Below are 230,686 nucleotides of genomic sequence, written 5' to 3' on the forward strand. Positions count from 1 at the left end.
CGTCAGGGGCAGGCCGGCTCCGGGCGCAGCACGGAGGCCGCGCGATGAGCGGCGGCGTGGGCCGGCTCGCCTTCGACGTCCTGCTGTGCGTGCTGCTGGTGGGGGTGGCGCTGGGGGCCGTGCTGGTGCGCGAGCTCTTCGCAGCGGTGGTGTTCTTCGTCTCGTTCGGGCTGTTCGTCGCCATTGCCTGGGTGCGCCTGGGTGCGATCGACGTGGCGCTCGCCGAGGCGGCGCTCGGAGCTGGCCTCACCGGCGTGCTGCTGATGCGCGCCGCGGCGCGGCTGCGAGGCGCGCCGCCGCCGGGCGCCGGTGATGCCGGTGACGCCGGTGCCGCGATGGCGCAGCCCCCGGAAGCAACAAGGGCGTCCGCTCAGGGTTTTTCCGGTGCGCCCGGCGCCACGGTGGGCCGGCACGCGAGCCCCACCCGGCGCGCCGGCGCCAGGCGCGCCCACCCGGTCCTGTCGGCCCTGCTCTGCGCTGCACTGTTCGCGGCGCTCGCGCAGGTGGTGCTCACCGCGCCGGCGGGGGAGGCCCTGGCGCCGCGGGTCCAGGCGCAGATCGGCGCCACGGGCGTGTCCAACCCCGTCACCGCGGTGCTGCTCAACTTCCGCGGCTACGACACCCTGCTGGAGACGGTGGTGCTGCTGGCCGCATTGCTCGCGGCCTGGTCGCTGTGCAGCGACGGCGCCTGGCCCGGTCGCCCCGGCCTGCCGGACCACGCCCGGCCCGAGGGCCTCATGGCCTCGTTCGCGCGGGTGCTGCCGCCTGCCGGTCTGCTGGTGGGCATCCACCTGTTCTGGGCGGGCGCCGATGCACCGGGCGGCGCCTTCCAGGCGGGGACCATCCTGGCCGCGGTCTGGCTGCTGGCGGCCATGGCGGGCCTGGCGCGTCCCGCCGCCGTCGAAAGCACGCGGCTGCGGCTGGTGCTGGTCGCAGGGCCGGCGCTGTTCCTGTCCGTCGCGGTCGCCGCGATCCCCTTCGGCAGCTTCCTCTACTTCCCCGGCGGTGTCGCCAAGGCGCTGGTGCTGCTGGTCGAGAGCGGACTCACGGTGTCGATCGCCGCCACGCTGGGCCTGCTGGTGATGGGGCCGCCGGCGAGGCAGGCATGAACCCGGTGCTGTTCGGCTTGTGCGGTGCGGCTCTGATCGCCATCGGGCTCTACGGACTGATGGTGCGCAGTCACCTTCTGCTGCGGCTGCTCGGCTTCAACATCATGGGCAGCGGCATCTTCCTGCTGTTCGGCAGCCTGGCGGCGCGCACGCCCGGGCCGCTGGACCCGGTGCCGCTCGCGATGGTGATCACCGGCATCGTGGTCGCCCTGGCCGCTACGGCACTCGGGCTCGCCCTGGCCGTGCGCCTGTACGAACACACCGGCGCGGTCGTGCTCCCGGACGAAGCCGACGAAGCGGACCTGGCGCGCGAGGAAGGCAGCGACGGTGGCGTGGTCCGCTGACGCCCCGTTGGCGAACGTGCCCTGGGCGGCGCTGGTCGTGGCGCTGCCGCTGCTGGCCGCGCTGGTGGCGAGCGTCTCGCTGCGCGCGGCGCGCCTGCTCGCGCTGCCGGTCGGGCTGCTCGGTCTGCTGGTGACGGTGGCAGCGAGCGTGCAGGTCGCGATGCACGGCCCCTCGCGCGTGCACGTGGGCGGCTGGTGGCCGCCGCTGGGCATCGCCCTGCGGCTGGACGGCCTTGGCTGCGCACTGCTGGTGGTGAGCTCGCTGGTGGCGCTCGGCGCCTTCGCGGCGGGCCGGTCGCGTTTCGGCGCGCAAGCGGCACGCCAGGCATGGGCCTTCTGGCCGCTGTCCTTCTGCCTGCTCGCTGCGCTCAATGCCGCCTTCGTCGGTGCAGACCTGTTCAACCTCTACGTGGCGCTGGAGCTGCTGACCATCTCCGCGGTGGCGCTGGTTGCCCTGGAAGGTAGCGCGGCTGCGGTGGCGGCGGCGCTGCGCTACCTGCTGTTCGCCCTGGTGGGCTCGCTGGCCTACCTGCTCGGCGTGGTCCTGCTGTACGCCCGGCATGCAACGCTCGATCTGCAGGCGCTCGGCCAGCTGCCCTCCGGCGGGAGCGACGTGGCGCTGGCGGCGGCGCTGATCTCGGTCGGCCTCATGGCCAAGGGCGCCCTGTTCCCGCTGCACGGCTGGCTCGCGCCCGCCCACGCGGCGGCGCCCGCACCCGCGAGCGCGCTGCTCTCGGCGTTGGTGGTGAAGGCGCCCTTCCTGGTGCTGCTGCGGGTGTGGTTCGAGGCCCTGCCTGCCCTTCCCGATGCGGTCTTCAGCCAGCTGCTGGGTGTGTTGGGCGCGGGCGCCATCGTGCTGGGCTCCTGGCTCGCGTTGCGGCAGGAGCGGCTCAAGCTCGTGGTCGCGTATTCCACCGTGGCCCAACTCGGCTACCTGCTGCTGGTGTTCCCACTCGCGGCCGGTCCCGGCCGGGAAACCGAGTGGGCCGCTGCGGCCTGGACGGGCGTGGCCTTCCACGCACTGGCCCACGCGCTCGCGAAGGCGGCGATGTTCCTGGCAGCGGGCGATATGGCGCAGGCCCTGGGTCACGACCGGGTCGCAGGGCTGGCCGGCCTCGGCGGCGCCATGCCGCTGTCGGCGTTCGCCTTCGCGCTGGCGGCGGTTTCGCTGATGGGGCTGCCGCCCTCGGGCGGCTTCACCGGCAAATACCTGCTGCTCACCGCGGCGCTCGGCAGCGGCCAGTGGTGGTGGGCCGCGGTCATGCTGGCTGGAGGCCTGTTCGCCGCGGCCTACCTCTTTCGGCCGCTGTCGTGCATGCTGGCCGATGCGCGACCCGAGCTGGCGGTGCGCGTGCCACGGCGGCGGCAGGCGGTGGCGCTCGCACTCGCGTTCGCCGCCGTGGTGCTGGGGCTGCTGTCCGCAGGGCCGTTCGCCTTGCTCGCCGGCTCCTGGCCCGGGGAGGCGCCGCCATGAACGCGCTCCTGCCGGTCCTCACGCTGTCGATGTCGCTGATCACGTCGCTCGTGATCTTCGCCTTGCCCGAGCAGGCGCGACGCACGCGCATCATCGTCAACCTGCTCGGAGCCTTGGCCAAGCTGGTGCTGGTGGGGCTGATGCTGGCGGGGGTGGCGAGCGGTGCCAGCTACGAGGCGCGGCTCGCGCTGCTGCCCGGGCTCGACCTGCTGCTGCGGGTGGACGCCCTGTCGCTGCTGTTCGTGACGCTGTCGGCGTTCCTGTGGCTGCTCACCACCATCTATGCCATCGCCTATCTGGGGCACGGCGCCAATCTCTCGCGCTTCTTCGGCTTTTTCAGCCTGTGCGTCGCAGCGACCACCGGCATCGCCCTGGCCGGAACGCTGGTGTCGTTCTTCATCTTCTACGAACTGCTCACGCTGTCGACGTGGCCGCTGGTGGTGCACAAGGGCGATGCTGCCTCCCTCGCCGCAGGGCGGCGCTACCTCGCCTACACGATGGTCGGGAGCGCGGTGCTGCTGGCCGGGATCGTGGGCCTGGAAGGACAGGTGGGCCCGGTCGAATTCATCCGCCACGGCACGCTCGTGCAGGGCGACGCGAACGCGCTGCGCTGGATCTTCCTGCTGATGATCGGCGGGCTGGGAGTGAAGGCGGCGCTCGTTCCGCTGCACGGCTGGCTGCCCCACGCGATGGTCGCCCCCGCACCCGTGAGCGCACTGCTGCACGCGGTGGCGGTGGTCAAGGCGGGCGCCTTCGGCATCGTGCGCGTGGTCTACGACGTCTACGGCGTGCAACTGGTGCACGAGTTGGGCCTCGGCCTGCCGCTTGCGATCGCTGCCAGCGTGACCATCCTCTGGGGCTCGCTGCGTGCGCTGCAGCAGCAGGACATCAAGCGCAGGCTGGCGTACTCCACCGTGAGCCAGGTCTCCTACATCGTGCTCGGAACCGCCCTGTTCGGGCCGTACGCCACCATCGGCGGACTGGTCCACCTGGTGCACCAGGGGCTGATGAAGATCACGCTCTTCTTCTGCGCCGGCGCGCTGGCCGAACGCATCGGCGTCACCCGGGTGGATGCGCTGGACGGCGCCGGGCGGCGCATGCCGCTGACCATGCTGGCCTTCAGCGCGGCGGCGCTGGGAATGATCGGCGTGCCGCCGGTCGCGGGCTTCGTGAGCAAGTGGTATCTGGGCGTAGGGGCGCTGCAGTCCGGCCAACCGTGGGTGCTGCTGGTGCTGGCGCTCAGCAGCATCCTCAACGCCGCCTACTTCCTGCCGCTGCTGTACCGCGCCTGGTTCCTGCCTCCACCGGCCGATGCCCCGCCGGCCGATGCGCACGGCCATGCACCGACTGGCAGCGGCATCGGCCTGGTCGCGCCCGCGGTGGTGACCGGCGTCGCCAGCGTGATGGCGGGCGCGGTGGCGGGCTTCGGCTACAGCCCGCTCGGCTGGGCCTCGCTGATCGTTCAGCGGACCTACGCACCATGAACCGCCGCAGTGTTCTCGTTCTGACAGCACGCGGCGCCGCGCCGCGAAGCACGCCGGCCTGCCACCTGCGCTGCCGGCCAGGCCGGCGATGGGGCAAGGCTGCAATGCGCAGCGTCCATCCTCCGCGCGTGCAATGGTGCGGCGCTCTCGACGTCCGCGGGCCGGCGGTGCGTAGCGAGCCGGCTGTGGGCGCGGTCGGGGGCGCGCTCCCGGGAGCGAGCCGCACCGCGGCTCTTCCGGTCGGCGCGGCAGCGTGCAGGGTGGAGGCGCGTCCGTGAGCCGCGACGCCTTCCTGCTGGTCCTCGTGCCCACGCTGCCGCTGCTGCTGGCGCTCCTGAGCGCACTGGTGCGCCGGCCGCTGTGGCTGCTGCCCTGGGGCGCACTGCCGGCGCTCGCCTGCATTCTGCTGGTGCCGGTCGGCGCCGCCTTCGAGTTGCCCGATGCGCAGCTGAGCGCGGTGCTGCGCCTGGATGCCATGGGAGCGCTGTTTCTCGGGCTGGCGGCGCCCCTGTGGATCTGCGCCGGCCTGTATGCGCAGGGGTATCTCGCGGGCAAGCCGCACGCGCGGGGCTTCTGCGTCTGCTGGCAGCTCACGCTGGCCGGCAGCCTAGGCACCTGTGTGGCCGGCGACGCGGTCGCCTACTACGTCGCCTTCTCCTTCGTTTCGCTGCCCGCCTATGCGCTGGTGATCCACGAACGCAGCGCCGAGAGCCTGCGTGCCGGTCGCATCTACATCGCGCTCGCGGTGTTCGGCGAAACGTCCTTGCTGCTGGCCCTCATGCTGGGCAGCCATGCCGCCGCGAGCACCTTGATGGATCCGATCCGGCAGGCCTTGCCGCAGGCCGAATGGGGCACCTGGGCGGTGCTCGCGCTGCTGGCCGGCGTCGGCATGAAGTGCGGCCTGGTGCCCCTGCACGGGTGGTTGCCGCTCGCCCACTCGGCGGCGCCCGTGCCGGCGTCGGCGGTCCTCAGCGGCGCCATCGTGAAAGCGGGCGTGATCGGGCTGGTGCGCTTCCTGCCGGGGGAGGGCCTGCTCGCGGACTGGCCGCTGGTCATCACATGGCTGGGGCTGGCGAGCGCCTACGCGGGCGTGGTGCTCGGCCTGCCGCAGCAAAACCCGAAGGCGGTGCTGGCGTATTCGACGATGAGCCAGATGGGCCTGCTGGTGGCCGTCATCGGCGCTGGCGCGGGCACGCCAGGAGCGGCTGCGGCCGAGGCCACCGCTGCCGCGGTGGCGCTGCTCGCCGTGCACCACGGACTCGCGAAGGGAGCGCTGTTCCTCGGGTACGGGCTGCTGGGCGCGTGGGCGGGGCGCGGGCTCGTCCTGGCGGTCCTCGCCGTGCTCGGTGCGGCCATCGCGGGCCTGCCGCTGAGCGGTGGGGCGCTGGCCAAGCTGGCCACCAAGGAGCCGTTGGGGGAGGGCGCGGCGGCCCTCGCAGCCACCTGGTCGGCGGTGGGAACGATGCTGCTGATGCTGCGATTCCTGTGGCTGGCGGCACGGCAGGAGGCCCGCTCGGGCAGGCCGTCCCTGTGGATGCTGCTGCCCTGGGTGGTATTGGTCGTGGCGGCGCTGGCCGTGCCCTGGGGGCTCGCCCCACGACTCGCACCGTCGGCGGTCGCCTACGCGCTCGAGCCCGCTTCGCTGGTGGATGCGGCCTGGCCCCTGCTGCTGGCACTGGCGCTGGCGTATGCGGCGGCGCGGTGGCCGCTGAACCGCCCGCAGGTGCCGGTGGGAGACGTGGCCGCCTGGGTCGATGCGCGGCTGGGAACGCTGCGCGAGCGCTCGCAGGCGCCTGCGGTCGAACCTGGCGCCGGCGACGCGGTGGCCATGCCGGCGTTGTCCTGGATGGCAGGAGCGCATGGTGCGGCCGAACGTCTTACTGCCTGGTCGGTCGCCGTGGCCGCGCTCGGCCTTCTGGCCCTGCTGCTGGGCTTGGTGCTGGCCTGAAAGCGAGGCTGCGCGGGTGCGGATCAGCCTCGCGAGCCCTGACCTCTGATAGGGTGCTCCGACGCCTTCGTGGAGACCGCGCGCATGAGCACCCGCACCGAGCACGACACCTTCGGACCGATCGAGGTCCCGGCCGAGCGCCTCTGGGGCGCGCAGACCCAGCGCTCGTTGCGCAACTTCGCCATCTCCGGCGAGCGTCAGCCCCGCGAAATCCTGCGCGCGCTGGTGCAGGTCAAGCGCGCCTCGGCGCTCGTCAACCGCGGCCTCGGGCTGCTGGACGAGCGCATCGCCGGAGCCATCGTCGCCGCGGCCGACGAAGTGCTCGCCGGCGACCACGCGGAGGAATTTCCCCTCGTGGTGTGGCAGACCGGCTCGGGCACCCAGACCAACATGAACGTCAACGAGGTGCTCGCCAACCGCGCAAGCGAGCTGCTGGGTGGCGCGCGCGGCGAGGGCCGGCGGGTGCATCCCAACGACCATGTGAACCGCAGCCAGTCGTCCAACGACGTCTATCCCACGGCCATGCACGTGGCCGCCGTGCTGGCGCTGCGCGAGCAGGTGCTCCCCGCGCTCACCCGGCTGCACGCCACGCTGCTCGCCAAATCTCAGGCCTTCGCCGACATCGTGAAGATCGGCCGCACGCACCTGCAGGACGCCACGCCGCTGACCCTCGGGCAGGAGTTCTCGGGCTACTGCGCCCAGCTCGCCCACGCTGCGCGCCACATCGAGGCCAGCCTGCCGCACCTGTACGAGCTGGCGCTGGGCGGCACCGCGGTGGGCACCGGGCTGAACGCGCCGCCCGGCTATGCCGAGCAGGTGGCGGGCGAACTCGCGCGCCACACCGGGCACCCGTTCGTGAGCGCGCCGAACAAGTTCGAGGTGATGGCCGCGGCCGATGCCCTGGTCCACGCGCACGGCGCCCTGAAAGGACTGGCGGCGAGCCTGATGAAGATCGCCAACGACATCCGCTGGCTGGCCAGCGGCCCGCGCAGCGGCATCGGCGAGCTGCGCATCCCCGAGAACGAACCGGGTTCCTCCATCATGCCGGGCAAGGTGAACCCCACCCAGAGCGAGGCGCTCACCATGCTGTGCTGCCAGGTGTTCGGCAACGACGTGGCGATCACCGTGGGCGGCGCTTCGGGCAATTTCGAGCTGAACGTGTTTCGGCCGCTGATCGCGCACAACTTCCAGCAGAGCGCGCGCCTGCTGGCCGACGGCATGGACAGCTTCGACGCGCACTGCGCCACCGGGATCGAGCCGAACCACGAGCGCATCGCCGAGCTGGTGTCGCGCTCGCTGATGCTGGTGACCGCGCTGAACCCGCACATCGGCTACGACAAGGCAGCCGAGATCGCCAAGAAGGCCCACCGGGAGGGCACCAGCCTGCGCGAGGCGGCTGTGGCTTCGGGCCACGTCTCGCCGGAGGATTTCGACCGATGGGTCGATCCCGGCCGCATGACCGGTTCCGGTCACTGATGACGCAGTACGAAGAACAGAGTACAGATGTGTGTTGCAGGAGTCCTTTAGGAGAAACCGGGTTGCGTCATTGATGAGCTACAGATAAGGTGCAATTCACGGCTGAGCAGGGCGCGCGCCGCCAGGCCGGCAATGGAGGGCCTGGAATGGACGACAACAGTAAACCCGCTGTGACGAACGGCGCAGCGGCCGCGACGGCGCCGCAGGAGCTCGATGGCGCCGGGACGACGGTACGAGGGCGCGCATCGGCACTGCTGCAGACCGTGCGCGCCAAGGTGCAGCGTTTCGGTGGCCCTTTCCTGGTCAACTTTCTCGTGATCCTTTCGGTGGCCGTGCTCACGCTGGCGCTGCTCAGCCTCTCGTTCGTGCGCTTCGTGCAGGACCGGCGCGTGCAGATGGTTGCCGATGCGTTTTCCGCCTCGCTGGCGGCGGTCGCCGCGTCCGTTCGGGCACTGCCCCCGGAGATGCGTGACGCCCACCTCGACGCGCTCGGCCGCCTCACCAACGGGCGCCTGGTGGCTGACGATCCGGCGAACTGGGGATTCACCGAGCCACGCACGGACATGATCGAGCGCTACTTCCTGTCCATGCGCGAGCAGTTGCCCAACTACAACGTGGCGTTCACCGCGGGCACGCCGCCCTTCCTGTGGCTCGGGCTGCCGCTGGGAGAAGGGCGCACGCGCTGGATCCGCCACGATTTGTCGGGCTTCGTCGATATTCCGCTGCCCTACCTGATCCTGGTCGCGCTGGCGACCACCGCGGTCGCTTCGGCCGGCGCCGCCTTCCTGCTGGTGCGCATGCGCCGTCAGCTTGGCTGGCTCGTGGACGCGATGGACGGCATCGACGCGCGCGGCGGCGGCCCGGCCCCCATGCCGCCGTCCGGGCACGACGGCGACGTTCTGGAACTCGATCGGCACTTCAAGAAGATGGCCGCGCGGCTGGCGGACGCCCATGCAGAACGGGCCGTGATGATGACGGGCGTGTCCCAGGATCTGCGCCGCCTGCTGGATGGCCTGCGAGCTGCGCTGCCCCGCGCGACCACGCCGGTGGAAGCCTTGCGCTATGCGGGCGAGATGGACCGGGTCCTGGAGCAGTTCGCCGCCTTCGCGCAGGCGAGCGATCTCGAGCCGAAGCTGCCGCTGGACATCAATCCTCTGCTGGGCGAACTCGCGCTGCAGCACGCCGGCGCCGGCGTGACCTTCGAGGTGAACCTCGGAGGCCTGCCCTACACCGATCTGCGGCTTGCGGCGGCACGCCGCATCTTCGGCAATCTGGTGGACAACGCGGTGCGGCACGGCGGCGGCCGGGTGGAGCTGTCCAGCGCCCTGGAGAACGGCTGGGTCGTGGTGCGTGTGCTCGACGCCGGCCCGGGCGTATCGGACGCCGAGCTCGCCCTGCTCGGACGCCCCTTCTACCGCACCGATGCAGGACGCGCACGCGGCGCCGGCAGCGGCCTGGGCCTGGCCATCGCGCGACAGGAAGTCGAGGCGCACGGCGGCAGCCTGCGCCTGGCGAAGCGCCTGGGCGGCGGGCTGCAGGTCGAGGTGTGGCTGCCGCCCGCCAAGCTGGCGTGAGCGCCGGCCACAGGCTTCAGTGCCTGGCGCCGGAGGTGCCGCCGGCCATGATCCGGTCCGTGTAGGCGATCGCCATCGCCGACAGCAGGAACGCGATATGGATGGCGGTCTGCGCGATCAGCACCCGGTCGGAATAGTTGTCGGCATTGATGAAGGTCTTGAGCAGGTGGATCGAGCTGATGCCGATGATGGCGGTGGCGAGCTTGACCTTGAGCACCGAGGCGTTCACGTGGCTCAGCCATTCGGGCTGGTCGGGATGGCCCTGCAGGTTCATGCGGCTGACGAAGGTTTCGTAGCCGCCGACGATCACCATGATCAGCAGGTTGGAGATCATCACCACGTCGATCAGCGCCAGAACGACCAGCATGATGACGGTCTCGTTCAGGCTGGTCACCGCGGCCGTGCTCTTGTAGCCGATGCTGGTGATCAGCTTCTGCAGGGCGACCTCGCTGCCGAAGGCGGCCTCGAGCAGGTGAATCAGCTCGACCCAGAAGTGAAAGACATAGACGGCCTGGGCCGCGATCAGGCCCAGGTAGAGCGGCAGCTGGAGCCAGCGGCTGGCAAAAATCAGGTTCGGCAGGGGACGCAGGGGAGAGTTCCTGGTCTGCAGCGGATTCGGGTCGGCCATCGGGGGGGATTGGAAAAGGGACCGGCGATTCTAGGGCGCGCAGCCCCCCCGCACCCCTGGCTACACTCAGTCAGTGCGATGTAAGAGGCCCGGCAGAAAGTCGCGCCCGACAGCCACCACCTCCGGAGACAAGCATGACTGCCATCGAATCGGTCCTGGTCGAAAACCGCGTGTTCCCTCCCTCCGACGCTGCCCAGCAGGGCGCCCGCATTTCGGGCATGCAGGCCTACGAGGCGCTGTGCCGCGAGGCCGAGAGCGACTTCGAGGGGTTCTGGGCCCGGCTGGCGCGCGAGCACGTCGTCTGGAGCCGGCCGTTCACGCGCACGCTGGACGACAGCCGCGCGCCGTTCTACCGGTGGTTCGACGACGGCGAGCTCAATGCCTCGGCCAATTGCCTGGACAAGCACCTGGGCACGCCGGTGGAACACAAGACCGCCATCGTCTTCGAGTCCGACGACGGGCAGGTCAGCCGCATCAGCTATCGCGAACTGCTCGAACGCGTCGCCCGCTTCGCCAACGCGCTGAGGGCGCAGGGCATCGAGAAGGGCGACCGCGTCGTCATCTACATGCCCATGACCGTGGAGGGCGTCGTCGCGATGCAGGCCTGCGCGCGCATCGGCGCCACGCACAGCGTGGTGTTCGGCGGCTTCTCGGCCAAGGCACTGAACGAGCGCATCATCGATGCCGGCGCAAAGGCCGTGGTCACGGCCAATTTCCAGATGCGCGGCGGCAAGGAAATGCCGCTCAAGGCCATCGTCGATGAAGCCATCGCCATGGGGGGCTGCGACACGCTGCGCACGGTGCTGGTGTACCGGCGCACCCGGACGGCGTGCACCATGGTGGCGGGCCGCGACAAGACCTTCGAGGAGGCACTCGAAGGTCAGTCGAGCGAGTGCCCTCCGGTCGCCGTGGAAGCCGAGCATCCGCTGTTCATCCTGTACACGTCCGGATCGACGGGCAAACCGAAGGGCGTGCAGCACGCGACCGGCGGCTACCTGCTGTGGGCGCACCTGACGATGCTGTGGACCTTCGACGTCCGGCCGCAGGACGTGTTCTGGTGCACCGCCGACATCGGCTGGATCACCGGCCACACCTACGTCGCCTACGGCCCGCTGGCGGCAGGCGCCACGCAGGTCATCTTCGAGGGCGTACCCACCTGGCCGGATGCGGGTCGGTTCTGGCAGATGATCGAGCGGCACAAGGTCTCCATCTTCTACACGGCGCCGACCGCCATCCGCTCCCTCATCAAGGCGGCGGAGGCCGACGAGAAGGTGCACCCGGCGCGCAGCGACCTGTCGAGCCTGCGCATCGTGGGCAGCGTCGGCGAGCCGATCAATCCCGAGGCCTGGATGTGGTACTGGCGAAACGTGGGCGGCGAACGCTGCCCGGTGGTCGATACCTTCTGGCAGACCGAGACCGGCGGGCACGTGATCACGCCGCTTCCGGGCGCGACGCCGCTGGTGCCCGGATCGTGCACGCTACCGCTGCCCGGCATCGCTGCGGCCGTCGTCGATGAGACCGGCAAGGACATGCCCCACGGCGCCGGGGGCATGCTGGTGATCAAGCGGCCCTGGCCCGCGATGATCCGCACCATCTGGAACGACCCCGAGCGCTTCAGGAAAAGCTACTTCCCCGAGGAGATGGGCGGACGGATCTATCTCGCCGGCGACGGTGCGGTGCGCAGCGCCGACCGAGGCTACTTCCGCATCACGGGCCGCATCGACGACGTACTCAATGTCTCGGGCCACCGGCTCGGCACCATGGAGATCGAGTCGGCCCTGGTGGCCAAGACCGACCTGGTTGCCGAAGCGGCGGTGGTCGGCCGGCCCGACGAGCTCACCGGCGAGGCGGTCTGCGCCTTCGTCGTCCTCAAGCGGCCCCGCCCGAGCGGCGAGGAGGCGCGCCAGATCGCCAACGAACTGCGCAACTGGGTGGCCAAGGAGATCGGCCCCATCGCCAAGCCCAAGGACATCCGCTTCGGCGAGAACCTGCCCAAGACGCGCAGCGGCAAGATCATGCGCCGCCTGCTGCGCAGCATCGCCAAGGGAGAGGCCATCACCCAGGACACCAGCACGCTGGAAAACCCGGCCATCCTTGAGCAGCTGTCCGAGAAGAACTGAGCGGGCGAGGGGCCGCCGCGGCAGCGGTTCCGATTCCGGTGCTACCGGCTTGCGGGTACCCGGTGCAAGGTTCGGGAGCGGGGTGCGGCGAGCGGCTTCTGCGCGTCGAGGCCGTGTCACCCAAACATGGCGCCCGTTCTGCGCGAGCTGCAAACCTCAAGCCGGCCCCCGCCATGCAGCGCCCAAGAAAAAAGGCCGCGTGAGCGGCCTTTCTGCGGTGCGCTACCGGCGCGCGGAGATCGCGCGGGGTCTTACTTGATGCTCATGACCCAGCTGGCCAGCTTCTTGGCTTCGGCCTCGCTGACCTGGGCATTTGCCGGCATGGGGACCGGACCCCACACGCCCGAGCCGCCCTTGATGATCTTCACGGCCAGCTTGTCCACGGCGGCGCCGTCTTTGGCGTACTTCGTGGCCACGTCCTTGAACGACGGTCCGACGAGCTTCTTGTCGGCGGCATGGCAGGCCATGCAGTTCTTCGCGCTCGCCAGGGCCTGGTCGGCCAGTGCCGGCGCCGCGATGAAGGCGGTGGCGGCCAAGGCAAACAGGGCACGTTTCATAAGGAGTTCCTCTGCGGTTGGTTTACAGTCACCAACGCGATTGTAGTGAGCAGCGTTGACCTGCAAGCCGCGAAAGGGCTTGGGGAAATCGCCTAGCCGTCTGGAGGGATTCGATGTATTTGCTCGTGCTGGGGATCGTGCTGGTCGCCCTCAAGCTGGTGGGAATCGGCCCCGTCGCCGACTGGCCCTGGTGGGGCGTGATGCTCCCTTTTCCGATCGTCTCGCTGTGGTGGGCGGTGTCCGACCTCACCGGTCTGACCAAACGCCGCGCCGCACAGCGCGAGGAAGCCCGCCGCATCGCCAAGCTGCGCAAGCAGCTCGAGCGCAACGGCGTGCGTCACTCGTCCTACATGCCCTGAGAGAGATGTACGCGCCGCCGCAGGCGCCGGACAACCGCACCAGGCACCCGTACGCAGCTGCGACAGCAGCCACGAGCTGCGCAGGCGACGCGTTCAGGGCTCCAGCGAACGTGGGTACTTGCGGGCCAGCGGCTTGAGCGCGGGGCCCTCGATCACGGTTCCGTCGGGCCGGAACCGGCTGCCATGGCAGGGGCAGTCCCAGCTCGTTTCCACGCTGTTCCAGTGCACCTTGCATCCCATGTGGGTGCACACGGACGAGACCGCGAACAGTTCGCCGTCGGGCGAGCGCCAGGCCGCGCAGCTCTCGCCCTCGGCGTCCACGAGGGCACTGTCGCCCGGCGCCAGGCTGGACAGCCGCTCCTCCTGGCGGTGCGTCAGATAGTCCTTCAGCAGCGCCTTGGTCACCACCGCCGCTTCCTGCAGCAAAGCCTTGCCTCCCTTGATGGGCGAGAGCCGGGTGGGCTTGCAATGCCGTGCGAAGGCGTGCATGCCGCCCTGGAGTTCGTCGGCGATCATGCGGGCCGCCAAGGTGCCCCAGGTCAGCCCGTCGGTCGCGAAGCCGGTGGCGACGAAGCAGCCCGACTTGTCGCGGCCGATGTAGGGCAGGCTGTCGGCGCCGCGGTAGTTCTGGGCCGACCAGCGGTAGGCCACCTCGGCTTCGCCGAAGTGCCGCCGCGCCGCGGCTTCCACCGCCATCAGCGCGGCTTTGGCGTTGTGGGCCCCCGGCAGATGGTCCTGCCCGACGCACACTACGAACCGCTGGCCGCCGTGGTCCAGCGTGCGCACCGAAATCCCTTCGTCGCCCTCGGCCCAGAAGATGCCCGGGCCGATGTCGTGTCCGGCCTGCAGCGGCAGCGCGACCCCGTATTCCCGATGCACCGGCATCTCGTTGTGCACCAGCCGGATGCCCTTGGGCGTGTGCGTGGCCATCACCAGCTCGCGGTACTTCACCGCCCCGGTGGCCGTGTCCACCACCCGCGCGTTGGTGTCGATGTCCAGCACGCGGGTGTGCTCGTGCAGCGAGGCGCCCGCCTGCGCCGCCTGCTTCGCCATGTGGACCAGGTAGCCCTGTGGGTGCATCTGCGCCTGGTTCGCCAGCATCACGACAGGGCCTGCCGCGGCCGGCAGACCCGGCGGCAGCTGCTGGCTGCGCTCGACCGTGGCGCCGGCGGCCTGCAGCGACTCGAACTCCTTGTCTACCTCGGCCTGGTGCGAAGGCGAGAGCGCATAGCGCACCAGCGGACAGCGCCGGAACGCCGCATCGGGCACGCCCCGGGCCTGCTGCTCGATGAACTCGACCGCCGCGCGACGCACCGCCAGGACCTCCCGGGCCATATCGACGCCCCAGCGGGATCGCACCGACGAGAGCCCTTCGGCCAGGGTTTCGTACAGGTTGCCGGTCGAGTTGCCGGTGGAGCCGCTGCCGATCTCGTGCGCCTCCAGCAGCATCACCTGGCGGCCGGCGCGCGCGAGCAGTACGGCCAGCGTGACGCCGGTGATCCCGCCGCCGATGATGAGCACATCGGTGCTGAGGTCACCGGAGAGCATGCCGAAGCCAGGCGACGGGGCCGTGCCGCGCCAGACGGAGAGGGTGTCCATGGGGTGCCTCCTGCGAGGCCCCATGCTAGGGGCCGAGGCGGCGCCGGCGCGTAGGACGGCGGCGACGCCCCGCCCGCGCCCAGGGCGGGAGGGCGCCACCGTGAGCCGTCAGAAGGCGTCGAGCACCGCGCCCTTGCTCGCGCTGGAGGCGTTGAACGCGAACTTGGCCTGCACGCCGCGGTTGTAGCGCGGCGCAGGTGCTTTCCACTCGGCGCGGCGTCGGGCGAGCTCGTCGTCGGGCACGTCGAGCTGCAGCCGCAGCTGGTGCGCATCGATGGTGATCGCATCGCCCTCCTGCACCAGCGCGATGGTGCCGCCGGCGGCGGCTTCGGGTGCCACGTGCCCAACCACCATGCCCCAGGTGCCGCCCGAGAACCGGCCATCGGTGATCAGGCCCACGCTCTCGCCCAGCCCGGCGCCGATCAGCGCACCCGTGGGGGCCAGCATCTCCGGCATGCCGGGACCCCCCTTGGGGCCCAGGTAGCGCAGCACCATCACGTCGCCGGCCTGGATGCGGCCGTCGAGGATGGCCTGCAGCGCCGACTGTTCGTCGTCGAACACCCGTGCAGGGCCCGTGATGACAGGGTTCTTCAGCCCGGTGATCTTGGCCACGGCGCCTTCGGGCGACAGGTTGCCCTTGAGGATCGCGAGGTGGCCTTCCTTGTAGAGCGCCTTGTCGATCGGGCGGATCACGTCCTGGTCGGCGCGCGGCGCATCGGGCACGTCCTTCAGCACCTCGGCGATCGTCTGGCCGGTGATGGTGAGGCAGTCTCCGTGCAGCAGCCCGGCGTTCAGCAGCAGCTTCATGACCTGCGGAATGCCGCCGGCCTGGTGCAGGTCCACCGCCAGGTACTTGCCGCTGGGCTTGAGATCGCAGATCACGGGCGTCTTGCGACGCACGCGCTCGAAATCGTCGATGGTCCACTCCACGCCCGCCGCGTGCGCGATGGCCAGGAAGTGCAGCACGGCATTGGTCGAGCCGCCCGTGGCCATGATCACGGCCACGGCGTTCTCGATCGACTTGCGCGTGACGATGTCGCGCGGCTTGATGTCCTTGCGGATCGCCTCCAGCAGCACCTTGGCCGACTCGCGCGCCGAGTTCATCTTCTCGTCGTGGGGGTTGGCCATGGTGGACGAGTAGGGCAGCGAGATGCCCAGGGCCTCGAACGCCGAGGACATGGTGTTCGCCGTGTACATGCCGCCGCAGGAGCCGGTGCCGGGAATGGCGTGCTGCTCGATGTCCTTGAGCTCCTGGTCGCTGATCTTGCCGGCGGCGTTCTGGCCCACGGCCTCGAACACGCTCACGATGTTCAGGTCCTGGCCTTTCCACTTGCCGGGCAGGATGGTGCCGCCGTAGACGTAGATCGCCGGCACGTTGGCGCGCAGCATCCCCATCAGTCCGCCCGGCATGTTCTTGTCGCAGCCGCCCACGACGATCACGCCGTCCATCCACTGGCCCTGCACGCAGGTCTCGATGCAGTCGGCGATCACCTCGCGGCTGACCAGGCTGTACTTCATGCCCTCGGTGCCCATGGCCATGCCGTCGGAGATGGTGGGCACGCCGAATACCTGCGGGTTGCCGCCGGCCTCCTGGATCGCCGCCACCGCGACGTCGGCGAGTTTCTGCAGGCCGCTGTTGCAGGGGGTGATGGTGCTGTGGCCGTTCGCCACGCCCACCATGGGCTTGCCGAAATCGGTCTCCTTGTAGCCCATGCCGTAGTACATGGAGCGGTTCGGCGCGCGCGACTTGCCCTCGGTGATGTGGCTGCTGCGCAGGTGCATCTGGATCGGCTTGGTGTCCATATGTCTCTCGGGTTCTCTTGCGGGGATCTCTTGCGGGGAGTGGGGCGGCTGCAGGCACTGCGCCGCAGCGGAATTGTCTCATCCGACGGCCCTCGCACTCCCCGCGCGGACCGGCCATCGGGCGGCGTTGCGGTCCGGGCGCGGCGGCACAATACCGCGATGCTGACCTTTCCCCAGATCGACCCGGTGGCCCTGCAGCTGGGTCCCGTGGCCATCCACTGGTACGGGCTGACCTATGTGGCCGCCTTCACGCTGTTCCTGCTGCTCGCGCTGCGGCGACTGCACCACGAGCCCTTCGCGTCGGTGCGCGGACCCGGTGCCTGGAGTCGCCGCGACGTCGAGGACATGCTCTTCGTCGGCGTACTCGGGGTCATCGTCGGCGGCCGGCTGGGGTATTGCCTGTTCTACAAGCCGGGCTATTACGCCAGCCATCCGCTGGAGATCTTCGCCGTGTGGCGCGGCGGCATGAGCTTCCATGGTGGCCTGGTCGGCGTCATCGTTTCGCAGTGGTGGTTCGCGCGCTCGCGCGGCAAGCCGTTCTGGCAGGTCATGGACCTGGTGGCGCCCTGCGTTCCGCTGGGCCTTGCGGCCGGGCGCGTGGGCAACTTCATCAACGGCGAACTGTGGGGGCGCCCGGCCGACCCGTCGCTGCCCTGGGCCATGATCTTCCCGCAAAGCGGCTCCATGGTGCCGCGGCATCCGTCGCAGGTGTACCAGTTCCTGCTCGAGGGGCTGCTGCTGTTCGTGCTGCTGTGGCTGTTCGCGCGCAAGCCCCGCCCGCGCGGACAGGTGTCGGCCGCATTCCTCATCGGCTACGGGGTGCTGCGTTTCGTAGCCGAGTATTTCCGCGAGCCCGACGCGCACCTGGGCGTGCTGTCGCTGGGCATGACCATGGGCCAGTGGCTGTGCGTCCCGATGGTGCTCGCCGGCATCGGCCTGTGGATGTGGTCGGTGCGGCACGAGCGGCTGGCGCAGGCCTGAGGCCTGCAGTGACGGTGCAAATCCGGATGTGGTGGGGCGGGCGAGCGGGTATCGTGGCGGCCCTGCTCAACAATATCGGAGACGCTCCATGCATTCCCATCCGACCCGGCGCGACATCCTGCGCGTAGCCGCTGCGGGCGCAGCCGCCCTGGCGCCCCTGGCCCATGCGCAGACAGGCCCGGCTGCCTGGCCGAGCCGGCCGGTGAACCTGGTGGTCCCGTTTCCGGCCGGCGGCGGTACCGACGCCTTCGCCCGGCCGCTGGCGGCGCAGTTCGCGCGCCAGACCGGCCGCCAGCTGGTGGTCGAGAACCGGGGCGGCGCGGGGGGCACGGTGGGCGCCAGCCTCGCGGCCAAGGCTGCGCCCGATGGCTACAACCTCTTCATGGGCGCGGTGCACCACACCATCGCTCCGTCGATGTACGCCAAGCTCGATTACGACCTCGAGCGCGACTTCGTGCCCCTGATGGTGGTGGCCAACGTGCCCCAGGTGCTGGTGGTCAACCCCAAGAACATGCCGGTGGCCGACTTCAAGGCCTTCCTCGATTCGGTGCGCAGCCGCCCCGGCCGCTTCAACTACGGCTCCGCCGGCACGGGTACCTCGCACCACCTCGCGGGCGAGCTGTTCAAGCAGCAGAGCAAGACCTTCATCACCCACATTCCCTACACCGGTGCCGGCCCCGCGCTGCGCGACCTGGTCGGCGGCCAGGTGGACATGATGTTCGACGGGCTGGGCTCGTCCGCTGCGCACATCAAGGGCGGGCGCATCAAGGCGCTGATGGTGTCGGGCAACAAGCGCGTCGCCGCCTTTCCCGATGTCCCCGCGGCCGCCGAGGTGGGCTTTCCCGATTACACCGTGAGCACCTGGTACGCCCTGTGGGCACCCAAGGCCACGCCGCCGGAGTTGCAGGTGCGCGCCATCGAGGAGATGCGCAAGGCCCTCGCCAGCGACGAGCTGAAGGCGATCTGGGCCGGCCAGGGCGCCGACGTCCCCGCCATGAGCCAGCAGGAATTCGCCGCGATGGTGTCCAGCGAGATCAAGCGCTGGGCCGCCGTGGTCAAGGCCTCGGGAGCCAAGCTCGACTGATTTCCATGGACCGCGAGAACCAGAACCTCTTCGCGGCGCTGCGCGCCGCTTTCCCGTCCGATCTGGACGCCGTCGCCGTCGAGACCGACGACGGGCTGCACTACAGCTGGCGCGACATCGACCGCGCCACCGCGATGCTGGCCAACCTCCTGCGCTCCCTCGATCTGCCCGAGGGCGCGCGGGTGGCCGTGCAGGTAGAGAAGTCGGTCGAGGCCATGATGCTGTACCTGGCCACGCTGCGGGCCGGCTACGTGTTCCTGCCCTTGAACACCGCCTACCAGAGCGCCGAGATCGAGTACTTCATCGGCAACGCCGAGCCGGCCGTGGTGGTGTGCAGCCCGGCCCATTTCGGCTGGGTGAGCAAGCTCGCGTTCCAGGCCGGCACGCGCCACGTCTTCACCCTGGGCGACGACCGCAGCGGCAGCCTGCTCGAGCGCGCGATGCACCACGCGGCGGAGCACGAGGTCGTTCGTCGCACGTCGGGCGATCTGGCCGCCATCCTCTACACCAGCGGCACCACCGGCCGCAGCAAGGGCGCGATGCTCACGCACGGCAACCTGCTGTCGAACGCCCGCGTGCTCAAGGACTACTGGGGCTGGCGCACGCCGTCTCAGGAAGGCGCAGACGTGCTGCTGCACGCGCTTCCCATCTTCCACGTGCACGGCCTGTTCGTGGCCTTGCATGGCGCCCTCATCAGCGGCAGCCGCATGCTGTGGATGAACCGCTTCGATGCGCGCCGCGCGATCGACATGCTGCGGCGCGCCACCGTGTTCATGGGCGTGCCCACGCTCTACACGCGCATGCTGGCCGAGCCCGCGCTGGACCGTGACACGGTGCGCGGCATGCGCCTGTTCATCTCCGGCTCGGCGCCCCTGCTGCTGGAGACTTTCGACGTCTGGCGCGAGCGCACCGGCCACACCATCCTCGAGCGCTACGGCATGAGCGAGACCCTCATGCTCAGCTCCAACCCGTACGACCCGCGCGACGGCGAGCGCCGCGGCGGCACCGTGGGCTTCCCGTTGCCCGGCGTCGGGTTGCGCGTGCGGGGCGACGACGGTGCCCCCGTCGCCGCAGGGGAGGTCGGCGGCATCGAGGTCACGGGGCCCAACGTCTTCATCGGCTACTGGCGCATGCCCGAGAAGACCCGCGAGGAGTTCACCGCCGACGGCTGGTTCAAGACCGGCGACGTCGGCCGCATCGACGAACGCGGCTACGTCACCATCGTCGGGCGCAGCAAGGACCTGATCATCAGCGGCGGCTACAACGTCTATCCCGCCGAGATCGAAGGCTTCATCAACGAGTTGCCCGGTGTCGCCGAAAGCGCGGTGGTGGGCGTTCCGCACCCGGACTTCGGCGAGGTCGGCGTCGCGGTGGTGGTGCCCCGGCCCACAGCGGAAGTAGAAGGCGCCGCCATCGTCGCCGCGCTGAAGGCACGGCTGGCCAACTTCAAGATACCCAAGCACTGCGACGTGGTGGCCGAACTGCCCCGCAACACCATGGGCAAGGTGCAGAAGAATGTGCTGCGCGATCGGTACAAGGCGCTGTTCTCGGATGCGCCAACGATGTAGATGAAGCGGAATAACTGAATTCTTTGGTTGACTTGCGAATAACTGACTACTACGCTTTAACTCATCAGTAAGTCGCGCCGACCTCCCGGCGCCCCTTTCGACCCGAAAGGACACGATGAGCAAGTGCAGCAACTCCGTTTCGCCCGTTGGTGGCGTGCCGCTTTTCTCGTCCGCCGCGACGATTCCTGAGCTGATCCGGCAGCGGGCGAATCGAACACCAACGCGGCCGGCCTTCGGATTCGTCGCCGACTCCGACGCAGATGCGCAGGAGATCGACTACGCCACGCTGTATAGAAGCTGTACATCCGTAGCGGCACAGCTTCAGGACCACGGCTTGTCCGGCGAACGCGTGTTGCTGGTCGCTCGCAGCAACCGGAACTTTGTTGTCGGATTTCTGGCCTGCCTGATGGCTGGTGCGGTGGCGGTTCCTGCACCCTGCCCGCGACGCGACCAGTTGAGCGAGCGCTTGCAGCTGCTGGCGGAGGATTCCGGTGCGCTCGCCCTCTTGGCGGACAGCGACGAAGTCGTGTGTTTCAAGCCCACATCTCCCAGTCGTCCCTTCGCGGTGCTCGATCTGCGCCTTGCGCCAGAGTGCGTGGATGCAGCTTGGCGGCCGATCCATGTAGATCCCGAGTCCCTCGCACTGCTGCAATACACCTCGGGCTCCACAGGAAGTCCGAAAGGCGTCATGGTCAGCCACGGCAACCTCATGGCCAACTCGGCCGCGCTTCGCGGGGGGCTGCAGTTCACGCACGACTCTGTCCAGCTCGTGGCGCTGCCGCTGTTCCACGACATGGGTCTGATCGTGGGCGTGGTCCAGCCCATCTTCTCGGGCTTCACGGGGTTCCTCATGAGCCCGCAAATGTTCGCCGCATCGCCCCTGCGCTGGCTGCGGCAGATGTCCAGGCTCGGTGTCACCCATGCAGGCGGCCCGAATTTCCTGTTCGAGCTCGCCGTCGAGTCCATCGAGGACGAGGACCTGCACGATCTGGACCTGTCGCGCTGGGAGGTCGCGTACTGCGGTGCCGAGCCTGTGCGCGCAAGCACGATGCGCCGTTTCAGCGACAAATTCGGTGCGGTCGGGTTCCGGCATTCGGCATTTATGCCCGCCTACGGGATGGCAGAGGCAACGCTGTACGCGGCCAGCCACCTACATCACACCGAACCATCGACGATCTCGATGAACGATGGTGTGACCGTTCGAACCCTGGTTGCCTGCGGCGCGCCGCCGCCGCACCACCGCCTGCTCATCGTTGACCCATCGACCTGTCTGCCCTGCGCGGATGGCACACAAGGTGAGATCTGGTTGTCGGGCCCCTCCGTTGCGCAGGGCTACTGGAACAAGCCTGAAGCTACCCTCGCGACCTTCGGCGCCCGGCTGGCGGACAGCGGTGATGGTCCTTACTTGCGCACGGGAGATCTGGGCATCGTCCAGGACGGCGCCGTGTACGTGAGCTCGCGCCTGAAGGATCTTGTCATCGTGCGTGGCCGCAACTTCGCGCCGCAAGATCTCGAGGCCGTGGCCGAAGCCGCGCATCCTGCGCTGCGGCCGTCCGCGTGCGCGGCCTTCTCCCTTCACGAAGCCGACGCCGATGACCGGGTAGTCGTCGTCATCGAACTCAAGCGCACCGCAATGCGCCAGAGCTCCGCCTGGCCCGATGCGAAGCAGGCGATCCGCCGGGCGATTCTCGAAGCATTCGAGATACGCATCGATGACGTCGTCCTGGTGCGTACCGCGAGCATTCCCAAGACATCGAGCGGAAAGTTGCAGCGTAGTGCGTGCGCCCACGCGTATCGCGCGGGAACGCTGGTCGTGCTCGAGGCACCGCCCGGGGGCGTCAAGGCGCCTTCCGCGCTCCACGTGCCGGTTATCGATATCGGCTGGCTGCAGAGCGAGTTGAGCAGCGTCATCAAGAGGCCCGTCGCCGAAATCGATCCGCACGCGTCGTTCCTGGACCTGAACATCGACTCTCTCGCGGCGGTCATCTTCTCGTCGCGGCTGGCCGCAAAGCTGAGAGTCGAGGTCGATCCTCCCGGCCTGTTCAGCTGTGGGAGTCTTCACGAGGTGCGGAACTGGCTCGGGCAGATCTGCGAACCGTCGATCCACCGCGCTTGATGCGCTCACCCAGAGGCCACGATGTCACATCACGACTACCTTCTGCGAAACATGCGTGCCCTGCGCGACAGGAACATGCTGGGGCTGCGCGTGCGCACCTTGCGCAACGAGCCGAACCACTACCTGCTGGAGGGGCTGGACGACAGGAAGGTCTGCGGATTCCTCTCCTGCAGCTATCTCGGGCTCGAATGGGACCGGCGCCTGGCCGACGCCGCAGTCACCGCCATCGAGGACTACGGCACCCAGTTCTCCAGCTCGCGCGCCATCGCATCGACAGCGCACTACGCAGCGATCGAGGAGCGGCTGTGCGCCGTGATGGGCGTGCGACCCGTGATCGCGTCCACCAGCACGCTGGCGCACCTCTCGGCCATTCCCTTGCTTGCTAGCGAAGAGGACGCGGTGATCCTCGACACGCAGGTGCACAACAGCGTGCACATGGCAGTTCGCCAATGCACGCTCGCGGGCACCGCGACGTTCCGCATTCCGCACAACGACCTCGCTGCACTCGAGGGGCACATCGTGCGATTGCGCAAAGACGGAAAGCGCCGCATCTGGTACATGGCCGACGGCCTCTACAGCATGTATGGCGACTTCGCGGACATGGAGGCGCTGTTCCGGCTGATGGCCCGCTACGACAATTTCCACTGCTATATCGATGATGCGCACTCTGTCGGCTGGATCGGACGCCACGGCGCGGGTCACGCCGCTCCGTGGTTCCATGAGCCGCACGCCGACAGGATGGTCGTCGTCGGGTCGATGGCCAAGACTTTCGCCGCGTGTGGGGGCATGGTGCTGACGCCACGCGATGAATGGCGCGAGCTCATCGCCAGCTGCGGCGAGACCATGATCTTCTCCGGGCCCCTGCAGCCGGCGGTCTGCGGCTCGCTGCTCGCTGCCTGCGACATCATGCGGTCCGCCGAACTGCCGCTGCTGCAGGCTACGCTTCGCGACCACATAGCGTTCTTCGGAAGCGCAGTGCAGTCGCACCAGCTTCGCTCGCTCTCGAGCGGGCGTTCGCCCATTTTCCTGCTGGAGATCGGCAGCATGGAACGACTGCAGGCGCTATCGGCGCATCTGCTGGAGTCGGGCTACTACGTGCCGCCCGTGACTTTCCCTGCAGTGCCCCTGAACCGCTTCTGCATACGGGTCGTCATCAACCGCTTGCACACGCGTGCGCAGATGCTCGGTCTGGTGGAAGTACTCGCGCAGTTTGAATCAAAACACCCACGCGCCGGTTCAGCCGAGCACCAGGTGCCGCGCAAGGGCAGCGCCGATCTGACGCAGCCTTGCGCGCCTCAACGCGAAGCAATCACGTAGCGCACCGTGCTGTCCGCCTGGGTGAAGCGGTCGTACAGCCGCCGTGCGGCGGCGTTGTCCTGCTGCGTCACCCAGTAGACCCGTGCCCAGCCCTCGGCCCGCATCGCATTGCGCAACCACTCGATCAGTGCCGCGCCGATGCCGTGGCTGCGCGCCGACGGCAGCACGAACAGGTCTTCGAGGTAGCACACGGGCTGGATCTCCCAGGTGTTCTCGTGGACCACGCAGTTGGCGAAGCCGTAGACCTTGCCGTCCACCTCGGCCACGACGCACATGACAGCCGAGTCGGGATCGAGGATGCGCTGCCATGTGCGGGCGGTGACCTCATCCGCCACCACGGCACCGTAGAACTTGCAGTAGCCGCGCCAGAGGCTGCGCCAGCTGCTTTCATCGCCCGGCAATGCGGCGCGGATCACTACGGAATTCATGGGCTGATTGTGCTCCTGCACGCGCGCCCGACCGTGGGCGCCATCGCTCCCGGACGCCGTCGCGGCAGCGTCCTACAGCCCGGCGCGGGCGGGGCTGCCTAGCATTCCCCAATGAACCCCTCCGACCCATCCAAGGCCACCACCCGACGCCCGGTGGACCTCGCCACCGAGTCCGTTGCCGGCGAGGAGGACCCGGGAGCCACCTTCGATCTGGCGTCGTCCCAGGTGCGTGCCGGCGCACGCGCCCAGGCGGGCGCCTCGGCGTCCGACCAGGGTCAAGGCCAAGGCGGCGACCAGGGCCCGAACCAGGGCCAGTCGGCACCGCGCGCCAAGCCGGCGATGAGTCCGGGAGACGAGGCGCCGGCAGGTACGCCCGGAACCGGAGAAGGTGTGTGCCCGCGTTGCGGCGGCTCAGGCCGGCTGGAGGGCGGCAGCTGCCCCGACTGCGCCGGCACCGGCAAGGTCACCGTGGGCATCGGCGGCGCCTGAGCCGCATGCGCGGCGCCTTGCCGCCTCGCAGGCTGGTATCGACCGCAGCCGGTGTCGTGGAGTGCATCGTCTCCGGCCAGGGACGGCCGGTGTGGGTCCTGTTCGCCGGCGCGGGCATCAGCCTGGAAGGATGGCGCGGGCTCTATCCCGACATCGAGCAGCTCGGCACCGTCCTCGCGTGGAACCGCCTGGGCCTCGGCCGCAGTACCCGGCCGCGCGTTCCTCAGAGTTCCAACGCGGTGGTGGCCACGCTGCGTGAAGTCCTCGCGCGTTGCGAGCTGGTGCCGCCGTACGTGCTGGTCGGCCATTCACTGGGCGGGTTGCACGCCATGCTCTTCGCCCGACGCCATCCAAGCGAGGTGGCCGGCGTGTTGCTGCTGGAGGCGAGCCATCCGGCCGACCGGGACCACGGGCGTGGCCAGGAGTCGCGGCTCGCGACAGCCCTCGACCGGCTGTTCCCGCTGCCCAAGGCGTGGTTCCGCGCCAACCTCCACGCCGAACTGCAGGCGCAGGAGCAGAGCGCGCGTGAGCTCGAAGCGGCCGGTGCGTTTCCGCCGGTTCCCCTGATCGTGATGAGCGGGGCCCTGCCTCCGCCGCCCTGGCTGGCCGATGCGCAGGCCGTGCAGCGCCGGCGCGAACACCAGCGGCTGCTGGCGCAGCTGTCACCGCAGGGGGAGCAGATCGTCGCCCTCGAGTCGGGCCACTTCCCGCAGCGCAGCGAACCGGCGCTCGTCCTGGGCGCCATGCGCACACTGGCTGTGCGCCTGGGAGCCGACGAGCAGCCGCCGCCGGCTGGGCTGCGTCAGGCGCTGAACCCCTTGTAGGCCATGTACGCCGCCAACGTGTAGAGGACAGCCGCGAACACCCGCTTGAGCGGCTTCACGGGAAGCGCGTGCGCCGCGCGCGCGCCCAGCGGCGCGGTGAAGACGCTGGCTGCAGCGATCACGGCCAGGCCGGGCAGCCAGATGTAGCCGATCGATGCCGGAGGCAGGGACTCCACCGACTGACCGCTGATCGCGTAGCCGGCGACGTTTGCGACCGCAATCGGGAAACCCAGTGCTGCCGACGTGGCGACCGCGTTGTGGATGGCGACGTTGCACCAGGCCATGAAGGGCACGCTGATGAAGCCGCCACCCGCGCCGACGAGGCCGGAGATGAAACCGATCACCCCGCCCGCGGCCAGCTGCCCGCCCGTTCCCGGAAGCTGCCGCGTGGGCTTGGGCTTCTTGTCCAGGAACATCTGCGTCGCGGAGAAGCCCACGAACGCGGCGAAGAACAACGCGAGCCAAGAGCCCTTGAGCAGTGCGAAGACCCCCAGGCTGGCGACCAGGCTGCCGACGACGATGCCGGGCGCGAGCCGCTTGACGATGTCCCAGCGCACGGCGCCGCGTGCATGGTGGGCACGCACGCTGGAGACGGAGGTGAAGATGATGGTGGCCATGGACGTGGCGATGGCCATCTTGACGGCAAGTTCCGGTGCGACGCCGCGGGTGCCGAGGATGAAGGTGATGAATGGCACCAGCAGCATGCCGCCACCGATGCCGAGCAGGCCGGCCAGGAAGCCGGTGCCGATGCCGAGCAGCACCAGCTGGCCCAGCAGAAGAGGTTCGAGAATCATCCGTCTAGCGCTTGTTGTTCTTGTCTGTCGTTCTTCGTTCTTCGTTCTTTTTGTGTGCCGCCGCCGAAGCACGCGGGGCACCAGAAAAAAGGCGTCTGCAAGTGCCACCGGACCGGCATCCTGAACCAGGGGTTCAGGTGGGCGAGGTCAACCTGGCGTTGGGTTCGTCTGACGCGAGACGATCACGCTCGCCAGGTATGTTCCAAGCCCGAGCTCAGAGAGCATTGGTTCAAGGAAATATAAAGCCCGGCATGCACTGCAGACACGCGATCGATTGTAGGCGCTGGGGCTGCGTGCTGGGGCCAAGACCCGATGCGAAAAAAGAGTTGCGCACCTCGCTTGACAGCCGAGGCACAAAGCTCAACTGCACCGGGCATGGTGCGGCGCGAGCCGCGTCAGAACAGCTGTCCGTCGTCGCCGAGAACCGCATCGACGCGTTGCAGCAGCGACGCGATGCGCTCTTGCGAAGCGGCATCTTGCGGGGCCGCTTCGGCCTCGGATTCGGGGGGGCGGGAGGGCGTACGCGCAGCGCTCTCCGCAGGCCGGGCGATCTGCTCGAAAGCGAGGTTGAGGGCGGCGAGCACGGCGATGCGGTCCCGCGCCTTGACCTTGCCCGCGTCGCGGATGCGGCACATGGCTTCGTCCACGCGCGCCACGGCCTCACGCAGCCGGGCCTCGCCGCCTTCCGGGCACCCGAGCAGATAGCTCTGGCCCATGATCTGCACCTCGAGCTGTCTGGTCGCCATGGTGTCAAGCCGCGCTGCGGATGGTGGGCAGGCGCTCGAGCAGCGCATCGACGCGGGCACGGGCCGCGGACAGCCGCGACTTCAGCGACTCGCGCTCCTGGGTGAGGCTTTCGACCTGCTGCGACAACAGGGCGTTGGTGCGTTGCAGTTCCTCGTAGCGCACCAGCAGGCGCTCGACGCGGTCGGCAAGCTGGTCGATCTGGGAGGAGGGGACAGCCATGGCCGCGAATTGTAGGGGGGCACCCTGCGCGCTGCTTCTAGAATCGCGGCGTTGGTGCTCGCGGTGTGGTTCACATGCCGCAGTTCAACGGGAAGCAGGAAGGCCCGACGCGCCAGCGGGGGGCCCAACCTGCGCTGCCCCCGCAACGGTAAGCGGAACGTGCGACTCGCGAGCGATCGGAAGCGCGTGCGCACCCGCCCCATCAAGATGTGCCACTGGCCCCCCAAACCGGGGCTGGGAAGGTGATGGAGGCGATCCGCCAGCCCGGATACCGGCCAACGAGGTGGCGGTGTGCTGCGCACGCCGCCGTGATGCCCAATGCACTGGCGGGGTACCCGGTGCGGGTTCCGTTTCTTCGTGTTCCTTCCATGACAACTCGTGTGCTTCACGCACCCACCCGCCACGCGGCCGCACCGCGCCTCGGCCGCTCGGCCGTGTCCGCCCTTGGCCGCACCGCCCTGCTCACGCTCGGCCTCGCCACCGGGACCTGCGCCGTCGCGCAAACGCCCACCCTCCCCGAAACCCGTGTCACCGCGACGCGCCTGCCCGACGTGTCCAGGTCGCTGCCGATGGGGGTGACGGTGCTTACCGGCGAAGAAATCCGCGCGAGCGGTGCCAGCACCGTCAATGAGGCGCTGATCCGTTTGCTGGGCATTCCCGGCCGGGCCGACCTCTTCGGCGGCGGTGAGTACGCGCTCGATCTGCGCGGCTTCGGCGCCACCGCAGACAGCAACCAGGTGGTGGTCCTGGACGGACAGCGCCTGAGCGAGGCCGACACCGGGGGAACGCGCCTGTCCGCCATACCGGTGGAGAACATCGAACGCATCGAAGTCCTGCGTGGCAGCGGCGCCGTCCTCTACGGGGAGGGTGCCACCGGCGGGGTGATCGTGATCACGACCCGCGCCGGCGCCGGCACGCAGGCCGGCAACGGCGCCTCGCTCTACGCGGGTGCCGGCAGCTACGGCCTGCGCGAGGTGCGTGGCTCCGCCACGCTCGCTGCGCAGCAGCTGCGCCTGGACGCGAGTGCGCAGCGCCGCAAGGCCGATGGTTTTCGCGCCAACAGCGGCTTCACGCAGGAAGCCGCTTCGCTCGGCGCGCAATGGGTGGGCGAGGGTCTGCGCGTGGGGGGCAGCATTGCCGAGGACGACCTCGACACCCGCCTGCCCGGCGCGCTGTCGCGGGCCCAGTACGAGGCCGATCCGCGCCAGACCAGCACGCCCGCCGACTGGGCGCGGCTGGACGGCCGCCGCGGCACGCTGTTCGCCGAATTCGATGTCGGCGACTGGCAGCTGCGCGCCGACGCGGGCAGCCGCGTGCGCACGCTGCGCAGCGCCTCGGGCTACGAGTACGACATCGACGCGCGCACGCGCTCGCTGAGCGCGCGGCACGCATCCACGCCGGGCGGGCTGCGCAACGTGCTCGTGCTCGGCCACGAGCGCGGGGAGTGGGAGCGCGAGGTGCTCGGCGCCTTCGGCGCGAGCGCGACCCAGGAGACGCGCGCCTGGTTCGTGCGCGACGACCTCACGCTCGCTTCGGGCACGCGCCTGTCCGCGGGCTGGCGCACCGAGCGCCTGGTCAAGACCGACACCGGTGCGCCCGACGATCTGCGCGGGCGGCAGCAGGCGTGGGAGCTGGGCGCGAGCCATCCGATCACGAGCGACGTGACGGCCTATGCCCGCGCGGGGCGCAGCTTCAGGCTGGCCAAGGTGGACGAGTTCAACTTCACGACGCCCGCCGTGGCGCTGGCGCCCCAGACCTCGCGCGACCTCGAGCTGGGCGCGCGCTGGGTGCGCGACGCGGGCAGCGCCGAGCTGCGGGTGTGGCGCAGCGTTCTTGAGAACGAGATTGGCTACGACCCGCAGGCGGTAGGGCCATCGTCACCGTTCGGCTTCAACGGTGCCAACGTGAACTTCGACCCCACCCGCCGGCAGGGCATCGAGCTCGACCTGCAGCAGCGCGTCACGCGCGAGCTGGGTCTGCGCGCGCACGCCGCGCTGCGTCGTGCCGAGTTCCGCGAGGGCCCCTACGCCGGCGCCACGGTGCCGCTGGTGCCCGAGCGCACGATGGCGGTGCGCGCCGATTGGCGTCCGGCAGCCGGCCACACGCTCTCGGGCGGCGTCAACTGGGTATCCTCGCAGTACGTGGATTTCGCCAACAGCTGCTCCGTGCCGAGCTACACCACCGCAGACGCCCGCTACGCCTTCCAGTGGCGGCAGGCCGAGTTCTCGCTCGGCGCCACCAACCTGTTCGACCGCCGCTTCTTCACCCAGGCATTCGCCTGTGCCGGCGGGCAGGCGACCTCGCTGTACCCCGAGCCCGGCCGCGCCTTCACGGCGGCTGTGCGCGTGGCGTTCTGAAGGCAGGCGAGCTCCCATGAACCTGGTCCCCGACAGCTACAGCCCCCGGCGCATCGTCTGCCTCACCGAGGAGACGACCGAGTGGCTGTACCTGCTGGGCCAGGAGCATCGCATCGTCGGCATCTCGGGCTACACCGTGCGGCCACGCCGCGCGCGCAACGAGAAGCCGCGCGTCAGCGCCTTCCTCACCGCCAAGATCGACCAGATCCTGGCGCTCGAGCCCGACTGCGTGTTCGGCTTCTCCGACCTGCAGGCCGACATCGCCAGCGCCCTGGTTCGCCGCGGCGTGCAGGTCACCGTCTTCAATCAGCGCAGCGTGGCCGAGATTTTCGCCATGCTGTGGCAGGTGGCCGCGCTGGTCGGGCAGGCCGCGCGCGGCGAGCAGCTGCTCGCGCAGATGCGCGGGCAGCTCGAGCGCTTCGCCGAGCAGGCGCGCGCGCTGTCGCGGCGCCCCCGCGTGTTCTTCGAGGAATGGGACGAACCGCCCATCAGCGCCATCCGCTGGGTGAGCGAGCTGCTCACCATCGCCGGCGGCGACGACTGCTTCGAGGAACTCTCGCGCCAGTCCCTGGGCAAGGACCGCATCGTGCAGGACCCGATGGAGATCGTGCGCCGCAATCCCGAGATCGTCATCGGCTCCTGGTGCGGCAAGAAGTTCCGCCCGGAGCGGGTCGCCGCCCGGCCCGGCTGGCAGGAGGTCGCCGCCGTGCGCACCGGGCAACTGTTCGAGATCAAGTCCGCCGACATCCTGCAGCCGGGGCCGGCGGCGCTCACCGACGGCGTCGCGCAGTTGCATCGCATCGTGATGGACTGGAGCCTGCGCCATGGCTGAACTGCGCGTGGCCCGCAGCGAGCTGGTGCTCGGCGCCGGCGGCGCGGGCCGCAGCGCCCGGGCCGAGGCCCTGGCCGCCGCCTGGATCGCGGCCGCCCCCCACCACCGCGCCGTCTGCATCGACACGGCCCAGCCCTGGGACGAGGAGCTGCGCGATCTCATACGGCGTTGCCGCCGCGCCTCGGGCGGTGGTTCCGGGCCGGCCCTGCCGCGGCTCGAGGAGCCGACGGAGCTGGCCCATGCCCTGGGCCAGCACAGCCGCCCCGACACCCTGATCGTGGTCGATTGCCTGGGCTTCTGGCTCACGGCGAGCCTGGTCCACGCCATGGCCCCGGACGAGTCCGAGGCCGCTGCCGCCGGTCCTGCACGGACGCTGCGGATGGTCGATGCGGTGAACGCCTGCGCCGGGCCCCTGGTGCTGGTCAGCAACTGCATCGACTCCGAGGGCGTGCAGGCGCGGCCCGACCTGCAGCGCCTGGTCGGCACCCTCGGCACGCTGGAGCAGCAGGCCGTCGCCGCCTGCGAGCGCGTGACCCTGATGTCGGCCGGACTGCCGCTGACGCTCAAGGACATGGGATGAGCGTGCTGGCGCGCCTGCTGCTGCCATGGCTGGTGGTGCTGCTGTGGATCGCTTCGGGTGCGCAGGCGGTGGCAGCGCCGCCGGAAGGCGGCGTGGTCGATGACCGCGGCCGCCCGGTGCGGCTCGACAAGCCGCCGCAGCGCATCGTGTCGCTGCTGCCTTCGCTGACCGAGACCGTCTGCGCGCTCGGCGCCTGCGATCGCCTGGTGGCGGTCGATGACTACTCCAACTGGCCTGCGTCGGTGCGCGCACTGCCGCACGTGGGCGGGCTGGAGGACACGCAGGTCGAAGCCATCGTCGCCCTGCGGCCCGACCTGGTGCTGGCCGCCGGCTCCAGCCGCACGATCGGGCGGCTGGAGAGCCTGGGCATTCCCGTCGCGGCGCTGGAGCCGCGCCGTCTGGACGATCTGCGCCGTGTCATCGGGCAGCTCGACGCGCTGCTCGCCACCAGCCGCGGCGACGCACTCTGGGCCCGCATCCAGCGCGAGCTGACCGATGCCTCGCAGCGGCTCGGGCCGGCGCAGAACGGCCAGCGCGTCTACTTCGAAGTGGGCAGCGGCCCGTACGCGGCCAGCGAAGCGTCCTTCGTCGGCGAACTGCTCGCGCGGCTGGGCGCCGTCAACGTGGTCGCAGGCCACCTCGGTCCGTTCCCCCGGCTCAACCCCGAGTTCGTGGTGCGCGCCGATCCGCAGGTCATCATGCATTCGTCGCACGCCGAGCCCTTCGCGACGCGCCCCGGCTGGGCCGGCATCCGCGCGGTGCGCGACAAGCGCATCTGCCGCTTCGTCGGGGCGGATGCCGACGTGCTGGTGCGTCCCGGCCCGCGCGTGGCGCAGGGCGTTCGGCTGATGGCGGACTGCCTGCAGCAGCACGGCAGGAGCGGCGGGTGAGGGCGACGATCGATGCCGATCTCCGCGATGCGCCGGTGGGCTCGGCGCGGCGTTCCGGTGCGCTGTTCGCGCTGGTGCTGGCGGCGCTCACCGCGGTCCTGCTGGGGGTCGGCCTGTCGGTGGGAAGCGCCGGCTGGCAGCCGCTGGCCCTCGCAGGCGACCTGCAGGACGCGATCGTCTGGCAGATCCGCATGCCGCGCAGCCTGGGCGCCTGGCTGGCGGGCGCGCTGCTCGGCCTGGCGGGCGCGCTCGCGCAGGGGCTGCTGCGCAATCCGCTCGCGGACCCCTACCTGCTCGGAAGCGCCAGCGGCGCGGGGCTCGGGGTGGCGCTGCTGCTCGCCGCGACCGGCGTCTCGCCGCTGGCGGCGGGTGGCTGGGCCGGGCACATCGGCCTCTCGGGCGCGGCATTCGCCGGATCGGTCCTGGCCGTGCTGCTGACGCTCACCCTGTCCCGCGGCATGCAGCAGACGGTGCGCCTGCTGCTGGCGGGAATCATCGTGGGCATGGTGCTCGGCGCCGGCACCGCACTCATCATGTTCCGCGTGCCCGAAGTGATGCGGGCCATGCAGGGCTTCCTCTTCGGCAGCACCAGCTTCATCGGCTGGCCGGGCGTGCAGCTGCTCGCCGCGGCACTGGCGGCGTCGCTGCTTGTGAGTCTGGGCCTCGGCCGGGCCCTGGACGCGCTGGCCCTGGGCGAGGCGACCGCCGCGAGCCTGGGCGTTGCGCTCGGGCCGGTGCGCGTGGTGCTGGTGGCGGTGCTGGCGCTCGCGACCGGGGTGGCGGTGGCGCAGGTGGGCCTCATCGCATTCGTCGGGCTGGCGGCACCGCACCTGGTGCGTGCGGCCGTGCAACCCACGCACCGGGCGCTGCTGCCCCTGGCAGCCGGCGCGGGCGGCGTGCTGCTGCTGGCCGCGGACGTGCTCGCGCGCGGTCTCGTGGCTCCGCAGGAACTCCCCGTGGGCGCGCTCACTGCGGCCCTCGGCGGCATCTACCTGCTGTGGCTCATGCGCCGGAGGCTGCGGTGAGCGCGGGCGCGGCGGCGCTTCCCGCAGGATCGCCTTCGTCGGCGCCAGCGCTGGAGGCGCGCGGCCTGCGGGTCTCGCTGGCCGGCCGCGAGGTGCTGCATGGCATCGACCTGACATTGCCGGCGGGTCGTTGGACCGCCGTGGCCGGGCCGAACGGCGCCGGCAAGACCACCCTGCTCAAGGCCTTGGCGGGGCTGCTGCCCATGGAGGGCGAGGTGCGGCTGCTGGGCCGCGCGCGCGGCACGCTGTCCGCACGCGATCGGGCCCGCCTGCTGGCCTGGCTCGGCCAGAACGAAGGCGGCGCCGAAGACCTGCGCGCCGGCGACGTCGTGCTGCTCGGGCGCCTGCCGCATCAGGGCTGGCTGGCAGCGCCGTCGGCCGCCGACCATGCGGCCGTCGAGCGCGCCATGCGCCGCACCGGCTGCTGGGAATGGCGTGAGCGCACGCTCGGACGCCTCTCGGGCGGCGAACGCCAGCGGGTGCTGATGGCGCGCGCCCTCGCGGTCGAAGCCGCGCTGCTGCTCATGGACGAGCCGCTGGCCAACCTCGATCCGCCACACCAGGCCGACTGGCTGGCACTGGTGCGGGTCCATGTCCGCGCCGGCGGCACCGCCGTGAGCGTGCTGCACGAGATCGGCATGGCCCTGCATGCCGATGCGTTGGTGCTGCTGGCCGACGGCCGCGTCGCCCACCAGGGGGACTGCACCGATCCCGCCACCCACCGCGCCGTCGAGCGCGTCTTCGGCGGCCGCATTGCCGTGCACCCCGTCGGACGTGCTTACGTCGCGTTGCCGGTCGAAGACCTGAATTAGCGCCCGGCACCCATAGGAACTGGCACTGCGTCACCCTGCTGTCGCGTCAGCGCCACCGATTGCGAGCGTTGCCTTTGCCCAAAGTTCTAGGGGGCGCCCCGAAGACGCTTGTGCGACTTGGGTGTTTTCGTTTCAAAAAGTATCCTCAAGACCTTTCCGTACATTCGAACCGCCTCCGCAGTAGTACGCAACGACAGGCGTTCGGCAGGAGTCGTCATGAGGAAGTTGGGCACCTACCGCAGACCGCGCCTGAGCGCGCTGGCCGTTGCCGTGCAGGCGGCGCTGGGCGTCCCGGCCTGGGCCTTGCCGCAAGGCGCCGTCGTGGTGAACGGGCAGGTCGGCATCAGCCAGCCGGCGCCCGGCACGCTGCAGGTCACCGCAGGCAACGGCGCCATCATCAACTGGCAGGCGTTCTCCATCGGTCCGGGCGAGCTGGCCCGCTTCGTCCAGCCCTCCGCGCAGAGCGCCGTCCTCAACCGGGTGACGGGCGGCAACGCGTCGCAGCTGCTGGGCCAGCTGCAGGCCAACGGCCAGGTCTTCCTCATCAACCCGAGCGGCATCGTCGTCGGCAGCGGCGCGCGCATCGACACCAACAGCTTCGTCGCCTCGACGCTCGACCTGTCCGACGCGGACTTCCTGGCCGGGCGCATGCGCTTCATGGCCAGCGGCGCGGCCGGTGCCATCCGCAACGACGGCATCATCACCGCCGGCCCGGGCGGCAAGGTGGCGCTGATCGCGCCCGACGTCACCAACAGCGGCATCATCCACGCGCCCGACGGCCAGATCCTGCTGGCGGCGGGCCGCAGCATCGAGATCACCAGCTCCGACCACGCGGGCGTGCGCTTCGAGGTGCAGGCGCCGACCGACTCGGTGCTCAACCTGGGCAAGCTGATCGCCGAGAACGGCGCGGTCCATGCGTTCGCCGCCACGCTGCGCAACACCGGCGAGATCCGTGCCGACCGCATGGTGCAGGGCGCCGACGGCAGCATCGCGCTGGTCGCCTCGGGTGAGCTGACGCTGGGCGCCACCAGCGTGGTGAGTGCCAGCGGCTTGGGCGGCGGGCAGGTGCGGCTGCAGAGCCTCGCCGGCACGACCCGTGTGGGCGGCCAGGTGCTGGCGACCGGCAGCGAGGGCGCGGGCGGTTCGGTGCAGGTCCTCGGCGACCGCGTCGCTCTCAACGCCGGCTCGCTGGTCGATGCCTCGGGGCGCTCGGGCGGCGGCCAGGTGCTGGTCGGCGGCGACTTTCAGGGCGCGAACGCGCAGGTGCCCAATGCGCGCCGCGTGTCGGTCGCCGAGGGGGCGACGCTGCGCGCCGACGCCACCGGGCAGGGCGACGGCGGCCGCATCATCGTCTGGGCCGACGAGAACACCCGCTTCGGCGGCGCCTTGTCTGCCCGCGGCGGCGAACAGGGCGGCAACGGCGGCTTCGCCGAGGTGTCGGGCAAGCAGAACCTGCAGTTCACCGGCAGCGCCGACCTGAAGGCGCCGCGGGGCGCGCTCGGCATGCTGCTGCTCGACCCGCTGGACATCATCGTGGCCATCGGCAGCGGCGTGGTGCCCAGCGTCACCGACGAGTTCGCCGACTTCGCGCCCAACGTGGTCACCATCGATCCGACCCGGCTGAACGCGCTCGGAGCCAACGTCACGCTGCAGGCCAACCGCCACGTGTTCGTCAAGGACGCCATCGGCCTGACCACGGCCGGCGCCGGCATCACCATCCTGGCAGGCGGCACGACCAGCCAGGGGGGCGGCATCGCACTGGAGCATGCCTCGGGCATCTCCACCACCGGCGGTGCCGTGCTGCTGCGCGGGCAGTCGCTCACCGGGCCGGGCACCATCCGCACGGCCGGCGGCGCCGTCGATATCCAGACGCATGGTCACCTCGAATACGGCGGCGCGATCGACTCGGGCGGCGGCGCTGTCACGCTGCGCTCGGTCACCGGCTCCATCACCGGCGCCGACGTGAACGCGGGCAGCGGCGCCATCAGCGCGCACGGCCAGTCCGGCATCTCGGGTGGCCGCTACGTGACCAGCGGCACGGCCTCGCTGTCCACCCAGGAAGGGCAGATCGATGTGCACCGGCTCACCGCCGGCGTCGCCGACCTGCGCGCGAGCGGCAGCATCGACGCGACGGTGCAGGTCTCCGATCGCGTGAACGCCGAATCCACCGAATCGTCCGTCTCGCTCGCCAACCTCGACGGCTCGCTGCTGCGCCTGGGGACCGTGCGCGCGGCAGGCGGCATCGGCCTCGCCACCACCGGCGGCCTCGCGCAGGCGAGCGGCGGCGCGCTGCATACGTCCAGCCTCACCCTCCACGCCGGCAACAGCGCCGTCGCAGCCGGTTCGGCGGCCGCGCCGCTGCACCTCGTCTCGGCCTTCGGTCCAGCCCAGGTCAGCGCCATCGGCCTGGCCGCACCGCTGCACCTGCGCCTGGACGCCGGCACCGTGCTGAACGCGCTCTCGCTCGAAGGAACCGTATCGGCGCTCGGTGGCAGCAGCCTCACCGGTGGAGTCAACCTCGGTGCCTGGAGCTTCGGCGCCTCGGGCGGCAAGCTGCACTTCTCCGGCAGCGCCACGTCTGGATTCAACGGTTCGCTGTCGCTGAACGTACGCGACGGCGGACTGAACGTCTCCAGCCTGAACCTGCAGGGCGGCGGCGCGGCCCTGCTCCAGGCGCGGGGCGGCATCGCGCTCGGCTCCATCGTCACCACCCGCACCTTTGGCCTGGGACTGGACGTGCGCGCATCGCAGTGCAGCAGCACGAGCGAGGCCTGCAGCGCCATCAGCGCCATCGCTGTCGATTCCATCCACACCGGAGCGGGCGGCGTGCGCCTGCTCACCACCGACAACGGCGACATTACGGTTACCGGAGGCATCAGCGCGAACGGTCTCGAGATCCAGGCCGGACGCACGGTGTTCGTTCCGACCGGCGGCTTCCCGATCAACTTCGCCGGCTACCCGACCACCAACAACGTCCACATCGCGAACGCGACGACGTCCGGCCCTGTCCTGATGCGCCTGAACGGCCACGGCACCCTGACCATCGACCATCTCGCGGCGTCCGGCTCCGTGGACCTGCGCGCCGGATACTCCGGGACCTACTACGAGAACACCGGATCGGGCTACGTGGCGCGCCGCACCGCCAACGCCATCGCGGTGCACGACAGTGGCACCATCGGCTCGGGCAACTACACCGTCATCAACCAGGGCAGCGGCGACATCACCGGCAATGTCAGCGGCGACGTCAACATCACCGGCAACGTCAACCGCATCGCAGGAACGATTTCGCTGTCCGCGGTCGATGGCGACATCACCGCAGCCGGCGCACTCTCGACGACCAACGGCAGCGCGCTGTTCACCGCAGCGCAGGGCAGCGTGTCGCTGCAGGACGTGACGGCACGGTCGGGCATCAGCGCCAGCGCCGGCGGCGATATCACCTTCGGCAAGCTGGGCTCCAGCGTCGGCAGCGTGAGCCTCAGCAGCAGTGGCGGCGCTGTTCGCACGCGCATCGACGACACAGCCGCAGACATCGACGCGGCGGGCAGCGTCACCGTGGCGGCGGCACACAGCATCAACGGCTTCATCGGCGACACGCAGCTGGCCAACCCGCTCGACATCCGCGCCGGCGCCGCCATCTCCCTGAGCGCGGGGCGCGACATCGGCTCGGCCGGCCGCGCGCTGCGCGTGGACACCCCCGCCACGGTGCGCGTGGCCACCACCGGCGGGAGCTTCGAGGTAGACGCCGTCGATTTCACGACGGGCGATGCGCGCAACGTCAGCGGCATCGAACTCAGCGCGTCGGCTGCGGGCGTGGGCGCGGGGAACACCGCCAACTTCCGCTCCGCGGGCGTCACCGTGGCCGCCAGCAGCGACGGCACCGCCCTCACGCTGGCCGACCTGGCGCAGGCCGGCGGCACACTCGACCTGCTGCGTTTCACCGCGCTGGGCGGCGGCCTGCGCTTCGGCGACGTGGCCTTCACCGGAAGCAGCGGCATCAAACAGTTCGGCCTCAAGGCCGACGGCAGCATCGAGCAGCTCTCGGGCAGCATCCGTGCGGGCCACACCACCATCGAGGCGCAGGGCAGCGTGCGCGTGAACGACGTCACCGTGGCTACCGCCCCCATGAACGGGCTCGAGATCAGGGCGAGCGGCGACATCCAGGCCGGCAACCTCTCGGCCAACACCCTGAAGCTCGAAGGTGCCAATCTCGCCATCGGCTCGGCCACCACCACCGGCACGCTGCGCGGCTGGAGCAGCCCCAGCCAGCTCTCGCCGCGCCTGGGCTTGACGAACGGGCCCGAGGATCTCGTGCTCACGGCCTCCGGCAGCATCACGAGCACCGGAAGCATCAGCAGCGCCACCAGCGCGCGCCTGACCGCCGGCGGCAGCATCGAGATCGCCGGCGGCGCGGGAAGCGTCACCGGCGGCACCGGGATCACCTCGAGCTCCATCGACACCGTGTCGCTGCAGGCCGGCAGCACCGTGCGTGCCGCTACCCTGGCCGGCGCGCGCGTCGAACTGCGCGCAACCGACGCCCAGGTCGGGCAGGTCATCGCGCCCCTCGCGTTCACTTTCAATGGCGGCGCGCTGTCCGCCGGCAACGTCACGGCCGGCACGGTGCAACTCACCGGCGGAGCGCTGTCCACCGGCACCGTCAACGCCACAAGCAGCATCACCATCGACGCCGCGACCTCGCTCGCGACCGGCAGCCTCAGCGCCGCCGGCGACCTGAGCATCAGCACCGGCGGCGCCTACACCGCCACCGCGGCCCACAGCGCCGCGCGGGCCACCATCTCTTCCGGCGGCGACCTCACCATCGGTGCCGGCGCTGCGCTGACCGCCGGCGAGGCCACGCTCACCACCCGCGCCGGCAGCGACGGCAACATCGCCGCCGAGCTGCGGGACACCACGCGCCTCACGGTGAACGCCGACCGCGGCTTCGACGTGAACGTCGGCAACCGCGAGCTCACGCACCTCACCGTCAACGCGCAGTGGGACCGCGCCACCGGCGCCGGCTCGAACGGCGCCGAAGTCACCGCCACCTCGCCGCTGCTCGCATCGCAGTCGTTCGCCATCGGCGCGTCGGCCATCTCGGCTCAGTCCACCAGCCTGCTGGGCAGCTGGAACCTCAGCTACAACGACAGTGCGCTGGCCGCCCGCAGCGGTGGATTCGAACTCAACCTCGACCCGGTCCAGCAGGGCGCCTTCGCGTTCACGATGGCGTCCGACACCGACCTCACCGTCAACGCCGGCGGGCTCGGGCTGCGCCTGACCCCGGCCAGCTTCGCGTTCGAGACCGGCGGCTCGGTGACGCTGGCGGGCGTCACCACGGGCGGGGGCGCGCTGTCCGCCACCTCGCGCAACGGCGACGTCGTCGTCGGCACCGTCAACACCAATGGCCTGACGCCGGGCAAGGTCACGCTGATCGCACAGAACGGCGACATCCGCGCCGGCGGCACCGGGCTGAACATTACAACGGCGCTGCTGGATGCCGTCGGCAGCCTGCTGCCGCTGGGCTTCGGCGCCGACGTGGTGCTCGACGCACAGCGCGGCAGCATCGGCGGCGGCGGCGCCGGAACCTTGCAGCTGGCGCATGCCGGAAGGCTCACGCTGCGCGCGCAGGACACCATCGACGTGAACGTCGGCGCAGGCCAGCTCACCAGCCTCGACCTCGAGGCCTCCGTCGGCGGCACCGGTTCCGTGCAGGTGGGGCTGCCGGGCACCAACACGCTCACGCTGGGCCGCGACACGGGTGCCAACCAGCTCACGCTCGCCGGCTTCGCCAACACCACCGCGCTCACCGGCAACGCCACCCGGCAGACCGCCCTGGCCCTGCGCGCCACCGACGGCGGCGTGGCCTTGACCGGCAACGTCAGTGGCCTCGACAACCTCACGCTGCAGGCCCGCGCAGGCGACGTCACGCTGGCCGCCGACTCCACCGCGCGCACGGTGAACGTCGCCGGCACGCTGCAGCTGCTCGCCTCGCAGGACATCCGCATCGCCTCCGGAGCCCAGGCGGGCGCCTCGACCACGGTGAATGCCCGCGAAGTCCAGATGAATGCCGGCCGTGACCTGCGCATCGAGGCCGATGCCGCCGCGGTCAGCGTGGCGAGTTCGGCCATCGTCAACCAGACCTTGAGCGCCGGCCGCGATTTCATCGTGCGCGGCGGCTCGGGCACCGGCGCCTCCGCCCAGCTCAGCTCCGCGAGCGCGGCCACCGGCAACACCTACCAGACCTTGCGCGCGGGCGGACAGCTTCTCGTGGCCGGCGGCTCGGGCAGCAACGCCCACGCGAGCGTGGACACCACGGGCGCCACCGTGTACGAGCAGCGCATCGAAAGCGGCGGCGACACCGTCGTGCAGGGCGGCACCGGCGCCTTCTCGCACGCACGCCTGCAGGCGGCGACGACCTTCCAGCAGTTGGCCATCGGCGGCTCGCTCGCGGTGCGCGGCGGCAGCGGACAGGACAGCCACGCGACCTGGATGCTCGACGCGAACCGCTCGGGGTCGCAGTCGGGCAGCATCGGCGGCGACCTGATCGTGCAGGGCGGCAACGCCTCGACGGGGCAGGGCGCAGGCTCGTACGCCAAGCTGATCGCGGGCGCGCAGAACATCGGCGCCATCGGCGGCGCGATCCGCGTGGCCGGCGGCACGGGCGCCGGCACCATGGCCGAACTCTCCAGCCGCACCATCCAGAGCCTGGGCGTCGCCTACACCGGCGGTGGCTACGGCTCCGGCACCGACGCCATCCTGGTGCAGGGCGGCTCCGGCGACGGCGCGTCGGCGGTGCTCACGGCCGGCGGCAACCAGTCGCTCTACGCCGGGCGCGGCAGCGAACCCCAGGAGACGGGCAACGTGGAGGTCCTGGCCGGTTCGGGCCTGAACGCGCGGGCGGAGATCACGTCCGGCGCCGCGCAGACCATCGGCTCGAACAGCACCAGCTGCTACTACGGCTGCAACCTGTCCACGCAGGACGTGCGCGTGCAGGGCGGATCCGCGACCGGCGCGACCGCCGCCATCCGCGCCGCCACCAGCCAGGTCGTGCAGGCCGGCGGCGCCATCAGCGTGATCGGCGGCAGCGTCACAGGCACGGCAGCGGAGATAGTCGCGACCGGTGCGGGAGCGAGCCAGACCATCGGCAGCGCCAACACCTCGCAGGCCAATGCGACCGATCTCATCGAAGTGCGCGGCGGCAGCGGCGACGGCGCGCGCATCGCCACCGGTGGCGTGCAGACGCTGAGCAGCGGCGGAAACATCGTGGTTGCGGGCGGCACGGGCGTCAACGCCAGCGCGCTGGTGGAGTCGCTGAACGGCTCGCAGGTGATCGGCGGCAACCTTCTCAGCGGACAGGACGCCACCGACGCCATTCTGGTACAGGGCGGCAGCGCTGCCGGTGCCTTCGCCGCGATCCGCGCCGGCAACGAGCAGACGCTGCTGGCCGGCGGCAGCATCGCTGTGCAGGGCGGCGCCGCCGGCGCGTTCGCCGAGGTCACCACCACGGGCGGCACCCAGCGCATCGGCGGCGCCGGCGTCGATGGCGACACGAGCTACGCCTGGTCCCACGACGCCACCGACAGCATCACCGTCACCGGCGGCGCCGCCGGTGCCCATGCGCGCATCGCCACCACCACCGGCGGGCAGTTCCTGGCAGCCGAGAACCTCATCGCCCTCACCGGCGGCACCGGCGCCGGATCGATGGCGCAGGTCAGCGCGGTGGGCGGCCAGTCGGTTCAGTCGCTCGGCAGGATCACCATCCAGGGCGGCACCGACAGCGGCACCGGCGCCGGCATTACCGGCATCGTCAACGACGTCAACGGAGCGCAGACCGTCACGGCCGCCGGCAACATCGAGGTGACCGGCGGCAGCGGCGCCACCGACACCGGCATCGTCCAGCAGGCCGCCGAAAACCTGCAGACGGTGCGCGCGGGCGGCAACGTGCTGCTGGTCGCGCCCAGCGTCGCGTCGGGCTCCCTGGCCATTCACTCCGAAGGCGCGCAGGAGCTGCAGGCAGGCGGCGCGCTGGTGCTGTCCAATGCGGCCGGCCGCGAGGTCCGCGTGCACGCGGCCGGCGGCCAGCAGTCGGTGCAGGCCGCGACGCTCGCCATCGCGCTCGGCGGCACCCAGGCCAACGCATTCGCCGGCCTCAGCACCGCGGCCGGCTACGACCAGCGCGTGCACCTGCTCGGCGACGGCACCACGCGCGGCAGCGCCACGGTGTCGGTGCGCAACACCAGCACCGGCGGCAACAGCCTCGCGGGCATCACCTCCGGCGGCGCGCTCGACCTGCAGGCGACCGACGCCAACTACGACGCGGCGGGCACGGTGCAGGTCGGACACGCCGAGGACCAGGGACGCAGCGAAATCAGCGCCGCGACCGAGCTGAACCTGGTCGCCGCAGCCCTGCGCATCCAGGGCGGCGCGACGGCGGCGGCCACGGCGGCGGTCAACGCGGCAGACGCGATGAGCATCAGCACCGTCTACGGCGCCACCGAGCTCGTGGGCGGTGCCGCCGGCTCGGCCAGCATCGACCCGACGCTGCTGAACGTGGTATCCACCGGCTCGGTGCTGCTGCAGGGCGGCGCGAGCGCCAGCGCCAGCAGCACCATCACGGCGGGCACCTTCAACCTGGCCTCGACCACCGGCAGCCTCACGCTGTCCAGCGGCGGCGCCGCCGCCAGCATCTCCGCCGGCACGTTCAACTACGTGGGGCCGCAGGACGTGAAGCTGCTGGGCGGAACGATCACCGTGAGCAACGCCGGCACCATCACCATCGACGGCGTGTGCGTGAGCTGCACCACCAACCTGTTCGGCCCGTTCTCCATCTCGCAGTACATCCCACCCCCGGTGCCGCCGGCGCCGCCCGCGCCGCCCGCGCCGCCGACGTCGATTCCGCAGTTGCCGCAATCGCCGGTGCCTCTGAAGGACTATGTCGGCCTGGTCACCGGCTCCAACCTCAGCCTGATCGATCTGTACGGCGATACCTTCCAGCTGGTGCTGCTCGACGACGGCACCCTCGCCATGCACCGCAACCGGCGCAACCAGTGCCTCTGAGGACGCGAGCGATGCGCACCGATTCCCCGTCCTTGGTTCGCGGCTGCGCGGGCCCCGTGCTGCGTTCGTTGCTGCTCGCGGGCCTGGCGCTCGCCGCAACCGGGCTGCGTGCCCAGGCGCCCGCACCCGCATCCGCACCCGCATCCGCACCCGCGCAGGCCGGCGAGGTCTCGCACCTGCAGGGCATGGCGACCGCCCAGCAGCCCGGGGGCGATTACCGCTTCCTCGGCAAGGGCGATCCGGTACTCGAAGGCGACACGCTCAGCACCACCGAGCGCGGCTTCGCGGTGCTCACGCTGCGCGACGGCAGCAAGTACACCTTGCGGCCCGCGACCTCGTTCACCGTGGAGCGCTTCGCGCACGGCGAAGGCGCCGAATCGGCCTGGCTGCGGCTGATCAAGGGCGGCGTGCGGGTGGTCACGGGACTGGTGGGCAAACGCAATCCGGCCGGCGTCGAACTGCGCACGCCCACGGCCACCATCGGCATCCGCGGCACCAGCTTCGACGCGCGCCTGTGCGGCGACGACTGCCGCACCGAGAACTCCGCGCCGGTCACCGCCGCGCCCGCCATCCCGCAGCCCGTGGCTGCGCGCGTGGTCCAGCTCACCGGCCAGGCGAGCGCCACCAGCCCGGCCCGCGTGAGCCGCGCGCTGGCGGTCGGCGGCACGCTGTTCGAGGGCGAGGAGGTGCGCACCGCCGCGGGCTCGACCCTCGTGCTCGGCTTTCGCGACCAGAGCGTTGTCTCGGTCAATCCCGAGACCGTGCTGCGCATCAGCGCCTTCAGCTTCAACCAGCCGCAGGCGCCGAACGGCATGACCCTCGGGCTGCTGCGCGGCGGGCTGCGCGCACTCACCGGCCTCATCGGGCGCCAGTCGCCCGAGGCCGTGAAGATCAAGACCACGACCTCCACCATCGGCGTGCGCGGCACCGGCATGGACATCAGCTGCGAAGGGCCCTGCGCCGATCCGGCGTTGAGCGAGAGATGCACTGCGGGCGGCACCTTCTTCGCAGCGACTTGTTTTCCCGACCCTGCGGTCGCTGCGGCCGAACCAGGCGCCGCCAACCTGCCCGAGCACGGCCTGTTCATGCGGACCTGGCAGGGCACGACCTACTTCGAGCGCGGCCCGCTCGACGTGGCGCTCGAGCAGGCCGGCTTCATCGGGGCCGACGGCCTGCCACGCGTGCTGCGCGTGGTGCCGCCCTTCCTGCTGTCCTTCACCGCGCCCCGTCCGGACAGCGTGGCCATCGACTGGGACGCGCTCTTCGCCTCCGTCGATCCGGCGGGCGCCGACGGGCTCTACGTGTACGTGCGCGAGGGCCATGTGTTCGTGCGCTCCGGCGCCTCCACCGTCGAACTGGGCCCGGGCGAGAGCGCCTGGTCGGGTCGCGAGGGCGACGCGCGGCGCATCCAGCCGGTCCCGCGCTTCCTGCTGCTCGACCCGATCCCGATTCCCGAATCGTTCAGCGGGACCTCGGGCCTGCTGCAATCGCTGTTCGGCGGCCCGGTGGGCCAGGCCGGGCAGGAGATCTGCCGCCTCTGACCCGACCCGATCCCACCCGTTTTCGATGAATCACTCCCTGTCTTCCCTGGGCCTGGCCGCTGTGCTGGCCGGCGCATCGCTTCTGCCCGGGCCGGCCCGCGCCCAGGCCCCGGCGCAAGCCCCTGCGCAGGGCCCGACCCTGGACGTGCGCCGCTATGTGGTCGATGGCAGCCTGCCGTTGTCCGAAGCCGAGGTGGCCGCAACGCTCGCGCCCTTTACCGGCGAGCGCCGCAGCCTGGCCGACATCGAGTCGGCCGCGCAGGCGCTCGAGCGGCGCCTGCGCGACGAAGGCCATGCCTTCCTGCGGGTCTACGTTCCGGCGCAGCGACCCACCGGCGGCGAGGTGCGCCTGGATGTCGTGCGCTTCACGCTGGGCGAGGTCGAACTCCAGGGCAACCGCCACTTCAGCGACGCCAACGTGCGCGCCAGCCTGCCGACCCTGCGCGAGGGCGAGGTGCCCGAGGTCGAGCGCCTCGGGGCCGATGTCTCGGCCAGCAACAACAACCCGGCCAAGCAGATCAGCGTCACCTTCCGCGAATCCCGCACGCCCGGCGCCATCGACGCGGTGGTGCGCGTGCGCGACACAGAGCCCGCCAGCTTCCTGCTGTCCAGCACCGCCAACTACGCGCTGCGCTCGCGCGATCCGCACAACGACATCTGGCGCGTCAGCGCGGCCTGGCAGCACGCCAACCTGTTCGGGCGCGACCATGTCGCCACCCTGTCCTACACCAGCGACCCGCGTGACCTCTCCGGCGTGCGCCTGTTCGGCGCCTACTACCAGCTCCCCTGGTACGGCACCGGACTCACCGCCTCGGCCTTCTACACCGAGTCCGACATCGACTCGGGCCGGGTGCTGCAGGGCGCCAACTACTTCGACGTGAGCGGCAGCGGCCGCTTCTACGGCGTGCGGCTGGCCAAGGCGCTGCGCCGCCAGGGCAACCTGCAGCCCACGCTGGGCGTCTCCCTGGAAGACCGGCTGTTTCGCAACAGCACCACCTTCAACGGCGTGCAGATCCAGCCCGACGTCGGCTCGCGCGTGCTGGCGCTGCAAGCTTCGCTGCGCCAGGAACCGGCGTGGGGCCTGTGGACCGGCTCGCTCGAATGGGCCACCAACATCGGCGGCGGCAGCGCCAACGAGACGCTGCGCCACGCGGCGAACGGCGGCGAGCGCGGCTGGCGCGCCCTGCGCTGGAACGCCGAAGCCGCCGCGCCGGTGGGCAACTGGCAGGTCGCTGCGCGGCTGCGCGGGCAGCACACCAGCGACCGGCTGATCGCGGGCGAGCAGTTCGGCCTCGGCGGGCTCAACTCGGTGCGCGGCTTCAGCGACCGGGTGGTCGCCGGCGAGCGCGGCCTGCAGTGGAACGTGGAGGGCACCGGGCCGGCCCTCGGCGACAGCGGCGTGCGCCCGGTGGTGTTCGCGGACGGCGGAGCCGTCCGCTCATTGGCCACCCAGGCCAGCGACAGCCTCGCGGCCGCAGGCGCGGGCGTGCGCTGGAGCCAGTCGCGGTGGCAGCTCGCCGCGGACCTCGCCCGCGTCGTGAACGCGCCCACCACCGCCCCCGACAGCCAGGCCTGGCGCCTGCACCTGGGTCTGCTCGCGCGCTTCTGAGTCGCCGACCTGCGGGTTTTCTCCCCTGCCGAGGTCGGGCGCGGCCTTCTATCCTGTGGTCGTCCACACCGACGGGAGAGCGGCATGTTCAAGCGAATTCTTTTGGCCTATGACGGAAGCGACGCCGGGCAGAAGGCCCTGCTCGACTGCCGCGAACTCGCGCAGTGGGGTGGCTCCGAAGTGGTCCTGGTCGCCGTCATGCCTTCCACGATGAGTTTCGTGGGCCTGGAAGGCGGCGTCTACGACGTCGAACTCGAAGAGCGCGAGCGCCACAAGTTCGACGCGGTGCTGCGCGACGGCCTGCGGCGCCTGGAAACCGCCGGCTTCTCCGCCCGGGGCGACGTGGTCATGGGGGAAGCCGTCGAGGAGATCACGCGCCAGGCGCGCAAGGTCGAGGCCGACCTGATCGTGGTCGGACACAAGCACCTCGACAGCTGGGCCGCGCGGTGGTGGCGCGGCTCCATCTCGGGCGCCCTGATCGAGCACGCGCCCTGCAGCGTGCTGGTGGTGATCCTGCCCTGACAGGCCACGCTCCGGCGCCTGCGTGAGCAGCTCGGGGAGCCCGGACCGCAGCGCGGGCAGGTCTTCGGGCCGATGAGGGGCAGGGTGCGCGGGTCCGCGGCCCGCCTCCGTGCGAAGCGACTGGCGCCGAGCTGCGGCTGCGCGTCGTACACGACCGCCGCCGCCGCCGCAGGTGCCACTGCTGGAGAGCGCTGAACCCATCGCACCGCTCCTGTTTTTCGCCGCCTTCTCCCAAGTACACGTTCGCGATACATGGGCACGCGACCATCCGTGACCGGCGCCGGGGCACGGCGACTACACTGCCTCGCGCCGCCGGGGCGCCCGCGCCCCGCGCCGCTCCCGACGAAGGATCTCGATGGATCGCATGGACCCGCAGCCCGACCACAGCACCGCCTCCACCTCTCATGCCGTCGGCCCGCGCCGGCTCAGCCGGCGAGCCTCGCTCGTCGGCACCTTGATCGCCCTGCTCGTTGCCGCCGCCATCGGCTGGCTGGCCTGGAGCCTGACCCGTCCCGCGGCCGAAGCGCCGCCCGCGTCCCGCGCGGGCGGCGCAGCGGGCGCGGCCCGGCCGCCCTCCGGCGCACCGCCGGCAGCTGGCGCACCGCGCGCCCTGCCGCCGACCAACGTCGGCGTGGCGACCGTGGAGCGCGCCGACCTGCCCGTGAGCATGGAGGCGCTGGGCACGGTGGTGCCCGCGGCCACGGTGCGGGTGCGCCCGCTGGTGTCTGGCGTGCTGCAGGAGGTGCTCTATCGCGAGGGCCAGGCCGTGCGCAAGGGCGAGCTGCTCGCGCGCATCGACCCGCGGCCCTTCGAGATGGCGCTGCAGCAGGCCCAGGGCCAGCGCATGCGCGACGAGGCGCAGCTCGCCGCCGCCCGCGTGACGTTGCAGCGGTTCCGCACGCTGCTGCAGCAGGATTCGATCGCCCGCCAGGAAGTCGATACCCAGGACGCGCTCGTCAAGCAGCTGGAGGCCGCGGTGGTAGTGGCCAAGGCCAACGAAGGCACGGCCCGGCTGAATCTCGAGCACACCCGCATCACCGCGCCGATCTCCGGGCGCACCGGCCTGCGCACGGTCGATGTCGGCAACGTGGTGGGGCCCAGCGACACCAACGGCGTGGCCGTGATCACCCAGCTCACCCCGATCGACGTCGAGTTCGCCGTGCCGCAGGACCTCATCGGCTCGCTGCGCGAGGCGGCCGAGGCCGGCACCACCGCGCAGGCCCTGGACCGCACCCGTACCCGGGTGCTGGCCACCGGACGCTTCGCGTCCTTCGATAACCTGATCGATCCGCAGACCGGCACCGTGCGTGCCAAGGCGCGCTTTGCCAACGCCGACGCGGCGCTCTTTCCCAACCAGTTCGTCAACGTGCAGCTGCAGCTGCGCACGCTCGAAGGCGCGGTGGTGGTGCCGGTCTCGGCGGTGCGCACCGGCCCGGCTGGCGAGCAGGTGTTCGTGGTCAACCCGGACCGCACCGTGTCGCTGCGACCGGTGCAGCGCGGCCACACGACGGCCGAACGCGTGCAGGTGGTGCAGGGGCTGCAGGTAGGCGAGCGGGTGGTCACCGAAGGGGCCGACCGCCTGCGCGATGGCGCCCGCGTCGCGATTGCGGGCGAGGCGGCGCAGGCCGCATCCGCGCGCCCGCGGCCCGGCGGCGGCGCAAACGGTGAGCCTCGCGCCCAGCCGGGCCCCGGAGCGGGCGGGCAGGGTGCCGCGGGCGGCGGCGCACCGCGCGGCCGGCCGGGCGCACGCCAGGAAGCCACCGCGCCGGCGCCATGAGCCCCTCGCGTGCGTTCATCCTGCGGCCCGTCGCCACCGGGCTGCTGATGCTGGCCATCGTGCTCGCCGGGCTGGTGGGGCTGCGCCTGCTGCCGCTGGCGGCGCTGCCGCAGGTGGACTACCCCACCATCCAGGTGCAGACGCTCTACCCCGGGGCCAGCCCGCAGGTCATGGCGCAGACCGTCACCGCGCCGCTGGAGCGGCAGTTCGGGCAGATGCCGGGGCTGTCGCGCATGAGTTCGACCAGCGCCGCCGGCGTCTCCATCGTCACGCTGCAGTTCGGCCTGGGGCTGGCGCTCGACGTGGCCGAGCAGCAGGTGCAGGCTGCCATCAACGCCGGCAGTTCGCTGCTGCCGGCGGACCTGCCGGCGCCGCCGATCTATGCCAAGGTGAACCCGGCCGACGCGCCCGTGCTGAGCCTGGCCATCACCTCCGATGCGCTGCCGCTGACCGAGGTGCGCAACCTGGTCGATACCCGCCTCGCGCTGAAGATCAGCCAGGTGGCCGGCGTCGGCCAGGTGACGCTCGCCGGCGGCCAGCGCCCCGCGGTGCGCATCCAGGCCGACACCCGTGCCCTCGCGTCCTACGGCCTCACCCTGAACACCATCCGCACCGCCATCTCGGCGGCCAACAGCGCGGGCGCCAAGGGCAGCATCGACGGACCCTCCCGGTCCTGGACCATCAACGCCAACGACCAGCTGCTGCGCGTGGAGGATTACCGCGATCTGGTGGTGAGCTGGCAGGGTGGGGCGCCGGTGCGGCTGGGGCAGGTGGCGCAGGTGGTCGAGAGCGCCGAGAACGTCCGCCTGGGCGCCTGGGCCGGCACGAGCGACGCGCAGGGCGCGGAAGGCGGCGCCCTGATGCCTGCCATCGTGCTGAACGTGCAGCGGCAACCCGGTGCCAACGTCATCGCCACGGTGGACGCGATCAAGCAGCGCCTGCCCGAGCTCACCGCCGGCATGCCCGAGTCGGTGCGGGTGCAGGTGCTGTCCGACCGCACCACCGGCATCCGCGCCTCGGTGCACCACGTGCAGCTCGAGCTGGCGCTGGCCGTGGTGCTGGTGGTGCTGGTGATGTTTGCCTTTCTGCGCAGCCTGCGGGCCACGGTCATCGCCAGCCTGGCGGTGCCGATCTCGTTGCTGGGCACCTGCGGCGCGATGGTCCTGCTGGGGTACAGCCTCAACAACCTCTCGCTGATGGCGCTGACCATCGCCACCGGTTTCGTGGTGGACGACGCCATCGTGATGATCGAGAACATCTCGCGCCACCTCGAGATGGGCAAACGTCCGCTGGACGCGGCGCTCGAGGGCGCGCGCGAGATCGGCTTCACCATCATCTCGCTCACCGTGTCGCTGGTGGCGGTGCTGATCCCGCTGCTGTTCATGGGCGATGTCGTCGGCCGGCTGTTCCGTGAGTTCGCCGTGACGCTGGCCATCACCATCCTGATTTCGGCGGTCGTGTCGCTGACCCTGGTGCCGATGATGAGCGCGCGCCTGCTGCGGGCGCTGCCCGGTTCCGCGCACGACGACGCCTCGCACCAGAAGCAGGGCGGCTTCGGTGCCGTGATCGGCTGGTACGACCGTGCCCTGCAGCGGGTGCTGGCGCACCAGGGCGCCACGCTGCTGGTGGCGGTGGGCACGCTGGCGCTCACCGCGCTGCTCTGGGTGGCCATTCCCAAGGGGCTGTTCCCGACCCAGAACACCGGCCAGCTACAGGTGCGCGTGCAGGCGCAGGAGTCGGTCTCGTTCGCCCGCATGGCCGAGTTGCAGCAGGAAGTCGCCCGCGCGCTGCTGCGCGACCCGGCCGTCGCAGGCCTGAGCAGCTATGTCGGTGTGGATGCGGTCAACAACACCATGCTGCATACCGGCCGGCTGCTGGTGAACCTGCGCGCCGCGAGCGGCGATCCGCTGCCGGTGATCGAGCGCCTGCGCCGAGCGGGCGAGCAGGTGCCCGGCGCCACGCTCTACCTGCAGCCCGTGCAGGACCTCACCATCGACGCAGAGACCGGCCCCACGCCGTACCGAGTGTCGGTGGAGGCCGCCGACGAAGAGGCGGTCACCGCCTGGGCCAGGCGCCTGGCCGAGGCCATGCGCACGCTGCCGCAGCTGCGCCAGGTGGTGACCGACGCCGGTGCCGCCAGCACCGCCTTGCTCGTCGATATCGACCGCGACACCGCCGCGCGCCTGAACATCACCGCCGCCGCCATCGACGAGGCGCTCTACAGCGCCTTCGGCCAGCGCATCGTCTCGACCATCTTCACCGAGACCAGCCAGTACCGCGTGGTGCTGGAGGCGCGCCCCGACGCGCAGGCGAGCCCCGCATCGCTCGGGGAGGTGCAGCTGCGCACCGGCTCCGGGCAGCCGACGCCGCTGTCGGCGGTGGCCCGCATCCGCGAAGTCGCGGCGCCGCTGCAGGTGACGAACGCCGCGCAGTACCCGGCCGCCACCGTCGGATTCGGCACCGCCCCCGACGCGTCGCTGGGGCAGGCGGTGCAGGCGGTCCGCGAGGCGGCCGACCGGCTGGAGCTGCCCCCGGGCGTTACCCTGCGCTTCATCGGCGCCGCCGGCGCGTTCGAGGCCTCCCTGAACAACCAGCTCTGGCTGATCCTGGCGGCGGTGGTGTGCATGTACATCGTGCTCGGCGTGCTCTACGAGAGCTACGTCCACCCGGTGACGATCCTGTCCACCTTGCCCTCGGCCGCGGTGGGTGCGCTGCTGATGCTGATGCTCACCGGCCACTCGCTGGGCGTGATCGGCATCATCGGCATCATCCTGCTGATCGGCATCGTCAAGAAGAACGCGATCATGATGATCGACTTCGCGCTCGACGCCGAACGCCGCCAGGGCCGCACGCCGCGCGAGGCGATCCACCAGGCGGCGCTGCTGCGCTTTCGCCCGATCCTCATGACCACGCTGGCGGCGCTGGGCGCGGCCATCCCGCTGATGCTCGGGTGGGGCGAGGGCGCCGAGCTGCGCCGCCCGCTGGGCCTCACGATCTTCGGCGGACTGATCGTGAGCCAGCTGCTCACCCTCTTCACCACGCCGGTGATCTATCTCGCCTTCGACCGGCTGGGCCGGCGCTGGCGCGGCGCACCGGCCGCCGCGGCATGAACCTGTCGGGGCCGTTCATCCGCCGGCCGGTGGCCACGGTGCTGCTGACGCTGTGGCTCGCGCTGGCCGGCATCGCCGCCTATTTCCTGCTCCCGGTGGCTTCGCTGCCGCAGGTCGATTTTCCGGTGATCTCGGTCAGCGCCAACCTGCCGGGAGCCAGCCCGCAGACCATGGCCAGCAGCGTCGCCACGCCCCTGGAGCGTCGCCTGGGCGTGATCGCCGGCGTGAACGAGATGACGTCGAGCAGCAGCAACGGCTCGACGCGCATCACGCTGCAGTTCGACCTGCACCGCGACATCGACGCCGCCGCGCGCGAGGTGCAGGCGGCCATCAACGCCGCCCGCGCTGACCTGCCGGCCACGCTGCGCAGCAATCCGACCTACCGCAAGGCCAACCCGGCCGCCGCGCCGGTGCTGATCCTCGCGCTGACCTCGCAGACGCGCTCGCCCGGGCAGGTGTACGACTCAGTCTCCAACATCGTGCAGCAGAAGATCGCGCAGGTTCCGGGCGTGGGCGACGTCGAACTCGGCGGCGGCTCGCAGCCGGCCGTGCGCGTCAACCTGCTGCCCTTCGCGCTGAACCGCTGGGGCCTGGCCACGGAGGACGTGCGCGCCGCGATCCAGGCCGCTACCGGCAACCGGCCCAAGGGCGAGCTCGACTCCGACGGCCGCAGCCTGACCATCTATACCCGCAACAGCGTGGGCGGGGGCCGCACCGCGGCCGACTGGCGCGAGCTGGTCGTCGCCTGGCGCGACGGCGCGGCCGTGCGGCTGACCGACATCGCCGAGGTCACCGACAGCGTCGAGAACATCAACACGCTGGGCCTGTTCAACGGCGAGCCTGCGGTGATCGTGCTGGTGCGCCTGCAGGCCGCCGCCAACGTGATCGAGACGGTGGACGCCGTGCGTGCGCTGCTGCCGCAGCTGCAGGCGGCACTGCCGCAGGACGTGCGCATCGCGGTGGCCTCGGACCGCACCCACTCCATCCGCGCCGCCCTGCACGAGGTCGAGATCACGCTCGCCATCGCCATCGTGCTGGTGATCCTGGTGGTGAGCGCCTTCCTGCGCAGCGCCCGTGCGACGCTCATCCCGGCGGTCGCGACGGTGGTGTCGCTGCTGGGCACGTTCGGGGTGATGTACCTGCTCGGGTTCTCGCTGAACAACCTCTCGCTGATGGCGCTCACCGTTGCCACGGGCTTTGTGGTGGACGACGCCATCGTGGTCCTGGAGAACACGGCGCGCCACATGGAGCGCGGCGTCGATCGGTTCCAGGCAGCGCTGCTGGGCGCGCGCGAGGTGGGCTTCACGGTGCTGTCCATCAGCCTGTCGCTGGTGGCGGTGTTCATCCCGCTGCTGTTCATGGGCGGTCTGGTGGGGCGGCTGTTCCAGGAATTCGCCGTCACGCTTTCGGCCGCGGTGCTGATCTCGCTGCTGATTTCCCTGACCACCACGCCCATGATGTGTGCCTGGCTGCTGCGCCCCGGCACCGAGCACCGCCCGGGCAGGCTGGCGCGTGTGTTCGAGCGCGGATTCGACGCGCTGCACCGCGCCTACGCGTGGAGCCTCGACTGGGCGCTGCAGGCGCGCTGGCTGGTGTTGTTGCTGCTGGTCGCGGCCATCGGGCTGAACGTCGCGCTCTTCATGCACATCCCCAAGGGCTTCTTTCCGCGCCCGGACACGGGGCAGATCCAGGGTGGTGTGCGTGCCGACCAGAGCATCTCGTTCCAGGCCATGCAGGACAAGATGCGCGCGCTGGTGGACATCATCCGTGCCGACCCCGCCGTGGACACCGTGGTCGGGTTTACCGGCGGCGGGCGCGCCGGCGGCGGCTTCGTCTTCGTGAACCTCAAGCCGGCCTCCGAGCGCCCGCAGGGAGAGCGGGGCCAGGCCGTGATCGCGCGGCTGCGGCCGCAGCTCGCCACGGTGCCGGGCATCAGCCTGTTCCTCAACCCGGTGCAAGACCTGCGCATGGGCGGGCGCTCGAGCAACTCGACCTACCAGTACACCCTCAAGGGCGACAACGAGGCCGACCTCAAGCACTGGGCCACCCGCATGGCGCAGGCCCTGCAGCTGCAGCCCGCGCTGGTGGACGTGGACACCGACCAGCAGGAGAACGGGGTCGAGACCTTCGTGCAGGTCGATCGCGAGCTGGCCTCGCGACTGGGCATCAGCGCGCGCGACATCGACAACGCGCTCTACAACGCCTTCGGACAGCGGCAGGTGGCCACCGTGTACGACGCGCGCAACCAGTACCGCGTGATCCTCGGCGTGGCGCCGCGCTATGTGCGCAGCCCCGAGGCGCTCAAGGACGTCCACGTGCCGGCGCGGGCGGCTGCCGCTGCCGACGCGGCGGCCCTGAACCCGGGGCTGCGCGACCAGGCCACCGGGCAGGCGTTGAGCGCCACGGCCAACAACATGGTGCCGCTCGCCGCCATCGCGCGCTTCGCCGAGCGGCCCTCGCCGGCCAGCGTGAGCCACCAGGACGCCGAGCTGGCCACCACCATCTCCTACAACCTCGCGGAGGGTGCCACGCTGGCAGACGCCGAGCAGGCGGTGCGTGCCGCCGAAGCGTCGGTGGCCCTGCCGAACAACGTGCGCGGCAGCCTGCAGGGCACGGCGCGGGCGGCGCAGGATTCGCAGCGCCAGCAGGTGCTGCTGATCGTCGCGGCCATCGCCGTCATCTACATCGTGCTGGGCGTGCTGTACGAGAGCCTGGTGCACCCGGTCACGGTGCTGTCCACGCTGCCCTCGGCAGGCCTGGGGGCGGTGCTCGCGCTGCTGCTGTTCAAGCTGGAGTTCTCGGTGATGGCCTTGATCGGCGTGTTCCTGCTGATCGGCATCGTCAAGAAGAACGCCATCCTCATCATCGACTTCGCGCTGGAGGCCGAACGCGCGCGCGGGTTGTCGCCGCTCGCGGCGGTACGCGAGGCCTGCCTGCTGCGATTCCGCCCCATCCTCATGACCACCCTGGCCGCCTTGCTGGGCGCGCTGCCGCTGGCCATCGGCTTCGGCGATGGCGCCGAGCTGCGCCGCCCGCTGGGCATCGCCATCGTCGGCGGCCTGATCGCAAGCCAGCTGCTCACGCTGCTGACCACGCCGGTGGTCTACCTGCTGCTGGACAAGCTGCGCCGGCGCAGCCCCGTCGAGGAGCAGCTGGTGCGCCACGCCGAACCCCGCCTTCCATGAAGCCAACGCCTGTCCATTCGCCCTCCGTGCATCGTTCCGCCCGGCTGCTGCCGGCGCTGCTGGCCGCCGTCCTTGCGGCCGGGTGTGCGGTCGTCCCCGCGGCCGACGCGCCGCCCCCGTCGATCGCCACGCCCCAGGCCTTCAAGCAGGGCGCCGGCGAGTGGGTGCCGGTGGCTGCCGCCCAGGTGCCGGCGCACGGCGCCTGGTGGGAGCTGTTCGGCGACCCGGTGCTGAACGCGCTCGCGCAGCAGGTCGAGGTGTCCAACCAGAACCTGGCGGTCGCGGTGGCCGCGTACGCCCAGGCGCGCGCGTTGCTCGCGGAGCAGCGCGCGGCGCTGTTCCCGCAGGTGAGTGCCGGCGCCGGGGCCGATCGCGCGGGCGGCGGGCGCGGCACCACCGGCCGCAGCAGCTACGACCTGAGCCTGGGACTGAGCTGGGAGCCGGACCTGTGGGGACGCCTCGGCCTGGGCGTGGCCGCGGCCCGTGCCAGCGAGCAGGCGAGCGCGGCCGACCTCGCGGCGGCGCGCCTGTCGCTGCAGGGAGAACTCGCGGCCAGCTACTTCAACCTGCGCGGCGTCGATGCGGAGCTGCAGTTGCTGCAGGCCATCGTGCAAGGCCTGGAGCGCACGCTGCAGATCGCGCGCAACCGTTACGCAGCGGGCGTGGTGGCCCGCACCGACGTGCTGCAGGCCGAGACGCAGCTGGCCAATGCGCGTGCCGACCTGCTGTCGCTGCAGCGCCTGCGCGCCCAGCTCGAACACGCGATCGCCGTGCTGGTGGGGCGGGCGCCGGCCGACTTCACCCTTGCGCCGCAGGCCACCCGCAGCGCGCTGGTGCCCGCGATGCCCCTGGAGCTGCCCTCCACGCTGCTGCTGCGCCGCCCCGACATCGCGGCCGCCGAGCGGCGGGTGGCCGTGGCCAACGCCCAGCTCGGGCTGGCGCGCACCGCGTGGTTTCCGAGCCTGCGCCTGAGCGCTTCCGGCGGCATCGGCGCGGCAGCGGTGGGCGACCTGTTCAGCGCCGGCAGCCTGGTCTGGGCGCTGGGGCTGTCGCTCGCGCAGACGGTCTTCGACGGCGGCGCCATCGCGGCGCGCCAGGACGTGCAGCGCGCCGCGCTGGAGCAGGCCGCCGCGCGGTATCGGCAGACCGTGCTCGCTTCGTTCCAGGGCGTGGAGGACCAGCTCGCCGCGGTGCGCATCCTGGCCGAGCAGCAGGCGCTGCGCGAGCAGGCGGCGCAGGCCGCCGCGGCCGCCGAGCAGCAGGTGATGAACCGCTACCAGGCGGGGCAGGTGGGCTTCAATGAGGTGATCACCGCGCAGAACACGGCGCAGAACGCGCGGCGCGCGCTGGTGCAGCTGCAGGCCGATCGCCAGGTGGCAGCGGTGGCGCTGATCCAGGCGCTCGGTGGAGGCTGGCGCGTGGGAGCGGACTGAGCGCCGACAGACGTGTCGCCGGCGGGGCGCGAGCGCAGGACACGCGCCGGCCGCGAAGCGCAGTCCCTTCACTCTCTCAGCGCGCGATACGCTCGTTGAGGATCTGCGCGATGGCCTTGTCCAGGTCTTCGCGCCCCCTGGTGCGAGAGAGCCGCTCGTAGTCGGCCTCGGTCAGGAGCCACAGCTCGTGCACGGCCCCTGACGCGTCACGCCGGAACAGAACCGGCAGCTCCTCGGCGAGCGCGGTGCGCGGGGTGGATGCGCCGCGTGCTGCAAGGTGCACGCGGGCGCCCGGTGCCAAGGCATGTTCCGCACCATCGACGCGCAGAGTGGATGCGCCATCCACCACCGCGCGGCCGACCTGCACATCGTGCGGCGCGATGCGCACCGGGGCCTGTGCCGAGGCGGCGGCCGCAAGCGACAAGGTCGCGGCGAGCACCGCGCGCCGGAGTAAGGCGGCAGACATCAGAACACTCCGAACAGCATGAGCAGGACGATCACGACCAGCGGCACGCCGAGCAGCCAAAGAATGATGGGGATCATGGTTATCTCCAGGTTATTGGTGGGAGGGAGCCCGCCGCCGCCAGGTGCGACGGGCGGTTGCTTCGACGAAGCGTCAGCGCTGGGCGTCGCCTCGGGCCCGCGAACCGACGGCGTCGCTGCCGGCGCCCATGGCGCTCGCCTGCTGCTGCCCGCGGTCCTCGGCATCCCCCGGCGTGGCGGACGCCTCCTTCACCTCGAGCTCGTTGTCCACCTGAGCGACGCCCTCGACCTCGCGCGCCAGACGCTCGGCGCGCTGCTTGGCCTCATCGCTGCGCACAGGTCCCTTCAGGGTGACCCGGCCATCGTTCGTGTCCACGTCGATCCGCATCGCGCTCAGCTCCTCGTCCTGGGCAAGCTGCGCGTTTACGCGGGCGGTCAGCTGCATGTCGCTGCGCTCGTCGGCCCGGTTCGCGTCCGGTGAACCGGCGGCGCCGGCGCCCGCCATCGAGGTATCCGGACGGCGCTCGGGTACGACGTTGTTCGCGGCCATGTTCCCGTGATAAGCGTCGGGCTGGCCCGCGGGCGCCGCGGCGGTGTGCTGGTCCAGCGCGCGCGGCGCGGACTGCTGGGGTGCGGTACCGGTTTCCGACGCCGGCGGCGCCATCGGCTCCCGCTGGGATTGCTGCTGTGGCGCCGGGACGATCGCCTGGTCGGCGGTGTCTGCGCCGCGATCGCCGCAACCGGCGAGTGCAAACAGCACGGCCACGGAAGAAGCGGCGGCCGCATGGTGAATACGCATGTGCTTCATGAATTGATCTCCTTGTCGTTCGGCACCGCCGGCTGGCAGTGGCATAGCGGTCGTGCCATGACGTCATCGTGGCGCAGGCCGGGTACACAGCCCGACCGCCCGTGGCGGATAGGGTCGTAGGACCGGCAGACCGAGGGGGGCCGGCGGCGGTTGCCACGCCTGTGGGCGATGTTCGACGGATCCACCCTGCGTCTGCGGCTCATTGCAGCGCGCGTGGCGCCGCGAAGGCCCGGCAGAGGGGTGTGCGGGGGCGTGCCGGGCAGGTCGCCGGCCGTAGGACGAGGCCGGCGCGCAACCGGTTGGAAAGCGTGCAGGAGCGCCTGTGTAGAACGCTTCGAAGGTGGTTCATGCGTTCCGTGCTGTGCCGCTTCAGTTCCCAGCGCGGGAAGAGCCGTTCAGCGCCCGTGAACTGCTGCAATGTCGAATCCCACAGCGAGTGCGTTCGAACGTAACGGTCGGCCCTTTGCTGAGCCCTGATCTGGAACGAAAGTTAGCGCCACCGTTTACACGCCGTCGCACGCGCTCGGGGGTCGTCCGCACCATGCAGGGTCCGCTCGGCGCACCTCGGAACACCACGCTTTCGAAGTCGCCGGTCTTCCACCCGCAACAGTGAAACCCGCCATGAAATTCAAGCCTTCCTTGCTGATCATCTCCATGGGCCTCGCCACCGGCCTTGCCACTGCGCAGGCTGCCGGCAGCAGTTCCGCCAGCGGCAGCACCCCGGGTGCTGCGGCGAGCACCACCGCGCCGGCGAGCAGCGGCTCCGGCACCTCCACCATGGGCGCCGGATCGTCGTCGGCAACGCCATCGACCGGCGCCGGCGCAATCAGCACGCCCGTGCCCTCCGCGGGTGCCTCCACCACCACCCCGGACACCAGCACCTTGGGCGCAGGATCGTCCGCCTCCGGTGCCGCGGGTAGCGGGGCAGGGACGGCAGGCACCGGCTCCAGCACCTTGGGTTCCGGCGCTTCTTCGACGGGCGCCAGCAGCACGATGCCGAGCGCGACCCCGGGCGCTTCCGGCTCCGGCACGCTGGGTGCCGGCTCCGCGCCGGGCGCCAGCGGCACGTCCGCCGGCTCCGCGACTTCCGGCACTGCCGGCACCTCCACCACCTTACCCGGCGCGGCGGGCTCCAGCACCTTGGGCGCGGCCGCCAGCCAGGCGCATGTCCAGAAGCTGCAAAGCGCTGCGGACGAACTGCGTGAGTCGGTGCAGACGCTGCAAACGGCCAGCGGCAGCAGCCGTGACGATGCCCTGCGCAAGGCCGAAAAGGCGGTGCAGGATTCGCAGGAAGCGCTGCGCGAGATGCGTACCGCAGGCGGCGCCTCCGGCAGCGGCGCCATGGGCGCCGGCGCGGCGACGGGCACCCCGTCGAGCAGCGGCGCCGGGACGACTGGCACTGGAACTGGAAGCGGCACGGGAACGGGCACCGGCACGGGCTCGGGCACCACGGGAACTCCCACCCGCTGACCCCAGCCTGCGGCAGCAGGCGCCGCGCCGGCTGCGTTAATCGACGCCACCTGCGCGGTGGGCTTTTCCGGCAGCCACCTACGCGGTGGCAATTCAGATAGCGCCACCCACGCGGTGGCGTTCTCATGTGCGCCGTGCTGCACGAGCGAAGGCATCGCGATTACGGCGGCATGTCCTGCGCGCGCTGCTCAGGCGGTTTCGTCCCGTAGAGGCGGTGGCAAGTCGGGTGCGCAGGAGGCGACTGCAGCTGCGTCGCTCCACGGGGCGTCTCTTCGGAGCGAACCAGCCATCTCTAGCCGTTTCGCACCGCGCGTGCGCCGGCGTCTTCGCAGCGCCGCTACCTTTCCCCGCCGCGCGCCTGCCCACGGAAGCGCCGGACGCGCGGTGACGCCTGGGCGTCGAGCAGGCATCGCCTGCCGATTCTTGTCATTTCGTTGTAGGACAAACCCGAGTCCTGTCGTGCTAGGCCCGAAAGGTCGGCTCGGCAAACGTACCATTGCGCCCCTCAGGAGCATGCATGCGGCGCTTACCAGGCGGTTTGATATCGGTCATCGTAGCGGCGCCACTATCGGTGTGGGGCGGCGAGCACACCGCCTTGCGGCAGCTGGCCGACCTCAGTCTGGAGCAACTCGCCGAGGTGCGCGTCACCTCGGTTTCGGGCCGGGCGGAGCGCCTGCAGGAGGCGCCCGCGTCGGTCTACGTGATCACCGCGACCGACATCCGGCGCTCCGCTGCGACCAGCCTGCCCGAGGTGCTGCGGCTCGCCCCGAACCTGCAGGTGGCGCAGGTCAACGCCGGCATCTGGGCCATCAGCGCGCGCGGCGGCAACACCGCCATCGCCAACAAGCTGCTGGTGCTGCTCGACGGGCGCACGCTTTATTCGACGCTTTTCGCCGGCGTGATCTGGGACATGCACGACGTGGTGCTCGAAGATATCGAGCGCATCGAGGTGGTGAGCGGGCCCGGCGGAACGCTCTGGGGGGCCAACGCCGTCAACGGCGTCATCAATATCGTGACCCGCTCCGCTGCCCAGACGCACGGGGCACTGGTGTCCGTGCTGCGCTCGCACAGCGGCGGCCGGGAAGCCTTGCGGTGGGGCGGCACGGTCGGACCGGCGCACGTGCGGGTATGGGGCCTGGCTACGGACAACGGCGCCACGACCCGCCTGGACGGCACCGACCGCGAAGATGCGCGCTCGCGTCGGCAGGTCGGCTTCCGCGCCGACTGGACCGGCACGTCCGGGCACCTCACGCTGATCGGCGACCTCGCGCGCGCCGGAGACGGCGAGGCCACGCGCGATGCCCCCAACCACCATAACGGCAGCCTGCTCGCCCGCTGGGCCGGCCGCCTGGGCGACGGGTCCGCGTATTCGCTGCAGGGCTACACCGCGCTGGCCGAGCGCGACGAGCGCATCGCGCTGAACAACCGATCGCGCGTGCACGACCTCGAGTTCCGCCACGAACCCCGACTCGCCACCGGCGGCAAGCTGCTGTGGGGCTTCGGCGCGCGGCAGGCCGACGACATCAATACGCCGACGCAGCTGGTGGCTCTGGAGCCGGCCGACCGCACGTTGCGCTGGGCCCACCTGTTCGTGCAGCACCAGCGCGCCCTGTCGGCCCGCCTGACGCTGACCGCCGGGGTGAAGGCCGAGCGCAACAGCTACACCGGCCTGGAGTGGCTGCCCAACCTGCGGCTCGCCTGGCGCCACGAGCCCGACCAGACCAGCTGGGCCGCCGTGTCGCGCGCGGTGCGGGCGCCCTCGCGCATCGACCGCGACCTGCGCCTTCCCGGCTCACCGCCGTACTTCATCGCCGGGGGACCGAACTTCCGCTCGGAAGTGGCCACCGTGCTGGAAGTCGGACACCACGGCCGGGTGCGGGACGGACTGACCTGGTCGGCGACGCTGTTCCACCAGCGCTACGACGGCTTGCGCGCCGGCATTCCTGGGCAGCTGCCGGCCACGGTCGAGAACCTCGTCGATGGCTATGTGCAGGGCGTCGAGGCCTGGTCGCGCTGGCAGATGACGCGCGACTGGCGGCTCGAAGCCGGTGGGCTGGTGCAGCGCAAGCGGCTGCGCCATCCGCTCGAACCCGGGCGCACGGTCTTCCCCGACCTGGGCAACGATCCGCGCTCGCAATGGACGCTGCGCTCGCGCCACGACCTGCCCCGGCGCGTCGAGCTCGACCTGGCGCTGCGGCGCGTCGGCTCGCTGCCCGCGCCGGCGGTGCCGGCGTACACGGCGCTCGATCTGCGCCTTGCCCGCCAGGTCAGCCCGACGCTGCGGCTGGCGTTGCTTGGACAAAATCTGCTCGACGCACGGCACGTCGAATTTCCGTTGGACGCCACCGAGTCGCCGAGCCAGATCGGCCGCCGCCTCGCCTTCCAGATCGTCTGGACACCGTGATCGCAGGCCCGACGACCCCTACGTTGCGCTGGCGCCTGTATGCGCTGGCGTGCGTCGCCGCCGGCCTGCTGACGCTCGCCTGGGCCGGCAGTGCGCGTGCGCAGGCGGAAACGCTCCGCTCCAGTGCCGTCAAGGCGGCCTTCCTGTACCGCTTCACGAACTTCGTCGAATGGCCCCGCGCCGCGTTCAGCGGGGACGCACCGCTGGTGATTGCGGTGTGGCGCGATCCGGAAATCGCCGACGATCTTGAAGTGATCGTCGCGGGCCGCACGGCTCAGGGCCGCCCCGTCGTCGTGCGCCGTGTTCAGGAGCTCGCCGCAGCGTCCGGTGCACACGTGCTGTTCTTCGGACGAGGCCATCCGCGCCTGCGCGAGGCGCTTGCCTCCGCGCCGGGCGGACCGACCCTGCTGGTGACAGCCGAGGGCGATGCGCACCCGCCCGGCAGTGCACTCAACCTCGAGCGCGGCTCCGACGGGCGGGTGCGCTTTACCGCCTCGCCGGATGCCGCCGCGGCGCGTGGCCTGCACCTGAGCGCGCGGCTGCTGTCCAGCGCGCGGGCCGTGGAGGGCCGTGCGCGATGAAGACGCTGCGCGAGAGGCTCGACCGCATCCTCACCCGCAGCACCCTGCTGGCACTCACGGTGACCGGGCTGCTGCTGCTGACGTTCGCCCACACACGCGAGTTGCGCACGCTGCGCAACGCCGTCGGCACGCAGGCCGACATGGTCGCCCTGGCCAGCGTGCCGGCACTTTCGTTCGACGACCCGCGCGAAGCCGGCGAGAACCTCGCAGCGCTGCGCGCCAACCCGAAGGTGGAGCTGGCGGCGCTGTACGACGAGGAGGGGCGGCTGTTTGCCGTCTATCGGCCCAATGGCGGCCCCGCACCGCCCGAGCGGGTGCCGGCGGTTGGCGAGCGCGAACGCCTCAGCTGGCGCTCCCTGGTGGTGGCGCGCACAGTGTCCGTGGACGGTGAGCGCGTGGGTACCCTGCTGCTGCAGGTGCAGCATGGGCTGCCCTGGGCGGCATTCGAGTTCATGCTGGTCCTGGCGATGGTGATGGCGGCCAGCCTGGCTGCCGCGCTGCTGCTGTCGCGCCGCCTGCATCAGCAGGTGATCCAGCCACTGCGCGCGGTAAGCGACGTGGCCCGCGAGATCCTCAGCGGGCGCATGCGGCGCCTGCAGGGGCCGGCCAGCCAGGACGAGGAGGTGCGCTCGCTCATCGACGCGTTCAACGCCATGCTCGACGAACTGGAGCTGCGCGCGCGCACCCTGCAGTCGGCCAACGAGGCGCTGCGCGTGAGCGAGGCGCGCTACCAGCTTGCGGTGCGCGGCTCCAGTGCGGGCCTGTGGGACTGGGACGTGCGTACCGGCGGGGTGTTCTACGCACCGCGCTTCAAGGCCCTGCTGGGGTATTCCGAGGATGCCTTTCCGAACACGCCCGCGCTGGTGCGCGAATCGCTGCACCCCGAGGACCGCTCTCGCGTAATGGAGGCGCTGCGCGGGCACCTGGCGGCGCGCCAGCCGTTCCAGCTCGAGTGCCGGTTGCGCCATCGCGATGTCGGCTGGCGCTGGTTCCTGGTGACCGGCATGGCCGAGCGCGACGCGGGCGGGCGGGCCTTCCGCATGGCCGGCTCCATCGTGGATGTCACCGAGCGCAAGGAGGCCGAGCAGGTGCTGCAGGACGCCAACCGGGCCAAGGACGAGTTCCTCGCCACGCTGGCGCACGAGCTGCGCAACCCCCTCGCGCCGATCCGCAGCGGCCTGGACATCCTGAAGAAGGACAGCGCCAACGGACCCGCGTCGCAGCGGGCTCGGCAGACCATGGAAAGGCAACTCCTGCACATGATCCGCCTCGTTGACGACCTTCTCGATATCTCGCGCATCAACAGCGGGAAAATCCACCTTGCCATGGAGCGGTTGCGGATGGCCGAGGTCGTCGAAACGGCGGTCGAACTGAGCCGCCCGGCGATCGCCGCCGGCGCGCACGAGCTCGTGGTGCAGCTGCCGGAGCACCACGTCGAACTCCTGGGCGACGCCACGCGGCTCGCGCAGGCCCTGGGCAATCTGCTGAACAACGCGGCCAAGTACACGCCCCGGGGCGGCCGCATCGAAGTCGCCATGCGGCAGGAAGGACAGGACGCTGTGATCGAAGTACGCGACAACGGGCTGGGCATTCCCCAGCCGATGCTGGACCGGGTGTTCTCGCTCTTCACCCAGGTGGACCGGCGCATGGAGCGCGCACAGGGTGGCCTGGGGATCGGCCTGTACCTCGTGCGCAGCCTGATCGAGATGCACCGCGGAACCGTGGTGGCCGCGAGCCCGGGGCCGAACCAGGGCAGCACGTTCACCGTGCGCCTGCCGTGCCTCGCACCCGCAGGTGAGCGCACGGACCCTGCGGCCGGCGGCGGGTCGGCGCCGGCCCCGGCCGGGTGCCGCGTGCTGGTGGTGGATGACAACGTCGATGCGGCCGAGACGCTGGTGACCGTCATGGAGATGCTGGGCCACGAGGCGCGTGCCATGCACGACGGCGAGGCCGCACTCGCGCAGGCCGCCGACTTCGCGCCCGACCTGGTGCTGCTGGACATCGGCCTGCCGGGGCTCGACGGATACGAAGTGGCGCGCCGCATGCGCGCCGACGCACGGCTGCAGCAGGCGATGCTGGTGGCGCTCACCGGCTGGGGCAGCGACGAGGACCGGCGCCGCGCCCGCGAAGCCGGCTTCGACCGGCACCTCACCAAGCCGGTGGATGTCGCGGCACTCGAGCCGCTGCTGGCGCAGGTGGCGCGCCGCTGAAAGCAGCCGCGATTCGCGCGCGGCCCGCTCAGTTCCGACCAGGCGGGGCGGGGGTCTTGGGCCGGTACGCGCAGTACCGCGCCACGGCGCACTCCCAGCACCGCGGCGTGCGCGCGACGCAGACGTAGCGCCCGTGCAGGATGAGCCAGTGGTGCGCGTCGGCGACGTAGGCCGGCGGCACGCGCCGCAGCAGCTTCTGCTCGACTTCGAGGGGGTTCTTGCCGGGTGCGAGGCCGGTGCGGTTGGCGACCCGGAAGATGTGGGTGTCCACCGCCATGGTCGCTTCGCCGAAGGCCACGTTGAGCACCACGTTGGCAGTCTTGCGGCCGACGCCGGGCAGCGCTTCCAGTTCCTCGCGCGTGCGCGGCACCTCGCCGCCGTGGCGCTCGACGAGCAGTCGGCAGGTCTCCATCAGATTGCGCGCCTTGGTGCGGTAGAGGCCGATCGTCTTGAGGTAGTCCTCCAGGCGCTCGGGGCCCAGCGCAAGGACCGCCTGCGGCGTCGGGGCCACGGGAAACAGGCGGCGCGTGGCCTTGTTCACTCCCGCATCGGTGGCCTGGGCCGACAGCAGCACCGCGGCCAGCAACTCGAACACGCTCGTGTACTCCAGCTCGGTCTGCGGGCTGGGGTTGGCCGCGGCCAGCGTGGCGAAGAACGGCTCGATGTCCTGCTTTTTCATGGGGGTCGAGTGTAGGCAGGCGCCCGCTCGTGCCCGCCGGGCGCAAGCCGCGCGCGCAGCTGGTGGCCCACGGCGGCGACCAGCGCGAGCTTGTCGCCTTCGCGCCGGTGCACCAGCGCGATGCGGCGCTCCTCGGCCCGTTCGATGGCCAGCACGCGCAGCCGCGCATCCTGCGCCCACCGCGCCTCGTGCAGCAGGGGCAGCACCGCAATGCCCAGCCCGGCCCGCACCAGCTCGACGATGCCCTCGACCGTGTTGAGCGCCAGCAGCTCCTGAGGACGCACGCGCAGCCTGCGCAAGGTGCGCTCGACCAGCTGGCCGGTGTGCTGGCTCGGATCGAACCGGATGAACGGGTGCCGCTGCAGCAGCCCGCGCGGCGCCGCATCTTCGAGCGCGCGTGGCACCAGGAGCACCATCGGTTCGGCATAGAGCGGCGACCACGCGAGCTCGGGGGGCGCGGACCCCGGCTCGCGCACCACGACCGCCGCGTCGAGCTCGCCGGCGGTCACCGCTGCCACCAGGTCCAGCGATTTCGCCGCCGAGACGTGCAGGTCGAGCGCGGGGTGGCGCTCCTTGAGCGCCAGCGTGGCCTGCAGCAGCACCCGCACGGCCGACACCACCGCGCCGAGATGCAGGCTGCCCGCCATCGCGTCTGGTGCGGCCGGCAGGGCCAGCATCTGTTCGTACTGGCGCACCAGCCGCTGCACCTGCGGCACCAGCTCCCTGCCGGCGTCGTTGAGCACCACGGCCTTGCCCTGACGCTCGAAAAGCGGCCGGCGCAGCTCGGACTCGAACGTGCGCATCTGCTGGCCGACGGCAGCCTGCGTCAGCGCGACGCGCTGGGCCGCGCCGGCGAACGAGCCTTCGGCGGCGACGGCCAGGAAGGTCTTCAGGAGTCGGATGCTGCCCATGGCTGGCATGCTAAAGCCTATCTTTAGCGTTGCTAAAGCAATATTCGCTTTTGCTTTTGGTTTGCGCTTTTCATAATGGCCGGGCAGGCCCGCTTCGTGCCCGCAACGCCAGGACATCACCGACATGCACTTCGACTTCCGCAACCCCTACCCCTCGACCCGGCTTCCGGTCTTCGCGCGCAATGCCGTCGCCACCTCGCACCCGCTGGCCGCCCAGGCCGGCCTGCGCATGCTGGCGCAGGGCGGCAACGCAGTGGATGCAGCAGTGGCCGCGGCGGCGGCCATGACCATCTGCGAGCCGGTGAGCAACGGGTTGGGAAGCGACGCCTTCGCGATCCTCTGGGACGGCAAGGCACTGCATGGGCTCAACGCCTCCGGGCGCGCGCCGCGGGCCTGGACGCCGGAGTACTTCCAGCGCAAGTACGGGGAAGCTGCCACGCCGCCGCGCCGTGGCATCGACTCGGTCACCGTGCCGGGCGCGATCGCGGGCTGGGTCGCCTTGTCCGAGCGGTTCGGCAAGCTGCCGTTCGCCGACCTGCTGCAGCCGGCCATCGAGATTGCCGAGCGTGGCTACCTGCTTCCCGTCGTGGTGCAACAGAAGTGGGCCGCGGCGATTCCCGAACTCGGCAGGCAGCCCGGCTTTTCCGAGGCTTTCCTGCCCTGGGGCCGCGCTCCGGCAGTGGGTGAGCTGTTCCAGTTCAAGGCCGCTGCGCGCGCGCTGCGGGCCATCGCCGACACGCGAGGGACCGCTTTCTACGGCGGCGAGATCGCGCAGGCCGTGGAGCGCTTCGCGCGCGAGCACGGCGGCGCGATCACGGCCGGCGACTTCGCGAGCTTCGAGCCGGAGTGGGTCGCACCCATCGGCCGCGACTACCGGGGCTACACGCTGCACGAGATTCCCCCGAACGGGCAGGGCATCGCGGCGCTGATCGCCCTGGGCATTCTCGAGAAGTTCGACGTCGGCGCTCTCGCTGTCGATGGCGCCGACTCGCAGCACCTGCAGATCGAAGCCATGAAGCTGGCCTTTGCAGACGTGTACCGCTACGTGGCCGAACCCTCCAGCATGGAGGTGACGCCGGAGCAGATGCTCGACGACGCCTACCTCGCAAGTCGCGCCCGCCTCATCGACATGCGCCGCGCCCAGGACTTCGGCGCCGGCAATCCCGTCAAGGGCGGCACCATCTACCTGACCGCCGCCGACGAGGACGGCATGATGGTGAGCTTCATCCAGAGCAACTACGCCGGCTTCGGGTCGGGCTGCGTCGAGCCGACCTTCGGCATCAGCCTGCAAAACCGCGGCCACGCCTTCAGCCTGCGTCCCGGCCCCAACCAGGTCGCTCCTGGCAAGCGCCCGTTCCACACCATCATCCCGGCCTTCCTCACGCGCGGCGGCCAGCCGGTCATGAGCTTCGGCGTGATGGGCGCCAACATGCAGCCGCAGGGCCACATGCAGACGCTGGTGCGCATGATCGACTACGCGCAGAACCCGCAGGCGGCGTGCGATGCGCCGCGCTGGCGATTCAATGCCGGCCTGGAGATCAACGTCGAGCAGCAGATGGACGCCACCACGGTGCGGCAGTTGTCCGAGCGCGGACACCGCGTGGAGGTGATCCAGGACAGCTATCAGGACTTCGGCGCCGGTCAGTTCATCTGGCGGGCCGGGGACCCGAAGGTGCAGGGGTATGTGTGCGCTAGTGATCCGCGCAGGGATGGGGCGGTGGCGGGGTTTTGATCCGCGGGCTGCGGCTGCGGCTGCGGCTGCGGGGTGGTGGCGTCGTACGGTGTCTCGTCTCGTCTCGTCTCGTCTCGTCGCATGCATCGCATCGCATCGCATCGCATCGCGTGCGTCGAGGAGTGTCATTTCTCCCGTGGTGTTTCCGCGTCGTTGTTTGTGTAGTTGAAGTGAAGTGCCGGGAGTTCGCCCCGGCGGGCGACCTACTTTCTTTGCTTCGCCAAAGAAAGTAGGCAAAGAAAGGCGACCCCGGTGTCTGCGACCCCTGAGGCCCTTGCGGGCCGCAGGGGCGACCTGCGGTGCTCGGTCGGCGGGGGAAGCGCGCGAACTCGCCCTGCGGGCTCAGACATGCGCGCTTCTTTTTCCCCGCCGCCCTGCGCGCCGCAGGCGCAGCCACAGGGGAGGGAGAGACCCCGGCGGGCCATCGCTGCGCTCGGCCCCGGCGCTCGCCGGAGTTGATCGGTGCTGCGAGCGGTAACGAGCAAGCCGCACCATTCCGAGCCATTCACATAACGAAGTCCACGCTGACGTGCCGTGTGAAGCCGGGCCGCGATTCGAGTGGCTGCCTCTCATGTGTTGCGTCTCGACTTGGATGTTCTTGTAGTTGAAGAGAGGAGCCGGGAGTTCGCCCCGGCGGGCGACCTACTTTCTTTGCTTCGCCAAAGAAAGTAGGCAAAGAAAGGCGACCCCGGTGTCTGCGGCCCCTGAGGCCCTGTCGGGCCGCAGGGGCGACCTGCGGTGCTCGGTCGGCGGGGGAAGCGCGCAAACTCGCCCTGCGGGCTCAGACACGCGCGCTTCTTTTTCCCCGCCGCCCTGCGCGCCACAGGCGCAGCCACAGGGGGGCAGAGGGGCCCCGACAGGCCATCGCTGCGCTCGGCCCACTAGTCGACTCAACGCTGGGGCTTTCGCTGCGATCGAGCGCCTTGACCGACCCGCTCCCAGGTACGCCACGCCACGCCACGCCACGCCACGCCAACGCCGACCGCATACCAGAACCGAGCACGAAGGACACGGCCGCAGGCCGTGTTGATCCCAAAGCCCGTGTGTCTGCGCCTGCGCCGGGCGGCTTCGGCCGGAAAAAGGGCCGCGCATGTCTGAGCCCGCAGGGCGAGTTTGCGCGGACCCCGGCCGAAGGCGTTCGGCGCAGGTCGCCCCGTAGCGCAGCGAAGGGGTCGCAGACAGTCGGGTCGCCTTTCTTTGCCTACTTTCTTTGGCGAAGCAAAGAAAGTAGGTCGCCCGCCGGGGCGAGACCCGGCACGCCGCGAAAGCAAGCAGCGTCAGGCCAGTAGCCACCACCTCTCGCCATGAGCCTCAGACGCGAGACGCGAGAAGCGGGATGCGGGATGCGGGATGCGGGATGCGGGATGCGAGAAGCGGAATGCACCTTCAGCCCCCGCTGCGAGCTCGCTCCTGCGCCTGCCGCTGCTCCCATTGCCACGCATGTGCCAGGATGGTGTCGAGGTCCGGGTGCTGCGGCACCCAGCCGAGCACCTTTCGCGCGTGCGCGCTCTCGGCGACCAGCACCGGCGGGTCACCGGCGCGGGGCGGGGCGTCCTGCACCGGCAAAGGGTGGCCGGTGACCCGGCGCGCCGCCTCGATCACCTGCGTCACCGAATAGCCCGTTCCGTTGCCCAGGTTCAGCCGCTGGGTGGCGCCGCCGTCGGCCAGATAGCGCAGCGCCAGCAGGTGGGCGCTGCACAGGTCCTGGACGTGGATGTAATCGCGGATGCAGGAGCCGTCGGGCGTGCCGTGGTCAGTGCCGAAACGGGAGATGAAGGGCCGCCGGCCTGAGGCCACCTGCAGCACCAGCGGGATGAGGTGCGTCTCCGGGTCGTGGCGCTCGCCGAGACTGCCGTCCGGGTGCGCACCGGCGGCGTTGAAGTAGCGCAGGGCGACCGAGCGCAGGCCATGGGCGTGGGCGTAGTCCTCCAGCATGTACTCCACCGCGAGCTTGCTGTGGCCGTAGGGATTGATGGGCCGGCAGGGGTGCGACTCGGAGATCGGCACCTCGACGGGGTTGCCGAAGACGGCGGCGGTGGACGAGAAGATGAACTCTGCGATGCCGTGCTCGCGCATGGCGTCCAGCAGCACCAGGGTCTGCACCACGTTGTTGCGCCAGTACTTGCCCGGGTCCTGCGTCGATTCGCCCACCAGGCTGGCGGCGGCGAAGTGCATCACGCAGGCGGGGCGCGTCTCGGCCAGCACCTTGCGCAGGAAGGCCGCGTCGCCCAGTTCGCCGACGTGCAGCTCCTCGGGGAGCACGGCGTCGCGGTAGCCCGTCGCAAGGTTGTCGATCACCACGGGGCGCAGCCCGTTGTCGCGCAGCATGCGCACCATGTGCGAGCCGATGTAGCCGCACCCCCCCACGACCAGGACCGCGCCGCGGTCCAGTTCTGTTGACGCCATCGATTCCTCCCTCGTTGGAGGGCCGGATGATAGGAGGGATCGGGGTGCCGTGGGCCCGGCTGCATGCGGTCTCTGCACCGGGCCGGGCCTCGCGCAGAGGCGCCGCTCAGCGCACCAGGCGGTAGTGCTTGTGGCTGAGGTCCCAGCCGAACGCGCGCTCCAGCAGCATGGAGACGCGGTGCTTGCGCTCGCGGCGGGTGAGGGCGTGCTGTGGATCCAGCGCGAACTCGGTTTCGGCTTCTTCGGCCAGCCAGCCGGCGATGACAGCCGGGTGGGTGCCGGTGAAAGGCGCCAGCGCCCGGGGATCGATGCGGCCGTAGTGCGACGAGGGCGCGGCCTTGGACCAGTACCGGCTGACCTGGTCCAGCTTGCGCTGCATGTAGTCGTGCCGCCGCACGTGTCCGTAGTGGTAGATGTGGGCGTCGGCGGGTGCGGCACGCGGATAGCGGGGCCGGCGGTGCGTGGAGGTGACGAGCCAGTACTGTCCGTCGGGCGCGTAGCTGCGGATGGTGTTGCGGATCAGGCGGCACTCGCGCCGGTACCAGGCCGGGCTGGTGGCGATCTGCGAGGGCACGCCGTAGAAGTGGTAGTAGTCGAACACCAGCGCCTCCACGTCCTGGTCGGGGTGGTGCCGCTCCACGCTTCGGCGGATGCGGTCGATCTCGCCCTCGTGCACCAGTTCGTCCCCTTCGAGGTAGAAGGCCCAGTCGCCGGTGCAGGCGTACTGGGCGATCATCTTCTGCTGCGCATAGACGAAACCGCGCTCTTCCATGCGCTCGTTCCACACGGTCTCGAGAATGCGGATGCGGCTGTCGCCGATGGCGCGGATGCGCTCGAGCGTGTCGTCGCTGCTGCGCCCGACGACGACCACGAACTCATCGACCAGCGGCAGCAGGGAGCGGATCGACTCGACGAAGGGGTAGCCGAGCAGAACCCCGTTACGGATGAAGGTGAACCCGCTGATCGTGGGGCGCTCGGTGCTGGTGCTCATGGCTGCCGGAGGGTGGGTTGTTGCTGTTGTCTTCGGCGGCGTGGGCCTGGTGCAGGCGCCGGTAGAGCCCGTCGTGGGCGACCAGCTCGGCGTGCGTTCCCTGCTCGACGATGCGCCCGCGCTCGAGCACGACGATGCGGTCGGCGCGCTCGATGGTGGACAGGCGGTGGGCGATGACCAGCGTGGTGCGATCGGCCATCAGCCGCGAGAGGGCCTGCTGCACCAGGCGCTCGGATTCGGTGTCGAGGGCCGATGTGGCTTCGTCGAGGATGAGCACCGGGGCGTCCTTGTAGAGCGCACGGGCGATCGCCAGGCGTTGCCGCTGCCCGCCCGAGAGCTGCGACGCGTTGTGGCCGAGCGGCGCGTCGATGCCCTGGGGCAGCGAGGCAATGTGGTCGCCCAGGTTCGCGGCCGCTATGCAGTCCTGCACCCGCGCCCGATCGATCGGCTGGCCAAGGGCGACGTTCTGCGCCACGGTGAGGTTCAGCATGACCGTCTCCTGGCTGACCAGCGCGATCTGCCGGCGAAGCGACTGCACGTCGAGGCTGCACACGTCCTGGCCGTCCAGCAAGACCCGTCCGCCACTGGGCTCGACGAAGCGCGGCAGCAGGCTGGCCAGCGTGGTCTTGCCACTGCCCGAAGGGCCCACCAGGGCGACGACTTCGCCCGGGGCGATGCTCAGGCTGAGCCCATCGAGCACCGGCGGGCCGTCGGGCGTGTAGCGCACGGTGACCTGGTCGAGCTCTATCCGTCCCGCGACCCGGTCCAGCCGACGCTCGCCGGTGGGCTCGGCCTGCAGCCCGTCCATGTAGTCGAGTCCACGGTTGATGGCTGCCATGCCCCGGGTGATGGGGTTGGACACCTCGGAGAGCCCCTTGAGTGGCGCGATGAGCATCAGCATGCCGGTGACGAAGGAGACGAAGCTGCCCACCGTCTCGCCGCTGCTGCTGCTTTGCCACAGCGCCAGCGCGATCACGGCAGAGAGCGTGGCGGCAGCAAGCATCTGGGTCAGCGGGGTCATGGCCGAGGCCGCCGCGGACGCTTTCATGTTGAGCTGGCGCAGACGGTTGCTCAGCACCGAGAAGCGTTGGACCTGGGCATCCTGGGCGCCGTGCAGCCGGATGATGCGGTGCGCCAGCACGTTCTCCTCGATCACATAGGCCAGTTCGTCGGTAGTGCCCTGGCTTTGCTGCGTCATGCGGTACATGCGCCGGCTGAACGTGCGCATGACCCACGCCACGCTCGGAAACAGCACGACGGCGAACAGCGACAGCTGCCAGTTGAGGTACAGCAGGAAGCCGATCAGGGCGATGAGGGTGAGGCTGTCCTTGGCGAGGCTGAGCAGCCCGTGCACCAGCTGGGTCACGCCGGTCTGCACCTCGTACACCATGGTGTTGGACAGCTGGCTGGACGTGTGCCGCGCCAGCTCGGGCATGGCGGCGGCCTGGGTGCGGGTGAACATGGTGTGCCGCAGTGCCATGACGCCGTCGTTGGCGATCTTCGCCAGCGCCATCTTGGCGACAAAGACACTGGCGCCGCGTACCGCGAACAGCCCGATCAGCACGATGGGGATCAGCCACACGGGAAGGCTGCTCTGGACGAATCCGCGGTCCAGCAGGGGCCCCAGCAGCGCGGGCACCACCGGTTCGGTGGCGGCGGCGATGGCGGTGGTGAAGACCGCCAGAGCCCAGACCCAGCGCTGCTGGCCGAAGTAGGGTTTCAGCCGCTCCCAGGAGCGGCGGATGGCCTGGGTGTTCAGCACGCGGGCGCTCCGTTCATGCCCGGGCCTGCGCGGCATCCAGCAGCGCAAGGTCTTCGGGCGACCATTTCTGCTCGAGCGCAATGAGCTGGCCCGCGTCCGCGAAAGGGGTGCGGCGCCCCCGCAGCGTGAGGCGGATGTAGTGGTGCACGAAGCAGTCGAGTGCGATGTGCACGTCGCGGATGTCGCCATGCGAGAGCCGGCGCTTGGCCACGCGCAGGTACAGGTCGAAGTCGGCCGCCTGGATGCGCTCGTCCCACAGACCGACCTTGTCGAGGGCGGCTCGGCGCATGGCCACCGTGTTGCCGACGAATCCGTTGGCGACCTGCAGGCGGAACTGCTGCTGGCGCTCGTGGCAGAACCCGGGCCAGTCGGGGTACATCAAGCGGTGCATCCAGCGCAGCTGCCTGCGGCCCGTGCCCGCAAGGCCCACGACCTTGCGGATGGCCTGCCACCTGCGGCGCAGCGCACGGGTGGCCTCGGGTGTCTGGATGCGCTCGATCCCGCAGCTGGTGGCCACGTCCAGGTCGTGGTGGCGCATGCTGTCCACCAGGGTCTGGTCCCAGCCGGGAGCGACGATGACGTCGTTGTTCAGGAACATGAGCCATTCCCCGCGCGCGCGTTCGATGCCGAGGTTCTGGCTGCGCGGATAGCTCAGGTTTTCGCGGTTGCGCAGCACGGTGGCGCCGGCCTGCGCGAACCACTCCCCGCTGCCGTCGGTGGACGCGTTGTCGATGATGATGAGCTCGTACGGCTGGCGCGTGTTGGCCTTGAGGTGCTCGACGAACAGCTGGTTCATCGGCAGCTGGTTGTGCACCGCGGTGATGATGCTGATCATGCCGGCCGGACCTTCTCGGTGGCAGCGCCCGGGAACACGATGGCCAGCAGCGCCAGGGCATGGAAATGACCGGGGATCATGTCGATGGTGAAGGAGTTGACCAGCATGTTCGGAAGGGCCGCAGCCAGGTAGAGGGCAAGCAGCTTTCGGCGCTCCGGGTGTCGCGCAGTGGCCCGCCAGGCGGCCAGTGGAATCGCCAGGAACAGCAGCAGCCCGAGCGGGCCCACCGCGCCTAGGACGTAGAGGTACTCATTGTGTGGGTTGCCGTGCCGCGGGAACTCGTCCGGCAGGGACTTGGCCATTGCGATGTGCTCGTCGAAGTAGCGCGCCATTGAGCTGCCGAAGACCGGATGCTCTCGTACGATGCCGGACGCAACCGACCAGAATTGCAGGCGCTCGGATTCCGACGTGCTTCGCTGCATCCGCACCTCGGGCGTTGCATGCAGGAACTCCAGCCCACCGTGGGCGGCACGCTGCAGTCCGTCTCCGGCCGGGCCCCACATCAGCACCGGAAACGCCACGGCCGCCGCAACGAGCGCCATGCGGGCCCGACCAGCCGAGAGGCGATGGCGGTTGATCAACAGAAATACGAGCGCGCACAAGATGAAACCCAGGTGGCTGCTGCGGCGGAGGCTGGCCAGGAAGAGCGCGGCGGTGGCGAGTGCCGCGAACGCCACCAACTGGCGCCTGCGCGCTGGATGGTCCAGCGCCCACTGCAAGGCGCCGAAGATCGCCGCGAGCATGATGGGCCCGGTGATGTCGGGCGCGCGCGTGCGCAGCGCGTGGACGGCTTCGTGCAGGCCCCGCGGCAGCGACGCATCGAAGGGGCTGCTCGGATAGGGCAGTTGTCCGTACCACGCGAGCAGCGCCAGTGCTGCACACGCATAGGCGGCCAGGCTGCACACCAGCGCGCCGGCCACCACGCCGGCGTTGCGCTCGAGCAGAAACAGCGGCGACCACAGCACGACGAAGCCGATCACGCGCAGGTGGTTGATGGACGATGCGATCTCCTGCAAGGCGGCGCCGGCAGCGACGTCGCGCAGCACGACCCAGCCGAGGAAGCCAAGGCAGGCCAGGTTGAGCGGGTGGCGCAGCAGGAAGGCCGGGCGGTACTGGACCCAACGGATAATGGCGAGAATCGAAATCGCCGCAGCCAGGATGTTGGTGAGTGCGGTGGACCAGAAAACGGCCACCGTGAATGCCGCCAGGAGCGCAGCGACGCCCCTGCCGGTGCCATCCGTGGGTGCGGCTCGACGCACGGACGCGTACGGGATCGAGGTCATGATGGGCAGCAAGTGTAGTGGGTGCGCCGTGCGGCCCTGACCGCCGGCGCTCGTGGCTGAGCGTCCTGGGCTTCACTGCTCTTCACGGGCGGCAAGGAACCAACGCGCAGTGCTGATGAACCAACACCGGCAGCTTTCGATTCGGACAAAGAGGAGAACCGATATGGATTTGAAGGGAGTGTGGCGCCGCCGCCATTTCGTCGGCCTGCTGGCCACGGCGACCGCCGCACCACACGCGTTCGCGCAGTTCCGCGTCGAGGTCACGGGCGTCGGGCTGACGCAGACGCCGATTGCCATTCCGTCTTTCCGCGGCGAGGGCGACGCACCGCAGCGCATCTCCGCGATCGTGCGTGCCGACCTCGAGCGCAGCGGTCGCTTCCGCCCGGTGGAGACCGGGCCGGGATCACTCGATGAAACCAGCCGCCCCGACATGGGGCCACTGCGCCAGGCGGGCGCCGACGCTCTGACGGCCGGCAGCGTCACGCGCCTGGCCGACGGACGCTGGGACGTGCGCTTCCGCCTGTGGGACGTGCTGCGCACACAGGACCTGGGGGGCGAAAGCTACGCGGTCACCACGGGCGACCTCCGGCTGGCTGCCCACCGCATCTCCGATTTCATCTATGAGAAGCTCACCGGCGAACGCGGCGTCTTCTCGACCCGTGTGGCCTACGTCACGAAGACGGGCGAGCGCTTCAACCTGTGGGTCGCCGATGCAGACGGCGAGAACGCCCAGTCGGCACTCGCCAGCCCGGAGCCGATCATCTCGCCGGCCTGGTCGGCCAACGGCGGACAGCTGGCCTACGTCTCCTTCGAATCGCGCAAGCCCGTGGTCTACGTCCACGATGTCGCCACCGGGCGCCGGCGCCTGCTGGCGAATTTCCGAGGCTCCAACAGCGCGCCGGCCTGGGCGCCCGATGGCAAGACGCTGGCCGTTACCCTCAGTCGCGAAGGCGGCTCGCAGCTCTACACCATCGACGCCGCCGGCGGCGAGCCCAAGCGGCTGATGCAGTCCAGCGGAATCGACACCGAGCCGGTGTATTCGGGCGACGGGCGCTTCATCTATTTCGTGAGCGACCGCGGGGGCTCACCCCAGATCTACCGCGTGTCCACGCAGGGCGGCAATGTAGAGCGCGTCACGTTTACCGGTAGTTACAACATCTCGCCCTGCCTCAGCCCTGACGGGCGATGGCTCGCCTACATTGCGCGCGTTGGCGGGGCGTTCAAGCTGCACGTCATGGACCTGTCCTCCGGCACGGCTACCGCCGTCACGGACACCACCGCCGACGAGAGCCCGAGTTTTGCGCCCAACAGCCGACTGATCGTGTACGCCACCCGCCAAGGCGGCCGCGAAGCCCTCATGACCACCACCGTCGATGGACGCATCAAGGCGCGCCTGGCGGGCCAGAGCGGCGACATCCGCGAGCCCGACTGGGGTCCTTACCCGCGCTGAGCACAAAACCAAGATCATTCCATCGCAAGGAGTCAGTCCCCCATGAAGAAAACCCTCTGGATTCCCCTCGTACTCGCGGCCTTCCTGGCAGGCTGCGGCTCCAGCGTCAAGCTCGAAGACGTGCCCGTGGTCGATCGCGGCCTGACCAACATCGGCTCGGACACCCGCCAGCCCGGTGCCGGCACGCCCGGCGGGGTCGATCCCAACGCAGCAGCACAGAGCCGCGTCGCGCCCGTTGCCGCGGACGATCCGGCCGGCCAGCAGCCGGGCCCGGCAGGCGTGGGCCGCATCATCCTGTTCGACTACGACAGCTTCGTCATCCGGCCGGAGTTCCAGCCGATGGTCGAGTCGCACGCGCGCTACCTCAAGGCGAACAACAGCCGCCGCCTCACCATCGAAGGGCACACCGACGAGCGCGGTGGCCGCGAGTACAACCTCGCGCTGGGCCAGAAACGCTCGGAAGCCGTGCGCCGCGCGCTGGTGCTGCTCGGCGTCGGCGACAACCAGCTCGAGGCCGTGAGCTTCGGCGAAGAGAAGCCGGTCGAGACCGGCCCCGACGAGAGCTCGTTCGCCAAGAACCGCCGCGCCGAACTGGTCTACCGATGATGAGCCCGCACCGCGCACTTCTGTCCGCCGCTGCGCTTGGCGTGGCGCTCCTGGCCGGCGCCCCGGCGCATGCCCAGCTCTTCGCCGACGACGAGGCCCGGCGCGCCATCCTCGACCTGCGCCAGCGGGTCGAGGCTCAGCGCGTGCAGAGCGAGCAGACGGCGGCGCAGCAGGCGGAGCTGCTGCGCCGTGTCACCGAGGAGAACAGCCAGTTTCGCCGCAGCCTGCTCGACCTGCAGGCCCAGATCGAGACCCTGCGCTCCGAACTCGCCGGCCTGCGCGGCCAGGACGAGCAGATGACGCGCCAGCTGGCCGATCTGCAGCGCCTGCAGAAGGACATGGCGCAGGCGGTGGAGGATCGGCTGCGCAAGTTCGAGCCGGTGCGCGTGCAGTCCGAGGGGCGCGAGTTCATGGCCGATCCCGAGGAACAGCGCGCCTTCGACGCGGCGCTCGCCACCTTCCGTCGCGGCGACTTCGCGCAGGCGCAGTCGGCGTTCTCATCGTTCGTGCAGCGCTATCCGCGCAGCGGCTTTCACCCCGCGGCGTTGTTCTGGCTGGGGAACGCGCAGTACGGGCTGCGCGATTGCGCAGGTGCCATCGGCAACTTCCGCGCGCTGCTGCAAAGCGCGCCGGACCATCCGCGCGCACCCGAATCGGTGCTGTCCATCGCCAACTGCCAGCTGGAACTGAAAGACGTTCCCGCGGCGCGGCGCACGCTGGAAGACCTCGTCACCGCCTATCCGCAATCCGAAGCGGCCGGCGCGGCGCGCGAGCGCCTGGCGCGCTTGCCCGCGCCGCAACCGGAGCCTGCGCCGCAGTCGCAGCGCCCGGCCGACAACCGCCGGCGGTGACCACGCTGGACGTCGGCGCCGATCTCCAGCGCCGCTTCGGTGGCCTGGAGCGGCTCTATGGCGTCAGTGGTGCGGCCCGCATCCGCCATGCGCATGTGGCGGTGGTGGGCATCGGCGGCGTCGGCTCCTGGGCCGCCGAGGCGCTCGCCCGCAGCGGCATCGCGCGTCTCACGCTCATCGACCTGGACCACGTCGCCGAATCCAACATCAACCGACAGGTGCATGCGCTGGACAGCACAGTGGGTCAGGCCAAGGTGCAGGCCATGCGCGAGCGCATCGCGCAGATCCACCCCGGCTGCGCCGTCAACGGCATCGAGGACTTCGTCGAACCCGGCAACTGGCCGGCACTGCTGCCCACCAATGCCGATGCCGTCATCGACTGCTGCGACCAGGTGAAGGCCAAGCACGCAATGGCCGCGTGGGCACTGCGCACCCGGGCACTTTTCATCACGGTAGGCGCGGCCGGGGGCAAGCGCCACGCCCACAAGGTCGATATCGACGACCTGGCCCACACCACGCACGATCCGCTGCTCGCGCAGCTGCGCTATCGCTTGCGCAAGTTCGACGGCGCACCGCGCGAAGGCAAGACGATGCGCATTGCCTGCGTCTTCAGCCGCGAGGCCGTGGCCCCACCGGATGCCTCCTGCGCGATCGACGGCGACGGCACGCTCAACTGCCACGGCTACGGCTCGGTGGTCAGCGTCACGGCCACCTTCGGGCAGTGCGCCGCAGGCTTCATCCTCGACCGTCTCGCGAGAGAAACCCGAAAAAGTTAGGCTATACTCGTGGGCTGCGCTGCAATGCAAAACAAGCTTGCAGCAACGCATCGCCGGGGGTTCTCCGGCAAGCGCGTGGGACGTTAGCTCAGTTGGTAGAGCAGCGGACTTTTAATCCGTTGGTCGCAGGTTCGAATCCTGCACGTCCTACCAGAATCGATAGCAGCCGGGCCAGCCGTTGTGCGGGTTCCGGCTGTTTCTTTTTTCGGTTCTGGGAATGCCTCTTCGCCTCGCTGCGAGCACATGGGGGAAAGTGTGCGGACCCTTGTGGGGGCTCCGGCCAACCTGCCCGCGTTCGCACTGCTCGCTTCATTGCGGCCATGGCCGTTTGCAGAAAAGGTCTTGCCAAACTGCGCTTCCACGGCGCTTCACAGCGCTTCGGCTGCGGGAAGGCGACGAGAGAAGAAGTTGGTCGGGTCAGCGCATCAACTTCGTCCACTGCCCGGTGTCGGTGAACCCCTGGAAGGTCACCACCTTGCCTTCGCTGAACCGATAGACATGGCAGAACGGCGCGTCGAGCGTCTGCCCGCCGTTCTTCGTCGTTCCGCCGAACCTGCCAAGCACCACGACGTGGTCGCCGCCGTCGATGAATGTGGTGGGTACCGCAGTGAAATTGTCGAACGCCGCGACTACCCGCCCCAGCACGCCCTCACCGACGGCCTGCGCGCTCCGGTACGGGTTCCGGTCTGCAAGTGGCATCCCCTCCGGCTCGTTCCACGCGACGGCCGGATCGAAGGTCCCAAAGAGCACCGATGGATCGGATCTGCCTAATGCGGCGTACGCGTCCTTGATCGTATCGACGGGCGACATATGGGCCTCCAATCGCGTGTAGGGGACATGGATGCTGGCACGCGGAGTCAACGGCATTGCGGTGTTTTGTGTCTATCCGTCAGCGTCGATCCGAAGCTGATGCTCCCGCTTGCAGGGAGCCGCCGCAGTCATCCGTCGATCCGGGACGCACGTCGCCCAGCCCGGTCCGCTGGCGGTGGCGGCGCACGCCCGCAGCGCGCACCGCCAGGACGACTTGCACCGGTCAAGGCCCGAAGGAGCTAGTGCTTGCGTGCACGGCATGCGTTACACCCTTGTCATCAGCCTGTCACAGGCACTCGATCGGCTCATGGCGCTTGACGCAACTTCCTGGCTCATGAGGGGCAGCGCGCACATCGGCGAAGCGCTCTTCTACATCGGCTTTCTCACCCTCGGCATCTTGCTGCTGACCCGCCGCAGGTGGATCGCCGCGACCGCCAGTCTCGCCCTGGCCGGACTCTGGCTGACCTACTTCCTGTCGATGTCCATCTACCTGCAGGGGCTGGGCGAAGACTCGTTCGCCGAGACGGCGAGCTTCAACATGGAAGAGGCGCGGTTCTGGTGGTTCACCATGAGCGAGGCGCTCTATGCGGACTTCAGCTTGCGCAAGTTCGCCGCCTACACGGCGGCGGCCCTTATCGTTTTCTTCGTCTTGCACTGGGGCGGCCGAAAGGCCAGGCTTGACCGGCGCTTCCCTGGCCTTGCGACGATTGCCGTCTCCGTCGTCTGCGTGGTCGTGGCCTTGCACCACACCGGCGCCATGGCGCTGGCGTTCTACCTCGACAACTCGCAGCGCTTCACCCTCACGGAGCGCAACTTCCGCCAGCCGGTGCCGCAGATGCGCGCCGCCAGCAGCGGCCTCCAGGTGGTCGTGTACATCGGCGAATCGACCACCGTCATGCACATGGGCCTGTACGGCTACCCCAGGAACACCACCCCGCAACTGAGTGCGCTCGCACGCAGCGATCCGCAGCTGCTGGTGTTTCGCAACGTGCTCTCCACCCACACGCACACCAGCGGGTCCCTGCTCGAAGCGCTGTCGATCGGCATCGACCGCGAGGAAGACCGGCTGCCCATCGCGCGAAGGAAGCGCATGCCGGTGGTGGACGTGCTGGCCGGTGCCGGCGTCGAGTCCCGGTTGATCAGCAACCAGGGCATGCGCGGCGCGGCGGATCATGCCGGCTCGGTGATCTTCAGGAACGCGCGCAACACCTTCCGCATCCAGGAAGAGGTCGAGGCCGTGCGCCGCGGCGAGACGCCGCCGCCGCGGTGGGACCACGCCTTCTTCGACTGGCAACTCGACCGCGAATCGCCCTCGAACCACCCGCGCGTGCTGTTCATGCACTCGTACGCCGGTCACGGCCCCTATGCCGAGCACACACCGCCCGCGTTCCGCACCCGCATCGACGACGCTTTCGCAGGCATGTCTGCGCGGCAGGTGGCCGACGGCGCGCATGACAAGGTGATCGAGGGCGTCGAGCAGTACGACGCGGCGATACGGTATGTCGATCACAGCGTCTCACGCGCCATTGCACGCGTGAAGGCGTCGCCGATGCCGCAGGTGCTGGTCTATTTCTCGGACCACGGGGAGGCGGTGTACAGCCGCCGCGGCCATGACTCTTCGCGCTTCAAGCACGAGATGGTCCGGGTCCCCTTCCTCATGTATTTCAATGACGCCGCCGCAGCGCAGGCCCCCGCGCTCTACGCGAAGTACAAGTCGCTCGCCGCCTCGGCAGAGATCGCCACGCTGGCGCAGCTGCCCTCCACCTTGCTCGATCTGATCGGCACGACGCCCGCGACGCCCGGTTCCGTGGCCCTGCTGCCCGTGGTGGGCGAGAACACGCGCCCGGCGCCTATCGTGGTGCGCGAGACCGGGCGGGGCATCCATTACCTCAGCCTCGATCCCGAGCCTGCGAGCGCCAGCGCCGCAGCGACCGACGACGAGGACACCCGCACCTTCCTGGCGCTGCGCGCGGGCACGCTGCCTGCAGACGCCGTCTGCAAGGGCAAGCCTCCCACGTTCGAGGCACTCGCCCGCCGCGTCCTGCTGGCCGGCTGCACGCCCTCGCACTGAGGGCACGGGCGAAGGTTCCGGGCATGACGCTTGCCCCTGCGGGGCTTCGATCGACCTGCGCTCCACAGGCGCCCCGGCACGAGGATTTCACATGAACCAGGATATCTCCGCACCGCGCCCGCTGGCCGTCGTCACCGGCGGCTCCTCCGGCATCGGCTACCACCTCGCGCGCTGCGCGGCAGAGCACGGCTACGACCTCGTGCTAGCCGCCGACACGCCGATGGACGAGGCCGTGCGCGAACTCGAAGCCATGGGCGCGACGGTCGAGGCGGTGGCCTGCGATCTCGCCGGCGAAGACGGCGTGAAGGCGCTGCTCGCGTGCATCGGGAACCGCGACGTCGATGCCCTGATGGCCAACGCCGGCCATGGGCTCGGCGGCGCCTTCATGGAGCAGGAGTTCAAGGACATCCTGCACGTGATCAACACGAACATCACCGGCACCGTGCACCTGATCCAGCAGGTGGGCCGCCGCATGATCGCTCGCAAGGCGGCGGGCACCACGCCGCGCATCCTGATCACCGGCTCCATCGCCGGGTTCCTGCCTGGCAGCTTCCAGGCCGTCTACAACGGCACCAAGGCCTTCATCGATTCGTTCAGCATCGCACTGCGCAACGAACTCCAGGGCACCGGCGTCACCGTGAGCTGCCTGATGCCCGGCCCCACGGACACCGAGTTCTTCGAGCGCGCCGGCATGCAGGACACCAAAGTGGCCAACTCGCAGGCCATGATGATGGAGCCCGAGGTGGTGGCCCGCATCGGTTTCGACGCGATGCTCAAGGGCGAGGCCGACGTGGTCGCCGGCTGGAAGAACAAGCTTCAGGTCGCCGCCAGCAAGGTGATGCCGGCACAGGCCACGGCAGCCATGCACCGCAAGCTGGCTCAGCCGCAGAGGCAGGACGACAAGCAGTGATCGGTGGTCCAGGCGGCGCCGCAGGTGGCTGCTGAATTTTTCAGCACGACCGGCAAACCCAGGCCTGGCGCGGGTTGCGGAGCTTGTCCCCGCATCTGTCCACAGCCTAGACCACAGCCGCACTGGACAACTTCGCGCCTTGGCAAGCGGCCTTGCGGTGCACGGCAGGCGCGATTGCTGCGCGCGACAAGCAACAAAGTAATTCCTAAGGTGTATGCAGGCCGGCAGGGTCCATGGGGCGAAGGTGCAGCGACGGCGTCAGCCGTCTTGCCACCGCACCGGAGCGCCGGTCACTGCACGCGACGCATGCGGCGAGCACGGTACGTGCGCCGCGTCGGCTCGCCCCGGGGCGGCCGGACCCCGCGGCGAGGGATCAGCCCGAAGCCCGCGCGAGCGCCGACAGCGGCCCCGGCGTGTCGGTGCCGCGTGCGTGGCCCACCGCCCGTGCGGCGGCATCCATCTGCGCCAGCGTGGCGCCGTCGATCGGCACCGCGTCGGCGCGCTCGCGGCGCGTGCGGCGCTCAGGGTCGCCCGGCATGAGCACGCCCTCGCTGCCTGCCCGGGGCGGCGCCGACTGCACCCATTCGGCGAACGCCGCGAACTCGGTGCCGAACGCGTCCATCGCGCCCATGCGAGCCGGGTCGAACACGATGGCCAGCATGTTGTTCCACACCGCGTACTTCATCTGCGTGTGCAGCGGACGCGGCGTGTCGCCGCCGATCATCGCGGCGCCCAGGATTTCGCAGACCATCGCGAGCGCGTAGCCCTTGTGGCCCGCGAAAGGCAGCAGCGCGCCGGGCGGCGTGCCGGCCGGCGGGAACATCGCCGAGGGGTCGGTGGTCGGCGCGCCACTGTGGTCCAGCAGCGCGTTCGCAGGCACCTGCACGCCCTTGTTGTGCGCCACGCGCACCTTGCCCAGCGCAAGGGCGCTGGTGGCGAAGTCCAGCACCACAGGCTCGCGCCCCGGCACCGGAATACCGACCGTGAACGGGTTGGTGACGAAGCGCGCCTGGGTGCCGCCGTGCGGCGCCACCACCGGCTTGCTCACCACGTTGACGAAGTGCACCGAAACCAGCCCGGCGGCGACGGCCTGTTCCGCCCAATGGCCGACGCGGCCGAGGTGGTGCGTGTTGCGCAGGCCCATGACGCACACGCCCTGCGCGCGGGCGCGCTCGATGGCCAGGGCCATGGCGGCCTGCGTGACAGCCTGTCCCATGCCGCGCTGCGCGTCCAGCGTAAGCATGCTGCCGTGGTCATGCACCACGCGTGGCTGCTGATTCAGCTGCAGTTCGTCGGCGAGCCACGAATCGACGTAGCGCGGGATCATGCCGACCCCGTGAGAGTCGTGTCCGGCCAGGTTGGCCGCGACCAGATGGTCGGCGGTGAGGCGGGCTTCACGCCCGTCGGAGCCGGCGGCGAGCCAGAGCGCGACCACCCAGTCGTGCAGCGCCGCAGTGGGGATGAGGTGCGGCGTCATTGCGCTGCCTCGGCCTCGGCCTCGACCTCGACCAGGCGCAGCGCGGGTGTGATCTGGCGCGGATCGGTGCGCAGGTGCAGCAGCGCCGGCCTTGCGGCGGCCTGGGCCCGCGCAAACGCGTCCGCGAAATCCTCGGTGCGTTCCACCCGCTCGGCATGCGCGCCGCATGCACGGGCCAGCGCCACGAAGTCGGGGCCGCGCAGCGCGGTGCCGCTGACGCGTCCGGGAAAGCGCTTTTCCTGGTGCATGCGGATCGTTCCGTACATGCCGTTGTCGATGACCAGCACGATCACCGAGATGCCGTACTCCATCGCGGTCACGAGCTCCTGCGGATACATGAGGAAGCAGCCGTCGCCGGCGAAGCAGACCACGGTGCGCTGCGGGTGGCGCAGCTTGGCCGCCAGCGCCGCGGGCAGGCCGTAGCCCATCGCGCCGCAGGTGGGCGCGAGCTGCGTGCGTCCCTGGCGGTACCGGTAGAAGCGGTGGAGCCAGACGGTGTAGTTGCCCGCGCCGTTGGTGAGGATGGCATCGTCCGGCAAGGTGCGGTCGAGGTGGGCGACGACCTGGCCCATCTCGACGCCCTGGTGCTGCGGGTGGGGTGGCAGCGGTTCCGAGAACGCGAGGTGGTCGGCGCGCGCGCCGCGCGCCCAGTCCCGCCACGGCAGCGCGGCAGGCGGGCGCAAGGCCTTGAGCATCGCAGCCGCCGGCGCTGCCGCGGCCTGCACGGCGAGCGCGGGCTGAAAGACGCGGCCGAGTTCTCCGGCGTCCGCATGCAGGTGCACCAGCTTCTGGGCCGGGCAGGGCGGGGTCAGCAGCGTGTAGCCGTCGGTCGAGATGTCGCCCAGCCGCGTGCCCACCGCGAGCAGCAGGTCGGCGTTGCGCACGCGTTCGGCCAGGCGCGGGTTGATGCCCAGGCTCAGGTGGCCAACATAGGCGTCGCAGCGGTTGTCCAGCACATCCTGCCGTCGGAACGACGCGGCCACAGGCAGCTGCCAGGCGGTCGCGAAATCGGCGAGATCGCGGCGCGCCTGCTCGCTCCAGTTCGGCCCGCCGACGATGACCAGCGGCTGGCGGGCGGCGGCCAGCAGGTCGGCGATCGCCTGCGCATCGGCGGCCGACGGTGCGGCCTGTACCGGCTTCGTGGCATGCGCGTCGGCCACGGCGCAGACGGCTCCCAGCACGTCTTCCGGCAGCGCCAGCACCACCGGCCCCGGGCGGTCCGAGGTGGCGCAGTGGAAGGCCCGCGCCACGAACTCGGGGATGCGCGCCGGATCGTCGATCTCGGCGACCCATTTCGCCACGGTGCCGAACACCGCGCCGTAGTCCATTTCCTGGAAGGCTTCGCGGCCGCGGTGTTCGGTGGCGATCTGCCCCACGAACAAGATCATGGGGGTCGAGTCCTGGGCGGCGATGTGCACGCCGATGCTCGCGTGGGTGGCACCCGGCCCGCGGGTGACGAAACAGATGCCCGGGCGCCCGGTGAGCTTGCCCTCGGCCTCGGCCATGTTCGCGGCGGCGCCTTCGTGCTTGGTCACCACGATGCGCACCTCAGGGTGGTCGTGCAGCGCATCCAGCACCTCGAGGTAGCTCTCGCCGGGTACGCAGAACACGCGATCGACGCCGTGCAGGCGCAGCGCATCGACCAGGATGCGGCCGCCGGATCGAGACGGAGGGGAGGGTGGTGAAGCGGTCATCGGGAGGGGCTGTCGAAGTGGGCTGTCGAAGTGGGCAGTTGGAGTGGGCGATCAAGTTGGCCAGGCGCGGTCCACGGTCGTTGACGCGGATGTGCCCGGGCAGTCCGCACACGGCGGTGGGCGCAAAGCGCCGGCTCGCCCGACGGAACGCGCGCCCGGCCCCGCGAAACGCGCACATTGTGAACCACCTCTTTCGCCATGGCGGCACGCAGCGACGCGAGGGCACGAGGCGATGCACGCAAGACGATGCAGGCCACACGATGCGCCGAATTCACCTGGCCACGAGACCATTGCATGCAACGCGCATGCGCAGCCGCCTGCGACACGGCCGCGCGCGCCTGTTTCAGTCGCGCGGCGCAGTGCCCGGTGCCGGCAGCGCCAGCTGGGCCGACTGCACCACGCGCACGCAGTCCCGGATGTGCTCCTCGCCCAGATAGCGGATGGCGGCGTAGCCGATCAGTGCCGAGGCGGCCTGTCCGGCAAACGGGACGTACTTGGCGGCCTGCCGCGCACTCATGCGCAAGCCGATGGTCTGCATGGCGCGGATCACCAGGTCGCGCGTGATGAACTTCCCGATCAGCATGGAGCCGACCACGCCCACCGCTTTCTGCACCTGCTCGCGCTTGTGAACGGGGAGCTGGTCGAGCTGTGCCGGCGTGAGGCCGAACTGCGCGTTGATGGCCGGCAGCAGGCGCGAGAGCAGGGCGGCATCGACCATCCAGTCGAGCCCTGGGACCGGCACGGCGCCGGCCGCGGCTCCCATCAGCGCACGCCGGTTCAGCAGGCGGCGCGCGGCGCGCACCCGCGCCAGCAGGATCGGGTTGTCGGCGGCAAGCTCGGCAGGATCGTCGGGGGCGGGGCGGCGGAGGACGAGCATGTGCTGCATGGTGGGGGCGAGCGCCGTGCGGCGCAAGGAATTACGCCGCCGCTTCGATGGTCTCGATGTCGCCGGAGAGCTCCAGCCAGCGCTCTTCGAGCGCCTGCAGTTCGTCGCCGATGGCCTTGAGGCGCCGCCCCGCCTCGGCAATCGCCGCCGGAGGCGTTCCTGGGCCGCCGAGCTGTGCCTCGATGGCGTCCTTGTCGGCCTGCAACTGCGCCATGCGCGCATCCACCTGCTCGAGTTCGCGGCGCAGCGGGCGCAGCCGGGCCGAGAGCTGCTGGCGCGCCTGCGCGTCCAGCCGGCGCTGCGTGCCCGCATCGACCGCCGCAGGGGCTCCCTGAGCGCGAGCGGCAGCGGCGCTGCCGGGGTTGGTGGCCGGGGTGGCTGTGGGTGCAACTGGTGGGGCGGTGGCTGCTGCGGCGGATGCGGACTGCTGCGCCTGTGCAGCCGCCTGGCTCGTGGCTCGAGCCTGCTCGCGCAGGCGCCGGGCCTCCTCCAGCAGGTACTGCTGGTAGTCGTCGAGGTCGCCGTCGAAAGGCTTGACCTCTCCGCGGCCGACCAGCCAGAACTCGTCGCACACGGCCCGAAGCAACGCGCGGTCGTGGCTCACCAGCATCACCGTGCCCTCGAACTCGTTCAGCGCCACCGACAGCGCCTCGCGCGTGGCGAGGTCCAGGTGGTTGGTGGGCTCGTCCAGCAGCAGCAGGTTGGGGCGCTGCCAGACCATCATGGCCAGCACCAGCCGCGCCTTCTCGCCGCCGCTCATGGTGCCCACGGACTGCGCCACCATGTCGCCGGAGAAGTTGAAGGTGCCCAGGAAGTTGCGCAGTTCCTGCTCGCGCGCCTGGGGGCCGGCATCGCGCGCCAGGCGGATCATGTGCTCCAGCGCGTTGCTCTCGGGGTGCAGCACGTCCAGCTCCTGCTGCGCGAAGTAGCCGATGTGCAGCCCCTTGCCCTCCGTGACGGTGCCCGACACGAGGGACAGGTCGTGTGCGATGGTCTTGACGAGGGTCGATTTGCCCTGGCCGTTGGCGCCCAGGATGCCGATGCGCTGGCCCGCCAGCACCGAGCGGTTGACGCCGCGCAGGATGACCGTAGGCGGCGCGTCCTCGCGCGGGTAGCCGAATGCGGCGTCGCTGATCGCCAGCATCGGGTTGGGCAGGTTGGCCGGCTCCTTGAATTCGAAGCTGAACTCGGCGTCGGCCAGCACCGGCGCGATCTTCTCCATGCGCTCGAGGGCCTTGACGCGGCTTTGCGCCTGCTTGGCCTTGCTCGCCTTGGCCTTGAAGCGGTCGATGAACTTCTGCAGGTGCGCGATCTTGTCCTGCTGCTTGGAAAAAGCCGCCTGCTGCTGCTCGAGCTGCTCCGCACGCATGTTCTCGAAAGCGCTGTAGTTGCCGCCGTAGCGCACGAGCTTCTGCTTGTCGATGTGCAGGGTGACGTTGGTCACCGCGTCGAGGAACTCGCGGTCGTGGCTGATGACGACCAGGGTGCCCGCATAACGCTGCAGCCACGCCTCCAGCCACACCAGCGCGTCGAGGTCGAGGTGGTTGGTGGGTTCGTCCAGCAGCAGCAGGTCGGACGGGCTCATGAGCGCCCGGGCGAGCTGCAGGCGCATGCGCCAGCCGCCCGAGAAGCTGTTGACCGGGTGGTCGAGCTCGCCCGTCTTGAAGCCCAGGCCCAGGATCAGCGCCTGCGCGCGGGGCACCGCATCGTGCTCGCCGGCGTCGTGCAGGTCGCCGTGCGCATGCGCGATGGCCATGCCGGCCTCGGCGTCTTCGGGGTCGGCTTCGAGCGCCGCCTCGGCCCGCCCCAGAGCGTCGCGCAGCGCCATGAGGCGGGTGTCGCCCGCCAGCACGAAGTCGGTTGCGGACTCGTCGGTCTCCGGCATGTGCTGGGCCACCTGGGCCATCTGCCAGTGGGCAGGCCGCGAGAAGTCGCCGCCGTCCTCGTGCAGGCTGCCGTTAAAGAGGGCGAACAGGGTGGATTTGCCGGCGCCGTTGCGCCCGACCAGCCCGACCTTCTCGCCGGGGTTGAGGGTCACGGAGACCTTGTCCAGCAGCACCTTGGTGCCGCGTCGAATGGTGACGTCGCGTAGCGTGATCATGGGGCGAGCGCCTCCCGGGTGAGCAGCAGCACCTGGTCGCTTCCGGCGCTGGTTTCCAGCCACACCGCTTCCAGGCGCGCAAAGGCGGCTTCGAAGTGCGCGCGCTCGTTGCCGATTTCGAGCACCAGCACACCCCGTTCGGCCAGGTGCTGCGGGGCGGCCTGCAGCAGCCGGCGAACGAAGTCCATCCCGTCGGCGCCGCCAGCCAGCGCCAGCTCCGGCTCGGCCCGGTATTCCGGAGCGAGAGCGGCCATGCTGTGGGCGTTCACGTAGGGCGGGTTGCACAGGATCAGGTCGTACGGCCCATCGACGGCCTCCAGCGCGTCGGACTGCAGCAGGCGCACGCGCTGGGCCAGGCCATGGCGCTCGACGTTCATGCGGGCGACAGCCAGCGCATCGGGCGACAGGTCGGCGCCATCGACCGCGACTTCCGGCCACGCCATGGCCGCGAGCACCGCCAGACTGCCGTTGCCGGTGCACAGGTCGAGCACGCGCCGGGTGTGCGCGCCCAGCCAGGGGTCGATGCTCGCGTCGGCGATCAGCTCGGCGATGAAGGAGCGCGGAACGATCGTGCGTTCATCGACGTGGAACGGCACGCCTTGCAGCCAGGCCTCGCCGGTGAGGTAGGCGCTAGGTTTGCGGCTGGCGATGCGCTCGGTCACCAGGGCGGCGACGGCAGCCGCCTGCGCCGCATCGACCGGCCGCTGCGCCGCAGCGTCGAGGTCGTCCAGCGGCAGGCCCAGGCGCCACAGCACCAGCCAGGCGGCCTCGTCGAAGGCGTTGGTCGTGCCGTGGCCGAACGCCACGCCCGCGTCGGCCAGACGCTGTGCGCTGGCCTCGATCAGCTCGATGACGGTCATGCGCGTTGCCGCTCCTGCGCCTCGAGACGCTCGAGCGTTGCGCGGTAGATGTTCTTCAGAGGCTCGACGTCGGCGACCTCCACGTGCTCGTCGATCTTGTGGATGCTGGCGTTCACCGGACCGAACTCGATCACCTGCGGGCAGATGCGCGAGATGAAGCGACCGTCGCTGGTGCCACCCGTGGTGGACAGGGCCGTGTCGATGCCCGTCTCCTCGCGGATTGCCTGCCGGATGGCATTGACCAGCTCGCCCGGCCGCGTGAGGAAGGGCTGCCCGCCGACGGTCCAGGCCAGGCGGAAGCTGAGGCCGTGACGGCGCAGCACCTCGTCCACCCGCTGCTGCAGCCCCTCGGCGGTGCACTCGCTGGAGAAGCGGAAGTTGAAGTCGATCACCACCTCGCCCGGAATCACATTGCCGGCCCCGGTGCCGCCGTGGATGTTGCTGACCTGGAAGCTGGTGGGCGGAAAGAACTCGTTGCCCTCGTCCCAGCGCGTCTGCGCCAGTTCGGCCAGGGCCGGCAGCGCCTGGTGGATGGGATTGCGCGCGAGCTGCGGATAGGCGATGTGGCCCTGGACGCCCTCGACCACGAGCTTGCCCGTGAGGCTGCCGCGGCGGCCGTTCTTGATCATGTCGCCCAGGCGCTCGACCGAGGTCGGCTCGCCGACGATGCACCAGTCGAGACGCTCGCCGCGCTCGCGCAGGCGCTCGCAGACGACCACGGTGCCGTCGATGCTCGGGCCTTCCTCGTCGCTGGTGATCAGCATCGCGATCGACAGGACCGGCTCGGGGGTGGCCGTGAGGAACTCCTCCACGGCCACCGTGAACGCCGCGATCGAGGTCTTCATGTCGGCGGCGCCGCGGCCATAGAGGCGGCCATCGCGGTGCGTCGGAACGAAGGGGTTGCTGTGCCACTGCTCCAGCGGCCCCGTGGGCACGACGTCGGTGTGGCCGGCGAACACGATCGTGCGTGCGCCCCGACCCGCCCGCCGCGCCCAGAGGTTGGAGACGCGGAAGTCGTCGGGGCCGCTGTCCAGGGATTCGCAGGCGAAGCCCAGCGGCGCCAGGCGGGCAGCGAGGATCGGCTGGCAGCCGGCGTCGTCGGGGGTGACCGAGCGGCGCGACATCAGCTGCTCGGCGAGGTGTACGGTCTTGTTCATGGCGAGGGTGCCGCGGCCGGCGGGGCGCGGCGGAAAAAGGAGGTTGGCTTCAGGCGCGTGCGGCCGGTGCGTTCAGCGGGCGTCAGTGCTTCACGTCGAAGGTGATGTCGGTGAAGGACGGCTCGTCGTCGTCGTCATGCGTCGGGGCGGCCTCGGGGCGCGTCGCGAACGTGTTCTCCAGCCGCCACAGCAGGTTGTTGGGCGAATCGGCGTGCGCCATGCCTTCCTTGCGATCGACGATGCCGTCGGTGACCAGGCGCGCGATGTCCTGCTCGAAGGTTTGCGACCCTTCGGCCATGGCCTTGTCCATCGCCTCGCGCACGTCGGAGAAGGCGCCTTTCTCGATGAGCTCGGACACGAGCTGCGTGTTCAGCATCACCTCGACCGCGGGCGTGCGGCTGCCGTGCACGGTGCGCAGCAGGCGCTGCGACACGATGGCGCGAAGGGCTGCGGCCAGGTCGCCGAGCATCGTGGGCCGCACCTCCACGGGATAGAACGACAGGATGCGATTCAACGCCTGGTAGCTGTTGTTCGCGTGCATGGTGGCCAGGCACAGGTGGCCGGTCTGGGCGTAGGCAATGGCGGCCGACATGGTTTCGCGGTCGCGGATCTCGCCGATCAGGATGACGTCGGGCGCCTGGCGCAACGCGTTCTTGAGCGCCACCTGCAGCGACTCGGTGTCGGTTCCGACCTCGCGCTGGTTGACCACGCAGCGCTTGTTGCGAAACACGTATTCGACCGGCTCCTCGATGGTGAGGATGTGGCCGGTGGCGCGCTCGTTGCGCCAGTCGAGCATGGAAGCCAGGGTGGTGCTCTTGCCGGCACCCGTGGAGCCCACCATCAGGAGCAGGCCGCGCTTTTCCATGACCAGTTCGCCCAGCACCATGGGCAGGTTGAGGCTGTCCAGCGGCGGGATGTCGGGCGGGATGTGGCGGATGACGACGGCGACGGTGCCGCGCTGGCGCATGGCCGAGACGCGGAAGCTGCCGACGCCCTCGATGGTGTGGCCGAGGTTCAGCTCCCCGGTGCGATCGAGTTCGGCCATGCGCTCGGGCGCCAGCACCTCGGCGAGCAGCGCGCGGGGCGCGTCGGGTGGAAGGGGCTGCGCATTGATCGGCACGCACTGGCCGTTGATGCGCACCTGCGCCGGGGCGTGCGCCGACAGGTAGGCGTCGGAAGCCTTCTTTTCGGCCATCAGGCGGAGGATGCGTTCCATGGTGCTCATGCCGTGCCCTTCGTGCCCTGGTGTCCTGTCGCGCGTGCCTGTGCGTGCCTGTGGTGCGTGACGCCGACCGCTCAGTCGCGCAGCAGGTCGTTCAGGCTGGTCTTGGCGCGCGTCTGCGCATCGACCCGCTTGACGACGATCGCAGCGTACAGGCTGTACTTTCCGCCGTCCTTGGGCAGGCTGCCGGAGATCACCACCGAGCCCGCCGGCACCCGGCCGTAGCTCACCTCGCCGGTGGCGCGGTCGTAGATGGGCGTGCTCTGGCCGATGTACACGCCCATGGAGATCACCGAGTTCTCCTCGACGATCACACCTTCGACGATCTCGGAGCGCGCGCCGATGAAGCAGTTGTCCTCGATGATGGTCGGGTTGGCCTGCAGCGGCTCCAGCACGCCGCCGAGGCCGACGCCGCCGGAGAGGTGCACGTTCTTGCCCACCTGGGCGCAGGAGCCGACGGTGGCCCAGGTATCGACCATCGTGCCCTCATCGACGTAAGCGCCGATGTTGACGTAGCTGGGCATGAGGATGGCGCCGCGCGCGATGAAGCTGCCACGGCGGGCCACGGCGGGTGGCACCACGCGCACGCCGGTAGCGGCCATTTCCTCGGCCGACAGGTGGGCGAACTTGGTCTGCACCTTGTCGTAGAAGCCGAGGTCGCCGGCCTTCATGATCTCGTTGTCGGCCAGGCGGAACGAAAGCAGCACGGCTTTCTTGATCCACTGGTGGACTGTCCAGCGGCCCACGCCTTCGCGCGTCGCGACGCGCAGCTCGCCCTTGTTCAACTGGGAGATGACGTGCTCGACGGCTTCGGCGACCTCGGCGGGGTGCGACTTGGGCGAGAGGGCTGCGCGGTTCTCCCACGCGTTGTCGATGGTCTGCTGGAGCTGCTGGGTCATGGCTTGGATCGGGATTGGACGAACTGGACGATGCGTTGCGCGGCTTCGGCGCACTCGGCGGTGTCGGCGACCAGGGCCATGCGGATGCGGCCCCAGCCTGGATTGGTGCCGGCACTCTCGCGCGCGAGGTAGCTGCCGGGCAACACCGTCACATTGTATTGAGCGAACAGGTCACGGGCGAAGGCCTCGTCGTCGCCGCCGGGCACCGCGGCCCAGAGGTAGAAGCTCGCGTCGGGCAGGCGCAGGTCGAGCACCGAGGCGAGCACGGGGGTGACCTCGGCGAACTTGCGCCGGTACAGGCTGCGGTTGTCGCTCACGTGGGCCTCGTCGCTCCAGGCGGCGATGCTGGCGGCCTGGACCACCGGGCTCATGGCGCCGCCGTGGTAGGTGCGATAGAGCAGGAACTGCTTGAGCAGTGCCGCGTCACCGGCGACGAAGCCGGAGCGCAGGCCCGGCACGTTGCTGCGCTTGGACAGGCTGGTGAAGGCCACCAGCCGCTCGAAGCCCCGGCCCAGTCTCGCGGCCGCCTCAAGGCCCCCCAGCGGCGGCTCGTCGCGGAAGTAGATTTCGCTGTAGCACTCGTCCGAGGCGATCACGAAGCCGTGGCGGTCGGACAGCGCGAACAGCTTGCGCCATTCCTCCAGCGGCATCACGGCGCCGGTGGGATTGCCGGGCGAGCAGACGAACACCAGCTGCGTGCGCGCCCAGACCTCGGCCGGCACGCTGTCCCAGTCGATGGCGAAGTTGCGTGCCGGATCGCTCGGCGCATACCAGGGCGTGGCGCCGGCCAGCAGGGCCGCGCCTTCGTAGATCTGGTAGAACGGATTGGGGCAGACCACCACGGCGTCGCGCGTGGCGTCCACCACCGTCTGCGCGAACGCGAACAGGGCTTCGCGCGAGCCGTTCACCGGAAGCACCTGGGTCGATGCGTCCACCTGCAGGCCATAGCGCCGCTGCAGCCAGCCCGCGCAGGCGGCCCGCAGCGCGGGCTCGCCGGCCGTGGCCGGGTACACGGCCAGGCCGGGCAGGGCGCCCATCAGCGCCTGCTGGATGAAGGGTGGGGTCGGGTGCTTGGGCTCGCCGATGCCCAGGCTGATGGGCCGCAGCTCCGGGTTGGGCGTGATGCCCGCGAAGAGTTTCCGCAGCCGCTCGAACGGATAGGGCTGCAGTTTCGCGAGGAGGGGATTCATGGCCGCAATTATCGGGGCGGCCGGCGTCCGCCGTCGCCAGCGCTCCCGGTGCGCGCGCGGGGGCGCTCTCGGGGGCGCTCTCTCGTGGGGCTTCTACTGAGAGCGCATGGGCAACTCCGATTCGCCGCCGGGGTGCACCTCACGCAGCAGTGCTGCTTCGGCGGCTTCGCCGAGCATGGGCCGCAGGACGCGCACGCATCGGTTCTGCAGCAGCAAGTCCAAGCGCTGGGGAGGCGGGGCGATGCTGTCGTAGTCGTACGCGGAGGGCTTCCGGGCGGCGTGCCACTTCGAGGGGGCGCAGGCCAGCGCTTCCAGATCGACCACCGCGAACGCGGCCTGGTGCAGGCGCACCCCGGCGTGGTGTGCCTGCGGGCTGCGGTCGAATTCGGCGAAGTCGTCGGGGCCGAGGAGGTGCAGCGGACGGCTGTCGCCGCGCGGTGCGCGCCAGGCGTGCAGCGCGTCCATCACCGGGTTGCGCTGGAGGTTGTTGCCGTCCAGCAGCAGCCCGAGCTGGCGCGCCGCCGCGAGCAGCACCACGCTGTGATGCGCGGTGTACACGTCGCCACCCTGGTCCGGTGCCAGGATGCCGTGCAGGATCAGTTGTGCGGGTCCCCGGCGATCCACCGCTGCGGCAAAGTCCGCTGCGGTGTGGGGCGCGGGGCTCGCCGCCGGCCCCACCCGCAGGAGCATGCCCCGCAGCAGGCCCGGAATGGGCGGGCGCGTGAGCACGCCTTCGTCGATGAGGTGCTGCAGGGCCCGTTCGTGCGCGACGCCGGCGTCGTGCACGCAGTTGGCGGTTGCCTGGAATCTGAACGCCGCGATGCCCGCGCGTCCCGCGGGCGTGCCCTCCAGAGCCGCCAGCGTGGCTCGCGACACATAGCCACGACGGGCTCCGCCGGCGGTAGGGGTGACGATCTGCCGCCCCCGCAGCGACGTGGGAGCCGGCACGGTGGGCCCGGCCATCCGCAGCCGCAGGGCCGACCCGGCCCTGGCGGGCTGCCCGGCCGTGATATGGGGTGCGGCCGCGAGGACCGCTTGCGCGGGGCCTGGCCGCAGGAGTCCCACGAGAGAAGGACGGGGCGGATGGCGCAGCACGTGCATCGGCGCGCGGGGTGGGAGTGGGGGCATACCGGGCACCTCGATGGGAAGTCAGCGGCTTGCGGCCCGTGCCGCGGCGCGCTGTGCATTGGCGGCTGCCAGGCTGGCGTGCAGCTGCGCTCGCCGACTGCGCAAGGTCGAGGCGGGAGCCGGCTGGAGCTGCAGCTGCAGCCCGGACGGGCCACTTTCAGCCGGCTCGGCGGGCAGGTCGGGGAATGGCTGCTGCGTCGGCACGACAGTGCGGACCTGGCCATCTCGCGCCTGCATTGCCTCCGTCAACGCGCAGGCAATGGCCGCACGCATGACGGGCGCTTGCTGGCGCAGTCCGGTCGCCTGCGGCTGCCAACCTTGGTAGATCTGTGCCGCGCGATCGATGATCTTGTCGCGCGACGTGCCGTGGGTCTGCATCAGGCGCAGCGTCTGCAAGCGCGAATCGTTCGGGGGCAGCCCGAACTGCGGCTCCGCCAGGGTGGAGGCGAGCGATGCCCGCAGCGCGACGCCGGAGGCGGGCAGTGGCCGCTGCCAGGACGGCGCACGTTCAAGCGCACGCCGCTGCACCGCTTCGCGTCTGCGCCGCGTCTCGTCAGCTGCGGCGCGCTCGAACTGTCGCTGCGCGTTGACCGATGCCGGGACGGTGCGCGGATGCCTGGCGAAAAGGGATCGGCAGGCTCGCACGGCATCGGCGCTGGAGGCGCCTGCGATCACCGCAAGCTCCTCGGGTGACGGCTCGATCCGCTGCGCCTTGAGGTAGGCGCTCAGCCCGATCAGGACTTCCTTGCCGGCCAGTGGCATCGCATGTCGCGCAGCGCGGGCGAACTCGAAGCGGCCCACGACGGGCATCTTCGCGAACCAGGCCTTGAAGGACGTCCAACGGCTTGGGGCGGCATACGGCTTCATGACCATCACTTGGCCGTGAGCACTTGGGCTCAGGTAGAACGCCTGGCGCCCATGCGCGCTGGAGAGGAACGGCGTGCTGGACGGCTGCGGAGTTCGCGAGGCGGCGGGGTGGTGCGCGGGACCGATCATGGAGAGTCCTTTCTGAACCGAGGCGCCTGTGTGTGGCGCCCTGCGACCCATCCGTTCCCTCCAACTCAACAGTTGGCAGTCATGGAGCTGACTCCAAGCGCTGGCGGCCGTTACCTGCCGTTGCAGGGGTGGTTCCGGAAGGGCGGCAGAGCCGGTCGGGTAACATCCGGTCGCCCTTGGCGGGCCTGCTGCCTGCGCCGCCGCCCCCGACCCGACCACTTCGTCCCGTGCGCCTTACCTCGATCAAGCTCTCCGGGTTCAAGTCTTTCGCCGAACCCACCAATTTCATGCTGCCCGGCCAGCTGGTGGGCGTGGTGGGCCCCAACGGCTGCGGCAAGTCCAACATCATGGACGCCGTGCGCTGGGTGCTCGGCGAGTCCAAGGCCAGCGAACTGCGCGGCGAATCCATGCAGGACGTGATCTTCAACGGCACGACGCACCGCAAGCCGGCGTCGCGCGCCTCGGTCGAGCTGGTGTTCGACAACGCCGACCACCGTGCGGGCGGGCAGTGGTCGCAGTTCGCCGAGATCGCGGTCAAGCGCGTGCTCACGCGCGACGGCACCAGCAGCTACTACATCAACAACCAGCCGGTGCGCCGGCGCGACGTGCAGGACGTGTTCCTGGGCACCGGTCTCGGCCCGCGCGCCTACGCCATCATCGGGCAGGGCACGATCAGCCGGATCATCGAATCCAAGCCCGAGGAACTGCGCCTGTTCCTCGAGGAAGCCGCCGGGGTGTCCAAGTACAAGGAGCGGCGCCGGGAGACGGAGAACCGGCTGTCCGACACCCGCGAGAACCTCACCCGGGTCGAAGACATCCTGCGCGAGCTCAATGCCAACCTCGACAAGCTGGAAAAGCAGGCAGAGGTCGCGCAGCGCTATCACGGCCTGCAGTCGGACGCCACGCTCAAGCAGCACCAGCTGTGGTTCCTCAAGCGCGCGGAGAGCGAAGCCGACCAGGCGCGCATCAAGGCCGACGCCGACCGCGCGGTGGTCGATCTCGACGCCCGCACCGCCGACCTGCGCCACGTCGAGAGCGAACTCGAAACCGTGCGCCAGGCCCACTACGCCGCCGGCGACCAGGTCAACCGCGCGCAGGGGCAGCTCTACGAGGCCAGCGCGGAAGTCGGCAAGCTGGAGGCCGAGATCCGTTTCGTGATCGAAGGGCGGCAGCGCGCCGAACAGCGCCTGGTGCAGCTCAAGGAGCAGGCCGGCCAATGGGCCGCACGGCGCGACGATGCGTCGGCCGAGCTGGAGAACCTCGCAGGGTTGGGCGTGGAGGCCGAGGAGCAGGCCGCATTGCTGGCCGCGCAGGTCGAAGAGCAGTCGCTGCGCCTGCCCGAGCTCGAAGACGCCCTGCGCCAGGCCCAGGCACGCGCCAACGAGCAGCGTGTGAGCGTCTCCCAGGTGCAGCAGCAGATCCAGGTGCTCGCCGCCGACCAGCGCAACATCGAGGAGCAGTCGCGCCAGCTCAACGCCCGCCGCGATCGCCTGGTGGCGGACCGCAATGCACTGGCCGCGCCCGACGAGGCGCGGCTCGCCGGCGTGTCCCAGCAGCTCGAAGCGCTGCGGGAGGCTGGCGAAGCGGCCGACGCGCGCCTGCACGACCTGCAGGAGCAGGTGCCGCAGCTCGACGATGCGCGGCGCCAGCAGCAGTCCGAGGTCAACCGCCAGGCCGCGCGCCAGGCCGACCTCTCGGCGCGCCTGGAAGCGCTCAAGGCGCTCCAGGAGAAGGTGCGCACCGACGGGAAGCTGCGGCCCTGGCTGGCGAGGCACGGCCTGGACGGGCTGCAGGGGCTGTGGAGCCGCATCCACGTCGAGCAGGGTTGGGAGCAGGCTCTGGAAGCCGCCCTGCGCGAGCGCCTGTCGTCCCTGGAGGTGTCGCGCCTGGAGATGCTGCGCGCCTTCGCCAACGATCCGCCGCCGGCGCGGCTGGCCTTCTACACGGCGCCCGCAGCCGCCGCGCCCGAAGCGTCCGGCGCGCTGCCGCGGCTGTCCGACCTGCTGCGCCTGAACGACGCCGGCCAGAAGGCGCTGCTGGCCGACTGGCTGCACGGCTGCTACACCGCCGCCAGCTTCGAGGAGGCGCTGGCCGCACGCGCTGGCCTGCGGCCGGGCGAAGTCGTCTACGTGCGTGACGGCCACGCCGTCAGCGCCCACAGCGTGAGCTTCTACGCCCAGGATTCCGAGCAATCCGGACTGCTTGCGCGACAGCAGGAGATCGAGAACCTCGAGAAAGAGCTGCGCGCGCAGGGCCTGATCACCGAGGAAGCGCGCGCGGCGCTGGTGCGCGCCGAGGCGGCCTACGCGGACGCCTCGCAGCGGCTGGTGTCGGTGCGGCGCGAAGCCATCGAGGCGCAGGCCCGCGTTCACGAACTGCAGGTCGAGCACCTGCGGCTGGCGCAGCTCGCCGAGCAGGCCCGCGCCCGCAGCGACCAGATCGCGGGCGACCTTTCCGAAATCGATGCGCTGCTGGAGTCGCTCCAGGAGCGCCGCGTGACGGCCGAAGCGCGCTTCGAGGAACTCGACATGCAGCTGGCCGACAGCCAGGAGCGGCACGCGCAGCTGGACGAACGCGTGATGGAGGCCGAGCGCCGGCTCGCGGAATCGCGCGAGCAGCAGCGCGGCCTGGAGCGGCAGGCGCAAGAGGCGCAGTTTTCCCAGCGCGCGCTGGAGGCACGCCGTGCCGAGCTGCAGCGCACCATCGACACCGCGACCCAGCAGACCGCATCGCTCGCCGGCGAGGAGCAGCGTGCGCACGACGAGCTTGCGCGGCTGTCCGACGCGGCGGCGCAGGGCGGGCTGCAGGACGCCCTGGCGCTCAAGATGGAGCGCGAGCAGGCGCTGGGTGCGCGCCGCAGCGAGTACGACGACCTCACTGCCAAGCTGCGCGCGAGCGACGAGCGCCGCCTCGCGCTCGAGCGCGCGCTCGATCCGCTGCGCCAGCGCATCACCGAGTTGCAACTCAAGGAGCAGGCGGCGCGGCTGGGGCTGGAGCAATACAGCCAGCTGCTCGCGGACGCCCAGGCCGACCTGGAGGCGGTGGCGCAGTCGGTGCAGGCGGGCGGCGTGCGCCTGGCCGGACTTCAGGGCGAGATCGATCGGCTGCACCGCGAGATCGCCGCGCTGGGCGCCGTGAACCTGGCGGCCCTGGAGGAGCTCAGCACTGCGCGCGAGCGCAAGCAGTTCCTCGATGCGCAGTCGGCCGATTTGAACGAAGCCATCACCACGCTGGAAGACGCCATCCGCAAGATCGACGGCGAGACGCGCGAGCTGCTCGGCGGCACCTTCCAGGTGGTCAACGAGCATTTCAGCCGCATGTTCCCCGAGCTGTTCGGGGGCGGCAACGCGAGGCTGGTGATGACGGGCGACGAGATCCTGGACGCCGGCGTGCAGGTCATGGCCCAGCCGCCCGGCAAGAAGAACCAGACCATCCACCTGCTCTCGGGCGGCGAGAAGGCGCTCACCGCCATTGCGCTGGTGTTTGCCATCTTCCAGCTCAATCCAGCGCCGTTCTGCCTGCTCGACGAGGTCGATGCGCCGCTGGACGATGCCAACACGGAACGCTACGCCAAGCTGGTGTCGAGCATGAGCCGCGGAACGCAGTTCCTGTTCATCAGCCACAACAAGATCGCCATGGAAATGGCCGAACAGCTGATCGGCGTGACCATGCAGGAGCAGGGCGTCTCGCGCATCGTGGCGGTTGATATGGAATCCGCCGTCTCGATGGCGGAGGCCGTCTGAACGCCATCGGAGGACACCTATGAGCAGCAGCCTGACCATCGGCCTGGCCATGCTGGGGGGCGGGACCCTGGCCGCGCTGGTCGCCTGGAACGCATGGACCACGCGCCGCAACACGCCTCGCCAGCCGGAGCACGACACCGTGCCGCTGGAGCGCATGGAGGGCGACGCGTCCCCAATGCCCCCGACCGACCCGGACGGTCGCGTCGATCCGGTGTTTGGCGACTCTTCCATCGGTCTGGTGGGGGTCGTTCCTGCGCCCGAGCGCAAGCCCGGGCTGGACGCGCTGATCGACGTGATCGCCCCGATCGGGCTGGACTCGGTCGCCTCGGGCGAAGCCGCACTGGCGGCGCTGCCGCCCACCCGCCGCACGGGCAGCAAGCCGTTCGCGGTGGAGGGCCTCAACGAGGTCACCGGCCAATGGGAGCCGCCCCAGCCGGGGCAGCGCTACACCGCGTTCCAGGCCGGCGTGCAACTTGCCAACCGCAGCGGCGCGCTCAACGAGATCGAATATTCCGAATTCGTCATGAAGACGCAGGCCTTTGCCGATGCGGTGGGAGGCATGCCCGATTTTCCCGAGATGCGTCACGAGGTCGCCCGCGCCCGTGAGCTCGACCAGTTCGCCAGCGGCCATGACGCCCAGCTGAGCCTCACCTTGCGGGCGCGCCAGGCCGCCTGGAGCCCCGGCTACGTGCAGCAGCATGCCGCACGCCTCGGTTTCGTGGCCGGCGCGATCCCCGGGCGCATGGTGCTGCCGGCCAGCCAGCCGGGAGGACAGCCGGTGCTGGTGCTGTCCTTCGACACCCAGGCCGCCCTGGCCGAGGACCCCACCCAGGCGGCCCTGCGCGACCTGATCCTCAGCGTCGATGTGCCCCAGGTGCCGCGCAGCGAGCAGCCGTTCGTGCGCATGCGCGAGGCGGCCGCCGCGCTCGGGCAGTCCATGGACGGTGTGCTCACCGACGACCGCGGCCATCTGATCGGCTCGGAAACCCTGGACGCCATCGGCGCCGACCTGGAGTCGCTGTACGACACGCTCGACGCGCGCGACCTCTCGGCCGGCTCGGCGCAGGCACGCCGCCTCTTCAGCTGAGGACGCGCCGGCGTACCCTGCACGGGCCGCCCGCATGCGGCTGACCTCCCCGACCACGATGCACCCTCCCCAGGACGCGACCCCACCCGCTGCCCCGGCGGCTCCCAGTGTCGAGCTTGCCGAGCGCGCGGGGCGGCTGCGCGAGCAGCTGCACCACCACGCGCACCGCTACTACGTGCTCGATGCGCCGGAGATCCCCGACGTGGAGTACGACCGGCTGTTCCAGGAACTGCAGGCACTGGAGGAAGCCCACCCGCAGCTTCGCGCGCCCGATTCGCCCACCCAGCGCGTGGGCGGCCGGCCGCTCGATGCCTTTGCCAAGGTGCGCCACCGCGTGCCCATGCTGTCGATCCGCACCGAAACGGACATCGAGGCAAGCGGGGCGCGCAGTTTCGATGCCCGGGTGCGCCGTGAGCTCGGCCTCGGCGACGCCGATCCGCCCATCGACTACGTCGCCGAGCTGAAATTCGACGGCCTCGCGATCAACCTGCGCTATGAACATGGCCTGCTGGTGCAGGCCGCGACCCGGGGAGACGGCGAGGTGGGCGAGGACGTCACCCAGAACATCCGCACCGTCGGCCAGATCCCGCTGCGCCTGCGAGGCAGCGCGCCCCCCGTGCTGGAGGTGCGGGGCGAGGTGTACATGCGACGCGACGACTTCGAGCGCATGAACGAGCAGCAGCGCGAGAAGATCGCCCGCGGCGTGCGCAACGAGAAGACCTTCGTCAACCCGCGCAACGCCGCTGCCGGCGCGGTGCGCCAGCTCGACCCCCAGGTCACGCGACAGCGGCCGCTGTCGTTCTTCGCCTACGGCTGGGGCGAAATCACGCCGGCCGAACACGGCGGCCCCGACTTCCCGACGCACTACGCAGCGCTGCAGGCACTGCGCGGCTGGGGGCTGCCGGTCTCCGAACGCACGGCGCGCGCCCGCGGCGCCGAGGATCTCGTGGCCTACCACCAGGCGGTCGGCCGCGAACGCGACCAGCTCCCCTTCGACATCGACGGCGTGGTCTACAAGGTCGATAACCTGGCGCTGCAGCGCAGGCTGGGTTTCGTCACGCGCGAGCCGCGCTGGGCCGTGGCGCACAAGTTTCCGGCGCAGGAGCAGGTGACCACGGTGGAGTCGATCGACGTGTTCGTCGGGCGCACCGGCAAGCTCACGCCGGTGGCGCGGCTCGCGCCGGTCTTCGTCGGCGGCGTCACGGTCACGAACGCCACGCTGCACAACGAGGACGAGGCGCGGCGCAAGGACGTGCGGGTGGGCGACGCCGTCATCGTGCGGCGCGCAGGCGACGTCATCCCCGAGGTGGTGGGCGTGGTGCCGGAGCGCCGGCAGCACGATGCGCCGCGCTTCACCATGCCGTCGCATTGCCCGGTGTGCGGCAGCGAGGCGGTGCGCGAGGAGGGCGAAGTCGATCACCGCTGCAGCGGCGGCCTGTTCTGTGCTGCGCAGCGCAAGCAGGCCTTGCTGCACTTCGCGCAGCGACGTGCCATGGACATCGAAGGGCTGGGCGAGAAGCTGATCGACCAGCTCGTCGATGCAGAGGTCATCCGCGTCCTACCCGATCTGTATCGGCTCGGCCTGGGCAAGCTGCTCGCGCTGGAACGCATGGGCGAGAAGAGCGCGCAGAACCTGCTGGCAGGGCTGGAGCGGTCCAAGGCCACCACCTTGCCGCGCTTTCTGTTCGCGCTGGGCATACGCCACGTCGGCGAGGCCACCGCGCGCGATCTGGCCCGCCATTTCGGCACGCTGGATGCCGTGATGGATGCGGGCGTCGAGCAGTTGCTCGAGGTGCCGGACGTGGGGCCGGTGGTCGCCGAAAGCATCCACACCTTCTTCGCGCAAGCGCACAACCGAGAGGTGGTGGAGCAGCTGCGCGCCTGTGGCCTGCAGTGGCCCGAAGCGGCACCGGCAGCGAAGGCTCCGCAGCCGCTGGCGGGAATCACCGTGGTGCTCACGGGCACACTGCCTACGCTGTCGCGCGACGAGGCCAAGTCGCTGCTCGAGGCGGCCGGAGCCAAAGTGGCTGGCTCGGTCAGCAAGAAGACCGGTTATGTGGTCGCGGGCGAGGAGGCCGGCGGCAAACTTGACAGGGCCCGGGAGCTGGGTGTTCCCGTGCTGGACGAAGCGGGCCTGCGCGCGCTGCTGGAGCGCGGCTTCAACGGATGAGCTGCGTCGGACGTCGGCGGATACCCTGTCGGACGAAGGACTCAACTGTGTAGGACGGCGCCCAATTTTTCCCGTTTGGAGCCCCGAGGGGCTGATGACTCTTCAGAATGCGAAGCCTCATCCATGTCCAACCAAAGGGAGAAGCTATGGACAACACCAGCGCCAGCAACACCAACGTGACCGCCGAGAACACCGCCGCGGAGGCCCTGATCGCTGCGCCCGCGCGGGCCAAGCGTGGCTTCGCGGTCCTGAGCCCCGAGAAGAAACGCGAGATCGCGAGCATGGGTGGCAAGGCGGCGCATGAGCACGGCCGCGCCCACCGATTCACCAGCGAGGAAGCTCGCGCCGCCGGCAAGAAGCGCCATCAGATGCGCGTCGCTGCGGCCCAGAACGCCGAGCGCTCCTCTTCCTGATCCTTCGGCGCACTGGCCGGGCAGCAGCAGCGCTCGGCCGGCCGATGCGCCATGGGCAGGAAGCCCGGGGGCGGCCTGCGCGCTGCCTCACCTCCAGCCCGCGGCGCCCGCCGTAGTCGCGCCGTTCCCGAACCCCCATTGCACCAGCGCCTGCCTCCGAGCCACCGCATCGGCCCTGGCCGTCCCGCGGCCTTCACAGGCCGGCGCGCAGCCCGTCCAGGAGCCGCTCGACATCGGCGATTTCCGCTGGCTTGGTGAGGTGGTGGTCGAACCCCGCATCGCGTGCCCGCGCGAGATCGTCCGGCGCACCCCAGCCCGTCAGCGCCACCAGCACCGGCCGGCTTGCGCCCGGATGCTGCTGCCCCAGGGTGCGGGCGACCTGGTAGCCGTCCATGCCGGGCATGCCGATGTCCAGGAACACCACCTGCGGGCCGAACTCGCGTGCGAGCGCGAGGGCCTGCTGTCCATCGTGGGCCACACGCGCGACGTGGCCGTCCATCTGCAGGATGGTCGCCAGGCTCTCCGCCGCATCCTCGTTGTCATCGACCACCAGCACGTTCAGCCCGCCTGTCCCAGCCCGGGAGGCGCCCTCGTCGGCAGCGGCCGATGCCGCCTCGTCCGCCGCGAGCGGAAGCCGCAGCGTAAAGGTGCTGCCGCGGCCAGGCCCGGGACTCTCGGCTTCGATGCGGCCGCCGTGCAGGTCCACCAGGGACTGCACCAGTGCCAGGCCGATGCCCAGCCCCCCCGGCGCATGCAAGCTCTCGCGGCCGAACTGCGTGAACATCTGGAACACCCGCGTGAGATCCTGTTCGGGGATGCCGATGCCGTCGTCGTGCACCGACAGCACCACCTGACGCCCCTCCACGTGGGCATGCAGCCGGATATGGCCTCCGTCGGGGGTGTACTTGGCGGCGTTGGAGAGCAGGTTGAAGAGCACCTGTGCGATGCGCGTGGGGTCCACATCGAGCCAGACGCTCTCTGCGGGCAGGTCCATTACAAGGGTGTGGCGGGCCGCGTCCAGCAGCGGCTGCGCGGTCTCCACGGCGCTGTGTACCAACTGCCGCAGCGTGGAGCGGGTGCGCTTGAGTTCGACTTTGCCGGTGCTCACCCGGGCGATGTCCAGCAGATCGTCGATCAGCCGGACCATGTGCCCGAGCTGGCGGTCCATCATGTCCCAGGTCCGCAGCCGCGCCGCGTCGTCCCGCGCGCGCCGCAGAAGGTGCAGCCCGTTGCGCAGCGGCGCGAGCGGGTTGCGCAACTCGTGTGCCAGGGTGGCCAGGAACTCGGTCTTGCGCCGGTTCGTCTCCGCTAGCTCGTCGGCCAGGCGCCTGAGCACCTCCTCGGCCTGCACCCGTTCCGTGACCTCGCTCGCAATGAGCGCAACCCGGCGCGCCCGCGGCTCGCCTACGCGGGTGATGCTCACGTCGAACCACCGCGGCACGCCGGGCAGGTGGTGCAGCAGCCGCTGCGGCTGCCCGGTCGTGGCGACCTGCCCGTACACCTCCAGCCAGTGCGGATCGATCGTTCGCCCCAGAGCGCTCATGCGCCGGCCCGTGACGTCGCGCAAACCGGTGTGGCGGGTGTAGGTGGGGTTGGCCTCGAGGTAGAGGTAATCGACGGCGCGCTCCTGTTCGTCGAACAGGATCTCGATCACGCAGAAGCCTTCCTCCATGGAGTCGAAGAGCGTGCGGTAGCGTTCCTCGCTTGCACGCAGTCGCTCTGCCGCCGCTTCTGCCGCCTCGCGCCGGGCCTGCTCGCGGACTGCCAGCTCGCGGGCAGCGGCCGCTTCGCGCTGGGCCGTGACGTCGTGCATCGAGACCACCGCCCCGAGCTGGCGGCCGGTGCGGGCGTCGTACAGCGGCTGGCCGCTCGCCCACAGCACATGGCAACGGCCATCGGCGCCATCCACCGAAATCTCGGCGTTGCGCACCCGCTCGCCGGCGAGCGCGCGGGCCAGCGGAATCTCTTCGGGTGGCAGGGGGCCGCTGCCGTCAGGCCGCATCAGCCCGTAGCGCTGCGGCCACTCCTGCCGCGGCATGTCCGAGGGCGCCAGGCCGTGCAGTTCGCGCGTGGCGCGGTTGAACAGCGTCAGCCGCCCCTCCGCGTCGCAGGCCACGATGCCGTCCTCCACGGCGTCCAGTACGGCGGCCAGGAAGGCGCGCTCGTTCACCGCGCTGCGCTCGGCCTCGCGCAGCTCCTCGCGGCTTCGGTGCAGCGCGATGAAGAAGGCGACCTTGCCCTTGAGCACGCGCGGCTGCAGCGGCTTGGTGAGGAAATCGACCGCGCCCAGGGCATACGCGTCCTCGATGTCGGCGTCGGGTGGCTCGGTGGCAGTGACGAACAGGATGGGCGTGTTGCGCGAGCGTACCCGGGAGCGGATCAGCCTCGCTGCCTCGATCCCGTCCATGTCCGGCATGCGCAGGTCCATCAGGATGGCCGCGAAGTCCTCGTCCAGCGTGCGGGCCAGCGCTTCCGCGCCCGAGCGGGCAGGCACCAGCTCGGCGTCGAGTTCCTGCAGCACCGCCTGGAGGGCGAGCAGGTTGCCCGGCTGGTCATCGACGATCAATACGCGGGCCGGCGAATTCGCTGCGGTGTGGGAAAGCATGGCGGGCTGCGTTGTTCGCCGCGAGTGTAGTGGGCGGCATTCGATGGGGGCGCGATGGTGGCTGCCGGCGCTCGCTTCGGCGGATGTGCGCCGGTTCAGCCCCGTTCCACCTGCCACCACCGCGGCAGCAGTGCGCGCACCTCGGCGCGGGCGAAGCGATCGTCGATGAGCCAGAGTACGCCGCGGTCGTCGCGGCTGCGGATCACGCGGCCCGCCGCCTGCACCACACGGCGGATGCCGGGAAATAGATAGGCGTAGTCGAAGCCGGCGCCGAACGCCTGCTGCATCCGCTCGCGCAGCAGTTCGTTGACCGGGTTGACCTGCGGCAGGCCGAGCGTGGCGACGAAGGCGCCGACCAGCCGATCGCCCGGAAGGTCGATGCCCTCTCCGAAGCTGCCGCCCAGCACGGCGAAGCCGACGCCCTGGCCGCCCGCCACGAAGCGGTCGATGAACGACTGCCGCTCGTGCTCGCTCATGCCGGCCGACTGCTCCCAGTGCGGCACGTCGGGGTGTTCCGCTGCCAGGCACCGGGCCACGCGGTGCTGGAAGTCGTAGCTGCTGAAGAACGCGAGGTAGTTGCCCGGACGGGCACGCCACTGGCTGGCAACGAGCGCAGCGATCGGCGCTACCGAGCGCTCGCGGTCGGCCCATCGGGTCGAGATGCGCGGCGCGATGCGTACGGCAAGCTGCTGCGCCTCGAACGGCGATTCCACCTCGACGACAGCCGCGTCGGCCGGCAGCCCGAGGCTGTCGAGGTAGAAACGCTGGGGATGGAGCGTTGCCGAGAACAGCACAACCGCGTGCGCGGCGGCGAAGCGTGGTGCGAGGTGGGGCGCCGGAACCAGGTTGCGGATGGTCGCCACGCAGCTCGGGCGCCGGCCTGCACTGTGCACCGTGAGCTCGAATGCCGAGTGCGCACCGAAACTGTCGGCCAGGCGCGTGAAGGCGAGGGCGTCGAAATAGAAGTCCTGCAGCTGCGGCAACGGCACGTCGCCAGCCTCGGCCAGGTGGTCGGCAACCGCGCCGGCGGCCTGCTGCAGCGCGGCCACGAAGCGGCCCGGGAGCTCGTCGTGCACTGCGTAGGCGGTCTGCTGCTCGCGACGCAAGGTGCTCCAGCTGCGGGCAAGCCGCTCGAAGGCCGGGCGCAGCGCCGCGGGAGCGGTGCGGCGCAGGTCCGCGAAAGCCGCCTCGTCGAGTTCGGCGCTGTACATCTGGCGGCCGCGCTCGACCAGGTTGTGCGCCTCATCGACCAGGACCGCACAGCGCCAGTCCTGCTCCAGCGCGGCTGCATGCAGCAGGGCGCTCGTGTCGAAAAAGTAGTTGTAGTCGGCCACAACCACGTCTGCCCAGCGGACCAGTTCCTGGGAGAGCCAGTAGGGGCAGATGGCGTGGGCCAGCGCCGCATCGCGCAGCGCCTGCCGCGGCAGCGTGCGCAGCGACAGGGCCTCGGCCCGGGCTTGGGGCAGCCGGTCGTAGAAGCCGCGCGCGAGGGGACACGATTCGCCGTGGCAGGCCTTGTCCGGATGCTCGCAGGCCTTGCTGCGGGCGGTGAGCTCCAGCACGCGCAGCGGCACGCCGGCGGCACCGGAGCACCCCAGCCGCTGCAGCGCGTCCAGCGCCAGCTGGCGGCCGGGCGTCTTGGCTGCCAGGAAGAAGACCTTGTCCAGCCGCTCTGCGGGCGCTGCCTTCAGGGCCGGGAAGAGCGTTCCCACTGTCTTGCCGATGCCGGTCGGCGCCTGTGCGAGCAGGCAGCGGCCCGAGCGCATGCTGCGCCACACGGCCTCGGCCAGCGTGCGTTGCCCCGGGCGGAATTCGGCGTGCGGAAAGCGCAGCGCACCGAGCGCATCGTCGCGCGCGCGGCGATGCGCGGCTTCCAGCAGCGCCCAGTCGAGGAAGCGGTGGCATTGGCCTTCGAAGTAGGTGCGCAGGTCGCCGGCGTCATGCACTTCCTCGAACACCGTTTCGCGCTCGGTTTCCAGGTCGAGATAGACCAGCGCGAGGCGCAGCGTCTCGAATCCGCGCGCCTGGCACAGCAGGGCGCCGTAGACCTTGAGCTGGGCCCAGTGCAGGTGCCGGTGGTGGGCGGGCTGGCGCGCGAGGTCGCCGCGATGGGTCTTGATCTCTTCGAGTCGACCGGCGGCCGGATCGAAACCGTCGGCGCGGCCACGCACGGTGAGCGGTCCGATGCTCGCCTGCAGGCTGATCTCGCACTCGTAGCCGGCGCCCCGCCGGCCCACCACGAGCTGGTGCCCGGCGATGCCCTGCTGCGCGGTGGGAGCGGGCGTGAAGCGCAGGTCCAGGTCGCCGTGGCGGGCAGTGAACTCGCACAGGGTGCGGACGGCAACGGTGTAGGAGGGTGCGGGCGCGGCGATGGGGTCGGCGCCGGGTTCGGCAGCAGAAGTCGGGGCGGGCGCGTGCATGGCAAGACGGGGGCGGTGGCGTTTCTAGCACATGCCCGCTGAGGGCGACCTTGGCTCGAGATCCGCATCGCGGCCGCGGGACGCCCGGAGCCGTGCCCGCAGGCGAAGTGCGCGAAAGCTGCCCCCCGCACGCGGCGGGAACGGCGTGCGCGCCGGCAGGCGCAGCCGCGCACCGGCCGACGCCGCTTGCTTCAACGCCGGCGGCTCAGCCCCTCACCCACGTCCGCGGCCGCCGCTTGCCTGCGATGCCGACTACTCAGTCGTTCGCCTGCAACTGGTGGTCCAGGCTGGTGATGGCGTAGCGCTTTTCGCGCAGCTGGCGGGCTGGCTCGTCGATGCCGTATTCGGTGAGGCTGGCCGCGCTCTCGTCGATCTCCACGTCGCGGGCGTGAGCCACCCATTCCGTGCTGGTCGCTTCCTGCGGTATCTCCTTGCCCGCAGGCACGATCAGGTAGGAGAGCTTGTGCTCCGGTTCGGGACGGCGGTACACATCGAGTTTCATCAGGTTCTCCAGTGGCGCACGGGGAGTCAGCTGCCGCCCTGGCGCGGCCGCTTGCCAGGGTTCTTCTTGCTGCGGGTCGCGCTGCCACGCTCGCGGCTGACCGTCTGGCCGCTGCCGTGGCGCGGCACGTTCCGGCCTGCAGCCGGTCGAGGCTTCGGGGTAGCACGGCGGTCTGCTTCGGTCACGATCTGATTGCCCATGGCGCTCCTCTTGCGGTTGATACGAAGACCATTGAGCCACAGGTGGTGGGTGTGCGGTGCATCAGCCTGTGTGCGCGGCAAGCGTGTTTGAACGCGGCTGTGTCCGACACCGTCGGGCCGAGGCAGGCGCCTAGTCTGGACGCTCCAGGGACCAAGACAGGAGACTGCCGTGCAGAACATCGTTGCGACTTTCGACGACCCCCGGGCCGCCCGCCAGGCGATCGAGCGGCTGGAGCAGGCCGGTGTCGCCAGAGACCGTATCCGTTTCGACCCCAGCGGCAGCAGTGAATTTCTCGACCATGCGGGGCCCTCGCAGCCGAGGCCCGGCGACCCCGACTACCAGCCCCGGGGCGTGCTGGAGTCGATCGGCGGCTTCTTTGCGAACCTGGTCGAGAGCCACACGGACGAGTCGGGCATCTACTCGGAAGCGCTGCGGCGCGGCACCAGCCTGCTGCTGGTCCAGGCGGAGTCCTCCGACGCCGAGCGGCTCATCGGCATCCTGCGGGGCTGCGGGGCGATCGGGCTGGAAGACCGCGTGAGCCAGTGGCGCACACAGGGATGGCAGTCGGTGTCGTCGGCGCAAGGCGGTGCTGCGCCTTCCGTCGGCATTCCGCCGTCCAGCGCCGGCACCCATGCGGCGTCGCCGACCGGCACCGCGCAGGCGTCGCCCCCGGCGCGCGCCGGGTCCCGCCAGGGGGCGGCGACCATGCGCTCAGGGCCGGTCGGCACGCACAGCCTCACCGGCGGTGGCGCCGCCGTGGGCATGCCGTTGCGCGGCGGCACGGAAGTCGGCGGCGCAGGCGCGTTCCCGGACGGCGCCGACATGGCCGACACCGGAGCCGATCCGACGCTGCCATCTGCCCGCCGTTCCGCGCTGCCGCAGGGGGCAGGCTCGCGGCAGGGCACCGCAGAGGCGCTCGGCGCGGCCGATGCGCCCGACGCGCGGGCCAGGGAGCGCGCGCTCGCCGCCGACGAGGCGCGCAAGTCGGGGGACGGCGGACGCCCGGCCGCTGGTGAGGCGGGGGCGGACACGGCGGCGGGATTCGACCGCGTCGAGCCCAGGCGCGATCCGGGCGGCAATCGCTGAACTGCAACGCCTGCGCCTGCGCTCGGGTATTTCCCTGCGCAGGGCGCTGGAATTGAGGTATGTTCCGGCCGGCGCATCCCGACGAGCGGATGCGTTTCCGCACAGCCCATGGTCCTCGATGTTCCGCCGTCTGCCGCACCGCTGCCCCGCATCCTCGTGGTGGACGACTCTCCCGACAGCCTCTGGCTGATGAGCCAGCTGCTGGAGGGGCGCTACCACGTCCTGCAGGCCGCCTCCGGGCAGGAAGCCCTCTGCCTCGCCGCCACCGAGCCGGCCCCCGACCTGCTGCTGCTGGACATCGTCATGCCCGACATGGACGGCTACGAAGTGCTGCGCCGGCTGCGCCAGCAACCGCGCACCGCCAGCATCCCCGTCGCCTTCATGACCTCCCTGAGCGAACGCGAGCAGGTGGTTCTGGGCCGCGAACTCGGGGCCGTGGACTACCTCACCAAACCGGTCGATGTTCGCGAGGTGATCGCGCGGGTGGAGGCCCACGTGAGCCAGCGCCAGCATGCGCGGCGCATGGAGGTGCTCGGCGAGCGGCTGGCGCGGCACCTGTCGCCCGGCCAGTGGGAGGACCTCTTCCACGGCGCACGCGCACCGTCCATCCGCTTTGCGCACCAGCCGCTGATGCTGCTGCTCGTGCAATCTGCGGCCCTGAACGGCTCGACTTCCGAACGCGAGGCATTCCGTGGCGAGTTGGCCCTGCTGGCCCTGCAGTTCGGCGGCGAGCTCGACCGCTTCGAGCGCGAATCCACCGTACTCCTGTTCGACGAGCCCGCTTCGGCGCTGAAGGCGCTGCGCGCGATGCAGCAGCGTCATGACCCTCGCGGGCTGCGGCTCGCGCTGCACGACATGCAGGCCGAGGTGGCGCGCTTCGAAGGTCCCGGCGGGCTCGAACGCACGCTGGTGGGCGGCGAAGCCGAGCGGGTGCGCCAGGCCGCCGAAGAGGCTCGCGGGGGCGTGGTCGCCATCTCGCCGGCCGCGTATGCCGCGCTGCGCGACGAACTTGCGCAATCGCACCCCGGCGAAGTCTTCACCGCGCGCTACACCGGGCCCGCCATCGATTCGGGAAAGTTGTCCGCGATGTAGCCCGGTGCGACAGGCCGCTGCCCGCTCCTGTGCGGCGGTCTCATGGTGCCGCCGGGTCCTGTCCGCCTTCCTCGTCCTCGGCTGTCATTTCCCGGGCAGTGCTGCGACACCGATGCTGGTGGATCCCGGTGCACCGGGGCGCCGCCATGGGCCGGACAGTGCCTACAGTCCGACGGCTTCGCTGCCGGCGCGCGGCCCCGCGGTGCCGGCCTACGCTGCCTGGATTCACGGAGATCTTTCCCATGAGCCAGACCAGCATCGGCCCCGGACCAGGGCGGGGCAGCAACGAGAACCGCGACACCGACCCCGGCGCCAAGACCTTCGGCGAGAACGCCGCCCCGCAAAAGCCCGCTGCGGGAGCCGACGACGTTCTTGAGCAGGCCGCTCCCGATGTCCCCGCCGGCGTTCCGGGGGCGCGCCCGCGCCCGGGAGTGCAAGACGGCGCCAAGGCCTACCCCGACGGCCCGAACGTGGAGAACAGCCCCTGGGAGCTCGACGCTGCGCGCGGCAACCCGCCGGAGCGGGGCCGTTGAGCGCCGGACAGCCGCCACCCTGCACGAGGAATGACGGACGCGGACCTTGACCGCAGCTACGGTGCATTGCGCGAGGCGCTTCAGGAGCTCCCGCCGAGCCGGGCCGAGCTGTTCCTGTCGATGCTGTGCCTGGCGCTGATGGCGCGCTTCCCATCGGCCGAAGACGTGCTTCCGCTGCTCGCCCATGTGCGGGCCCAGTGCGATGGCGAAGGAGGCGACCTCAGCGACGCGGCATGAGCCGCTCGGATACGGCTTTGGTCGCCGTCGATAGCCGTCTGTGGTGGGGCAGCCGACGCGCGCAGCTGCGCACGGAAGCGACGTGACCCTGCCCCTGCCGAAGGGAGGGGCAGGGTCGGAACTTTAGAATGCGTGGCCGGTCTGCCCAGGCCGTCCCCCCGCACTCCATGAACGCCCCCCTCGACGTCTCCCTCTTCGCACGCGCGGCCAAGCCGATCACCAGCTATCGGCGCTACTGGGCCGCCCGCTTCGGCACGGCGCCTTTCCTGCCCACCAGCCGTGCGGAGATGGAGCAGCTCGGCTGGGACAGCTGCGACGTCATCGTGGTGACTGGCGACGCCTATGTGGATCACCCCAGCTTCGGCATGGCGGTGATCGGCCGCGTGCTGGAGGCGCAGGGCTTTCGGGTCGGCATCATCGCGCAGCCCGACTGGCACAGCGCCGATCCGTTCAAGGCGCTCGGCAGGCCGAACCTGTTCTTCGGGGTCACCGCCGGCAACATGGATTCGATGATCAACCGGTACACCGCCGACCGGAAGATCCGCAGCGACGACGCCTACACGCCCGGCGACGTCGGTGGCAAGCGTCCCGACCGCGCATCCCTCGTCTATTCGCAGCGCTGCCGCGAGGCCTTTCCCGACGCCCCGATCGTCATGGGCGGGATCGAAGGCAGCCTGCGCCGCATCGCGCACTACGACTACTGGCAGGACAAGGTGCGGCGCTCGATCCTGGTCGATGCCAAGTGCGACCTGCTGCTGTATGGCAACGCCGAGCGCGCGATCGTCGAGATCGCGCACCGCCTCGCAGCCAAGGAGCCCATCGCGAACATCACCGACGTGCGCGGCACTGCGTTCATCCGCCGCAGCACGCCCGAGGGCTGGCTGGAGATCGACTCGACTTCCGTCGATCAGCCTGGCCGCGTGGAAGACCACGTCAACCCCTACATGACCATTGCCGACCAGGCGAAGTCGCAGGGTGAGTCGTGTGCGCGGGAAGAGGGCGGCGAAGCTTCGGTCAGCGCCGACGCGCCAGCCGGCCAGGTGCTGCAGTTCGTACCCAATCCACGCCTGCGGCTGAATCGCGACCGCACCGTGATCCGCCTGCCGGCATTCGAGCAGGTGAAATCCGACCCGGTGCTCTATGCGCACGCCAACCGCGTGCTGCACCTGGAGACCAACCCCGGCAACGCCCGCGCGCTGGTGCAGGCGCACGGCGATCGCGACGTCTGGGTCAATCCGCCGCCGATTCCCCTGACCACCGCCGAGATGGACCACGTCTTCGGCCTGCCGTACGCGCGCAGCCCGCACCCGCGCTACGCCGACGAGACGGGCAGCCACGAAGGCGCCACCAAGATTCCCGCCTGGGAGATGATCCGCTTCAGCGTGAACATCATGAGAGGCTGCTTCGGCGGCTGCACCTTCTGCTCGATCACCGAGCACGAGGGCCGCATCATTCAAAGCCGCAGCGAGGATTCGGTGATCCGCGAGATCGAGGAGATCCGCGACAAGATCCCGGCCTTCACCGGCGTGATCTCCGACCTGGGCGGCCCCACAGCCAACATGTACCGCATCGGCTGCAAGAGCCCCGAGATCGAGGCGGCATGCCGCAAGCCCAGCTGCGTGTACCCCGGCATCTGCAGCAATCTCAACACCGACCACGGTCCGCTTATCAAGATGTACCGGCGCGCGCGCGCGCTCAAGGGCGTCAAGAAGATCCTGATCGGCTCCGGGCTGCGCTACGACCTTGCAGTGCAGTCGCCCGAGTACGTGAAGGAGCTGGTGCAGCATCACGTAGGCGGCTACCTCAAGATCGCGCCCGAGCACACCGAGTCCGGCCCGCTGTCGAAGATGATGAAGCCGGGCATCGGCAGCTACGACCGCTTCAAGCAGATGTTCGAGAAGTACTCGGCCGAGGCGGGCAAGAAGCAGTACCTCATTCCGTACTTCATCGCCGCCCACCCGGGCACCAGCGACGAGGACATGATGAACCTGGCGCTCTGGCTCAAGCGCAACGGCTTCCGCGCCGACCAGGTGCAGACTTTCTACCCCAGCCCCATGGCCACCGCCACGGCCATGTACCACTCGGGCCGCAACACGCTGCGCAAGCTGCGGCGCGAGCCCACGCCCGAGGACAGCGTCGATGTGGTGCGCGGCGAGCGGCGCCGGCGCCTGCACAAGGCCTTCCTGCGCTACCACGACCCGAACAACTGGCCGCTGCTGCGCGAGGCGCTCAAGGCGATGGGTCGCGCCGACCTGATCGGCAATGGCAAGCACCACCTGATCCCGACGTTCCAGCCCGCGACCGACGGGGGCTATCAGAGCGCGCGGCGCAAGAACTCGACGCCTTCTGCGGCCGCGCCGGCGAAGGGACGCCTGCTGACGCAGCACACCGGACTGCCGCCGCGGGTCACGGGGTCGGCCACGAAGCCAGTGCGCAAAGGCCGCTGAAGGATTGGGCGGAGTGCGCGCGCGGCGGCGCAGGCATGCTGCCCTAGCCGCACGGCAGCCGTTCCGGCCAGGCGTACGCAGCGGAATGCCGCAAAGCGGGCCGTCGGCGTTCGACGGATCCACCGCGTCTGCACAAGCGGCCGGATCGCAGCCGTGCCATCAAGCCATCGTGTGCAGCGGCAGGTCGTGCTGCCGCGCGAGCGCGTCGAGCTCTGCGCGCGTCCTCGCGGCGAAGTAGGCGGCCAGCGGCTCGACTGCCAGCTGGCCGAGGCCGACCGCCGCAGCCAGGGCGCGGGCGAAGTGCGGCTCGAGCGCCGCGACGGCGATTCGCCCATCGCGGCAGGCATAGACGCGATAGCCGGGATTCGCGCCTCCCACCGCCCCGTCCGGAAGGGTCAGGCCCCAGTGCCGGGGCAGCGCCAGGAACGCAGCGGCTTCGGCGAGGGGCACCTCGAGGTAGCGCCCGCGTTCGCGCAGAAGCGCTGCCTGGAGCACCGCCTCGGCGGCCATCAGCGCCCCCGCCATGTCGGCGTGGAGCGTCGTGGGCAGCTCGGTCCCGGTGACGAGGCCATGCTCCGCCTGATAGGTGAGGTCGTGGCCCGGCGCCTCGGCCGAAGCACCCGCGCCGCCGACGATGGCCACCTGCGACAGCCGGGGGTAGCGCGCGGTCAGGTCGGGCCAGGCCAGGCCGAGGCGCGCGAGTGCGGACGGGCGAAACGAGGTGAGCAACACGGTCGCGCGGGCAATTTCGGCATGCAGCACCGCTTGCCCGACCGGATCCTTCAGGTCGGTCGTGATCACGAATACGCCCTCGTGCAACGCGTCATACGCCGTCGGTTCGTAGCGCCGCATCGGATCGCCCGCAGGTGGCTCGATCTTGATGCACTCGGCACCCATGCGGCGGCAGCGCATCAGGGCGGCGGGACCGGGGAGGTTCAGGGCGAGGCTGAGGATGCGGACACCGGCAAGCGGCTGAGGGGACGGGGGTTGCATCCGGCAAGGCTATCAAAGCCGGTCGGCCTGACAGCATCCCGGACTTGAGTACGAAGGTGCTATTGCTTGGCATCGCGGGCACCCCGAACCCCCGACACCATCGAAGTGGGTCATGCAGGCGGCGGCGCGAACGGCGGCACGGATCGGGTATCTCTTCGCGCGAGAGCGCGGCGCGGCGTCCGTACGCATCTACGCGCGCTCGCTACGCGCGCGTGCCGAGCTGGTCGCGCGCGTGCCGCGCAGCCACGTCCATGTGGGGAGCTACCGCGTCGCCGAAGCGCGAGTGGTCGATGACCAATCGTTCGATCAGATCCTGGTGCTGTACGGGTACGAGCCGCATGCCTCTGCGCTGCTGGGCCTGCCGTTGGCGCTGCGCCCAGGCGGATTCGTCCAGACCGACGAACAGGCGCGCACCAGTCTGCCCGGTGTCTACGCGATCGGCGAGCTGGCCGAGCGTGCGCATCCATGCTGCGTGACCGCCATGGCCGATGGCGTCGTGGCGGCGAAGTCGATCCAGCACGGACTGGAGCCGTCCATGTTCGACCGTTCGATGCAGGCGCAGTGCGACGCAGCGGGTGAAGCCGGAGGGGGCATCTACAGCGGCAGCCCGACGTAGTTCTCGGCGAGCGAGCCCGAGGCCGCCTTCGAGCTCACCAGGTATTCGAGCTCGGCCTCCTGCACCTTCTGCCCGAATCCTTCGGTGTCGGGGAAGCGATGCATCAGCGTGGTCAACCACCAGGAGAAGCGCTCCGCCTTCCAGATGCGCTTGAGGCAACGCGCCGAATAGCCGTCGATGCCCGCGCTGCTGCGTTCGGCGTAGTACTCGATGAAGGCGCTGGAGAGGTACTTCACGTCGGTGGCTGCGAGGTTCAGGCCCTTGGCGCCGGTGGGCGGCACGATGTGGCCGGCGTCGCCGGCAAGGAACAGGCGCCCGAAGCGCAGCGGCTCGGCGACGAAGCTGCGCAGCGGCGCGATGCTTTTCTCGATGCTGGGGCCGGTGACGATGCGGCTGGCGAGATCCTTGTCGAGGCGCAGGCGCAGCTCGTCCCAGAAGCGCTCGTCGCTCCAGTCTTCCACGCGGTCGGTCAGCGGCACCTGCACGTAGTAGCGCGAACGGGTCATGCTGCGCATCGAGCACAGCGAAAAACCGCGCTCGCTGTTGCCGTACACGATGGCGTGCGGCGACACGGGCGGTGTGTCGGACAGCACGCCCAGCCAGCCGAAGGGGTAGACCTTCTCGTACTCGGTGACGCGGTCCTTGACGCTGGCGCGGCTCACGCCGTGGAAGCCATCACAGCCCGCGATGAAGTCGCATTCGAGCACCTGCGTGCGCCCGTCCTTGCGGAACTCCAGCCGCGGCCGTTCGCCGTCGAAGTCGAGCGGCTGCACGTCGGCCGCCTCGTAGATCGTGGTGAGGCCGGAGGCGGCGCGCGCGTCCATCAGGTCGCGCGTGAGCTCGGTCTGTCCGTAGGCGGTGACCACCTTGCCGCCGGTGAGCCCGTGCACGTCGATGGGGTGGCGCTCGCCCGAGAACACCAGTTCGATGCTGTGGTGCGGAATGCCTTCGGCACCGATGCGCTCGCCCACGCCGGCCTCGTGCATCAGATCGACGGTGACCTGCTCGAGGATGCCGGCGCGGATGCGGCTCAGCACATAGTCGCCGCTCTGGCGCTCGAGAATGACGTTGTCGATGCCGGCCTTGTGCAGCAGCTGACCGAGCAGCAGGCCCGACGGGCCCGCGCCGATGATGGCGACCTGGGTACGCATGGATGTTGTCTCCTGAATCGGGCGAGCTTAGGACGCATGCGCCTGCGACGGGTCGGTCGGACAGACCGGCTGTGCGATCATCGCGCGAGCTGCGCGATGATCGCGCAGCATTGCCGCAGGAGCCCTACGCGGCCCTGCAGGAGCACGCATGGAAATAGCGAAGGCCGACATCATCGAGGGCATGGCGCGCGGGCTCGCCGTGCTGGAGAGCTTCGACACCGAACGCCAGCGCCTGAACGCCACCCTTGCCGCCCAGCGCGCCGGCATCACGCGCGCCGCGGCCCGGCGCCACCTGCTGACGCTGGCGCACCTCGGCTACCTCGAGACCGACGGCAGCCACTTCTGGCTCACTCCCAAGGTGCTGCGCTTTTCGGGCAGCTACTTCGCTTCCGCGCGGCTGCCGCGCCTGCTGCAACCCACGCTGAACCGGCTCGCCTCGCTCACGGCCGACTCGTTCTCGGCCGCCGTGCTGGACGGCGACGAAGTGGTCATCGTGGCGCGCAGCGGGCCGTCACGGGTGATGGCCTACGGGGTGCACCTGGGCGCGCGGCTGCCGGCGCATGCCACGTCCACCGGCCGCGTACTGCTGGCTGCGCAGCCCAAGACGGCGTTCACCGCCTGGCTGCGCGGACGCGAACTGCCGCGCCTGACCCTGCACACGGTCGTCGAACAGAAGGCCTTCCGTGCGCTGATCGACCAGGTGCGGCGGCAGGATTTCTGTGCCGCGAGCGAAGAGCACGAGCTCGGGGTGCACGCCGTGGCCGTGCCCCTGCGCGACATGCGCGGCCGCACCGTGGCCGCCATGAACGCCGTGGCGGGCAGCCACCGCAGCGACAAGGCAGCGCTTGCGAGGGACATGCTGCCGCTGCTGCTCGATGCGGCACGCGAGCTGCGCCCGATGCTGTGACGAGGGGAGAGCACGGAGGTGGGCGCCGGCCGCCGGCACCCGCCCCTCAGCGGACCACGCCCTGCAGCGCGCCGATCAACGCGAGGTGCAGCGGGTACACCACGTAGAAGGTGAGCTTCGTGCGGGGCAGCAATATGGGAAGCGTGCGCACCAGCGCCGCCAGCGGAACGACGGCCACGGTCCCCAGGAACGCCTCCACACCTCCGAAAGCGCCGTTCAGCCAGGCAATCATCAGCAACAGCAGCACGGCAACCAGGGCGGCGCCGGCAGAGCGCTGCGCGGCGGCGAGGTACGTTGCCGGCACCAGCAGCACCCCGGCGAGCCCGAACTCCACGAAGTGCGCCGCGAGCGCGGCAGCCACGGCCGCGCCGAGGCGCTGCCACGGCGGTGCCTGGGCGGCGGCGAAAGCCCAGCACAGCGCTGCGCCGAGGGCGAGCGTGCCGAGCACGTTGACCATCCAGGGCAGTCCGCGGGCCCAGATGGAGGGGCCGACCGCCACCGCGCACCAGAGCGCCAGGCGCCCCGCGGTGCGTGCGGCACGACCGGCCCGGTCGCCCTCGCGCGCCAGGTTCAGCGCCAGCACGACCGCGAAGAGCGGAAAGGCGATCCGGCTGGCTGCGAAGACCCAGCTGTCGGTGCCGAAGCCCAGCAGCAGCCGCCCGAAGTGGTCGAGGAACATGAACCCGACGCCCAGCCATTTCAGCGCCTCCAGCTGGCCGTCGGTGAAGGCCCAGGGCGCGGGTGAGGGCGCCTGGCCCAGGTCGTGGGTCGGCAGCATGGCCCAGCATAGTTCGTCGGGCGCCCGAGCTGCAGGGCCGCTTATGCAGGCTTCCGATAAACAAACAACGAAGTGTTCGTTGGTCTTTCATAACCAGAGAACCACAATCGCTGCTCTCGTTATGCATCCAAGGTAGATGGACCGTTCGGTCCGACGCCAACACCAGACCAAGACCATGAAGCTTCGCACCAAGACCTTCCTTGCTGCCCTGGCGCTCGCCACCAGCGGCCTCGCATCGGCCCAGCAGTCCCTGTTGAACGCGTCCTACGACGTGGCGCGCGAGTTCTACAAGGACATCAACGCGGCCTTCGTGCCCCACTACAAGAAGGCTACCGGCAAGGACGTCAAGATCGATCAGGCCCACGGCGGCTCCTCGGCCCAGGCCCGCGCCGTGGCCGACGGACTGGACGCCGACGTGGTGACCATGAACACCACGACCGATATCGAATTCCTCGCCGACAAGGGCGTGGTCGCCAAGGACTGGGCCAAGCGCTTTCCGCACAACGCGGCGCCGACCACCAGCACCATGCTGTTCCTCACCCGCGACGGCAACCCCAAGGGCATCAAGGACTGGGACGACCTGACCAAGCCGGACGTGAAGGTGATCGTGGTCAATCCCAAGACCGGCGGCAACGGCCGCTACGCCTATCTCGCCGCCTGGGGCTACGCCAAGAAGAAGGGCGCAAGCGACGCACAGGCCGCCGAGTTCGTCGGCAAGCTGTACAAGAACGTGCCGGTCCTCGCCCGCGGTGGACGCGATGCGACCACGGCCTTCCTGCAGCGCAACATCGGCGACGTGCTGGTCACCTTCGAGTCCGAAGTCGAGTCGGTCAACCGCGAGTTCGGCAAGGGCAAGGTCGATGTCGTGTATCCGTCCATCAGCATCGTGGCCGAAAACCCGGTAGCGGTGGTCGAGCGTACCGTGGCCAAGAAGGGGACCGGCGAGCTGGCGCGTGACTACCTCAATTTCCTCTATTCCGAGCAGGGCCAGGAGATCGCCGCCAAGCACAACATCCGCCCGCGCAGCGAGGCGGTGCTCAAGAAGCACGCCGACACCTTCAAGCCGATCCAGCTGTTCACGGTGCAGGAGCTGTTCGGCTCGCTGTCCGAGGCGCAGAAGGTCCACTTCAACGACGGCGGCCAGTTCGACAAGATCTACACCGTCAAGTAAGCCGCCTGCGATGACCGACTCCGCCGTCGTCGCGCCGTTGCCCGCAGCGACGGCGCTGTCCTCCCGGCCCGGTGGCACGCGCCGCGTGCTGCCCGGGTTCAACCTCACGCTGGGCTACACCGTGCTGTACCTCAGCCTCATCGTGCTGATTCCGCTGTCGGCGCTGCTGCTCAAGAGCTTCACGCTCACCTGGGAGCAGTTCGTCGCAGCCGTCAGCTCGCCACGGGTGCTCGCTGCCTACCGCCTCACCTTCGGCGCGTCCTTCGTCGCCGCGGTGGTGAACGTGGTGTTCGGCCTGCTGGTGGCCTGGGTGCTGGTGCGCTACACCTTCCCCGGCAAACGCATCGTCGATGCCCTGGTCGATCTGCCCTTCGCCCTGCCGACGGCCGTCGCCGGCATCGCGCTCACGGCGCTTCTGGCCGGCAACGGCTGGATCGGCCAGGTCCTGGAGCCGCTCGGCATCCAGCTTGCGTTCAACCGCAACGGTGTGGTGATCGCGCTGATCTTCATCGGCCTGCCTTTCGTGGTGCGCACGGTGCAGCCGGTGCTCGAGGACACCGAGCGCGAACTGGAAGAGGCCGCCATGTCGCTGGGGGCCACGCGATGGCAGACCTTCAGCCGCGTCATCCTGCCGGCGGTGCTGCCGGCGCTCATGACGGGCTTCGCCATGGCGTTCGCGCGGGCCATCGGCGAATACGGATCGGTCATCTTCATCGCGGGCAACATGCCCATGGTTTCCGAGATCGTGCCCCTCATCATCATCGGCAAGCTCGAGCAGTACGACGTCGCCGGCGCCACTGCCGTGGCCGTGGTGATGCTGCTCGCGTCCTTCGCCATGCTGCTGGTCATCAACTCGCTGCAGGCCTGGCAGCGCAAACGCTCGGGAGGCGGCTGATGTCAGGCCAGCAACACCGCATCAGCACCACCGAAGCGCCGTGGGTCCGCTGGACCCTCACCGGCATCGCGCTGGCCTTCCTGCTGCTGTTCCTCGTGCTGCCGCTCGCCGCGGTGTTCGCCGAGGCGCTGCGCAAGGGCTTCGGCGCCTACCTGGAGGGCTTGCGCGAGCCGGACGCCTGGTCCGCCATCCGTCTCACGCTGATCACGGCCGCCATCGCCGTGCCGCTGAACCTCGTGTTCGGCGTCGCGGCCGCCTGGTGCATCGCCAAGTACGAGTTCCGGGGCAAGGCCTTCCTCACGACCCTGGTCGATCTGCCGTTCTCGGTTTCGCCCGTGGTCGCGGGCCTGATGTACGTCCTGGTGTTCGGGGCGCAGGGCTGGCTGGGTCCCTGGCTCGAGGCCCAGGGCATCAAGATCGTCTTCGCCGTGCCCGGCATCGTGCTGGCCACCATTTTCGTGACCTTCCCTTTCATCGCGCGCGAGCTGATTCCGCTGATGCAGGCGCAGGGCAACGAGGAGGAGCAGGCGGCGATCGTGCTCGGCGCGACCGGCTGGCAGACCTTCTGGCGCGTGACCGTGCCCAACATCAAGTGGGGCCTGCTGTATGGGGTGATCCTGTGCAACGCCCGCGCCATGGGCGAGTTCGGCGCCGTGTCGGTCGTCTCCGGCCACATCCGGGGGCAGACCAACACCATGCCGCTGCACGTCGAGATCCTCTACAACGAGTACCAGTCCGTCGCGGCGTTCGCCGTCGCATCCCTGCTGGCACTGCTGGCGGTGGTCACCCTGGTCATCAAGACCGTCGCCGAGTGGAAACACGAGCGCGACATGCGTGTCGCCGCCGAACTCCCGCCCGAGCAGCCGCCCGCGGCAGCCCGCGTCGCCGGCCCCCAGAACTTTTCGCGAGCCCTCCCGTCATGAGCATCGAGATCCGCAACATCAGCAAACGCTTCGGCGACTTCAAGGCCCTGCGCGACGTGTCGCTGCACGTCGATTCGGGCGAGCTGGTCGCCCTGCTCGGTCCTTCCGGCTGCGGCAAGACCACGCTGCTGCGCATCATCGCGGGCCTCGAGTCGGCCGACGCCGGCAGCATCTTCTTCAGCGGCGAGGACACCACCGACGTGCATGTCCGCGAGCGCAACGTCGGGTTCGTGTTCCAGCACTACGCGCTGTTCCGGCACATGACCGTGTTCGAAAACGTCGCCTTCGGCCTGCGCGTGCGGCCCCGGTCGCAGCGCCCGAGCGAAGCCCAGATCAAGGCCAAGGTGCACGAGCTGCTCGGGCTGGTGCAGCTCGACTGGCTGGCCGACCGCTTCCCGGCGCAACTCTCCGGCGGGCAGCGCCAGCGCATCGCGCTGGCCCGTGCGCTGGCGGTGGAGCCGCGCGTGCTGCTGCTCGACGAGCCCTTCGGCGCCCTCGACGCCAAGGTGCGCAAGGAGCTGCGTCGTTGGCTGCGCCGCCTGCACGACGAGCTGCACGTGACCAGCATCTTCGTCACGCACGACCAGGAGGAAGCGCTCGAAGTCGCCGACCGCGTGGTCCTGATGAACGCAGGCGCCGTCGAGCAGGTCGGATCGCCGCAGGAGGTCTGGGACCACCCCGCCAGCCCCTTCGTCTACGGCTTCCTCGGAGACGTCAACATGTTCCACGGCCGCGCCCACCGCGGCGAGGTGCATCTCGAAGGCCTGCGTTTTCCGGCGCCCGAACACGCGCACGCCGACGGCGCCAAAGCCATGGCCTACGTGCGGCCGCACGACCTCGACGTGCGCCGCTACGCGCCCGGCGGCGCGACGGCGGGGGAGGGCGGCGGCATCGTGGTGCAGCTGGAGCGCGCCATCGTCGTCGGGCCCATCGCGCGGCTCGAACTCATGCCCGTCGGCGACGCGCAGACCCAGGACGGACAGGACCCGCTGATCGAGGCGCAGATTCCTGCGCAACAATTCAGGGATGCCGGATTCCGTGAGGGCGAGACGCTGGTCGTCACGCCCCGCCGGGCCCGGGTGTTCGTGGAGGGCGCTGCCTGAGGGGGTGCGCCCGTCATCCTTCAGGAGCGTGACGCAGTGATTTTCAACGTGATGCAGGCGGCCCCGCGGCGGGTGCTGGCGCTGGTGTGTGCGACGGCTGTGGGCCTGCTGGTGTTCGGGCTGTATCTGCAGCATGTGGTGGGCCTGGAGCCCTGTCCCATGTGCATCGTGCAGCGGTATGCGCTGGTGGCGGTGGCCCTGGTCGCCGGGCTCACCGCCTTTTCGCGCGCTCGCGCTGGGCAGGTCGCCGGCAGCGCGCTGGGTCTGCTCGCCGCCGGCTTCGGTGCCTTCACTGCGGCGCGCCAGAGCTGGCTGCAGTGGTATCCGCCCGAGGTCTCGTCGTGCGGGCGCGACTTCTACGGAATGATCGAGACCTTCCCGCTGCGCCGCGCCATCCCCATGATCTTCCGCGGCAGCGGCGACTGCACCGCGATCGACTGGACCTTCCTGGGAGGATCGATCGCCAACTGGTCGTTCCTGTGGTTCGTGTTCTTCGCGCTGGTGTTCCTGCTGGTGTTGGCCGGCGCCCTGCGCCGCCGCACTCCGGCGCGATAGACCCGCAGTTTCGCTACAGCCCCGACGGGTAGGTTTCCGGCGAGCGGTCGTCCGGCGGCACTTGGCCGCTGTCGTCCAGCGGCTGCACCGCCTCGGTACGGTCGATGTGGATCATGGCGTCGAACTGGTCGGGCAGGCGTGAATCGAAATAGTGGCTCAGGCGCTCGGTGCGGGGCATGTAGATGACCCCGATCGCCCGCTGCAGGCGCGGGCCTTGCAGCAGCTGCCGCAGCGGCGCGTTTCCACGCAGGGGCAGCCAGAATCGCTCCTCGCCTGTCTGGTGGAACAGCTCCTCGTAGCTCCCCGGCAGGCCGTCGCGCACCCGCTTGCGCTCCATCGGAGCATCCCAGGCCGAAGCCGCCGCCACCGTGCCGTTGTATGTGGAAAACCCCACCAGCATGGCCTCGCTGCCCCAGTGCTCGCGCGCGAGCTGCCCGACGTTCCATTCGCCGCGCTCGGCCATCTCGGTGGCGCTGGCATCGCCCAGGTGGGAGTTGTGGGCCCACACCACCATCTTCAGGGGCGGGCCGGCGTCGGCCAGGTGCCGCTCCAGCGCCTGGAGGGTTTCCATCATGTGCTGGTCGCGCAGGTTCCACGAGGACACACCGCGGTGGAACATGCTGCGGTAGTACTTCTCGGCGTTGCGCACCAGGCGGGCGTTCTGCTGGGCGTAGAAAGCCTGATCGCGTTCCGTGCCAGGGTGGCTGCCGAAACCGGCGGCACGGCGGTTGAGGTCGCGCAGCTGCTCGATCACTTCTTCTTCGCAGTGCGGCTGCAGGCCGGCGCTGGCGGCGTAGCCGTAGGCCTGGCTGTCTTCACCGTAGTGGTCGAAGCAGGCATAGCGGGCGCGGGCGCGCCGGGCGGCATCGGGGTCGTTGCGGTCCAGGTACTTCAGCACCGCCTCGATCGAGCCGTAGAGGCTGTACATGTCCATGCCGTAGAAGCCCGCCTGCTGCCGCTTCGGCTGTCCGTCGTTGTGCGTGCGCAGCCACTGCACGAAGTCTCGCACCACCGTGTTGCGCCACATCCAGGTCGGGAAGCGCCGGAAGCCGTCCAGCGCGAGGTCGGCGCTCGGGTCGTCGCCGAGGCCGCGCACATAGGTGTTGAGCCGCCATGCGTCGGGCCAGTCCGCCTCGGCGATGACGGCGGTGTAGCCGCGCTCGGCGATCAGGCGCCGGGTGAGGTGGGCCCGCAGCGCATAGAACTCGTGCGTTCCGTGGCTCGCTTCGCCGAGCAGCACGATGCGCCCCTGGGCGATGAAGTCCAGGAGTTCATCCTCGGCCCGGGCGTTCGACAGGGGCTTCAGGTGATCGCGCAGCGCGCTGCCCTGCAAGACGTCGGTCTGCATCCGTTCGGCTCTCCCGTGCGTGAGGTGCCTGCAGTCGTGGCGCGCTCAGTGGGCCATCAGGTCGGCGTGCCGGGCCTGCAGCAGCAGTGCCTGCACCTCCTCGTCGCCGCACTGCGGGAAGCTGCGATACCAGATGCCGACCGCGCTGAAAGGTTCGGGCTGCGCGCCGACCACCAGCAGGTCCACCAGCGGCCGCAGCCGGGCGCTGGCCGCAGCCGAGCCCACCGGCACCGCCACCGCCACTTCGCACGGGTTCTGCGCCCGCACGGCGCGCACCGCTGCTTCCATGGTCGCGCCCGTGGCGAGTCCGTCATCGACCAGCAACACCGTGCGCCCGTGCAATGCCAGCGGCGGCAGCCCGGGGCGGAACGCCTGCTCGCGCCGGCGCAGCTCTTCGCTTTCGCGCTCGACTACCGCGTGCAGGTCCGCCGGGCGCGCCAGCCGTGCCGGCACGCGGTCCATCACCTGCACGCCTCCGGAAGCGATGGCGCCGACGGCGTACTCGGGATGGCTCGGCAGCCCGATCTTGCGCACCACGAACACGTCCAGAGGCGCGTGCAGCGCCCGCGCGATCTCGAACGCCACGGGGACGCCGCCGCGCGGCAGCCCGAGCACCAGCAGGTCGGGCCTCTCGCGCAGGCAATCCAGCTCGGCCGCCAGCAACTCGCCGGCTTGCTTGCGGTCCCGCAGGGGCAGGCGGGCATCGAGACTCATCGGCGTCTCCGGATGCGGGTGAGGCCGCACACGCTGCCCGGGCTCATGCGAACGCCTCCACGGCGCTCAGGTGGAACTCGAACCAGGCCGCCGCCATCTCGCCGGCATGCGCGAGCACGCCGTGCTCCTCGAGCAGCGGACCGCCCCCCGGTACGACGGCCAGGCTGCGTTCGCCGCGCAGGTGCTGATAGGCCGAGTCGTTGCGCGCGAGGTTCTCCGTGTCGCGGCTGCCCACCAGCAGCAGCGTCGGCGCCTTGATCGCGGTCAGCACCGCGGGGCCGGCCGCGTCGGGGCGTCCGCCCACCGACACCACGGCCTGCACCACGCCCCCCAGGCGTGCCGCGGCGATCATCGCCGCGACGCCGCCATCGGCGACGCCGCACAGGCCGAGCGCCGCGCGCTTGAGGCTCGCATCGCCGCCGACCCACTGGACGACCTCCAGCAGGCGGTGGGTCAGCAGGGCCGGGTCGCCCGCGTGACGGCTTGCGCGTGCCGTGGACTGCTGCTCGTGCGCCGTGAGGAGATCGACGGCGAGCGAAGCGATGCCTGCGCGATGCAGCTGCGTCGCCACCGTGCGGTCGTCCACGCTGTGGCGGCCCGTGCCGCGGCCGTTGACGAACACGACAAGAGCATGGGAACCGTCCGGCAGGAACAGGTCGCCCTGCAGCGTGCCGGCATCGATGGGGATGCGTACCTCGCGGGTCGGGACCGTCATGGGAGCCACCTTTCTCGCGGCATGGTGGCCATGGGCGCAGGGCTTGGCTGTCGGAGTGAATCCTGAGCGCTGTAGGACACGCCCGGGTGCACGAAAAGCGCACACGCGGGCTGGCCGGAAGGGGCCGATGACCCGGCTGCCTGCCCGGCGCGTGCGACGCATGCGCCAGGCCCAGCACGGCGATCAGCTCGAGCCGCGGCGCAGCAGAAGATCACCCGCGTGACCTGCGGTCGCGTGGTCGCGCGCGGTCGATGCGACGCCCGCCGCATCGTGCGGCGTGCGGGGCGCCGCAATCAGGCGAGCTTCTTCACCAGCACGAGGCTGCGGCGGTCCCAGTTGTACTTGCGCTTGCGCGCTTCGGGCAGCCAGTCGGGATCGACCTGCACGAAGCCGCGCTTGACGAACCAGTGCTTGGTGCGGGTGGTCAGCACGAAGATGCTGTCCAGGCCCATGGCCCGCGCGCGCTGCTCGACCCGCTTGAGGACCTTTTCGCCGTCGCCCTGGCCCTGGCTCTGCGGCGACACGGTGAGCGCCGCCATCTCGCCGGTACGCGCCTCGGGATAGGGGTAGAGCGCAGCGCAGGCGAAGATCACGCCGTCGTGCTCGATGATGGTGTAGTTGGCGACGTCCCGCTCGATCTCGGTGCGGCTGCGCTTGACCAGCGTGCCGTCGCGCTCGAACGGCTCGATCAGCTGCAGGATGCCGCCCACGTCGTCGGGCGTGGCCTCGCGCAACTCCTCGAGCTTCTCGTCGATGACCATGGTGCCGATGCCGTCGTGCACGTAGATCTCGAGCAGCAGCGAGCCATCGACGGCAAAGGGCAGGATATGGCTGCGCTCCACGCCTTCCTTGCAGGCCTTCACGCAGTGCTGCAGATAGAAGCCGACGTCGGTGGGCCGCTGCGGTGAGGGCAGCTGCGCCAGGATCTGTTCGGCCGTGGCCAGGGGCAGCTCGGTATCGATCGGGTTGTCCTCGGCGTCGGGTTCACCAGGACGCGTGCGGATACCCGGCACCTCGGTCAGGAAGAGCAGCTTGTCCGCCTGAAGCGCGATGGCCACGCTGGTGGCGACTTCCTCCATGGTGAGGTTGAACGCCTCGCCGGTGGGCGAGAAGCCGAAGGGCGAGATGAGCACCATGGAGCCGAAATCGAGCGTGCGGGCGATGCCCGCCACGTCCACCTTGCGCACCACGCCCGAATGCTGGAAATCGACGCCGTCCACCACGCCCACCGGCCGCGCGGTGATGAAGTTGCCCGAGATCACGCGCACGGTGGAGCCGGCCATGGGCGTGTTGGGCAGCCCCTGGCTGAAGGCCGCCTCGATCTCGTAGCGCAGCTGGCCGGCCGCTTCCTGGGCGCAGTCGAGGGCCAGTTCGTCGGTGATGCGGATGCCGTGCGAGTAGCGCGCCGGATGGTTCTTCAGGCGCAGCTGCTCGTTGACCTGAGGCCGAAACCCGTGCACGAGCACGATCTTCACGCCCATGCTCTGGATCAGGGCCAGGTCCTGCGCGATGTGCTGCAGCTTGCCGGCGGCGATCGCTTCGCCCGCGAGCCCCACCACGAAGGTCTTGCCCCGGTGCATGTGGATGTACGGCGCCACCGAGCGGAACCAGGGCACGAAAGTGAAGTTGAAAACGGTGGACATCGGCGCGGGGTGGACTGGACGGGAAAGTGTACGGCAGCGTCAGGCGCGCGCCGGCGCATCCGATAATCGAGGGCTTTGACCCGCGCCGCCTTGCCAGAACTTCGCATCAGCTTTCCCGAATCGCTGCCCGTATCCGCCCGGCGCGACGAGATCGCCGCCGCCATGGCGGCGCACCAGGTGGTCATCGTCTGCGGCGAGACAGGCTCGGGCAAGACCACCCAGCTGCCCAAGATCGCCCTGGCCATGGGGCGCGGACGCCTGAACGCCCGACCGGGCGAGCGCGGCCGGCTGATCGGCCACACCCAGCCGCGGCGCATCGCGGCCAGCAGCGTGGCCAAGCGCATCGCCGAGGAACTGCAGACGCCGCTGGGCGAGGTCGTCGGCTACAAGGTGCGCTTCCAGGACCGGCTCTCGCGCGAGGCCTCGGTCAAGCTCATGACCGACGGCATCCTGCTCGCCGAGACACAGACCGATCCGCTGCTGGCGGCGTACGACACGCTGATCATCGACGAGGCGCACGAGCGCAGCCTCAACATCGACTTCCTGCTGGGGTATCTACGCCAGCTCCTGCCGCGCCGCCCCGACCTGAAGATCGTGGTGACCTCGGCCACCATCGACGCCGAACGCTTCGCGCAGCACTTCGCCTCGGCCCAGGGGCCGGCGCCGGTCATCTACGTGTCCGGTCGCACTTTTCCCGTGGAGCAGCGCTGGCGGCCGTTCGAGGAGTCGCGCGACTTCGGCCTGAACGAAGCCATCGCCGAGGCCGTGGACGAGCTGTGGCAGGGCACATCGCAGCCTGCGCGAGCCGACGCCGCCAGTTCGGCGGCCGGCGAAGGCGAGGCGCCGCGCGCGAGCCGGACGCCGCCAGCTGGCGGCGACATCCTGGTCTTCCTGCCCGGCGAGCGCGAGATCCGCGAGGCCGCCGACCACCTGCGCGGCCACCTCGCGCACAGCCCGCTCACGCGCGGCGCCGAGGTGCTGCCGCTGTTCGCTCGGCTGTCGCAGGCCGAGCAGGAGCGCATTTTCGAGTCGCACCACGGCCGGCGCATCGTGCTCGCCACGAACGTCGCCGAGACCTCGCTCACCGTACCGGGCATACGCTACGTCATCGACAGCGGCACGGCGCGCGTCAAGCGCTACAGCTTTCGCAGCAAGGTGGAGCAGTTGCTGGTCGAGCCGATCAGCCAGGCCGCCGCCAACCAGCGTGCGGGACGCTGTGGCCGCGTCGCCAACGGCATCTGCATCCGCCTCTACGACGAGAAGGACTTCGCCAGCCGGCCGCGTTTTTCCGATTCCGAGATCCTGCGATCGTCCCTCGCGGGCGTGATCCTGCGCATGAAGGCGCTGCGCCTCGGCGCGGTGGAGGATTTTCCGTTCCTGGAGGCGCCACAGCGGCGCGCCATCACCGACGGCTACCAGCTGCTCGGCGAACTCGGCGCCGTGGACGACGCCAACGAGCTCACGCCCATGGGCGGTGAGCTGGCCAGGCTGCCGCTCGATCCGCGCGTGGGCCGCATGATCCTGGAGGCGCGCGAACGCGGCGCCTTGCAGGAAGTGCTGGTGGTCGCCTCGGCGCTGTCGGTGCAGGACGTGCGCGACCGGCCAATGGAGCTGCAGGCGCAGGCCGACCAGCAGCACGCCAAGTTCAAGGACGAGAAGAGCGAATTCAGCGGATACCTCACGCTGTGGCACTGGATCCACGAGGCCCGCGGCGGCCACGGCGCCGCGCACAAGCTGAGCAACCGCCAGTACGAGCAGCTGCTGCGCCAGAACTTCATCAACGTGCGGCGGGTGCGCGAGTGGCGCGACATCCACAGCCAGCTGCTCACGGTGGTCACCGAGCACAAGTGGCGCCTGAACACCGAACCCGCCGGCTACGAGGCGCTGCACAAGTCGATGCTCGCGGGCCTGCTCGGCAACATCGGCTGGAAGATGGAGGAGGAGGAAGTCTTTCTCGGTGCGCGCGGCATCAAGTTCCACCGCCACCCGGGGGCGCATCTCAAGAAACGCCCCGGCCGCTGGATCGTCTGCGCCGAACTGGTGGAGACCACGCGCCTGTTCGGGCGCGGCATCGCGGCCATCGAGCCCCAGTGGATCGAGCAGGTCGCCGGACACCTGCTGAAGAAGCAGCTGCTCGATCCGCACTGGGAGAAAAAGGGCGCCGAGGTGATCGCGCTGGAACGCGCCACGCTCTACGGCCTGGTGGTGTACAGCGGCCGGCGCGTACCGTATGCGCGCGCCGACCAGCAGGGCGCACGCGAGATGTTCATCCGCGAGGCGCTGGTGGAGGGGCAGTGGGACACGCAGCTTCCCTTCCTTGCGGCCAACCGCAAGCTGGTGCGGCAGGTCGAGGAGCTCGAACACAAGTCGCGCCGCCAGGACGTGCTCGTCGATCCCGAGCTGATCTTCGCCTTCTACGACCAGCAGATCCCGCCGGACGTCTACAGCGGCTCCACCTTCGAGGGCTGGTACCGCAACGAGAGCCGCAAGCATCCGCAGCTGCTCAAGCTCACGCGCGAGGAGCTGATGCGTCACGAGGCCGCCGGCATCACCACCGACGCCTTCCCGCGCACCGTCCGCCTGGGCGGGGTGGACTGCACCACCGCGTTCCTGCACGAGCCGGGCGATGCGCGCGACGGGCTCACCGTGACGGTGCCGCTGTTCGTGCTGAACCAGGTGAGCGAGGAGCGTTGCGAGTGGCTGGTGCCGGGCATGCTCAAGGACAAGATCCAGGCGCTGCTCAAGAGCCTGCCGCAAAAGCCCCGCTCACGCTTCGTGCCGCTGCCCGAATCGGCGGCGCGGCTGGCCGGCGAGCTGACCAGCCCCGAGGTGTTCGGCCAGGGCAGACTTACCGAGGCGCTCCTCAAGCGCGTGCGGGACGCCACCAGCCTCGACGTCAAGCGCACCGATTTCAAGCTCGACATGGTGCCGGCGCACCTGTTCATGAACATCCGGGTGACCGACGAGCACGGCCGGCAGCTGGGCATGGGGCGCAACCTCGGCGCTCTCAAGGCCGAGTTCGGGGCCAAGGCGCGCGGGGCGTTCCAGGCGCTCGCGAGCCTCAAGGCTCCGGCCGCTGCGCCCACCCGCGACGCCATTGCCGTGCCGGCGCCTTCGCTGGCCCGAAGCGCATCGCAGCTTGCTGCGGCCGGCCCGGCGCCGGACGCGGCCCAGCGGCACACCGCCTGGGATTTCGGCGAACTGCCCGAGCTCATGGAAATTCGCAAGGGCGGCACCAGCCTGATCGGCTTTCCGGCGCTGATGGACCAGGGCGATGCCGTGCGCATCGAGGTCTTCGACGAGCCGGAGGTCGCGGCCGCCCGCCACCGCGCCGGCCTGCGCCGCCTCTTCGCGCTGCAGATTCGCGACGCGTTGAAGTACCTGGAAAAGAACATTCCCGAGCTGCAGAAGATGGCTGTCGCATTCATGCCGCTCGGAACGCTCGAGGAGCTACGCGGCCAGATCATCGATGTGGCGCTCGAGCGGGCCTTCCTGCTCGATCCGCTGCCCGCGGACGCGGAGGCCTTCAAGCGACGGCTCGACGAAGGGCGAGGGCGACTGACCCTGATCGCCAACGAAGTGGCGCGCCTGGCAGCGACCATCCTCACCGAGTACGCGGCGGCGCTACGCAAGATCAAGGACACCAAGCAGGCGGCCGAAGCCTCGCAGGACGCCTCGCTGCAGCTGCAGCGCCTCATGCCCCAGCGTTTCCTGGCAGAGACGCCCTGGGCGGCCCTGCAGCACCTGCCCCGCTACCTCAGGGCCATCGTGCTGCGTCTGGACAAGGTGCGCGCCGACCCCGCGCGCGATGCCGCCCGACTGGCCGAATTCAAGCCGCAGGAGCAGCGCTACTGGCGGCTGGTGGCCGAGCGCAAGGGCGCGGTGGACACCCGCATGCAGGAGTTCCGATGGCTGCTGGAGGAACTGCGCGTGAGCTTGTTCGCGCAGGAGTTGCGTACGCCGCAGCCGGTGAGCGCCAAGCGCCTGGACAAGGTGTGGGCGCAGCTGACGCACTGAAGGCCGGAAGCTCGAAGCGCGGCCGGCGGCGCGCTTCGTCACATGCGCTGCGCAGCATCGACAGCGCACGCCGAGCGTCTGGAGCAGGGGCAGCGCGCCGCAGAAGCGGCGGCGCAGGGCTGCCTCACGCCAGGTCGTAGTGGATGTTGCCCGCCTGCTCGGGGGTCAGGTCTTCGAACGTGTCGATCTCACCGTCCAGGCTGACGAACACGGCGGATGTCGCCATGACGAAGGGCTCGATGTCGAGCACGATCGCCGTGGCGATGGCGGTCTCGGTGTGCTGGCTCAGGAGCTGCTCGAGCGCGCCCTGGCGTGCTTGCGGCGTCTCCTTCTGGGGCGGCAGGTCGTGGTCGGCACAGAAGGCGGCGAAGTCCTGATGTTCCAGCTTGGACAGCAGTGCCCGCCGCATGCCTTCGACGCCGTAACCCAGGCGCACGGTGACGGCGGCAGCCCCCACGGTGTCCCGGAAGACCCCGATGGCCGCCTGCAGAGACGTCGCGAGCTCGGGATCGGCGCCGCAAACCTGCGCGAGCCCGACGCAGCCCGGCGCATGGCACACCAGCATCAGGGAGTCGGCGAAGCCCAGCGAGAAAGCGCCCGCCACGCGGTCGGCGGCAGTGACCATCACCAGGCCCTGGCCCTGCTCGGCCATCAGTGCGTGCGCACCGTCCAGCGCATCGACGCAGATGCGCTGACCATGGTCCGACCCGTCGTCGCCGGAGTAGTCGCCGAAGCCGTCGGCCACGTCCAGCTGCGTCGCGCCTGCGAAGGCCTTGGGCTGGCGCTTGCTGTCGAACCCGACGTGGAATCCTATGTCGGAGCCGGCGTCGCTTGCGACTTCGGCATCGCTGACGGCGCGGCCGGCCGGCGAGTCGAACTCGACGCTTCGCGACGCTTCCGGCTCCGGGAGAACGGCGCCGGCAACCGGCAGCGGGTCGCTCATGCGTGGACGGGCCGGGAAGCGAGTCGACCAGTCGTCGTCGAACGCTGGTGCGGCTGCCTCCCAGGCGGTTTCCCAGGTGGACTGCGACCTACGCTTGGAAGCGAATTCCGCAGCCGCCGGTAGGGCGCCGTGTGCCAAGGTCCCAGCGGATCGCCGGCGCCCGTGTGGTCCGGATGCGTCGTCGCGTCCCCGGTGAAGCGCATCGAGGTCTGGCAGCGTCGCCACGCGGTCTTGCAGCCGCCGCGCAGACATCGCGTCCGCAGGCGCCTGCAAGGGTGAGGGCGGGGCGGAGAAAAATCGTGCAAAGGATGGGCTGGGCGGGCTCGACGAGCTCAGGGCGCTCGGCGCGCTTGCGCGAGCCGCAAGGTTCGAAAGTACCAATAGCCGCAGCGCGGTGGGCGCGGCGAGTTCCGCGTAGGCCTCTTCTGGCGAAGGCGGCGGAGCGGGCGGTATGGTGACGGCAGCGGTGCCGGGCGGCGAGATGCGTCCGATGGGCGACATGAATGCGCTTTCTTGTGAAAAGGCTGAAAGGTACCCAAAGGATTTCGCGTTCGAAAGGCGCGACGCGCGTGCCGTCAGCCAGCAGGGTCCCTGGAGTGCGGCCCGCCACGTCGGCGCGGGAGCCACGATGCGTCACAAGGACTCGTAGCCGAGGTCATCGACGTCCTCCGAAGGAAGGTCATCGAACGTGTCGATCTCGCCGGCCAGGCTGACGAAGATGGCAGAGGACGACATCTCGAAGGCTTCGATACCGACCGCGGCCGCCCCGGCACGGGCTGCTGCGGTGTTCTTCGCAATGATCCGTTCGATGACCGCTGCGCGCGCCTGGGCGCTGTCGGCGCTCGCCCGCTGCCCGTAGTATTCGCAGAAGGGCGCGAACCCCATGTGTTCGACTTCGCATCGCAGCAATGAACGGAAGCCTTCTTCGGTGTAGCCCAGGCGCGTGGTGAACGGGCGCCCATTGACCTCCTGGTCGGTGCTGAAATCATCGATCGCTCGTCGAAGGTTGGCAGCGCTCGCGTCCGACGTGTGTTCGAGCCCGACGCACCCGTCGGCACGACACACCACCGCCACACAGCAGGCGAAGCCCGCGGAGAAGACGCCTTGTACGTTGTCGGCGGCAGTGGCGACCATCATCCCTGCGTCCTGCTCGGCTGCCAGTGCGCAGATGCCCTCCCGGGCTGCGACCCGGATGTACTGCCCGTGCTCCGCATGGACGGCCAAGCCGGCGCCGGCTTCTACGTCGGACCGCTGCGTGCCTGCTTCGACAGGGCCTTCCCCGTCGTCTTCGGACCGCTCGGGTGCCAGGCTCCCGATGCGCACAACGGGTGCGCCGGCGTCGCGGACGGTGGAGATGCCTTGTTCCGCACCGTCCTCAGGGTCCCACTCGGCCGGCCGGGCGAGGCGCTTGGCGAGCGCAACCGACTGCGGAGTGTGCAGGCGCGCACGCTTGGCGGAAGGGACCGCCGCCATGTCATCTGTGGCAGCGGCAGCAACGCGCTTGGACTCGGGTGCGGCCGTGCGTGCGGACGGCGCGCGCGTGTCTGGCCTGTCGCCGCGTGCGGCGGGCATCGCAGCGAGGAGAGGCCGCGTCACCGAGCGGCTTGCCACAGGCAGTGATGACGGCGCCCCCGCGGGCGCAAGTGTGCGCGATGCCACGCAAGACGCTGCGCTCGGCACACGAGGCATGTCCATCAAGCGCAGCGATGCGAGACGGCTCGACAGGTTCGGCAGACCGGGAGGGCTCGACAGGCTCGACAGGCTCCGCGTCGGGGTCTCCGCGCGCCCTCGGCGGGCGTCCGTGGGAGAGGCCACAGCAGAGGCGGAAGCGCAGGCAGAAGACGTGAGGACCGGAAGGGGGCGTGCGACGGGCAGCATAGGCAGCTTTCTTGTGGAAAGGCTGGACCGTACCGAAGGGCAGGCGCTCGCGGAAGGCATGATGCACGTGCCGTCAGCCGATCGCTTGTCTCCGGCGCGCGGCTCGTTCGAGCCACACCCTTTCGATAGCCCTGATCCACTGCCATGACCGTTCACCAGATCCTCAAAATGGGTGACCCCCGGCTGCTGCGGCCGGCACGCCCCTTCACCGAGTTCGACACCCCGCAGCTGCACCAGCTGGTGCGCGACATGTTCGACACCATGGCCGATGCCCATGGTGCGGGGCTGGCGGCTCCCCAGATCGGAATCGATCTGCAGCTGGTGATCTTCGGCAGCGACGCGCCCAACCCGCGCTACCCGGACGCCCCCATCGTGCCCCGCACCATCCTGCTCAACCCCGTCATCACGCCCCTGGGCGACGAGGTGGAGGAGGGGTGGGAAGGGTGCCTGTCCGTGCCCGGCCTGCGCGGCGTGGTACCGCGGTTCAAGCGCATCCGGTACACCGGCGTCGATCTGCAGGGCCGGCCCATCGAGCGGGAGGCCGAAGGTTTCCACGCCCGCGTCGTGCAGCACGAGTGCGACCATCTCGCAGGCGTGCTCTACCCCATGCGGGTGCGCGACTTCAGCCGTTTCGGGTTCACAGAAGTGCTGTTCCCTGAGCTCGCCACACAGCAGGACGACTGACGCGCAGCGTGGCAGGCTACGCGGGAACGTTGTCGTCCAGGTCAGGATCGACGACGGCGAACCCCGGCACCGCATCGAATCGGGTGATGCGCCCATCGACGCCGACGTGAAGCGCCCCATGCGGTAGAGAGACAAGCTCCGCTCGAGTCTCGCGCTTGCGCTCCTGTCACGGAGAGCGCGCGCGGCGAACTGATTGCCTGCGGCGGCCGCGGGACGGGGCACGCAGAACCTCACGCGAGCTGGAGGTGCTGGAGGTGCTGGGGGTGCTGGAGCCCGTGCCCGGAAATGATGGGACTGCGGCGCCGGGGTGGGGAGAAAAGGGCGAGCGTGGCGGGCTGGTGGGGAACATGGCAGGCGTTCTGCGAGTGGGAACGCCGGGACGGTAGCGGCTCGCCGCGCGCGAAGCCTGTCACGAACTGAATGCGAGCGCTGGCGCGTTCCGTCCGTCCTGTGTCAGCCGATGGCCTGCAGCAGTTCCGTCTCGATCTCGATCTGCTTGCGGTTGTGCTGCAGTTCGGATCCGTCGATGAGGAAGGTGTCCTCCACGCGCTCGCCGAGGGTCGATACCTTGGCCAGCTGCAGGTTGATCTGGTGGCGTGCCAGCACCTGTGCGATGGAATAGAGCAGGCCGGCGCGGTCGCTGGCGGAGATGGACAGCAGCCAGTGCTGCGCCTTCTCGTCCGGCGCCAGGCTCACGCGCGGCGGCACGGGAAAGCTCTTGACCCGGCGTGATACGCGGCCCCGGCTGGGCGCGGGAAGCGGACCGGCGCGCTCCAGGGTCTGGGCGAGCTCGGACTGCACCATATGGATCAACTCGCGGTTGTGCTCGGACAGCAGCGAGCTCACCACCTGGAAGGTGTCGAGCGCGTGCCGGTCGCGCGTGGTGTGGATGCGTGCCTCCAGGATGCTGAAGCCGGCCTGGTCGAAGTAGCCGCAGATGCGTGCGAACAGGTCGGGCTGGTCGGGGGTGTAGACCATTACCTGCAGTCCCTCGCCGACCGGTGACAGACGGGCCCGCACCAGGGTGCGGCCGGGCGCCGCGCCGAGTGGCTGGTGCGCCAGGTGGCGCGAGACATGCCGGGTGTGCCAGGCGATCTCGCCCGCGTCGTGGCGCATGAAGTAGCCGACGTCCAGCGTGCTCCACAGGCGCCGGTGCGCATCGTGGGGCAGCGCATGCAGGCTCAGCTGCACCAGCGCCTCGCGCTTGCGTGCCTCGATCTCTGCGTGCGGGTCGGGCGCGTGGCCGCCCAGCACGCGCAGCGTGGCGCGGTAGAGGTCCTCCAGCAGCTTGCCCTTCCAGGCATTCCACACCTTGGGGCTGGTGCCGCGGATGTCGGCCACCGTGAGCAGGTAGAGGGCAGTGAGCCGGCGCTCGGAGCCGACCCGGTCGGCGAAGGCCCGCACCACGTCGGGGTCGCTCAGGTCCTCCTTCTGGGCCACGCGGCTCATGGTGAGGTGCTCGCGCACCAGGTATTCGATGAGGGCCGCGTCGTCGGCGGCGATGCCGTGCTGCGCGCAGAAGCTGCGCACCTCGCGCCCGCCGAGTTCGGAGTGGTCGCCGCCGCGCCCCTTGGCGATGTCGTGGAACAGGGCGGCCGCGTAGAGGATCCAGGGCTTGTCCCAGCCGCCTGCGAGCTGCGAGCAGAAGGGATATTCGTGCGCGTGCTCGGGCATGAAGAAGCGCCGCACGTTGCGCAGCACCATCAGGATGTGCTGGTCCACGGTGTAGACGTGGAACAGGTCGTGCTGCATCTGCCCGACGATGCGGCGGAACACCCAGAGGTAGCGCCCGAGCACCGAGGTCTGGTTCATCAGGCGCATCGCGTGCGTGATGCCCTCGGGCTGCATCAGGATGGCGCGGAAGGTGTCGCGGTTGCGCGGATCGCGCCGGAAGCTCGCGTCCATCAGGTCGCGGGCGTTGTACAGGGCGCGCAGGGTGCGCGCCGACAGCCCCTGCGCGCCCGCCGTGGTCTGGTAGAGGAGGAAGGTCTCGAGGATGGCCGTCGGGTGGCGCTGGTACAGGTCGTCGCTGGCCACCTCGATCAGTCCGCCCTTGATCGCGAAGCGCTCGTTGATCGGCGTGGGCTCGGGCGGCTTGTCCTCCAGCCGCTCCTCGATATTCAGCAGCAGGATCTGGTTGAGCTGGTTCACCGCCTTGGCCGCCCAGTAGAAGCGGCGCATCAGTGCTTCGCTGGCGCGCTCGATGACCCGGCCGTTGGGCGCGCTGCGGGTGCGGTGGCCGAAGCTCTCGGCCACGGCCGACTGCAGATCGAATACCAGGCGGTCCTCGCGGCGCCGCGCGAGCAGGTGCAGCCGCGCGCGAATGAGGCTCAGCAGCGCCTCGTTGCGCCGGATCTGGCGGGCCTCGAACGCCGTGGCCAGGCCTGAGCGCGCGAGCTCCTCCCAGCTCTTGCCGAAGCCGGCAGCACGCGCCACCCACAGGATGACCTGCAGGTCGCGCAGCCCGCCGGGCGACTCCTTGCAGTTGGGTTCGAGCGAGTAGGGCGTGTTCTCGAACTTGGTGTGCCGCTGGCGCATCTCCAGCGTCTTCGCCACGAAATACGCCTTGGGGTCGAGCTCGCGCGCGAAGCGCTCGCAGAAACCGCGGTACAGGGCGGCGTCGCCCGCGATCACCCGCGACTCGAGCAGCGAGGTCTGCACCGTCACGTCGCCGGCGGCCTGTGCCGCGCAGTCCGAGACGGTGCGCACGCTCGAGCCGATCTCCAGGCCGACGTCCCAGCACTGGCCGATGAAGCCTTCGACGCGCGCGCGCAGCGCCGGGTCGGCGTCGGGCGAGGTGCCGTCGGGCATGAGCACCAGCACGTCCACGTCGGAGTACGGAAAGAGCTCTCCGCGCCCATAGCCGCCGACGGCGACCAGCGCGAAGGAGGGCGGCAGGCCACAGCCGGCCCAGAGGGTGCGAAGGGTGGCGTCGGCCTCGCGGGCGAGGGCCTGCAGCAGGCCGCGGATGCCGCGGGTGGAGCCGCCCAGCGCGTCGATGCGGGACAGCACCGCGGACTTGCGCGAGCGCCAGTCCTGGCGGACGGCGGCCGTATCGGCTGCCATCGCTGCCTCGCCCATGGCCGTCAGCCCGTCACGAAGGCGGGTGGATGCGGGCTGCCCGCCGACTGCGTGAGCACCTCGTAGCCCGACTCGGTGACCAGCACGGTGTGCTCCCACTGCGCCGAAAGCGAGTGGTCCTTGGTGACGATGGTCCAGCCGTCGTTGCCCAGCTCCTTCACCTCGCGGCGGCCGAGGTTGATCATGGGCTCGATGGTGAAGGTCATGCCGGGTTTGAGCTCTTCCAGCGTGCCGGGCTTGCCGTAGTGCAGCACCTGCGGCTCCTCGTGGAAGTTGCGGCCGATGCCGTGCCCGCAGAACTCGCGCACCACCGAGAAGCCGGCGGCTTCGGCGAACTGCTGGATGGCGTGGCCGATGTCGCCCAGGCGCACGCCGGGGCGCACCCGCACGATCCCGTGCCACATCGCCTCGAAGGTGAGGTTCACCAGGCGGCGCGCGGCGATGGAGGCTTCACCGACGATGAACATGCGGCTGGTGTCGCCGTACCAGCCGTCCTTGATGACGGTGACATCGACGTTGACGATGTCGCCCTTCTTGAGCGGCTTGTCGTTGGGGATGCCGTGGCACACGACGTGGTTGACCGAGGTGCACAGCGAGGCGGGGTAGGGCGGATAGCCGGCCGGCTGATACCCCAGGGTGGCGGAGGTGGTGCCCTGCTTGCGCATGAACTCGGCGGCAAGCCGGTCGATCTCGCGGGTGGTGATGCCGGGCTTGATGAAGGGCGTCAGGTGATCCAGCACCTCCGCGGCCAGCCGGCCGGCGGTGCGCATGCCCTGGATGCCCTCGGCGTCCTTGTACGTGATGCTCATGGCGGCGGATTATCCCAGAGGCCCCGGCGCCACACCGGCTGCGGGGCCGGGCCGGACGGTAAAATCGCGGGCTTTCGTCGCAGCGCGCCCCAGTCAGCGGCGCACCCCGCGGCCCCCCATCCCAACCCAGGCTTCAACGTGACCCTGCACATCACCGAGTTCGAGGGCGGCCGCGCCCTCAGCGACTTCCGCGTCCAGCAACTGCTGCCCCGCCTGCGGGCGGTGGACGACCGGATCCAGGCGCTGTCGGCCCGTTTCGTGCACCTGGCGGCGTGGGAACAGGCCCCCGACGACGCCGCGCTCGGCCGGCTCGCAGCGCTGCTGACCTATGGCGAGGCTTTCGACGGCCCGGCCGACGGCGAACTGGTGGTGATCACGCCGCGCCTGGGCACCGTATCCTCCTGGGCTTCCAAGGCGAGCGACATCGCCCACAACTGCGGCATTGCCGTGAAACGGCTCGAGCGCATCGTCGAGGTGCGGCTGCAGCTCAAGGGCGGGCTGCTCTCGCGCGGCAAGGCCACCCTGGAGCCCGCCGCGCGGGCGGCGGTGGCGCAGCTGCTGCACGACCGCATGACCGAGAGCGTGCTGTTCGAGCGCGCCGGCGCCCGCGCCCTGTTCTCGGAGCTGCCTGCGCAGCCCATGGACCGCATCGACGTGCTCGGCGGCGGCCGCACGGCCCTGCAGGAAGCCAACACCCGCTTCGGCCTCGCGCTGGCCGACGACGAGATCGACTACCTGGTGGCCGCCTTCCGGCAGCTCGCGCGCAACCCGAGCGACGTCGAGCTGATGATGTTCGCGCAGGCCAACAGCGAGCATTGCCGCCACAAGATCTTCAACGCGCAGTTCACCATCGACGGCGTGCCGCAGGACAAGAGCCTGTTCGGCATGATCCGCAACACGCACCAGTGCAACCCGCAGCACACCGTGGTCGCCTACTCGGACAACGCTGCGGTGATGGAGGGTTCGGACGTCGAGCTGTTCGTCCCGGCCGCGGACGGCGGGGCGTCGCCGGGCGCCTACCAGCGCCGCGCGGCCACGCAGCACGTGCTGATGAAGGTCGAGACGCACAACCACCCGACTGCCATCTCGCCCTTCCCAGGGGCTGCCACCGGCGCGGGCGGCGAAATCCGCGACGAGGGCGCCACCGGCCGGGGTGCCCGGCCCAAGGCGGGCCTGACCGGCTTTTCCGTATCGCGGCTGTGGGACGCACCGAACGGCCGGCCGGAGCACATCGCCAGTGCGCTGCAGATCATGACCGAGGGTCCGCTCGGCGGCGCTGCCTTCAACAACGAGTTCGGTCGGCCCAACCTGCTGGGCTACTTTCGCGAATACGAGCAGACCGTCGATGGCGTGGTGCGCGGCTACCACAAGCCCATCATGATCGCCGGCGGCCTGGGCTCCATCGACGCCGGCCTCACGCACAAGATCGCGTTCCCGGCCGGCACGCTGCTGGTGCAGCTCGGAGGCCCCGGCATGCGCATCGGCATGGGCGGCGGCGCCGCCAGCTCCATGGCCACCGGCACCAACGCGGCCGAGCTCGACTTCGACTCCGTGCAGCGGGGCAACCCCGAAATCGAGCGCCGCGCGCAGGAGGTCATCAACCACTGCTGGAGCCTGGGCGCGGACAACCCCATCCTGGCCATCCACGACGTCGGCGCGGGCGGCCTGTCGAACGCCTTCCCGGAGCTCACGAACGACGCCGGGCGCGGTGCGCGCTTCGATCTGTCCCGCGTGCCGCTGGAGGAGTCGGGGCTCGCGCCCAAGGAAATCTGGTGCAACGAGAGCCAGGAGCGCTATGTGCTGGCCATCGCGCCGCAGTCGCTGGAGCGCTTGCGCGCCTTCTGCGAGCGCGAGCGTTGCCCCTTCGCGGTGGTCGGCGTGGCCACCGAACAGCGCGACCTGGTGGTCGGCTTCGGCGTGGTCGATGCGGACACCGCGCAGGGCGGGGCGCCGGGCTCCGGGGCGGCACCCGCGCACGACGATGCGTCCCCGGGTGCGGCGCAACCGGCCGTCGCCATGCCGATGGACGTGCTCCTGGGCAAGCCGCCCAAGATGCACCGCGACGTGCGTTCGGTCTCCCGGCAGTCGCCGCCGCTCGACCTCACCGGTGTCGCGTTGCAGGACGCGGTGATCAAGGTATTGGCGCACCCCACGGTGGCTTCAAAGCGCTTCCTGATCACCATCGGCGACCGCACCGTGGGCGGGCTCACGCACCGCGACCAGATGGTGGGCCCCTGGCAGGTGCCGGTGGCCGACTGCGCCGTCACGCTGGCCGATTTCCGCGGCTTCGCAGGCGAGACCATGGCGCTGGGCGAGCGCACGCCGCTGGCAGCCCTCGACGCGCCCGCCTCCGGCCGCATGGCGGTGGCCGAGGCCATCACCAACCTGCTCGCCGCGCCGATCGCGCTGAAACGGGTCAAGCTCTCGGCCAACTGGATGGCCGCGTGCGGCGAGCCGGGTGAAGACGCCGCGCTGTACGAAACCGTGCGGGCGGTGGGCATGGAGCTGTGCCCCGCGCTGGGCGTGTCGATTCCGGTGGGCAAGGACAGCCTGTCCATGCGCACGCAGTGGCGCGAGGGCGGCCAGGAGCATCGCGTCACCTCGCCGGTGAGCCTGGTCGTGACGGCCTTCGCCACCCTGGCCGATGTGCGCCCGACCCTCACGCCGCAGCTCGTGGCCGAGGGCGACACCACGCTGGTGCTGGTCGACCTCGGGCAGGGCCGCAAGCGCATGGGCGGCAGCGTGCTCGCCCAGGTGCTCGAGCAGCCCGGCGGCGACGTGCCCGACCTCGACGAGCCGCAGCAGCTGGTGCGGCTGGTCGATGCCGTGAACGCGCTGCGCGCGCAGGGCCGCATCCTGGCCTATCACGACCGCAGCGACGGTGGCCTGCTGGCGGCGGCCTGCGAGATGGCGTTCGCAGGGCAGGTGGGCGTCGCGCTCAATGTCGATCTGCTGGTCACCGAGGGCGACGGCATCAGCGACAGCCGGGCCGAGTATGGAGATGCGAAGAACTGGTCGGCCCAGGTGAGCGCACGGCGCGAGGAGTTGACCCTGCGGGCCCTCTTCAACGAGGAACTCGGCGTGCTGCTGCAGGTGCCCACCGCCCAGCGCAATGAGGTCATGCAGGTGCTGCGCGAGCACGGCCTCTCGCGCCACAGCCATTTCGTCGGCACCACGCGCCCGGCGGCTTCTGCCATCGAGGCCGGCAAGGGTGAGGTGCAGGTCTGGCGCGACACCAAGGCGGTGTTCAGCGCATCCCTGCGCGATCTGCACCAGGTCTGGGACAGCGTGAGCTGGAAGATCTGCGGCCAGCGAGACAACCCGGCCGGCGCCGACGCCGAACACGCCGCGGCCGGCGACCCGACCGACCCGGGGCTGCAGTGGGCGCCCAGCTTCGATCCCCGGCACGACCCTGCCGCACCCTTCCTGAACCTCGCCCGTCCGCCGGTGGCGGTCCTGCGCGAGCAGGGCGTCAACTCGCACGTCGAGATGGCCTACTGCTTCGACACGGCCGGCTTCGAGGCGGTCGATGTGCACATGACGGACCTGCAGTCCGGCCGGGTACGGCTCGCGGACTTCAAGGGTTTCGTGGCCTGCGGCGGCTTCAGCTACGGCGACACGCTGGGCGCGGGGGTGGGCTGGGCGCGCAGCATCACCTTCAATCCGGCGCTCTCGGAGCAGTTCCAGGATTTCTTCGGCCGCTCCGACACCTTCGCGCTCGGGGTGTGCAACGGCTGCCAGATGATGGCCGAGCTGGCCGACATCATTCCGGGCGCGCAGGACTGGCCGCGCTTTACCACCAACCGCAGCGAGCGCTATGAGGCGCGGCTGTCGCAGGTGGAGGTGCTGCCGTCGCCCAGCCTGTTCTTCGATGGCATGGCGGGCAGCCGCCTGCCCATCGTGGTGGCGCACGGCGAGGGCTACGCCAACTTCGCGCGACGCGGCCACCCGGAGCGCGTGCTCGCCGCGATGCGCTATGTGGACCACCACGGGCAGCCCACCGAAACCTACCCCCTCAATCCGAACGGCAGCCCGGGCGGTCTGACCGCGGTAACCACGGCCGACGGCCGCTTCACGGCCATGATGCCGCACGCGGAGCGGGTGTTCCGCAATGTCCAGATGAGCTGGACCGGCGGAGACCGCGACGCTTTCAGTCCGTGGCTGCGGATCTGGCGCAACGCGCGCAAGTGGGTCGGCTAGCGTTGCGGAGGCGCGGCGGGCGGCGGGCGGCACGCAGCGCCGCTTGGGCAGTCCTCAGGCAGGGCAGCCCGACGCCCCGGCGCGGGTGAAGGCGCCTCCCGGGGAGCGCAGCGTGTCGCCGGCGACCTGCACGGGCGCGGCGCCCGGCAGCGGCAAGCTGGTGCCGCGCAGGCGAACCTGCACGGGCTGCGCCGTGGCACCGCGCTGCAAGGTGCCTTCGACCATCTGAAAGCGTTGCGTGAGTTGCAGCCGCGCGCCGGTCCAGGTGCCGGTGCCGCACCACTGACCCGCCACCTGCGCAGGCACCACCCACAGGTGCACCTTGCTCGACTTCTGCAGCCCGACCTGCTTGTCGGGGACCTGGAGCGTGCGCGTCTCGTCGGGCTGCCAGTCGCCCATGTCCCAGTCGTGCGAGACGACACGGGTACCCGGCGGCAACTGCAGCAGCGAGGGGCGCAGCAGCATGTTGAACTCGGGCAGCAGGTACATGGTGACCACGGTGGCGCGGCTCAGGTCGGTCTTGAACAGATCCTGCACCCGGAAATCGACCTTGCCTGCTACGCCCGCATGGCGGGCGCTCCGGAGGCTTTTCTGGACCAGCTCGGGGACGATCTCCACGCCCAGGCCGGTGGCACCGAAGCGGTGCGCCGCGGTGATCACGATGCGGCCGTCGCCGGAGCCGAGATCGATCAGGTGGTCGGTGGGGCCGACCTCGGCGATGCGCAGCATCTCCAGCGTGACGTTGTCGGGTGAGGTGATGAAGGGCACTTCCTCGACGAACTGGGCGCGCGCCGACCCGGCCGCCAGCGCGAGTGCCACGGTGAGTGCGGTCGAAGCAGCGAGCGGAAGCGGGAGGGCGTACGCGGCCAGCGGGCGGGGCGCGAAAAGACGGGTCGAAAACTGCATGCGCGCGAACATAGCACGCGTGCGCGGGGTGCCGAGCGCACCGCGCGCGCGACCCGAACGCTCAGCGTGACGCGCCGTGCGCCGAACCGGACGGCAACGCGGAAACCGCCGCCGCGGGCGCCGCGCCGCCGCCCGGCGGCGACACGATCGAACCCGGTGCGTCCGACGGCGCCTGCGGCATGGATGGCGCGATCGGCAGCTCGACGACGAATTCGCTGCCCTTGGCCGGGCCACGGCTCTCGGCGTGCACCCAGCCGCCGTGCAGCTCGACCAGCGCCCGCACGAGCCACAGGCCGATGCCCAGGCCACCCTGCGAATGCGCGCGGTGCCCCGGAACCTGCGTGAACATCTGGAAGACCTGCTCGAGCTCTCCGGCTTCGAGGCCGATGCCGCTGTCGCACACGTGCACATGCACCCGGTCGCCGCGCACGTGTGCGAGCACATCGATCCGGCCCCCCGGCTCGGTGTATTTCGCGGCATTGGTCAGCAGGTTGGAGAACACCTGCGCAAGGCGCAGCGGGTCGGCGTCCAGCACCACGTCCGTGCCCGGCAGGTGGCAGCTGAACGCGTGGCTGCGTGCATCGATCAACGGGCGGGCGATCTCGATGGCCGACTCGACCACCGAACGCAGCGCAACCCGCTGGCGCTCCAGGTCGATGCGGCCGTTGCGGATGCGCGAGAGGTCGAGCAGGTCGTCGAGCAGGCGCGCCATGGTGGCGACCTGCCGCTCGACCACGGCCGCGGCGCGCGCGCGGGCGACGTCCGACGCGCCTGGAAGCTTGAGGATGTGGGCGGCCGAGCGCACCGGCGCCAGCGGATTGCGCAGCTCGTGCGACAGCGTTGCGATGAACACGTCCTTGGCGCGGTTGTCGTCGTCGGCGAGGCGGCGGGCGTTGCGCTCGGCTTCCAGGGCCCGGTCGCGCGCGGCGAGCGCCTGGGCAACCTGGGCGCTCGCCGATTCGAGCGCGAGGTAGAGCGCATCGAGCTGGCGGATACCCGACGGCGTGTAGGGTGGATGCTGGCCGCGCATCACCCGCGGCACGTTGGATGCCATGCGATCGACCGAGCGCGCCAGGCGCCGCGCCAGCAGAACGGTCGCACCGATGCCGAGCAGCAGCAGTGCCAGGCCCGCGGCGCCCAGGCGCAGCACCGATTGCTGCAGGGCGCCGTCGACGCCGCGCGCCGGGATGCCCAGCATCACGGTCCAGCCTTCTGGGGTGCTCGACCAGGCCCACAGGAATTCGTTGCCGTCGAGTGTCTCGAAGCGGCGCACGCCCTGGCCTTCGGCCGCAAGCAGCGCGCGTATCGAGGCCTCGCTGCCGCGCAGGCCGAAGAAGCGGCCCATCTCCCGGCTGCGCGCGATGATCCGGTGCTGCGCGTCTGTCACGGTGGCCACCGCATCGCGCTCGCCGACCTGCAGCGACAGCACGCCGGCCAGGTGCACCGGATCGAGCCGCGCCACCACGGTATACGGAACGCCCTGGCCGCGGACCACCGGCTGGACCGCGGTGATCCCCAGGTGCGGGTCGAGCGCGCTGGTGGTCAGCGGCGACAGCTGCGGCTTGGCGGTTTCGAACGCCCGCGACACATGGGGACCCAATCCAACGGCGTCGCCCGCGCGGTTCTCCTCGGGGTGCATCGCGACGATGCGACCACGCGCATCGAGCAGTGCCAGCCGGCGGATGCCGAAGTCCGAGGCGACCACACTGGCCATGAGTTCGCGGGTGCGCTGCAGATCGCCGGGCCCCTCGCCGGGGTCGGCGAGCGCGGCATCGGTCGCAACGAGCTCCAGCACCTCCATGGTGTTGTCGAGCTCGCGGCGCACGACGGCGGCCAGCGCATGGCTCGCGGCCTCCAGCTCGCGGGCGTTGCCCTCGCGTGCCTGGTCGGCAAAGAGGTAGAGCAGGCTGCCGCTATACAGCAGCAAGGGCAGCAGCACCAGCAGCGGCAGGCCCAGCAGCAGCACATAGATGCCGATCGAGCGACGCACGGAGGGATTGCCGCGCGAGGAGCGGCGCGCGCGGCCGCGCCAGGACGACCAGGCGTGCAGGAGTGCGGATCGCGCCCCCATTCGAGCGGCTCAGGCCCGCGCAGGCCGGCTGCGGTAAAACCGCAGCGGGACCGCCCGCGGCTCGGATATCTCGCGCGCGCGCTGGTTCAGCACCGACTGCTTGATGCGCCCGACCACGTGCATTTCGCAGGGCTTGCAGTCGAAGCGCAGCGTGAGCTTTTCCTTGCCGTTGACCAGCTGCAGCGGTTCGGCCTTGATGGTGCCCTTCACGCCGATCACGCCCTTGGCCTGCTTGGGACACAGGCTCATGGACCAGCGCACGCAGTGCTTGGTGATCATGAGGCTGACCTCGCCGGGCTCTTCGTGGCTTTCGTACGCGGCGTCGATGACCTTGACACCGTGGCGCGCATAGAAGTCATGGGCCTTCTGGTTGTAGACGTTGGCCAGGTAGCTCAGGGTGTCCTCGGGGTAGGGCGTCGGCGGATCGGCCGGGCGTGCGCGGGGCGGGCGCACATAGCCGAGCAGCCGCGTCTCCTCGAGGGCAGCGACCGCGTCGCGCCGCAGGGTGTTGACCAGAGAGGCCGGCAGGAACCACGGGCCCTGCAGGCGCAGCTGGATGTCCAGCGGCTCGAAGATGCTGGTGCCGAAGCGCGCGAGCTGTTCGCGCGCCTGCTGCGCACTGCGCTCGGGCTCACGCGCGGCCTCGCGCGGATGCGCCTGCGCCGCCCGCGCGGTGTGGCCGTCCTCGTCGGTCAGCTCGAGGCTGAAGCCGTCGGGCGTCTCGGCCAGCACCGCCCAGACGCCGATGCGTCGGTCGCTGGACTTCTTTTCCAGGCTGCGCACCCACGACATGTCGCGGTTGCGGTTCAAGGTGGTGCCCTTGCGCAGGTCGCGCATGCCGGCGATCGGATCTTTCGGGTACACCCGCCAGGCACCGGGCCGGCCGGCCGCCTCGACGCGGTTGACCGCTACGCCCACAAGTTCCTTCTGCAGGTCGAAATAGCACAGGCCGTCGCCGTTGTGCAGCACCAGCTGCGGCTGCTCGCAGGTGAGCTCGATCCAGGTCGGGCCTACCTGCGTCACCCAGCCGATCGGCTGTCCCGGATTCTTGGGCGAATCGAAGGCTCCGATGTCGTCCTTGCGGCCATTGACGAAGTAGTCGGTGAACTCGCGGTTGAAGTTCTGGTCGGGGTCGGGCGTGAAGCTGAAGGTGGTGCGTCCGCTCGAGGCGCGCGCCAGCGGCAGATCGCTCGCCTCGCGGTCGTCGATCAGGCGGTCGAGCAGGGTGCGGTAGTGGGCGGTGATGTTCTTCACGTAACCCATGTCCTTGTAGCGGCCTTCGATCTTGAAGCTGCGCACCCCGGCATCGACCAGCGCGGCCAGGTTGGCGCTCTGGTTGTTGTCCTTCATCGAGAGCACGTGCTTGTCGTGCGCGATGAAGCGATTGTGGCTGTCGGTGACGTGGTAGGGCAGGCGGCAGGCCTGCGAGCAGTCGCCGCGGTTGGCACTGCGCCCCGTGTGCGCGTGCGAGAGGTAGCACTGGCCGCTGTAGGCGACGCACAGCGCGCCGTGGATGAAGAACTCGAGCTTGCAGCGCTCGGGATCGATCACCGCATGGATGGCGCGGATCTGCTCCAGGGTGAGCTCGCGCGCCAGGACCATCTGCGAGAAGCCCGCGTCCTGCAGGAAGCGGGCCTTCTGGGGAGTGCGGATGTCGGTCTGCGTGCTGGCGTGCAGCTGGATGGGGGGCAGGTCGATCTCGAGCAGGCCCATGTCCTGGACGATCAGCACGTCGGCGCCGGCGTGGTACACGTCCCATGCCATGCGCCGTGCATCGTCCAGCTCGTCGTCGCGCAAGATGGTGTTGTGCGCCACGAAGATGCGGGCGCCGAAACGGTGGGCATGCCGGCACAGGCGCTCGATGTCGCGCACGCTGTTGCCGGCCGACGCCCGTGCGCCAAATCCGGGGCCGCCGATGTAGACGGCGTCGGCGCCGTGGTTGATGGCCTCGATGCCTATGTCGGCGTCGCGCGCCGGGGCGAGCAATTCGAGCTGGTGGTGGGCAAGCATGGCGTCGGATTATCCCAGCGGGCTCGGTTATGGTCGGGCCCATGGGCTTTGCCACTACCTCCCGTTACGCGCGCATAGACGCCCTGCGCGGGCTCGCCATCGTCTGGATGACGGCCTACCACTTCGCCTTCGACCTGAACTGGTTCGGCCTGTGGCGCCAGGATTTCTATCGCGACCCGGTCTGGACCTGGCAACGCACCGCCATCGTCAGCCTGTTCCTGTTCTGCGCCGGGCTGGGACAGGCCGCCGCCACGGTGCAGGGGCAAAGCTGGCGCCGCTTCTGGCGTCGGTGGGTGCAGGTGGCGGGCTGCGCGCTGCTGGTCACCGCGGGTTCGGCGATGGCGTTCCCCCGCAGCTTCATCTACTTCGGCGTGCTCCATGGCATAGCCGTGATGCTGGTCATCGTGCGCCTGACCGCCGGATGGGGCCGCTGGCTGGTGCCCGCCGGGGCGCTGGCCATCGCCGCCCACTTCGCTGCCGCGGCGCTGCATGCGCGCGGGCTGCTGCCGGACGCGCTGAACGCGCCTGCCTGGAACTGGCTGGGCCTGATCGGCCGCAAGCCCATCACCGAGGACTATGTGCCGCTGCTGCCCTGGCTCGGCGTGATGTGGTGGGGCATGGCGGCCGGGATGTGGCTGCTGCGCGCAAGGCCGGGGGTGGTCGCCGCGCCGCTGCCGGTGGGGGCTGCGCCGCTCGCTTGGCTGGGGCGCTGGAGCCTCAGCTGGTACATGCTGCACCAGCCGGTGCTGCTGGGATTGCTCTGGGTGGTGGTGGTGGGGCTGGCGAGGTAAGCACGCGATCGATGGCGCGGGCAGTTTGCGCGACCCGCGGTCGTGCCGTGGCCGACACCGTTCGCGGCGGATGCATCGGGCCTTCCTCGACGCTCGTTGGGGTGAGCCCGCGTGATGCCCAGGCCGCGGCCGCGGTGCGGCCGGCTTCGGCCCGACGAGCGGCTACTTGCCCTTGTGCGCGACGCGCTTGCCGTCGGGGGCAACCAGGTACCACTCGCCCGAAAAGCCCTTCACGTCCTGGCCGGTCGTGGTGCCTGGGCCCTGGTCGCGGGCGAAGTAGTAGAGCGGCCAGCCGCCATAGGTGAGCTGCGTGCTGCCGTCCTTGCGCTGCACCGTGCCGACCAGTCCGGACGGCAGGTTCGGCGCGATGGCGGGTTGCCCGCGTACGGTGAGCGGTGGCCACGCCTTGGCGCACGCGTCATAGCACTGGCTCGCGGCCGGCTTGCCGCCAGCGCCCTGCTGGTCCGCCGTGAAGGCATACAGGGCCCGGCCGCGCGAATCGACGAGGTAGGTGCCGTGCGGCTTGCTCTGGGCGGTGGAGAGCCGCACGTCGCCCGCGCCGGCACCCGAGCCGGCCGCGGCAGGCCCGACAGCGGCAAGGGCGGTCGAGAAGGCGAATGCGAGTGCCGCAGTGCGGCACGGGGAAGTCAGTGGCATGGCGCTTTCCTCCTGGGTAGGTGGGGACCCTGCGGGGCCGCTTACGCTGGACCGGCAATGGCCGTGCCCGGGCCGGTGCCCGCGATAACGGGCCCCGCAGCCCTTACTCGACCTTGGCCTTGGCGCGCAACTCTTCCTGGAACTTCATCAGCTTCTGCTGCTGCAGCTGCTGGGCGATCTGCGGCTTGACCTCTTCGAGCTTCGGCAGCTCGGCCTCGCGCACGTCGTCCAGGCGGATCACGTGCCAGCCGAACTGGGTCTTGACGGGAGCTTCGGTAAGCTCGCCCTTCTTGAGCTTGGTGAGCGCCTCGGCGAACTCGGGCACGTAGCTGTTGGCCGTGGCCCAGTCGAGGTCGCCGCCCTGGGCGCCCGAACCGGGGTCCTTGGACTGCTTCTTGGCGAGCTCCTCGAACTTGACGCCCTTCTTCTTCAGGTTGGCGATGATCGCCTTGGCTTCGGCTTCGGTGGGAACCAGGATGTGCCGCGCGCGGTACTCCTTGCCACTGTTTGCCGCGACGAACTTGTCGTACTCGGCCTTGACTTCCTCGTCGGTGACCGGGTTGGTTTTCTGCACGTCTGCAAGCAGCTGGCGAATGAGCAGGGTCTCGCGCGCCATCTCCATCTGGGACTTGAACTCGGGGCTCGCGTCGAGGCCGCGTTTCTGGGCTTCCTGCATGAAGATCTCGCGGGCGATCACCTCGTCGCGAATCTGGCTGCTGAGCTCGGGGGTGACCGGGCGGCCGCTGCGTGCTACCTGCTCGGCGAGGGCGTCGGCGCGTGCCTTGGGCACCGGCTTGCCGTTGACGATCGCGATGTTCTGCGCAGCCGCGGGCAGGGCCGCGCACACGGTGACGGCGGCAAGCGCCGCGAGGAGGTGCTTCTTCATGGGGAATTCCTGGGGGGAACCGATGGGATAGGGGAGCTGGTTTCCAGCGCCAGCGCATGTACACCACCGGCGAGAAAATCGCGCAGGGCATCATACACAAGGCGGTGCTGCGCCACCCGGCCGCGGCCGGCGAAGGCCTCGGCCTCGATGCGCACGCGGAAATGGGTGCCGAAGCCGCTTGCGTCCGCGCCGACGTGCCCGGCGTGCGCATGGCTCTCGTCGATCACTTCCAGCTTGGTCGGCGAGAAGACTTCCTGCAGCCGCGCGTGCAGGGCCTCGGCCGTCGGCTTGCGCGGATGGCTCAGGGGCGTGGCCGGGGCCTGCGTCGGGGACTGCGTCACGGCTTGCCCGGACTGTCTTCGGCCTTGAGGTAGCGGCTCAGGTACAGCGCCTGGCCCAGCACGAACAGCAGCATGAGGCCGATGCCACCGAACAGCTTGAAATTGACCCAGGTGTCGGTGTCGAAGGCGTACGCAACCCACAGGTTCAACACGCCCATGACCGCGAAAAAGCCGGTCCAGGTCCAGTTCATCATTCGCCAGGCTGCGTCCGGCAGCGTCATCTGCGCGCCCATCAGCGACTTGAGGAAGTTGCGGCGGAACACCAGCTGGCCCACCAGCAGGGCACCGCCCATGAGCCAGTACAAGACCGTGGGTTTCCACTTGATGAAGGTGTCGTTGTGCGCGAGCAGCGTAGCGCCGCCGAACAGGACGATGACGCCCAGGCTGAGCCACTGCATGGGCTCTGTGCGCCCCGTGCGCAGGCGCAGCCAGCCGATCTGGAGCACCGTCGCCACGATCGCGACCCCCGTGGCCCAGTAGATCCCCGCCACCTTGAAGGCGACGAAGAACAGGATGACGGGAAAGAAGTCGAGCAGCAGCTTCATGCGTTCTTGTCGTTGTCGTTGACCGGAGCGGCGCCGTCGCGCGCGTCGTCGCCGGATGCGAAATCGAGCGAGGCCGAGTTCATGCAGTAGCGCAGGCCAGTGGGAGCGGGCCCGTCGGGAAAGACGTGGCCGAGGTGCGCGCCGCATTGTGCACACACGGTTTCGGTGCGCACCATGCCGTGGCTGCGGTCGGTGATCTCCTCGATGGCGCCCGGCACCGCCTGCGAGAAGCTCGGCCAGCCGCAGCCGGCGTCGAACTTGGTGGTGGAGCTGAAGAGAAGATTCCCGCAGCACACGCAGTGGTAGGAGCCGTCGGCCCAGACCTGCTCGTACTTGCCGGTGTACGGCCGCTCTGTCGCGGCGTGGCGGGTGACTTCGAAGGCGCGCGGCTCGGCGCCCTTTTCGGCCAGGAGGGCCTTCCATTCGGCTTCGGTTTTCTGGATGGGATAGGACATGCGCAACAGCTTGTGAAAGAGGCGGGCGCCGGGGGCGGGGAACCCGCGTGGCGGCCTTGCCTGTCTGGCGAGGATACTGGCTGCGATTGTCGCCGCTGGCTCGGGCCGAAGCAGCCATGCGGGATTTCCGGGCTGGGCAGCTGGGCATGGCGCGGCCATACTCCCGCGCTCGTGCAGGCACAACAAAACAGGAGATGACCGTGCTGGGATTGATGCAAGAGCAACCGCTTCTGATCTCGTCGCTGATCACGTTCGCCGAGCGCCACCACGGCGACGGCCAGATCGTCTCGCGGCGCGTCGAGGGTGACATCCACCGCACCACCTGGGCCGAGGTCGCGGGCCGCGCCAAGCAGGTGGCACAGGCGCTGGACGGCATGCAGCTGGCCTTCTCTGACCGGGTCGCCACGCTGGCCTGGAACGGCTATCGCCACCTCGAGCTGTACTTCGGCGTGTCCGGCTCGGGGCGGGTGCTGCACACCATCAATCCGCGGCTGCACCCCGAGCAGATAGCCTGGATCGTCAACCATGCCGAAGACCGGGTGCTGTGCTTCGACGCCACGTTCCTGCCCATCGTGCAGGCGGTGCATGCGCGCTGCCCGACGGTGCGGCGCTGGGTGATGCTCTGCGACGCCGACCGGCTGCCCCAGGACAGCGGCGTGCCGGGCCTGGTCGCCTATGAGCAGTGGATCGGCGAGCAGCCGGCGCGGTACGAGTGGCCCAGCTTCGACGAGAACTCGGCGTCGAGCATGTGCTACACGAGCGGCACCACCGGCCACCCCAAGGCGGCCCTCTACAGCCACCGCTCCACCATCCTGCACGCCTACGCCGCTGCGCTGCCCGACGTGATGGGGTTGTCGGCGCGCGATTCGGTGCTGCCGGTCGTCCCCATGTTCCACGTCAACGCCTGGGGCATTCCGTATTCGGCAGCGCTCACGGGCTGCAAGCTGGTGTTTCCGGGCGCGGCGCTCGACGGAAAGTCCGTCTACGAGCTGATCGAGGCCGAGCAGGTCACCTACGCGGCCGGCGTGCCGACGGTCTGGCAGATGCTGCTGGGGCACATGGGCGCGTCCAACCTGCGCTTCTCGAGCCTCAAGCGCACGGTGATCGGCGGATCGGCCTGTCCGCCCGCGATGATCGAAGCCTTCCGGGAGAAGTACGGCGTGGAGGTGCTGCACGCCTGGGGCATGACCGAGATGAGTCCCCTGGGAACGCTCTGCACGCTCAAGAACAAGCACCTGGCCTTGCCCGCCGGAGAGCAGATGAAGATCCGCCTCAAGCAGGGCCGGGCCATCTATGGCGTCGATCTGCGCATCGTCGGCGACCAGGGTCAGGAGCTGCCCTGGGACGGCCGCACCTACGGAGACCTGCAGGTCAAGGGCCCCTGGATCGTGCGCGACTACTACAAGGGCGAGGACGGCTCGCCGCTCGTGGGCGGCGACTGGTTCCCGACCGGCGACGTGGCCACCATCGACCCTGACGGCTACATGCAGATCACCGATCGCAGCAAGGACGTGATCAAGTCGGGCGGCGAGTGGATCAGTTCCATCGACATAGAGAACATCGCCATGGCGCACCCGGCCGTGCAGATGGCCGCCTGCGTCGGCATGCCGCACCCCAAGTGGGACGAGCGGCCGCTGCTGGTGGTGGTCAAGCGGCAGGGCGCGGAGGTGTCGCGCGAGGAGCTGCTCTCCTTCTATGAAGGCAAGACGGCCAAATGGCAGGTGCCCGACGACGTGGTCTTCGTCGATGCGATCCCGCTGGGAGCGACCGGCAAGATGCTCAAGACCCGGCTGCGCGAAACCCTCAAGGACTACCGGCTTCCCACGGCGTGAGCAGGCCGGCGCTAGCGCTCCAGAGCGGCGCTCGCCGGCACACGCCTGGCGCCGCTTTGTCGCCTGCGCGATACCGTTGCTCGAGCTTACGGGCATTCCCTGAGGACCCGTTTGAATCAAATCCCGTACCCTGCGCTGCACTCGAACAGCAACCAGGAGACAGCGCATGAAATTCTCGATGAAACAGGTGACCGTCGCCGGCCTCGTGGCCTTCGCTTCGGTGTCCTTCGCCCAGCAGGCCGCGCCCGCCGGCTCCACCGGGGCGCTGCGTGACCAGACCGTCCGCATCGCCTTCATGGACCCCCTCTCCGGGCCGTTCGCCAACGTCGGCCAGAACCAGCTGAAAAGCTGGCAGTTCGCCGCCGAGCAGCTCTCGGGAAAGACGCCTGCCGGCGTCAAGTTCGAGGTGGTGGGCTTCGACAACAAGGGCTCCCCGCAGGAGAGCCTGAACACGCTCAAGGCGGCCATCGACCAGGGTTTCCGCTACGTCACCCAGGGCAACGGCTCCGGCGCCGCGGCGGCCATCCTCGACGCGGTGTCCAAGCACAACGCGCGCAATCCCGGCAAGGAACTCATCTACCTGAACTACGCGGCCGTCGATCCCGCGCTCACCAACGACAAGTGCGACTACTGGCACTTCCGCCTCGACGCAGACACCTCCATGAAGATGGAGGCGCTGACCTCGTTCATGAAGGACCAGCCCAGCGTCAAGAACGTCTACCTGATCAACCAGAACTACTCGCACGGCCAGCAGGTCAACAGCTACTTCAAGGACGCCATCAAGCGCAAGCGCCCCGACGTCAAGGTCGTCGGCGAAGAACTGCACCCGCTCGGCCAGGTCAAGGACTTCGCTCCTTACGTGGCCAAGATCAAGCAGGCCAACGCAGACACCATCGTCACGGGTAGCTGGGGGCAGGACCTCACCCTGCTGGTGAAGGCGCTGAACGACGCCGGGCTCAAGATCCCGATGTACACCTATTACGCCGGCGTCACCGGCACGCCCACCGCGCTGGCTGCCGGCGGCGAGAGCCAGGTGTACGTGGTCTCGTACGGCCACGCCAATCACAAGGGCGAGCTCGGCAAGATGGGCGAGGAGTTCAAGAAGAAGTTCAACGACGACTACTACACCTACGCCACCTACAACGGCATCAACCTGCTGGGTGCCGCCATGGCCAAGGCCGGCTCCACCGATCCCGTGAAAGTGGCCAAGGCCCTGGAGGGCCTGCAGGTCAAGAGCTTTGCCGGCGACGTGACCATGCGCGCCTCCGACCACCAGCTGCAGCAGCCGATGTTCATCACCAAGTGGCAGAAAGCCAAGCCGGGTGAAGCCAACATCGAGAACACGGGCTTCACCTTCGTTCCGGTCAAGCAGATGGACCCGTACGTGTCCAGCACGCCGACCAGCTGCCAGATGAAGCGGCCCAGCTAAAGGGGGCGGCTCGGCCTCGTCCCGCTGCCGCCGGGGCGTATGCCCCGCACCGGCTCGCGCGGCATTGACGGCCGGGAAGCACCACACGGTGAACGACGCGCCCGCGCGTCGTTCGCCGCATCGGGAGGCCGGCTGCGGTGCCACCTCCTTCCTCACCCAGGCGCCATGGAATTCTTTGCGATCTCGCTTCTGAACGGCATCAGCTACGGGCTGCTGCTGTTCATGCTCAGCTCGGGGCTGACGCTGATCTTCAGCATGATGGGCGTGCTGAACTTCGCGCACGCCAGCTTCTACATGCTCGGAGCCTACTTCGCCTACAGCACCACGCAGCTCGTGGGCTACTGGCCGGCGCTCTTCGTGGCACCCGTGCTGGTGGCCGCTCTGGGCGCGCTGTTCGAAAAATACTGCCTGCGCCGGGTGCACAAGTTCGGACACGTGCCGGAGCTGCTCATCACCTTCGGCCTGTCCTTCATCATCCTGGAGATGGTGCAGCTGATATGGGGCACCAGCTCGGTGGACTATCGCGTGCCCGACGCGCTCAGCGGTCCGCTCTTCACGCTCTACGGCACCCAGTTCCCGATGTACCGCGGCTTCATGATGCTGGTGGCCGTTCTGATGCTGGTGGCCATCTGGCTGCTGCTCACCCGCACCCGCATCGGCCTGGTGATCCAGGCCGCGCTCACGCACCCGGAGACGGTGGAGGCGCTCGGCCACAACGTTCCGCGGGTGTTCATGCTGGTATTCGGCGGAGGCGCGGCCCTGGCGGGCCTGGCGGGCGTCATCGGCGGCAATGCATTCGTCACCGAGCCCGGCATGGCAGCCACCGTCGGCTCCGTCATCTTCGTGGTGGTGGTGGTCGGCGGCATGGGCTCGCTCGCCGGTGCCTTCGTCGCATCGCTGCTGATCGGCGTGCTGCAGACCTTCGCGGTCGGTATCGACGCCTCGCTGGTCAATACCTTGCGCGAGGTGGGCTGGGAGATCGGTCCGCAGACCTTCGGCTATGCCCTGTGGAAACTCAAGGTGAGCCAGGTCGCGCCGGTGCTGCCCTATCTGCTGCTCGTGCTCGTGCTCATCTTCCGCCCGCGTGGCCTCATGGGAACCCGGGAGGGCTGATCGACCATGCTGAATCCATCCGTCTCCTCCCCGCAGCAGCTGCGGCCTGACGCCGTTACCGGCGCCGCCACCTCGCCGGCCAACACGGCTGCTGCGTCCCGTGCCGCAGGGCGACGCCGCGCCTACTGGGAGTTCAAGCCGTACAACGTCGGCCGCTGGGTGGTATGGGGTCTGTTCGCGCTGGTGCTGCTCGTGGCGCCGATGGTCTTCACCAGCTCGCTGTCGCAGACCATGCTCAGTCAGATGGGCATCGCGATCATCGTCTGCCTGTCCTACAACATGCTGCTGGGGCAGGGGGGCATGCTCAGCTTCGGCCATGCGGTGTATTCGGGCATGGGCGCTTTCCTCGCCATCCACACGCTCAACCTGGTGAGCGACGGCGCCTTGCCGCTGCCCGTCAGCCTGGTTCCCATCGTGGGCGGTCTGGCAGGGGCGTTGTTCGCCGTGGTGTTCGGCTGGGTGACCACCAAGAAGTCCGGCACGCCCTTCGCCATGATCACGCTGGGGGTGGGCGAGCTGGTCTGGGCGTCGGCGCTCATGTTTCCCGAGTTCTTCGGCGGCGAAGGCGGGGTCTCGGGCAACCGGGTGACCGGCTCGAAGCCGCTGGGCATCACCTACGGCCCGCAGATCCAGCTGTACTACCTGATCGCGGTCTACACCTTCGTGTGCACGGCGCTGATGTTCGCCTTCACCCGCACGCCGCTCGGACGCATGCTCAACGCCGTGCGCGACAACCCCGAGCGGGTCGAGTTCGTCGGCTACGACACGCAGGTGGTGCGCTATCTCGCGTTCATCGCCTCGGCCTTCTTCGCCGGCATCTCCGGCGGCCTGGCCGCGCTCAACTTCGAGATCGTCACGGCCGAAGTGGTGGGCGCGGCCCGCTCGGGCGCGTACCTGCTGTTCACGTTCCTGGGCGGCGCGACCTTCTTCTTCGGCCCGATCATCGGCGGCGTGCTGATGGTGCTGGCCTTCGTGCTGCTGTCGGAGTTCACCAAGGCCTGGCTGCTGTACCTCGGCCTGCTGTTCCTGTTCATGGTGATGTACGCCCCCGGCGGCATCGCCAGCCTGATCATGATGAATTTGCGGGTCGCGGCTTTCGGGCGGCTGCGCGAGCTCTGGGTCAGCTACCTGGGGCTGGCGGTCACCGGGCTGGTGGTGCTGGCGGGCGCGGCGGCCATGATCGAGATGGTCTACCACCTGCAGCTCAATGCGGCCCTGGGCCCCGAGCTCACCTTCCTCGGCGTGCCGCTGAACGCGCGCAGCGTCGAGAGCTGGTTCGGCGCCGGGCTGCTCATGGCCACGGGGCTCGGGCTGTTCGAGCTCACGCGCCGCGAATACCGGCGGCAGTGGAACGACATCCAGGAATTCATCGAAAAAGAGATCAAGCGGCGGGAGACGCTGGCGACATGACCTACGCGCTCGAACTGAAGGATCTGCGCAAGAGTTTCGGCCGCACCGAGATCATCCGCGGGGCCAACCTCGCCGTGAACACCGGCGAGCGCGTGGCCGTGATCGGCCCCAACGGCGCCGGCAAATCGACGCTGTTCAACCTGATCAGCGGCCGCTTCGCTCCCACCAGCGGCGAGGTGCTGCTCAATGGCCAGCGCATCGACGGCAAGCGGCCCTACGAGATCAACCGCATGGGCTTGTCGCGCAGCTTCCAGATCACCAACATCTTTCCCAAGCTGAGCGTCTTCGAGAACCTGCGCTGCGGGGTGCTCTGGAGCCTGGGCTACCGCTACACCTTCCTGAAGTTCCTGGCCGATCTGGAGGACGCCAACGAGCGCGCCGAACGGCTGATGGAAATGATCCGCCTCGAGCGCAAGCGCGACGTGCTGGCCATGAACCTCACCTATGCCGAGCAGCGCGCCCTGGAGATCGGCATCACCATCGGCGGCGGCGCCCAGGTGGTCCTGCTCGACGAACCAACGGCGGGCATGAGCCGCAGCGAAACCACGCGCTTCATAGACCTCATCAAGGAAGTCACCGTGGGCAAGACGCTGCTGACCGTCGAACACGACATGGGCGTGGTGTTCGGCCTGGCCGACAAGATCGCGGTGGTGGTGTATGGCGAGGTGATCGCCTTCGACACGCCCGAGCGCGTGCGCGCCAACCAGCGCGTGCAGGAGGCCTACCTCGGCTCCCACGTGGCGGACGCGCAGTCCGCGGGAGGGCACTAGTTCCATGCTGCGCATCGAAAACCTCCACGCCTTCTACGGCAAGAGCCACGTGCTGCACGGCGTGCGCTTTCAGGTGCAGCCCGGCGAGATCGTGGCGCTGCTGGGGCGCAACGGCTCGGGCCGCTCCACCACGGCCAAGGCCATCATGGGCATGGTGGACGCGACCGGCACCATCGACTGGAGAGGCACGGCCCTCATCGGCCGCAAGCCCTACGAGATCGCCCACCTCGGCATCGGCTACGTGCCCGAGAACCGCGACATCTTCCCCAAGCTCACGGTGCACCAGAACCTGATGCTGGGGCAAAAGAGCGTGAAGGCGAGCGGGCGCTGGTCATTCGAGGACATGTACCGCCTGTTCCCGCGCCTGAAGGAGCGCCAGCACACCGAGGCGGGCGTGCTCTCGGGCGGTGAGCAGCAGATGCTGACCCTGTGCCGCACGCTCATGGGCGACCCCGACCTGATCATCATCGACGAGCCCACCGAGGGGCTGGCACCCAAGATCGTCGAGCTCGTGGCCGAGTACCTGCAGGAGCTCAAGAAGCGGGGCATCTCGGTGCTGCTGATCGAGCAGAAGCTCACCATCGCGATGCAGATCTCGGACCGCGCGCTGGTCATGGGGCACGGCAGCATCGTCTTTCAAGGCACGCCGGAGAGCCTGCGCGCGGATGCGTATACGCGCAAGGAGTGGCTGGAGGTGTGAGGGCGGGGCGCCGAGCGGGACCTGGTGGGACGCGTTCCCGCCGGCGGCATCTGGTATGCCGGTGTGTACGGTAGTGGGTTCACTCCTGTTGAGGTTCAGGCTTCCCGTGGTTGGCCATTGCCGGCTGGGCGCGCGACGTGTAGTTCGAGCCCACGTGCAGGGGCTCGACGACATAACCTGCGCCGACATCGACTGGAGGCGCCTCGTCGTTTTTCGCTGCATTAGGAACGCCCTCCGCGCCACCAGTCTCGAACGTCTCGTCTTCCTCTTCCCAGTCTTCGTCGTCGGTACCGTTGTACCTGCTCGCCGTTGCGCCTGGAGGTTCGGGGAGACGTACGGCGGTCGCCACCGCGCTGTGCGAGCGCGGTTTCGCTCTACCCGGGTTTTCCCCCGCATCAGCTTGCGGCCCGATGCCCGGCATCGGTACCGGCGCAGCCTCAGCCTCAGCCTCAGCGAGCGCTTCTCCATTGACGTTCTGGCGCCCCTGCAAGCTCCGCCTGATCTCGTCGAACGCACCGCCTGCACTCCCATTCGACGCAGCGTCCTGCCGGCCTTCCATCACATGCCATATGGCCCATGCGCCGCCAGCGGCGGCGCCGACGGCACCTCCGAGCAGGAAGCCGAAGCTGATCCCGACGGCGAGGACCGCGATGGCGTTGCCGGCCGTCATCAGCTTGCTGGAGGCAGGCTTGGCACCACCCAGCGAAGGGCCTGCGTCGGGTTTTGCCTGCGCCGCCGACCCATGCTCGATGGGGTTGGGTGTGCCCTCTTCCCCAGAGCCGCTGGCGTCTGTCAAAGGCTCGGCGACCATGGTTCCGGAGTTAAAGGTCTCGCGATCTTCGGCGGACGCTTGCGTTGGGCCGCTCGTGCCGGAGTAGGCGACGTGAGAAGTAGGGCCGAGCATGATGCTTCCTCTCGAAAAGGTTGATGGTGATCGGCAGAAGCTCAGGCGCAGACCGCCTGCTCGTCGATGAACCTGCGCTGATAGGCATTTGCCCGTGTCACGAACTCGCGCAGGCGCAGCAGCAGCAGGTCACGCGTGAGCGGCTCGGTCGGCAGGGTCTGGCACAGCAACAGCGTGTCGAGCTCGGGGTGGAAGGCGAGGTGGTGGTCGGCGTACTCGGCCAGCACCGTGTTGGCCAGCAGGCCGCCGACGAGAAGTGCGTCGCGCGTGTCGCGGGGCGGGGAGCCGATGCGTGCGCCCAGGCGCAGTTCGCCTTCGGCATCGCAGACCTCCAGGTCGAGGTGCATGCCGGTTCCGAGCTGCAAGGCCAGGCGCGTGTCGGGCGCCATGCTGTCGCGCGGCAGGTTGAAGGTCGCCTCGAGCAGGGCGCAGATGGCCTGGGCGTTCATGCTGCGGCTCCGGCGAGCGCCAAGCCGGCGCTCTCGCGGCTCGCCAGGTGCTGCTGCCATCCCTTGGCACGCTGCAGGAACCCGGCGAGGGACCGCAGCAGCTCGGGCACGGCGAGGTCGGCGAGTTCGAAGCGGGCCGACAGGAAGGCCGCTTCGTTCTCGTCGAGGCTCAGGACGCCGCGTCCGAGCGGCAGCAGCACGTTGTCGGCCATCAGTTCGCGCAGCAGCTCGGAGTCGAGCGGATCGATGGTGCCCAGGCGCGAGCGCACGAGCATCGCCTCGGCGCCCTCGACGGGACAGAAGTTCACGTGGACTCCGTCGAGCAGGAGCGCGTAGCGCCCACGCGCGTCGGGAGAGGCGGGCTCCAGGCGCAGCTGCGCCCACAGGTTGTGCATGACGGTGTCGAGTTGCATCGGGCGCTCCAGCAAGGAAGGAGTCGTGGACAGAAAGGGAACTGCCGGGGGACGTACGAGCAGGTAGTAACCGAACAGATGAGCTTGTTCCGGCCCTTGCTGACGCAGGAGTGCGCACATCCGGCCAGGGGCGCCACGGCATCCGCTCTGGCGCAATCCGGTGTTCAATGCATGTCTGGCGGGCGCCGGCGCCGCGGGCAGCCCGCCTGCGCGCCGCGCCCCGGCCTCCTGGTTTGTCCCCCCAGGGACAAGGCGGCGCTTCCCGCGGCCGATCCCTTTCTAGAATCGATTAGAACGACCGTTCTTTTCATACCTGAGGAACCCAGCATGACGGCTGAATACAAGGTGCACGGCGACGTCGCCGTGATCACGATGAACAACCCGCCCGTCAACGGGCTCGGGCTCGCGACCCGGCAAGGCATTGCCGCGGGGCTCGAACAGGCGAATGCCGACGACGCCGTCAAGGCCATCGTCATCACCGGCGCCGGCCGGGCGTTTTCGGGCGGCGCCGACATCCGCGAGTTCGATTCGCCCAAGGCGATTGCCGAGCCCAACCTGCTGTCGCTGATCACGGCGGTGGAGAACTCGGCCAAGCCGGTGGTGGCGGCGCTGCACTCGGTCGCCATGGGCGGCGGGCTGGAACTGGCGCTGGGGGCCCACTACCGCATCGCCGCGCCGGGCACCAGCGTGGCGTTGCCGGAAGTGAAGATCGGCCTCATCCCGGGCGCCGGCGGCACCCAGCGGCTGCCGCGCGTGCTGGGGGTCGAGACGGCGCTGAACATGATCGTCAGCGGCGAAGCCGTCAAGAGCGAGCAGCTGGCCCAGCTGCCCGGCCAGAAGCTGTTCGACAAGCTCGCCGGCTCGGCCGAGTCGCTGATGGACGACGCGCTGGCGCTGGCCCGCTCGGTCGCCGGCGCGCGGCCGCTGCCGCTGGTGCGCAACCTGCCGTGCAAGCATCCGCAGGGCGACGCCTACTTCCAGTTTGCGCGCAACATGGTCAAGGGCATGGCCAAGAACTTCCCCGCGCCGCTCAAGTGCGTGGACGCGGTGGAGCTGGCCACCAAGAAGAAGTTCGACGAGGGCATGCAGCTCGAGCGCGAGATCTTCCTGAACCTGATGCTCACGCCCGAGTGCCGCGCGCTGCGCCACATCTTCATGGCCGAGCGCGCCGCATCGAAGATCCCCGACGTGCCCGAGGACACGCCGCAGCGCGCGATCCAGTCGGTCGCCGTGATCGGAGCAGGCACCATGGGCGGCGGCATTTCCATGAACTTCCTCAACGCCGGCATCCCGGTGAAGATGCTGGAGATGAAGCAGGAGGCGCTGGATCGCGGCGTCGCGACCATCCGCAAGAACTACGAAGCGCAGGTCAAGAAGGGCAAGCTCAAGCAGGACAAGTACGAGCAGCGCATGGGTCTGCTGACCACCACGCTCGACTATGCGGACATCGCCGGCGCCGACCTGGTGATCGAGGCGGTGTTCGAGGACATGGGCGTCAAGCAGAAGGTGTTCGAGCAGCTCGACACGACCATGAAGCCCGGCGCCATCCTCGCGAGCAACACCTCCACGCTCGACGTGAACAGGATCGCCGCCTTCACCAAGCGGCCGCAGGACGTGGTGGGCCTGCACTTCTTCAGCCCCGCCAACGTGATGAAGCTGCTGGAGGTGGTGCGTGGCGACAAGACCGGCAAGGACGTGCTGGCCACGGTGATGAAGCTCGCCAAGACCATCAGGAAGACGGCGGTGGTCTCGGGCGTGTGCGACGGTTTCATCGGCAACCGCATGATCGAGCAGTACAGCCGCCAGGCCGGTTTCCTGCTGGACGAGGGCTGCACCCCCCAGCAGGTGGACAAGGCCATCGAGAAGTTCGGCTTTGCGATGGGGCCGTTCCGCATGGGCGATCTGGCCGGCAACGACATCGGCTGGGCGATCCGCAAGCGGCGCGCGCAGGAGCGCCCCGACATGCTGTACAGCCGCAGCGCGGACAAGCTGTGCGAGATGGGCCGCTTCGGCCAGAAGACCGGCGCCGGCTGGTACGACTACCAGGCCGGCAAGCGCGACGCCATTCCCTCGCCCGTGGTCAACGAAATGATCGAGGCGCACCGCAAGGAGCTGGGCATCACCGCGCGCAAGATCTCCGACGAAGAGATCGTGCAGCGGCTGGTGTTCTCGCTGGTCAACGAGGGCGCGCACATCCTGGAAGAAGGCATCGCCGCGCGCGCCAGCGACATCGACATGGTCTACCTCACCGGCTATGGTTTTCCCATCCATCGGGGCGGCCCCATGAAGTACGCCGACACCGTGGGCCTGTTCAACGTGATGCAGGCCATGAAGCGCTTCCAGCGCAATCCGCGCGACGACGCGAAATTCTGGGAGCCGGCACCGCTGATCCAGCGCCTGGTCGCCGAAGGCAAGACGTTCAACTGATTCCAAGGAAGCCAACATGACCCGAGCCGTCATCGTCTCCACCGCCCGCACGCCGCTCGCCAAGAGCTGGAAAGGCGCCCTGAACATGACCCACGGCGCCACGCTCGGCGGCCACGCGGTCAAGCACGCGCTGCAGCGCGCCGGCGTCGAAGGCGGCGAGGTGGAAGACGTCCTCATGGGCTGCGCCAACCCCGAGGGCGCCACCGGCGCCAACATCGCTCGCCAGATCGCGCTGATGGCCGACCTGCCCGTCACCGTGTCGGGCGCTACCGTCAACCGCTTCTGCTCCTCGGGCCTGCAGACCATCGCCATGGCTTCGCAGCGCATCATCGCGGGCGAAGGCGACGTGTACGTCGCCGGCGGCGTGGAGAGCATCTCCTGCGTGCAGCAGGAGATGAATACCCACATGCTGCGCGACCTCGACCTGGAGAAGAAGCAGCCGGCGATCTACTGGAGCATGCTGCAGACCGCCGAGCAGGTGGCCAAGCGCTACGAGATCAGCCGCGAGCGCATGGACGAATACGGCGCGGCCAGCCAGCAGAAGGCCTGCGCCGCCAACGCCGCGGGCAGGTTCCAGGACGAGATCGCGCCCATCACCGTGATGGCCGGTGTCGCCGACCCGGTGATGGGCCTGCGTGCCAAGCAGGTCACCCTCAGCGTCGATGAAGGCCTGCGCGAGGGCACGACCGCCGAGAGCATCTCGGGCATCCGCCCGGCGCTGCCCGGCGGTGTCATCACCGCGGGCAACGCCAGCCAGTTCTCCGACGGCGCGGGTGCCTGCGTGGTGGTGAGCGAGGAGTACGCGAGCCGCCACAACCTCAAGCCCATGGGCCGCTTCCTCGGCTTCGCGGTCGCGGGCTGCGAGCCCGACGAAATGGGCATCGGCCCCGTGTTTGCCGTGCCAAAGGTGCTCAAGCGCCTGGGTCTCACGGTGCAGGACATCGACCTGTGGGAGCTCAACGAAGCCTTTGCCGTGCAGGTCATGTACTGCCGCGACAAGCTGGGCATCCCGAACGACCGCCTCAACGTGAACGGCGGAGCCATCGCCCTGGGCCACCCCTACGGCGTCTCGGGCCAGCGCCTGACCGGCCACGCCCTGATCGAAGGCAAGCGCCGCGGCGCCAAGCGCGTGGTGGTCACCATGTGCATCGGCGGCGGCATGGGCGCGGCCGGCGTGTTCGAGATCCTCTGAGGCTGCCGCGGGGGCGCTGCGCCGCCGCGCGCAAGCGCCACCGCCTCGCCCGTTTTTTCCGATGACCCTGCGATCCACCCTCGACTTCCTCCTGCACGATTGGCTTCGCATCGGCGAGCTGTCGGCGCGGCCGCGCTTCGCCGAGCATTCGCGCGAGACCTTCGACGCCGTGCTCGACACCTGCGAGCGCATCGCGCGCGAGAAGTACGCGCCGTTCAACCGCCTGGTCGATACCGACGAGCCGCGCTTCGACGGCGAGAAGGTGGTCCTGCCAGCCGCGACCAAGGCGGCATGGGACGCCTACGCCGCATCGGGCATGCTCAGCGCCGCGCAGGACTACGACATCGGCGGCATGCAGCTGCCCTACACGGTGGAGGCCGCGGCGGGCGCGTTTTTCGGCAAGGCCTCGGTCAGCATCGGCGGCGGCCTGCTCACGGTGGGCAACGCGAATCTGCTGATGGCGCACGGCACGCCCCTGCAGCAGCAGGTGTTCGCGCACAACGAGTTCAACGGCCGCTTCTCCGGAACCATGTGCCTGTCCGAGCCGCAGGCCGGGTCCTCGCTCTCGGACGTCGCGACCCGCGCGACGCCCGACGGCGACGACTACGAGACCGATCCGCTCGGCCCGCGCTACCGCCTGCGCGGCAACAAGATGTGGATCTCGGCCGGCGAGCACGAGCTCACCGAGAACATCGTCCATCTCGTGCTGGCCAAGATTCCGGGGCCCGACGGCACGCTGGTGCCGGGCACGCGCGGCATCTCGCTGTTCATCGTCCCCAAGTGGCTGGTCGGCACCGACGGCCAGCTCACGGGCGAGCGCAACGACGTGACACTCGCCGGCCTGAACCACAAGCTCGGCTGGCGCGGCACCACCAACACCCTGCTCAACTTCGGCGAAGGCCGCTTCACGCCGGGCGGGCGGGGCGGTGCGATCGGCTATCGGGTGGGCGCGCCGGGCGAGGGCCTGCGCTGCATGTTCCACATGATGAACGAGGCCCGCATCGGCATCGGCATGGCCGCCACCGCGCTGGGCCTGGCCGGCTACGAGGCCTCGCTGGAGTACGCGCGCAACCGTCCGCAAGGCCGGCCGATGGGCGCGGGCGGCAAGGACCCGGCGCAGCCGCAGGTGCGGATCGTCGAGCACGCCGACGTCAAGCGCATGCTGCTGGCGCAAAAGTCGATCTGCGAAGGCGCGCTGGCCCTGATGCTGTACTGCGCGCGACTGGTCGATGAGCAGCACACCGGCACGCCCGAAGCGGCCGACGACGCCCGCCTCCTGCTGGAGGTGCTCACGCCCGTGGCCAAGAGCTGGCCGAGCGAGTTCTGCCTGGAAGCCAACTCCCTCGCCATCCAGGTGCACGGCGGCTACGGCTACACGCGCGACTTTCCGGTGGAACAGTACTGGCGCGACAACCGCCTGAACATGATCCACGAGGGCACCCACGGCATCCAGGCCACCGACCTGCTGGGGCGCAAGGTGCGCATGGAGGGCGGGCGCGGCCTGTCGCTGCTGGCCGGGCGCATGAACCACACCATCGAGCAGGCCCTGCACCGCGCCCCGCTGGCCGAACACGCCAATGCGCTGGCCGACGCGCTGCAGCAGGTGGGCGCCGCCACCAAGGCCGCGTGGGCGACCGGCGAGCCCACCGACGCCCTGGCCAATGCCGTCCCCTACATGCAGGCCTTCGGCCATCTCGTGCTGGGCTGGACCTGGCTCGACCTGATGCTGTCGGTCGGCGACGCCGCCGACGCCGCGTCGGAGGGGCGCCGCCGCGCCGCGCGCTACTTCTTCCATTACGAGCTGCCGCGCATCGCGGCCTGGCTGCGGCCCGTGGCCCAGCGGGACCGCACCTGCGCCGACATGCCGGAAGAGGCGTTCTGAGCCATGGCGACGCGCCGCACGATCGCGCGGGTCGAGGCCCTGGCCTGGGTGCTGATCTACGGCGGCCTCTTCGCCGCCGTTCTCGGCCTGGTGGCGCGCGACGATGCGTCCGTGCTGGGCCTTGCGCTCATCGCCGCCGGCGCGGTGGCGGTGGCCGGTGGCATCGCCCTGATCTGGCTGCGCGCGCGCATGGCCGAGCCGATGCCTGCGCCCCCGACGGCAGGGCCGATCGATGATGTACAACAACCCTCCAAAGGAGCACCATGAGCCGCACCATCCATGAACTATTCAGCCTGAAGGGGCGCAACGCGCTGGTCACAGGCGGCTCGCGCGGGCTCGGGCTGCAGATGGCGCACGCGCTCGGCGAGGCGGGAGCCCGGATCATGCTGAGCTCGCGCAAGGCAGCCGACCTGGAGCAGGCGGTCGCCGAACTGCAGGCGGCCGGCATCGATGCGCGCTGGATCGCGGCCGACTGCGCGCGCGAGCAGGACATCCGCAAGCTGGCAGACGAAACGCTCGAGCGCATGGGCGAGATCGACATCCTGGTGAACAACGCCGGCGCCGCCTGGGGCGCGCCGGCCGAGGACCACCCGGTGGAAGCCTGGGACAAGGTCATGGACCTCAACATCCGGGGCTATTTCATCCTGAGCCAGCACGTCGCCAAGCGCAGCATGATCGCCCGCAAGCAGGGCCGCATCATCAACATCGCCTCCATCGCGGGGCTGGGCGGCAATCCGCCCGAGATGCAGACCGTGGCCTACAACACCTCCAAGGGCGCCGTGGTGAACTTCACCCGCGCGCTCGCCTGCGAGTGGGGCCGCTACCACATCAATGTCAATGCGATCTGCCCCGGGTTCTTCCCGAGCAAGATGACGCGCGGCACGCTGGAGCGCATGGGCGAGGACCAGCTCGCGGCCCACGCGCCGCTGGGGCGTCTCGGCGACGACGAGGACCTCAAGGGCACCACGCTGCTGTTCGCATCGGACGCGGGCAAGCACATCACCGGGCAGTGGCTGGCGGTGGACGGTGGCGTCAGTGTCGTGACGGGCGGTTGAATGCAGGACATTCCCTTCGGGGTCCCGATTCCCTTCGTCGATCACCTCGGCTTCCGGCTGAAGGTCTTCGAGGGCGGGCACTCGCGTATCGACTTCGACACGCGGCCCGAGCACATGAACTCCTTCGAGGTGGTGCACGGCGGCGCCGTGATGACGCTGCTGGACGTGGGCATGGCCACCGCGGCGCGCAGCGTGCAGCCCGAGATGGGCATCGTCACCATCGAGATGAAGACCACTTTCATGCGTCCGTCCACCGGCGTGCTGGTCTGCCACGGCAAGCTGCTGCACCGCACCGCCAGCATGGCCTTCGTGGAAGCGACGGTGCTCGATGCGTCCGAGCGCATGTGCGCCCACGCCACCGGCACCTTCCGGTACGTCAGGCGGCAGCCCGCGGCCGACGGCCAGGGCGGCGCGGCCGGCGTACTACCCACCGACTGATCCGAATCACCCTACCCGCCAGAGGAACCCTGCGATGCCCACAAACCGACAGATCGTGCTGGACAAGCGCCCCACCGGCGAAGCCGAAGCCGGCAACTTCCGGCTCGTCACCAGCGAAACCCCGGCTCTGTCCGAGGGACAGGTGCTGGTGCGCCACCGCTTCCTGAGCCTCGACCCGTACATGCGCGGCCGCATGAACGAGGGAAAGAGCTACGCGCAGCCGCAGCCGCTGGGCGAGGTGATGATCGGTGGCACGGTCGGTGAAGTGGTCGAGAGCCGCAGCCCGAAGTTCACCGCCGGCGACCAGGTCGTCGGCATGGGCGGCTGGCAGGAATTCAGCGTGGTCGATGCCGGGCAGCCGGGCGCGCTGCGCAAGGTGGACGACTCCCGCGTGCCGCTGTCGCACTACCTGGGCGCCGTCGGCATGCCCGGCGTCACCGCTTGGTATGGCCTGAACCGCATCATCGAGCCGCAGGCCGGGCGCACCGTCACCGTCAGCGCCGCCAGCGGCGCGGTGGGCAGCGCGGTGGGCGTGCTGGCGAAGGCGCGCGGCTGCCGCGCGGTGGGCATTGCCGGCGGGGCGCAGAAGTGCCGCTACGTGGTCGAGGAACTGGGCTTCGACGCCTGCATCGACTACCGCGAGCACGGCGACGCGGGGTCCCTGTCGCGCGCCCTGAAGCAGGCGTGTCCCGATGGCATCGACGGCCACTTCGAGAACGTCGGCGGCATGGTGCTGGATGCGGTCCTGCTGCGCGCGAACGCCTTTGCCCGCGTGGCGGTGTGCGGAATGATCGCGGGCTACGACGGCCAGCCCATCCCGCTCACCTATCCGCAGCTGATCCTCACCAACCGCATGCGGGTGGAAGGCTTCATCGTGAGCGAGCACATGGAGGTGTGGCCGCAGGCGCTGGCCGAGCTCGGCGAACTCGTGGGCAGCGGGCGCTTCCGTCCGCGCGAGTCCGTCGCCGAGGGCCTGGAGGCCGCACCCGAGGCCTTCCTGGGCATGCTGCGCGGGCGCAATTTCGGCAAGCAGCTGGTTCGGATTTCGTAAGGACCGCGGCGCGGGCACGGACATGACGCACGACGTGTTCAACCAGCCCGAGACCCTGCGCGACTGGGACCTGTTCTCGGGCAACCGGGGCATGCGCGACGCGCTGCGCCTGCTGGCGCCGGCGCTGGACACCACCGGCCTCGAGCTGCTCGGCCGCGAGCTCGGCTCGGCGCAGATGCAGGAGCACGCCCGGCTCGCCAACGCCTACGGTCCGCAGCTGCGCACGCACGACCGCCACGGCCGGCGCGTCGATGAGGTCGAGTTCCATCCGAGCTACCACGTGCTGATGGCGGCGGCCGTGCAGGCCGGGCTGCACGGCACGCCGTGGTCCGAGGACGCAACGGCACAGCGATCCGACGGCGACCGGATCGGCGGCCATCCCGCAGCCCACGCCCACCTGCGGCGCGCGGCCGGCTTCATGCTGTTCACCGAGCTCGAGCCCGCCGTGCTGTGCCCGGTCTCCATGACCTATGCCGCCACCCCCGCGCTGCGCGGCAACCCGGCGCTGCTCGCGGCCTGGGGCCCCGGTCTCACCAGCCGGGCGTACGACGCCTCGGCCCGCACCTGGCGCGACAAGCCCGGCCTGACCATGGGCATGGGCATGACGGAGAAGCAGGGCGGCTCGGACGTGCGCGCCAACACGACGCGCGCAGAGCCCGACGGCCAGGACGACTGGGGTACGCGCATGCGCGTCACCGGCCACAAGTGGTTCTTCTCGGCGCCGCAGTCCGACGCCCACCTGGTCCTGGCGCAGACCGCCTCGGGGCTGTCGTGTCTCTTCCTGCCACGGGTGCTGCCCGACGGCAGCCGCAACGCGGTGCGGGTGCAGCGCCTGAAGGACAAGCTGGGCAACCGCGCCAATGCCAGCGCCGAGGTGGAGTTCGACGGCGCCACCGCCTGGCTGGTGGGGGAGGAAGGCCGCGGCATTCCGCAGATCCTGCAGATGGGGTCGCTCACGCGGCTCGATTGCGCCCTCGGCACCGGTGGCCTCATGCGGCAGGCCCTGTCGCTGGCGCTGGACCACTGCCGCCAGCGGCAGGCGTTCGGCAAGCCGCTGATCGATCAGCCGCTGATGCGCAACGTGCTGGCCGACCTGGCGCTCGAAGCCGAAGCGGCATGCGCGCTGTCACTGCGCCTGGCGCATGCGTTCGACCGGCCCGACGATGCCCACGAAGCGGCCATGGCGCGCCTGCTCACGCCGGTGGCCAAGTACTGGATCTGCAAGCGCGGCAGCGCCTTCGCCCAGGAAGCCATGGAGTGCCTGGGCGGCAACGGCTACGTGGAGGAGGGCGGCCACGGTGTCATGGCGCGCATCTACCGCGAGATGCCGGTCAACTCCATCTGGGAGGGCGCGGGCAACATCATGGCGCTCGATCTCCTGCGGGCGCTGCGCAAGGCCGACAGCGCGCAGGCGCTGGCGCGCGAACTCGCATCCGCCCGCGGCGCCGATGCCGCCCTGGACCGGCTGATGGACCAGCTGCCCGCGCGCGTGGACGAAGCTTCCAGCGAATCGGGCGCGCGCCGGCTGGCGCAGGATATCGCGCTGGCCCTGCAGGCCACCCTGCTCTGGCGCTGCGCCCCACCCGAGGTCGCCGCTGCGTTCTGCGGCTCGCGCGTGGCCGGCGACTGGGGCCAGGTTTTCGGCACGCTGGCGGACACCGTCGCATTCGACGCCATCCTGGCCCGCGCCATGCCGCGCTGAGGCCGCACACAGGAACCACTTCTCGATGCACACACCCGACCTGATCCTGCACCACTACGGCACCTCGCCCTTCTCCGAGAAGATCCGCCTGGTCATGGGCCGCAAGAAGCTGGCCTGGAAGTCGGTGATCGTGCCGTCCGTGATGCCCAAGCCCGACGTGGTGGCGCTCACCGGCGGCTACCGCAGGACACCCTTCCTGCAGGTCGGAGCCGACATCTATTGCGACAGCAGCCTCATCTGCGACGTGCTGGAACACGCCCAGCCGGAACCACCGCTGTATCCGCCTCATCTGCGCGGCTGCTCGCGCGTGTTCGCGCAGTGGGCGGACACGACCCTGTTCTGGACCGCGATGACGTACGCGCTGCAGCCCAAGGGCGCGGCGCACCTGTTCACGGGCCAGCCGGAGATCGGGCAGGCCTTCGCCGCCGACCGCAAGGCCATGCGCGTGAACATGACGCAGCTGCGGCCCGCCGACGCCACTTCTGCGCTGCGCTCGTACCTGCGGCGCATCTCGAGCATGGTCGAGGAGCACGAGTTCCTGTTCGGCGCCGAGCCCTGCGTGGCCGACTTCGCCACCTACCACTCGCTGTGGTTCATTCGCGTGCAGGTGACCGTGCTGGCCGACATCTTCGCCGCGACACCGGCGGTGCTCGAATGGATGGACCGCATGGCCGAGATCGGGCACGGCCGCCTCGAGCCGCTCGCCGGCGACGCGGCCATTGCGGTGGCCGCCCGCAGCGAACCGGCCATCGCCGAGGAAAACCTGCTGGTGCACAGCGCCTTCCAGGACGACCACGGCATCCGGCTCGGCAGCCGCGTGAGCATCACGTCCGAGTCGTTCGGCGCCGAGCCTACCGAGGGCGAACTGGTCTCGGCCACGCGAACCCACTACACCCTGCGGCGCAGCGACGAACGCGCGGGGCTGCTGCACGTGCACTTCCCGCGGATCGGGTATGTGCTGCGCGAGGTGAGGCAGCAGGGCGGGTAGCAGCTCGCGCCACGGGGCCGGCGCGACGAGGCAGGTCGCAATTGCGGCGGACGACGCCTCGCGCCTGGCGTGGTCAGCGCGTCGTGGCCTGTCACGGCTGGCCCCATCAACGTCCGCGTCTTTGCAGTTCGCCGAAGGTTCTGGTCGCCCGAGGCTGCCTCCGATGCGGCCCGCAGTGTGCCGCCGATCACGGTTCGATCGCCCCAGACAGTGGTCGCGGAGCGGCGCGTTGACCGTCCAAGTACGGTATGCATAATGCATTTATGCATTTCGTAATTGCGACATGACGAACGACTCGGCTGGGCGCCTCGCCGCCGTCGCTCCTGCGGAGCCGGCGTCCGCGCGCCGGGGGCAGAAGGTGCAGTCGGCCGAAGTGGCCGTCGGCGTGCTCAAGGCGCTCGGCCAGTTGGGCGGCGCGGCTACGCTCACCGGGCTGTCCATGCACCTGCAGGAGCATCCGGCCAAGGTGCATCGCTACCTCTCCAGCCTGGTCAGTTCCGGGTTCGTCGAACAGGACCCGCTGACCGCGCGCTACGTCCTCGGCAGCGAAGCCGTGTTCCTCGGGCTCGCAGCGCAGCGGCAGTCCGACGTGTTGCGCCTGAGCGCGGCGCAGATCGCCACCGTGGCCGAGGACCTGCAGGTGAGCTGTTTCGTCGCGGTGCTGGGCAACCAGGGCCCCGTCATCGTCCGATGGGAAGAACCCGTGCAGGCCATCGTGGTGAACGTCCGCGTCGGCTTCGTCATGCCGCTGCTGTGGTCCGCGACGGGACGGGCGTTTGCCGCATTCCAGCGCTCGGCAATCATCGATGCGCTCGTCACCCGTGAACTCGCCGCCGCCACCCCCGAGCAGCGGCGCCGGATCGGCGATCGCACGGCCGTGGAGGCGATGCTGTCCGAGTACCGGCCGCACGGCTGCACCTGGATGCGGGACCAGCCGCTCAAGGGCGTGGCCAGCCTCGCCGCGCCGGTCTTCGATGCGACCGGGCAGGTGAGCGCAGTCATCGTGGCGCTGGGTGTGGCCGAGAACTTCGACATCCGGCCGGACGGCCCCAACGCCGTCGCACTGCGCGCCGCGGCGCAGTCGGTCAGCCAGCGACTGGGCCACGCGACCCCTCCCGAACACAACCTGCCGCGGCGAACCCGCGGCCATGCTGCGAGGACGACGACCCCATGAATTCGCATCACCCCGACTACGGCAGCGTCACCAGTGTCGATCAGCTGGTGCAGCGCATCGCGCAGGAGCACTGCACGCCCGGCTGGATCCGGCACGAGCGCCCGCTCATGTGGGCCCGGCCGCGCTCCACCTTCGTGCCCGCACACTGGCAGTACGCGCGCATCAAGCCCGCACTGCAGGCCGCCGGCCGCGTGATCGGCACGGACCAGGCCGAGCGGCGCAACTTCATCCTGCGCAACCCCATCGAGGGCAACGACTTCGGCACCACGCGCACGCTCATCGGCGCCTACCAGTCCATCCTGCCAGGCGAGCGCGCCCGCTCGCACCGGCACTCTCCGCACGCGCTGCGCGTCATCCTCGAATCGCGCGGCTCGTACTCGGTGGTGAACGGCCGCAAGCACCCGATGGAAAGCGGCGACATCGTGCTGACGCCGGGCGGCTCCTGGCATGGCCACGGGCACGACGGCGCCGAGCAGGCCTACTGGTTCGACTGCCTGGACATCCCGCTGGTGCACCTGCTCGAGCCGATGTCGAGCGAGGAGCATCCGCAAGGCTGGGAGCCCGAGGTGATCGATGAGCCGAGCTCGCCCATGCGGTTCGCCTGGGCCGACACCCAGCGCGCGCTGGACGCGCAGGCGGCGAGCGACGCGCCTGCGCAGTCGCGCCTGTTCGGCACCACCATCGAGCTGGCTGCACCCTCCATGCCCACCATCGGCATCAAGGTCCACCGCATGGCCCCCGGATGGGAAGGCGCGCCCTACCGCCACAACGCCAGCTCCATCTTCGTCGTGCTGCAGGGCCGGGGCACCAGCACCGTCGGGAGCTCGACTTTCGCGTGGCACTTCGGCGACGTCATCGCCGCTCCGATGGCCGTCGAGCTGCGGCACCGTGCCGACGAAGCGGCTGTCATCGTCGAGCTCACCGACGAAAAACTGATGCGCACCTGCGGCTACTACCGGCTCGAAGCACTGGACGCGGAGGTGCGGCCATGACCCGCGCGCAGGATGCAGCTGCGCGCAGCCTGCCCGTGGTGATCGTGGGCGGTGGCGTTGGCGGCGTATGCACGGCGCTCGCGCTCGGGCGCCAAGGCCGCAGGGTGATGCTGCTGGAGCAGGCCGACCAGATCGGCGCGATCGGCTATGGCGTGCAGATCGGCCCCAACGTGCTGCCGATGCTCGAACGCCTCGGCGTGGGGCAGTCAGTGCTGGAGAAGGGCTATCAGCCGACCGAGATCCGCTGGTGCGACATCGCAAGCGGCGCCAGCCTGGCCGAGATACCGCTGCACACGCCGGAGTTCGCGCGCAGGTACGGCGGCTCCCGCTACATCGCGATCCACCGCGTGGACCTGCACCAGTTGCTGCTGGCGGCCTGCGAGGCGCTGCCGAACGTCGAGCTGAACCAGGCGACCGCCGTCCAGGGGTATCGGCAGGACGGCGAGCGGCTTGTCGTCCTCAGCGCCGACGGCCGCGAGATCGAGGCGGCCGCAGTGATCGCCTCGGACGGACTGCGCTCGCGCATCCGCGCCCAGATGCAGCCGGGCGACCTGCCACGCGACACCGGCTATGTGGCGCATCGCACCATCGTCCCGATGGACCAGGCGCCCGCGCTCGCGAGGCAGCGCACCGGCGTCACGATGTGGAGCGGCCCCGGTTTCCACGTCATCTATTACCCGCTGCGCGGGCGTACCGAGCTGAACATCGTGATGGTGGTGCGCGTGCCTCCGGGCATCGATTGCGAGAGCGCGGCCTACCGCGACCACATCGCCGCCATCGAGGCCGGCGCGCAGGCCGAGCCGCGCGAACTGATCGAGCGGGTCAGCCTGGAGCGGCGCTGGTCCATCGCCGACCGCGACCCGATCCGCCGCTGGACCGACGGGCGCGTGACCTTGCTGGGCGACGCGGCCCACGCCACGCTGCAATCGCTCGCACAGGGCGCCGGCATGGCCATCGAAGACGCGGTCGTTCTCGCGTCCATCCTCGACGAGGCGGGCGACGACTATGCCGGCGCGTTCGAGCGTCTGCAGCGGGCGCGCTTCCTGCGCACGGCGCGCGTGCAGCTCGAGTCGCGCGCGCTCTGGGACGTCTTCCACTGCGACGGGCTCGACGCCGAACTGCGCGCCATGCAGTGGGGCGAGCGCACACCGCACGACTTCTACCGCTGCCTCGACTGGCTGTGGACGCCGCTCCACCCCGGCGCCTGACGGCGAGCCCATCGCCGTCATGGAACACCGAACCGAAACCGAACACCCGGAACACCCGCATGAAACTCTGCCGCTTCCACCATGACCGCCTCGGCCTCATCGAGGGCGACGCCGTCTACGACGTCACCGCAGCCCTGGACGTGCTGCCGCCCATGCGCTGGCCGCTGCCCCCCGGCGATCCGCTTCTGGTGCATCTCGACACCATCGTGCAGGCCGCGCGACGCCTGCGTCCGCAGGCCGCGCGGCATGACCTTGCGAGCGTGTCGCTGGACAGCCCGCTCACGCAGCCGAGCAAGGTCATGGCCGCACCGGCCAACTACAAGCTGCACGTGCAGCAGGACACCAAGGACCCGGGCGTCGATCACGGCGTGCACGCCAAGGCGCTGGAAGGCGTGGAGCGCCCGGTCGACAAGTACGGCCTGTTCCTCAAGGCGACCTCGTCGATCGTGGGTGCGCGCGAGGGCGTCGAGATCGTGTTTCCCGACCGCCGCACCGACCATGAGGTCGAGCTGGCGGTCGTGATCGGCAAGCCGGGCCGCGACATCAGGCGCGCGGACGCCATGCAGCACGTGGCGGCCTACACGATCGGCCTCGACATGACCGTGCGCGGGGTCGAGGAGCGCAGCTACCGCAAATCACCCGACAGCTATACCGTGCTGGGCCCGTGCCTGGTCACCGCCGACGAGATTGCCGACCCGCACGCACTCACGATGTCGCTGTGGGTCAACGGCACCCGGCGCCAGCACACCTCCACGGGGGCCATGACGGTGGACATCCCCGATCTGATCGAGTTCGCGTCGCGCGCCTATACGCTGCATCCGGGCGACGTCATCCTCAGCGGCACCCCGGAGGGCGTCGGTCCGGTCGTCGCGGGCGACGAGGTGCGCGTCGCATGCGAGGGCATTGGAGAGATGCGCTTCAAGGTACGCAACCGTTGACGCGCGTGCGTGCGAGGCGGGTCAGCAGTTCGCAATGCGCACATTCAGTTCGATTCCGTTGACCTCGATCAATACGCAACTAGACTTTCCTGCATCAGTACGTCGAGCTCACTCGGCGGCACAAGGAGACACGCACCCATGCAGAGCACCGCACAGGTGGAACGGGCGGCAGCCGATGCTCCCGTCACCGATTTCGATCCGTACGCCGACTGGGTGCTGGACGATCCCTATCCGCACTACGAGACCCTGCGGGAACTCGGCCCGGTGTTCTATCTCTCGCGCTACGAGGCCTATGGGCTGGCGCGGCATGCCGAGATCGACGCGGTGCTGCGAGACCCGGCCACCTTCTGCTCGAGTGCCGGGGTCGGCCTGGCCAACTTCCACACGACCGAGCCGTGGCGCAAGCCCAGCATCATTCTGGAAGTGGATCCGCCCATGCACGGGCGCACGCGCAAGGTCGTAGGCGGCCTGCTGGCGCCCGCGTCCATCAACAAGCTGCGGCCCACCTTCGAGCAGGAGGCCGAGCGCCTCGTGGACCGCCTGCTGGCCAAGGGCAGCTTCGACGCCGTGACCGACCTGTGCGAAGCCTACCCGCTGAAGGTCTTTGCCGATGCCGTGGGCATCCCGGCCGAAGGCCGGGAGAAGTACCTGCTGCCGTACGGCGACATGGTGTTCAACGCGTTCGGCCCGGTCAACGAGCGCTTCCAGAAGTGCCTGGCCAAGGCGCAGTCCGGCGCCATCGACTGGATTGCCGAAGTCTGCAAGCGCGAGAACCTCACGCCCGACGGCTTCGGCGCGCGCCTGTACCAGGCCGCCGACGAGGGCCTGCTCGCACCCGAAGAAGCGCCCATGCTCGTGCGCACGCTCCTGTCCGCGGGCCTCGACACGACGGTGTTCACGCTCTGCAATGCCATCGTGTCGTTTGCGCGCTTTCCCGATCAGTGGGCGCTGGTGCACGCCAATCCCTCCATGGCGCGGCAGGCGCTCGAAGAGGTGCTGCGCTACGAGAGCACCTTCCACTCCTTCTATCGCACCACCACCCGCGACGTGGAGGTGGCGGGCGTGACCATGGCGCCCGAGCAGAAGGTGTGCGTGTTCATCGGCTCGGCCAACCGCGACCCGCGGCGCTGGGGCGAGAGCGCGGACAAGTTCGACGTGAGCCGGCGCGCCTCGGGCAACATGGCCTTCGGCACGGGCGTCCACGGCTGTGCCGGCCAGATGATCGCGCGCCTTGAGGGCGAGGTCGTGCTCACCGCGCTTGCAAAGCGCGTGAAATCGTTCGAACTCGCGGGCCAGCCCGTCATGCACTACAACAACTCGGTGCGCGGCTACACCAGCATGCCGGTGCGTATCACTGCCGCCTGAGGCAGCGCACCACCTCGTTCCGTCTTTCTGCAGGGCAACAATGCCGAAGATCACCTATGTCCAACCCGGCGGCGAACGCCGCTCCATCGAGGTCGCTCCGGGGGCCACGGTCATGCTGACCGCCGTGGCCAACGGCATTCCCGGCATCGTCGCCGAGTGCGGCGGCTCCGCCATGTGCGCCACCTGCCACGTCTATCTCGACGAGGCCAGCCAGGACGCGGTCGGCCCCGTGAGCGAGGTGGAAAACGAGATGCTCGAAAGTGCGGCGAGCGGGCGGCGCGAGAACAGCCGCCTGAGCTGCCAGCTCTCCGTGCAGCCGGGAGTGGACGAGATCATCGTCCACATCCCTTCGCATCAGGTCTGACGCAGGTGCACTCTGGTGTTGTCATCGTCGGCGGCGGACAGGGCGGCTTCCAGGCGGCCGCTTCGTTGCGGGACGAGGGCTACGACGGCCCCATCGCGCTGATCTGCGACGAAGCCGTCCTGCCCTATCAACGTCCGCCGCTCTCCAAGGGCTTCCTCACCGGCAAGACCGCGCCGGCGCAGCTGCAGTTGCGGCCCGACGCGTTCTATGCCGAGCGCAACATCGAGGTGCTGGTGAACGAGCGCGTGACCTCCATCAACCGTGCCGCACGCAACGTGACGCTGGCATCCGGTGCCACGCGGCCGTGGTCGCACCTGGTGCTGGCCACGGGCTCCATCCCGCGCATGCCGCCGGTGCCCGGAGCCGACCTCGCGGGTGTGCAGACGCTGCGCACCTCGGTCGATGCGCAGGTGCTGCTGGAGCGGCTGCAAGGGCAGGGGCAGCCGGACAAGCCGCGTCGGCTGGTCGTGGTCGGCGCCGGCTTCGTCGGACTCGAGGTCGCCGTGGTCGCGCGCGAGCTCGGTTTGGACGTGGACCTGCTCGAGTTCGGAGCGCGCGCGCTTCAGCGCTCGGTATCGGCCGAGGCGGCGGGATATCTCTCCGATGCACTGCAGCGGCGCGGCGCGCGCATCCACTTCTCGACCGGCGCCGCGGCGTTCGTCGGTGCCGAAGGTCAGGTGCGCGCGGTTCGCACGCACCGCGGTGATGTGCTCGATGCCGACCTCGTGGTGGTCGGCATCGGCGTCGAGCCCGACGACCGGCTCGCGCGTGCCGCGGGGCTCGCCGTCGATGACGGCGTCCTGGTCGATGAGTACCTGGTCTCCAGCGACCCCGCGATTTCCGCGCTCGGTGACTGTGCGCGCTTTCCCGCCGCCTACGCGGCGCAGCCCGTGCGCCTCGAATCCGTGCAGAACGCGGTCGATCAGGCGCGCTGCGTCGCTGCGCGGCTGGCTGGAAAGCCGGCGCCCTACGACAAGGTTCCGTGGTTCTGGAGCGATCAGGGCGACAACCGGCTGCAGATCGCGGGCGTCGCGGCCGCGGGCGACCAGGCCGTGCTGCGTGGCTCGGCCGCCGAGGGCAGGTTTTCCGTGCTGCGTTTGCGCGACGGGCACCTCAGCGCCGTCGAATCGATCAACAACGCGGCGGACCACATGGCCGCCCGCAAGCTGCTGGCGGCCCGCGTGGCCATCACGCCCGAACAGGCGGCGGACACGAGCGTCAAGCTCGCGAGCCTTGCCGCCGTCCCCGCCTGAGCAGGCATTTCCACGACCAGAACAGGAGACCCATGTGATGTCCGAACTTCCCAAGACCGTGATCGTCACGGGCGGCGCCAGCGGGATCGGCTATGCCTTCTGCGAGCACCTGGCCACCCTGGGCCACCGGATCGTCGTCGCCGACCTGCGCGGCGGCGATGAAGCCGCGGCCAGGCTGCGCGAGCAGGGGGCGAAAGCCATCGGCGTGCAAGCCGACGTAGTGAGCGAAGAAGACGTCGCCACCATGGCGGCCGCGGCCGAGCGCGAGTTCGGCGGCATCGACGTGCTGGTCAACAACGCCGGCCTGTTCACCACGCTGGCCCTGAAGCCCTTCGAGCAGATCACCAACCAGGAATGGATGCGGGTCATGGAGGTCAACACCCTCGGCCCGTTCAACTGCGCCAAGGCGGTGCTGCCCGCACTGCGCAGAAGCGGCCGCGGCAGGCTGGTCAACATCGCCTCCACCGTGCCGATCAAGGGCCCGCCGAACATGTCGCACTACGTCGCGAGCAAGGGCGCGGTGATCGCTTTCACGCGCTCGCTGGCGCGGGAGCTCGCGAAGGACAAGATCACCGTCAACGCGATCGCGCCCGGCTTCACGCTGAGCGACGGGGTTCTGCAGACGGATCTGCAGAACCGCATCGGCGACAACGCCCGCACCACCGGCCGCTGCCTGCAGCGCGACCAGGTGCCGGCCGACCTGGTGGGCGCGCTCGCCTATCTGGTCAGCGACGGCGCCGGCTTCGTGACGGGCCAGACCCTGGCCGTCGATGGCGGCGGCGTGTTCCTCTGAGAAGTTTCAACACAGCTGTCCGCAGCACCCTAGAAGGAGACAAGCCATGCAAAGACGTTCCCTGCTGAAATCCGGCGCCGCCATCGCGCTGGGCGCACCCGCCTTGAGCGGCTTCGCCCAGCAGGCGGTCACGCTCAAGTTCCACACCTTCATGTCGCCGACGTCGAACGTCTGGCTCTACATCCACAAGGTGTGGATGGACAAGGTGGAAAAGGAATCCGGCGGCCGCATCAAGTTCGAGGGCTACCCCGCCATGCAGCTGGGCGGCACGCCGCCGAACCTGTACGACCAGGCCCGTGACGGCGTGGTGGACATCTCGTGGACGCTGCCCGGCCTGACCGGCGGACGCTTCCCGCGCGCGGAGGTGTTCGAGCTGCCGTTCATCATGAAGGACGCGGAAGGCACGTCCCGAGCGGCCTGGGAGTTCTTCACCACCATGATGCCGGACGAGTTCAAGGAAACGCACACGCTCGCTTTCCACACGCACGGTCGGGGCCTCCTGCACACCAAGAGCAAGCAGGTGAAGTCGGCCTCGGACCTGCGCGGCATGAAGATGCGCGGTCCCACGCGCATGGCGACCCGGCTGCTGGGCCACGCGGGCGCGATTCCCGTGGGTATGCCGCTGCCGGCCATTCCGGACGCGCTGAGCAAGGGCACGGTCGATGGCGTCGCGCTGCCCTGGGAGGTGATCACGTCCGTGAAGGTGCACGAGCTGTGCAAGTACCACAGCGAGTTTCCGGACACCAGCCCGGCGCTCTACACGTCTGTCTTCGTCATGTCGATGAACAAGAACAAGTACGAATCGCTGGCCCCGGACCTGAAGAAGATCATCGACGCCAACTCCGGTGCCGACGTCTCGGCCTGGATGGGCAAAGTGCAGCAGGACTATGACCCGATCAGCCGCAAGCTGGCGCTGGACCGTGGCAACATCGTCTACACCTTCAGCCCGGCCGAGACGGCCGAGTTCCAGAAGCTGACCAGCCGTGTCGATGAGGAGTGGGTCTCCGACATGGACAAGAAGGGCTACGACGGCAAGAAGCTGCTCGCGACCGCCAAGTCCCTGATCGCCAAGCACAGCAAGAACGGCTGACGAGGCGCGTCACGCCCTGCGCGCCGGTGACCGGGTCCGTCGCCGCGGGCGTGGCCCGGCGGACACCGTAGCGCGCGGCCTGGTGGCGATTGGCTAGGCGATGCGTTCATCGCTGCGCGCGCTTGTGGTGCTGTTTTGATGCAAGCGGCTGCAGTTGGCCGATGCAACGCAGCTCTCGAGTTGGCCGGCGTCCAATTACCGCTCACGTTGTCTTCACGTCGTGCGATCGCCTTGGCTCCAGAAGTCAAGCATCCGGCGCATGGCCAATGATGCTTGCGCGTCTTCAGGTGACAAGCGCTTCGACAATCGAGGTCCTCCGAAGCTCATGAAAGAGCCGTGCACGGTTCTCAATGCCATGGACCATTCCGGAAAGGCGCGCTCAGTGACCCGCTCTCTCGAGGTAATGACAATGTCCGTGTGCAGCGGGTCCGCGCTGATTACTCCGAGAATATGTTCGATGCTCTCGGCCGGCCCTTCAATGCATTGCGCGAAGGCGCCACCACGGAATAGAAGGAGGCCGGTCACGCCGAACTCGGCGTTGCGTGCCTGAGCGCGGGAGAGAAGGTGCTTCAGCTCGGACGATAGCGGCACTCCTGCGCACGTGGAGGTGTAGGTCAGGCAGATCATTGACACATTCAGCGCTCGATTCGATTCCAGCTAGGCGACGAGATTGATTGGTGCTGTCGCACGGAGTGCTTCGGCACTCACCACCGAAGAGAATCGCACCTCCGCTGGGCGACAGACTCGTTCCAGATTCAGACGGCAGCGGTTGTACAGATCCAGGAAGGAGGTGTCGTCAGCGGCGGCCTCCTGGATGTATATGTCCGGCGACATGACAACGTCGTTCTGATCGGAGTCCAGCTCGAAACTTGCACTCCTGCCTAGCTTTGCAGCGAGGATGTCGAGTGCACCTACCCGGTCGGTTTTCAGAAACAGCAGCGCGAAGGACTCATGACCAACGCGCGCCGCCAGTCCCGTGGACCCGCAAGTGTTTGCAAGCCGACGGCCTATGAGCTCAAGCATCTGTCTGTAAAACGACGGGTTGTAATAGGCGGCGAGTTCCTCCAGGTCCCTGAAGTCCATCAATATCAGTGTGACTGGACCCTGCTTCAGCATAGAGTCACCAACTCTGGTCAGGGCAGCGGTCGTCGCCAACTTCGTGGCACGGTCGATCAGACCCTGTCCAGCGGCTTGCTCCATCGGAGATGCAATGCGGTCCTTCCGCACGTGTCGCCAGGCCTGGACCGCCATTCCCGCTGCCAACGCTGCGGCGACATGTCCCCAGAGTTGGCGCTCTGTCGCGGCCCAAAGCGCACACGCGGCAATCAAGCCAATGACCGGGAACAGAATCCGCACGAAGCACCTTGTCGAAGAGGTTGAAATGTGCGCCTCCGGGCGTCGGGCGGGACGAGGGTGCTGACTCGCCGGTTCCATCGTTTACCTCCAGTGTTCAGCGCGACGGTGCCAATCTAGCCCAGCCGTGGAAGCTCGGTCAACGCAGCCATTTTCTTAGGGTCGTGAGCGGTCCTGCACCATGCGCGTCGTCGTCACCGCGCTCCGAGTCCTGTTGCAGTGACGTGCGTTGCAGCGACGTGCCGCGCGTGCGCGCAGCGGCGCTGCCCACCCTGAGCTCCGAGCTCGAGCGAAATGCCGCGCGAATGGCTACAACGGAGGCAGGCCGGGAGTGCGGCCGTGAAGCAGGGGCCGGCCCTATGGCGCACCCAAATGACGAGGTGATCGTCTATGCGCTGCGCGGCACGCTGCACGGCCGGCCAGCCACCCGGATCACATCGGGTTCGGCAATCCGGCGGATCTCGGCGTCATTGGCGATGATGGCGCGCAGGACGCGCATGCGCTCCGTCTGCTCGTCGTCGGACAGCGGCTGCGCTTCGCGCATTCGGCGGAGGCGGGCGATCACAACCCGGCACGCGTCCTCGAGCCGGCATACGGTGTCCCAGTTCCCCATGCGGGCAGCGGTCAGCATCGCGCGGCTGGCATCTTCCAGCGTTTGGTAGTGGCTCAGACAACTCTCGATGCTGGAGGCGGTCTCGATCCGTACAGGGTTGTTGAGGTTCATCAGGCGGTCTGCGGAGGTTGTGGAGATCACCGGGGTCTGATCTGTCGTAGCGACTCACGCGATTGCAACTGATGCGTCCTGGTCTCGCCTAGGTATTTCGGCTATATCGCATAGGCAAAATACCAGCGCCGAGCCTGGTCGAGCGAAGCTGGCCATGCACCAGGCCACCGCCGCCCGCGGCCTGTGCCTCTTCGCCTCTTCGCGCAGCTCTCTTGACACACCCAGAGCTATGGGGAGCCGGTGGCGGCAGCCTCGATGTGCTGATCGAGCAGATGTGCCTGCGCATCGAGTTCCCGCATCGCGGCGTGCACCTCGCCCAGGTGGGCCGATGCCGCAGCCTCGTGCAAGGCCGCGCAAGCCTGCGCCAGCCGCGTTGCGCCCATCATGGCGCAGGCGCCCCTCCATCGATGCGCCAGCTGTGCCGCGTACTCGAACTCTCCGTCGGCTACGGCGCGTCGAAGTTCCGCGCCGTCGGCGTGGTTGCACTGGCGGAACGTCGCCAGCAGGTCCGCTCGCGTTTGCGCGTCCTCCTCGGCCATGTCATCGACGCGCGCGAGGTCCAGCACGTCCGCCGCTGTGACCGGGGACATCGGCTCGGGGGCCGCAGCGTCTGGTGCGGTTCCCAGCGGCAGCTCGCGCCCTCGCGCGGGCAGCCACCGATCCAGTTTCCGGCACAGATCCTCCAATGCGACCGGCTTGATGACCGCGTCGTCCATGCCGGCGTCGAGGCATGCACGCATAGCCGATGCGAGCGCGTTGGCGGTGCACCCGATGATCGGCGTGCGCATTGCGGACGCCGCTTCGCGCGCGCGGATCGTCCGGGTCAGGTCGAAGCCGCTGATTCCCGGCATATTGCAGTCGGTCAGAATGGCCGCGAAGCGGCCGCTCTCCCAGGCCGACAGGGCTTGGGCGCCGTCCGCTACGGCCTCGGCCGCGAACCCGATCGCGCGCGTCTGGCGCAGCAGCACCATGCGGTTGATCGGGTGGTCGTCCACAACCAGGAGCAGGGTGCCGGCGCTCTCGGCTTCGGGGATGCTCGGGACGGAGGGGCGGTGCGCGATCAGCGAGTCCAGCCGCTGCCGCGCGGCGTCGCCGACCCGTTCGACCGGCGCCGCCTTGTTGCCTGCCACCTCGAAGGCCACGGACAGCGTGGCGGTCGTCCCCTGGTCCGCCTCACTGTCCAGCGTCAGCGTGCCGCCCATCAGTTCGGCAAGTCGACGGGAGATGAACAGCCCGAGACCCGTGCCCCCATGGCTCGTGCTGATGCGTGCGTCGGCTTGCGCATAAGGCTCGAAGACCCGATCGATCTTCTCGGGCGCGATGCCCATGCCGCTGTCGCGAACCCGCAGATGGAAATGTTCCCTTCCCTGGGCGGCGCCCTTCAGCTCGACTTCAACGTCGATGTTTCCGTGTTCGGTGAACTTGATCGCATTGCTCAGCAAGTTGTTGAGGATTTGTCCGAACCGCAGATGGTCGAAGCGGTGAGACACGCTGAGGCGAGGATCGAATGTCGTGCGGATCCGCAGGTTCTTGGCATGGGCTAGCGGCGCCTGGAGTCGGCAAATGCCTTCCACCGCGGAGACCACCGATTCATGGGCTGCGTAGAGCTCCAGCGAATCCGCCTCGATCTTCGTGAAGTCAAGGATGCTGTCCATGATCTGCATGAGCGACCGCCCGGATTCGCGCGCCACCGCCAGGGTGGACTGCTGCTCCGTATCGAGAGGCGTCAGCTCCAGCAACTCCAGGAGCCCCAGCAACCCCGCCATGGGGGTGCGGATTTCGTGGCTCATGGCCGCCAGGAACGCAGACTTGGCGTTGTTCGCCCGCTCGGCCTCCGCCCGCGCCTGGGCCAGTTCCGCCGTGCGCTCCCGCACCCGCGCTTCCAGGCCGGCATTGAGCTCGCGCAAGGCGTCTTGCGCATGCTTGCGCTCGGTGATGTCGTGCTTCATCACCATGATCGCACCGACGGTTCCGTCCTCTTCGATGAAGGGGACCTTGTCGCTCTGATACCAGACCTCCGTGCCGTCAGGACCGACCATGCGTTCCTGGATCCTGAGCATGGGCTGCTTGCTTCGGACGATGGTCCGGTCTTCGGCCGCATAGGCCTGTGCCTGGTCTGGAAAGAGCTCGGAAATCGATTGCCCGATAACGTCCTGGACCGACATTCCGAGTGCCGCGGCCGCCCGCTGATTCAGTTGCAGCACGCGTCCCTCGGTGTCCTTGAACCAGACCAGGGCGGGCACGAGGTCCAGCAGCGTCCGCAGTTCGGCGCGCTGCCGCTGCAACTCGCGGTTCGCCTGGGAGACCTGCAGTTCGGCGAGCTTCAGGTCGTGAATATCGGTGTAGGTGCCGATCCATCGAATGATGCGCTCGTCGTCGTCTTTGTCGTCGTTGGTTTCGTCGGCGGCGTCACGCACCGGCACGGCCCGCAGCAGCCACCAGCGGTAGGCGCCATCGCGGCTTAGCAGCCTGACTTCCTCCGAGCAGGGCGTGCCGCTTCGAAGGGCCCGCTGGTAGGCTTGATCCGCCCGCTGCACGTCCTCCGGGTGCAACTGATCGAGCCATCCCTTGCCGAGGCCTGCTTCAACGGTGCGGCCCGTGTAGTCCGACCACTGCTCATTCAGGTACACGAAATCGCCGCTTGCCACCGCCGACCAGACGATCTGCGGCATGGCCGAAGCCAGGCTGAAGAACTGCGCCACGCTCTGCTTCAGTGCTTCTTCCGCCCGCTTGCGCGCGGTGATATCCCGGCTGCAGCCGACCATGAACTCGACGCTGCCGTCCGCGCGCAGCGCGGGCGAGAAGATGTACTCGTAGTGCGCGTATCCCGTCGAACCCGTGAACCCGGTTTCGTCGATCAGTGGCTTACCGGTCTCGAACACACGGGTGATCTGCGCCTGCACCCGATCCGCCAGGTCGGCGGGATAGCCGATCTCGTGGACGGTCTTGCCGAGGGCCTCCTGCGGCGACAGGCCCCAGACCTTCAGGCACGGAGCGTTCGCGAATATCAATCTGCCGTTCGCGTCCACCGCGTAGGCCAGGTCGGTGAGCGAGGCCAGCATGGTCCCGAGCATTCGCTCGCGGCGCTCGGTCTCCGCGCTCAGCCGCGCAAGGTCCTCTGTCGCCTTTCTTCGCTCGGTGATGTCCAGGTGCATGACCACGGCCCCCAGATCGGGGGCGTTCTCCATCGCGACCGCGCGCAGGAGGTACCAGCCCTTTCGGTCGGGGAAGTCGCAGGGGTACTCCATGGAGAAGGTGGTTGCGCGCCCAGACAGCACGGCGCGAAGACCCTCGGCGGCGCGGCGGGCTTCGTCAGTGCCGTGGGCTGCCGCTGCGTCGCAGATCGCAAGGTAGTTCAGCCCCACGCCGTAGTCGGTCGCCCGCAGGCCGTTGTTGCGCGCGACGTGGCGCCACGCATCGTTGACCGAAACGATGGTGCCATTCGCGTCGAGCAAGGCCACTTCCGCAGGAAGCGCGTTCAGGATGGCTGCCTGTTGCGAGTCCCCACTCTGGCGCGCAGCCGCCTGCGCACGGCGCAACACGACGGTGCGCCCGTGCGAATCGCAGACCGAATCGATCTCGCCGCCGAGCATGCGATCGAGCTTTTCGTCCGCCTCGATCAGTTGATCGATCAGCTCGCGAATCTTGTCCATTTCCGCACCGGCAACTGTCATATCAATCTTGCTTCGCATGAAGGCTTCAGCCGCAACCCTGCGCGCCTTCAGCCGCTTTCGTTGCGGGGGAGGGCACGCAGGCGCCTGGAGGTCGCGGAAACCAGGGTCGCCGCAACGGCAACGCGCGCGCAAGACCCGCTTCGAGCACTACTCCCGACGGGCCGCGCCACGGCCCGCCGCGTTTGCACGTTCAAAGCTGGGTGAGGCCCTTGCGCAGCGCATAGCGTGTGAGGCTGGGCAGGTCCCTGAGGTTCAACTTCTCCATGATGCGCGCGCGATGAACATCGACGGTCTTGGCACTCAGTCCCAGCGTGAAGGCAATCTCCTTGGCCGCCTTGCCTTCGGCGAGCAGCACCAGGACCTCCAATTGCCGAGGCGTCAGTTGGTCGTGGACGTTGCCGCTGTCGTTCTTCAGCAGGAGCTGCGCGACCGAACTGGTGAAGTAGGAGCCGGAGCTCATGACGCCCCGCACGGTCTGCTCCAGCTCGAACCGGGTGGCGTTTTTCATCAGGTAGCCTTGCGCGCCGCTCTGCACGGCTCGATGGATCACGTCCACGTCTTCATGCATAGAGAGCACCACCAACTTGATGCTCGGATGGTCCTTCGCGATGCGAGCGATGGCTGCAATGCCGTCGAGGCCAGGCATGGCGATGTCGGTCAACACGACGTCCGGCGCGTGCGTGGCGACCACCTGGAGCAACTCATTTCCATCCTTGGCTTCGCCGACCACCGTGAAGCCTGCGATGCCGCCGATGAGCGCCCTGATTCCTGCTCGCACCAGTGCATGGTCATCGGCGAGAACGATCCGGACCGCATCAGCTGTACCTACCCTATCCCTTGTCACGCATCGTCCTGTGCAAAAAGGGCGGGAGCCTACCTGCATTCAGAGGCATCTGCTCCTGCTGGCAGAGTGAGCTTGCGAAATGTTGGGCAAGTGCTGAAAAAGTGGAGGTCAGCGCCTAACCGTGCAAGGGCATGCGCGCGGACTCTCCTGGGAGCGCCGGGCGAAAAGGCACCTGGCCGCGGGTGCGCCCCGTCATGCAGACACGCGGGAAGGTGGCGGGCCAGTCTGGGACGGGCGGAGGCATTCGCACCTAGGCGGCATACCTACGGTGATTAGGTGATTCACCTAAGGCGTTCATCCACAGAACCGTGCGCGCCCGTGCTTGCGTAGGCACTTCCCTTAACCCCTGCGCAACGGATTTACATACAGTCAAATCTCGAAACACATCCATTGCGAGCCCCCATGAACTTGTTCCCTCGGTCGCCTTACGGCGCCGGCAGAAGGCACAGCGGCACGTATGCCGAACTTCTGGAGGCTGTGCGCCTGGTCAATGACGCACACCCGTCCTGTTTTCGCAACCCGCCTCCGCGTCCTCCGCTGCCGGGAATCCGTCTCGAAGCCGATGTGTATTTTCCGATCCCATCCGCATGCCTTGTATCCCTCGACGTATCCGATGCCGACCGGAACAACACGAGGATCGAGAAATGAGAGTTGGAGCGAAGCTCGTATCCGCACCGAGCCGCGTGATGGACGTGCGTCCGGAAGCAAACGAGGCGCGCATGCCGAGCCCGGTGGCGTGGTTCGATATCGGACGCGCGATGTTCGACGGCAGTTCTGATTGCGTCGTGCTGCTGGATTGCAGAGGCTTCGTGGTCCGCGTCAACGACAACGGCCTTGCGCTGTTGGGAGCCGATGCGCACGAAGCGGTCGCAGGGCGCCACTGGACAAGCTGCTGGCCCGTGCACTGCGAGGCGGCCTTTCGTGCGGCCATCGCGGCCGCGCTCGAGGGGCGCACCAGCGGTTTGCAGGCACCGTGCCCCACCGCGAGCGGCACGCCCAAGTGGTGGGACGTGCGCACTGCGCCCTTGCCGCGTGACGGCGCGGCAGTGAGCCACATCCTGTGCGTCGCGCGCGACATCACCACGTTGATGGATGCGCAAGCGGCTACGCAGTTGGCCAGGAGCCTCGCCGAGGCGGCGGCACAGTCCGCACGGAATGCAATGCGTGCCAGGACGGAGTTCGTTGCGAACGTGAGCCACGAGCTGCGCACACCGCTGAGTGCCATCGGAGGCCTCGCGCACCTGCTGCTCGACCTCGACCCTACCGCGCAGCAACGCAGCTATCTGCAGCAGATCGAGTTGGCTGGCCAGCATGCGGCCATGCTCATGGAAGAAATGCTCGACCTCACCGAGGCGGAAGCGGGGAACCTGCGGCTGCACGAGCGTGAACTCGATTTCGTCGCCCTGTTGACCGAGACGACTTCCCTGGTGCGTCAGATCGCCGTGTCCAAGGGGCTGGAGCTGCGTGCCTGCATCGATCCGGACGTTCCCGTGGAAGTTCTCGCTGACGCCACGCGCCTGCGCAACATCTTTCTGAGTTGTGCTTCCCGAGCCGTGGCGCTCGTCGGTTCCTCGACGCTCGAGGTCCGCGTGAAGGTGCTGGAGCGATCGGCCGATGCGGTGCGGGTCCACGGAGTGGTGCGCCGCGCGGGCAGCTGCCTGTCGCCGCAGGAAATCGAGCTGCTCGTCGGGCCCCCGGCGCAGCCTGACGCGCCGCTACCGGGAGCCCGGGGGCTCGGACTCGGGCTGACCATCTCGCGCGCGAACGCCCACCTCATGCAGGGTGACCTCGGCGTCTCCACCGATGCGGCAGAGGGTGTTTCGTTCTGGTTCACCGCACGGCTGCGCTTGCGCCCCGCCATCGGCGCACCGGAATCTTCGTCGCATCTGCCTTCGCCGGCGCTTCAGGGAAAGCGGGTGCTGATCGTCGAGGACGACGCCCTGGCTCGGGAGGTCACGCAGCACCTGCTGGAGCGGGCAGGCATGGAGGTTTGCGTCGCATGCGACGGAGCGCAGGGCGTGGCGGCCGTGCAGGCGCAACGATTCGATGCCGTCCTGATGGACATCCAGATGCCGGTGATGAACGGGATGGAGGCGACGCGTGCCATCCGCGAGCAGCTCGGCCTGCGGGCCTTGCCGGTGATTGCCGTCACCGGAAACGTGCTGGAGAAGGACCGCAGGGACTGCATCGAGGCCGGTATGAGCGACTTTCTCAGCAAGCCGGTGGATGCGCCGAGGCTCTGGAGCAGCCTCGCGCGCCTGATTGCCCTGGCGGATCCGCGCGCCCATTCCGGGATGCCACCGCGCTGACGCACCCGCTGCCATGCTCACTCCTCCACGTCCCGCCAACGAGGCGCGCCGGCTACAGCGGCTTCGCAGCCTTGCCCTGCTCGACACCGCTCCCGAGCAGGTGCTCGATTCGCTCACCGCACTCGCAGCCGCGATGACGGCGATGCCGTGCGCATTGATTTCCCTCATCGACGCGGATCGGCAGTGGTTCAAGTCGGCGCACGGGGCCGAGCAGGGCGCTGAGACGCCGCGGGCGACCTCCTTCTGCGGCCATGCGATTGCCCAGGACTCTCCGTTCATGGAGATCCGGGACGCGCTGCTGGACAGGCGCTTCGCAGACAACCCGTTCGTTCTCGGCGAGCCGCATGTCCGCCACTACGCCGGGGCACCCCTGGTGATGCCGTCGGGAGAACGCATCGGCACGCTCTGCGTCTTCGGGCCCGCACCGGGCAGCTTGACGGCGTCGCAGCAAGGCGTGCTGGTCGAGCTCGCACGCGCAGTGGTGGGCGTGCTGTTGGCGCGCGAGCGCGAACACCACCTGCAGCACGCGCACAGGCTCGGCCTCATGGACGTGCTCGGCGCAGTCGCGCCCATCGGCATTTTCAGCACGAGCCACACGGGCGCCGTGCTGAGTGCCAATGAGCGATGGCGCGAGCTGCTCGGACTTTCGGAGCTCGTCGATGGCCTGGCATCGGGGTGGCTGGAGTGCATTCATCCGCTGGAACGGGAGGCGCTGCGCCAAGCGTGGCAGGACGCGCACCGCGATCGCCGCCCCTGTGAATGGGTCTGCCGTGCCCAATCCGCGCAAACGCGCTGGCTGAAGATCCGCCTGGTGCCAGCCGATTCGAGCACGCACGAGTTCGCGGCCTGCGGCATCGTCGCCGACGTCACCGAGACGAGGCTGCTCGAAGACGCGTTGAAGCACCGCAACGCCCTGCTGGAGACGATCATCGAGAACCTGCCCGAGGGCCTGCTCGTGCTTGACGAGCACCGGCGGGTGCTGGTCAGCAACACGCGTGTACGGCAGCTGTGCCAGCTGCCGCCGCAGGTGGTGGCCCCCGGAGCGCCGTTTGCGGACATCCTCAACTACCTCGCTGGCCGCCCGGGTGCTTCCGGTCGTTCGGCGCAAGCAGTCCTCGATGAGGCGTGCAGGACGCAGGACGCGAGCCGCGACCTCGACACGGCGGACGGGACGATCCTGCACATCCGCTCCAAGACCACCGGGCAGGGATGGAACATCCGGACCTATGCCGACGTCACGGCCGAGCGCCGGGTGCAGGAAGAGCTGCGCGACAGCGAACTGCGGCTTGCGCAGGCCCTGGAGGTGACAGGGCTTCGGCTGTGGGAGTACGAAGCAGGCAGGCTGCGCCTGTTCAGCGTCGGGGCGGAGGACTCGCAGTCGCACCGGAGCGTACGAACCGGTGAGACCGTTCCGCTGGAGGCCATGTTCTCCGACCCCGCGGAGTTGCAGGCGTTCCGCCGGTCGCTCGACGAGCTGCTGCGCGGCGGGGGACAGCCGCTGTCGCAGGTGCATGCGGCAGGCCGCTACAGCGACGAACGCCGGTGGTTCCGCACCCACGCGCGTGTCGGCAGGCGCAGCGCGACGGGCCACCCACTGAGCGTCGTGGGGACCAGCAAGGACATCACCAGCCAGCGGCGTGCGCAGGCCGAACTGCGGGCTGCCGTCGAGGACGCCCGGCAGGCGCACCAGGCCAAGGCCGATTTCCTCTCGACGATGAGCCACGAGATCCGCACGCCGCTGAACGGGATCACCGGCCTGACGCGCGTGCTCTGCGACCGCATGCTGGCGCCGCAGGACACCCGCTACGTGCGCCTCATCGAGAGCTGCGCCCGAACCCTGCTCGGGGTCGTGGATAACGTTCTCGACCTGTCCAAGATAGAGGCCGGTCAGATGATGACGGCATGCACAGAGACCGATCTGCGTATGCTGTTGACCGATACCGCGGGGGTCTTCGACTGCAGCGCGCGCAGCAAGGGCCTGCGCTTCGAGCTGCATATCGCACCGGGCGTGCCCGAGCGGGTGCTGGTCGATGGCCAGCGTCTGCGCCAGGTACTGATGAATTTGCTCGGCAACGCGGTCAAGTTCACCGACGCCGGCAGCGTCTCGCTGTCCGCCTGCGTCGTCGCTTCCGGCGGGGGGCAGCGCCTGCGGCTGGACGTCGCCGACACGGGCGTCGGCATCGACGCCCAGGAGATCCGCGAACTGTTCAAGCGCTTCTCGCAGGTCGGGGCGGCCAAGGCCGGCAAGTACCGGGGCACGGGTCTCGGGCTCTCCATCGCCAAGGAGCTCGCAGCAATGATGGGCGGCGAGCTGGTGGCAGCGAGCACCGTCGGGCAGGGGTCGATCTTCACGCTTCTGCTGCCGTGCGTGCCGGTGGTCGCGTCGGACCGCGGCGGCGCCGCTGTGCCGCCCGCGCTGCCTGCGCCGGCGGACGCGCCGATCCTTCTGGTGGACGACGATGAAGTGAACCGACTGGTGGGCCAGGCCCTGCTCCACAAGCTCGGCTATGGCTGCGTCACGCTGGCATCCAGCGGCCGCCAGGCCGTGGAACTGGCCAGCCGGCGCCGCTTCGCATTGATCCTGATGGACTGCCGCATGCCGGAGATGGACGGTATCGAGGCCACCCGGAAGCTGCGCTCGCAGGGCTGCCATGCACCGATCGTGGCACTCAGCGCCAGCACCGCTGCCCAGGACCGGCACGACTGCCTGGAAGCCGGCATGAACGACTACCTCCCCAAGCCGATCGCGCTCGAGCACCTGAGCGAGACGTTGGGTCGATGGATCAACTCCAGCCCGGACCCCGGGCCTGCCGGCTCGCAGATCCAGCACCACCGGACACCATGACCCGTTCTCCAATTGCAACGGTCGAACCTCCGGCACGGAACTCGGCCGGAGAGACCGCACATGCGCTGCCGGAGGTGGCCTCCCTCGGCACGTGGCTGTTCGAGGCCAGCCCCGACGGATTGATGCTGCTCGACCTGCACGGGCGCGTGCTCCGGGTGAATCGCAGCGGGCTGCGGCTCCTGGGCATCGCGCAAGCGGCGGCGGTGCACGGCGCGGCGTGGGCCAGCTTGTGGCCCAGCGAGTCCCGGCGCGCCATCATGCTCGCCGTCGCGTCCGCGCGGCTCGCGGAGCCGACAACCTTCCAGGCGCTCGGCCCCGACGCGGCCGGCGGCACGCGGTGGTGGGACGTGACCCTGACGCCGGTGCTCAAGGACGGAAAGCCCAGTTGCCTGCTGAGCTTGCTGCGCGGGCTCCCCGAGCGCGACGGGGGCGACGTGCAGCAGGGGCCGGCAGAGCTCGCAGGCGAGATTGCACGCACGCGTTCGCGCGCGGCGGCATGGCTCGACCAGAGGGTACGCACGCCGGTAACCGGCATCCTTGGAGCGGCGAATTCGATGCACGGCGCCAGCCTCGATGCGTCGCAGCGCGCGTCACTGGACAAGATCCTGAGCTTCGGACGGCAGGTGGTGAGCGTTCTCGACGAGGCTGCCGACCTGTCGCGCCTCGATTCGGGCACGTTGCAGCTGAACGCACGCGATTTCAACCTCGCGGCCGTCCTGGAGCGCGCGGCCAGCCTGGCCGAGCCAACGTGCCGGATGCACGGGGTATCGCTGCAGGTGCATATCGCACGTGCCGTGCGCGACAAACTGTTCGGGGATCCCGTGCGCCTGTGCCAGATCCTGGTCAGCTACATCCAGGCTGTCGCTGGATGGGCGGTCCGTGGCGCAGCGTGTGCCCTGGTCGTCGATGTGATGAGTCGCCAACACGAGGAGGTTGTGCTGAGCTTCGGCGCGACGACGCGCTGCGGTGCCTCGGCACCCAGCGCGAGTGATCTCTTCGGGGAGGCGGGGTTGCGGGCGCCCGAGCGTGCGGCGCAGGAGTCCGGACCGAGGCTGGCCCTGTGCAGACGCCTGGCTCAGCTGATGGGGGGAAACGCCGGCATCGAACGCCGGCCGGACGGCCAGGCGCAGCTATGGTTCAGCGCCCGTTTTCGCGAGGCTGCGACGGACGGCACGGAAGTCGCGATCTTTGCGGATCCGCCGGCCGTTCTTGCCGGCAAGCGTGTGCTGGTGCTCGACGACGACAAGGCGCGTGCCGCACTCCTGAGCGAGCTGCTGGAGCTCGCCGGTGTCCGTGTCGCGCTCGCCACGCACGGCAAGGAGGCCCTGACGCTGCTCGAGCACCAGCCGTTCGACGCGGTGCTGGTGGACATGCTCAAGCCGGTCACCAAGGGGGCCGAGGTGGCCCGGTACGTACGCGGCCAGGCACGCCTTGCGACATTGCCCATCATTGCGTGCGCCGCACGCGCGAGCGAACGCGAGCGTGCCGCCTGCCTTGCGGATGGCGCGAACGACTTCATCAGCCAGCCGGTCGATCCGGCCCGGCTGTGGGCAACCCTTGCGCACTGGCTGCAGCCGGGAGCCGCGCGCGGCTCCCGCGCCGGAGTGGCGGACGATTTCTATCAGGTCACTGTGCCTGGCGCGCTCTGACGCACCGCGCCAGGCGGGCACGCTTGGGCGCCGTACCTGGTGCCGCAGCTTGCCTGCGCGGCCGCCGCCCGGCATCCGGTTCCTTGCTAATAATTCGGGGCATGGCATCTGCACTCCACAAGGTACCGACGGGCATAGCTGGGTTCGACGACATGACGGGCGGTGGGATACCCGCCGGTCGAACCACCCTGGTCACGGGTGGTCCGGGCACTGGCAAAACCATCTTCGCACTGCAGACGCTGGTCTGCGGCGCCGCGGGCGGCGAGCCGGGGATCTTCGTGGTCTTCGAGGAGAGCAAGGCGGGGGTGCTGGAGAACGCCGCAAGTTTCCGGTGGGACTTCGAGGGGGCCCGGAACAAACTCTTCTGGTACGACGCCCAGATCACCTCCGACATGGTGCTCGCGGGCGAGTTCGATCTGCAAGGCCTGCTGGCGTCCTTGTCCGCCATGGTGGACGAGGTGGGCGCGAAGCGCATCGCCTTCGACTCCATCGACGTGCTGCTGTCGCTGCTGGGAAGTCCCGGACTCGCGCAGCGCGAAGTGCGCCGGCTGCAGGAATGGCTGTCTGCGAAAGGGCTGACCGTGGTGCTCACCGCCAAGGCGCACTCGCAGACCCTGGACCTTCTCGAACCCTTCGGCTTCCTGGAGTTCATGACCGACTGCGTTGTCGGCCTCGAGCACGTGGTGAGCGCGGGCGTGTCGCATCGCAGCATGCGGGTGTTGAAGTACCGAGGCAGTTCCTTTCAGGAAAACGCCTCACCCATGGTCATCGCGCCCGACGGGCTGGAAGTTGCGTCACCGCTGTCGCGCACTCTGGATCCCAAGCTCGTTTTCGAGGAGCGCATCTCGAGCGGAATCGCTGCACTCGACCAGATGTTCGCGGGTGGCTTCCACCGCGGCTCGAGCATCCTGGTCACGGGGGCGCCGGGTACCGCGAAATCGACCTTGAGCGGAGCGTTCGTGCAATCCGCCTGCGCGCGCGGCGAGGCCTCGTTGTTCGTGAGCTTCGACTCGGACCCGCAGGAGATCGTGCGCAACATGGCGTCCGTAGGCATCGACCTGCACAGCTGCAGGGAGTCGGGGCTGCTGCAGATGTACTCCTCGCGGGCCAACGCAAGCAGCGCGGAAGTGCACCTGCTCAACATCATCGGCCGGGCGCGCGAACACGGGGCGCGCTGCATCGTGATCGATCCGATCTCGGCGCTGAGCAAGTCCGACACCGAAGTCGCCGGCCTGGGCGTTACCGAGCGGCTGATCGACTGGGCCAAGCACCGGGGCGCTACGGTTCTGTGCACGAGCTTGTTGGGCGCGGCCGCCGCCGCAGATGTCGAGAGCACGCCGATGCACGTGTCCACCATCGCGGACACCTGGATCCACTTGAGCTATGTTATTCATGCGGGAGAGCGCAACCGGGCGCTGACGATCGTGAAGTCGCGCGGCACAGCGCACTCGAACCAGGTGCGCGAACTCAAGCTGTCGGACAACGGCGTCTCGCTGGCGGAGGTGTACACCGCGGAGGGGCAGGTGCTCATGGGGACGATGCGTTGGCAGAAGGAGCGCGCCGACCGCCTGGCCCAGGAGCGCAAGCAGGCCGACCTCAAGCTGCGCGAGCGCCTGCTGCACGGTGAGCGGGATGCCTTGCAGGCGCGGCTCGGCGCTCTCCAGCAGGAGGTCGGCGCAAAGGACGCCGAGCTCGACCTGGTCCGCCTGGCTCAGGCCGGGCAGGTCGAATCCGAGGAGACGCGGCGCACCCAAATGCTCGAACTGCGCGGAACACCCCGTGCCGCCGAGGGCAGGAAGGAGTAGGAGGACAGGGTGAACACACTCCGGTTCCAGCTCTATGTGGCGGGCGCCTCGCCGAATTCCGTTGCCGCCATTCGAAACCTCGAAGCGGTTTGCGCGAACTTGCCCACGCATTCCTTCCAAGTGGAAGTGATCGATGTGCTCACGCGCCCCAAGGCCGCGGCCGCTGCGAGCGTCGTCCTCACGCCGACGCTCGATGTCACCACGCCCACCGGCAGTACGTTGCGACTGCTGGGGTCGCTCAGTGACGCCGGCGCGCTGCGTATATTTTTGGCGCAGTAGGTCGCGGTGCCTGTCCGGTGCCGGAGCGGCGGCGCAGGCGCGGCCGGGGTCTGCATGCCCGCTAGCGCGTAGGTCGCCACCCGCACCGCTCAGGGGACCGCCTGCACGGCCGGGCGGCAGGGACGCAGCGGCGGCGCCAACTCGAATCGACCGCCGCAGCTTGCCAACCGCTGCTCGCCGCCATGGTGCCGCCCACCGCGTGGATGCGGTGCTTGACGGTGAACAGGCCTGGCCCGATGCCGTCCGAACCGCGGCGTGACCGCTGGCCGATCGATGCAAGCGCTCGAGGTCATGCGCGCGGCCACGACCCATTACGCGGAGCCCACCCGTCGGTGAGACGCCAGGATCGCCAGTGCGGCCGACCCTTCGTTTACCGGCTCCTCGCGCTGCGCCGACATGCCGTGCACGCGGGCCGGGGGCGGGTCCAGTGGGTCCATCGACGTTGGCCATAAGGCATTTGCCTACGCGGCAGCTCATCCGTTTCGCGAAACTGCCCACACCCCGCGCCCCGTGGTCCATTCGGGCAGGGTGCGCAGCGGAATTCAGTTTTTTCACCAATGTCGTCGCTCAGCGCATGGACACGCGCCACAAACGGGACGGCATTGCCTACGATGCAGGCGGCCCTCCAGCGTCCAAACAGGAGCGGGAGCACCACTTCTGCCCTCCCGCGTCCCCGCAACCCGGATGATCATCGACCTCATCGACGGCACCTACGAGCTCTTTCGCCATTTCTACGGGCTGCGTCGCTTCACCAAGGGGCAGGACCGTCCCCTCGGTGCGGTAGCGGGCGTGCTGGGCAGCGTGCTGGAGCTTGTGGAGACGCGCGCCACGCACGTCGGGGTGGCCACCGACCATGTGATCGAGTCCTTCCGCAACGGGCTGTGGCCTGGCTACAAGAGCGGGGAGGGGATCGAGCCGGCCCTGCGGGCCCAGTTCGGACCGCTCGAGGACGCATTGCGCGCCATGGGCGTGACGGTGTGGGCCATGACGGAGCTGGAGGCAGACGATGCGCTCGCCTCGGCGGCGCGCGTCGCGCAGGCCGATGCGCGCGTCCAGAAGGTGCTGATCTGGAGCCCCGACAAGGACCTCGCGCAGTGCGTGCAGGGCGAGCGTGTGCTGCAGGTCGATCGCAGGGGAAAGGCCGTGCGCGACGCCGCTGCCATCCGCGAGAAGTTCGGCGTGGCGCCGGACCTGATACCGGACTGGCTCGCACTGGTCGGCGACGCGGCGGACGGCTATCCCGGCATCACGGGAATCGGTGCGGTGGGCGCGGCGCGCTTGCTGAACCGGTACGGGCCGATCGAGGAGTTTCCCGAGCAGGTGCTGGGGTCGCAGCGTGACGCCGCACTGCTGTTCAAGCGCCTGGCGACGCTGCGCGACGACGCCGCCGTGCTGGACGACGTGGACGCCTTGCGCTGGGCCGGACCGACTCCGGAATTCGCGGCGTGGACCGAGCGCATGGAGGCGCCGAAACTGCTGCAGCGGTGCCTCGCGGCGCGCACCGCCGGACGCTGAGCAGGCGCTGCCGCCCGATAACGAAGCAGCCAGGCGCAAGGCGCGCAGGGCAGGCGACCGCGTTCAGGGCTGCGCGCGCGGCGCGGGCGGCACCAGGGCCTCGTCGAAGATCGCGACCGCGCGGGTCCAACCGGCCGAGGCGCCGCGGATCTTGTGGGGAAAGCAGCTGATGATGAAGCCGTCGGGCGGGAGTGCTTCGAGGTTGTGCAGCTTTTCGAGATGGCAGTAGCCGATGTCCCGCCCGGCCTTGTGGCCCTCCCAGATGAGGGATGCGTCGCCGCTATCCGCCCACTTGCGGGCCGTGTGCACGAAGGGCGCGTCCCAGCTCCAGCCGTCGGTGCCGGTCAGGCGCACGCCCCGCTCCAGCAGGTACATGGTGGCGTCGTATCCGACGCCGCAGCCGCTGGACACGTAGTCGGGCTGGCCATAGCGGCTGCCGGCGCGGGTGTTCACCACGACGATCTCCAGCGGCTGCAGCACGTGTCCGATGCGCGCGAGCTCGGCCTCGATATCTTGCGCGGTCACCACGTATCCGTCCGGCAGATGACGGAAGTCCAGCTTCACGCCCGGCTGGAAACACCATTCCAGCGGCACCTCGTGGATGGCGATGGCCCGCTCGCTCGCGCCGAGCTTGCCGTTCATCGTGGAGTGGAAGTGGTAGGGCGCGTCGAGGTGGGTGCCGTTGTGCGTGGACAGCTGCACCGTCTCGACCGCCCAGCCCTCGCCATCGGGGAGCTGGTGCCGCTGCAGGCCCGGGAAAAAGGGCTGGATCTGCTCGAAGGTGTTTTCGTGGGTGAAGTACTGGATCTTCGGCGCGAAGGCCGGCGGATCCGACACGACATCGTTCTCCAGGAAGATCGACAGATCGACGAAGCGGCGGGGCATGGCCTGGTCTCCTTGCGCACTCTCGAGAAAAGGGCGTGCGGCCATGATAGCCACGCATCGGGAACGCGGCCCCTTGAGCGCGGTCGAATCCCGGGACGCGGCCCGTGGAAAATCGGGCGGCTCGGACACCCACGCAAGGCATGAAGACAAGCGACGCAGGCATCGACACACGTGGCAACGCCGGCAGCAGCATTCCGGCAGGCACGGCGGCCGGCAGCACGGCATGCTGCAGCAGGTACCCGCTGGTGATCTTCGACTTCGACGGCACCCTGGCCGACACCTATCCGGTCTTCGTGGCGGCGCTCGAGGAAGTCGTCGCCGGCCAGCGCCTGCGGCCCATCGACCGGGTGGAACTCGAGCGCATGCGCGGCGGACACGGTCGAGCGCTCATGCAGCGGCTGGGCGTGCGGTGGTGGCAGGTGCCGCGGGTGGGCGCGGCGATGCTGCACGCCATGACGCAGCGCCGCGCGCAGATGCGCCTGTTTCCCGGCGTGGCGCAGGCACTGGAGTCACTCGCACGCGGCGGCTCGACGGTGGCGGTGGTCACCTCCAATTCCGAGGACAACGTGCGGGCCGTGCTGGGCCCCAGCGCCGGGCACGTGAGCGTCTTCGAGTGCGGCGCCGCCGTGTTCGGCAAGGCTGCCCGCTTCCGTCGGGTGCTGCGGCGCACCGGCGTGTCCGCCCGCGAGGCCATCGCCGTCGGCGACGAACTGCGCGACCACGAAGCCGCCCGCCGCTGCGGCATCGGCTTCGCCGCCGTCGCGTGGGGCTACACGGCGCCGCAGGCCTTGCGCAACGCTGGTCCCGAGTGCTTCATCGAATGCCCCGAAGCCCTCGCGCTACTCGCGGCCCGCGCGGACGCTGCTGGCTGAGCCTGCCCGAAAGAAGGACGCTTCGACGCCGTGGTGGACACACCAGGGCGCCCCTCGCAACCCGCTTCGGCGGTTCCTTTCTGTGTGCGCGCGAAGCTGCGGCGCCACGGCTGGAGCAGCTTTGCGCAGACCTGTGGTGCGCACGTTGAATCCAAGCTCATCCGGGTTGCGGTCCACGCTGCATGCCAGCACACTCGCACGCGGAAGCTGGATGCCAGCAGGGCCGCACACCGGACCTGTACCTGCTTCCCTTGGGCCCGCCATTGGCGGGCCTTTTTTCGTCTGCATCTTGCGCACCGGCTGGCTCCACGACCCAAGCCGCCTCGGCCCACCCTGAGCCTTGCCGCAGTCTCGCACCCATTCTGTACGCATCGCCGAGACATCCCTCACGCCGAAAGCGCAGGCGGGGAAACAGCTCTCAGCGCCCGGAATGATCCACTGCACCCGGTGTTAAGATCCTAACGTCACGTTTTCAATACGTTTCCTTGAAACCAGCTCTCCGATTCGCCGGCCAGACCATGTACCTGCAGGTGTATCAGGTGCTGCGCTCGCGTCTGGAGATGGGGGTGTGGCAGCAAGGGCAGACCATGCCCCCGCTGCCGGTGCTGATGGAGGAGTTCGGGGCCTCCAGGGTCACCGTTCGGGAAGCCATGCACCTCTTGGAGCGCGAAGGCCTGATCCGCCGTCGCCGGGGTATCGGGACCACCGTCGAAGCGATTCCGCTGTCCGATCGCTGGGTGCGCATCGCCACGAGCATGGACGAACTGCTTCAGATGCAGCGTGCCGTGCAACCCACCGTACTCAACATCAACGACCACGCGGGCCTGCCCGACGTGCAACTGCCCTCCGATCAGACGGCAGCGCAGCAGTACGTGCGCATGCAGCGCGTGCACCTGCGCCAGGACCGGCCCTACTGCGTCATCGATCTTTCCATTGAATCCGGACTGTTCAAGCGGCATGAACAGGCGTTTCTGCAGCGACCGGCCTTGCTCGTCATGCACGAGGACACGCAGCTGCGCGTCACCAGTGCCCGCCAGGACCTGAGCATCCGCTGCGCCGATCTCGTCGAGGCACGGCATCTGGCCGTGGTGCCCGGTTCGCCGGTCGCAGAGGTGCGGCGCGTGCTGAGCGACGAGGCCGGAGTGGTGGTCTACGCCGCCGTGGTGGTGTATCCCTCGCACATGGTGCGCCTGAGCATGGACCTGCTGGCGCCCGGCAATGCGATCGACAGGAAAGCCACGCAATGAAACGACACGCGCTTGCCTCGGGTGTGAGCCCCGCGTCCCCGGGCTACTGGGCCTGCCGCACCGTCACCCCACACCCACACCCCTCGCCGCGCGACGCCCGCCTTGCGCGCGCCGACACCATGAAGGTCTGACCACCATGCAAGCCGACTCCCCCGATCCCTTCGTCACCGGCGCGGCCGCGAGCCTTCGCCTCGCCGGCATCAGCGCCTTCGTGCTGCGGTATCCGTTGGCCCGTCCGGTGGTGACCAGCTTCGGCGCCATGAAGAACCGGCCTGCGGTGCTCGTGCGGCTGCTGGATTCCGACGGTGCCGAGGGTTGGGGCGAGGTGTGGTGCAACTTCCCGAATCCGGCCGCGGAGTACCGCGCCGAGCTCGTCGAGCAGGTGCTCGCCCCGCTGTGCAGCGGGGCAGGGCAGTCCTTCGACGGACCGCGTGCCCTGAAGGACGCCCTGACGGCCCGCACGCGCGTGCTGGTGCTCCAGTGCGGCGAGCCGGGGCCGTTCGCGCAGTGCATCGCCGCCATCGAGATGGCGGCCTTCGACCTCGTCGCGCGGCGCGCTGGCAAGCCCCTGTGGCAGCTGCTCGGCGGCCGCGGCGAGGTGCCGGTCTACGCCAGCGGCATCCATCCGAAGGAAGCCGACGAACGCGTCGGGGCGGCGGCGGCCCAGGGCCACACCCGCTTCAAGCTGAAGGTGGGATTTTCCTTGGACGACGACGTCGCCTGTCTGCGGCAGCTGCAGAGAGACCATGCGGCACAGGCCTGGATGATCGACGCCAACCAGGCCTGGGACGAGTCCGGCGCCATGGCCGCAATCGCGCAGTTCAGCCAGCTGCCGCTGCAGTGGCTGGAGGAGCCGGTCGCCGCCGACTGCGACGCCGCCACATGGCAGCGCCTCGCGGGCCTGGGCCTGCCGCTGGCGGGGGGCGAGAACATCCGGGGCGACGCCAACTTCGTGCAGGCTGCGCAGTGGCTTTCGGTGCTGCAGCCGGACGTGGCGAAGTGGGGCGGCGTGAGCAGCTGCCTCGATGTCGCGGCGATCGCCCGGGCGGCCGGGCGGCGCTTCTGTCCGCACTGGCTTGGCTCGGGTGTGGGCCTGGCCTTCTCGCTCGCCCTGCTCGATGCCCACCTGGCGCGGGCTACGCCCGATCTGCCCGGCTGGGCGGAGGTGGACGTCAATCCGAACCCGCTGCGCGACGAACTGAGCCCCTGGTGCCGGGGCGTGTCCGACGGCTGCGCCACCTTGAACATCGACCCCGGAATCGGGCCCGTGCCCGCCTGGGACGCCAGCCTGCTGGTCACGCGCTGAACCAGCAATCTCAACCAAAGGAAACCTCATGCATCCGAATCTCCGACGCCGCGTCCTCGCGGCCTGCGCCGCCGCCTGCGCCGCATCCCTGCTGCCAGCGCTTCCCGCGCTCGCACAGTCCCCGGCAACCTGGCCCACCCGTCCCGTCACACTGGTCGTCCCATACCCTGCCGGCGGCGTTGCCGACCAGTTCGCGCGCAGCCTGGCCGACGCGCTGTCGAAGCGCATCGGCCAGCCGGTGGTCATCGACAACCGCGCCGGTGCCAATGGCAACCTGGGCTCGGCCTTCGTGGCCCGCCAGTCGGCGCCCGACGGTCATACGCTGCTGCTCGGTTCGGTGAGCAACCTGGCCATCAACCCGCACCTGTATGCCTCCATGGGCTACGAGCCGCTCAAGGACCTGCAGCCGGTGACGCTCACGCACCAGATGCCGAACGTGCTGCTGACCAATCCGCAGGCACCTTTCAAGTCGGTAGGCGAGCTGGTGACGGCGGCCAAGGCCAAGCCCAACACCATCCCCTTCGGTTCGGCCGGCAACGGCAACACCATGCATATGACCGGCGTGCAGTTCGAGAAGCATGCAGGCATCGACCTGGTGCACGTCCCGTACAAGGGCGGCCCGCCGGCCATGCAGGACGTGCTGGGCGGGCAGATCCCGATGATGTTCCACAACCTGCCGGCGGTCGTGTCCATGCACAGCGCGGGCAAGGTCCGCGTGCTTGCGGTGGCCGATACGAAGCGTTCGCCGCTGCTGCCGCAGGTGCCGACCTTCACCGAGCTGGGCCTGCCCGGCGTGGTCACCATCGTCTGGAACGGGCTGCTGGTGCGCAAGGGCACGCCCGATGCGATCGTCGAGCGCATGAACCAGGAGATCGTCGCGGTGCTGCAGTCGCCCGAGTTCCGCAAGCCGCTCGAGCAGCAGGGCTACGAGGTGCTTTCGTCCAGCCCCCAGCAGTTTGCCGACCTGCTGAAGAAGGACACGGGGGCGATGGGCGAACTGGCAAAGGCAGCCGGGCTGAAGATGGAATGAGCCTGGGCGCAAGGGACACCGCATGAACGCACCGCACAGAAAAAACCTCGCCGAGCTGCGCAGCCAGCGATGGCTGGCGAGCGACGACATCCGGGGCTTCGCACACCGCCAGCGCCTGCAGCAGCAGGGCCTGGCGCGCGAGGAGTTCATGGACCGGCCGGTCGTCGGCATCATCAACACGTGGAGCGAACTCTCACCCTGCCACGCGCACCTGCGCGAGCGGGTGCAGGCCGTCAAGCGCGGGGTGCTGCAGGCGGGCGGCTATCCCTTCGAGCTGCCCGCCCTGAGTCTGGGTGAAGTGATGGTCAAGCCGACCACCATGATCTACCGCAACTTCCTGGCCATCGAGGCCGAGGAGCTGCTGCGCAGCCTGCCGCTGGACGGCGTGGTGTTGATGGGCGGCTGCGACAAGACGACGCCGGGTCTGGTCATGGGCGCGCTGTCCATGGACATTCCCGCGCTGTTCCTTCCCGCCGGGCCCATGCTCAACGATCGCTACAAGGGCCAGGCCGTGGGGGCCGGCACGCACACCAAGAAGTACTGGGAGCAGTACAGCATCGGCACCATCGACCAGCCCGAGTGGATCGCGCTCGAGGGCCGGATGACCCGTGCCCCGGGCACCTGCAACACCATGGGCACGGCCAGCACCATGACCTCGATCGTCGAGGCGATGGGCCTGGCGCTGCCGGGCTCGACCAGCATCCCGGCGATGGACGCGGGGCACACGCGCATGGCCTGGGCCTGCGGCAAGCGGGTGGTGGAAATGGTGTGGGAAGACCTCAAGCCTTCGCGCTTCATCACGCGCGCGTCCTTCCTCAACGGCCTCGCCACGTGGATGGCGCTGGGCGGATCGACAAATGCCGCGGTGCACCTGCCGGCGATGGCGGGCCGCGCCGGCATCCCGCTGGGCCTGGACGACTTCGACGCCATGGCCCAGCGCGTCCCCGTGATCGCCAACCTGTTCCCGTCGGGCAACCGCCTGATGGAGGACTTCCACTACGCAGGCGGCGTGCCGGCGCTGTTGAACAAAATCGCCCACGTGCTCGACCTCGGCGCCGGCACCGTGACCGGCCGCAGCCTGGGCGAGAACATCGCGGGCCACGTCTGCAGCGACGACGAAGTGATCCGCGATCCGGCCGCGCCGCTGATCGTTGCGCCGGCGGATTGCCCCGAGGCTTCCATGGCGCTGGCGGTGGTGCGCGGCAACCTGTGTCCCGACGGTGCGGTGCTCAAGCCGTCGGCGGCCACGCCCTCGCTGCTGCGGCATACCGGCCGCGCACTGGTGTTCGACTCCAACGCCGAGATGCTGGCAGCCGTGAACGACCCGGACCTGGACGCCGACGAGAACACCGTGCTGGTGCTTCGCAACGGCGGCCCTGTGGGCGGGCCGGGGATGCCGGAGTGGGGCAACCTGCCCATTCCCAAGAAGCTGCTGAAGCAGGGCGTGCGCGACATGCTGCGCATTTCGGACGCTCGCATGAGCGGCACGCATTACGGCACCTGCGTCCTGCACGTCGCGCCGGAATCCGCCATCGGCGGGCCGCTCGCGCTGGTGCGCACTGGCGACCTGATCACGCTGGACATTGGCGAGCGCCGTCTCGACGTGCAGCTCAGCGAAGCCGAGTGGGCCGAGCGCCGGGCCGCCTGGACGCCGCCGCAGCAGCCGTACGCCCGCGGCTGGACACGCATCTACCAGCAGCAGGTCGCCCAGGCCGACCAGGGCTGCGACTTCGCGACCCTCGCCGGCAACGCGCCGACACCCGAACCCCCAATCTACTGAACCCGCACGAGAACACGCCCATGCCCGCTCCCGCAGACATCCTGATCAACCCCTTCCGCGAACGCCTGAAGCAGTCGGTCGCTCCACTCGGCACCTGGCTCATGTCGGGCACGGCCAGCACCGCGGAGGCCATGGGCCGCGCCGGATTCGACTGGCTGCTGCTCGACCTCGAGCACGTCCCCATCGACGAGCGCGAGGCGCTCGGCATCCTGCAGGCCGTCGCCGGCACCAATGCCGCTGCCGTTACGCGCCTCGCGGCCAACGAGCCCGTGCTGTTCAAGCGCGCGCTCGACATGGGCGCGCAGACGGTGATGGTGCCCTTCGTCGATTCTGCCGACGACGCGCGGCGCGCGGTCTCGTATGCGAAGTACCCGCCCGAGGGCATCCGCGGCTTTGCCGCCGTGCACCGCGCGAGTGGTTACGGCACGGCCAAGGACTACCCGCGGCGGGCCAACGATTCGGTGTTCACCATCATCCAGCTCGAAACGCCCAAGGCCATCGCGGCCCTCGAAGAGATCGCCGCCGTGCCCGGCGTGGATGCGCTCTTCCTGGGCCCGGGCGACCTGTCGGCCAGCATGGGCCACATCGGCAACATCGCCGCGCCGCAGGTGCAGGACGCCATCCGCGATGTCGCGGCGCGCTGCCGCAAGGTGGGCATCCCCTGCGGCATCGTCGGCCCGACGCCGGAGATGGTGTCGAGCTTCGTGTCGCTGGGCTACTCGTTCGTGGCGGTCGCTTCCGACATGGGAATGATGATGCGCCAGGCCACGGCATTCATCGAGGCCCTGCGGCCCAACCTCGCCAAGGGCTTCGAGAGCACCGTCTACTGACCCTTTGCATTCCCGCTCGCAGGGTGGCCCCGGCCGCCGTGCGTCGTCCACCGGTTCCCTTCGCCTATCCACCCACAGGAGACTTCCCATGGCCCAACGCCGTATCGCCCTCAAGACCATCGCCGCCTCGCTGCTCGCATGCGCCTGCGCCGGCACCGCCTTCGCGCAGCCGTTTCCCTCGCGCCCCGTCACGCTCATCGTGCCCTTCGGCCCCGGCGGCACCTCGGACATCATGGCGCGCGCCCTGCAGCAGCCGCTGGCGGCGGCGCTGAACGGCAGCGTGGTGATCGACAACAAGGCCGGCGCCGGCGGCGCCATCGGCATGCAGCAGCTGCAGCGCGCCAAGCCCGACGGCTATACCGTCGGCCTGTCGGTGATCGGCCCGGAGGTGCTGCAGCCCGCGCTGCGCAAGACCGGCTACACCCACGCGGACTTCGACCACATCTGCGGCACCTACGCCGTGCCGCTCATGATGATGGTTCCCGCCGATTCGCAGTTCAAGTCGGCCAAGGATGTGGTGGAGTTCGCCAAGGCCAACCCCGGCAAGCTGGCCTACGGATCGTCCGGCAACGGCACCATCCTGCACCTCTCGATGGCCATGCTGATGGACAAGGTCGGCGGCGAGGGGCTGCACGTGCCCTTCAAGAGCACTGGCGAGATGGTCACCGGCCTGCTGGGCAAGCAGGTGATGCTGTTCAACGAGACGCCCACCATCGCCAAGCGCTACAACCTGCGCCCGCTGGCCGTGTTCGCCGACAAGCGCCTGGAGGCCTACCCGCAGGTGCCGACCATGGCGGAAGCCGGCTTCGAGGTCATGCCGGCCAGCGTGTGGGGCGGCGTCATCGCGCCCAAGGGCCTGCCGGCCGATGTCGCGAAGACGCTGGAACAGGCTTGCCAGAAAGCCACCCACACCCAGGAGTACCGCGCCCAGGCCGACAAGTTCGAGACGCCGCTGGTGTATCGCAGCGGCGCGGAGTTCGCCAAGTTCGTGCAGGGTCAGGCCGAGGCGTACGGCAAGCTGGCCAATTCGCTCGGACTCGCGCAGAAGGAGTGAGGGCGTCACCCTTGGTGGGCACCCAAAGCGGCGCCGCAGGCGCCGCTGCCGCTGAGGCTTTCCAGCAGCAGGTGCGGGTGACGCGCACTCGACACCGCCTGCACTGCCACCCGCCGCTGCGCAAGACGCGGGGCGAGGGCCAGCGGCACGCGGTCCGCCGCAACCGCGCGAAATCGAGAGAGCCCGCTGCCACAATCAACCGCATCGACGCGGGCACTGTTTTTTCTGAACGCCGCCTGCGACGACCTCTGCGCTGCCGAGCCGAACCATGACCGATCGCCCGAACCTTCTCCAAACCATGCCCCTGCTGCCGTGGCTCGAGCGCGAGCTCGCCCGGCGCTACACCGTCCACCTGCTGCCCGCGGCCGGCCCCGAGCGCGACGCCTTCCTCGCGGCGCGCGGCTCCGAGTTCGACGGACTCGTCACCTCCGCCGGCGCGGGTGTGCCCGCCGCGCTGATCGAGGCGCTGCCGCGCCTGCGCGTGATTTCCAGCTTCGGCGTCGGCCTCGACCGGCTCGACCTGCCCGCGGCCGCCGCGCGTGGCATCCCTGTCGGCTACACGCCCGACGTGCTCAACGACTGCGTAGCCGACCTTGCCATGGGACTGCTGCTCGCCGTGTGCCGGCGCATCCCGGAGGGCGACCGCTTCGTGCGCGCGGGGCGCTGGGAGCGCCCTGAGGAGCTTGCCCTCGGACGGCAGGTCAGCGGAGCCCGCCTGGGCATCGTCGGCCTGGGCCGCATCGGCCGTACCATCGCGCGCCGCGCGGGTGGCTTCGACATGGACATCCGCTATCACGCCCGCAGGGCCGTCGAGGGCGTGGAATGGACGTATGAGCCCGACCTGCTGGAGCTCGCGCGCTGGTGCGATTTCCTGGTGGTCATCACCGCCGGCGGACGCGAGACCTTCCATCTCATCGATGCCCGCGTGCTCGAAGCGCTCGGCCCCGAGGGCTTCCTGGTCAACGTCTCGCGCGGCAGCGTGATCGACGAGGCCGCGCTGGTGCGCGCACTGCAGGAGCGGCAGATCGCCGGCGCGGCGCTGGACGTGTTCGAGAACGAGCCGCGCGTGCCGCCTGCGCTGTGGAGCCTGGACAACGTGGTCCTGGTGCCGCACATCGCCAGCGCCACCCACCAGACCCGGCAGGCCATGGGGCAGCGGGTGCTGGATAATCTCGTCGCCTTCTTCGCCGGCCAGCCCTTGCCGAGCGCCGCCTGAGCGGCGCGGGCCTGGTGCCTGCGACGCCCGGTGCGCCGCCGCCCATGCACTGATCCCGGCGGCGGTGCCTCGGCAGCGCTGCACGGTTGGTGCATCCGTTGCGGGCGCACGCGTGGCGTGTCCGGGGTGCAGCACCCGCGATGAGCGCGACGAGCGTGGCGCGTCGCCGGACACCGAGGCAGCTTCGCCATTTCGTTCTTTCCATCGCGCGCGCCGGCTACGGCGGCGCTTGCACCGCGCTTGCGACTCTCGCAGATGCGCAGCAAACCATGCATAACCTGATGTATTCGGAAGCCTCTCTCGCAGGCTATGTGGCGTTCATCGCCTGTGTCGTGCTCGCCACCGTGGTGCAGAACCTCACCGGCTTCGCCCTGGGCCTCATCCTGCTCGGTCTGGTGGCCTTGTTCGAGTTGGTGCCGGTGGCCGAAGCCGCCAATGCGGCCACGGTGCTCACCCTGGTGAACGCGCTGGTGTACTTCCGCTCGCACAAGGCCGAGGCGCCGTGGGCGTTGATGCGCCCGGCGCTGGTGAGCAGCTTCTTCGGGGTGGGGCTGGGTGTCGCCTCGCTCGCCTGGCTCAGCGCGAACGCGACCGAGTGGCTGCGGCTGCTGCTCGGCCTGTCGGTGGTCGCCAGTGCGTCGGTGCTGGTGATGCACCGCCGGCGGATGGCGCAGCCTTCACCACCCCGCGCGTTCGCCTGCGCCGGCTTCTTCGCCGGCGTGCTGGGCGGGATGTTCGCCACATCGGGGCCGCCGATGGTGTTCCACATGTACCGGCAGCCCTTCGAGATGGAAACCATCCGCCGCTGCCTGATGCTGGTCTTTGCGAGCAATGCCGCGACGCGGCTGGTGCTGGTCGGCGCAAGCGGCGGCTTCACCCTGCGCTCGGCCTGGCTCAGCGTGCTGGCCGTGCCGGTCGTGTTTGCCGTCACGCGCTGGATGGCCGGGCGCACGCCTGCGCTGTCCCGGCGCGCGCTCGGATGGGTCGCCGCGGGTTTCCTGGTGCTGACCGGGGTGTCGCTCTCGGCCTCCGCGGTGGACCACCTGCTGCCCCGCTGGGACCTGCTGGCGCTCGCCCGCGCGCTCGTCGCCCTGGCGTGACGCCGGCGAGCCGGGGTCCGGCTGCGCTCAAGCGGCAGGACGAGGTGCGAGCGCCGCGAAATCGACGGCGCGCAAGATGGCGTTGCACTGGCGCAGCACCTGGCCGGCCGCGGCGGCCTTGCGCCGATAGGCGAGCCAGCGGGGGTCGGCTTCGAGTGCGGCGCGGCGCCGCTCGCGGTCGGCCATGTCCGTGTATCGCCACAGGTGCACCACCTGGTTCACGTCGCCGACCTCGGTGGTGTAGTAGCCCAGGGGCGGCCCCAGGTGCTCGGTCTGGACGGCGAGGCCCTCGGCCGCATACAGCGCGAGGAAGTCGCGCATCAAGCCAATCTGGATGGTGTAGGTTCTCTGGTCGATGATCATTTCAAGCTCCGTCAACCGATGAAACGCGGCAGCAGCAGGCTGATGGACGGAAAGGCGATCAGAAGCGCCAGCCGCAGCAGGTCGGCCACCAGGAACGGCCGGACGCCCTGGAACAGCGTGCCCATGGACAGGCCCGGCAACAGGCTCTTGAGGATCATCACGTTCAGCCCCACCGGCGGGGTGATGAAGCTGAGCTCGGTGACCACTACCACCAGGATGCCGAACCAGATCAGGTCGTAGCCCAGGAACTGCACCAGCGGATAGAACAGCGGCACGGTGAGCAGGATCATGGACATGCTCTCGAGCACGCAGCCGAGCACCACGTAGATGGCGCAGATCGCCACGATGACCAGCATGGGGTGGACGTCGAACTGGCGTACCGCGTCCTGCAGGTCCCCGGGCAGCGTGGTGAAGTTGATGAAATTGGCGAAGGTGAGGGCGCCGATCAGCACCAGGAACAGCATGCCGGTGGTGCGGGCCGACTCCACCAGCACGTCCGACAGCACCTTGCGGTCAAGCCGTCCGCGCAGCAGCGCGAACAGGAAGGCGCCGCACGCGCCGATGCCTGCGGCCTCGGTGGAACTGAAGACGCCGCCATAGATGCCGCCCATCACCACGACGAACAGCACCAGCACGCCCCACACCTCGCGCAGCGCGGCTCCGCGCTGGCGCCAGGTGTGGCGCTCGCCGGGCGGTCCGGCGGCCGGATTGCGCCAGATGGTCCAGCGTACGGCGAGCAGGTAGAACCCGATGGCGACCAGCCCCGGCAGGATCCCGGCCGCGAACATCTTGCCGATGCTTTGCTGCGTGAGGATGGCGTAGACCACCATCACCACCGAGGGCGGAATCAGGATGCCGAGCGTGCCGCCCGCGGCGATGGAGCCGGAGGCCAGTGCGTCGCTGTAGCCCAGCTTGCGCATCTCGGGGTAGGCCACCTTGGACATGGTGGCGGCCGTGGCCAGGCTGGAGCCGCACACCGCGCCGAAGCCTCCGCAGGCCACGACCGTCGACATGGCGAGCCCGCCGCGGCGGTGCCCCAGGAACGCGTAGGCGGCTGCATAGAGCTCGCGCGACAGCCGCGCCTGGGTGATGAAGTTTCCCATGAGGATGAACAGCGGCACCACCGAGAGCAGGTACTGGAAGCCGCTCTCGCGCACCACCGCGCCCACCATGGCGAAGGCCGCCGAGAAGTCGCGCATCCAGGCCAGCCCCAGCAGGCCCACCAGGGCCATGGCAAAAGCGATCGGCACGCGCAGGAAGATCAGGGCCAGCATGGCCGCGAAACCGACGAGGGCTTCGGTCATGCGCGCTCCGCCGGGTCGGTTGCAGAAGCAGGTGCCGATCCCGGTGCAGCGCCCGGCGACGGCCCAACCCACAGCATGGCGATCTGCACCAGCGCGTTCACGAACAGCATCGCGCTCATGAAGAAGACCACCGGCGCCAGCGGCAGGCGCAGCATCTGCGTCTGGTCCGCGTACTCCAGGGCCGAACGCGCCTGCTCCCAGCTGGTGGCTGCCAGCAGCACGCTCACGCCGGCAGCCAGAACGTGGGTGAGCACCGCCAGCACCCGCTGCCCGGTTGCGCCGAACGGCATGGGCAGCAGGTCCACGGCAACGTGCTCGCGACCCAGCGTGGCGAGCACGACGCCGGAGAAGATCACGCCCACCATGAGGATTTCGGTGAGTTCCACCGCGCCGACGACCGACACGTTGAACACGTAGCGCCCCAGGACGTCTGCCAGCGTGAGGAGGGCGAGGGCTGCCATGCAGGCCTCGGCAAGGCGCTTGAGCGCGGCCCGCAAGAACAGAAGGACGGATGTCATGCGATATGGAGATGGGCCAGGCGCGCGAGGCGCCCGGTGGGCCCGGCGCACCGTGCGCGCCGGGCAGGAGGCTGCGGGCGCCGGGGTTTACTGCTTCGTGCCTTCGAGCTTGCGCAACTCGGCGCGGTAATCGGCGAGCAGCTTGGGGCCGTCGATGCCCTTGGCCTTGGCCGCTTCGAGCCACGACTTCTCGAACTCCGCGGTGCGCGCGCGCACGCCGGAGACCAGGGCGTCGCTCGCCTGGTGGAAGGCGACGTTCTTGCTCTTGAGGCTTTGCAGCGCCGCGACGTCGGCGTCGCCCCAGGCCTTGCCGCCCATGCGCGCGATGTGCTCGCCAGACAGCTTGAGCAGGATCGCCTGGTCCTTGGGCGACAGGCGCTGGAAAGCACGCTCGTTCATGACGATGCCGTGCAGGTCGGCGTACAGGCCGCCCGGGAACAGCGTGGCGTTCTTGACCACGCCGTCGAGGCGGAACGAGGCCACCGACTCCGGCGGGAACAGCACGCCGTCGACGACGCCGGTGCTCATGAGCTCATACGACTCGGGAGCCGGCTTGACCACGGCGTTGAAGCCGAGCGCGCGGGCGAGGTCGGCCTGGATGCCGCCGCCGATGCGCAGCTTCAGCCCGTCGAAGTCCTCGACCTTCTGCACTTTCTTGTCGGTGGTGAACACCGCGCCCGGGCCATGGCCGTAAAGGCCCAGCAGCTTCACGCCGCGGTGCTCGCCCGCTTCACGCAGGTACTTGTCGTAGATGCGCCAGCTGGCCACCGAGGTCGATTCGGCCGACTGCCCCGAAAAGGGCAGGATCGCGAACTTCATCAGGTCGAAGCGACCGGGGTAGTACGAGTGCGAGATGAAGGCGAGATCGACCAGGCCGTTGCGCACGGCGTCGAGGTGGCCCACCGGGTTGGTCACCGGCTTGGGCAGGAAGTTGACCTTGACGCGGCCTTCGGTCGCCTGCTCGACCTCCTTGCCCCAGGGGATCATGAAATTCGCGACCAGCACGTGGGTGTGCGGAATCCAGGCCGAGAAGGTCAGCTCCACCGGCTTCTGCGCCTGCGCCCGCGCCGGCGCGGTGGCCAGCATGGCGGCGCCGAGGCACAGGCCCAGGAGGGGGGTGGTCCATTTCAATGTCATCGCGAGGGTCCTCTCAGGGTTGGAAGATGGGTGAGGAGAGCGGGCAGGGTTGCAGCGCGCGCTCGATCAAGGTGTCGAGGGTGCCATCGTGCCGCATGCCGAGGCGTTCGGCCACGGTACTGGTCAGCGGAGGCCACGCGGCGAACTGCGCCTGCAGCGCCGGCTGGGGATCGAATCTCACCAGCCGCTCGACGCCGCCGCCGAAGCGGCGGGCGAGGGCGGCCACGACCTCGCCCGCGCTTGCGCGCAGTGCCGGCAGATTGAAGGCCCGCTGCCCGGGCAGCAGCGCGGCATCGACCTCCGCAGCGCGCAGCAGGTGCCCGACGCAGGCGGAAAGCGACAGCAGCCACATGGTGCCGTCGGGCCCGATCGGACACGTCATGGCGCGGCCCTCGGCCGGCGCGCGAATGAGCTCGCTGGCAAACGAGGACAAGGCGCCCTGCGCCTGCGAAGGGCGGGCGACCACGCCCGACAGGCGCGGCGACCGGCCGTCGATCCAGCCGCGGCGGCTGTAGTCGGCCAGGAGAATTTCGACGGCGCGCTTCTGCGCCCCGTAGCTGAGCGTCGGCGCCGGCGGCGTGTCGTCGTCGATGGATTGCGGCAGGGGCGTTCCGAAAACGCCGATGGAACTGGCAAAGACCAGCACCGGATGGCAGCCGCGCGTGCGCAGCGCTTCGAACAGCGCGACGCTGTGCCCCACGTTGACCCGCAACCCGGTGGCGAAATCCTCTTCGGCCAGGCGGCTGGTGATGCCGGCCAGGTGGAAGACGGTGTCGGGCTGCGGCGTGAGCGCGGCATCGAGGAGCGAGGCGTCGCCAAGGTCGCCCTCCAGGCAGCGCAGCCCTCGCAGCGTGGGCAGCGGCGGCAGGGAGAGATCGAGCAGCGTGAGCGCGTCGATCTCGCCGGCGCGCAGGCGCGCGAGCAGCATGCCGGCAAGCGCGCGCCCGACGTAGCCGCCGGCGCCGGTCAGCAACACCCGCTTCATGCGAGCACTCCGCGCGCGCGCAGCGGCTCGGCCCATTTCAGGCCATCGGCAGCGCCGGCGCGTGGGGCGTACTCGCACCCCAGCCACCGCGTGCAGCCGAGTTCGGCCAGGGCCGCCACGGCGTCCTCGAGGTGCGGCTGGTGCAGGTCGGGTTCGTGGCGCCCGTCGGCGCCGGCGATCTGGGCGTGGCCGATCCAGGGAGCGCAGTCCTGCACCGCGGCCAGCGGATCGAGCGCTTCGCGCATGCAGTGATAGAAGTCGAACTGCAGCCGCAGCCGGGGCGTGCCGAACTCGCGCAGCACGTCGATCACCTGCTGCGGCAGCCAATAGCAGTAGCCCGGCATGTCCTGCCGGTTGAGCGCCTCCAGCATCAGCACGAGGTCGTCGGCCTCTGCCAGCGCGAGGGCGTGGGCCAGGTTGCGGCGCAGCGTGGCGGCGCAGTCCTGCGGCGGCAGCCCGGCGATGTGGCCGGCCATGACATGGATCGCGCGGCAGCCGGTGGCCAGGGCAACGGCGCGGGCGCGGTCGAAGGCCTCTTCGAAGGCGCGCTCGGCACCGGGCACGGCGGCCCAGCCCAGGCGTCCCGCGCCGTCGGCCACGGGGGTGTTGATCAGCACCAGCGAGAGGCCGTTTTCGCGCAGCCGCTCGGCGTACCACCCCGGCGGCTGCTCGTAGGGCATCAGGATCTCGGCGCCGCGAAATCCGTCGCGCGCGGCAGCCTCGAACCGTTCGGACCAGGGGAGTTCAGGGTAGAGCCAACTGAGGTTGGCTGCGAGCTGCAGGGCCATGTGTCAGCCGCCCACCTGGCGCAGGAAGGACGCGCGGCGCTCGGGCAGCAGCACGCTGATGACCGCCGACAGCTCGGCTTCGGCCAGGCCCAGCGCGGCGGCCATGCGCAGCACCTGCTGCACGTTGGCCGTGAGCGGCATGGGGGCGCCGCTCTGGCGGGCGGTGTCGATCACGGTATCGACATCCTTGAGCATGGTGGAGAGCGCCCCGATGATGCTGGGCTGCGCCTCGTTCATGCGCGGCGCGAACACCTGCAGCGGCTTGGAATCGGCCCAGCCGCCAGCCAGCGCTGCGGCCAGCTTGCGCGCGTCGATGCCGTTGCGCTCGGCAAAGGACAAGGCCTCGGCGACCGCCACCACCGTGGTGGCGACGATGGTCTGGTTGCACAGCTTGGTGGCCTGGCCTGCGCCGCAGCCGCCCATGTGCGTGATGTTGCCGGCATAGGCACGCATGGCCTCGCTCGCCTGCTGCAGATGACGCGCCTCGCCGCCGGCCATGACGGCGAGGGTGCCGGCCTCCACGCCGCCCACGCCGCCGGACACCGGCGCATCGATCCAGTCGGCGCCCGGCGCCTCGGCCAGCCGCGACGCGAGGCGGCGGGTGGCCTCGGGCGAGATGCTGGAGTGGTCCACCACCCAGCGCAGTCCCGGTGCCTGCGCCACCCCGTCCGGCCCGAACACCACCGCGTCGGCGGCGGCGGCATCGAACAGGCACATCAGCACGCCATCGACTCCGGTGGCGGCCTCGCGCGGCGTCGCGACGAGCCGTGCCCCGGCATCGACCAGCGGGGCCGCCTTGTGCGCCGAACGGTTCCAGACCTGGACCTCGTGCCCGGCCTGCAGCAGGCGCCGCACCATGGGCGCCCCCATCAATCCCAATCCGCAGAATCCCAGTTTCATCTTCGTCGTCTTCCTCGTTGTCTTGGTGCGCCGCAGGGTCCGCGGCGTCGGGTCGCCAGGGCTTCACTCGTCTGGATGCAGCCGCTCGAATACCCAGCCGATGTCCTGTTCGATGCAGGCGCGGGCCCGCGCGAAGTCGCCGCGGCGCATGGCGGCGACCGTCGCCTCGTGCAGCCGGTCGGCCGGGCCTTCGTCGCTGTGCAGCAGCTCGCGCGTGGCGCGCAGGTACGCGCCCGACTGCAGCCACAGGCTTTCGATGGCCGCCATCATCACGGGCGAGTCGGCGGCGCCGTAGATGGTGAAGTGAAAGATGCGGTTCTTCTCCAGGCTCGCTGCCACCCCTTCGCGGCTGCGCCGGTCGTCGGTGATCTGGCAGGCGAGGCGCTCCAGCCGGTCGAGCGCTTCGGCAGGCAGGCGCGGGCCCGCCCACTCGGTGACCGTGCCCTCTATCAGCACGCGTGCGCGGTGCACGTCGTTGAGGCGGGCGCGGGTGGTCAGCGGCACCCGGGTCGTTCCGTTGGGCAGGGGCTCCAGGCCGTTCTGGGCCACCAGGCGGCGCAGCGCCTCGCGCACGGGCATGGTGCTGGTTCCCAGGGCGTCGGCGAGGTACTGGATGCCCAGCACCTGGCCGGCGCGGTATTCACCGTGCATCAGCTTGTTGCGCAAGGCCTGGTAGACGGCTTCGTTCACCGGCTGGCGCACGATGGGCTGCAGCGCCTCCAGGGCCTGCAGGGCCTCGGGAGGCGCCCCGAGCGCGGTCGGCCGGGCGCTGCGCAGGGACGGTCCGCTGCGCTCAGACACAGTAGAAATCCAGCATGGTCGGGATCACGTCGTTGTGCAGCACGATGGTCTTGCCCGCGATGCGCCAGTCGTCCTCGACACGCCGCAGCAGGTGTTCGTAGCGGCCGAAGAAGACGTGCTGCGTGCGGTCCTTCAGGCGCAGCAGGTGGCAGCTCCAGCTGGAGTGCACGGTGAGCGTGTCGGCGTCGCCGGTGGCCTCGACCACCGAATTGGTGACCTGGTGGCAGGTGCGGGGCAGGGGCGTCGATGCCACCGAAAGCTGCGAGCGCACCCGCCAGACGCGGTCTTCGAGCCCGGCGCGCGCGGCGATGTAGATCAGGGAGAGTTCGCTGTCGGGCGAGCGGGCAAGCGTGTGCTCGTCGGTCCAGGCGGGCATCCAGAAGCGCACGTCTTCGGTAAACAGCGCCAGCCAGTCGTCCCAGCGCTGCGCGTCGAGATACAGCGCCTCGCGGTGCACCAGCGCCTGTGCGGCGAGCACGGTCTCGGCGGGCGGCGTCATGCTGCGGCCTTGCGCAGGCGCGCGGCCCAGTGGCGGTACAGCGCGTGGAAGATGGTTTCGTCGCTCATCTCGAAGCTCCCCGACACCGAGGTCGTCGGCCGGATGCCCAGCTCGGCGGCGTGCGCGTCGGCGCCCCAGACGAGGCGGCCCATGCCGCGCGCGTACCCCTGCTGCCATTCGATGTCGCCGCTCGCGAAGCCGCGCTGGCAATCCTCGTAGGTGACCGTGTCGTCCGGCGTGGCCAGGCCGCTGGGGTTGAAGAAGTCCTCGTACTGGCGCAGCCGCTGGCGCCGCTGCGGCGCGGCTTCGCCCACCGGCGCGAGGCAGTAGGACGTGATCTCCGTGCAGTCCACCGCCACGGGCCGGATCACCCGCATCTGCAGGGCGGCGTTGGACGCGATCTGCAGGTTGGGAAAGATGTTGAGCTGGCGCGTGCGCAGCATCCAGTCGGCGCGGCGCTCCCCGAAGCGCTCGCGCAGCGCCGGCAGCAGCGGATAGAGCGGGTGGTTCTCTTGCGGCGTGGTGGTCCAGACCAGCGCGTGGCCGTTGGCAAAGCCGAACGATCCCATCATCTCCTGCTGCTTCTTGCCGGCCTGCCAGATGGCAGCCTCGACGTCCGTGCGCTGCGGCATGCGCGAGCGCCGCTCGAGCAGGCGCAGGTACGAGGGGTGCGTCGATGAGAAGTGGTAGGCGTCGGTGGAGTTCTCCAGCTGCAACTTCCAGTTGCCACGGTAGGTGTACGAGACGGCGCCCGGCACGAGCTCCAGGCCGTGCTCGGCTGCATCCACTGCCAGGTCGATGAAGACGCGCGCATCGCCGAGCCACGCATCCAGCGGCGGCACGTCGGCATCGAGGCTGGCGAACAGGAAGCCGCGGTACTCGCCGAAGCGCGCCACCGCAGCGAGATCGTGGCTCTCCGCATCGAAGGCCGGCGTGTAGTCGCCCTCGGCCTTGCCCTTGATGGCGATGTTGGCGCCGTCGCTGCCGTAGCTCCAGCCGTGGTAGTGGCACACATGGGTGCGCCGGTTGCCACGGCGGTGATGCACCACCCGGGCCCCTTTGTGGCGGCAGGAGTTGTGCACGCAGTGCAGGCGACCCGCGGCGTCGCGCATCAGCACCAGCGGCTGGCCAGCCAGCTCGACGCACAGGAAGTCGTGGGGCTGCGGCAACTGGGAGGCGTGGCCCACGAAGGCCCAGCCCGCGGCGAAGAAGCTGCGCATCTCGTGCGCGAAGACCTCCGGGTCGCGGAACACGTCGCGGTGCACGCGGAACACGCCGTCGTCAGGGCGGTCGTCGATCAGGTCGTGGGGGGAGCGGATGTCGGCCTCGAAGAGGTGGGCTGCGGGTGGTGGCGATTGGCTGCGGGCGGCTGCGGGCGGCTGCGGGTGGCTGCGGTTGATGGCCGATATTTGATCAAACATTGCCGGCATCGTGCGGCGGTGTCAGCGGGGATTACCCGTAGCGCGCGACGCAGGCATTCAGTGCAGCCGCAGGCGGTCGGAAAAGCACAAGCCGCCTTCCGGCGGCTTGTGCTTTGGTGGCGTCTCCAGGTCGAGCGGGGTGCTACGCGGCGTGCTCGACGACGGGGTTTTCCAGCCTGCCGATGCCCTCGACCTCGCAGACGATGCGGTCGCCGTCCTTGAGGTAGCCGGTCGCGCGCACCATGCCGTCGGTGCCGGCCCACTTGCCGCCGAGTTCCTCGTCGCACGACCAGGCGGTGCCGCTGGGGGTGCCGGTGATGATGACCATGCCGGGGCGCAGCGTGACGTTGATCGAGAAGAAGTGCACCAGCTGGGCCACCGTCCAGATCATCTGCGAGGTGCTGCTGATCTGGCGCAGGTCGCCATTGACCCAGGAGCGCACCATGATGTTCTGCGGGTCCGGTATGTCGTCGCGCGTGGCGATGCACGGGCCCAGGGGCGCGGCGGTGTCGAAGAACTTGCCGCGGCCCAGCTCGTACCAGTAGCTTCCGTCGGGGCGGCGGCGCACCTGCCGGTCGCGGGCCGTGACGTCGTTGACGATGGTGTAGCCGAACACGTGATCGAGGGCCCGATCGACGGGGATGTGGCGGCCGGGTTTGCCGATCACGACGGCGAGTTCCACCTCCCCATCGAGCTTGGAGGTGAGCACGCGGTCCAGCACGATGGGCTCGCCGCTGCCGACCACGCAGTCACCGGTCTTGACGAAGAACTCCGGCTCCTTGCCGCTGGTGTCGGCGTTGGCCTTTTCCTGGTTGTGGCTCAGGTAGTTGCTGCCCGAGCACAGGATGGTGGACGGCACCATCGGCGCGACCATCCGGGCATCGGCGGTGCGGATGCGGCCCGCCGGGTTGGTGCGGCTGCGCTCGATGGCCTGCTCGAAGAGCGGCCGCAGCGCGTCCCAGTGCTGGATCACGGTGACGGTGCTGCCCAGCGCCGGCAGCAGCGCGGTGGGCAGCAGGGGCTGGGCCTCGTGCACGGCGAGCACATCGACCACGCATTCGCCGTCGAGCAGGCCGACGCGCCGCACGCCGCCGACTTCGATATTCACGATTTTCATAGGAGCAGTCCGGTGCCTGGATGAACGTTCGGGGCGTCTTTACTGGATCTTGCCCATCTTGCCCAGCACGGTCTCGAAGCGCTTGGTGTCCTCGACCAGGAAGCGCGCGAACTCGTCCGCGTCCATGTACTGGATGGGGGTCTTCTGGGCGGCCATGGCCGTGGTGAAGGCGGTGTGCGCCGAGGCTTCCTTGATCGAGCTGCGCAGCCGCTCGACGATCGGGTCGGGCGTAGCCGCGGGGACGAACACACCGGTCCACAGGTAGAACTCGCCGCCGTACCCCGCCTCGCGCGAGGTGGGCACCTGGGGCAGCGAGGGCACCCGCTTTTCGCTCATGGCCGTGAGCACCTTGAACTTGCCGCTGGCGATGTGCGCGGCGATGGCGCCGGGGGTCTGCATGGTGGCGTCCACCTGGCCGGCGAGCAGGGCGGTGATCTGCTGGCCGCCGCCGCTGAAGGGCACGTGGATCATCTGCAGGCCGGCCGCGTGCGCCAGGATCTCCATGGCGACGTGCGTGGTGCCGTAGATGCCAGACGAGCTGTAGGAGATCTTGCCCGGGTTCTTGCGCACGTCGCGCACGAAGTCCTCGAGGCTGTTCCACGGGCTTTCGGCCCGCACCGCCAGCACGGTGGGGTCGGCCGTGAGGCGCGCGACGGGCCGGAACTGGTCCATCTGGAAGGTAGCGGCGCGGCCGCTGATGCGGTCGGAGATGGGGATGGTGATCATGCTGGGCAGCGCCATCAGCAGGGTGTAGCCGTCGGGCTTGGCCTTGGCCGCGGCCGTCATGCCGATGGCGCCACCGGCGCCGCCCTTGTTCTCGATCACGATGCTCTGGCCGAGGTTGGCCGACATGCCGATGGCGAGCGGACGCGCCGTCACGTCGGACACGCCGCCGGGCGTGAAGGGCACCACCATGGTGATGGGACGGTCCGGATAGGTCTGCGCCGAAGCGCTGGCGATGGCGAGCGCCGTGGCGCATCCCAGGGCCGCGCGGACCCATTGCTTCATCTGCATTGCATGTCTCCTTGTCTTGTGTCGGTGGGTGTCGGTCGGCAGCCCCATCGGCCGGACCAATGGCAGATCATAAGAAGACCAATCCAGGAGCCTCCATCAGGTCATACCCTGGGGGGAACCCGATGGTCGCGACCAAAACCGGACCAATGTCGCTTCCGCTGCCTAGAATCGCGCCATGAGCCGCCCCGCACCGCCGATGAACGTCCGCCAGCGCGCCCGCGAGGCCGGCACGGCGCTGCATCGGCACGTGGTCGGCCGCATCGGATCGGGCCAGCTCAAGGCCGGTGACCGGCTGCCGACCGAACGCGAGCTGGTGGCCATGTTCGGTGGCGGACGTGGCACCGTGCGCCGCGTGCTCGGCGAGCTCGAGAGCCAGGGGCTGATCGGCCGCGAGGTCGGCCGCGGCACCTTCGTGCGAGGACCGGCCGCTGCGGTGCTGCGGTCTGGCGGCCCGCTCGGCGCGCTGCGAGACGGTCCCGCCGCGCAGGCCGCCGCCCATGCCGCCGACCTCGCCACCGTCGCGCGCCTCACGAGCCCGGCGGACGTGATGGAGCTGCGCCTGATGCTCGAGCCGATGGTGATGGAGCTGACCGTCAGTCGCGCGAGCCAGTCCGAGCTCGACGCGATGGACGACTGCCTGCGGCAGGCGCGCAGCGCTGCGACGCTGGAAGCGTTCGAGCATTGGGACGACATGCTGCACCGCTGCTTCGCCGCCGCGTCGCGCAATCCGCTGTGCGTGGCGGTGTATGCGCTGATCGGCGCGGTGCGCCTGGAAGCTCCTTGGGGTGAGCTCAAGCGCCGCACCCTGACCGATGCCCTCAAAAAGAAGCATTTCGACGAGCACGTGCGCATCGTCGATGCGGTGCGGGCGCGGGACGCGCAGCTCGCGCGCCGCCTGATGCAGCAGCACCTGGAACACATCCGACGGAACATGTTCGGGCCCGCCTGAGCGCAGGCCGGGACATGCTGTCGCCCCGACAGGCCCCCTCAGAGCTGGGGCCGCATGGTTCCCACCAGGCGCTCCACCTGCCAGCGCAGCCAGTCGCGCTTGAGGTCGCGGCGGCGAACGCGTCGCCCGCGCTGCCAGTCTTCCTCGAAGACGCGGACCTGCTCGCGGGCGAAATCCGCGTCGAGCACATTGAGGTTCGCCTCGTCGTTGAGCTGGAAGGAGCGGTTGTCGAAATTGGTCGAACCGATGGAGACGAAGCAGTCGTCGATCACCAGTACCTTGCAGTGAAACATGGTGGGCTGGTACTCCGCGATGGCGATGCCTGCCTTCAGCAGCGGTGGCCACAGCGAGCGCGACGCCTTGCGGATCGTGCTCACGTCGATGTGCCTGCCCGGCACGAGGATGCGGATGTCCACGCCTCGCTCGGCGGCGTCCACCAGCGCCTTGACGGCGAGTGGCCCGGGCACGAAGTAGGCACTGGACAGCACGATGCGCTCGCGCGCCGCGGTGATCGCGAGCAGGTACAGCAGGTGCATGCTGGCGCTGCCGCCGGCCGCCGAACTGCCGAACATCTGGGCAGACTGCGAGCCCACGCGCTCCAGTGGGGGAAAGTAGGGGCTGCCATGCAGGACCTCGCCGGTGGCCTTGATCCAGTTGTCCAGGAACACGGCCTGGATCTGCGCGACCGCCGGCCCCTCCACGCGGAAGTGCGAATCGCGCCAGTGCTGCGGATCCTGCGCATGGCCCAGCCAGGTGTCCGCGATGCCCACGCCGCCGGTGAAGCCGATGCGCCCGTCGATCACCAGCAGCTTGCGGTGGGTGCGGTGGTTCATGTGGCGCAGCTGGAAGATGCTCGGGCGGTGGTAGCGCTGCACGACCACCCCGCACGCCTGCATCTTGTGCAACAGGCGCCGCGACATGCGCTGGCTGCCGAGCCAGTCGAGCAGCACGTGCACCCGTACCCCGGCTCGCGCGCGCTCGCAGAGGGCATCGGCGAAGCGCTGGCCGATGGAGCCCGACCAGTAGATGAAGGTTTCGAAGCAGATCGTTTCGCGTGCGCCGCCGATGGCGTCGAGCATGGCCGGGAAGATCTCGTCGCCGTTGCGCAGCAGGCGCACCGTGTTGCCCTCGGTCACCTCCGGACCCAGCAGCACCCCCAGAGCGCGCCGGAAATCGTCGCTGTCGATGGAGTAGCGGTTGGTGATGCTGCGCTGGATGCGCTTCTCACCGGCGGTGAGGTTGGCGTATGCGAGCACGCCGAGCAGCGTCGCGCCGGCAGTTGCGATGAGCTTCCACATGGGCTGCGGGTTCCGATTGAAAGGTATTGTCCGCATGCGCTGCGTGCCGGTGGCGGCTGCCGGCCAGCCCGACAGCGAAACAAGTTGAAAGGCTGCCGACCGGCACGGCCCGGCAGATGCGTCATGCTGTGCTACAACGCCTCGGGCCCTGCCGGGCATCGTGCGATGCCGGCGCGCCAGCGATCGATGTGAACGACAAGGAGACGAAGATGAAGTACCTGCACGCATTGCCACTGGCCCTCGCGGCCTTCTGTGCCGCCGGCGCGACCGCCGGCCCGGCCGACCCCTCCCGCTTCGACCCCACGCCCTACAAGGCGCAGAAGGCGGTGTACGACTTCAACTTCGCCAAGCCCATGGAGGCGAAGACTGCCTTCGGCTACATCAAGAACCACCTGAAGGCGATCAAGGAGTACGGCGACCCGAAGAACTCCCATCTCGTGATCGTGGCCCATGGCAACGAGCTGCATGCCTTCTCGCGGCTGAACCGCGCCGCCTACCCCGGGATGTACGAGGAGTTGAAGGCGCTGGCCGATGCCGGCGTGACCATCCGGGTGTGCAGCAATGCGGCCCGTTCGCGCGGCTACAAGCCCGACGAGTTCTACGATGTGGTGACGGTCGCCCCGGCCGCCGTGATCGACCTCGCGAAGTGGCAGAACGAAGGCTACAGCTACATGTACGCAGAGTGGTTCCCCCGCGTCACCCGCGACGAGATCGTTAAGCAGTTTCCCGAACTGCAGTAGGCGCCCGAGGAGACAGGACCAGAGAAGGCGGGCTGGTCTTCAATGCGCTACGCCGCGTCCGAGGCGATGGCATGCGCCGAGCCGGCCGGCGCCGGACCCGCGACCGGCTCGCGCATGGTGACGAACTCCTCCGCGGCTGTCGGGTGGATGCCGATGGTGCTGTCGAACACCGCCTTGGTCGCGCCCGCCCGCAACGCCACCGCGAAGCCCTGGACGACCTCGCCGGCTTCGGGTCCCACCATGTGCAGCCCCACCACGCGATCGGTCGCGCAGTCCACGACCAGCTTCATGAGCGTGCGCTCTGTGCTGCCCGAGATCGTGTGCTTGAGCGGCTTGAAATCGGTACGGAAGACGGCGATGTGCCCGTGGCGCTCGCGGGCGGCTTCCTCGGTGAGGCCGACGGTGCCGATGTTCGGATGGGTGAAGACAGCGGTGGGAACCAGCTCATAGCCCACGCTGCGCTGGCCGGAGCCGAAAAGCCGATCGACCACCGCCATCGCCTCGGCCAGGGCGACCGGCGTGAGCTGCAAGCCGGCGGTCACGTCGCCCACCGCATGGATCGAGGGCACGCTGCTCTGGTAGTGGGCATCGACCAGGATGGCGCCCTGCGCGTCCTGGCCGGCGCCGGCGAGTTCCAGGCCCAGCCCCTGGGTGTTGGGGACGCGGCCGGTCGCATAGAGCACCGCGTCCGCAGCCAGCGTGGTGCCGCCCTCCAGGGTGACATCGAGAGCCTCGCCGCGCCGTGCCACCGCCTCCACGTCGCAGTGCAGGCGCAGGTCCACCCCGTGCTTGCGCATCTCCTGGGCGATGAAGTCGCGCACGTCGCGGTCGAATCCGCGCAGGATCTGCTCGCCGCGGTAGAGGAGGGTGACCTGAGCGCCCAGCCCCTGGAAGATCGATGCGAACTCGCACGCGATGTAGCCGCCGCCGACCACCACCAGCCGGCGCGGAAAGGGGTCCAGGTCGAACATGGCGTCGGACGTGTGGACCAGCTCGCGCCCCGGCAGGTCCGGCACGTACGGCGTCGCGCCCGTCGCCACCAGGATGTGCCGTGCGCGGAAGTTCCGCGTCCCGTCGGCGCCCTGCACACGCACGGACTGCGGCCCCGTCAACTGGGCCCAGCCGCGCTCGATCTGCACGCCCGCGGTGCGCAGCAGGTGCTCGTACACGCCGTTGAGCCGGGTGATCTCCGCTGCCCGCTTGAGCTTCAGCCGCGCCCAGTCGAGCCTCGGCGTGCCCACGCTCCAGCCGTAGCCGGCCGCATCGGCAAAGTCGTCCGCGAACTCGGCCGCATAGCTGTACAGCTTTTTCGGGATGCAGCCCACGTTCACGCAGGTGCCGCCCAGCGCGGCCGCTTCGGCGAGCACGACGCGTGCGCCTTGCTGGGCCGCCATGCGCGCCGCGCGGACGCCGCCGCTGCCACCGCCGATGACGAAGAAATCGCAGTCGAAGTCGCTCATGGAATGCTCTGGTTGGGAAGAAACACGGATGCGCGGCCAAGCGCCATGCACAGGTGCGACGCTACAACAACGCGCGCCGCGGCGGGGAACGCGTGACGCGCTCGGCGTCGCGGCGGGCGGCCGTCGCGTCCGCGCCTGCTTCTACACTGCGACGATGGTCTCTTCCGTGTCCTTTTCCCTGGGGTCTTCGCCGCGCCCGCCAGAGCCGGCATCCGTCCCGCCCCAGCCCCCGCAGCCACTGCAAGGCGTGCGGGTGATCGAGTTCACGCACATGGTGATGGGGCCGACCTGCGGGATGGTGCTGGCGGATCTCGGTGCGGAGACGATCAAGATCGAACCGGTGGACGGGGACCGCACGCGCCAGCTGCTAGGAGCCGGCTCGGGTTTCTTTCCGCTCTGCAACCGCAACAAAAAGAGCATCGGCATCGACCTGCACGTGCCGGAGGGCGCCGAAGTCGCTCGCCGGCTGTGCCAGGGCGCCGATGTCGTTGCGGAGAACTTCAAGCCGGGCACGCTGCGCAAGTACGGCCTGGACTACGCGACGCTCGGCCCCCTCAACCCGCGCCTGATCTACGTGAGCCACAAGGGCTTCCTGCCGGGGCCGTACGAGCGGCGCCCGGCGCTGGACGAGGTCGTGCAGATGATGGGCGGCCTGGCCTACATGACCGGGCGGCCCGGCGATCCGCTGCGCGCGGGGGCCAGCGTCAACGACATCATGGGTGGCCTGTTCGGCGCCATCGGGGTGCTTGGTGCGCTCATCCAGCGAGGCATCACCGGGCGCGGCATGGAGGTGCAATCGGCCCTGTACGAAAACAACGTGTTCCTGATGGGGCAGCACATGCTGCAGTACGCCATGACCGGGCGGCACCCGCAGCCCATGCCTGCGCGCGAGAACCCGTGGGGCGTGTACGACGTGTTCACGGTGGCCGCCGGCGAGCAGATCTTCCTGGCCGCGGTGAGCGATGCGCAGTGGAAAAGCTTCTGCGACGCGCTCGGTTTCGCGGACCTGCGCGATGCGCCCGAACTCGCCACCAACAACGAGCGCGCCGTGCGGCGGCCGCAACTCCTGGCCACGCTGCGCGAGCGGCTCGCGAGCCGCGATGCCGGAGAGGTCGCGGCCGCGATGGAACGCGCGGGGCTGCCCTTCGCGCCGATCCGCCGGCCCGAGGACCTGCTGCAGGACGAGCACCTGCGGGCGACCGGCGGCCTCGCCGACATCACGCTGCCGGATGGGCCGAAGGCGGGCGACGCGGTCAAGACGCCCTTGCTTCCGTTCACGCTGGACGGCAGCCGCCTCGGCGTTCGCCTCCAGCCGCCCCGCCTGGGCGAGCACTGCCGCGAACTGCTGGCGCAGGCCGGCTACAGCGACGCACAGATCGAGGATTTGCGGGTGCGGCGCGTGGTGGCGTGAGGGTGGTGGCGGCGGACTTCGATGGCGGCGGCCTGCCGCACGGGGCAGCTTGTGGGTGCAGCCGTGGCGTGACGCCACTGCCACGTCGCGACGAGCTGCGCAGACGACGTGCGCAGAGAACGTGCGGGAAGCGCCTGGAGTGCGCATGCGCCGAGGCGATGCACCAGGCGCGCGAACGCCCTCGCATCGCCTCGTGCCGCCACCGCGCGCAGCTGCGCGTCGGGCGAACCGGCCGTGGTGGCATCGGCGCCAGGCGTGCGCCGCGCGCGCCCACCGCGCTGCGGGTCAGGCAGCAAGCAGGCGGCGGCGTTTCGCGCAGCCGATGCTCACTCCATCTTGAGATCGAGTCGTTTCACCAGCGGCTCCCAGCGGGCGGACGCCGACTTCACGGCGGCTTCGGCGTCGGGGTGGCTGCTGCCGACGGGGATCAGGTCGGAGTTCTGCAGCTTCTCGCGCACGGCGGGCTGTTTCATGATGTCGGCCGCCGCGGCCGCGAGCTGCGACACCACCGGTGCAGGCGTGCCTTGCGGCGCCTGCAGCACCAGGTTGAACACGATGTCGAGATCAGGCTGGTTCAGGGCCTTGGCTAGCGTGGGCACCTCGGGTGCCAGCGGCGACGGCTCCTTCGAGGACACTGCAAGGGCCGTGAGCTTGCCGGCCTTCACGTGCGGGATGACCGTGGGGGTGGCAAGGAAGCCGCAATCGGTCTCACCGGAGAGCACGGCCATCGTTGCAGGTGCCGGTCCGCGGTAGGGGATGTGCTGCATCTTCGCGCCGGTGCTCTGGAGGAACATTTCGGCGGCCAGGTGGCCCGGAACGCCCGGGCCGCCGGAGGCGTACGTCATGCGTCCCCGGTTGGCCCGGTTCACGAGATCGGTCGCGCTCTTGAGGCCCAGGTTGGCGTTGCACACCAGCATCTGGGTGAAACCGGCGAGCACCGACACGTTCACCAGGTCCTTGCGCGCGTCGAAATTGAGGTTGCGGTAGACCAGCGGATTGATGGTCACCACCGTGTCGGGGCTCAGCACCAGTGTGTAGCCATCGGGCTCGGCCTTTGCCACCACACCGGCAGCGAGGTTGTTGCCCGCACCGGGCCGGTTCTCGACGACGACCGACTGGCCGGTGCGCTGTTGAAGACGTTCCGCAAAGACGCGGGTGGTGATGTCCGAGGGGCCGCCCGGGGGCGAGCCGACGAGGATGCGGATGGTCTTGCTGGGGTAGGCCTGCTGGGCCTGGGCAGCCGCCGGCAGGACAGCCAGCGATGCGAGGGCGGCGAGCGTCGCCGCCGAAATACGGCGGGCGCGCAGAGTCCGGAAGGTGCGCATGAAATATGTCTCCTTGTGACGCAAGTTCGGGAAGGGCTTCCCAGACCAGGCAAAGTGTAGGCGCAGCGTCCGCCGAACATTACGGCTCGTTGCACTGCACCCCCATACGCACGAGTCACTGCCATGCTCGTGTCATGGACGCTTCGCACCACCCCGCTTCGCCGCCGCCGCTTCGCAGTTCGACGCGCGCGGGGGCCGGCTGGCAGGCAGCGGCGCCCCGCACGGTCGAGGCCGACACCGCGGCACCGGCGGCCACTGCCGACGTTGTGCTGCGCACGAGCCGCGTGATCTCGGTGCTGATGGCCTGCGTCGCCGTGCTGCTGGTGCTGCATCTGGTGGTCGTGTGGAGCTTCCTGGGCGAGTGGCGCTTCCCTGCGAGAGAGAAGTTCTACCTTGACGCCGAGAACAACCTCCCCACGGTGTTCTCCATGCTGATCCTGCTCACGGCGGCCGGGCTGTTCGCCTGGATCGCCGCGATCAAGCACCAGCAGCGCGCGCCCTTACGGCTGCATTGGCTCGGGCTGGCGGTGATCTTTTTCATGCTGACGGTGGACGAGTCGGCGTCGCTGCACGAGCTTCTGATCCGGCCGCTGCGCGACGGCTTCCAGCTCACCGGCTGGCTGCGTTTCCCATGGGTCCTCGCGGGCGGCCTGTTTGTGCTGTGCTTCGCAATCGCATACCTGCGGTTCCTCGCGCATCTGCCATCCGCCACCCGCTGGACCTTCATCGCTGCCGGTGTCCTGTACGTAGGCGGTGCCTTGGGGATGGAGATGGTGGGCGGGCAGGTGTTCATGGAGGAGGGCGAGCCCGGTCGTACGCTGGTGCCCTACATGGTGGCCATGACGCTGGAGGAGCTCTTCGAGATGACGGGCATCGTGCTGCTCATCTACGGCCTGCTGCGCTATCTGCGGCAAAGTGGCGTGGCGTTGCGCATCGAGGTGCGGTAGGGCGCCCCGGGCTCGTCCAGGTTTCGGCGCCTTCCGTCAGGCGATCGCCGCGATCCCGACCGTTCCGCGGCCGTGCTCCAGCAGCGTGCGCACCAGTTCGTCCACGTCGATGGGTTTGGCGATGTGCGCATTCATGCCGGCCTCCATGCAGGCCTGCCGGTCGGTCTCCATCGCGTTGGCGGTCATCGCGATGATCGGCAGGGCCACCAGCCCCAGTTCGTGGCGGATGGACCGCGTGGCCTCCAGGCCGTCCATGCGCGGCATCTGCAGGTCCATCAGCACGGCGTCGTACCCGGCGTCGAGCGACAGCCGCTCGACGGCTTCCCGGCCGTCTTCGGCGACATCGACCGTGGCACCGCGCACCTGCAGCAGCTCGCGTGCGATGAACTGGTTGGTCTCGTTGTCCTCGACGAGGAGCACGCGCATGCCGTACAAGGGCGAATCGGCGGGCAGCAGGCCGGGGAGGGTGGTGCTGTCCATGGCCCCTTCCTGGGCCGCCGGCAGCCGCAGACGGAAATGGAAGCGGCTGCCGTGCCCCGGGCGACTATCTACACACAGCTCGCCGCCCATCATGGCCACCAGGTTGCGCGAGATGGCAAGTCCCAGGCCCGTGCCGCCGAAGCGGCGCGTGGTGGAGGCCTCGGCCTGGCCGAAGTCCTGGAACAGCCGGGGGAGCTGATCGGCAGCGATGCCGATGCCGGTGTCCGAGACGGAAAACTCCACGCTCACGCCATCGTCGGACCGCTCGAGCAGCGCGATGCGCAGCAGCACCTCCCCGGCCTCGGTGAACTTCAGCGCATTGCTGCCCAGATTGACGAGGATCTGGCGCAGCCGCAGGTTGTCGGCCACCAGGTAGTCCGGCAGCCGCTTGTCGATGTCGAAGCGCAGGTCGATCCGGCGCTTGCCGAGGCCCGCGGTCAGCAGCACCGCCAGATCGCGCACCAGTTCCGCGACTGCGAACGGGCGCGGATCGAGCGTCATGCGGCCTGCCTCGATCTTGGAGAAATCGAGGATGTCGTCGAGCAGGCTCAACAGCGCCCGCGCGGCGCCGTCGGCCTTGTGGATGCAATCGCGCTGCGCCGGTGTGAGCTGGGTGTCCTTGACCAGCTGCAGCATGCCGAGCACGGCGTTCATGGGCGTGCGGATCTCGTGGCTGATATTGGCGACGAAACGGCTCTTGGCCTGGCTGGCCTGCACGGCGGCGTCGCGCGCCAGGTGCAGCTCGGTCACATCGAGGGCGAGTGTGAAGAAGCCGACCACCTGGCCGCCGGAGAAGTTCGGCACCAGGTGCACCAGGCTGGTGTTCACCTGGCCCTGCTCGTCCGCCTCGCGGTACTCGAAGCGCACGCGCTTGCCCGTGAAGACCTCGGGCGCGTGGCGCAAAGTCACCTCGACGCGCACCGGCGGAAGCAGGTCGCCGATGTGGCGACCCACCATCTGCTCGGGCGTGCTTCCCACCCGCTCGGCAACGACTCGGTTGGCGAAGCCGCAACGCAGCTCGTGGTCCCAATAGACGATGCGCGCAGGGATGTTGTCGGTCACGAGGCGCAGCATCTGCTCGCTCGCGCGCAGCCGCTCGTGGCTGGCGTTGAGTTCCGACGTGGTCTGCGCGAGGTCGGCCGTGATGAATTGCGCGAGCCGCAGTGCCCGGCTGCGGGCCGCCAGCAACACCGCTGCGCTGAAAGCCAGCAGGAGCGACAGGAGGGTGCCCGCAGCCGCCGTCGCCAGAGCCGCAGGTGCGATGCCCAGGGGCATGTCTTCCAGCGCGGGCGTGCTGGCTGCGCGCAGGGTCAACAGGCGGCCACCCACGGTAAGCCGGCGCTCGGTGGTGAACAGGCGATCGCGAAACCGCTGCGGATAGGGAAGCTGCACGCGCGGATCGATGTTCTCCAGGGTGTCGAACAGTGCACGGCCCTCTTCGGGCGCACCGTCGTAGAGGCGCAGATCGACCATGTAGTCGAGGAACGCGGAGATGTCTCCCAGCAGTTCGGCCGCTTCGATGGGAGCGGCGAGCACACCCAACAGGTCGCGGTCGGCATCGGGGCCCACCGCCGCGGTCGGGCTGTTGAACACCGGCAGCATCATCAGCCACCCCGGGCCGCGCGTGTCGTTGCGGGCGAGCACGATGCGGCCGGACAGCGTCGCGGAGTTGGTGGCAATGGCGTTCTCGACCGCCGCCCGCCGCACGGGATCGGCCCCCAGGTCCAGGCCCCACGCAGCCGCATTGGCTTCGAGCGGCGCGAGGTGGCGCACGAGCAGCAGGTCGGCTGCGTCGCCCGTGGTCTTCACCTGGAAGTCGCGACCGGTCTCCTGCCGCACCCGCTCGACGAACTCGGGAAGCGCGGCGCGCGGCACGCGCACCACCAGCGCGAAGGCCTGCTGACCCGGAAACTCGCGCACGAGGTTGCGCGCAGACACCATCTTCGCGAATTCGGCCGCGTTCATATCGGGCTTGATGGCGAAGGTGGCGCGCGCCCCGCGCAGACCGTACTCGGACAGCTGGATGCGTCTGCGAACCTCGTCCTGCAGGCGTTCGATATGGTTGTCGAAGCGGCTGCGAAGGCGCGCCAGCTGGGCATTGTGTGCGGTATAGGCGGCCCAGGCCGTCACCAGCAGGCCCAGCGCCAGCAGCACCCATGCGGCGCGCGGCACGGAGGAACGCAGCTGCACGGTGGCACTTCGGAGGTTCACTGGATCTCCAGGTGGGTGACGGACGGACTGGGTGCTTCGTTG

The 230,686-nt window shown here is 69.7% G+C and carries 183 protein-coding genes, 1 tRNA gene, 1 other RNA gene and 1 riboswitch; of the genes, 106 read left to right on the forward strand and 79 right to left on the reverse strand.

Annotated elements, in window-relative coordinates:
- Positions 1-44 precede the first annotated feature (44 nt).
- The 7 genes from mbhE (at position 45) to WG922_RS08005 (ending at position 9,409) form a co-directional block, all read left to right on the forward strand.
- On the forward strand, positions 45-1,109 hold the full coding sequence (mbhE, locus tag WG922_RS07975) for a hydrogen gas-evolving membrane-bound hydrogenase subunit E (RefSeq protein WP_340281906.1): 1,065 nt from the start codon (positions 45-47) through the stop codon (positions 1,107-1,109).
- Positions 1,106-1,453 (forward strand): NADH-quinone oxidoreductase subunit K, encoded by a 348-nt coding sequence (locus tag WG922_RS07980; protein ID WP_340281907.1) that lies wholly within the window; start codon positions 1,106-1,108, stop codon positions 1,451-1,453. The genes mbhE and WG922_RS07980 overlap by 4 nt, the downstream gene beginning before the upstream one ends.
- Positions 1,437-2,927, forward strand: coding sequence for a complex I subunit 5 family protein (locus WG922_RS07985; protein WP_340281908.1), 1,491 nt, complete (start codon positions 1,437-1,439; stop codon positions 2,925-2,927). Before WG922_RS07980 ends, WG922_RS07985 begins: the two co-directional genes overlap by 17 nt.
- Entirely contained in the window at positions 2,924-4,411 is a 1,488-nt protein-coding gene (locus WG922_RS07990) for a complex I subunit 5 family protein (protein WP_340281909.1), read from the forward strand. The genes WG922_RS07985 and WG922_RS07990 overlap by 4 nt, the downstream gene beginning before the upstream one ends.
- Before the next feature lie 274 nt (positions 4,412-4,685).
- Positions 4,686-6,359: a complex I subunit 5 family protein gene (locus WG922_RS07995; RefSeq protein ID WP_340281910.1), complete on the forward strand. Its 1,674-nt coding sequence runs from the start codon at positions 4,686-4,688 to the stop codon at positions 6,357-6,359.
- Positions 6,360-6,443: 84 nt separating this feature from the next.
- Positions 6,444-7,835 (forward strand): class II fumarate hydratase, encoded by a 1,392-nt coding sequence (gene fumC, locus WG922_RS08000; protein WP_340281912.1) that lies wholly within the window; start codon positions 6,444-6,446, stop codon positions 7,833-7,835.
- Positions 7,836-7,981: 146 nt separating this feature from the next.
- Positions 7,982-9,409: an ATP-binding protein gene (locus WG922_RS08005; RefSeq protein WP_340281913.1), complete on the forward strand. Its 1,428-nt coding sequence runs from the start codon at positions 7,982-7,984 to the stop codon at positions 9,407-9,409.
- A gap of 16 nt (positions 9,410-9,425) precedes the next feature.
- Here the strand turns inward: WG922_RS08005 and WG922_RS08010 are convergent, their stop codons facing one another.
- Positions 9,426-10,037 carry a YqhA family protein gene (locus WG922_RS08010; RefSeq protein ID WP_340281915.1) on the reverse strand — a complete coding sequence of 204 codons (612 nt, stop codon included), beginning with the start codon at positions 10,035-10,037 and terminating at the stop codon, positions 9,426-9,428.
- Positions 10,038-10,171: 134 nt separating this feature from the next.
- Here WG922_RS08010 and acs point away from each other — a divergent pair, with 134 nt between their 5' ends.
- Complete coding sequence (acs, locus tag WG922_RS08015; protein ID WP_340281916.1) at positions 10,172-12,157, forward strand: acetate--CoA ligase; 1,986 nt, start codon at positions 10,172-10,174, stop codon at positions 12,155-12,157.
- 251 nt (positions 12,158-12,408) lie between these two features.
- Here the strand turns inward: acs and WG922_RS08020 are convergent, their stop codons facing one another.
- Positions 12,409-12,714: a c-type cytochrome gene (locus WG922_RS08020; protein ID WP_340281918.1), complete on the reverse strand. Its 306-nt coding sequence runs from the start codon at positions 12,712-12,714 to the stop codon at positions 12,409-12,411.
- A 113-nt stretch (positions 12,715-12,827) separates the two neighbouring features.
- On the opposite strand from WG922_RS08020, the gene WG922_RS08025 reads away from it, so the two are divergent.
- Positions 12,828-13,073, forward strand: a complete 246-nt coding sequence (locus WG922_RS08025; RefSeq protein WP_340281920.1) for a TIGR04438 family Trp-rich protein — start codon at positions 12,828-12,830, stop codon at positions 13,071-13,073.
- Between the two features lie 93 nt (positions 13,074-13,166).
- Here WG922_RS08025 and WG922_RS08030 read toward each other — a convergent pair whose 3' ends face one another.
- Positions 13,167-14,672: an FAD-dependent oxidoreductase gene (locus WG922_RS08030; RefSeq protein ID WP_340281921.1), complete on the reverse strand. Its 1,506-nt coding sequence runs from the start codon at positions 14,670-14,672 to the stop codon at positions 13,167-13,169.
- 108 nt (positions 14,673-14,780) lie between these two features.
- Complete coding sequence (gene ilvD, locus WG922_RS08035) at positions 14,781-16,475, reverse strand: dihydroxy-acid dehydratase (protein ID WP_340281923.1); 1,695 nt, start codon at positions 16,473-16,475, stop codon at positions 14,781-14,783.
- Positions 16,476-16,634: 159 nt separating this feature from the next.
- Here ilvD and lgt point away from each other — a divergent pair, with 159 nt between their 5' ends.
- The 5 genes from lgt (at position 16,635) to WG922_RS08060 (ending at position 23,541) form a co-directional block, all read left to right on the forward strand.
- Positions 16,635-17,456, forward strand: a complete 822-nt coding sequence (gene lgt / locus WG922_RS08040) for a prolipoprotein diacylglyceryl transferase (protein ID WP_340281925.1) — start codon at positions 16,635-16,637, stop codon at positions 17,454-17,456.
- 88 nt (positions 17,457-17,544) lie between these two features.
- The gene (locus tag WG922_RS08045; RefSeq protein WP_340281926.1) at positions 17,545-18,540 is read left to right on the forward strand and encodes a Bug family tripartite tricarboxylate transporter substrate binding protein; all 996 of its coding nucleotides are present in this window, start codon (positions 17,545-17,547) and stop codon (positions 18,538-18,540) included.
- Positions 18,541-18,545: 5 nt separating this feature from the next.
- Positions 18,546-20,108 carry a malonate--CoA ligase gene (locus tag WG922_RS08050; RefSeq protein WP_340281928.1) on the forward strand — a complete coding sequence of 521 codons (1,563 nt, stop codon included), beginning with the start codon at positions 18,546-18,548 and terminating at the stop codon, positions 20,106-20,108.
- A gap of 115 nt (positions 20,109-20,223) precedes the next feature.
- The gene (locus WG922_RS08055; RefSeq protein ID WP_340281929.1) at positions 20,224-22,224 is read left to right on the forward strand and encodes an AMP-binding protein; all 2,001 of its coding nucleotides are present in this window, start codon (positions 20,224-20,226) and stop codon (positions 22,222-22,224) included.
- A gap of 21 nt (positions 22,225-22,245) precedes the next feature.
- On the forward strand, positions 22,246-23,541 hold the full coding sequence (locus WG922_RS08060) for an aminotransferase class I/II-fold pyridoxal phosphate-dependent enzyme (protein WP_340281930.1): 1,296 nt from the start codon (positions 22,246-22,248) through the stop codon (positions 23,539-23,541).
- Here WG922_RS08060 and WG922_RS08065 read toward each other — a convergent pair.
- A complete protein-coding gene (locus WG922_RS08065) occupies positions 23,520-23,969 on the reverse strand; it encodes a GNAT family N-acetyltransferase (RefSeq protein WP_340281931.1) in 450 nt (149 codons plus the stop codon). The genes WG922_RS08060 and WG922_RS08065 overlap by 22 nt on opposite strands.
- Positions 23,970-24,080: 111 nt before the next feature.
- Here WG922_RS08065 and WG922_RS08070 point away from each other — a divergent pair, with 111 nt between their 5' ends.
- Together WG922_RS08070 and WG922_RS08075 are read left to right on the forward strand one after the other, a co-directional pair.
- Positions 24,081-24,458, forward strand: a complete 378-nt coding sequence (locus WG922_RS08070; protein WP_340281932.1) for a hypothetical protein — start codon at positions 24,081-24,083, stop codon at positions 24,456-24,458.
- 5 nt (positions 24,459-24,463) lie between these two features.
- On the forward strand, positions 24,464-25,282 hold the full coding sequence (locus WG922_RS08075) for an alpha/beta fold hydrolase (protein WP_340281933.1): 819 nt from the start codon (positions 24,464-24,466) through the stop codon (positions 25,280-25,282).
- Here WG922_RS08075 and WG922_RS08080 read toward each other — a convergent pair.
- The 4 genes from WG922_RS08080 to zapB all read right to left on the reverse strand — a co-directional run bounded on the left by WG922_RS08080 (position 25,261) and on the right by zapB (position 27,042).
- Positions 25,261-26,076, reverse strand: a complete 816-nt coding sequence (locus tag WG922_RS08080; RefSeq protein ID WP_340281934.1) for a sulfite exporter TauE/SafE family protein — start codon at positions 26,074-26,076, stop codon at positions 25,261-25,263. The two genes, WG922_RS08075 and WG922_RS08080, sit on opposite strands and share 22 nt — an antisense overlap.
- A gap of 88 nt (positions 26,077-26,164) precedes the next feature.
- A non-coding RNA gene (ssrS, locus tag WG922_RS08085) (6S RNA) lies at positions 26,165-26,344 on the reverse strand.
- A gap of 127 nt (positions 26,345-26,471) precedes the next feature.
- Positions 26,472-26,822 carry a cell division protein ZapA gene (locus WG922_RS08090; protein WP_340281936.1) on the reverse strand — a complete coding sequence of 117 codons (351 nt, stop codon included), beginning with the start codon at positions 26,820-26,822 and terminating at the stop codon, positions 26,472-26,474.
- 4 nt (positions 26,823-26,826) lie between these two features.
- Entirely contained in the window at positions 26,827-27,042 is a 216-nt protein-coding gene (zapB, locus tag WG922_RS08095) for a cell division protein ZapB (RefSeq protein WP_340281939.1), read from the reverse strand.
- A gap of 35 nt (positions 27,043-27,077) precedes the next feature.
- A riboswitch (cobalamin riboswitch) is annotated at positions 27,078-27,336 on the forward strand.
- A gap of 74 nt (positions 27,337-27,410) precedes the next feature.
- Here zapB and WG922_RS08100 point away from each other — a divergent pair.
- From WG922_RS08100 to WG922_RS08165, 14 genes are all read left to right on the forward strand, one after another.
- Positions 27,411-29,399: a TonB-dependent receptor gene (locus WG922_RS08100; RefSeq protein WP_340281942.1), complete on the forward strand. Its 1,989-nt coding sequence runs from the start codon at positions 27,411-27,413 to the stop codon at positions 29,397-29,399.
- Between the two features lie 16 nt (positions 29,400-29,415).
- Positions 29,416-30,231 carry a cobalamin-binding protein gene (locus WG922_RS08105; RefSeq protein WP_340281944.1) on the forward strand — a complete coding sequence of 272 codons (816 nt, stop codon included), beginning with the start codon at positions 29,416-29,418 and terminating at the stop codon, positions 30,229-30,231.
- Entirely contained in the window at positions 30,224-30,811 is a 588-nt protein-coding gene (locus tag WG922_RS08110) for a bifunctional adenosylcobinamide kinase/adenosylcobinamide-phosphate guanylyltransferase (RefSeq protein WP_340281945.1), read from the forward strand. Before WG922_RS08105 ends, WG922_RS08110 begins: the two co-directional genes overlap by 8 nt.
- A complete protein-coding gene (locus WG922_RS08115) occupies positions 30,808-31,701 on the forward strand; it encodes an ABC transporter substrate-binding protein (protein ID WP_340281947.1) in 894 nt (297 codons plus the stop codon). The genes WG922_RS08110 and WG922_RS08115 overlap by 4 nt, the downstream gene beginning before the upstream one ends.
- A 35-nt stretch (positions 31,702-31,736) precedes the next feature.
- Positions 31,737-32,726 (forward strand): FecCD family ABC transporter permease, encoded by a 990-nt coding sequence (locus tag WG922_RS08120; protein WP_445322809.1) that lies wholly within the window; start codon positions 31,737-31,739, stop codon positions 32,724-32,726.
- Positions 32,723-33,538 carry an ABC transporter ATP-binding protein gene (locus WG922_RS08125; RefSeq protein WP_340281949.1) on the forward strand — a complete coding sequence of 272 codons (816 nt, stop codon included), beginning with the start codon at positions 32,723-32,725 and terminating at the stop codon, positions 33,536-33,538. Before WG922_RS08120 ends, WG922_RS08125 begins: the two co-directional genes overlap by 4 nt.
- Before the next feature lie 216 nt (positions 33,539-33,754).
- Positions 33,755-42,589 carry a two-partner secretion domain-containing protein gene (locus tag WG922_RS08130; RefSeq protein ID WP_340281950.1) on the forward strand — a complete coding sequence of 2,945 codons (8,835 nt, stop codon included), beginning with the start codon at positions 33,755-33,757 and terminating at the stop codon, positions 42,587-42,589.
- An 11-nt stretch (positions 42,590-42,600) separates the two neighbouring features.
- Positions 42,601-44,130, forward strand: a complete 1,530-nt coding sequence (locus WG922_RS08135) for a FecR family protein (RefSeq protein ID WP_340281951.1) — start codon at positions 42,601-42,603, stop codon at positions 44,128-44,130.
- Positions 44,131-44,155: 25 nt separating this feature from the next.
- Positions 44,156-45,739, forward strand: a complete 1,584-nt coding sequence (locus WG922_RS08140; RefSeq protein WP_340281952.1) for a ShlB/FhaC/HecB family hemolysin secretion/activation protein — start codon at positions 44,156-44,158, stop codon at positions 45,737-45,739.
- 84 nt (positions 45,740-45,823) lie between these two features.
- On the forward strand, positions 45,824-46,261 hold the full coding sequence (locus tag WG922_RS08145) for a universal stress protein (RefSeq protein WP_340281954.1): 438 nt from the start codon (positions 45,824-45,826) through the stop codon (positions 46,259-46,261).
- A gap of 355 nt (positions 46,262-46,616) precedes the next feature.
- On the forward strand, positions 46,617-48,038 hold the full coding sequence (locus WG922_RS08150) for an efflux RND transporter periplasmic adaptor subunit (protein WP_340281955.1): 1,422 nt from the start codon (positions 46,617-46,619) through the stop codon (positions 48,036-48,038).
- Positions 48,035-51,148: an efflux RND transporter permease subunit gene (locus tag WG922_RS08155; protein ID WP_340281956.1), complete on the forward strand. Its 3,114-nt coding sequence runs from the start codon at positions 48,035-48,037 to the stop codon at positions 51,146-51,148. Before WG922_RS08150 ends, WG922_RS08155 begins: the two co-directional genes overlap by 4 nt.
- Entirely contained in the window at positions 51,145-54,333 is a 3,189-nt protein-coding gene (locus WG922_RS08160; protein WP_340281958.1) for an efflux RND transporter permease subunit, read from the forward strand. Before WG922_RS08155 ends, WG922_RS08160 begins: the two co-directional genes overlap by 4 nt.
- A complete protein-coding gene (locus WG922_RS08165; protein ID WP_340281960.1) occupies positions 54,330-55,766 on the forward strand; it encodes an efflux transporter outer membrane subunit in 1,437 nt (478 codons plus the stop codon). Before WG922_RS08160 ends, WG922_RS08165 begins: the two co-directional genes overlap by 4 nt.
- Positions 55,767-55,842: 76 nt before the next feature.
- Here the strand turns inward: WG922_RS08165 and WG922_RS08170 are convergent, their stop codons facing one another.
- The 3 genes from WG922_RS08170 to WG922_RS08180 all read right to left on the reverse strand — a co-directional run bounded on the left by WG922_RS08170 (position 55,843) and on the right by WG922_RS08180 (position 58,196).
- Entirely contained in the window at positions 55,843-56,232 is a 390-nt protein-coding gene (locus WG922_RS08170; RefSeq protein WP_340281962.1) for a hypothetical protein, read from the reverse strand.
- Between the two features lie 150 nt (positions 56,233-56,382).
- Positions 56,383-57,057, reverse strand: a complete 675-nt coding sequence (locus WG922_RS08175) for a BON domain-containing protein (RefSeq protein ID WP_340281964.1) — start codon at positions 57,055-57,057, stop codon at positions 56,383-56,385.
- A gap of 503 nt (positions 57,058-57,560) precedes the next feature.
- The gene (locus WG922_RS08180) at positions 57,561-58,196 is read right to left on the reverse strand and encodes a hypothetical protein (protein WP_340281965.1); all 636 of its coding nucleotides are present in this window, start codon (positions 58,194-58,196) and stop codon (positions 57,561-57,563) included.
- Position 58,197: 1 nt separating this feature from the next.
- Here WG922_RS08180 and WG922_RS08185 point away from each other — a divergent pair, with 1 nt between their 5' ends.
- The 4 genes from WG922_RS08185 to WG922_RS08200 all read left to right on the forward strand — a co-directional run bounded on the left by WG922_RS08185 (position 58,198) and on the right by WG922_RS08200 (position 63,722).
- Positions 58,198-58,527 carry a hypothetical protein gene (locus WG922_RS08185; RefSeq protein ID WP_340281966.1) on the forward strand — a complete coding sequence of 110 codons (330 nt, stop codon included), beginning with the start codon at positions 58,198-58,200 and terminating at the stop codon, positions 58,525-58,527.
- Between the two features lie 517 nt (positions 58,528-59,044).
- Positions 59,045-60,931 (forward strand): TonB-dependent receptor plug domain-containing protein, encoded by a 1,887-nt coding sequence (locus WG922_RS08190; RefSeq protein WP_340281967.1) that lies wholly within the window; start codon positions 59,045-59,047, stop codon positions 60,929-60,931.
- Positions 60,928-61,512 (forward strand): YfiR family protein, encoded by a 585-nt coding sequence (locus WG922_RS08195; RefSeq protein WP_340281968.1) that lies wholly within the window; start codon positions 60,928-60,930, stop codon positions 61,510-61,512. Before WG922_RS08190 ends, WG922_RS08195 begins: the two co-directional genes overlap by 4 nt.
- Positions 61,509-63,722, forward strand: coding sequence for an ATP-binding protein (locus WG922_RS08200; RefSeq protein WP_340281969.1), 2,214 nt, complete (start codon positions 61,509-61,511; stop codon positions 63,720-63,722). The genes WG922_RS08195 and WG922_RS08200 overlap by 4 nt, the downstream gene beginning before the upstream one ends.
- A 28-nt stretch (positions 63,723-63,750) precedes the next feature.
- Here the strand turns inward: WG922_RS08200 and nth are convergent, their stop codons facing one another.
- Together nth and WG922_RS08210 are read right to left on the reverse strand one after the other, a co-directional pair.
- A complete protein-coding gene (gene nth / locus WG922_RS08205) occupies positions 63,751-64,401 on the reverse strand; it encodes an endonuclease III (RefSeq protein WP_340281970.1) in 651 nt (216 codons plus the stop codon).
- A complete protein-coding gene (locus tag WG922_RS08210; RefSeq protein ID WP_340281971.1) occupies positions 64,398-65,312 on the reverse strand; it encodes a LysR family transcriptional regulator in 915 nt (304 codons plus the stop codon). Before WG922_RS08210 ends, nth begins: the two co-directional genes overlap by 4 nt.
- A gap of 124 nt (positions 65,313-65,436) precedes the next feature.
- Between WG922_RS08210 and WG922_RS08215 the strand changes: the two genes are divergently transcribed.
- Positions 65,437-67,044: a gamma-glutamyltransferase family protein gene (locus WG922_RS08215; RefSeq protein WP_340281972.1), complete on the forward strand. Its 1,608-nt coding sequence runs from the start codon at positions 65,437-65,439 to the stop codon at positions 67,042-67,044.
- A gap of 1,386 nt (positions 67,045-68,430) precedes the next feature.
- Here WG922_RS08215 and galE read toward each other — a convergent pair.
- The 5 genes from galE to WG922_RS08240 all read right to left on the reverse strand — a co-directional run bounded on the left by galE (position 68,431) and on the right by WG922_RS08240 (position 74,321).
- Complete coding sequence (gene galE / locus WG922_RS08220; RefSeq protein ID WP_340281973.1) at positions 68,431-69,450, reverse strand: UDP-glucose 4-epimerase GalE; 1,020 nt, start codon at positions 69,448-69,450, stop codon at positions 68,431-68,433.
- A 106-nt stretch (positions 69,451-69,556) separates the two neighbouring features.
- Positions 69,557-70,441 (reverse strand): glycosyltransferase, encoded by an 885-nt coding sequence (locus WG922_RS08225; RefSeq protein WP_340281974.1) that lies wholly within the window; start codon positions 70,439-70,441, stop codon positions 69,557-69,559.
- Positions 70,389-72,203 carry a lipid A export permease/ATP-binding protein MsbA gene (msbA, locus tag WG922_RS08230; protein ID WP_340281975.1) on the reverse strand — a complete coding sequence of 605 codons (1,815 nt, stop codon included), beginning with the start codon at positions 72,201-72,203 and terminating at the stop codon, positions 70,389-70,391. The genes WG922_RS08225 and msbA overlap by 53 nt, the downstream gene beginning before the upstream one ends.
- A 13-nt stretch (positions 72,204-72,216) precedes the next feature.
- Positions 72,217-73,038, reverse strand: a complete 822-nt coding sequence (locus WG922_RS08235) for a glycosyltransferase family 2 protein (RefSeq protein WP_340281976.1) — start codon at positions 73,036-73,038, stop codon at positions 72,217-72,219.
- Entirely contained in the window at positions 73,035-74,321 is a 1,287-nt protein-coding gene (locus tag WG922_RS08240) for an O-antigen ligase family protein (RefSeq protein ID WP_340281978.1), read from the reverse strand. Before WG922_RS08240 ends, WG922_RS08235 begins: the two co-directional genes overlap by 4 nt.
- A gap of 163 nt (positions 74,322-74,484) precedes the next feature.
- On the opposite strand from WG922_RS08240, the gene tolB reads away from it, so the two are divergent.
- From tolB to WG922_RS08265, 5 genes are all read left to right on the forward strand, one after another.
- On the forward strand, positions 74,485-75,771 hold the full coding sequence (tolB, locus tag WG922_RS08245; RefSeq protein ID WP_340281979.1) for a Tol-Pal system beta propeller repeat protein TolB: 1,287 nt from the start codon (positions 74,485-74,487) through the stop codon (positions 75,769-75,771).
- Between the two features lie 42 nt (positions 75,772-75,813).
- Positions 75,814-76,377 (forward strand): peptidoglycan-associated lipoprotein Pal, encoded by a 564-nt coding sequence (pal, locus tag WG922_RS08250; protein WP_340281980.1) that lies wholly within the window; start codon positions 75,814-75,816, stop codon positions 76,375-76,377.
- Entirely contained in the window at positions 76,377-77,228 is an 852-nt protein-coding gene (gene ybgF / locus WG922_RS08255; RefSeq protein ID WP_340281981.1) for a tol-pal system protein YbgF, read from the forward strand. The genes pal and ybgF overlap by 1 nt, the downstream gene beginning before the upstream one ends.
- Positions 77,225-78,004: a tRNA threonylcarbamoyladenosine dehydratase gene (locus WG922_RS08260; RefSeq protein WP_445322806.1), complete on the forward strand. Its 780-nt coding sequence runs from the start codon at positions 77,225-77,227 to the stop codon at positions 78,002-78,004. Before ybgF ends, WG922_RS08260 begins: the two co-directional genes overlap by 4 nt.
- A gap of 77 nt (positions 78,005-78,081) precedes the next feature.
- A tRNA-Lys gene (locus WG922_RS08265) sits at positions 78,082-78,157 on the forward strand.
- Between the two features lie 264 nt (positions 78,158-78,421).
- Here WG922_RS08265 and WG922_RS08270 read toward each other — a convergent pair.
- Positions 78,422-78,814: a nuclear transport factor 2 family protein gene (locus WG922_RS08270; protein WP_340281983.1), complete on the reverse strand. Its 393-nt coding sequence runs from the start codon at positions 78,812-78,814 to the stop codon at positions 78,422-78,424.
- A gap of 259 nt (positions 78,815-79,073) precedes the next feature.
- On the opposite strand from WG922_RS08270, the gene WG922_RS08275 reads away from it, so the two are divergent.
- Together WG922_RS08275 and WG922_RS08280 are read left to right on the forward strand one after the other, a co-directional pair.
- Positions 79,074-80,885 (forward strand): phosphoethanolamine transferase, encoded by a 1,812-nt coding sequence (locus WG922_RS08275; protein WP_340281985.1) that lies wholly within the window; start codon positions 79,074-79,076, stop codon positions 80,883-80,885.
- Positions 80,886-80,976: 91 nt separating this feature from the next.
- Positions 80,977-81,795, forward strand: coding sequence for an SDR family NAD(P)-dependent oxidoreductase (locus tag WG922_RS08280; RefSeq protein ID WP_340281986.1), 819 nt, complete (start codon positions 80,977-80,979; stop codon positions 81,793-81,795).
- A 373-nt stretch (positions 81,796-82,168) separates the two neighbouring features.
- Here WG922_RS08280 and WG922_RS08285 read toward each other — a convergent pair whose 3' ends face one another.
- The 11 genes from WG922_RS08285 to WG922_RS08335 form a co-directional block, all read right to left on the reverse strand.
- A complete protein-coding gene (locus tag WG922_RS08285; protein ID WP_340281987.1) occupies positions 82,169-83,272 on the reverse strand; it encodes a malate/lactate/ureidoglycolate dehydrogenase in 1,104 nt (367 codons plus the stop codon).
- Entirely contained in the window at positions 83,269-84,966 is a 1,698-nt protein-coding gene (locus tag WG922_RS08290; RefSeq protein ID WP_340281988.1) for a thiamine pyrophosphate-binding protein, read from the reverse strand. Before WG922_RS08290 ends, WG922_RS08285 begins: the two co-directional genes overlap by 4 nt.
- 343 nt (positions 84,967-85,309) lie before the next feature.
- Complete coding sequence (locus WG922_RS08295; RefSeq protein ID WP_340281989.1) at positions 85,310-85,843, reverse strand: hypothetical protein; 534 nt, start codon at positions 85,841-85,843, stop codon at positions 85,310-85,312.
- Positions 85,844-85,883: 40 nt separating this feature from the next.
- The gene (locus WG922_RS08300) at positions 85,884-87,953 is read right to left on the reverse strand and encodes an ABC-F family ATP-binding cassette domain-containing protein (protein WP_340281990.1); all 2,070 of its coding nucleotides are present in this window, start codon (positions 87,951-87,953) and stop codon (positions 85,884-85,886) included.
- A complete protein-coding gene (gene prmB / locus WG922_RS08305) occupies positions 87,950-88,813 on the reverse strand; it encodes a 50S ribosomal protein L3 N(5)-glutamine methyltransferase (RefSeq protein WP_340281992.1) in 864 nt (287 codons plus the stop codon). The genes WG922_RS08300 and prmB overlap by 4 nt, the downstream gene beginning before the upstream one ends.
- Positions 88,810-89,970, reverse strand: a complete 1,161-nt coding sequence (dapE, locus tag WG922_RS08310) for a succinyl-diaminopimelate desuccinylase (protein WP_340281993.1) — start codon at positions 89,968-89,970, stop codon at positions 88,810-88,812. Before dapE ends, prmB begins: the two co-directional genes overlap by 4 nt.
- An 82-nt stretch (positions 89,971-90,052) precedes the next feature.
- Entirely contained in the window at positions 90,053-91,195 is a 1,143-nt protein-coding gene (locus tag WG922_RS08315) for a PilT/PilU family type 4a pilus ATPase (protein WP_340281994.1), read from the reverse strand.
- Positions 91,196-91,266: 71 nt separating this feature from the next.
- The gene (dapD, locus tag WG922_RS08320) at positions 91,267-92,091 is read right to left on the reverse strand and encodes a 2,3,4,5-tetrahydropyridine-2,6-dicarboxylate N-succinyltransferase (protein WP_340281995.1); all 825 of its coding nucleotides are present in this window, start codon (positions 92,089-92,091) and stop codon (positions 91,267-91,269) included.
- Entirely contained in the window at positions 92,088-93,281 is a 1,194-nt protein-coding gene (gene dapC / locus WG922_RS08325; protein WP_340281996.1) for a succinyldiaminopimelate transaminase, read from the reverse strand. Before dapC ends, dapD begins: the two co-directional genes overlap by 4 nt.
- Before the next feature lie 93 nt (positions 93,282-93,374).
- On the reverse strand, positions 93,375-94,409 hold the full coding sequence (locus WG922_RS08330) for a hypothetical protein (protein WP_340281997.1): 1,035 nt from the start codon (positions 94,407-94,409) through the stop codon (positions 93,375-93,377).
- A 21-nt stretch (positions 94,410-94,430) separates the two neighbouring features.
- Positions 94,431-95,405 carry a hypothetical protein gene (locus tag WG922_RS08335; protein ID WP_340281998.1) on the reverse strand — a complete coding sequence of 325 codons (975 nt, stop codon included), beginning with the start codon at positions 95,403-95,405 and terminating at the stop codon, positions 94,431-94,433.
- Positions 95,406-95,632: 227 nt separating this feature from the next.
- Here WG922_RS08335 and smc point away from each other — a divergent pair, with 227 nt between their 5' ends.
- From smc to WG922_RS08355, 4 genes are all read left to right on the forward strand, one after another.
- Complete coding sequence (gene smc / locus WG922_RS08340; RefSeq protein ID WP_340281999.1) at positions 95,633-99,148, forward strand: chromosome segregation protein SMC; 3,516 nt, start codon at positions 95,633-95,635, stop codon at positions 99,146-99,148.
- 19 nt (positions 99,149-99,167) lie between these two features.
- Positions 99,168-100,235 carry a cell division protein FtsZ gene (locus tag WG922_RS08345; RefSeq protein WP_340282000.1) on the forward strand — a complete coding sequence of 356 codons (1,068 nt, stop codon included), beginning with the start codon at positions 99,168-99,170 and terminating at the stop codon, positions 100,233-100,235.
- A gap of 58 nt (positions 100,236-100,293) precedes the next feature.
- Positions 100,294-102,405 (forward strand): NAD-dependent DNA ligase LigA, encoded by a 2,112-nt coding sequence (gene ligA / locus WG922_RS08350; RefSeq protein ID WP_340282001.1) that lies wholly within the window; start codon positions 100,294-100,296, stop codon positions 102,403-102,405.
- 146 nt (positions 102,406-102,551) lie between these two features.
- Entirely contained in the window at positions 102,552-102,818 is a 267-nt protein-coding gene (locus WG922_RS08355) for a KGG domain-containing protein (protein ID WP_340282003.1), read from the forward strand.
- A 193-nt stretch (positions 102,819-103,011) separates the two neighbouring features.
- On the opposite strand, the gene WG922_RS08360 is transcribed toward WG922_RS08355, so the two are convergent.
- The 4 genes from WG922_RS08360 to WG922_RS08375 form a co-directional block, all read right to left on the reverse strand.
- A complete protein-coding gene (locus WG922_RS08360) occupies positions 103,012-105,423 on the reverse strand; it encodes a hybrid sensor histidine kinase/response regulator (protein ID WP_340282005.1) in 2,412 nt (803 codons plus the stop codon).
- A 95-nt stretch (positions 105,424-105,518) separates the two neighbouring features.
- The gene (locus WG922_RS08365) at positions 105,519-107,843 is read right to left on the reverse strand and encodes an ATP-dependent DNA helicase (RefSeq protein WP_340282007.1); all 2,325 of its coding nucleotides are present in this window, start codon (positions 107,841-107,843) and stop codon (positions 105,519-105,521) included.
- Positions 107,844-108,099: 256 nt separating this feature from the next.
- Entirely contained in the window at positions 108,100-108,345 is a 246-nt protein-coding gene (locus WG922_RS08370; RefSeq protein ID WP_340282009.1) for a DUF6139 family protein, read from the reverse strand.
- A gap of 26 nt (positions 108,346-108,371) precedes the next feature.
- A complete protein-coding gene (locus WG922_RS08375; protein WP_340282011.1) occupies positions 108,372-108,545 on the reverse strand; it encodes a hypothetical protein in 174 nt (57 codons plus the stop codon).
- A 169-nt stretch (positions 108,546-108,714) separates the two neighbouring features.
- Between WG922_RS08375 and WG922_RS08380 the strand changes: the two genes are divergently transcribed.
- The 5 genes from WG922_RS08380 to WG922_RS08400 all read left to right on the forward strand — a co-directional run bounded on the left by WG922_RS08380 (position 108,715) and on the right by WG922_RS08400 (position 113,941).
- A complete protein-coding gene (locus WG922_RS08380) occupies positions 108,715-109,632 on the forward strand; it encodes a hypothetical protein (protein ID WP_340282013.1) in 918 nt (305 codons plus the stop codon).
- Positions 109,633-109,740: 108 nt separating this feature from the next.
- Positions 109,741-110,724, forward strand: coding sequence for a response regulator (locus WG922_RS08385; RefSeq protein WP_340282015.1), 984 nt, complete (start codon positions 109,741-109,743; stop codon positions 110,722-110,724).
- Positions 110,725-110,966: 242 nt separating this feature from the next.
- Positions 110,967-111,257, forward strand: coding sequence for a hypothetical protein (locus WG922_RS08390; protein WP_340282017.1), 291 nt, complete (start codon positions 110,967-110,969; stop codon positions 111,255-111,257).
- 30 nt (positions 111,258-111,287) lie between these two features.
- Complete coding sequence (locus tag WG922_RS08395) at positions 111,288-111,494, forward strand: hypothetical protein (protein WP_340282019.1); 207 nt, start codon at positions 111,288-111,290, stop codon at positions 111,492-111,494.
- 167 nt (positions 111,495-111,661) lie between these two features.
- Positions 111,662-113,941 (forward strand): YgiQ family radical SAM protein, encoded by a 2,280-nt coding sequence (locus WG922_RS08400; protein WP_340282021.1) that lies wholly within the window; start codon positions 111,662-111,664, stop codon positions 113,939-113,941.
- A gap of 159 nt (positions 113,942-114,100) precedes the next feature.
- Here the strand turns inward: WG922_RS08400 and WG922_RS08405 are convergent, their stop codons facing one another.
- On the reverse strand, positions 114,101-114,934 hold the full coding sequence (locus WG922_RS08405; protein WP_340282023.1) for a CoA transferase: 834 nt from the start codon (positions 114,932-114,934) through the stop codon (positions 114,101-114,103).
- Between the two features lie 112 nt (positions 114,935-115,046).
- On the opposite strand from WG922_RS08405, the gene WG922_RS08410 reads away from it, so the two are divergent.
- Positions 115,047-115,550: an FAD-dependent oxidoreductase gene (locus WG922_RS08410; protein WP_340282025.1), complete on the forward strand. Its 504-nt coding sequence runs from the start codon at positions 115,047-115,049 to the stop codon at positions 115,548-115,550.
- Here the strand turns inward: WG922_RS08410 and pobA are convergent.
- Positions 115,529-116,701 (reverse strand): 4-hydroxybenzoate 3-monooxygenase, encoded by a 1,173-nt coding sequence (gene pobA, locus WG922_RS08415; RefSeq protein WP_340282027.1) that lies wholly within the window; start codon positions 116,699-116,701, stop codon positions 115,529-115,531. The two genes, WG922_RS08410 and pobA, sit on opposite strands and share 22 nt — an antisense overlap.
- A 148-nt stretch (positions 116,702-116,849) precedes the next feature.
- On the opposite strand from pobA, the gene WG922_RS08420 reads away from it, so the two are divergent.
- Positions 116,850-117,608, forward strand: a complete 759-nt coding sequence (locus WG922_RS08420; RefSeq protein ID WP_340282029.1) for an IclR family transcriptional regulator domain-containing protein — start codon at positions 116,850-116,852, stop codon at positions 117,606-117,608.
- A 46-nt stretch (positions 117,609-117,654) separates the two neighbouring features.
- Here WG922_RS08420 and WG922_RS08425 read toward each other — a convergent pair whose 3' ends face one another.
- Entirely contained in the window at positions 117,655-118,386 is a 732-nt protein-coding gene (locus tag WG922_RS08425; RefSeq protein WP_340282031.1) for a TraX family protein, read from the reverse strand.
- Positions 118,387-118,561: 175 nt separating this feature from the next.
- Between WG922_RS08425 and WG922_RS08430 the strand changes: the two genes are divergently transcribed.
- From WG922_RS08430 to WG922_RS08450, 5 genes are read left to right on the forward strand one after another with little or no spacing between them, the layout of a single operon-like run.
- Positions 118,562-119,557 (forward strand): sulfate ABC transporter substrate-binding protein, encoded by a 996-nt coding sequence (locus WG922_RS08430; protein WP_340282033.1) that lies wholly within the window; start codon positions 118,562-118,564, stop codon positions 119,555-119,557.
- Between the two features lie 10 nt (positions 119,558-119,567).
- Positions 119,568-120,452 carry a sulfate ABC transporter permease subunit CysT gene (cysT, locus tag WG922_RS08435; protein WP_340282035.1) on the forward strand — a complete coding sequence of 295 codons (885 nt, stop codon included), beginning with the start codon at positions 119,568-119,570 and terminating at the stop codon, positions 120,450-120,452.
- Positions 120,452-121,375 carry a sulfate ABC transporter permease subunit CysW gene (gene cysW, locus WG922_RS08440; RefSeq protein WP_340282037.1) on the forward strand — a complete coding sequence of 308 codons (924 nt, stop codon included), beginning with the start codon at positions 120,452-120,454 and terminating at the stop codon, positions 121,373-121,375. Before cysT ends, cysW begins: the two co-directional genes overlap by 1 nt.
- A complete protein-coding gene (locus WG922_RS08445; RefSeq protein ID WP_340282038.1) occupies positions 121,372-122,478 on the forward strand; it encodes a sulfate/molybdate ABC transporter ATP-binding protein in 1,107 nt (368 codons plus the stop codon). Before cysW ends, WG922_RS08445 begins: the two co-directional genes overlap by 4 nt.
- 36 nt (positions 122,479-122,514) lie before the next feature.
- Entirely contained in the window at positions 122,515-123,033 is a 519-nt protein-coding gene (locus WG922_RS08450; protein ID WP_340282039.1) for a disulfide bond formation protein B, read from the forward strand.
- Between the two features lie 13 nt (positions 123,034-123,046).
- Here the strand turns inward: WG922_RS08450 and WG922_RS08455 are convergent, their stop codons facing one another.
- The 4 genes from WG922_RS08455 to argA form a co-directional block, all read right to left on the reverse strand.
- Positions 123,047-124,381 carry an erythromycin esterase family protein gene (locus WG922_RS08455; protein WP_340282040.1) on the reverse strand — a complete coding sequence of 445 codons (1,335 nt, stop codon included), beginning with the start codon at positions 124,379-124,381 and terminating at the stop codon, positions 123,047-123,049.
- Positions 124,382-124,426: 45 nt separating this feature from the next.
- Entirely contained in the window at positions 124,427-125,095 is a 669-nt protein-coding gene (locus WG922_RS08460) for a phosphoribosyltransferase (protein WP_340282041.1), read from the reverse strand.
- A 43-nt stretch (positions 125,096-125,138) separates the two neighbouring features.
- Complete coding sequence (locus WG922_RS08465) at positions 125,139-125,810, reverse strand: dienelactone hydrolase family protein (protein WP_340282043.1); 672 nt, start codon at positions 125,808-125,810, stop codon at positions 125,139-125,141.
- Positions 125,811-126,103: 293 nt separating this feature from the next.
- On the reverse strand, positions 126,104-127,453 hold the full coding sequence (gene argA, locus WG922_RS08470) for an amino-acid N-acetyltransferase (RefSeq protein ID WP_340282045.1): 1,350 nt from the start codon (positions 127,451-127,453) through the stop codon (positions 126,104-126,106).
- 90 nt (positions 127,454-127,543) lie between these two features.
- Here argA and hrpA point away from each other — a divergent pair, with 90 nt between their 5' ends.
- Entirely contained in the window at positions 127,544-131,470 is a 3,927-nt protein-coding gene (gene hrpA, locus WG922_RS08475) for an ATP-dependent RNA helicase HrpA (RefSeq protein WP_340282047.1), read from the forward strand.
- A 124-nt stretch (positions 131,471-131,594) separates the two neighbouring features.
- On the opposite strand, the gene WG922_RS08480 is transcribed toward hrpA, so the two are convergent.
- Together WG922_RS08480 and WG922_RS08485 are read right to left on the reverse strand one after the other, a co-directional pair.
- Entirely contained in the window at positions 131,595-132,413 is an 819-nt protein-coding gene (locus WG922_RS08480) for a hypothetical protein (RefSeq protein ID WP_340282049.1), read from the reverse strand.
- A gap of 633 nt (positions 132,414-133,046) precedes the next feature.
- Positions 133,047-134,291 carry a hypothetical protein gene (locus tag WG922_RS08485; RefSeq protein ID WP_340282051.1) on the reverse strand — a complete coding sequence of 415 codons (1,245 nt, stop codon included), beginning with the start codon at positions 134,289-134,291 and terminating at the stop codon, positions 133,047-133,049.
- Positions 134,292-134,435: 144 nt separating this feature from the next.
- On the opposite strand from WG922_RS08485, the gene def reads away from it, so the two are divergent.
- Positions 134,436-134,975: a peptide deformylase gene (def, locus tag WG922_RS08490; RefSeq protein WP_340282053.1), complete on the forward strand. Its 540-nt coding sequence runs from the start codon at positions 134,436-134,438 to the stop codon at positions 134,973-134,975.
- A 453-nt stretch (positions 134,976-135,428) separates the two neighbouring features.
- Here def and WG922_RS08495 read toward each other — a convergent pair whose 3' ends face one another.
- Together WG922_RS08495 and map are read right to left on the reverse strand one after the other, a co-directional pair.
- A complete protein-coding gene (locus tag WG922_RS08495; protein WP_340282055.1) occupies positions 135,429-138,041 on the reverse strand; it encodes a [protein-PII] uridylyltransferase in 2,613 nt (870 codons plus the stop codon).
- Between the two features lie 20 nt (positions 138,042-138,061).
- Positions 138,062-138,865 carry a type I methionyl aminopeptidase gene (map, locus tag WG922_RS08500; RefSeq protein WP_340282057.1) on the reverse strand — a complete coding sequence of 268 codons (804 nt, stop codon included), beginning with the start codon at positions 138,863-138,865 and terminating at the stop codon, positions 138,062-138,064.
- A gap of 138 nt (positions 138,866-139,003) precedes the next feature.
- On the opposite strand from map, the gene purL reads away from it, so the two are divergent.
- Positions 139,004-143,065 carry a phosphoribosylformylglycinamidine synthase gene (gene purL / locus WG922_RS08505; protein ID WP_340282059.1) on the forward strand — a complete coding sequence of 1,354 codons (4,062 nt, stop codon included), beginning with the start codon at positions 139,004-139,006 and terminating at the stop codon, positions 143,063-143,065.
- Positions 143,066-143,119: 54 nt separating this feature from the next.
- Here purL and WG922_RS08510 read toward each other — a convergent pair whose 3' ends face one another.
- The 3 genes from WG922_RS08510 to WG922_RS08520 all read right to left on the reverse strand — a co-directional run bounded on the left by WG922_RS08510 (position 143,120) and on the right by WG922_RS08520 (position 148,052).
- Positions 143,120-143,971 (reverse strand): SAM-dependent methyltransferase, encoded by an 852-nt coding sequence (locus WG922_RS08510; RefSeq protein ID WP_340282061.1) that lies wholly within the window; start codon positions 143,969-143,971, stop codon positions 143,120-143,122.
- A gap of 61 nt (positions 143,972-144,032) precedes the next feature.
- Positions 144,033-146,042, reverse strand: a complete 2,010-nt coding sequence (locus WG922_RS08515; protein WP_340282063.1) for a sensor histidine kinase — start codon at positions 146,040-146,042, stop codon at positions 144,033-144,035.
- 9 nt (positions 146,043-146,051) lie between these two features.
- A complete protein-coding gene (locus WG922_RS08520) occupies positions 146,052-148,052 on the reverse strand; it encodes a peptidase U32 family protein (RefSeq protein WP_340282064.1) in 2,001 nt (666 codons plus the stop codon).
- 41 nt (positions 148,053-148,093) lie between these two features.
- Here WG922_RS08520 and WG922_RS08525 point away from each other — a divergent pair, with 41 nt between their 5' ends.
- A complete protein-coding gene (locus WG922_RS08525; protein ID WP_340282065.1) occupies positions 148,094-148,843 on the forward strand; it encodes a heparan-alpha-glucosaminide N-acetyltransferase in 750 nt (249 codons plus the stop codon).
- A 162-nt stretch (positions 148,844-149,005) separates the two neighbouring features.
- Here the strand turns inward: WG922_RS08525 and WG922_RS08530 are convergent, their stop codons facing one another.
- The 5 genes from WG922_RS08530 to msrB all read right to left on the reverse strand — a co-directional run bounded on the left by WG922_RS08530 (position 149,006) and on the right by msrB (position 151,727).
- Positions 149,006-149,500: a COG4315 family predicted lipoprotein gene (locus tag WG922_RS08530; RefSeq protein ID WP_340282066.1), complete on the reverse strand. Its 495-nt coding sequence runs from the start codon at positions 149,498-149,500 to the stop codon at positions 149,006-149,008.
- 103 nt (positions 149,501-149,603) lie between these two features.
- On the reverse strand, positions 149,604-150,386 hold the full coding sequence (locus tag WG922_RS08535) for a peptidylprolyl isomerase (protein ID WP_340282067.1): 783 nt from the start codon (positions 150,384-150,386) through the stop codon (positions 149,604-149,606).
- Complete coding sequence (locus WG922_RS08540; RefSeq protein ID WP_340282068.1) at positions 150,383-150,727, reverse strand: BolA family protein; 345 nt, start codon at positions 150,725-150,727, stop codon at positions 150,383-150,385. Before WG922_RS08540 ends, WG922_RS08535 begins: the two co-directional genes overlap by 4 nt.
- Positions 150,724-151,272 carry a septation protein A gene (locus tag WG922_RS08545; protein WP_340282069.1) on the reverse strand — a complete coding sequence of 183 codons (549 nt, stop codon included), beginning with the start codon at positions 151,270-151,272 and terminating at the stop codon, positions 150,724-150,726. Before WG922_RS08545 ends, WG922_RS08540 begins: the two co-directional genes overlap by 4 nt.
- A complete protein-coding gene (msrB, locus tag WG922_RS08550; RefSeq protein ID WP_340282070.1) occupies positions 151,269-151,727 on the reverse strand; it encodes a peptide-methionine (R)-S-oxide reductase MsrB in 459 nt (152 codons plus the stop codon). Before msrB ends, WG922_RS08545 begins: the two co-directional genes overlap by 4 nt.
- A gap of 200 nt (positions 151,728-151,927) precedes the next feature.
- Here msrB and WG922_RS08555 point away from each other — a divergent pair, with 200 nt between their 5' ends.
- From WG922_RS08555 to WG922_RS08580, 6 genes are all read left to right on the forward strand, one after another.
- The gene (locus WG922_RS08555) at positions 151,928-153,559 is read left to right on the forward strand and encodes a 3-(methylthio)propionyl-CoA ligase (RefSeq protein WP_340282071.1); all 1,632 of its coding nucleotides are present in this window, start codon (positions 151,928-151,930) and stop codon (positions 153,557-153,559) included.
- A 166-nt stretch (positions 153,560-153,725) separates the two neighbouring features.
- Positions 153,726-154,988, forward strand: coding sequence for a branched-chain amino acid ABC transporter substrate-binding protein (locus WG922_RS08560; RefSeq protein WP_340282072.1), 1,263 nt, complete (start codon positions 153,726-153,728; stop codon positions 154,986-154,988).
- A 165-nt stretch (positions 154,989-155,153) separates the two neighbouring features.
- Positions 155,154-156,101, forward strand: coding sequence for a branched-chain amino acid ABC transporter permease (locus WG922_RS08565; RefSeq protein ID WP_340282073.1), 948 nt, complete (start codon positions 155,154-155,156; stop codon positions 156,099-156,101).
- A 6-nt stretch (positions 156,102-156,107) separates the two neighbouring features.
- Entirely contained in the window at positions 156,108-157,511 is a 1,404-nt protein-coding gene (locus tag WG922_RS08570; protein WP_340282074.1) for a branched-chain amino acid ABC transporter permease, read from the forward strand.
- Positions 157,508-158,281: an ABC transporter ATP-binding protein gene (locus WG922_RS08575; protein WP_340282075.1), complete on the forward strand. Its 774-nt coding sequence runs from the start codon at positions 157,508-157,510 to the stop codon at positions 158,279-158,281. Before WG922_RS08570 ends, WG922_RS08575 begins: the two co-directional genes overlap by 4 nt.
- 4 nt (positions 158,282-158,285) lie before the next feature.
- Positions 158,286-158,981, forward strand: a complete 696-nt coding sequence (locus WG922_RS08580) for an ABC transporter ATP-binding protein (protein ID WP_340282076.1) — start codon at positions 158,286-158,288, stop codon at positions 158,979-158,981.
- A gap of 79 nt (positions 158,982-159,060) precedes the next feature.
- Here WG922_RS08580 and WG922_RS08585 read toward each other — a convergent pair whose 3' ends face one another.
- The 3 genes from WG922_RS08585 to WG922_RS08595 are packed head-to-tail and all read right to left on the reverse strand — an operon-like array spanning position 159,061 to position 160,747.
- Positions 159,061-159,885 carry a hypothetical protein gene (locus WG922_RS08585; protein WP_340282077.1) on the reverse strand — a complete coding sequence of 275 codons (825 nt, stop codon included), beginning with the start codon at positions 159,883-159,885 and terminating at the stop codon, positions 159,061-159,063.
- 41 nt (positions 159,886-159,926) lie between these two features.
- A complete protein-coding gene (locus tag WG922_RS08590) occupies positions 159,927-160,334 on the reverse strand; it encodes a type III secretion system chaperone (protein WP_340282078.1) in 408 nt (135 codons plus the stop codon).
- The gene (locus tag WG922_RS08595) at positions 160,331-160,747 is read right to left on the reverse strand and encodes a CesT family type III secretion system chaperone (RefSeq protein WP_340282079.1); all 417 of its coding nucleotides are present in this window, start codon (positions 160,745-160,747) and stop codon (positions 160,331-160,333) included. The genes WG922_RS08590 and WG922_RS08595 overlap by 4 nt, the downstream gene beginning before the upstream one ends.
- Before the next feature lie 327 nt (positions 160,748-161,074).
- On the opposite strand from WG922_RS08595, the gene WG922_RS08600 reads away from it, so the two are divergent.
- From WG922_RS08600 to WG922_RS08685, 18 genes are all read left to right on the forward strand, one after another.
- Positions 161,075-163,174: a 3-hydroxyacyl-CoA dehydrogenase NAD-binding domain-containing protein gene (locus WG922_RS08600; RefSeq protein ID WP_340282080.1), complete on the forward strand. Its 2,100-nt coding sequence runs from the start codon at positions 161,075-161,077 to the stop codon at positions 163,172-163,174.
- Positions 163,175-163,190: 16 nt separating this feature from the next.
- Positions 163,191-164,366, forward strand: coding sequence for an acetyl-CoA C-acyltransferase (locus WG922_RS08605; protein ID WP_340282081.1), 1,176 nt, complete (start codon positions 163,191-163,193; stop codon positions 164,364-164,366).
- Positions 164,367-164,427: 61 nt separating this feature from the next.
- The gene (locus tag WG922_RS08610) at positions 164,428-166,248 is read left to right on the forward strand and encodes an acyl-CoA dehydrogenase (RefSeq protein ID WP_340282082.1); all 1,821 of its coding nucleotides are present in this window, start codon (positions 164,428-164,430) and stop codon (positions 166,246-166,248) included.
- Between the two features lie 3 nt (positions 166,249-166,251).
- Positions 166,252-166,515 carry a hypothetical protein gene (locus WG922_RS08615; RefSeq protein ID WP_340282083.1) on the forward strand — a complete coding sequence of 88 codons (264 nt, stop codon included), beginning with the start codon at positions 166,252-166,254 and terminating at the stop codon, positions 166,513-166,515.
- Positions 166,512-167,303 (forward strand): SDR family oxidoreductase, encoded by a 792-nt coding sequence (locus WG922_RS08620; RefSeq protein WP_340282085.1) that lies wholly within the window; start codon positions 166,512-166,514, stop codon positions 167,301-167,303. The genes WG922_RS08615 and WG922_RS08620 overlap by 4 nt, the downstream gene beginning before the upstream one ends.
- Positions 167,304-167,741 (forward strand): PaaI family thioesterase, encoded by a 438-nt coding sequence (locus WG922_RS08625; RefSeq protein WP_340282087.1) that lies wholly within the window; start codon positions 167,304-167,306, stop codon positions 167,739-167,741.
- A 34-nt stretch (positions 167,742-167,775) separates the two neighbouring features.
- Entirely contained in the window at positions 167,776-168,792 is a 1,017-nt protein-coding gene (locus WG922_RS08630) for an NADP-dependent oxidoreductase (RefSeq protein ID WP_340282089.1), read from the forward strand.
- 22 nt (positions 168,793-168,814) lie between these two features.
- The gene (locus WG922_RS08635) at positions 168,815-170,494 is read left to right on the forward strand and encodes an isovaleryl-CoA dehydrogenase (protein WP_340282090.1); all 1,680 of its coding nucleotides are present in this window, start codon (positions 168,815-168,817) and stop codon (positions 170,492-170,494) included.
- Between the two features lie 25 nt (positions 170,495-170,519).
- Positions 170,520-171,482: a glutathione S-transferase family protein gene (locus WG922_RS08640; RefSeq protein WP_340282091.1), complete on the forward strand. Its 963-nt coding sequence runs from the start codon at positions 170,520-170,522 to the stop codon at positions 171,480-171,482.
- A 283-nt stretch (positions 171,483-171,765) separates the two neighbouring features.
- The gene (locus WG922_RS08645; RefSeq protein ID WP_340282092.1) at positions 171,766-172,656 is read left to right on the forward strand and encodes an IclR family transcriptional regulator; all 891 of its coding nucleotides are present in this window, start codon (positions 171,766-171,768) and stop codon (positions 172,654-172,656) included.
- Positions 172,653-173,648: a cupin domain-containing protein gene (locus tag WG922_RS08650; protein ID WP_340282093.1), complete on the forward strand. Its 996-nt coding sequence runs from the start codon at positions 172,653-172,655 to the stop codon at positions 173,646-173,648. The genes WG922_RS08645 and WG922_RS08650 overlap by 4 nt, the downstream gene beginning before the upstream one ends.
- Positions 173,645-174,856 (forward strand): FAD-dependent monooxygenase, encoded by a 1,212-nt coding sequence (locus WG922_RS08655; protein WP_340282094.1) that lies wholly within the window; start codon positions 173,645-173,647, stop codon positions 174,854-174,856. Before WG922_RS08650 ends, WG922_RS08655 begins: the two co-directional genes overlap by 4 nt.
- A 59-nt stretch (positions 174,857-174,915) precedes the next feature.
- Positions 174,916-175,794, forward strand: coding sequence for a fumarylacetoacetate hydrolase family protein (locus tag WG922_RS08660; RefSeq protein WP_340282095.1), 879 nt, complete (start codon positions 174,916-174,918; stop codon positions 175,792-175,794).
- 138 nt (positions 175,795-175,932) lie between these two features.
- Positions 175,933-177,159, forward strand: coding sequence for a cytochrome P450 (locus tag WG922_RS08665; RefSeq protein WP_340282096.1), 1,227 nt, complete (start codon positions 175,933-175,935; stop codon positions 177,157-177,159).
- A gap of 40 nt (positions 177,160-177,199) precedes the next feature.
- Entirely contained in the window at positions 177,200-177,523 is a 324-nt protein-coding gene (locus WG922_RS08670; protein WP_340282097.1) for a 2Fe-2S iron-sulfur cluster-binding protein, read from the forward strand.
- Between the two features lie 5 nt (positions 177,524-177,528).
- A complete protein-coding gene (locus tag WG922_RS08675) occupies positions 177,529-178,776 on the forward strand; it encodes an NAD(P)/FAD-dependent oxidoreductase (RefSeq protein ID WP_340282098.1) in 1,248 nt (415 codons plus the stop codon).
- A 37-nt stretch (positions 178,777-178,813) separates the two neighbouring features.
- Positions 178,814-179,569: an SDR family NAD(P)-dependent oxidoreductase gene (locus WG922_RS08680; protein ID WP_340282099.1), complete on the forward strand. Its 756-nt coding sequence runs from the start codon at positions 178,814-178,816 to the stop codon at positions 179,567-179,569.
- A gap of 46 nt (positions 179,570-179,615) precedes the next feature.
- Positions 179,616-180,659 (forward strand): TRAP transporter substrate-binding protein, encoded by a 1,044-nt coding sequence (locus tag WG922_RS08685; protein WP_340282101.1) that lies wholly within the window; start codon positions 179,616-179,618, stop codon positions 180,657-180,659.
- Positions 180,660-180,872: 213 nt separating this feature from the next.
- Here the strand turns inward: WG922_RS08685 and WG922_RS08690 are convergent, their stop codons facing one another.
- The 5 genes from WG922_RS08690 to WG922_RS08710 all read right to left on the reverse strand — a co-directional run bounded on the left by WG922_RS08690 (position 180,873) and on the right by WG922_RS08710 (position 187,254).
- Positions 180,873-181,286 carry a BLUF domain-containing protein gene (locus WG922_RS08690; protein ID WP_340282102.1) on the reverse strand — a complete coding sequence of 138 codons (414 nt, stop codon included), beginning with the start codon at positions 181,284-181,286 and terminating at the stop codon, positions 180,873-180,875.
- 30 nt (positions 181,287-181,316) lie between these two features.
- Entirely contained in the window at positions 181,317-181,859 is a 543-nt protein-coding gene (locus WG922_RS08695) for a diguanylate cyclase domain-containing protein (protein WP_340282103.1), read from the reverse strand.
- A gap of 541 nt (positions 181,860-182,400) precedes the next feature.
- Positions 182,401-182,736: a flagellar protein FliT gene (locus WG922_RS08700; protein ID WP_340282104.1), complete on the reverse strand. Its 336-nt coding sequence runs from the start codon at positions 182,734-182,736 to the stop codon at positions 182,401-182,403.
- 227 nt (positions 182,737-182,963) lie between these two features.
- Positions 182,964-186,428, reverse strand: coding sequence for a PAS domain-containing hybrid sensor histidine kinase/response regulator (locus WG922_RS08705; protein WP_340282105.1), 3,465 nt, complete (start codon positions 186,426-186,428; stop codon positions 182,964-182,966).
- A gap of 172 nt (positions 186,429-186,600) precedes the next feature.
- A complete protein-coding gene (locus tag WG922_RS08710; protein ID WP_340282107.1) occupies positions 186,601-187,254 on the reverse strand; it encodes a response regulator transcription factor in 654 nt (217 codons plus the stop codon).
- Positions 187,255-187,898: 644 nt separating this feature from the next.
- Here WG922_RS08710 and WG922_RS08715 point away from each other — a divergent pair.
- From WG922_RS08715 to WG922_RS08740, 6 genes are all read left to right on the forward strand, one after another.
- Positions 187,899-189,563, forward strand: coding sequence for a response regulator (locus tag WG922_RS08715; protein WP_340282109.1), 1,665 nt, complete (start codon positions 187,899-187,901; stop codon positions 189,561-189,563).
- A 13-nt stretch (positions 189,564-189,576) separates the two neighbouring features.
- Positions 189,577-192,408 carry a response regulator gene (locus WG922_RS08720; protein WP_340282111.1) on the forward strand — a complete coding sequence of 944 codons (2,832 nt, stop codon included), beginning with the start codon at positions 189,577-189,579 and terminating at the stop codon, positions 192,406-192,408.
- Positions 192,405-194,057 (forward strand): response regulator, encoded by a 1,653-nt coding sequence (locus WG922_RS08725; RefSeq protein WP_340282113.1) that lies wholly within the window; start codon positions 192,405-192,407, stop codon positions 194,055-194,057. The genes WG922_RS08720 and WG922_RS08725 overlap by 4 nt, the downstream gene beginning before the upstream one ends.
- 101 nt (positions 194,058-194,158) lie before the next feature.
- On the forward strand, positions 194,159-195,862 hold the full coding sequence (gene kaiC / locus WG922_RS08730) for a circadian clock protein KaiC (protein WP_340282114.1): 1,704 nt from the start codon (positions 194,159-194,161) through the stop codon (positions 195,860-195,862).
- Positions 195,863-195,871: 9 nt separating this feature from the next.
- A complete protein-coding gene (locus WG922_RS08735; RefSeq protein ID WP_340282115.1) occupies positions 195,872-196,141 on the forward strand; it encodes a circadian clock KaiB family protein in 270 nt (89 codons plus the stop codon).
- A gap of 684 nt (positions 196,142-196,825) precedes the next feature.
- Positions 196,826-197,656, forward strand: coding sequence for a 5'-3' exonuclease (locus WG922_RS08740; protein ID WP_340282116.1), 831 nt, complete (start codon positions 196,826-196,828; stop codon positions 197,654-197,656).
- Positions 197,657-197,719: 63 nt separating this feature from the next.
- Here WG922_RS08740 and WG922_RS08745 read toward each other — a convergent pair whose 3' ends face one another.
- Complete coding sequence (locus WG922_RS08745; protein ID WP_340282117.1) at positions 197,720-198,541, reverse strand: cyclase family protein; 822 nt, start codon at positions 198,539-198,541, stop codon at positions 197,720-197,722.
- A 140-nt stretch (positions 198,542-198,681) separates the two neighbouring features.
- Between WG922_RS08745 and WG922_RS08750 the strand changes: the two genes are divergently transcribed.
- The 10 genes from WG922_RS08750 (at position 198,682) to WG922_RS08795 (ending at position 208,976) form a co-directional block, all read left to right on the forward strand.
- On the forward strand, positions 198,682-199,413 hold the full coding sequence (locus WG922_RS08750) for an HAD hydrolase-like protein (protein ID WP_340282118.1): 732 nt from the start codon (positions 198,682-198,684) through the stop codon (positions 199,411-199,413).
- A gap of 485 nt (positions 199,414-199,898) precedes the next feature.
- A complete protein-coding gene (locus WG922_RS08755) occupies positions 199,899-200,660 on the forward strand; it encodes a GntR family transcriptional regulator (RefSeq protein WP_340282119.1) in 762 nt (253 codons plus the stop codon).
- Positions 200,657-200,791 (forward strand): hypothetical protein, encoded by a 135-nt coding sequence (locus tag WG922_RS08760; protein ID WP_340282121.1) that lies wholly within the window; start codon positions 200,657-200,659, stop codon positions 200,789-200,791. Before WG922_RS08755 ends, WG922_RS08760 begins: the two co-directional genes overlap by 4 nt.
- Positions 200,792-200,796: 5 nt before the next feature.
- Positions 200,797-201,966 (forward strand): mandelate racemase/muconate lactonizing enzyme family protein, encoded by a 1,170-nt coding sequence (locus tag WG922_RS08765; RefSeq protein ID WP_340282122.1) that lies wholly within the window; start codon positions 200,797-200,799, stop codon positions 201,964-201,966.
- Positions 201,967-201,994: 28 nt separating this feature from the next.
- Positions 201,995-202,996: a Bug family tripartite tricarboxylate transporter substrate binding protein gene (locus tag WG922_RS08770; RefSeq protein WP_340282123.1), complete on the forward strand. Its 1,002-nt coding sequence runs from the start codon at positions 201,995-201,997 to the stop codon at positions 202,994-202,996.
- A gap of 22 nt (positions 202,997-203,018) precedes the next feature.
- Positions 203,019-204,776 (forward strand): IlvD/Edd family dehydratase, encoded by a 1,758-nt coding sequence (locus tag WG922_RS08775; RefSeq protein WP_340282124.1) that lies wholly within the window; start codon positions 203,019-203,021, stop codon positions 204,774-204,776.
- Positions 204,777-204,796: 20 nt separating this feature from the next.
- Positions 204,797-205,606, forward strand: coding sequence for an HpcH/HpaI aldolase family protein (locus WG922_RS08780; RefSeq protein ID WP_340282125.1), 810 nt, complete (start codon positions 204,797-204,799; stop codon positions 205,604-205,606).
- Positions 205,607-205,694: 88 nt separating this feature from the next.
- Positions 205,695-206,660 carry a tripartite tricarboxylate transporter substrate binding protein gene (locus WG922_RS08785; protein ID WP_340282126.1) on the forward strand — a complete coding sequence of 322 codons (966 nt, stop codon included), beginning with the start codon at positions 205,695-205,697 and terminating at the stop codon, positions 206,658-206,660.
- 298 nt (positions 206,661-206,958) lie between these two features.
- The gene (locus WG922_RS08790; RefSeq protein ID WP_340282127.1) at positions 206,959-207,876 is read left to right on the forward strand and encodes a 2-hydroxyacid dehydrogenase; all 918 of its coding nucleotides are present in this window, start codon (positions 206,959-206,961) and stop codon (positions 207,874-207,876) included.
- Between the two features lie 269 nt (positions 207,877-208,145).
- Positions 208,146-208,976, forward strand: coding sequence for a sulfite exporter TauE/SafE family protein (locus tag WG922_RS08795; RefSeq protein ID WP_340282128.1), 831 nt, complete (start codon positions 208,146-208,148; stop codon positions 208,974-208,976).
- A gap of 27 nt (positions 208,977-209,003) precedes the next feature.
- Here WG922_RS08795 and WG922_RS08800 read toward each other — a convergent pair whose 3' ends face one another.
- From WG922_RS08800 to WG922_RS08855, 12 genes are all read right to left on the reverse strand, one after another.
- Positions 209,004-209,339 carry an NIPSNAP family protein gene (locus WG922_RS08800; RefSeq protein WP_340282129.1) on the reverse strand — a complete coding sequence of 112 codons (336 nt, stop codon included), beginning with the start codon at positions 209,337-209,339 and terminating at the stop codon, positions 209,004-209,006.
- A gap of 11 nt (positions 209,340-209,350) precedes the next feature.
- Positions 209,351-210,643, reverse strand: a complete 1,293-nt coding sequence (locus WG922_RS08805) for a TRAP transporter large permease (RefSeq protein WP_340282131.1) — start codon at positions 210,641-210,643, stop codon at positions 209,351-209,353.
- Positions 210,640-211,161: a TRAP transporter small permease gene (locus WG922_RS08810; RefSeq protein ID WP_340282133.1), complete on the reverse strand. Its 522-nt coding sequence runs from the start codon at positions 211,159-211,161 to the stop codon at positions 210,640-210,642. Before WG922_RS08810 ends, WG922_RS08805 begins: the two co-directional genes overlap by 4 nt.
- Positions 211,162-211,248: 87 nt before the next feature.
- Entirely contained in the window at positions 211,249-212,298 is a 1,050-nt protein-coding gene (locus WG922_RS08815; RefSeq protein ID WP_340282134.1) for a TRAP transporter substrate-binding protein, read from the reverse strand.
- Between the two features lie 13 nt (positions 212,299-212,311).
- Positions 212,312-213,283, reverse strand: a complete 972-nt coding sequence (locus tag WG922_RS08820) for an NAD-dependent epimerase/dehydratase family protein (protein WP_340282135.1) — start codon at positions 213,281-213,283, stop codon at positions 212,312-212,314.
- Positions 213,280-214,071: a hydroxypyruvate isomerase family protein gene (locus WG922_RS08825; protein ID WP_340282136.1), complete on the reverse strand. Its 792-nt coding sequence runs from the start codon at positions 214,069-214,071 to the stop codon at positions 213,280-213,282. The genes WG922_RS08820 and WG922_RS08825 overlap by 4 nt, the downstream gene beginning before the upstream one ends.
- A gap of 3 nt (positions 214,072-214,074) precedes the next feature.
- The gene (locus WG922_RS08830) at positions 214,075-214,971 is read right to left on the reverse strand and encodes an NAD(P)-dependent oxidoreductase (RefSeq protein ID WP_340282137.1); all 897 of its coding nucleotides are present in this window, start codon (positions 214,969-214,971) and stop codon (positions 214,075-214,077) included.
- 63 nt (positions 214,972-215,034) lie between these two features.
- Positions 215,035-215,772, reverse strand: a complete 738-nt coding sequence (locus tag WG922_RS08835; RefSeq protein WP_445322807.1) for a GntR family transcriptional regulator — start codon at positions 215,770-215,772, stop codon at positions 215,035-215,037.
- Entirely contained in the window at positions 215,765-216,271 is a 507-nt protein-coding gene (locus WG922_RS08840) for an aromatic-ring-hydroxylating dioxygenase subunit beta (RefSeq protein ID WP_340282139.1), read from the reverse strand. Before WG922_RS08840 ends, WG922_RS08835 begins: the two co-directional genes overlap by 8 nt.
- Complete coding sequence (locus WG922_RS08845; protein ID WP_340282140.1) at positions 216,268-217,692, reverse strand: aromatic ring-hydroxylating oxygenase subunit alpha; 1,425 nt, start codon at positions 217,690-217,692, stop codon at positions 216,268-216,270. The genes WG922_RS08840 and WG922_RS08845 overlap by 4 nt, the downstream gene beginning before the upstream one ends.
- A 142-nt stretch (positions 217,693-217,834) precedes the next feature.
- Positions 217,835-218,809, reverse strand: coding sequence for a fumarylacetoacetate hydrolase family protein (locus WG922_RS08850; protein WP_340282141.1), 975 nt, complete (start codon positions 218,807-218,809; stop codon positions 217,835-217,837).
- A 39-nt stretch (positions 218,810-218,848) separates the two neighbouring features.
- Complete coding sequence (locus tag WG922_RS08855; protein WP_340282143.1) at positions 218,849-219,823, reverse strand: Bug family tripartite tricarboxylate transporter substrate binding protein; 975 nt, start codon at positions 219,821-219,823, stop codon at positions 218,849-218,851.
- A 175-nt stretch (positions 219,824-219,998) separates the two neighbouring features.
- Between WG922_RS08855 and WG922_RS08860 the strand changes: the two genes are divergently transcribed.
- Positions 219,999-220,772 (forward strand): FadR/GntR family transcriptional regulator, encoded by a 774-nt coding sequence (locus WG922_RS08860; RefSeq protein WP_340282145.1) that lies wholly within the window; start codon positions 219,999-220,001, stop codon positions 220,770-220,772.
- A 38-nt stretch (positions 220,773-220,810) separates the two neighbouring features.
- Here WG922_RS08860 and WG922_RS08865 read toward each other — a convergent pair whose 3' ends face one another.
- Positions 220,811-222,070: a phospholipase D-like domain-containing protein gene (locus tag WG922_RS08865; RefSeq protein ID WP_340282146.1), complete on the reverse strand. Its 1,260-nt coding sequence runs from the start codon at positions 222,068-222,070 to the stop codon at positions 220,811-220,813.
- A 209-nt stretch (positions 222,071-222,279) separates the two neighbouring features.
- On the opposite strand from WG922_RS08865, the gene WG922_RS08870 reads away from it, so the two are divergent.
- On the forward strand, positions 222,280-222,810 hold the full coding sequence (locus WG922_RS08870; RefSeq protein WP_340282147.1) for a DsrE family protein: 531 nt from the start codon (positions 222,280-222,282) through the stop codon (positions 222,808-222,810).
- A 47-nt stretch (positions 222,811-222,857) separates the two neighbouring features.
- On the opposite strand, the gene gorA is transcribed toward WG922_RS08870, so the two are convergent.
- Positions 222,858-224,270, reverse strand: coding sequence for a glutathione-disulfide reductase (gorA, locus tag WG922_RS08875; protein WP_340282148.1), 1,413 nt, complete (start codon positions 224,268-224,270; stop codon positions 222,858-222,860).
- A gap of 154 nt (positions 224,271-224,424) precedes the next feature.
- On the opposite strand from gorA, the gene WG922_RS08880 reads away from it, so the two are divergent.
- Positions 224,425-225,681: a CaiB/BaiF CoA transferase family protein gene (locus WG922_RS08880; RefSeq protein ID WP_340282149.1), complete on the forward strand. Its 1,257-nt coding sequence runs from the start codon at positions 224,425-224,427 to the stop codon at positions 225,679-225,681.
- 326 nt (positions 225,682-226,007) lie between these two features.
- Here WG922_RS08880 and WG922_RS08885 read toward each other — a convergent pair whose 3' ends face one another.
- Positions 226,008-227,006 (reverse strand): Bug family tripartite tricarboxylate transporter substrate binding protein, encoded by a 999-nt coding sequence (locus tag WG922_RS08885; protein WP_340282151.1) that lies wholly within the window; start codon positions 227,004-227,006, stop codon positions 226,008-226,010.
- A 134-nt stretch (positions 227,007-227,140) separates the two neighbouring features.
- Here WG922_RS08885 and WG922_RS08890 point away from each other — a divergent pair, with 134 nt between their 5' ends.
- Positions 227,141-227,953: a hypothetical protein gene (locus WG922_RS08890; protein WP_340282153.1), complete on the forward strand. Its 813-nt coding sequence runs from the start codon at positions 227,141-227,143 to the stop codon at positions 227,951-227,953.
- 36 nt (positions 227,954-227,989) lie between these two features.
- Here WG922_RS08890 and WG922_RS08895 read toward each other — a convergent pair whose 3' ends face one another.
- The gene (locus WG922_RS08895) at positions 227,990-230,644 is read right to left on the reverse strand and encodes a CHASE domain-containing protein (protein WP_340282155.1); all 2,655 of its coding nucleotides are present in this window, start codon (positions 230,642-230,644) and stop codon (positions 227,990-227,992) included.
- Between the last annotated feature and the right edge of the window lie 42 nt (positions 230,645-230,686).

The sequence above is a fragment of the Ramlibacter sp. AN1015 genome, from assembly GCF_037726105.1.
GTDB lineage: Bacteria > Pseudomonadota > Gammaproteobacteria > Burkholderiales > Burkholderiaceae_C > Ramlibacter.

Bases quoted from the DNA above. Each gene is read 5' to 3' on its own strand.
- WG922_RS08890 (WP_340282153.1), top strand. From the start codon at position 227,141: ATGGACGCTTCGCACCACCCCGCTTCGCCGCCGCCGCTTCGCAGTTCG.
- WG922_RS08820 (WP_340282135.1), bottom strand. From the start codon at position 213,283: ATGAAGCGGGTGTTGCTGACCGGCGCCGGCGGCTACGTCGGGCGCGCG.
- WG922_RS08045 (WP_340281926.1), top strand. From the start codon at position 17,545: ATGCATTCCCATCCGACCCGGCGCGACATCCTGCGCGTAGCCGCTGCG.
- lgt (WP_340281925.1), top strand. From the start codon at position 16,635: ATGCTGACCTTTCCCCAGATCGACCCGGTGGCCCTGCAGCTGGGTCCC.
- WG922_RS08750 (WP_340282118.1), top strand. From the start codon at position 198,682: ATGAAGACAAGCGACGCAGGCATCGACACACGTGGCAACGCCGGCAGC.
- WG922_RS08720 (WP_340282111.1), top strand. From the start codon at position 189,577: ATGCTCACTCCTCCACGTCCCGCCAACGAGGCGCGCCGGCTACAGCGG.
- WG922_RS08765 (WP_340282122.1), top strand. From the start codon at position 200,797: ATGCAAGCCGACTCCCCCGATCCCTTCGTCACCGGCGCGGCCGCGAGC.
- WG922_RS08850 (WP_340282141.1), bottom strand. From the start codon at position 218,809: ATGAAAATCGTGAATATCGAAGTCGGCGGCGTGCGGCGCGTCGGCCTG.
- WG922_RS08670 (WP_340282097.1), top strand. From the start codon at position 177,200: ATGCCGAAGATCACCTATGTCCAACCCGGCGGCGAACGCCGCTCCATC.
- cysW (WP_340282037.1), top strand. From the start codon at position 120,452: ATGTCAGGCCAGCAACACCGCATCAGCACCACCGAAGCGCCGTGGGTC.
- WG922_RS08190 (WP_340281967.1), top strand. From the start codon at position 59,045: ATGCGGCGCTTACCAGGCGGTTTGATATCGGTCATCGTAGCGGCGCCA.
- WG922_RS08270 (WP_340281983.1), bottom strand. From the start codon at position 78,814: ATGTCGCCCGTCGATACGATCAAGGACGCGTACGCCGCATTAGGCAGA.
- WG922_RS08570 (WP_340282074.1), top strand. From the start codon at position 156,108: ATGCTGAATCCATCCGTCTCCTCCCCGCAGCAGCTGCGGCCTGACGCC.
- WG922_RS08645 (WP_340282092.1), top strand. From the start codon at position 171,766: ATGACGAACGACTCGGCTGGGCGCCTCGCCGCCGTCGCTCCTGCGGAG.
- WG922_RS08315 (WP_340281994.1), bottom strand. From the start codon at position 91,195: ATGAGCACCATGGAACGCATCCTCCGCCTGATGGCCGAAAAGAAGGCT.
- WG922_RS08790 (WP_340282127.1), top strand. From the start codon at position 206,959: ATGCCCCTGCTGCCGTGGCTCGAGCGCGAGCTCGCCCGGCGCTACACC.
- WG922_RS08115 (WP_340281947.1), top strand. From the start codon at position 30,808: ATGAGCGTGCTGGCGCGCCTGCTGCTGCCATGGCTGGTGGTGCTGCTG.
- WG922_RS08130 (WP_340281950.1), top strand. From the start codon at position 33,755: ATGAGGAAGTTGGGCACCTACCGCAGACCGCGCCTGAGCGCGCTGGCC.
- WG922_RS08685 (WP_340282101.1), top strand. From the start codon at position 179,616: ATGCAAAGACGTTCCCTGCTGAAATCCGGCGCCGCCATCGCGCTGGGC.
- WG922_RS08640 (WP_340282091.1), top strand. From the start codon at position 170,520: ATGCACACACCCGACCTGATCCTGCACCACTACGGCACCTCGCCCTTC.
- WG922_RS08840 (WP_340282139.1), bottom strand. From the start codon at position 216,271: ATGACGCCGCCCGCCGAGACCGTGCTCGCCGCACAGGCGCTGGTGCAC.
- WG922_RS08495 (WP_340282055.1), bottom strand. From the start codon at position 138,041: ATGGCAGCCGATACGGCCGCCGTCCGCCAGGACTGGCGCTCGCGCAAG.
- WG922_RS08745 (WP_340282117.1), bottom strand. From the start codon at position 198,541: ATGCCCCGCCGCTTCGTCGATCTGTCGATCTTCCTGGAGAACGATGTC.
- fumC (WP_340281912.1), top strand. From the start codon at position 6,444: ATGAGCACCCGCACCGAGCACGACACCTTCGGACCGATCGAGGTCCCG.
- WG922_RS08445 (WP_340282038.1), top strand. From the start codon at position 121,372: ATGAGCATCGAGATCCGCAACATCAGCAAACGCTTCGGCGACTTCAAG.
- WG922_RS08530 (WP_340282066.1), bottom strand. From the start codon at position 149,500: ATGCCACTGACTTCCCCGTGCCGCACTGCGGCACTCGCATTCGCCTTC.
- WG922_RS08100 (WP_340281942.1), top strand. From the start codon at position 27,411: ATGACAACTCGTGTGCTTCACGCACCCACCCGCCACGCGGCCGCACCG.
- WG922_RS08665 (WP_340282096.1), top strand. From the start codon at position 175,933: ATGCAGAGCACCGCACAGGTGGAACGGGCGGCAGCCGATGCTCCCGTC.
- WG922_RS08615 (WP_340282083.1), top strand. From the start codon at position 166,252: ATGGCGACGCGCCGCACGATCGCGCGGGTCGAGGCCCTGGCCTGGGTG.
- WG922_RS08580 (WP_340282076.1), top strand. From the start codon at position 158,286: ATGCTGCGCATCGAAAACCTCCACGCCTTCTACGGCAAGAGCCACGTG.
- WG922_RS08520 (WP_340282064.1), bottom strand. From the start codon at position 148,052: ATGCTTGCCCACCACCAGCTCGAATTGCTCGCCCCGGCGCGCGACGCC.
- WG922_RS08620 (WP_340282085.1), top strand. From the start codon at position 166,512: ATGAGCCGCACCATCCATGAACTATTCAGCCTGAAGGGGCGCAACGCG.
- tolB (WP_340281979.1), top strand. From the start codon at position 74,485: ATGGATTTGAAGGGAGTGTGGCGCCGCCGCCATTTCGTCGGCCTGCTG.
- WG922_RS08885 (WP_340282151.1), bottom strand. From the start codon at position 227,006: ATGCGCACCTTCCGGACTCTGCGCGCCCGCCGTATTTCGGCGGCGACG.
- WG922_RS08375 (WP_340282011.1), bottom strand. From the start codon at position 108,545: ATGGGCAATCAGATCGTGACCGAAGCAGACCGCCGTGCTACCCCGAAG.
- WG922_RS08690 (WP_340282102.1), bottom strand. From the start codon at position 181,286: ATGATCTGCCTGACCTACACCTCCACGTGCGCAGGAGTGCCGCTATCG.
- WG922_RS08140 (WP_340281952.1), top strand. From the start codon at position 44,156: ATGAATCACTCCCTGTCTTCCCTGGGCCTGGCCGCTGTGCTGGCCGGC.
- WG922_RS08110 (WP_340281945.1), top strand. From the start codon at position 30,224: ATGGCTGAACTGCGCGTGGCCCGCAGCGAGCTGGTGCTCGGCGCCGGC.
- WG922_RS08515 (WP_340282063.1), bottom strand. From the start codon at position 146,042: ATGGGGGCGCGATCCGCACTCCTGCACGCCTGGTCGTCCTGGCGCGGC.
- WG922_RS08170 (WP_340281962.1), bottom strand. From the start codon at position 56,232: ATGTCTGCCGCCTTACTCCGGCGCGCGGTGCTCGCCGCGACCTTGTCG.
- WG922_RS08150 (WP_340281955.1), top strand. From the start codon at position 46,617: ATGGATCGCATGGACCCGCAGCCCGACCACAGCACCGCCTCCACCTCT.
- cysT (WP_340282035.1), top strand. From the start codon at position 119,568: ATGACCGACTCCGCCGTCGTCGCGCCGTTGCCCGCAGCGACGGCGCTG.
- WG922_RS08535 (WP_340282067.1), bottom strand. From the start codon at position 150,386: ATGAAGAAGCACCTCCTCGCGGCGCTTGCCGCCGTCACCGTGTGCGCG.
- WG922_RS08455 (WP_340282040.1), bottom strand. From the start codon at position 124,381: ATGCAGACCGACGTCTTGCAGGGCAGCGCGCTGCGCGATCACCTGAAG.
- WG922_RS08410 (WP_340282025.1), top strand. From the start codon at position 115,047: ATGCAGGCGGCGGCGCGAACGGCGGCACGGATCGGGTATCTCTTCGCG.
- dapE (WP_340281993.1), bottom strand. From the start codon at position 89,970: ATGAACAAGACCGTACACCTCGCCGAGCAGCTGATGTCGCGCCGCTCG.
- WG922_RS08635 (WP_340282090.1), top strand. From the start codon at position 168,815: ATGACGCACGACGTGTTCAACCAGCCCGAGACCCTGCGCGACTGGGAC.
- pobA (WP_340282027.1), bottom strand. From the start codon at position 116,701: ATGCGTACCCAGGTCGCCATCATCGGCGCGGGCCCGTCGGGCCTGCTG.
- WG922_RS08420 (WP_340282029.1), top strand. From the start codon at position 116,850: ATGGAAATAGCGAAGGCCGACATCATCGAGGGCATGGCGCGCGGGCTC.
- WG922_RS08595 (WP_340282079.1), bottom strand. From the start codon at position 160,747: ATGCAACTCGACACCGTCATGCACAACCTGTGGGCGCAGCTGCGCCTG.
- WG922_RS08510 (WP_340282061.1), bottom strand. From the start codon at position 143,971: ATGCAGTTTTCGACCCGTCTTTTCGCGCCCCGCCCGCTGGCCGCGTAC.
- WG922_RS08600 (WP_340282080.1), top strand. From the start codon at position 161,075: ATGACGGCTGAATACAAGGTGCACGGCGACGTCGCCGTGATCACGATG.
- WG922_RS08880 (WP_340282149.1), top strand. From the start codon at position 224,425: ATGGTCTCTTCCGTGTCCTTTTCCCTGGGGTCTTCGCCGCGCCCGCCA.
- WG922_RS08295 (WP_340281989.1), bottom strand. From the start codon at position 85,843: ATGCTCGTCCTCCGCCGCCCCGCCCCCGACGATCCTGCCGAGCTTGCC.
- WG922_RS08235 (WP_340281976.1), bottom strand. From the start codon at position 73,038: ATGATCAGCATCATCACCGCGGTGCACAACCAGCTGCCGATGAACCAG.
- WG922_RS08390 (WP_340282017.1), top strand. From the start codon at position 110,967: ATGAGCCAGACCAGCATCGGCCCCGGACCAGGGCGGGGCAGCAACGAG.
- WG922_RS08060 (WP_340281930.1), top strand. From the start codon at position 22,246: ATGTCACATCACGACTACCTTCTGCGAAACATGCGTGCCCTGCGCGAC.
- WG922_RS08225 (WP_340281974.1), bottom strand. From the start codon at position 70,441: ATGAGCACCAGCACCGAGCGCCCCACGATCAGCGGGTTCACCTTCATC.
- zapB (WP_340281939.1), bottom strand. From the start codon at position 27,042: ATGGCTGTCCCCTCCTCCCAGATCGACCAGCTTGCCGACCGCGTCGAG.
- WG922_RS08795 (WP_340282128.1), top strand. From the start codon at position 208,146: ATGCATAACCTGATGTATTCGGAAGCCTCTCTCGCAGGCTATGTGGCG.
- acs (WP_340281916.1), top strand. From the start codon at position 10,172: ATGACTGCCATCGAATCGGTCCTGGTCGAAAACCGCGTGTTCCCTCCC.
- kaiC (WP_340282114.1), top strand. From the start codon at position 194,159: ATGGCATCTGCACTCCACAAGGTACCGACGGGCATAGCTGGGTTCGAC.
- WG922_RS08030 (WP_340281921.1), bottom strand. From the start codon at position 14,672: ATGGACACCCTCTCCGTCTGGCGCGGCACGGCCCCGTCGCCTGGCTTC.
- WG922_RS08480 (WP_340282049.1), bottom strand. From the start codon at position 132,413: ATGAGCGACCCGCTGCCGGTTGCCGGCGCCGTTCTCCCGGAGCCGGAA.
- WG922_RS08005 (WP_340281913.1), top strand. From the start codon at position 7,982: ATGGACGACAACAGTAAACCCGCTGTGACGAACGGCGCAGCGGCCGCG.
- WG922_RS08200 (WP_340281969.1), top strand. From the start codon at position 61,509: ATGAAGACGCTGCGCGAGAGGCTCGACCGCATCCTCACCCGCAGCACC.
- WG922_RS08545 (WP_340282069.1), bottom strand. From the start codon at position 151,272: ATGAAGCTGCTGCTCGACTTCTTTCCCGTCATCCTGTTCTTCGTCGCC.
- WG922_RS08070 (WP_340281932.1), top strand. From the start codon at position 24,081: ATGAACCCCTCCGACCCATCCAAGGCCACCACCCGACGCCCGGTGGAC.
- WG922_RS08775 (WP_340282124.1), top strand. From the start codon at position 203,019: ATGAACGCACCGCACAGAAAAAACCTCGCCGAGCTGCGCAGCCAGCGA.
- WG922_RS08695 (WP_340282103.1), bottom strand. From the start codon at position 181,859: ATGGAGCAAGCCGCTGGACAGGGTCTGATCGACCGTGCCACGAAGTTG.
- WG922_RS08425 (WP_340282031.1), bottom strand. From the start codon at position 118,386: ATGCTGCCGACCCACGACCTGGGCCAGGCGCCCTCACCCGCGCCCTGG.
- WG922_RS08430 (WP_340282033.1), top strand. From the start codon at position 118,562: ATGAAGCTTCGCACCAAGACCTTCCTTGCTGCCCTGGCGCTCGCCACC.
- WG922_RS08865 (WP_340282146.1), bottom strand. From the start codon at position 222,070: ATGTGGAAGCTCATCGCAACTGCCGGCGCGACGCTGCTCGGCGTGCTC.
- WG922_RS08565 (WP_340282073.1), top strand. From the start codon at position 155,154: ATGGAATTCTTTGCGATCTCGCTTCTGAACGGCATCAGCTACGGGCTG.
- WG922_RS08625 (WP_340282087.1), top strand. From the start codon at position 167,304: ATGCAGGACATTCCCTTCGGGGTCCCGATTCCCTTCGTCGATCACCTC.
- WG922_RS08605 (WP_340282081.1), top strand. From the start codon at position 163,191: ATGACCCGAGCCGTCATCGTCTCCACCGCCCGCACGCCGCTCGCCAAG.
- pal (WP_340281980.1), top strand. From the start codon at position 75,814: ATGAAGAAAACCCTCTGGATTCCCCTCGTACTCGCGGCCTTCCTGGCA.
- WG922_RS08700 (WP_340282104.1), bottom strand. From the start codon at position 182,736: ATGAACCTCAACAACCCTGTACGGATCGAGACCGCCTCCAGCATCGAG.
- WG922_RS08020 (WP_340281918.1), bottom strand. From the start codon at position 12,714: ATGAAACGTGCCCTGTTTGCCTTGGCCGCCACCGCCTTCATCGCGGCG.
- WG922_RS08655 (WP_340282094.1), top strand. From the start codon at position 173,645: ATGACCCGCGCGCAGGATGCAGCTGCGCGCAGCCTGCCCGTGGTGATC.
- galE (WP_340281973.1), bottom strand. From the start codon at position 69,450: ATGGCGTCAACAGAACTGGACCGCGGCGCGGTCCTGGTCGTGGGGGGG.
- WG922_RS08760 (WP_340282121.1), top strand. From the start codon at position 200,657: ATGAAACGACACGCGCTTGCCTCGGGTGTGAGCCCCGCGTCCCCGGGC.
- WG922_RS08485 (WP_340282051.1), bottom strand. From the start codon at position 134,291: ATGCTGCCCGTCGCACGCCCCCTTCCGGTCCTCACGTCTTCTGCCTGC.
- ybgF (WP_340281981.1), top strand. From the start codon at position 76,377: ATGAGCCCGCACCGCGCACTTCTGTCCGCCGCTGCGCTTGGCGTGGCG.
- WG922_RS08715 (WP_340282109.1), top strand. From the start codon at position 187,899: ATGAGAGTTGGAGCGAAGCTCGTATCCGCACCGAGCCGCGTGATGGAC.
- WG922_RS08355 (WP_340282003.1), top strand. From the start codon at position 102,552: ATGGACAACACCAGCGCCAGCAACACCAACGTGACCGCCGAGAACACC.
- WG922_RS08075 (WP_340281933.1), top strand. From the start codon at position 24,464: ATGCGCGGCGCCTTGCCGCCTCGCAGGCTGGTATCGACCGCAGCCGGT.
- def (WP_340282053.1), top strand. From the start codon at position 134,436: ATGACCGTTCACCAGATCCTCAAAATGGGTGACCCCCGGCTGCTGCGG.
- WG922_RS08585 (WP_340282077.1), bottom strand. From the start codon at position 159,885: ATGCTCGGCCCTACTTCTCACGTCGCCTACTCCGGCACGAGCGGCCCA.
- WG922_RS08160 (WP_340281958.1), top strand. From the start codon at position 51,145: ATGAACCTGTCGGGGCCGTTCATCCGCCGGCCGGTGGCCACGGTGCTG.
- ilvD (WP_340281923.1), bottom strand. From the start codon at position 16,475: ATGGACACCAAGCCGATCCAGATGCACCTGCGCAGCAGCCACATCACC.
- WG922_RS08300 (WP_340281990.1), bottom strand. From the start codon at position 87,953: ATGATCACGCTACGCGACGTCACCATTCGACGCGGCACCAAGGTGCTG.
- WG922_RS08590 (WP_340282078.1), bottom strand. From the start codon at position 160,334: ATGAACGCCCAGGCCATCTGCGCCCTGCTCGAGGCGACCTTCAACCTG.
- WG922_RS08465 (WP_340282043.1), bottom strand. From the start codon at position 125,810: ATGACGGTCCCGACCCGCGAGGTACGCATCCCCATCGATGCCGGCACG.
- WG922_RS08805 (WP_340282131.1), bottom strand. From the start codon at position 210,643: ATGACCGAAGCCCTCGTCGGTTTCGCGGCCATGCTGGCCCTGATCTTC.
- WG922_RS08370 (WP_340282009.1), bottom strand. From the start codon at position 108,345: ATGAAACTCGATGTGTACCGCCGTCCCGAACCGGAGCACAAGCTCTCC.
- WG922_RS07980 (WP_340281907.1), top strand. From the start codon at position 1,106: ATGAACCCGGTGCTGTTCGGCTTGTGCGGTGCGGCTCTGATCGCCATC.
- WG922_RS08855 (WP_340282143.1), bottom strand. From the start codon at position 219,823: ATGCAGATGAAGCAATGGGTCCGCGCGGCCCTGGGATGCGCCACGGCG.
- WG922_RS08680 (WP_340282099.1), top strand. From the start codon at position 178,814: ATGTCCGAACTTCCCAAGACCGTGATCGTCACGGGCGGCGCCAGCGGG.
- WG922_RS08395 (WP_340282019.1), top strand. From the start codon at position 111,288: ATGACGGACGCGGACCTTGACCGCAGCTACGGTGCATTGCGCGAGGCG.
- WG922_RS08365 (WP_340282007.1), bottom strand. From the start codon at position 107,843: ATGCACGCGCCCGCCCCGACTTCTGCTGCCGAACCCGGCGCCGACCCC.
- mbhE (WP_340281906.1), top strand. From the start codon at position 45: ATGAGCGGCGGCGTGGGCCGGCTCGCCTTCGACGTCCTGCTGTGCGTG.
- WG922_RS08345 (WP_340282000.1), top strand. From the start codon at position 99,168: ATGAGCAGCAGCCTGACCATCGGCCTGGCCATGCTGGGGGGCGGGACC.
- gorA (WP_340282148.1), bottom strand. From the start codon at position 224,270: ATGAGCGACTTCGACTGCGATTTCTTCGTCATCGGCGGTGGCAGCGGC.
- WG922_RS08080 (WP_340281934.1), bottom strand. From the start codon at position 26,076: ATGATTCTCGAACCTCTTCTGCTGGGCCAGCTGGTGCTGCTCGGCATC.
- WG922_RS08770 (WP_340282123.1), top strand. From the start codon at position 201,995: ATGCATCCGAATCTCCGACGCCGCGTCCTCGCGGCCTGCGCCGCCGCC.
- WG922_RS08400 (WP_340282021.1), top strand. From the start codon at position 111,662: ATGAACGCCCCCCTCGACGTCTCCCTCTTCGCACGCGCGGCCAAGCCG.
- msrB (WP_340282070.1), bottom strand. From the start codon at position 151,727: ATGTCCTATCCCATCCAGAAAACCGAAGCCGAATGGAAGGCCCTCCTG.
- WG922_RS08650 (WP_340282093.1), top strand. From the start codon at position 172,653: ATGAATTCGCATCACCCCGACTACGGCAGCGTCACCAGTGTCGATCAG.
- WG922_RS08525 (WP_340282065.1), top strand. From the start codon at position 148,094: ATGGGCTTTGCCACTACCTCCCGTTACGCGCGCATAGACGCCCTGCGC.
- WG922_RS08065 (WP_340281931.1), bottom strand. From the start codon at position 23,969: ATGAATTCCGTAGTGATCCGCGCCGCATTGCCGGGCGATGAAAGCAGC.
- WG922_RS08330 (WP_340281997.1), bottom strand. From the start codon at position 94,409: ATGCCCCCACTCCCACCCCGCGCGCCGATGCACGTGCTGCGCCATCCG.
- WG922_RS08105 (WP_340281944.1), top strand. From the start codon at position 29,416: ATGAACCTGGTCCCCGACAGCTACAGCCCCCGGCGCATCGTCTGCCTC.
- WG922_RS08830 (WP_340282137.1), bottom strand. From the start codon at position 214,971: ATGAAACTGGGATTCTGCGGATTGGGATTGATGGGGGCGCCCATGGTG.
- WG922_RS08810 (WP_340282133.1), bottom strand. From the start codon at position 211,161: ATGACATCCGTCCTTCTGTTCTTGCGGGCCGCGCTCAAGCGCCTTGCC.
- WG922_RS08660 (WP_340282095.1), top strand. From the start codon at position 174,916: ATGAAACTCTGCCGCTTCCACCATGACCGCCTCGGCCTCATCGAGGGC.
- WG922_RS08240 (WP_340281978.1), bottom strand. From the start codon at position 74,321: ATGACCTCGATCCCGTACGCGTCCGTGCGTCGAGCCGCACCCACGGAT.
- WG922_RS08215 (WP_340281972.1), top strand. From the start codon at position 65,437: ATGCACTTCGACTTCCGCAACCCCTACCCCTCGACCCGGCTTCCGGTC.
- WG922_RS08165 (WP_340281960.1), top strand. From the start codon at position 54,330: ATGAAGCCAACGCCTGTCCATTCGCCCTCCGTGCATCGTTCCGCCCGG.
- nth (WP_340281970.1), bottom strand. From the start codon at position 64,401: ATGAAAAAGCAGGACATCGAGCCGTTCTTCGCCACGCTGGCCGCGGCC.
- WG922_RS08845 (WP_340282140.1), bottom strand. From the start codon at position 217,692: ATGTTTGATCAAATATCGGCCATCAACCGCAGCCACCCGCAGCCGCCC.
- WG922_RS08050 (WP_340281928.1), top strand. From the start codon at position 18,546: ATGGACCGCGAGAACCAGAACCTCTTCGCGGCGCTGCGCGCCGCTTTC.
- ligA (WP_340282001.1), top strand. From the start codon at position 100,294: ATGCACCCTCCCCAGGACGCGACCCCACCCGCTGCCCCGGCGGCTCCC.
- WG922_RS08010 (WP_340281915.1), bottom strand. From the start codon at position 10,037: ATGGCCGACCCGAATCCGCTGCAGACCAGGAACTCTCCCCTGCGTCCC.
- dapD (WP_340281995.1), bottom strand. From the start codon at position 92,091: ATGACCCAGCAGCTCCAGCAGACCATCGACAACGCGTGGGAGAACCGC.
- WG922_RS08725 (WP_340282113.1), top strand. From the start codon at position 192,405: ATGACCCGTTCTCCAATTGCAACGGTCGAACCTCCGGCACGGAACTCG.
- WG922_RS08275 (WP_340281985.1), top strand. From the start codon at position 79,074: ATGCGTTACACCCTTGTCATCAGCCTGTCACAGGCACTCGATCGGCTC.
- WG922_RS08290 (WP_340281988.1), bottom strand. From the start codon at position 84,966: ATGACCGCTTCACCACCCTCCCCTCCGTCTCGATCCGGCGGCCGCATC.
- WG922_RS08280 (WP_340281986.1), top strand. From the start codon at position 80,977: ATGAACCAGGATATCTCCGCACCGCGCCCGCTGGCCGTCGTCACCGGC.
- WG922_RS08285 (WP_340281987.1), bottom strand. From the start codon at position 83,272: ATGACGCCGCACCTCATCCCCACTGCGGCGCTGCACGACTGGGTGGTC.
- WG922_RS08055 (WP_340281929.1), top strand. From the start codon at position 20,224: ATGAGCAAGTGCAGCAACTCCGTTTCGCCCGTTGGTGGCGTGCCGCTT.
- WG922_RS08405 (WP_340282023.1), bottom strand. From the start codon at position 114,934: ATGCAACCCCCGTCCCCTCAGCCGCTTGCCGGTGTCCGCATCCTCAGC.
- prmB (WP_340281992.1), bottom strand. From the start codon at position 88,813: ATGACCGTCATCGAGCTGATCGAGGCCAGCGCACAGCGTCTGGCCGAC.
- WG922_RS08360 (WP_340282005.1), bottom strand. From the start codon at position 105,423: ATGCTTTCCCACACCGCAGCGAATTCGCCGGCCCGCGTATTGATCGTC.
- WG922_RS08610 (WP_340282082.1), top strand. From the start codon at position 164,428: ATGACCCTGCGATCCACCCTCGACTTCCTCCTGCACGATTGGCTTCGC.
- map (WP_340282057.1), bottom strand. From the start codon at position 138,865: ATGAGCATCACGTACAAGGACGCCGAGGGCATCCAGGGCATGCGCACC.
- WG922_RS08780 (WP_340282125.1), top strand. From the start codon at position 204,797: ATGCCCGCTCCCGCAGACATCCTGATCAACCCCTTCCGCGAACGCCTG.
- WG922_RS08860 (WP_340282145.1), top strand. From the start codon at position 219,999: ATGAGCCGCCCCGCACCGCCGATGAACGTCCGCCAGCGCGCCCGCGAG.
- WG922_RS08090 (WP_340281936.1), bottom strand. From the start codon at position 26,822: ATGGCGACCAGACAGCTCGAGGTGCAGATCATGGGCCAGAGCTATCTG.
- WG922_RS08335 (WP_340281998.1), bottom strand. From the start codon at position 95,405: ATGATCGGTCCCGCGCACCACCCCGCCGCCTCGCGAACTCCGCAGCCG.
- WG922_RS08135 (WP_340281951.1), top strand. From the start codon at position 42,601: ATGCGCACCGATTCCCCGTCCTTGGTTCGCGGCTGCGCGGGCCCCGTG.
- WG922_RS08460 (WP_340282041.1), bottom strand. From the start codon at position 125,095: ATGAGTCTCGATGCCCGCCTGCCCCTGCGGGACCGCAAGCAAGCCGGC.
- WG922_RS08155 (WP_340281956.1), top strand. From the start codon at position 48,035: ATGAGCCCCTCGCGTGCGTTCATCCTGCGGCCCGTCGCCACCGGGCTG.
- WG922_RS08705 (WP_340282105.1), bottom strand. From the start codon at position 186,428: ATGCGAAGCAAGATTGATATGACAGTTGCCGGTGCGGAAATGGACAAG.
- WG922_RS08560 (WP_340282072.1), top strand. From the start codon at position 153,726: ATGAAATTCTCGATGAAACAGGTGACCGTCGCCGGCCTCGTGGCCTTC.
- WG922_RS08385 (WP_340282015.1), top strand. From the start codon at position 109,741: ATGGTCCTCGATGTTCCGCCGTCTGCCGCACCGCTGCCCCGCATCCTC.
- WG922_RS08800 (WP_340282129.1), bottom strand. From the start codon at position 209,339: ATGATCATCGACCAGAGAACCTACACCATCCAGATTGGCTTGATGCGC.
- WG922_RS08175 (WP_340281964.1), bottom strand. From the start codon at position 57,057: ATGAAGCACATGCGTATTCACCATGCGGCCGCCGCTTCTTCCGTGGCC.
- WG922_RS08785 (WP_340282126.1), top strand. From the start codon at position 205,695: ATGGCCCAACGCCGTATCGCCCTCAAGACCATCGCCGCCTCGCTGCTC.
- WG922_RS08025 (WP_340281920.1), top strand. From the start codon at position 12,828: ATGTATTTGCTCGTGCTGGGGATCGTGCTGGTCGCCCTCAAGCTGGTG.
- WG922_RS08815 (WP_340282134.1), bottom strand. From the start codon at position 212,298: ATGACATTGAAATGGACCACCCCCCTCCTGGGCCTGTGCCTCGGCGCC.
- WG922_RS08740 (WP_340282116.1), top strand. From the start codon at position 196,826: ATGATCATCGACCTCATCGACGGCACCTACGAGCTCTTTCGCCATTTC.
- WG922_RS08210 (WP_340281971.1), bottom strand. From the start codon at position 65,312: ATGGGCAGCATCCGACTCCTGAAGACCTTCCTGGCCGTCGCCGCCGAA.
- argA (WP_340282045.1), bottom strand. From the start codon at position 127,453: ATGTCCACCGTTTTCAACTTCACTTTCGTGCCCTGGTTCCGCTCGGTG.
- dapC (WP_340281996.1), bottom strand. From the start codon at position 93,281: ATGAATCCCCTCCTCGCGAAACTGCAGCCCTATCCGTTCGAGCGGCTG.
- WG922_RS07990 (WP_340281909.1), top strand. From the start codon at position 2,924: ATGAACGCGCTCCTGCCGGTCCTCACGCTGTCGATGTCGCTGATCACG.
- WG922_RS08825 (WP_340282136.1), bottom strand. From the start codon at position 214,071: ATGGCCCTGCAGCTCGCAGCCAACCTCAGTTGGCTCTACCCTGAACTC.
- WG922_RS08145 (WP_340281954.1), top strand. From the start codon at position 45,824: ATGTTCAAGCGAATTCTTTTGGCCTATGACGGAAGCGACGCCGGGCAG.
- WG922_RS08870 (WP_340282147.1), top strand. From the start codon at position 222,280: ATGAAGTACCTGCACGCATTGCCACTGGCCCTCGCGGCCTTCTGTGCC.
- WG922_RS08630 (WP_340282089.1), top strand. From the start codon at position 167,776: ATGCCCACAAACCGACAGATCGTGCTGGACAAGCGCCCCACCGGCGAA.
- WG922_RS08575 (WP_340282075.1), top strand. From the start codon at position 157,508: ATGACCTACGCGCTCGAACTGAAGGATCTGCGCAAGAGTTTCGGCCGC.